The sequence below is a fragment of the Gluconacetobacter takamatsuzukensis genome, from assembly GCF_014174275.1.
In the GTDB taxonomy this organism is placed as follows: domain Bacteria; phylum Pseudomonadota; class Alphaproteobacteria; order Acetobacterales; family Acetobacteraceae; genus Gluconacetobacter; species Gluconacetobacter takamatsuzukensis.
In genome coordinates this window covers 1-230,686 of sequence record NZ_JABEQK010000002.1, presented here as the reverse complement: position 1 = coordinate 230,686, position 230,686 = coordinate 1, and the positions used below count along the sequence as shown (strand labels likewise).

Sequence of the window (230,686 nt, the reverse complement as noted above, 5' to 3'; positions counted from 1 at the left end):
TATCAGTCGCTTGTGGATTCGACCAACCCCGGATATTTCCTGGGGTTCGACGAAGGGCTGCCGATGGTGCGCACGCCGGCGCTGAAGCGGGCGGTGCGGCGCCTGCATCGGGTGGTCGATCGCATCGTCGAGGACCATCTGGCCGGCCGAGGCAGCCATAATTCGATGATGGAGCTGCTGATCAGGCGGCAGAAGCGCAACCCCGAGCTGGGGCTGGACGCGGTGGCGCTGCGCAACGAGGCCGCCACCATCTTCATGGCCGGGCATGAGACCACGGCCGCGACATTGACCTGGGCGTGGTACCTGCTGGCGCGCGCGCCCTGGGTGGAACGCGCGGTCCATGACGAAATCGCGCGTGTGTGCGGCGACCGGGCCCCGACGCTGGAGGATCTGCCGAACCTGCACTGGTGCCAGGCGGTGATCGACGAGACCCTGCGGCTTTATCCCCCCGTGCCGATCCTGGCCCGCCAGAACCGCGAGGCGGACGAGATCGGGGATATTCGTGTGCCGCGCGGGTCGCTGATCCTGATCGTGCCGTGGCTGCTGCACCGGACCGAAAGCCTGTTCGAAGCCCCGCATGAATTCCGGCCCGAGCGGTTCATGGATGGGCGCAAGCCCGCGCCCTACAGCTATATTCCCTTCGCCAGCGGGCCGCGCGTCTGCCCCGGCCAGCATTTCGGGCTGACGGAGGCCGTTCTGTGTCTGGCGATCCTGGCGCAGCGTTTTCGGTTGGTTCTTCCCCCGGAACAGAAAGTCGTGCCACAATGCCGGCTGACATTGCGGCCGCGCGATGGTCTGCCCGCGACGCTTGTCCATAGGCCTCCTGTTCATGCATCTGCCGCCTCCGGCGCCACTCCCCGGGAAAAAACGCAAGGCATGGACGTACCGGCCGGAAGCTGCCCCTTCTCTGCGTAGCCTGCTGGCGGGCCGGGAGGCCCGGCGGCAGTTCTGGCAGTACTGGGTGCGCGACAATCTGGGCAACGCGTTCGATCTCGGGTTCTTCTTCGCCCTGCGGCTGGTGTCGCCCACGCTGTGCTCGGGCTTTGGCGCGTGGCTGGGGCCGCGGATCATGCCGCGTCTTTATCCCGTTTCGCTGCGGCGGACGCGGGAGAATTTCGAGCGGCTGTTCCCCGACCGGGCCCCGGCGGAACTGGACCGCATGATGCGGGACTATATGGAATCTCAGGGCCGGCAGATGGCCGAATATTCGGCCCTGCCGCGCCTTGCCCGCCAGCCCGGGCATATTCGCCACGTGGGCGTGGGGTATCTGAAGGAACGGTGCGCGACCGGGCCCGTGATCTTCATGGGCCTGCATACCTGCAACTGGGAGGTCCTGTCGCAGTGCATGATCGACATGGGGATTACCATGTCGCTGAATTACGATCCGCCGGTTCGGCGCGCCCGGCATTGGATCGTGCGGCATGTGCGCCTGTCGGGCGGGCTGAACCTGCTGCCGCCGGGGCGGCAGGCGGTGCGGCCGGCATTGCAGCTTCTGGAATCTGGCGGGCATCTGCTGGTCTTTTGCGACGAAGGCTTCAACCGGCGGGTGCGCGCGCCCTTCTTCGGCCGGCCCGCGACGCTGGAGAGCAATTATGCGCTGGTCGCTCGCCTGGCCCGCAAGACGGGGGCGCTGATCTGCCCGGTCTATCTGACGCGGGACCGTGGGACATATTTCACGATGACCGTGCTGGAGCCGTTCCGCCTTGCGGATGAAAGCAGCCTGATGGACGACGTGGCGCGCCTGAACGCCATCGTCGAGCCGGTGATTCGCGATTACGCGCCGCAATGGTATTTTGTGAACGACCGGATCGACTGAGGCCGAGCAGAGCCCGGATTCTTGCCAGTCCTTTGGAAAAACACCGTTCAATACCCGCCGACAACAGAGGCGGTCGGCCAGTGGCCTCTTAACCTCAGGTTATAATATCAGGTTTTTTTCGATTGTTGACGATGAATATTATCTCGTCGTAACGTTACGGTGTCGAATAAAAACTATTCAGATCAAATAGTTGGCGCGGTAGGGGCATCTTTGGGTGCCTGGCGGCCGGATCGGGCCGGGGGATTGCCGTACGACATGTATCGCATCTGGCGGGAGAGAGAAGATGAGTGTTCGGCGGTGGTCGATGCAGGGTCCGCGTGTCAGGGCCGGGTTGCTTCGTACGACGGCGATCGCCGGCCTGGCCGTGGTTTCGGCCGTTTCCTCGGCGGGGGCGGCCGAGGTTGCGAGTCCGGCCCACAAGCAGGATGCGAAGAAGGCGCATCGGGGGGCGGGGAGCGGGCCCGCGCGGCCGGTCGTGGCGCAGCATGCCCATCATGCCGTGCCGGCGCATGACGATCCGGAGGCGATCCAGGTGGAGGCGTCGCGCGTGCGCAGCCATGGCGCGGAGGTTGCCGTGACCCGGGCGGTGATGGACCGTTTCGTCTCGGGCACCAATCCGATGCAGATTCTGTCGCAGACCACGCCGGGGGCCAATTTTACCTCGACCGATGCCTTCGGGCTGGATACGTACGGAAATACGTTCTACGTGCGCGGCTTTACCCAGATGCAGATCGGGGCGACGCTGGACGGGATTCCGCTGGGTACCCAGGGTTTTGCCAATTACAACGGTGTTTCGATCACGCAGGCGATGATCCAGGACGATCTGGCGGGCATGACGATGTCGCAGGGGGCCGGGGCGCTGGATTCGTTCTCGGCGCAGAATCTCGGCGGGGCGATGACCTATACGACGTCCGACCCCAAGGACAAGGCCGGGGGCAAGATCAGCCAGACATTCGGCAGCTACAATGCCGTGCGCACCTATGGCCGGGTGGACAGCGGCATATTGAACCCGACCGGCACAAAATTCTATGCCTCGTTCGCCCGCACCAATACGAACATGTGGAAAGGGCAGGGCTACCAGAGTGAATTGCAGGCCGATGCGAAGATCGTGCAGCCGGTTACCGACCGGGGCAGGATCACCGCCTTTTTCGGGTATGGTAATTTCACGCAGGGAAATTACCTGACCATGACGAAGAACATGTGGCAGAAGATGGGCCGGGATTCGACCTATCTGAAGCCCGATTACGAAAAGGCCAAGCTGTGGGCCTATTATGCCCAATATACCGGGGACGTGCCGCCGGGCTACGAGGGCGTGCTGTCCAATGACGAGATCGGCGATTATGCCTGGGATGCGTCGCAGGTGCAGCGGACCTATCTTTCGGCGGTCACGGCGCATTTCGACCTGTTCCGCAACGTGACCTCGGACACGGTGGCCTATGGCGATGTCAGCAGCGCGATCCATGGCGGGACCAACAATTTCCTGACCACGCCTTATTACGGGGTGCCGACCCTGCAGGCCGATGGCACGGTGTCGGGCGTGCCCATGGCCTTGCAGATGGCCCATGCCGGGATGCGCCGGCTGGGCTTTACGCAGAAATTCTCGATCGAGGCGCCGCACAACAACCATATCGATACCGGCATCTGGTACGAGAACAACCAATGGACCTACGATACGCGCCTGTATGGGGATTATTTGAACGACGCGCATAACTGGAACTCCAACTTCCTGCCCAGCCAGGCCCATACCTGGTACGCCGATACCTACAATACCAATACGTTCCAGTTCTTCTTGCAGGATCGGTGGACGATCATCCCCGGCATGACGCTGCTGGCCGGGTTCAAGTCCCTGACCCAGACCACCCATGGCGGCACCAAGGCCGATTATACCAGCCAGCTTGCCGACGAAGGGTGGGATACGTATTACAGCCACCCCGCGAACGGGACGCTGACGGCGTCGGGCGCGTTCCTGCCGCACTTCAACTTCGATTATCACTTTCTCCAGCATCATGAATTCTACTGGGACATTGCCGAGAACCTGCGGGCCTACGATTATTATTCGCAGACCTCCAGCGCCACGGCGTGGGGTGGCCTGGGCAAGGCGTCGCAATCGGCCCAGTCGGTCTTCGATGCCAGCAAGGGGGTGCTGCGGCCCGAGCGGACGTGGAACTACATCGTCGGCTATCGCTACGATTCGCCAATCTTCAGCGGCAGCGTCGATTTTTACCATACCGACTACTACAATCGCATTGCCTCGATCACGCAGGGGCCGTCCAACAATTCCTATAGCGCCTACATGAATGTCGGCAAGGAGACCATGAACGGGGCCGATGTGATGGGGACGATCCGCCCCGTGCGGGGGCTGGAGATCACCAACAGCTTCAGCTGGAACGACGCGCAGTACCAGAGCAACGCCATCAATTACGGCGGGAGCGTCTACAGCCTGAAGGGGAAGCATCAGGTCTACTATCCGAAGTTCATGTACAAGGCGAACCTGAACTATACCTACCGGCAGTTCATGTTCAACTTCAACGCGAACTATATCGGCTCGCGCCCCATGACCTATCTCAACGACGAGTATGTGCCGGCCTATTGGGTGACGAACCTGAACCTGGCGTATAATTTCGGCAGCATCGGGTTTGCCCACAATTTGCGGGCCGCGTTCGGGATCACCAACCTGACCGACAAGAACTATATCGGCGGCATCTATGGCGCGGCCTCGGTTTCCGGCGACGACAATGCCAACCTGTTCGTCGCGGCGCCGCGCGAATATTATGGAACGATCTCGGCCGAGTTCTGATACCCGAACCCGTCCCCCGATGATATGACAACGACCGGGTTTCCAAAGGGCGACTGCCCTTTGGTGGGTCAAGGGCAAAGCCCTTGCCGGCCCGGTTTCCGTTCCCGCCTGCCCCCGAGGATAAGTGTCTCGTGAGAAAAATCCTGCTGCTTTCAGCCTGCCTAGCCGCCCTGCCATGGATGGCGATGGCGGGGGAGCCCTCTGCCCCCGGCGGCATCGCGCCCGACATGCCGGAGCATTTCCAGGAGCAGGATGCAAGCTTCGACCATGTCCGCCGGGACGTGATGATCCCGATGCGCGACGGGACGAAGCTGCACACGGTCATCATCGTCCCCAGGGGCGCCCATGGCGCGCCGATCCTGCTGACGCGCACGCCCTATAATGCCGACCACATGGTCTCGTTCGCCGCCAGCGGCAATATGGGGCCGATCATGCAGGGGTATGACAACATGCCCGACGTGATCGCGGATGGGGGGTATATCCGCGTCATCCAGGACGTGCGGGGCAAATACGGGTCGGAAGGGCGGTACGTGATGAACCGCCCGATGCGGGGGGAACTGAACGGCACCTCGGTCGACCATGCCACCGACACCTGGGATACCATCGAGTGGCTGGTGCACAACCTGCCGGAGAGCAACGGCAAGGTGGGCATCATCGGCGTGTCGTACGACGGCTATACCGCCCTGACCGCGCTGTTTCATCCGCATCCGGCGCTGAAGGTCTCGGTGCCGATGAACCCGATGGTCGATGGCTGGATGGGGGACGACTGGTTCCATAACGGCGCGTTCCGCGAGGAGATGCTGCCTTATATCTATGAGCAGGACGGCACGCCGAAGAATACGGCCACCTGGTGGGCCAGCCAGTACGATTCCTACGATCTCTTCCTGCGGGCGGGTTCGGCCGGGGCGGCCGGGCGGGTGCGCGGGATGGACCAGATCGGCTTCTTCCGCCAGATCCTGGCCCATCCGGCCTATGACACATGGTGGCAGCTTCAGGCGATGGACCGGCTGCTGCCGCGCGAGGGGCTGACGGTGCCGACGCTGCTGGTCCATAGCCTGTGGGACCAGGAGGATAATTACGGTGCCGTTGCCCTGTATTATGCGCTGAAGAAAGACCCGGCGGCGGCGTCGCGGTTGTGGCTGGCCGTCGGCCCCTGGAACCATGGCGGCGAGATCCACGAGGCCAGCACGATGGGGCCGGTCAAGCTGCGCGCCGATACCGGCCTGTATTTCCGCAAGACGATCCTGGAGCCGTTCCTGGCCCATTATCTGAAGGACGGCAGCATTCCGCTGCCCGCGCGGGTGACGGCCTTCCGCAGCGGCGACAATGTGTGGGAGAGCGCGGACGCGCTGCCGCCGCGGGCCTGCGCGGCGGATTGCGTGACGCTGCACCTGCAGCCCGGCGAGGGGCTGGGCACCCAGGCGCCGGCCGCCGGGGCAGGGGTTGCGCGCTATGTGTCCGACCCCGCGCATCCGGTGCCCTATGTGGCGCGGCCGGTGGTCGCGAAGGACCGGCCGGATGCGAACTGGCGGAACTGGCTGGCGACGGACCAGCGCAACATGGCGGCCCGGCCCGACGTTCTGAGCTTTACCTCGCCGGTGCTGACGGCGCCGTTCGTGGTCCGTGGCCAGCCGCACATGCATCTGACGGCCGCCACCACGGGCACGGACGGCGATTTCGTCGTGAAGCTGATCGACGTCTATCCGGACGAGGTGGCGGACCAGCCCGAAATGGGCGGATACCAGCTGATGATCAGCGCGGACATCCTGCGCGGGCGCTATCGCGAGAGCTTCGCGCAGCCGCACCCGATCGCGGCCAACGTTCCGCTGGCCTACGACATGGTGTTGCCGCTGGCGAACCATACGTTCCTGCCCGGGCACCGGATCATGATCCAGATCCAGTCGAGCTGGTTCCCGCTCTATGACCGCAATCCGCAGACCTATGTGGACAATATCTTCCTTGCCCCGAAGGAAGCCTATCGTCCGGCCACGGTCAGCGTGGATATCGCGCAGAGCTGGATGGAGGTTCATGGGACGCCGATGAAGGTGCCCTGAGGGGATGAAGGTCAGGGCGCTGCCCTGAAACCCGCCAAAGGGCAGTCGCCCTTTGGAAACCCGTTTGTTATCAGGTGATTGGGGTGCGGGGGCTGGGCGGAGTTGGCCATGGTTCCGTCGGCCGGAACGGCCGATGGAATGCCGATGGAGGGGGAGCCGGGGTCTTGCCGATCCTGCCGGCGGTGCGGCGCGCGTTTCCTGCGCTTGCGGTGCCGGCCATCCGGGCAGCATCGGTGCTTTTTCTCTCTTGTGCATCGGGTGCCGCTTCGCGCAGATATCGGGCCTGCGTGGGGGTGGGGGATCATGGCATGAACAGGCGGTCGCTCGCGCCCGGTGATCCGGCCCCCTGGTTTACCCAGCGCTGCACCACGCCCGCGGGCCGATACAGTTTCGACATGGCGGCGGGCCGCTACAACCTGCTCTATTTCTTTCCCTCCGCCGCCGGGCCCGGGATCGGGGAGCGGCTGGAGCGGCTGGTGGGCGACCCGGTCTTCGACGGGGTGCGCTGCCAGTTCTTCGGGGTCAGCGCTGATCCGGGGGACGAGCGTTCGGGATTGCTGCGCGCGCAGCCGCCGGGGGTGCGGCATTTTCTGGACGGCGACGGGCTGGTGGCCGGCCAGTACGGCGTGCCGGCCGGCGGCCGGGTGCTGGTGCTGGTGGACCCGATGCTGCGGATCGCGGCGATCGCGGACGATACGCCAGATGGGATCGGGCAGGTCCTGTCCTTTCTGCGCCATCTGCCCGATGCGCTTGCCGTGCAGCGCCAGGTGCCCACGCCCGCCCTGATGCTGCCGGGCGTGCTGGAGCCCGTGCTGTGTGCGCGGCTGATCGACTATTTTCATGCGCAGGACAGCGTGCAGTCCGCGATCTTTACCGAGCGGGAACAGGGGCGCTCGCTGCCCGTGACGGATATCGGCTTCAAGAGCCGGCGGGATTGCACGCTACGAGACCCGGCCCTGGTGGCCCAGCTTCAGCATCGTGTCATAGATCGTATCGTTCCCGAAATATCAAAATATTTCCAGTTCCAGGTCACGCGCATGGAACGGATGATCGTGGCCTGTTATGATGCCGCTGAGCGGGGGTGCTTCGGCCCGCACCGTGACAATACGGTGACGGCCACGGCGCATCGGCGCTTTGCGGTGTCGATCAATCTCAATGACGATTTCGACGGAGGCGGACTGAGCTTTCCGGAAATCGGGCCGATGCGATATTCCGCGCCTCTGGGCGGGGCGGTCGTGTTTTCCTGCTCGGTCCTGCATGCCGTGGCCCCCGTGACGCGGGGGCGGCGCTATGCCTGCCTGCCCTTTGTCCATGACGCGCCGGGGGCGGCGAAGGCCTAGCCGGCCGGGCCGCCAGCCGGCCAAAACGATGCAATTTTGCAACAGGTTTCGGTGAAGGCGATCTGCCGTGATAATGGCAGTTGCTTGCGAAAGCTGGCTGCTGATACGAACTTGGCCGAGTGGTCAGTTTCCCTCGAATTATTGTGAATTTTCGATGAATTCGGGGATTGTTGGTGCTTTCTTCCCTCATGACAAGCAAAAGGCCGTCCTGTACATGGTCATACGTCTCCGCCTGAGTGTTCTTCTTGCCAGCACCGCCATTGCCGGCCTGACCGGTACGGCGGCGCGCGCCCAGACGACCAGCGTCGCCCCCAGCGCCACGGCAACGGCGTCGACGCCAGCGGCTTCGAAGGCCGCCCCGGCCCAGGGTGAACCGAAGGCGGAGGTCGTCAACGTGACCGGCCGTACCGCGCTGACCCGGTCGCCCGGCGCCGGCCTGATGCGGGTCGAAAAGGACCCCAAGGCCATCCAGACCATTACGCGCGACTTCATCTCGAAACAGTCGCCGACCACGAACATCCAGCAGATCCTGAAGATGCTGCCCAGCGCCAACGTGATGGACCAGGATTCCTTCGGCCTGTATTCCGGATCGACGATGGTTCGCGGCCTGGACCAGACCAATATCGGCTGGACCCTGGACGGCATGCCGCTGAACGATATCGGCGGCGGCCAGTTCTATTCGAACGAAGTGCTGGAGGCCGAGGACCTGGAGACGGTGTCGCTGCTGCCCGGCTCGGTCAATCTGGACAGCCCGATCGTCAGCGGTGCCGGCGGCCTGGTCGAGGCGACGATGAGCAACCCGTCGCACAAGATGGGCGGGCTGCTGGACATCTCGTTCGGCTCGTTCGACATGACGCGCCAGTTCCTGAAGCTGAATTCGGGCGATATCGGCAATAGCGGCGTGCGGTTCATGTTCGCCTTCAGCCATACCAAGGCCAACAATTATCGCGGCCCCGGCCTGTCCGAGAAATTCCACTACGATTTCAAGCTGGTGAAGGATTTCGAGAACGGCAGCCATACCGGCCTGACCGTATCCTACAACGACCAGGTCAACGATTCCTTCCTGAACCCGAGCCTGTCGCAATATCGCACGACCGGGTACAGCACGAACTACGATGCCAATTACAGCGGCGTGAAGGACACCAACTATTACAAGCTGCACGTCAACCCGTTCCGTAACGTCGTTGCCATCCTGCCGACCCATATCGTCGTCAATTCGCGCCTGTCGATCGACGACAGCGCCTATTTCTGGCACGGGATCGGCAACGGGACCGGTGCCTCGACCCTGACCGAGGGCAAGACCTATTACGGCGGCAGCTATGTGCCGATCGACCTGACCGGCGACGGGAAGGTGACGAACGGTTCCACCTATCTGGCGCTGACGCCGTCGAACCAGGAGCAGTTCCGCCCCGGCAACACGATCAAGGTCAATTACCAGCTCGGCAGCCATCATCACCTGACGGCCGGCTGGTGGTACGAATATTCCAACCTGCTGCAATATTCGCCGGTCGGCCAGGTCGACCAGACGACGGGCGAGCCGCTGAACGTCTGGGGCACCGATGCGCTGATCAAGATGCCCAACGGCCAGCCCTATAATTATCGGAACTTCCTGACCCTGTCGCAGGTGAACATGCTGTTCATCGGTGACAGCATGGATTATTTCGACCGCAAGCTGCATATCGACCTGGGCTTCAAGGAAGCCATGATGACGCGCCGGGTCTACAATTATGTCGCGGGCCCCGGCGGCACCTACAATCGCAACCTGCATGTGGCCGAGCCGCTGCCGCAGATCGGCATTGCGTGGAACTTCAACCGTCACCACCAGATTTTCGTGGATGGCGCGACCAACTTCAAGGTGCCGTCGAACACCTCGCTGGTCGATTACTACTCCAACACCTCGGCGGCGCAGACCCAGCGCGGCGGGGCCTCGGTGCCGCAATATTCGATCTCGGAAGAAATCGGGTATCGCTATAACGGCGATACGGTCATCGGCAGCGTGTCGTTCTTCAACTACAACATGACCAACCGCCTGCTGACGCTGACCCAGTATGATTCGGCCGGCGGCGCCAGCTACAGCCAGACCGTCAATGCCGGCGGCCAGACGTCGCGCGGTGTCGATGTGCAGGTGTCGACGCGCCCGATCCTGTACCATCTGCGGCCCTATGCCTCGTTCGAGTATCTGGCTGCGCGGATCGACAACAATATCGGGACGACCAGTGTCCGCAACGGCGTCACCATTTCCGATTACCTGCCGACCAAGGGCAAGACGCAGATCAACAGCCCGAAGGTGATGGCCTCGCTCGGCCTGGATTACGATGACGGGCACCTGTTCGTGGGTGCGCAGCTGAAATATGTCGGCAAGCAGTATGCCACGCTGATGAACGACAGCTCGATCCCGAACTACATCACCGATGCCGTCAATATCGGCTATCGTTTCGGCAGCCTCGGCTTCCTGAAGTCGCCGCAGATCCAGCTGAACATGACCAACCTGACCAATGCGAAGTTCCGCAGCGGTGTCTACACGTTCCAGAACACGCTCAACGGGACGACGGGCGTGCGGGGCGGCACCATTTCCGGTGCGCAGCCTGTCTATTACCTCCAGACGCCGTTCACGGCCGTCGTGACGGTTTCGACCGGCTTCTGATCCATGCGGCGCCCTTCGGGGCGCCGTTCCGGAAAAACGGGGTCAGGGAATGGGCCTTTCAGCGAACGGGTTCGCTGGAAGGCCTTTTTCGCGTCTGATGGGTGTCGGTGCACATGATTCGAGAACGGCCGACGGAACCTTGGCCAACTCCGCCCTGAAACCCGCCAAAGGGCAGGCGCCCTTTGGAAACCCATTCGTCATCCAATGATCGGGGGGCAGGGCCCGGCTTCTTGCGGACTCTCTTGAAGGATCACGCGTCAATACCCGAAGGAGGCTGCGTTCTCAGAGCGCCTGCCCGGCCCGGTGGTCGTGCCAGGACAGGACGGCGACGGGTGCCACGATGGCCAGATATTCGATCAGGACCAGGCCCATCAGGATCCGCCGACCCAGGTCGAGCCCGTCGATGGTAGAGGCGGTCGTCACGTCGAGGGCGACCAGCATCAGGCCGGCGCAGGCGAGCGCGGCGGCGGTGAGGGACGCGGCCAACCAGCATTGTGCGACGATGCGGCGTTCGACCCCGGTGCGGTCTTCGGCCGGTTTGCGCAGGATCGGGTGGCGCGACCGGAAACTGGTGAGGGTGCCGAGCGAGAGGAAGATGGGGGCCCAGACGAGGCTCGTCGCCCAGTTGTGGGCGTGGCCCAGGACCTGCCACAGGGCGAGGAGGGTCATGATCGTGCACACCGTCAGCACGATCCACAGTTTCGGCGCCAGGCGGGGCGGCCGGGACTGGGGATCGATGGGGGCGACATCGAGCCCCATGCGCCGCAGGGGCGCGGTCAGGAACAGGGCGCCGCGATCGAGTGCTGCGGTCAGGCGGGCATTGGTGCGGGCGAGGGAGGAGGGATAGGGCATGGATTCGTCCTGCCGGTTCTCCGCCATCGCCGCTTCCCCCTGTTTCGTCCGCGTTTCCTGTGCCGGTGCCTATTTACCGGTGCCGCCGACCGTGAGGCCGGTCATCTTCAGGGTCGGCTGGCCGACGCCGACCGGCACGCCCTGCCCACTTTTACCGCAAGTGCCGATGCCGGGGTCAAGCGCCATGTCGCCGCCGATCATGGACACCTTGGTCATCGCGTCGGCGCCGTTGCCGATGAGGGTGGCGCCGCGCACAGGTGCCGTGACCTTGCCGTCTTCGATCAGATAGGCTTCCGAGGCCGCGAAGACGAACTTGCCCGAGGTGATGTCGACCTGGCCGCCGCCGAAATTGACCGCGTAGAGGCCGCGCCGGGTGGAGCGGATCATCTCCTCGGTCGTGGCGGTGCCGCCCAGCATGATGGTGTTGGTCATGCGCGGCATCGGGGCGTGGGCGTAGGATTGGCGCCTGCCGTTGCCGGTGGGGCGCACGCCCATCAGCCGCGCGTTCATCCGGTCCTGCAGGTAGCCGGTCAGGATGCCGTCCTCGATCAGCACGGTGCGGCCCGAGGGCGTGCCCTCGTCGTCAACCGTCAGGCTGCCGCGCCGTTCGGGCAGGGTGCCGTCATCGACCACCGTGACGCCGGGGGCGGCCACGCGCTGGCCCATCAGCCCGGCGAAGGCGGAGGTGCCCTTGCGGTTGAAATCGCCTTCCAGCCCGTGGCCCACGGCCTCGTGCAGCAGGATGCCCGGCCAGCCCGCGCCCAGCACGACTTCCATCTCGCCCGCCGGGGCGGGTACGGCGTCGAGATTGACCAGGGCCATGCGCAGGGCTTCGTCGACCGCGCCCTTCCACACCGCCTCGTCCAGCAGGCGGGTGTAGGCGTAGCGGCCGCCCATGCCGTGGCCGCCGCTCTCGCGCCGACCGTCGCGCTCGACCACCACCGAGACGTTGAGCCGCACCAGCGGGCGGAGGTCGGCGACGCGGGTGCCATCGCCGCGGACGATCTGCACCGCCTGCCATTCCGCCGCCAGCGAGGCGGACACCTGTACCACGCGCGGGTCGCGGGCGCGGGCGTAGGTATCGAGCGCCGAGAGAAGGGCGGCGCGGGAGGCGAAATCGGTGTCACCCAGGGGGTTGGCGTCGCCGTACAGGCGCTGGTTGGTGGCCTGCGGGGCGGCCGCCATGGTGCCGGAGCGGCCGGCGCGGACCTGCGTCACCGTGTCGACCGCGCGTTTCAGGGCCGATTCGCTCAGCTCGTCGGAATGGGCGAAGCCGGTTTCCTCGCCCAGGATCGCGCGCAGGCCGAAGCCGGACGAGGTGTCGAAGGTGGCGGAGCGGATGACCCCGTCATCGAGCGAGATGAACTCGCTCTCGCGATATTCCAGGAACAGTTCGCCGTCGTCCATGCCGTCCAGCGTGCGGCGGACCAGGGCCTCGGTCCCCGAGCGGTCGAGCGTGGCGCCCGCGCGGTCGAAGAACAGCCGGTCTGTCGCCGTCAGCGGATTCAGGATCTGGTCGGTGAGGGTCATCGGGGGCGGACTCCGGACGGTGCGCGGGAACGGGGGCTGGGGGTGCCAGGCCCTGCGGCGATTCATAATCGTATTCCGATGTGGGACGAAAGCGGGCGCTTGACCAGTGGCGCCGTCTTCCGTCCGGCAGATGAACTTCGTGCCATCCGGGTCGTTTTTCTTATGCGCCTTCGGCACCGCAGGGCATTCTGTCCCGCCAACACGCTGAACGAACGAGGATTTCCCGCCTGGTGACGCTAGATCTTCCGGTGCGACGCGCCGTCAGGCCCGGTCGCGGTTCCACCATGCCCCATTCTTCCCGCCGCGCGGGGTCGCGCGGGGTCGTGCTGCTGGCTGCCTGGCTGGCGCTGCCCGGCTTGCCGCCGGCGATGGCGGAGGTGCCGGTGGCGGCGCCCGCGCCGGCAGCGGCGCCTGTATCGGCGCCCGCTGCATCGGTCCCCGACCTGCTGCCGCCTTCGATCGCGCTGGATGGGCTGTTTGCCGCCATTTCCGCCGCCCATATCTTCGCCGATGCCAAGACGGCGGCCGATGCCGTGCCCGACCGGGCGCCCGGCGACCTGCTGGCGACGTACGAGCAGGCGAAGGGGCAGTCGGGGTTCGACCTCAACAGTTTCGTGGCCCAGCATTTCTCGGTGCCGCAGCAGCGGCTGGTGTCCTATCGCCGGCATCAGGACGAGAGCGTGCGCGAATATATCGACGGGATGTGGGACGTGCTGAGCCGGCCGCCGGACCGGCCCCCGGCCTATGCGTCGCTGCTGCCGCTGCCCGAGGCCTATGTCGTGCCGGGCGGGCGGTTCCGCGAGCTTTATTACTGGGATTCCTATTTCACGCTGATCGGGCTGTCGGAGACCGGGCGGTTCGACCTGCTGCGCGGCACGGTGCGGGACATCGCCTCGCTGATCGACGGGTACGGGCATATGCCCAATGGCAGCCGTACCTATTATCTGAGCCGGTCCGAGCCGCCGTTCTTCGCGCTGATGGTCGACCTGCTGGCGCGGCATGACGGGCCGCAGACCTATGTGACGTTCCTGCCGGAATTGCAGCGCGAATACGCGTACTGGATGGAGGGGGAAGACGGGCTGGCGCCCGGCACCGCGCATCGCCGGGTCGTGCGGCTGGCGGACGGCACGGTGATGAACCGCCACTGGGACGACCGGGACACGCCGCGCGACGAGAGCTATCCGCAGGATATCGCCACGGCCGCGGCCTCCGACCGGCCGGCCGCCGAAATTTATCGCAACCTGCGCGCCGGGGCGGAAAGCGGGTGGGATTATTCCTCGCGCTGGCTGGCCGACGGCCATACGCTGACCACCATCCATACCGTCGACCTGCTGCCGGTGGACCTGAACAGCCTGATCGCGCATCTGCAACAGACGCTGGCCCATGCCTATGAGGTGCGGGGCGACCAGGCGCAGGCGCAGCATTATGCGCAGCTTGCGACCGAGCGGATCGCGGCCATCCGCCGCGTGTCGTGGGACCCGGCGCAGGGGGCGTTCTTCGATTACGACTGGACGAAGCGGGCGCTGTCGCCGGTGCTGTCGACGGCGACGCTGGTGCCGCTGTTCCTGGAGGTGGCGACGCCCGACCAGGCGCGGATGGTGGCGGCGACGGTCCGGGCCCGGCTGTTGCGGGCCGGGGGGCTGGTCACGACCGAGCTGGCCACCGGCCAGCAATGGGATGCGCCGAACGGCTGGGCGCCCGAGGAATGGATGGCCATCATGGGGCTGGCCCGCTACGGCGAGGACGAGCTGGCGCGCGAGATCGCCGCGCGGTGGATGGCGCGGGTGGTCACGACCTATCAGCAATCGGGCGTGCTGCTGGAGAAATACGACGTGGTGAACCCGTCGATCAGCCCCATGGGCGGGGCGGGGGGCGGCGAATATCCGATGCAGATCGGGTTCGGCTGGACCAACGGCACGCTACTGGGGCTGATGAACCGCTATCCGGCGGCCACGCCGCCCTCGGTGGCGCCGTCGGCCGTTAATCCACCCCCGGCTGCGGCCGGGCCGGCCGTGCCGCCGCCGGCCGCCGGGTCGCCTGCCGCGCCGGTGCCTGTTGCGCCGCCTGTCGTGCCGGCGTCAGACGCGGCCGACGCCGCGAAGCCGGTGCAGGGCCACGATGGCGACGGTCAGCAAAACGGCGCCCCAGGTCTGGTGCACGGTGCCGGCCCAGGCGGGCACGACCAGCAGCAGGGTGGTGACGCCCAGGGCGTACTGGATCAGAACCGCCCAGCCCAGTAGCATCAGGATGCTTTGCGCCGGCTTGCCCAACTGGGGCGTGCGCAGGCCGCTGAGCACCGTGGCGCCGATGACCAGCGCGGTGACGGTGGCCAGCAGCCGGTGGTCGAACTGGACGGCGGGGATGTTGGCGAACCAGTTCATCCAGAACGGCGAGAGCTTGGCGTAGCCCTGCGGGACCAGGTGCCCTTCCATCAGCGGGAAGGTGTTGTAGGCGAAGCCCGCATGGGTGCCAGCGGTAAAGCCGCCGGCGATGATGGTGATGCCGATCAGGATGGTGGCGCACCAGACCAGGCGCCTTGTCCGTACCGCCGCCGCCGTGCCGGGAATGAAGGGGGGGACCGGCGTGCGGACCGACAGCGCCGTCCAGAGGATGGCGATATACAGCGCGAAGGCGCAGCACAGATGCAGCACCAGCCGCACCGGCTCGACCGCCGTGCTGTTCTGGTCGAAGCCCGAGGCGACCATGAACCAGCCCACCGCCCCTTGCAGCCCGCCCAGCACGAAGAACAGCAGCAGCCGCGCGATCAGCCCGCGCGTCAGCGCGCCCGTGACCGCGAACCAGATCAGGGGCAGCAGCAGCACCAGCCCGATCAGCCGGCCCCAGAACCGGTGGGTCCATTCCGCCCAGAAGATCTGTTGGAAGCCCGCCAGCCCGAACCCGTCATGCAGGATCTTGTATTGCGGGATGGTCTGGTAGAGCGCGAACTGGCGTTCCCACTCCGCATGGGACAGGGGCGGGATCATGCCCGTGACCGGCCGCCAGTCCATGATCGACAGGCCCGAGCCCGTCAGGCGCGTATAGCCGCCCAGCGCGATCATGCCGATGAGCATGAAACAGATCACGAACAGCCACGTGGAGATGCGCGCCCGGTTGCGGAGCGTGACGGACGAGGCTCCGGCGCGGCGGGCGGCGGATTGCGGGATGGTATGTACGGACATGAGGTGGATTTAGACCCGCCTTGCCGCCGGTCGCAAGCGGATGCTAGTGCATGGCCCGGCCCCCGGCTGCCGGGGCGTGCTTCTCCCCGTCATGCCATGAATGATTCCAGCATCGGACCTGACGCCGTGGCCCCTTTCCTTCCCTGTTTCGCGCCCTGTTTCGTGCGGTGTGCGGGTTGAGCGACGGCGCGGTTGCCCGGCCTGCGCGCGCCGGCGGGCTGGCGGTGCTGGCGCGGCCGGCGCTGATGGTGGCCGCCTGCCTGCTGGCGGGGCTGGCCCTGCGCTATGCGCCCGGGCTGCGTGGGGTGCTGGGCGATACCGCGCTGCTGCGCGGCGGCGTGTCGGGGCGGCTGGTCTTTCTGCTGGCGGGCTCGGCGATCTGTGCCGTGGGGCTGCCGCGCCAATTGGTCTGCTTTGCCGCCGGGGTGGCGTATGGCGCGCCCGAGGGCATCGTGATGGCCAGCCTGGCCACGCTGGCGGGGGCCGTCAGCGGGTTCGGCTGGGCGCGCGGCGTGGGGCGGGCGAGCGTGCGGCGGCGGCTGGGCGGGCGGCTGGCCCGGCTGGACGGGTTCGTCACCGCGCATCCGTTTTCCGCCATCCTGACCATGCGGCTGCTGCCTGTGGGCTCGGCGCTGATGCTGAACCTGCTGGCCGGGGTTTCGGGGGCGGGGTTCGGGCCGTTCGTGCTGGCGACGCTGCTGGGCAGCCTGCCGCAGACGGTGGTCTTCGTGCTGCTGGGGGGGGGCGCGCGGATCGGCCACGGGTGGCAGGTGGTGCTGGCGGGGCTGCTGTTCGCGGCCTCGGCCGGGCTGGGCCTGTGGCTGGCGCGGCGCATGGCGGCGCGGGAGGGGGATGCGGGAAATGCCCCCGACATGCCGTGAAAGGGCCATCTTGCGGCCCTGTTCCGCCCGCCTGATGTCGGGGAGGGGCGGCGTCGCCGACGCTGTTGCGCGTATGCACCGCGTCAGGCGAAATGCAGCCTTACAGTATTTATATGATGAAAAACGGTGACACGCTGAGATAGTAGGTCCCGACGATCTCTATATGGAGTGCCGCCGATGGCGCCATCCGCGATAGCCGCGAGATCCGACGATGCCCCTGCCACCGCCTCCGCTTCCCGGCCCATGAACTGGATCGCCATCCTGCTCGGGTTTCTGACGGCTGTGGGGCCGGTATCGACGGATATCTACCTTCCCGCCTTCCCGGCGCTGGAAGCGTCGCTGCACGCCCCGGCGGGCTCGGCGGAAATGACCCTGGCGATCTGGTTCGTCGGCCTTGCCGTCGGGCAGATCACGATGGGGCCGTTGTCGGACCGGTTCGGGCGGCGCATGCCGATGCTGATCGGCACCCTGATCTATACGCTGGCCTCGGTCGGCTGCGCGCTGGCGGGCGATATCTGGACCTTTTCCAGCTTTCGGCTGCTGGCGTCGCTGGGGGCCTCGGCCAGCCTGGTGATTCCGAGTGCCTGCGTGCGCGATATCTCGTACGGCAACGAGGCCGCGCGCCTGATGTCGCGGCTGGTGCTGGTGATGGGCGTGGTGCCGGTGCTGGCGCCGACGCTGGGCGGCTTCGTGCTGTCCTTCACTACCTGGCGGTCGATCTTCTGGGCCTCGGCGGCCTATGGGCTGGTCTGTACCGCGCTGGTGGCGCGGGTGCTGCCCGAGACCCTGCCGGAGCGCGAGCGCAGCATCCTGTCGCCGCTTGCGCTGGCCAGCCGCTATGTGACGCTGGCGCGCGACCGGGGGTTCATCACCAATGCCATGATCGCCGGGTTCGGCTGCTTCATGTCGTTTACCTACCTGTCGGCCGCGCCGTCGGTCTTCATCCATCTGTTCGGCTTCACGCCCGCCGGGTTCGGCATGCTGTTCGGGGTGTTTGCCGTCTGCATGATCGGGGCTTCGCAGCTGAACGGGGTGCTGGTGGGGCGGATCGATGCCGGGCGTATCCTGGGCATGTCGGTGGGCACCGCGGTGCTGGGCACGGTGGGGATGCTGGTGGTGTCGGTCGTCATGGCCTTCGCGATCCGGGGCGGCGCGGTGCCGCACGGGCTGGGGCTGGTGCCGCTGATCCTGACGATGATGGTCGCGCTGGGCACGACCGGCATCATCGGGCCGAATGCCGCCGTGGGGGCGATGGCCGACCATCCGCGCCTGGCCGGCAGTGCCTCGGCCTTCATCGGCACGCTGCAATATGTGCTGGGTGCGATCGCCGGCGCGCTGGTGGGCATGCTGCCGCGCACCACGCCGGTGCCGATGGCCGGCGTGATGCTGCTGGGTGCCATCATCATGCTGCTGATGGTGCTGCTGCGGCCCGCGCGCCCGGTGGGCGATACCGACGCGGTGCACATGGACGGAGAGGCGCCGGGCGCCGCGCCGCTGGTCCATTGATGCGGCCACCCTTGACGCCGCTGCCGGGCTTGCGGGCGACGGTGGCGGCGCGCTAGCTACAGCACGGCGGTTTTTCCGGCCCGGACGGTGCGTCCGGGCCGGCTTTCGCCATGGAATTCGGTTTATTACGGGATGGATTTGGACACGGACATGACGACCGCCACGATGGACCTGAAGCAGCACATTCGCGGCATTCCGGATTTTCCGAAGCCGGGTATCCTGTTCTACGATATCTCCACCCTGATGCGGAACGCGGATGCGTGGCAGGTGGCGATGGGCCGGGTGACGCATGAGGTGGCCCCCTGGGCGCCGGACATGCTGGCCGCGATCGAATCGCGCGGGTTCCTGACCGCCGCCCCGCTGGCCAGCCGGCTGGGCTGCGGCCTGGTGATGCTGCGCAAGCCGGGCAAGCTGCCGGGCGCGACGGTGTCGCACTCCTACGAGCTGGAATATGGCAGCGACACGCTGCACATCCAGGCCGATGCCATCGTGCCCGGGCAGCGCGTCGTGGTGATGGATGACCTGCTGGCGACGGGCGGGACGCTCGCGGCCTCGATCGCGCTGCTGCGCAAGGTCGGCGCGAATGTCGTCGGTGCCTCGGTGCTGGTGGAACTGCGCGCGCTCGGCGGCCGGGCGCGGCTGGACGTGCCGGTCAAGGCCCTGGTCTCGTACGACGATTGACGATGCACCCGGCCGCCCCGCCGGCCGGAAGAACACGGTTTCATGACCTCTGTTATTCGGTTCACCGTGCTGTCCGTGGATGGCGCGGTGTTCTAAGAGTGATCTAATAAGGGGTTGTCCGGAAAGCCGGCCTGCCGGGCGCGCGTGCCGCGCGGGGTGGTTTTGCGGACAGTCTTCCATAGAGGGATGAAGCCACCGTCCGGCGGTGGGCGCGGTGCAGGAGCATGGATGCCGGGATGAAGAGCCGCGAGCCGTCGCTGACCCCTGATCTGGCCCGGCTACGCGATTTGTGGTCCCAGCTCTGGTCGGGGCTTCCCCGCCGGCAGGACCGCCTGCGCTGGCTTTACGCCCCCGACCTGCTGACATTCGGCTATGCGCTGCGGACCACGATCACCTCGCTGATCGCGCTGGGCATCGCCCTGTGGTGGGAGCTGGGCAGCCCGCAATGGGCCGCCCTGACCGTGTGGATGGTCGCGCAGGGCACGCGCGGCAAGAGCGTCGCCAAGGCGCGGTGGCATCTGTTCGGCATGGTCGTCGGCACGATCTTCGCCGTGGCGCTGGTGGCGGCGTGCCCGCAGCAGCCGCTTTTGTTCATCCTGCTGCTGGCGGTCGGGATCGGGCTGTTCTGCTTCGTGGGGACCCTGCTGCCCGGGCCCGCGACCATGACCAACTATCGCATCCACGGGATGCGGGCCAGCGGCTTTACCTACGCCATCATCGCGCTGGACGGCATTGCCGACCCGGAACATATCTTCCAGATCGCCATGGCGCGCGCGACCTATATCGTGCTGGGCATCGTGCTGGAAAGCTCGGTTTCCTCGCTGTTCCAGTTCCGGCTGGGCGAGCGGGCGCGCGACCGGCTGGCGCATAATTTCCTGACCGCCATCGACGGCGCCGCCCGCGCGCTGGCGGACCTGCTGGGGGGCGACGGGCTGGCCCTGACGCGGGCGCGGGGCGTATTTTCGACCATTACCTCGCTGAGCGACCAGATCGAGTTCGCCGAGGTCGAGATGGGCCGCCATCACGGGCACGAGGGCGACCATGCCCGCGCCGCGCTGGCGCGGGTGGCGGTGCTGCTGTCGCGCGGGCTGGACCTGTCGGCGCTGCTGCACATGCCCGGCCATGCGGAAGGCGACACGTTCAGCACCACCGCGCAATCGGTGCGGACCTTCCTGCTGGCCCTGCCCGCCCAATTGGAGGCCGGTGCCATCGAGCCCAGCCTGCTGCAACTGGCGGGACTGCGCGCCACCTGCCGCCAGGCGATCGCGGATTCGCTGGGGGCCGAGATGGGCAGCGACAGCCAGGCCCCGGTCGGCGAGGACGTGGCGCGGGGCCTGCAATGGCAGCGCATGCTGCATCATGCGCTCGATGCCATGCTGGAGGACCTGGAAGGGGCGATCACCCAGTTCGAAGCCAGCATGCGGCCCCTGCCGCACGACCATTTCCACTATCGCATCAAGACCTTCCGCGACTGGCGGCTGGCGGGGGCCAACAGCCTGCGGGCCTCGGTCACCATCTTCGGCGCCGGGGTGATCTGGATCACCACCGGCTGGTCGGTCGGGCTGCTGTTCCTGATGTTCGTCTCGATCGTGTGCAGCCTGTTCTCGACGCTGGAAAAGCCGGCGCTGGCGACGCAGGCCTTCCTGACCGGGGCCATGTGGGCGGTGGGCGTGTCGGCGGTGCTGGTGCTGTGGACGCTGGCCACGCCCTCGACCGTCGAGATCCTGTCCCTCTGCCTGACCCTGCCGATGCTGGCGGGCGGGCTGGCCTTTGCCTATCCCACCATCATCCTGGCCGCCGTGTCGTACAACCTGTTCCTGCCCATCCTGCTGGGGCCGGACAATCAGGGGCGGCTGGACGAGATCACGTTCTTCAACACCGCCATGCCGCTGATCCTGGCGCTATGGTATGCGATGTGGACGTTTCGGCTGGTCTTGCCGAACGATATCAATGCCATGCGCTGGCAGATGCGGACCGAGATCCTGAAGGGTCTGCGGCATGTCGCGCGGTCGCCCAGCCTGCCCACCACCATCTTCGTGGTCGAGCGGAACGTGGACCGTTTCGTGCGCCTGCTGACCAATGCCGGGGAGACGCCGGAGCCGGTGATCGATGCCTATCTGCAAGGCACGCTCTCGGCCATGACCATCGGCCTGAACATCATCCGCCTGCGCCGGATCCTGGCGCGGAACCTGCTGCCGGTTGCCGCTAGCCAGGTGATCGAGGCCATGATGGGCCGCATGGAACAGTTCAGCGGCCGCTATGGCGGCCATTACGGCCGGACCGCCCGCGCCGCCAAGCTGGCCAGCCAGCGGATCGCGGCCGAGGCCGGGCACGAGGCCAATCTGGGCGTGCGGATGGAGATGGACCGCGCGCTGGCCAGCCTGAACGTGATTTCCTACGAACTGGATACCAACCGGCTGTTCTTCGACGCGTCGAGCCCGTATCTGGATACGGCTTTGGGTTGAGGGGGCTTAATCAAGGGCTCTGCCCTTGACCCGCCAAAGGGCAGTCCCCTCCGTCGGCATTCCATCGGCCGTTCCGGCCGACGGAACCTTGGCCAACTCCGCCCTTTGGAAACCCAGTCGTTATCAAATAATTGGGGTGCAGGGCCTCGGGCCCTGCCGGGTCCAGGGCAGGGCCCTGGCCTTTAACCCTGCGCGGCGACGAAGCGTTCCAGCCAGTGGATGGTGTAATCGCCCTTCTGGAATTCGGGATCGTCGAGGATCTTGCGGTGCAGCGGGATCACCGTCTTGACGCCGTCGATCACGAATTCGTCCAGCGCGCGGCGCATCCGTGCGATCGCCTCGGCCCGGGTGGGGGCGTGGACGATCAGCTTGCCGATCATGCTGTCGTAATAGGGCGGCACGCGATAGCCCGCGTACAGCGCGCTGTCGATGCGCACGCCCAGGCCGCCGGGCGGGTGATAGACCGTCACCGTGCCGGGGGTGGGCATGAAGGTCGCCGGGTCCTCGGCATTGATGCGGCATTCGATGGCGTGGCCGTTGAACTGGATGTCCGGCTGGTCGTAGCCCAGCGGCTCGCCGGCGGCGATGCGGATCTGCTCGCGCACCAGGTCGACGTCGCACAGCATTTCCGTCACCGGATGTTCCACCTGCAGGCGGGTGTTCATCTCGATGAAGCAGAACTGGCCGTCCTGGTACAGGAATTCCAGCGTGCCGGCGTTGCGGTAGCCCAGCTTGCGCAGCGCCGCCGTGGCGGTGGCGCCGATCGCGTCGCGCTGCTCGGCCGTCAGGGCCGGGGAGCCGGCTTCTTCCAGCAGCTTCTGGTGGCGCCGCTGGAGCGAGCAGTCGCGCTCGCCGAAATGCACGACGTTGCCATGGGTGTCGGCCAGGATCTGCAGCTCGATATGCCGGGGCCGGTCCATGTATTTTTCGAGATAGACCTCGTCATTGCCGAACGCGGCGCGGGCCTCGGTGCGGGCGACGCTCCAGGCTTCGGCCAGGTCGTCGGCGGTCTGGGCGACCTTCATGCCGCGCCCGCCGCCGCCGGCGGCGGCCTTGATCAGCACCGGGTAGCCGACCTGTGCCGCGACCGCCCGGGCCTCGTCCAGGCTGGCCAGGGCGCCGTCGGAGCCCGGGACCAGCGGCACGCCGAGCGCGCGCATGGTCGTCTTGGCGGTGATCTTGTCGCCCATCATGCGGATGTGCTGGCCGGTCGGGCCGATGAAGGCCAGGCCGTGGGCCTCGACCGTCTCGGCGAAATCGGCGTTCTCGGACAGGAACCCGTAGCCCGGGTGGATCGCGTCGGCCCCGGTGATGGTCGCGGCCGACAGGATGGCGGCGACGTTGAGGTACGAGTCGCGGGAGGCCGGCGGGCCGATGCACACGGCTTCGTCGGCCAGGCGCACGTGCATGGCGTCGGCATCGGCCGTGGAATGGACGGCGACCGTACGGATCCCCATTTCGCGGCACGCGCGCAGGACCCGCAGGGCGATTTCGCCTCGATTGGCGATGAGGATCTTGGAAAACATTACTCTATGATGGCCAGGACTTCGCCGAATTCGACCGGATCGCCCGAGGCGACCAGCAGCTTCTTCAGCGTGCCGGCGCGGGGGGCCTTGATCTGGTTGAAGGTCTTCATCGCCTCGATCAGCATCAGGGTCTGGCCGGCGGTGACGCTCTGCCCTTCGGTGACGAAGGGGGGCGCGCTGGGGTCGGGCGTCAGGTAGGCCACGCCGACCATCGGGCTGGTGACGGCGCCCGGATGCTTGGCCGGGTCGGCCGGCGCCGCGGAGGCGGCCGGGACCGGGGCGGCGGCGAGCGGGGCCGCCGCGGGCACCGCATGGACCATGCCGGGCGCGGCGCGGGCAACGCGGATGCGGTTGTCCTTCTCCGCGATCTCGATCTCGGTCAGGCCGGTTTCGGTCAGAATTTCAGCCAATGCCCGAATGGCATCCGCGTCCACGAGCAGTCGGCTCATCGATCGTTCTCGTCCAGAATCATGTCGGTCATCGCCTGAAGCGCCATGGCATAGCCACGAACCCCCAGACCGCAGATGATTCCTGCGGCCGCACGGGAGCAATAGGTATGATGGCGGAATTCCTCGCGGCGGTGAATGTTGGAGATATGGACCTCGATCACCGGCAGCTCGACGGCCAGAAGCGCGTCGAGCAGGGCGATGGAGGTGTGGCCGTAGGCGGCCGGGTTGATAACGATCCCCTGCGCGCGGTTGCGGCATTCCTGCACCCACGACACCAGTTCGCCCTCGCCGTTGGTCTGGCGGAAATCGATGGCGACGTCCAGCCGCTCGGCGGCCTGGATACAGATCTGTTCCACGTCGTCCAGGGTCGCGCGACCATAGACTTCGGGTTGGCGCATTCCGAGCATGTTCAGGTTGGGCCCGTTCAGGACCGCGATCAGAGGGCGCTTTATCATCACAGGCGCCGTAGCACGACCTTCGGCCGGTTCCAAGAGAATGATCGCGGCCGCCCCGGCCGCCCTTGCGCCGGCCCGTGCGGGGGGTGCGGAGGGGCCGCAGTAATGAAGGCTGAAATTTGCCACAATTGACCGCGAAAACGTGAACCGGCACGGGAAAACCGGGGCGCGCCGACTCTATTCCGGCCGTCGCATCGGTATCGCGAGCGAAAAAACTGGACTCGGCGGTTGCGGGACTGCTCTATTGGCGCCCGATACTGGCCGACTGATCCGAAGAGGACTGAGAGCGCGTTGAAATTGCACCGGACAAGGCGAGGAATGCGAACGGGTGGGCAGGCGATGCTGTCGCTGCTCTGCCTCGTTTTCTTCGTGTCCGCCGCCTGCGCCCGTGAAGGGGCGGAGGGGGGGGATGCGGCGCCGGTCCGGGCGGCGCCCGCCGCGACGACCGATGTCCAGGCAACGGGTGCCGATGGCCGCCCCGTGACGGCCTGGGCGGCATCGGTCCGCGCGGCGCTGGCGCGGCGGTCGCACACGCTGGTGGTGGCCAGCCGGTCGGCCCTGGGATGGTCCGAGCAGGGTGTCGCGAGCTGGTATGGCCATATGCGCCATCCCCGCCATGAGGTGCGGCGCCGGACATCGTCGGGCACGACGTTCGACCCCAAGGCGCTGACGGCGGCGCATCCGACTTTGCCGATGGGGACGCGGGTGCTGGTGCGCTCGCAGGATACCGGGCGTTCGGTGGTGGTGACGGTGAATGATCGCGGCCCCTTCCTGGGCAGCCGGATCATCGACCTCTCGCCCGCCGCCGCGGCGCAACTGGGGATGCTCAGCGCCGGGACCGCCCATGTCGTGATCCAGACGGCGCCGACGACCGAAGTGGCGCAGGCCGAGGCCTCGGACAGCAGCGCCGATGCGATTGCCGCCGCCGGGCCGCATGCCGTGCGCCGCGTGGCGGCCGACACCCGCCGCCACTGAGTACCGAAGCACGGGAGGCCGCCGCCGGGCTGCCGCCGGCGGCGCTTTTGAACGACTGCCGATTGCGGGGCGCATTGGCCCCCGGGCCGTTGCCGGCCGTGGGGCGCAGTCTCTTCGCGCTTGGGCGGCTTATGGAGGGGGGGCGGAGCGCGTCTGCTCTTCCATCTCGGCTTCCAGCCCCGCGTTCAGCTCCGCGCCCAGCATGACGACATAGGCGGTCACGAAGAACCACATCATCGTCGCCGCCACCGCGCCCAGCGGGCCGTAGGTGGCGTTGTAGGGAGCGATGGTGCCGATATAGTACGACACGCCGACCGAGGTGACGATCCAGATCAGGGTCGCCGCGCAGGAGCCGGGCAGGACGCAGCGCCAGGGGGCGGCCGGGCGGTTGGGACCGAGCCGGTAGAGCAGGGTGCAGGCCACCAGCACGAACAGCAGCAGCAGCATCGGGCCGCCCATCTGCACCAGCAGTTCGATCGACCAGGGCGGCGGCGCCAGGCCGAGGCGGCCGGGGATGAAATTGATCATCACCGGCAGCGCCACCATGACCGCGAGCGTGAGCACCGCGCCGCAGATCGCGCACAGGGTCATGCCCAGCGCCACCATCTGGAAGCGGATGAAGCCCCGTGTCTCGGTCGTGCCGTAGGCGATGTTGACGGCGGCGATGATCGAGCGGGTGGCGGCCGAGGCCGACCACAGCGCGATGGTGGTCGAGATGATCAGGTTGAGCGTCAGCGACGAATGGGGCTCGGCCGCCAGCGTGTGGATGCGCTCGCCGATCAGGGTGAAGGCCGAGGGCGGCAGCAGGTGGCGCAGCAGGTCCAGCTGCGGTTCCACCGTGTCCGGGTCCAGCACCAGGCCGTAGATCGAGATCAGGGTGCTGATGGCGGGGAACAGGGACAGCGTCGCGTAGAACGCGCAGCCTGCCGCGGCCAGGGTGATCTGGTCCGAGGTCAGGTTGCGCAGGATGCGGCGCAGGACCGGGCGCCAGAGTTGCCACGGGTCGAGGGCCGCCTGGGCAAGATGCTCGGGTTTTTCGGGATGCAGGGCGATCAAGCTGGCTCCGTCGGTCGGGTGTGGGGCGACGGGCGCCCCAGGGTGGGCGGCCATCGCCCGGCGGGTTTGCACTACCTAACGAAAAAACATGCGTTGGGGACGATTTTTCTGTTGCGCCCCGGGTGCTTTGCCCCCATATGCGCTCTCCACGCAACAACGCACGTGCCACTGGCCCTCTGAGGTTACGCAACGACGTCAAGCGTTCTGGCAATTGGGGGCCCTTCGGGGCCCGGTTCTGGTCGCTGGTCCGTTAGACCGTTTCGCAACACCTGTCCGGCTCAAGTCCCGGATGGATTTCACAGAAGGGATTTGGGTGCGATGACTCCCAAAATCGCCCATTTTCTGGCCGAGCATGCTCCGGCCACGCCCTGCCTCGTCGTCGATGTCGACCGCGTCGAGGCGCGCTATCGGTCGCTGCACCATGTGCTGCCGCTGGCGCGCATCTATTATGCCGTGAAAGCCAATCCGGCGGAAGCGATTCTGCGCCGGCTGGTGTCGCTCGGCTCGGCCTTCGACGCCGCGTCGTGGGAAGAGATCCGCATGTGCCTCGATGCCGGGGCGCAGGCGCAGGACATCTCGTTCGGCAACACCGTCAAGAAGGTGTCGGCGATTGCCAGCGCCCATGCGGCCGGTGTGACGATGTATGCCTTCGACTGCATCGAGGAACTGGAGAAGCTGGCCCGTCATGCGCCGGGGTCGCGCGTCTATTGCCGCCTGATCGTCGAGAACGAGGGTGCGGAGTGGCCGCTGTCGCGCAAGTTCGGCACCACGCTGGACAGCGCGCGCGACCTGATGCTGCGCGCCCGCGAACTGGGGCTGGACCCGTACGGCCTGTCGTTCCATGTCGGCAGCCAGCAGACGACGACCGATGCGTACGAAGCCGCCATCGCGCGGGTGGGCATGCTGTTCACCGACCTGGCCGCGGCCGGGCTGAACCTGCGCATGGTCAATCTGGGCGGCGGCTTCCCGATCCGCTACCGCGAGGACGTGCCCGAGATCGACCGGTTCGCGCTGGCGATCAGCCATGCGATGACCGAGCATTTCGGCAACGACCTGCCGGAAATGATCGTCGAGCCCGGGCGCTTCATCGTCGGCGATGCCGGCGTGGTGTCGTCGGAGGTCGTGCTGGTGACGCGTCGCGGGCTGAAGGACGACACGCGCTGGGTGTATCTGGATATCGGCCGTTTCGGCGGCCTGGCCGAGACCGAGGGCGAGTCGATCCGCTACGGCATCCGCACGCCGCATGATGGCGGGCCCTCCGGCCGGGTGGCGATTGCCGGCCCGACCTGCGACGGCGCGGACATCATGTACGAAAAGGCGCCCTACGCCCTGCCGCTGGACCTGGAATCGGGCGACCGGATCGAGCTTCTGTCGACCGGGGCCTATGTCTCGACCTATTGCTCCACCCGGTTCAACGGCTTCGCGCCGCTGGCGGAGCATTATATCTGACGCGTTCGGGCGCTTCCCGTCGTCGGTATCCTGCGGAAACCCGTCGCCCCTGGCGACGGGTTTTTCGTTCAGGGGCCGGTGCCGGCCATAATAAAACCATCTTCGCGGGGTTATTTCCCCGTAGCAGCCGGGCCGATCCGAAAAGTCCGGCGGGCCTAAGCAGGACCGGAGAGGTCCTCTTTTGCATTTCCCGTTCCATGAAGCCGACGCACGGACGATTCATTTCCACCGGGGATGGCCGTCGGGGGGGCGTGCCGGGGTGTTTCCGTGACGGGACGGCTTGTGGATCATCATCAATGGTCGAGGCGGATATGCTGGATGGATCGCAGGGGCGTGTGGGGGAGAAGGTCAGTGCCCGGGCGACGGCGCATTCTCTTATTCTTGTCTATGGCGCGGGCGCGCGCGGCGCGACGATGCGCCATGTCGCCCGCTGCCTCGATGAGAACCTGCCCGACGAGGTCCTGTTCTGGCTGAAGGTCCGCAACCAGATCGACTGGCTTCTGCGCACCAGCCGGCGCGAGGGCGAGAGTGTCCAGTAGGCAGGCTGATCGGTGATCCGTATCGCGGCCTGCGTCCTGTGCCGCCGTCCTCATGTCCGGGTTTCCAAAGGGCGACTGCCCTTTGGCGGGGTCCGGGGCAGCGCCCCGGCCTGAAGCCACACCCGAAGCAGACGATTGGCCGGCGTCGATACCAGCGTATCGGTCCCCCACCCCAGCAGCCAGGACAGGATGAAGGCGGGCGGGAACCAGAGCCAGCCGGTGCGCATGTTGCTGCCGGAGAGGTGAAACAGGCCGACGAGCGGGAACACCACGAACATGTGGGTCAGGTAGATTTCGTAGCTCATGAAGCCGAAGGAGCGGAGCCACCCGGTGCCGCGCATCAGGCGGTGCTGCCCCCAGCCCCACTGGAAGGCAACCAGCATCAGGGCGCAGCCGAGCGTCAGTACCAGCATCGTCCAATTGCCCAGCACGCCCCAGAGGGCATTTTCCATCAGGAACACCGCCAGCAGTGCCGCGAGGCCGGAACAGCCCATGGCGATGACGATGCCGGGGCGTGGCGCCGGGCGGCCGGCGATGATCACCGCCGCGCAGACGCCGGCGGCGATGGCCGCGATCCCCGGCAGGTAGGCCTTTTCCTGCCAGACTTCCGGGGCATTGGCCAAGGCGTCGAGCGCGAAGGGAAGCGAGAGGGCCAGGAGCGCGAACAGGCCGGTGCGAAGCCGGGGGGCGCGGGCCAGGCCCAGGCAGATGAGGGGAAAGCCGAGATAGAAGAGTTCCTCGATCGACAGGGACCACAGCACGTCCCAGCCGCCCGGCAGGTAGCCTGTCCGCCCTTCGTACCAGTTGAGGTGCATGGTCAGGGCCGAGAAGATCGCGCCCGGAAGGGACTGGTCGGCGCGGGTGATGACGTAGTTGGGCACGCCCAGCAGGTCGAGCAGTGCCAGGACGCCGATCAGGACGAGCAGGCAGGGCGCGATGCGGGCCAGCCGCCGGGTATAGAAGGCGCGCGGATCGAGCGTGGACAGCGTGCCCCATCGCCGGATCGCATGGCCGGTGACGAGGAAGCCCGAGACGACGAAGAACAGGAAGACCGCCTCGGCGCCGAACCAGCTGAAGAGGCGCAGGACCGGCAGGGGGACGATTCCGGCGAGGCCGGTCTTCGCGAGCGGAATCCGCAGGGCCATGTGGTGCGACACGACCAGGATGATCGACGCGCCGCGCATGAGGTCGATCCCCGGATTGCGGCCGGCGAGCGTGCCGGTGCCCAAGGCAGCGGCGGTCGGGGAGCCGGTGGGTTCGCGCCTCACGCCCTGGCTGCCTGCTTATTCGACGGCGGCGCGCAGGCCGGCTCCGGCCGCGAGGGGGCAGAGGGGGAGGGCGGCGGCGAGGAAGGCGCCGAGCAGTTCGAGGTCCGGTGCCCAGGACAGGCCGGTCTGGGCGGCGTCGAGGGCCGCCGCGCCGAAGATCAGGGCCGGGGTGGCCAGGGGCAGCACCAGCAGGGGCAGCAGCACGCCGCCCCGGCGCGCGCCCAGCACGATCGAGGCCGCCATGCCGCCGATCAGCGACAGGACGGCGGTCCCCAGCGCCAGGCCGCCCAGCAGGATGGGCAGCACCGGCAGCGGCAGGCCGAGCATGATGGCCAGCGGGGCGGCGGCCACCAGCAGCGGCAGGCCGGTGGTCAGCCAGTGGGCGACCATCTTGGCCAGCGCCACCAGGGCCGGCGGCAGGCCGGACAGCATGAGCTGGTCCAGCGAGCCGTCTTCCAGTTCCGACCCGAACAGCCGGTCCAGCGGCAGCAGCGCGGCGAGCAAAGCGCAGACCCAGACGATGCCGGGGGCCATGCGGCGCAGCAATTCCGGCGAGGGACCGAGCGCGAGGGGAAACAGCGCGCCGGCGAGGATGAAGAACAGCACAGCCCCCAGCGTGTCGGCGCCGTGGCGCACCGCCAGCCGCAGGTCGCGCCCGATGACGGCCGCGAGCAGGGCGGGGATGGAGGCGTTCATGCCCAGGCCTCGCCGTCGCCTTCGACCGGGGTTTCCGTGGCGGCGCCCGGCAGGGCCAGGGTGCGCGCGTCGGGGAGGGGGAGGGGCACGTGGGTGGTTGCGATCACGATTCCACCAGCCTCGCGATGGGTGTGAAACAGGGCCTCCAGCAGGCCGATGGAGCGTGTATCCAGCCCCAGGCTGGGTTCGTCGAGCAGCCAGAGCGGGGCGCGGGCCAGCATCACGCGCGCCAGGGCGGCGCGGCGCTTCTGCCCGGCGGAGAGCATGCGGGCCGGCAGGTCGGCCAGGGGCAGAAGATCGAGTGCCTTCATGGCCTGTTCGGGGTTCGATCCGGCCGCGCGGGCGGGCAGGCCGAGATTCTCGCGCAGGGTCAGGCCGGGCTTCAGCGCGTCCTGGTGGCCCAGATAGGCCACCCGCCCGGCATGGGCCGTGCGGTCGGCCAGGGCGTCGGTCCCCGCCCAAAGGACATGGCCGCCTTCCGGTTTTCGCAATCCTGCGAGAACGCGGAGCAGGGTCGACTTTCCTGCGCCGTTCGGGCCGGTCAGCAGCAGGGCCTCGCCGGCGTCCAGGCACAGGCCAACCCCGTCGAGAACCAGTCTTTCCCCTCGGAAAACAGAGATATTTTCGACGTTCAGCAGGGGGCCGGCAGGGGGGTGGGGGGCAGGGATGGCGGTCGTCCTCGGCTTGTAGTCGGCGGCGGCGGCGGGACGGCGAAAGCATGTTCCCGCGTTCTTGTTACCGGGGCCAGCTTGTGTCGTCCCCGCGTCCGGGTATGTTCTACGACCGTTGGGAGATCAAGCCGGTTGTCCAGAGGGAACACACCGCCTTTATATGCGGGACACGTGCCCCAACTGGATAATCCGTTGCTGACGCCACGGAGGAAAAACCAATGAAGTCGGTTGGGCACGATTCAATCAAGACAGGCCGTACCCTGAATGTGGACGGCAAGACCTACCATTATTTCTCGATCCCGGAAGCCGAGAAGACAATCGGCGACGTAAAGCGCCTGCCGGTCAGCCTGAAGGTGCTGCTGGAAAACATCCTGCGCTTCGAAGACGGAAGATCGTACAGCGTCGACGATGCCAGGTCGATTGCCGGCTGGCTGCCGAAGGGCAGCAGCACCAAGGAAGTTCCTTTCAAACCCTCGCGCATCCTGATGCAGGACTTCACCGGCGTGCCTGCCGTGGTCGATCTGGCCGCGATGCGCGACGGTATCCTGAAGTTGAAGGGCGACCCGCAGAAGGTGAACCCGCTGGTGCCCGTCAACCTCGTCATCGATCACTCGGTGATGGTGGACGTGGCCGGCACGCCCGACGCCTTGCAGGACAACGTCACCATCGAGTTCGAGCGGAACGGCGAGCGTTATGCCTTCCTGCGCTGGGGCCAGGAAGCGTTCGAGAATTTCTCGGTCGTGCCGCCGGGCACGGGCATCTGCCATCAGGTGAACCTGGAATATATCGCCCAGGTCGCGTGGACGGCGGATGTGGGCGGCAAGAGCTATGTCTACCCCGACACGCTGTACGGCACCGACAGCCACACGACGATGGTCAACGGCCTGGGCGTGCTGGGCTGGGGCGTGGGCGGCATCGAGGCCGAGGCCGCGATGCTGGGCCAGCCGATCGCGATGCTGATCCCCGATGTCATCGGCTTCAAGCTGACGGGCAAGCTGCCCGAGGGCGCGACGGCGACCGACCTGGTGCTGACCGTGACCCAGATGCTGCGCAAGAAGGGCGTCGTCGGCAAGTTCGTCGAATTCTTCGGCCCCGCGCTGGATCACCTGCCGGTTGCCGACCGCGCGACGATTGCCAACATGGCCCCGGAATACGGCGCGACCTGCGGCTTCTTCCCGGTCGACCATCTGACGCTGGACTACCTGCGCCAGACCGGCCGTGACGAGCACCGCATCAAGCTGACGGAAGAGTATCTGAAGGCCCAGGGCATGTTCCGCACGGCGGAGACGCCGGAGCCGGTGTTTACCGACACGCTGGAGCTGGAACTGTCGACCGTCGTGCCGTCGCTGGCCGGCCCGAAGCGCCCGCAGGACCGCGTGACCCTGAAGGGCGCGAACATTGCGTTCGAGGGCGAACTGACCGGCTCGCTGGGCGTGCCCGCCGCCGACGCGCACAAGAAGGCCAAGGTGGCCGGCACGAACTACGAGATCGGCCACGGCGACGTGGTGATCGCGGCCATCACGTCCTGCACCAACACCTCCAACCCCGCGGTGCTGATCGCGGCCGGCCTGGTGGCGAAGAAGGCGCGTGCGCTCGGCCTGAAGCCGAAGCCGTGGGTGAAGACGTCGCTGGCCCCGGGCTCGCAGGTCGTTACCGACTATCTGAACCGTGCCGGCCTGACGGAAGAGCTGGACGCGATGGGCTTCAACACCGTCGGCTATGGCTGCACGACCTGCATCGGCAATTCCGGCCCGCTGGAGCCGCACATCGTCGACGCGATCGAAGGCAACAAGCTGGTCGCCGTGTCGGTGCTGTCGGGCAACCGCAACTTCGAAGGCCGTATCTCGCCCAACGTGCGCGCCAACTACCTGGCCAGCCCGCCGCTGGTGGTCGCCTACTCGCTGCTGGGCACGATGCGCGAGGACGTCACCACCGCGTCGCTCGGCACCTCCAAGGACGGCAAGCCGGTCTATCTGAAGGACATCTGGCCGACCAACAAGGAGATCGCGGACCTGATCGGCTCGTCGATCAACCGCGAGGAGTTCATCAAGCGCTACAGCCAGATCGGCAAGGGCACCAAGGAGTGGCAGGCCCTGAAGGTCGCGACCGGTTCGGAGACCTACAAGTGGGATCCGACCTCGACCTACGTGCAGGATCCGCCGTACTTCCAGGACATCACGCTGGAGCCCAAGCCGAAGGGTGACATCGTGGGGGCCCGCGTCCTGGCGCTGCTGGGCGACAACATCACCACCGACCATATCTCGCCGGCCGGCTCGATCAAGGAAAGCTCGCCCGCGGGCGTCTACCTGAAAGAGCATCAGGTCTCGCCGAAGGATTTCAACTCCTACGGTTCGCGTCGCGGCAACGACCGCATCATGGTCCGCGGCACCTTCGCGAACATCCGCATCAAGAACGAGATGCTGCCGGGCACCGAAGGGGGCCTGTCCAAGCACTTCCCCGACGGGAAGGAAGGCTCGATCTACGATGTCGCGATGGAATACAAGGCCGAGGGCGTGCCCCTGGTCGTGTTCGGCGGCAAGGAATACGGCATGGGTTCGTCGCGCGACTGGGCGGCGAAGGGCACCCTGCTGCTGGGCGTTCGCGCCGTGATCGCCGAGAGCTTCGAGCGCATCCATCGGTCCAACCTGGTCGGCATGGGCGTGCTGCCCCTGCTGTTCAAGGACGGCACGACGCGCAAGACGCTGAACCTGAAGGGTGACGAAATCATCGACATCAAGGGGCTGGAGACCATCACCCCCCGGATGACGATCGACATGGAAATCACCCGCGCCGATGGCACCAAGGAAACGGTGCCGCTGCTCTGCCGCGTCGATACGCTGGACGAGGTCGAGTATTACCGGCATGGTGGCATCCTGCAGTATGTGTTGCGTGGGATGACTGAAGCTGCCTGAACGGTCTCTTCTTCCGCTTGACGAGTCTGGCGCCGGCCCGGGGAAACCCGGGCCGGCGTTTTTTGCTGAATCCGTCCTGCGGGCCGACCAGGTCCGCAAGGTCTTCGATGGCCATGCGGTTCTGCGCGGCATCTCGCTGGATATGGCGCGGGGCGAACTGGTTTCGATCATCGGGCCGTCGGGCTGCGGGAAGTCGACATTCCTGCGCTGCCTCAATTTTATCGAAATTCCCGATTCCGGGACGGTGGATATCGCCGGCGTGACGATCACGCGCACCGGGGGCCGCTGGACCCGTCGCGAGGAGGACGCCGCCCATCGCCTGCGCGCGCATGTAGGCATGGTGTTCCAGTCCTTCAACCTGTTTCCGCATCGCACCGTGCTGGACAATGTGATGCTGGCCCCGGTGCAGGTGAAGCGCATGCCGGCCGAGGCCGCGCGGGCCGAGGCGCTGGCGCTGCTGGACAAGGTGGGGCTGGCGGCCATGGCCGCGCGCTATCCCGACACGCTGTCGGGCGGGCAGCAGCAGCGGGCCGCCATCGCGCGCGCTCTGGCGATGCGCCCCGATGTGATGCTGTATGACGAACCGACCTCGGCCCTCGATCCCGAACTGGCCGAAGAGGTACTGTCGGTGATGCGCACGCTGGATCATGAGGGGATGACCCAGCTGGTGGTGACGCACGACATGCGCTTTGCCCGCGCGGCGTCGGACCGCGTGGTGTTCATGGACGGGGGCGAGATCGTCGAGGTCGACGATCCGGACCGGCTGTTCGTGGACCCGCAGGATCCGCGCACCCGAAAGTTCCTGAGGTCGGTCCTGTGATCGCGCGGTGCCGCGCGTGGCTGCCGGGGCTGCTGCTGGCGCTGGCGACGATGGTACTGTCGGCCACAGCCCATGCCGCCCCGCTGAGCTGGGCGTCGGATGCCGAGGCGAACGTGCCGTTCGTCTTTCACGATCCGGCCGACCAGTCGCGCCTGACCGGTTACGAATACGAGATCGCGCAGGCGATCGCCCGCCGCCTCGGCCGGCCCACCCGGTTTGTCCAGAACGACTGGGACGGGCTGATTCCGGGCCTGCAACGCGGGCTGTACGACATGGTGATCGATGGGATCGAGATCACCCCGGAACATGAGCAGGGCGTGCTGTTCAGCCGCCCCTATTACATGACGACCGAGCGCATCACGGTGCGGCGCGACCAGCAGGGACTGGATACGCTGGCGGCGCTGCACGGGCATGTGGTGGGCACGCTGAAGGACACCACGGCCGAGCGGATGTTGCAGGCCGATCCGTCCATCCGCATCCGCGCTTACGAGGAAGAGACCAACGCCTATACCGACCTGAAGAACGGGCGGCTGGATGCGGTGCTGCTGGACGGCACCATCGCGCTCTATTACGGCACGCCGGACCCGGACCTGAAGCTGGTGGGGGCGCCCATCGGGCAGGTGGCGTATGGCGTCGCCTTCGCCCAGGGCAATATCGCGTTGCGCGACCAGGTCAACGCGGCCCTGGACGGCATGATGCGGGACGGCGAACTGCACCGGATCCTCGCGCGCTGGAAATTGTGGACGCCGGCGATGGAGGCGCTGACCGGCGATGCCTCGACGCCCGACATTGCGCCCGAGGCATGGGACCATTACCGGGCCGCGACCGCGCCGACGGCCGGCTGGCGGGCGCGGTTCGACCGCTATGTCGGTTTCCTGCCGCTGCTGCTGCATGGTGCGCTGCTGACCTTCGCGGTTTCGGCCTGCGCCATGGTGCTGGCGGTGGGGCTGGGGCTGGCGCTGGCGCTGATGCGCCGCTACGGCCCGCGCTGGCTGGGGGCGCTGGCCACGCTCTATGTCGAGATCGTGCGCGGTACGCCGCTGCTGATCCAGATCCTGTTCATCTTCTACGCCCTGCCGGGGATCGGGCTGCGCCTGTCGCCGTTCGTGGCCGGGGTGCTGGCGCTGGGGATGAATTATGCGGCCTATGAGGCCGAGAATTATCGCGCCGGGCTGCAATCGGTCGCGCGCGGCCAGATCGAGGCGGCGGTGGCGCTGAACATGACGCATTTCCAGGCCCTGCGCTTTGTCGTGGTGCCGCAGGCGGTGCGGATGGTCATTCCGGTGATGACCAACGATTTCATCTCGCTGCTCAAGGACTCGTCGCTGGTCAGCGTGATCACGCTGACCGAGCTCAGCCAGACCTATGTGCGGCTGTCTTCGACCTATTACGATTATTTCGGGACCGGGCTGCTGATCGGTATCGCCTACCTGCTGCTGGGCCTGCCGTTCGTGCGGCTGGCCCGCATGGCCGAGGCGCGGTTTCATACCGGGCGGCAAAGGCGCGGGCATATCTGAAGGCCAGGGCGCTGCCCTGGACCCGGCAGGGCCTGAGGTCCCGCACCCCAATTATTTGACAACAAATGGGTTTCCAAAGGGCGGAGTCGGCCAAGGCTCCGTCGGCCGGAACGGCCGATGGAATGCCAACGGAAGGGACTGCCCTTTGGTGGGTCAAGGGCAAAGCCCTTGCCTCCCGATGCGTCTGACACATGTCGGCGGTGTTTTATGCCACGTTGTGCATAAATGGACGGAGGCTTAAAGAAAACCAGTCGAAGACAACCCGAACGTCATGTGGTCATGGATCTGCTATCCGCTCTTCACAGCTTTGTTCGCGTCGCCGCCACTGGGTCGTTTTCCGCCGTTTCGCGGGAAACCGGGGCCAGCCAGCCGACGATCTCCCGCCATATCGCGCTGCTGGAAGCGCATTACGGCGCCACCCTGTTTGCGCGGACCACGCGCAGCCTGATGATGACGGAGGATGGGCGCAGCCTGCTGCCCCATGCCTATGAGGTGCTGGAGATCCTCGAAACCGCCGAGACCGCCCTGGGCCGCCGCCGCGCGTCGGTGTCCGGGCTGGTGCGGCTGGGGGTGACGACGGCGTTCGGCCTGTACATGACCGCGCGGCTGGGTGAGTTGCTGGACAAGCACCCCGACCTGGCCGTGGAACTGATCATGCGCGACGGGTTTGGCGACCTGGTCGAGGAAGGGCTGGACCTGGCGGTGCGCGTGGGCGAAATCGCGGAAGGGTCGCTGATTGCCCGACGGCTGGGTACCGTGAAGCGGATCGCGGTTGCCAATGGCGACTATCTGGCCCGGCGCGGCATGCCCGCCCATCCGCGCGACCTGCTGAACCATCCCTGCATTGCCTATACCTATGGCGGCACCCGCCACGACTGGCATTTCGAGGGCAATGGCGAGGAAAGCGTGGTGGCCGCCAGCGGGCCCTTCCGCGCCAACAGCAGCGAGGCGGTGCTTCAGGCGACCCTCGCGGGGCTGGGGATCGGCCTGCTGCCGTCGTTCCAGGTGACGGAAGATATTGCCGCCGGGCGGCTGATCCGCCTGTTTCCGGAATGGACCGTGCCGGAATTGCCTTTTTATGCCGTGCATACCGGGCCGCGTACGCTGCCGTTGCGGACGCGTACGGTGCTGGATTTCCTGATCGATATTTCGGATGTGCTGCGGTAGGGGAAGAATCTTCTTTTTCTGAAGAAAAAGAAGCAAAAAGACTTTTATTCGTTCAGGAGCCATGTGCTTGCCAGCGCCAAGGCTCCTGAACAGATCGGAAGTTTTTTGGTTCTTTTTTTCAAAAAAGAACGGAAACGCTTCCTTACTCCCCGGGCAGAACCGATGCCGGATCGCGGCTGGCACGTACCAGGTCCGGGCTGCCGTTGGTCAGGTCGCCGTGGAAGCCGCGCCTGAGCATGGTCGTCCAGCCGTCCATCCACCCGTTGGCGGCGTTGACGAAGCGTTCCGCACCCGGGTTCTGCGGCAGGGCCTGTTTCAGCCACTGTTCCGGCGGGGCGGGCAGGGTCATGGTGCCCTTGCGGGCCGGGCTGAGCAGGATGGTCACGTTTTCGATATTCGCGCCGCGGTCGGTGGCGGCCTCGGCATAGTTCCAGGTTGCGACCAGCATGACGTAGGGGATGGGGAAGCCCAGCACGTGCAGGCGGTTGAAGGCGGTCTGGATGTCCACGCTGTCGCTCAGCGGCTGGCCCTCGATCTGGACGTGGCTGGTGAACCAGCATTCCATCACCTTGGACGCGCTGGGGACGATCTTGGACAGGTAGTTCCGGTCGTCATGGCAGCCATTGTTCATGGAATCGACGGTCGACAGCGGCAGGGACTGCGTGCTGGCCCGCGCGATGATGACGCCGGTCACGACGCCGCCTTCGGCACGCACCAGCACGTTGCTGAGCAGTTCGCCATGCGGGCCGCTCTGCGTCGTCAGTACCGGGTGCCAGGTGCCGGCGGGCAGGGGCAGGATGCGGCCGGCGAAGGGGATCGCACCCCCCAGGTCCGAGGTGATGGGCGGGGCGGCCAGTTGCGGGCCGGCCGGCGCCTGCTGCGAGCCGCCGTCGGGCGCGCCTTCGGCAGGCGGGGGTGGCGGGGCATCGGGCGGCGCGTCGGGTGCGGACGTGGGCGCGGCGGGGGACGGGTTGCGGCCCAATGCGTGGTTGATCCGGTCGAAGACCGGGCGCAGGGCCGGGACCGCCCGCGTCAGGTAGGCCGGCGGGTAGAGCAGCGTCAGCGCCGTGAAGATGGGAATAGAATAGAGCATCGCGCGCCAGATCGGCGCGCGATGCCAGAGTCGGGAAGCTGCGGACATTCAGGTCGCCGTACGGGAAGAGCGGGTCAGCGCAGGACGCGGGCCCGCTGGGCCTCGGTATCGTTGGCGATCTCGGCGGTGACGCCGTTCTCGCCGGAAATGACGCGCACCATCTTCGCCCCCTGCTGGCGGGCGGAAATCAGCGAGTCGCTCATCATGTCCTCGATCGACCGTACCAGGTCGCGGGCGCTGGCGGCGGCACCCATCTTGTTCTGGCGGCGCATGACCTCGAACAGCAGCGACGCGTCGATGCCGCCGGTTTCGACCCGCAGCCCGTAGCTTTCGATCATCGCCTCGATTTCCAGCGCGGCGACGCGGGCGACGTCCAGGCCCGTCAGGGCGCGGAAGACGAAGATGCGGTCCAGGCGGTTCAGGACCTCCGGCGCGAAGCCGGCCTGGCGCAGGGCCTCGACCGACTCGGCGCGCATGCGGTCGGGCTCGTCGGCCAGGCGGTCGGCGATTTCGGACAGGGCCTCGGTCGCGATATTCGACGTCAGCACGAAGATGGCGCGGACGGTCGAGATCTGCTGGCCGGTGGAGGCCTCGGTGACGTGCCCGTCGTTCCACGCGGTCAGGAATTTCTTGAAGACGTCGGGGTGCGCCTTCTCGATTTCGTCGAGCAGGACGACGGCGTCGGGCTTTTCCTTGAGCCCGCCGGTCAGCTTGCCGAACGTGTCGGAGCCGACATAGCCCTTGGGGGAGCCGAAAAGCTGGGTCGCGGCGTGCGGCGAGCTCATCTGCGTCATGTCGAAATGCAGCAGCGGGCGGTCGAGCTGCCGGGCCATCTGCTTGGCCAGGTAGGTCTTGCCGGTGCCCGGCGGGCCCGCCAGCAGGAAGATGCCGACCGGCTTGCCGCGGACCTGCAGCGCCATGCGGCGGCGCAGCTGGGCGGCGATGTCCTCGCAGACTTGGTCCTGCCCGATCACGCGCGCGCGCAGGCTGGCGGCCAGTTCCTCGGCGTCGATCACCGTTTCTTTCTGTTCGCGCGCCAGCATTTCCTCCAGCGCGGTGCGATTGGTCAGCCTGGCCAGTACATCCATCATCCACCCCCGTCGGCGCCGTAGCCCCTTGCGCGCCAGCCGTTCGGCGCGGGTCTCGAACATCATGCCCGCCAGGACCAGCAGGCTGCTGCCGCCCATCAGCACCGGAAAGGCCGGTGCACACCATTCCATGAAATGCGTCAGGCTGGCGAGCGAAAGATGGAGCGAGGCCGCGGCCTGCAGGCTGGCCAGGACCAGGAAGATAACCATCATCACCGGCATCAGCCGGTTGAGGGCGGGCAGGAGAGCCTTCATTGGACGATCACATCCAGAACGAGCATCTGGTCCCGGTGAATGACCGGCAGAGGCGTCGGCCCCAGGACCGTGATGGCCCCCGCCGCGACGCCGGCCGGGCCGGGATCGGAAACCGGCGCGATATCGACCTCGCCGGAAATGCGGATGGGCAGCAGCACGGTGTGCGGCCGGGCGGTCAGCGGCACGGTCTGGGTGATGCCGCCCGAACTGACGGTCACGACGCCGCCGGTCCCGGCCTCGTCATAGATCGGCATCCGCACCAGCCGGTATTCCCGCTTGTGGATGCCGGCCAGGATGCGAGCCTGCTGGTCGGGCGTCAGGCCCGATTGCTGCAGGGCGCGCGGCGCGTTGTCGGGCGCGATCATGGCGAATTGCTGGGTGCTGGTCAGCGCGTTGGCGCCGGCGGCGGCGGCATGCGTGCCGTCGCTGACGATCGGGGCGGGCGCGGGGGCCGGGTGATCGCCCTGGCTGGCCATGCGGGCGCTGAAACCGGCCACGACGATCATCCCCGCCGCCAGGCCATACCATAGGGGCCGGCCTTTGCCGGGTCCGGCTTCATCCGGTTTGGCGCGTGCTTCGGGTTCGGGCGTCTGCCTCATGCGTGCATCATGCGTGTGGCCCGTGGGGTTGGGCAAGCGTGCAAACGAGGACGTGATTGTAATGTAATGTAGCCCCTGCGGGCATGGGCGCGGCATGGACCTTGCGGTGGCATGCGTTATCGCCTATATCGGCTTCATTCCTTCATCTTCCGGCTTTTTGGGGGGTGGCCTTACCGGCCGCCTTTTTTGTCTTGGACGCAGATCTGCCTTTCCTCACCGGCCTGGACGCCAAGGTGGCCGCCCTCGTGGCGCCCGTCCTGGCCGACATGGGATTCGAACTGGTCCGGGTCGCGATCCTGGGCCGGGAGAGCCCGACGGTGCAGATCATGGCCGACCGGGCCGACGGCAGCCTGATCGCGATCGAGGATTGCGAGCAGATCAGCCACGCGGTGGGCGCGGTGCTGGATATCGAGGACCCGCTGCCCGGCGCCTGGACGCTGGAAGTGTCGTCGGCCGGCATCGATCGCCCGCTGACGCGGACGAAGGACTGGAACCGTTTTGCCGGCCATCTGGCGAAGGCCGAGGTGAATATCCCGATCGACGGGCGCAAGCGCTTCTCGGGCATTCTGCTGGGTGCCGAGGATGGAATCGGGCGGCTGCGGCTGGAAGATGGTACCGAGGTGGCGCTGCCGCTGTCGGACATGCGCCGCGCGCGGCTGGTGCTGACCGATGAACTGATCGCGGCCAGTGCCCACATGATGGGGGTCTCCGACGACGGAGCCCCGGAAACCCCTGTCACGCCCGGCGAGACGCCGGCGCGCAAGACTCACTGAGACGTCCTGGAGGTTCTGATGGACACGTCCGTTTCCCGTCCCGAACTGCTGCTGGTGGCGGATGCCGTCGCGCGCGAGAAGGCGATCGACCGGGAGGAAGTCCTGGAAGCGATGGAGCAGGCCATCCAGAAGGCCGGGCGCGCCAAGTACGGGCATGAGAAGGACATTCGCGCGACCATCGACCGCAAGACCGGCGATGTGCGCCTGTCGCGCTGGACCGAGGCCGTCGAGGTGGTGGAGAACGAGGAAACGCAGATTCCTCTGCACATCGCCCGCAAGTTCAAGCCCGAGATCCAACTGGGCGAGCATCTGGTCGACCCGCTGCCGCCGATCGATTTCGGCCGCATCGCGGCGCAGACCGCCAAGCAGGTGATCGTGCAGCGCGTGCGCGAATACGAGCGCAAGCGCCAGTTCGAGGAATTCAAGGACCGCGTGGGCGAGATCGTGAACGGCACGGTCAAGCGCACGGAATACGGGAACCTGATGGTCGAGATCGGCAGTTCGGAGGCGCTGCTGCGCCGCGACGAGCTGATCCCGCGCGAGAGCTTCCGCAATTCCGACCGCGTGCGGGCCTATATCTACGACGTGCGCGACGAGCCGCGCGGGCCGCAGATCTTCCTGTCGCGCACGCATCCGGCCTTCCTGGCCAAGCTGTTTGCGCAGGAAGTGCCCGAGATCTACGACGGTATCATCGAGATCAAGGCCGTGGCCCGCGATCCGGGGTCGCGCGCCAAGATGGCGGTGATTTCGCGTGATGCCTCGATCGACCCTGTCGGTGCCTGCGTGGGCATGCGCGGATCGCGCGTCCAGGCCGTGGTGCAGGAATTGCAGGGCGAGAAGATCGACATCATTCCCTGGAGCCCGCAGGCGGCGACGTTCGTCGTCAACGCGCTGGCGCCGGCGGAAGTCACCAAGGTCGTGATGGATGAAGAGGCCGGGCGCGTCGAGGTGGTGGTGCCCGACGAGCAGCTGAGCCTGGCGATCGGCCGGCGCGGGCAGAATGTCCGCCTGGCCAGTCAGCTGACGCGCTGGGACATCGACATCCTGACCGAGGCCGAGGAATCCGAGCGCCGGCAGGAAGAATTCCGCCGTCGCAGCGGCCTGTTCGTCGAGGCGCTGGACGTGGACGACGTGATTGCCGGCCTGCTGGTGACGGAAGGCTTCCATTCGATCGAGGAACTGGCTTATGCCGATCCCGACGAACTGGCCGGGATCGAGGGTTTCGACGAGGATGTGGCCAGCGAGCTGGTCCGCCGCGCCGAAGGCTTCCTGGCCCGTCGCGAGGACGAGCTGGACGAGAAGCGCCGAGGGCTGGGCGTTTCGGACGACATCGCGGTTCTGGGCGTGTTTTCCAACCAGATGCTGGTGACGCTGGGTGAAAAGGGTGTGAAGACCCTGGACGACCTGGCCGACCTGGCGGGCGACGAGCTGGTCGAATTCCTCGGCGGCGACGTGATCGACGAGGAAGCGGCGAACGAGATCATCATGGCGGCGCGCGCCCACTGGTTCGAGGGCGAGCAGCCGGCGGATGCGCAGGAGGCGCCGGAGGCCTGAGCACGAGGGCGTGCAAGGGCAGGCGAGGCAGGATATGACGGCGGACGCCGACCAGGACCCGGAAGACGACGAGCGCGGACCTCTCCGTCGCTGCATCGTCACGCGGGAGCGTGCGGCGCCCGAGACGATGCTGCGTTTCGTGATCTCGCCCGACCGGGTTGTGACACCCGATCTTTCCGCGCGTCTGCCCGGACGGGGAATCTGGTTGAGCGCGCGGCGGGATGTGCTAGAAACGGCGCGGACACGGGGGGCGTTCTCACGCGCCGCCCGCGGTCAGGTCGTTGTTCCGCCCGACCTGGACAAGATCCTGGAGGCCGGCCTGGTGCGCCGGATACTGGAGACGGTGGGACTCGCACGACGGGCCGGTCAGGTGACATACGGTTTCGTCAAGGTGCGGGAATGGATAGAGGGCGGTCGCGCCGGTCTGGTAATCCAGGCCGAGGACGGCAGCCCTGACGAGAGGACGAGGTTATTGTCCGGCGCACGGGATCTGCCGATAGCGGTTGTTCCTACGGCGGCGGGTCTGGGGGCGGCATTCGGCCGTGACCATGTCGTGCATGCGGCGATGTCGCGTGGCGAACTGGCACGGCGCGTCCGCATCGATAGTGAACGTTTTGCGGGGCTGTCCGGCAGGGCGGTTCCGGGTTCGTCGGACCAATCCGGCGAACTTGGGTGAACAGGCGGGTACATGAGCGAAGGCAACGATCAGGATCAGGGTAAGGGACGCTTGTCCCTGCGGCCGGCGGGCCGGAGGGAGGTCGGACGGACGGTTGACGCCGGTTCCGTGCGGCAGAGTTTCAGCCATGGTCGTTCGAAGGTGGTGCAGGTCGAGGTGCGCAAGAAGCGCGGCCCCGGTCCCGCCCCCGCGGGCAGCGGCTCCGGTTCGTCCGGTGGCGGCCGGGCGGGCGGGCGCGGTGGCAATGGCGGTCGCGCGCTGACCGCCGCCGAACTGGCCACCCGCCAGCGCGTGCTCGAGGAGCAGCGGGCCGAGTCCGTTCGCCGCGAGCAGGAGCGGCGCGAGCAGGAAAAGATCATGATCCTGTCCGCCGCCGAGGAAGCGCGGCGGCGCGAGGAAGATGCCCGGCGTGCAGCCGAGGAGGAAGCCCGCGAGCAGGAAGAGGCGGCCCGTGCCCGCGCCGAACAGGCCGCGCAGCCGGTGCAGGACCAGTCCGATGCCTCGGTGCCCGGGCCCGTGGTCTCGGCCGTGCCGATCCCCGGCGAGGTCACGCTGGCCCCGCCGATGGAGCGCCTGCGCCCGCTGGCCGAACGCGCCATCATGCCGGCCCGTCCGGTCACGACCAGCCGTCCGGCCGCGCCGCAGACCGCGACGCCGGCCCAGCCGCAGGGCGAGACCCTGCGCCTGCGCACCGGTCGCGGCCCCGACACGGAAGAAGAACGCCGTGCGCCGCGCCGCCCCGGTGTCGTGCCCAGCCGCAAGCCGAGTGGCGCGCCGGCGAAGAAGGGCAGCGACAACCGTCGGTCGGGCCGCATCGACGTTCAGGCGGCGATCGAGGGTGACGACGACAAGACGCGTTCGCTGGCCTCGGTCCGGCGCCAGCGCGAGCGTGAGCGCCGGCAGGCCGAGCTGGAGCGCCTGCGCTCCGACCAGGTCCGCGTGGTGCGCGACGTCGTGCTGCCCGAGACGATCACGGTGCAGGAACTGGCGAACCGCATGGCGGCCCGCCAGGGCGAAGTCATCAAGGCCCTGATGAAGATGGGCGTGATGGCGACCGTGACCCAGTCGCTGGATGCCGACACCGCCGAGCTGGTGATTCAGGAATTCGGCCATCGTGTCCGCCGCGTGGCGGACAGCGATGTCGAGATCGGGATCGAAGGCATCGACGATACGCCGGAAGACCTGCTGCCGCGTCCGCCCGTCGTGACGGTCATGGGGCATGTCGACCACGGCAAGACCTCGCTGCTGGACGCCCTGCGCACGACCGACGTGGCCGCGGCCGAAGCCGGCGGGATCACGCAGCATATCGGTGCCTACCAGGTGACCCTGCCTTCGGGCGCCAAGATCACCTTCATCGATACCCCGGGCCACGAGGCGTTTACCGCCATGCGTGCCCGCGGTGCCTCGGTGACCGACGTGGTGGTGCTGGTCGTGGCGGCGGATGACGGCGTGATGCCGCAGACGATCGAGGCGATCCGCCATGCCAAGGCGGCGAATGCGCCGATCGTGGTTGCGATCAACAAGTGCGACAAGCCGGGTGCCAATCCCGAGCGCGTGCGCCAGGAACTGCTGTCGCACGAGATCGTGGTCGAATCGATGGGCGGCGACACCCAGGATGTCGAGGTCTCGGCGCTGAAGCGCACCGGGCTGGACAAGCTGGAAGAGGCCATCCTGCTCCAGGCGGAAGTGCTGGACCTGCGCGCCAACCCGGACCGGGTGGCCGAGGGCTCGGTGATCGAAAGCCGGCTGGATCGCGGTCGTGGCCCGGTGGCGACGATCCTGGTGCAGAAGGGCACGCTGCGGCGTGGTGACATCGTGGTGGCCGGCGCCGAATGGGGCCGTGTCCGTGCGATGCTGGACGACCGCAACCGCCAGATCCAGGAGGCGCTGCCTTCGACCCCGGTCGAGATCCTGGGCATCACCGGCGTGCCGGGTGCTGGCGAGCCGTTCGTGGTGGTGGAAAACGAGAATCGCGCCCGCGAGATCTCGGAATTCCGCCAGCGCGTGATCAAGGACCGCATGGCGGCGGGCCAGACGGCCGCGCGCGGCACGCTGGACCAGATGCTGGCGCGCATCCAGGCCGGTGCCCAGAAGGAAGTCGCCGTGCTGATCAAGGCCGACGTCCAGGGTTCGGCCGAGGCGTTGCAGACCACGGTGCTCAAGCTTGAGCATGAAGAGGTCAAGGTTCGGGTGCTGACGGCCAGTGTGGGCCAGATCACCGAGAGCGACGTGCAGCTGGCCAAGGCGTCGGATGCGGTGATCATCGCGTTCAACGTCCGTGCCACGACGCAGGCGCGCGAACTCGCGCAGCGCGAAGGGGTCGATATCCGCTACTACTCGATCATCTATCAGGTCGCGGACGACGTCGAGCAGCTGGTCAAGGGCAAGGTTGCGCCCAAGCATCGCGAGAAGTTCCTGGGGTATGCCGAGATCCGCAAGGTGTTCGACATCACCAAGGTGGGCAAGGTTGCCGGTTGCTACGTCACCGAAGGCGTGGTCAAGCGCGGGTGCGGTGTGCGCCTGCTGCGCGACAACGTGGTGGTGCACGAGGGTGACCTCAGCCAGCTCAAGCGCTTCAAGGACGATGTCAAGGAAGTGGCGCGCGGTTACGAGTGCGGCCTGTCCTTCGCCGGCTACAACGACCTGCGCGAAGGCGATCGGGTCGAGTGCTACGAAATGGAACTGGTCCCCGCATGAGCCGCAACCCATCTCGTGGGAAGGTGAATACGGTAGGGCCGGCGGGGAAACTCGCCGGTCTTGCCGCATCCGGCCCCAGCCAGCGCCAGTTGCGCGTGGGCGAAGAAGTGCGCCGCGTGCTAGCGGACCTGTTCGCCCGCACCGAATTCCGCGATCCGGAACTGGTCGATGCCCGCATCACCGTGACCGAGGTGCGGCTGTCGCCCGACCTGAAGCACGCCACGGCCTTCGTCGCGCGCCTGGGGCGGAGCGATATCGATGCGCTGATGCCGGCACTGCGGCGGGTCTCGCCGTTCCTGCGGTCGCGCATGTCGGGTAACCTGCGGCTGCGGGTGGTGCCGGAAATTCATTTCCAGCCGGATACGGCGCTGGATTATGCGATGGAAGTCCGGGCGCTGCTGAACCAGCCGGATGTTGCGCGCGATCTGGACTGAGAGACTGACGGCGCAGGTCACGACGATGAAGGTCAGGGCGCTGCCCTGAAACCCGCCAAAGGGCAGTCGCCCTTTGGAAACCCGTTCGTTGTCGAATGATTGGGGTGCAGGGCCTCAGGCCCTGCCGGGTCCGGGCAGAGCCCGGATTCTTGCCAACTCTCTGAAAACACAACTTCAGGTGCGTGGGGCGAACTGCCTGACGACCCACCAGGATATGGCGCCGCTGAGGCCGCCGACCAGGCTCGTCCTCAGGGCCACCGAGTGCGGCCAGATGTTCAGGGCGTCCAGAACGATCAGGGAAACAAAGATCAGGATGCCCGTAAGAAGGGCCTGCCATACGCGCCACATAGGGTTGTCCTGACTTTTGCCTGTTCCCGAGACGGGACGCCCCGAAAGAATGCCGACAGGCCAAAGCCGTCGTCAACGGCGCCACCGCGCGCCCCTGCAAAAAACTCCCAAACGAATCAGAGTTTTTTGGTTCTTTTTTGCAAAAAAGAACGAAGACTATCTCACCCCCGTCAACAGCACCCCCGGCGCATGCCGGATCGTGCGCGCCGCGTCATGCAGCGCGGCGCCGCCGGCGGCGATGTCGCGTTGTGCGGCCTGCATGTCGGTCTTCAATGCGTCATCCGGGGTGTTCAGGTCCGAATGGACCTGTCGGGCGGCCGCAAGGGCGGCGCTTGTGTCGCGGGTGACGGCGTGGATCTCCGTGCTGCGATCGTGAACCTGCTGTCTTGCCGTGGTCCGTGCCCGGGTGATGGCGGTGCGGGTGGTGTGCCAGTCGGCTTCGAGCTGCTTCCGGGCGGTCGCGGCGGTGGCGGCGGCCGTTTGTGCGGCGGATGCCGTGGCGAGTACGCTGGCGCGGACCGGGGGCAGGCTGGCATCCAGGTCCTGCGTGATCTTGCGACCTTCGTGCGCGGCCTGCCGCCATTCGGCTGCCATCCGGTGGATCGGCAGGGTGGTCAGGGTTCGGCGCAGGATCGCCAGGCGGGATTCGTGGGCGGGGATTTCCGGCAGGTCGGACAGGCCGGGATGCGGGGGCGGGGCGGGGCCGGGGACGACATCGAGATCGATGCCGACGCGGCCGGTGACGAGGCTGGCGGTGTGGAGTTCGGCCTGCAATCCGTCCCGCACCAGCCGGGCCAGCATCTGGTGGGGCGACAGGGCGGCTTCGGCCTGCACCATGTGAATCCGTTCGGGCTGGATGCGGACGATGACGGGGATCAGCGTCCGGGCATGCTGGGGATCGGCGTCGAGGCCCACCCGTTCCACCCGGCCCAGCATCGCGCCGTGAAACGTGACCGCCGCGCCGGCGCGCAGGCCGCCGATCGGGTGGTCGAAGACGATCACGGCCCGTTCGGTGCGGGCCAGCAGGCCGAACTGGCCGAACGAGCCCAGGAAGGCACAGCCCAGGCCGATGCCGCCGGCGACGAAGAACAGGATGGCCACCCATCCGGCGGTCCGGCCCGGATGGAGGCTCATCGGTGGATCGGGCGGCTGGAGCGGATGGGAAGACGAGGGGTCATGCGGTCTTTATTCGGGCCGTCCCGGCCTGTTGGGAAAGCAGGCATGGCACAATCCGGCATTGCTCCTCATTCAGGGCTCGTCTACACGCACGCCTCTTCCAGGATTCTGATCAAGAAGGTTTTGCCCCATGCGACGCAAGCGCGGACGTCCGATCGATGGCTGGCTGGTCATCGACAAGCCATCGGGGATGACGTCGACCGATGTCGTCAACCGGGTGAAGCGCCTGTTCGATGCCGCCAAGGCGGGGCATGGCGGCACGCTGGACCCGCTGGCGACCGGCCTGCTGCCCATCGCCTTCGGCGCGGCGACCAAGACCGTGCCCTACATCATGGACGGAACCAAGCGTTATCAGTTCACGCTGCGCCTGGGCGAGGGGCGGGATACCGACGATGCCGACGGCGCGGTGACCGAGACCTCGCCCGTGCGGCCGTCGGACGAGGATTTCCGCCGGGCACTGCCGGCGTTTCGCGGCGACATCATGCAGGTGCCGCCCGTCTATTCCGCGATCAAGGTGGCGGGCGAGCGGGCCTATGACATGGCGCGCGACGGCAGGGCGCCCGAGCTGCCGCCCCGGCCGGCGCGGATCGACCGGTTCGAGCTGGTGGCGCGGCCTGACGAGGATACCGCGATTTTCGAGGTGGAATCGGGCAAGGGCGTCTATATGCGCTCGCTGGCGCGCGACATCGCGCGGGCCTGCGGCACGGTCGGCCACGTGGTCGCCCTGCGCCGCCTGCGGGTCGGCCCTTTTGCCGAGGAAGACGCGATTCCGCTGGACAAACTGGCGCCAAACGACGACAACGCGCCTGCCTCACCGGATCTGCTTCTTCCGGTCGCGACCGCGCTGGCCGACATCCCGGCGCTGGCCTTGACCCACGAGGAAGCAGAGTCCCTCTCGCACGGGCAGGCGATCAGCCTGCTGGGCCTGATGGGACGCATTCCGGACGCCGCCGATCCCGAACAGGGGATCGTCCGGGGGATGGACGGGGGGCGCGTGATCGGGCTGTGCCGGCTGGAAGATGGCTGGCTGCGCCCGGACCGCATGCTCTAACCGAATTGAAATGTGGAGAACCCGATGTCGATTACTGCTGAACGCCGCACGGCGCTGATTGGCGAATACCAGACCGCCGCCACCGATACCGGCTCGCCGGAAGTCCAGGTCGCCCTGCTGACCGAGCGGATCACGAACCTGACCGAGCACCTGAAGACCCACGCGAAGGATTTCCATTCGCGTCGCGGCCTGCTGGTGATGGTCGGCAAGCGCCGCGGCCTGCTGGACTATCTGAAGCGCAAGGACGAGGCCCGCTACCAGACCGTGATCGGTCGCCTGGGCCTGCGCCGCTGAGATGATGCGCGGTCCGGCCCGCTGCCCCGCTATGCGTGGCAACGGGCCGGATCGCGTTGGTGCGTTCCGCCGGCGGGGTGGCATGGCCGCCCCGTTGCCGCGGGGCCGCCACGCCCGATGCCCAATCCTGGGCCGGGCCACACGCTGCCCCCATGTCGGTGGAGACATCCGGACCGGGTCGCAGCGTTTCAGGCCACATGGTGTTCTGGCGGGCCACCGTCATCGCTCCATGCCGTCCGAGACGCTGTCCTTCATCCCCTTGTCCGGACCCCTCCCATCCGTCTGGAGCGGCTTTCGGACAGGGAGTGTCTGAATGTTCAACTACTACCGCAAAGAGATCGAATGGGGCGGCCGCACCCTGGTGCTGGAGACGGGCAAGATCGCCCGCCAGGCCGATGGCGCCGTGGTCGTGACCTATGGCGACACGGTCGTGCTGTGCACCGCCGTCGGCGCGCGCAGCGTCAAGCCGGGCCAGGATTTCTTCCCGCTGACGGTCAACTACCAGGAAAAGGCCTTCGCGGCCGGCAAGATCCCGGGCGGCTTCTTCAAGCGTGAAGGGCGCCCGTCGGAGATCGAGGTCCTGAATTCGCGCCTGATCGACCGCCCGATCCGTCCGCTGTTCCCCGAGACGTTCCGCAACGAGGTGCAGGTCGTCGCCACGGTGCTGAGCCACGACCTGGAGAACGATCCGGCGATCGCGGCGCTGATCGGCTGCTCGGCGGCGCTGACGCTGTCGGGCATTCCGTTCTTCGGCCCGGTCGCGGCCTGCCGCGTCGGCTACCAGGACGGTGCCTATGTCCTGAACCCGACCCTGCCGGAGCTGAAGACCAGCGCGCTGGACCTGGTCGTCGCCGGCACGGCGGAAGGCGTGCTGATGGTCGAATCCGAGGCCGCCGAGCTGAGCGAAGAGGTGATGCTGGGCGCCGTGACCTTCGGTCATGAAGCGTTCCAGCCGGTCATCGACGCCATCATCGCGCTGGCCGAGCAGGCCGCGAAGGCGCCGTGGGACCTGGCCGAGCCGTCGGCCGAGGAACTGGCGCTGCGCAAGCGGGTCGACGAGCTGGGCCGCGCCGCGATCGCCGAGGCGTATCAGGAGCGCGTGAAGCAGGCGCGCTACAAGAAGGTCGGCGCGGCGAAGGACGCCGTGCTGGCGGCGCTGACGGCCGAAGGCCTGGATGCCAACGCGGCCAAGCCGGTCCTGAAGGACCTGGAAGCCGACGTGGTGCGCAGCGCGGTGCTGGATACCGGCCTGCGCATCGACGGTCGCGACCTGAAGACGGTCCGCCCGATCGTGTCGGAAGTCGGCATCCTGCCGCGCGCCCATGGCTCGGCCCTGTTCACCCGTGGCGAGACCCAGGCCCTGGTGGTCGCCACCCTGGGCACCGCCCAGGACGAGCAGGTGATCGACGCGCTGGAAGGCGAATACCGCACCAACTTCATGCTGCACTACAACTTCCCCCCCTATTCGGTGGGTGAGTGCGGTCGCATGGGCTCGCCCGGCCGGCGCGAGATCGGGCATGGCAAGCTGGCCTGGCGCGCGGTCCATCCGCTGCTGCCCGGCAAGGATACCTTCCCGTACACCATGCGCGTGGTGTCCGAGATCACCGAGAGCAACGGCTCGTCCTCGATGGCGACCGTCTGCGGCACCTCGCTGGCGCTGATGGATGCCGGCGTGCCGCTGAAGCGGCCGGTGGCGGGCATCGCCATGGGCCTGATCAAGGAAGATCGCGGCTTCGCCGTGCTGTCCGACATCCTGGGCGACGAGGATCACCTCGGCGACATGGACTTCAAGGTGGCGGGCACCGACCATGGCGTGACCGCGCTGCAGATGGACATCAAGATCACGTCCATCACGCCCGAGATCATGAAGATCGCCCTGGGCCAGGCGCGCGACGGCCGCCTGCACATCCTGGGCGAGATGTCCAAGGCGCTGACCGAGGGGCGCAGCGACGTGTCCTCGACCGCGCCGAAGATCACCACCATCACGGTGCCCAAGGAGAAGATCCGCGACGTGATCGGCCAGGGCGGTAAAGTGATCCGTGAGATCGTTGAATATTCGGGCGCGAAGATCGATATCAACGACGACGGCACGATCATGATCGCGGCGTCGGCCGAAGAGCAGGCCACCAAGGCGATCGAGCGGATCCGCGGCATCGTGGCCGAGCCCGAGATCGGCGCGATCTATACCGGCAAGGTGGTCAAGACCGCCGATTTCGGTGCGTTCGTGAACTTCCTGGGCGCGCGCGATGGTCTGGTCCATATCTCGGAACTGTCGCAGGGCCGGGTGGCGAAGACCACCGACGTCGTCAACCAGGGCGACGTGGTCAAGGTGAAGGTCCTGGGCTTCGACGATCGCGGCAAGGTCAAGCTGTCGATGCGCGTCGTCGACCAGGAGACGGGTGCCGACATCACCGAGAATGTCGGCGCCAAGCCCGCTCGGCCGCCGGCGCGCTGAAGCCGGTCGGCGGTGGGGCAGCCTGCTCCACCGCCGCGGCCCCGCCCGTGAGGCGCGGGGCACGTATGGACGAGACGCCGGTCCGTCGGACCGCGCGAGGACGATAGGGTAGTGATGAAGGCGATCAATGCGATCCGCATGGGCGGGGTGGATATCCTGCCGCTGATCGAGGGTGGAAAGGGCGTGTCGGTTTCGACCGGCATATCGTCCGGACATTGGGCGGCGGCGGGCGGCGCCGGCACGGTCTCGATCGTCAATGCCGATTCATATGATGCTGAGGGACGATACGTTCCGCAGGTCTATCATGGCCGCAGCCGGCGCGAACGGCAGCAGGAACTGATTGCCTACGCCATCAACGGCGGCATCGCGCAGGCGCGGATCGCCCACGACCTGGCCGGCGGGCGCGGGCGCATCCACGCCAACATCCTGTGGGAGATGGGCGGCGCCGAGGAAGTGATCACCGGGGTGCTGGAAGGCGCGCCGGGGCTGATCCACGGCCTGACCTGCGGCGCGGGCATGCCCTATCGCCTGTCGGAGATCGCGGCGCGGTTCGGTATCCATTATTATCCGATCGTCTCCTCCGCCCGGGCGTTCAGCGCCCTGTGGAAACGGTCGTTCCACAAGAACCCCGACGGGCTGGGCGGGGTGGTGTACGAGGACCCCTGGCGGGCCGGCGGGCATAACGGCCTGTCGAACACCGAAAATCCGCTCAATCCCGAGGACCCGTTTCCGCGCGTGCTGGCGCTGCGCCAGGCGATGCGCGGCTTCGGCCTGCACGAGACGCCGATCATCATGGCCGGCGGCGTGTGGTGCCTGGAGGATTGGGAAGACTGGATCGACAATCCCGAACTGGGGCCGATCGCCTTCCAGTTCGGCACGAGGCCGCTGCTGACGCAGGAAAGTCCGATCCCCGAGGCGTGGAAGCGGCGGCTGCTGACCCTGAAGAAGGGCGATGTGTTCCTCAACCGCTTCTCGCCGACCGGGTTCTATTCCTCGGCGGTGAACAACCCGTTCCTGCGCGAACTCCAGGCGCGGTCGGAACGGCAGGTCGCCTATTCGACCGAGCCGGTGGGCGAGCATACCGCGTCCTACGGCGTGGGTGTCCGCGCCCGGCAGGTCTTCATGACCGAGGCCGACCGCGAGCATGTGCGGCTGTGGGAGCGCGAGGGCTATACCGAGGCCATGCGCACCCCGGATTCCACCCTGATCTTCGTGACGCCCGACAAGGCGCGCGAGATCCTGGCCGACCAGGTGGCGTGCATGGGCTGCCTGTCGGAATGCCGCTTTTCGAACTGGAGCCAGCGGGCGCCGGATTACTCCAACGGCCACAAGGCCGATCCGCGCTCGTTCTGCATCCAGAAGACGCTCCAGGCCATTGCCCATGCGGGGCCGGAAGGCGCCGATGCGGTGATGGACAACAATCTGATGTTCGGCGGCACCAATGCGTGGCGCTTCGGCACCGACCCGTTCTATGCCAACGGGTTCGTGCCCACGGTCGGGCAACTGGTCGACCGTATCCTGACCGGGCGCTGATACGGCGCATCGTCGGGACGGTTTGGAACGGGCCCCATCGGGGCCCGTTCGCGTTTTCGGGCCTGGAAAAAACCTATATCGGGCGGCCGGGGATTGTCGGCGCGGCGAGGAAGATCGTCCGGTCGGCACCGCCCCGAACCGGGACGTAGCCGGCGGCGTCCAGTGCCTGGGTGAGCGGGTCGTGGCCGGAATGGGCGAGCGCGTCGGCATGGCGATGGGCGGCGCGGTCGAGTTCCACCAGCGCGAACCCGTGCCGGCGGACGATGTCGGCGAAGGGGTAGGCCTGGTGGCCGGCAAGCAGGGCCTGGGTCAGGTTGAAGAAATCGACCGTCTCGTCCTTGCTTGCCCAGTAGCAGAGCGCCAGCGTCTCGCAGGCCACGGGGCCGGGTGTGGCCCGCAGATAATCGATCGCCGTCCGCCATTGCGTCGTCCGGGCGGGGAGGGCGCGCAGGTCGCGGACCTCGTGCGTCATCTGGATCGGCGCCAGGAGCAGCAGCGGCAGGGTGGACAGGCAGGCCGGCAGGGCCGGGGCGAAGGGCCGGCCGCCTTCGTGCACCGGGCGCGACCGGACCAGCCCGACCGCGAGGCACGCCGCGACCAGGGTTTCGAGATGGGCGTTGGCGCTTACGCCGTCGCCCATGCGCTCCAGCAGGCCCGTTGCGGCCCCGATGGCCAGGAACAGGGTGACGAAGGCGCGCATGCGCCGGGCGGCCGGGTCCTGCGGCGATCCGGCCCAGAGCAGGGCGGCGGCCAGCAGCAGGCCCGATAATTCGGCCAGTTTGCGGACGCCGTCGGCCAGCCCCGACGCCGTCAGCGTGCGGGCGTGATGGAGCAGGTCGGTCAGGAAAGCCGGGCCGTACAGCCGTGTCGCCAGGCCGAAGCCCGCCAGCAGGGCGAGTGCCCCGACCCCGCACCAGACGGCCAGCGCGCGCCGGTCGTACCAGGCCAGCCAGACCGTCACGGCCAGGGGCAGGGCAACCAGATTATGTTTGACGAAACCGCCGGCGACGATCAGCAGGGCTGCCGCCGCGACCCGGCCCGGGCGGGGCCTGTCCGATCCCGCCGGCAGCAGGGTGATCAGTCCGGCCAGCATGATGGCGTGTGCCAGCCATTGCGGGTCGTCCATCGCGACGTAGGCGTGGAAGGATGTGGCGGCATACAGGGCCATCAGCAGCCCGGCCAGCGTCGCGCCGGCCTGCGTGCCGCCCATCCGCCGCACGCAGCCTGCGACCAGCCCTGCGCTGGTCAGCAGGGCGAGCAGCGCGACCAGCCGCCCGGCCACGATCATGTCGCCCCCCAGCCGGCCCGCCAGCCCCAGCAGGGGAAAGGACAGGGGTGGATAATTGTTGAAGACCATGGCGCCCGGCGGCGGATAGAGCGGCCGGGCCGGATCGCCGGCGAGGGCGCGGGCTGCCAGATAGGCATTCCAGCCTTCGTTGGGGTTCAGCGGGATGTGGTGGGGGAGTGTCAGGACCGGGCCGGCGAGGAGCAGCGCCAGCAACGCAGCGAGGCAGATGTTCTTCTTTGAAAAGAAGAACCAAAAAACGTTTATTCGTTCGAGGATATTTTCCTGCGGGTCGAATCTCCTCCGTGGCATGTCGTCTAGCCGGGATCGGGCAGGCAGGCGGCGCGGAAGGCGGCGAAGGCGCGGGCCCGGTGGCTGATGGCGTTCTTCTCGGCCTCCGGCATCTCGGCGAAGGTCCGGGTCTCGCCCTCCGGGGTGAAGATCGGGTCGTAGCCATGGCCGTGGGCGCCACGGGGCGGCCAGGCGATCTGCCCGTCGATCCGGCCCTCGAACACGCGCACGCTGCCGTCGGGCCAGGCGAGGCACAAGACGGAGATGAACCAGGCCGACCGGTCCGTGTCGTCGCCGATGGCCTCGTGAATGCGGGCCATGGCGGCGGGGAAATCCTTGTCGGGGCCGGCCCAGCGGGCGGAATAGATGCCAGGCGCGCCGCCCAGGGCCGCGACGCACAGGCCGGAATCGTCGGCCAGTGCCGGCAGCCCGCTGGCCTGTGCCGCCGCCACGGCCTTCAGCGCCGCATTGCCGGCGAAGCTGTCGGCGGTTTCCTCGGGCTCGGGCAGGCCGAGCTGCCCGGCCGAGACGATGGTGATGCCGTACCCGCCCAGCAGGGCGTCGAATTCCGCCAGCTTGCCCCGGTTGTGGCTGGCCAGGACCAGTTGCTCGCCCCGGGCCAGGCGGCGCGTCTGTGCCCCGCTCACGACGCGTCGCTCCGCGCGGCCAGCGCGGCGTCCACCGCCGCGCGCTGGGCGGCGAACAGGTGCGTGGTGCCGTCCTGCGCCAGCCGCAGCAGGGCCTCGAACTGGGCCTGCGAGAAGGGGGCCTGTTCGGCCGTGCCCTGGATTTCCACGATGCCGCCGGTCTCGGTCAGGACGAAATTGGCGTCGGCGGCGGCCGTGCTGTCCTCGTCGTAATCCAGGTCCAGCACCGGGCCGGCGCCGGTCAGGCCGCAGGAGATCGCGGCGACCTGTGCGGTCAGCGGCACGCGGGCCAGCACGCGGTTGCGCACCAGCTTTTCCAGCGCCAGCCGCAGGGCGACCCAGGCGCCGGTGATCGCGGCGCAGCGGGTGCCGCCATCGGCGTTCAGCACGTCGCAATCGACGGTGATCGAGATTTCGCCCAGTGCGGTCAGGTCGGTCACGGCGCGCAGCGAGCGGCCGATCAGGCGCTGGATTTCCTGCGTGCGGCCCGACTGCTTGCCCTTGGCGGCCTCGCGCGGGCCGCGCGAGTGGGTGGCGCGGGGCAGCATGCCGTATTCGGCCGTCACCCAGCCCTTGCCCTGGCCGCGCAGGAAGGGCGGCACGCGGGGTTCGACGCTGGCGGCGCACAGGACCTCGGTCCCGCCCATGCGGATCAGGGCCGAGCCCTCGGCGTGGCGGGCGAAGCCCGTTTCGATGGAGACGGGGCGCAGCGCGTCGGCGGCGCGGCCCGAGGGGCGGGTGGTCATGGGCAAACGATACTCCGCAGGCAGGCAGGGTATTCCGGGGCGGGCCGCCGAAAAGCCGGGCATAGCCCGAGCCGGGGGAGAATGGCCAGCCCGGCGCTTGTCATCGCCGGTCCGCGCCTCCAGATTCCGGTATGGCAGGTTGCCTGCGCGGGGCGGCGGCCGGCGCCGGGGCCGAGGGCCCTGTGCCACGGTTCCGCACGGCATCGAAACTTTTGCGGCGACCTCGTATAGTGATCAATCCGGCCGGCATCCTCCGGCCACGAACGCGGAGGCTTCAAGCAGGATGAATCCCGGCACGCTGTCTTCCCGTCCGGCCCTGCCGCCGGGGCTGGATGCCCGTTCGGCGGCGATCCTGCGCGAGATTGTCGAGCAATATGTCGAAACCGGGGAGCCGGTCGGCTCGCGCACCCTGTCGCGGCGCCTGCCGCTGCCGCTTTCGCCGGCCACCATCCGCAACGTGATGGCGGACCTGACCGAGGCCGGGCTGCTGTTCTCGCCCCATGCCTCGGCCGGCCGGCTGCCGACGGAAAAGGGGGTGCGGCTGTTCGTCGACGGGCTGTTGCAGTTCGGCAGCCTGAGCGACGACGAGCGCGAGACCATCACCAATTCGCTGGAGATGCGCGGCCGCTCGTTGCAGGACACGCTGGCCGAGGCGTCGTCGATGCTGTCGGGCTTGTCCTCGGCCGCCGGGCTGGTGCTGGCGCCCAAGGGCGACGGAGCGGTGAAGCATATCGAATTCGTGGCCCTCGGGCCGCGGCGGGCGCTGGTGATCCTGGTGGGCGCCGACGGGCAGGTGGAAAACCGGGTGATCGAGACGCCGATCGGCCTGCCGCCCTCGGCGCTGGTCGAGGCCGGGAACTACCTCAACGCCCAGCTGGCCGGCCGCTCGCTGGAGGATCTGCGCACGCATGTCAGCGCGGACATGAGCGCCAATCGCAGCGAGCTGAATCACCTGACCGCCGAGATCGTGGCCAGCGGGCTGGCGACGTGGAGCGACGTGGATCGCGGCGGCACGCTGTTCGTGCGCGGGCAGGCGCGGCTGCTGGCCGACGTGACCGAGATCGAGCGCCTGTCGACCATCCAGATGCTGTTCGAGCGGCTGGAGACGCAGGAGACGATGCTGCGCCTGCTGGAACTGGCCCAGGAATCGGATGGCGTGCGGATCTTCATCGGGGCGGAGAGCGGCCTGTTCGGCCTGTCCGGGACCTCGGTGGTGGTGGCGCCGGCGCGGACCGACAGCAACCGGATCGTGGGCGCGATCGGGGTGATCGGGCCCACGCGTCTCAATTATGGGCGCATCATCCCGGTGGTGGACTATACTGCCCGTGTCATAGGCAGAATGCTGAGCTGACTGCGTGTCCGGACCCGGATCGTGAAAGACCGGGCTGCCTTGGTGCCGCCATTTTCCTGCCCTAGCTGCCGGGGTCGACCCTTTCCTGTCCGCCCCGGCGCGCATGTTCGAGGAGAGACTTCATGCCCCGTCCCGATGCACGCCAGGCCGGCACGTTCCTGATCGGCGGCGACCTGCCCGTGGTGCGGCTGGGGTTCGGCGCCATGCGCATTACCGGGCGCGGGATCTGGGGCGACCCGCCCGACCGGGAACGCGCGCTGGAAACCCTGCGCCGGGCTGCCGCCTGCGGCGTGACCCTGATCGACACCGCCGACGCCTATGGCCCCTATGTCAGCGAGGACCTGATCCGCGCGGCCCTGCATCCCTATGCCGGGCTGCATATCGCCACCAAGGGCGGGCATACGCGCCACGGGCCCGACATCTGGCGCGCGGTGGGCAACCCGAACTATCTGCGCCAATGCGTGCTGATGAGCATGCGCCGGCTGGGCGTGGAGCGCATCGATCTGTGGCAACTGCATCGGGTGGGGCCGGACTGCCCGCCCGAGACGCAGTTCGAGGTGATCGCCGCGATGCGGGACGAGGGGCTGATCCGCCATGTCGGCCTGTCCGAGGTGCCGGTGGAGATGATCGCGCGGGCGCAGCGCTTCTTCCCGGTCGCGACGGTGCAGAACCGCTACAATCTGGTCAACCGGGCGTCGGAGGACGTGCTGGATTATTGCGCCGCGCACGGGATCGGCTTCATTCCGTGGGCGCCGCTGGCGGCGGGGTCGCTGGCGCGCGAGGGCGGGGTGCTGGACCGGGTGGCGCGCGATCTGGGGGCCACACCGGGACAGGTGGCGCTGGCCTGGCTGCTGCGCCGCGCCCCGGTGATGCTGCCGATCCCCGGCACCGGCAGCCCCGAGCATGTCGAGGAGAACGTGGCCGCTGCCGGGCTGGTGCTGGACGATGCCGTCTTCGCCCGGCTGGAGCAGGAGGGGCGCGCGGAATGGCGCCGCCAGGCGGGTGGTTGAGGCGCGGCCCGGGGGGCGACTCGGGGGCCCGACAATGCTAGGAGAGGCCCCTCCGCCCATCTGCCGTTCCCGCCGGTGCCCGTCGTGACGGATCTCGTTTCCCTGCCCTTCGCCCATTGGACCCTGGATGATTTTTCGTAACGGATCAGGCCGTGACGGCCGGCTGCTTGTCACCTCGCGCGTCGGGGGCGATGCCGCCGAAGGCGCGGCGCCGCGCCCGCCGCGGCGCGGCTTCGGCCTGACCGGGCCGGGCGGCGGGCCGCGCCGGCCCCGCTTCCGGCTGGTGCGTCGCCTGCTGGGCGGCGGGGCGGCGGTGCTGCTGCTGGTCACGCTGGCCGGCGGGATGGTGGCCTGGACGAAATACGAGCAATTGGTGGCCGACCTGCCGACCGTGGACGGGCTGCGCACCTACCAGCCGCCGGTGATGAGCCGCCTGTATTCCGGCGACGACCGGGTGATGGCGGAACTGGCGGCGGAACGGCGCATCTTCGTGCCCTATTCGGCCATTCCGGCCCGGGTGAAGAATGCGGTGATCGCGGCCGAGGACCAGAAATTCTATACCCATGGCGGCGTCGATCCGTTCGCGATCCTGCGCGCGGGGCTGACCGACCTGACGGTGCATCGCGGCCATCGCCCGCTGGGGGCCTCGACGATTACCCAGCAGGTGGCGCGCATCATGCTGCTGGGCTCGAAACAGACCGTATCGCTGGAGCGCAAGGCGAAGGAAGCGCTGCTGGCGATCCGCATCGAGCAGACGCTGCCCAAGGAGAAGATCCTCGAGATCTACCTCAACGAGATCTATCTGGGCGCGGGCGCCTATGGCGTGGGGGCGGCGGCCCAGACCTATTTCAACAAGCCGCTGGACCAGGTGGACGATGCCGAGGCCGCGTTCCTGGGCGCGCTGCCGAAATCGCCCACCAACTACAATCCCTATCGCTTCCCCGATGCCGCCAAGGGCCGGCGCGACTGGGTACTGCAACGCATGGCCGATATCGGGGCGATTTCCGGGTCCGAGGCCCGTGCCGCCCAGGACGAGCCGCTGGTGCCGCAATCCTTCACCCGTCCCGGCCCGGTCCCCGGTTCGGAATGGTTCGGCGAGGAAGTGCGCCGCGAGCTGATCGAGCGCTACGGGCAGGACACCACCATGCAGGGCGGCCTGCTGGTCCATACCAGCATGGACCCGCATCTGCAGCAGGTCGCCACGGCGGCGGTGCGCGACGGGCTGATGAGCTACGACCGCGATCATGGCGGCTGGCGCGGGCCGGTGGAGCACCTGGCCGATATCGCCTCGGGTGCCGATTCCAGCCAGTGGGTGCCCGCGCTGGCGCGCGCGGCGCGGCCGGCCGGGATGCTGGAATCCTGGCGCCTCGGGGTCCTGCTGTCGCCGGCGACGGGCGAGATCGGCTGGCTGGAAGGGCCGGCGGCGCGGGCCGAGCCGCGCACCGGGCGACTGCTGGCGCGCGACATGGCATGGATGCGCCGCATGCGGGCCCCGCGCGCGGGCGACCTGCTGATGGTCGAGCCGCAGGCCGAAGGCGGCGGCGTTGCCCTGCGCCAGGTGCCGAAGGTGGAAGGTGCGCTGGTGACGCTGGACGTGCGGACGGGCCGGGTGCTGGCGATGGTCGGCGGCTGGTCGTTCGGCCAGTCGCAGTTCAACCGCGCCACCCAGGCGCTGCGCCAGCCCGGATCGTCGTTCAAGCCGTTCGTCTATCTGACGGCGATGGAGCAGGGGATTTCGCCGTCGCAGAAATTCGACGATTCTCCGGTTTCGTACGGCACCTGGCATCCGAACAATTACGAAAAGGATTTCTGGGGCCCGACCACCCTGCATGACGCGCTGCGGGAATCGCGCAACCTGGTGACCATCCGCCTGGCGGCGCATATCGGCATGAAGTCGGTGGCGAACATGGCGACCTCGCTGCAACTGGTCGACACCATGCCGCATGTCCTGCCCGCCGCGCTGGGCGCGGTGGAGACGACGGTGCTGCGCGAGGCCGGGGCCTATGCCAGCATCGCGGCTGGTGGCCGGCTGGTGACGCCGACCCTGATCGACAATGTGCAGGACCGCGACGGCCATGTGCTGTGGCAGCCGCCGGGCATGGGCCTGCAGGCGGCCACACCCGCCCCGGCCGGCCCCACGGCTGCCGGAGCCGCGCCGCAACCGGCGGCGGGCGGCCAGGCGCCGATATCGGCGGTGGCGGCGGTCGCGGCGGCGATGGGCGCGCCGGCCGACGGGCCGGTGCTGGTCGATACGCGGCCGCAGGTGGCGTCGCCGGCCAGCGCGTACCAGATCGTGGCGATGATGCGCGACGTGATCCTGCGCGGGACCGGGACCCGGGCCGGCGAGGGGCTCGACCGGCCCATCGCGGGCAAGACGGGCACCAGCCAGAATTTCAACGATGCCTGGTTCGCCGGCTTCTCGCCCGATATCGTGACGATCGTCTGGGTCGGGTTCGACACGCCGCAGACCCTGGGCAAGAACGAGACCGGCGGCACGATCGCCGGCCCGATCTGGAACCGGGTGATGAAGGCGGTGCTGGCCGACCGGCCGAAGCTCGACTTCGCCGTTCCCCCGGGGCTGACGCTGGCGCGCTACGATACCGGGATGGGCATGGCGGTGGATGCCTTCAAGCCCGACCAGGTGCCCGGCATCAGCGCCGACCTGAACGCCAACGCGACCGGCGCGCTGACCGCCGAGGATACCGGCGCCGAGACGATGCCGGATTCCGAGAGCGACATGGCGGCCTCGCCCTCTGCCGCGCCCGCCGGCGGCGCCGCGACCGGCCCCGCCGCCGTGCCGGGCCAGCCCGCGGCACCTGCCGCGCCGGGTGCCGGGGGTGACATCGGCATGGGCGGCCTGTATTGACGCCGCTTGCCTTTCCTGCCGGGCAGGCCGCCTGCCGGCCGCCCCTTTGACCGATGGAGGTCCTGTTCCATGTCCGCCGAGACCGAGGCTCTCAACGACCAGCTCAAGCAGTCGGTGGCACTGCTGAGGAGGCATCTTTGACTGGGATGTCGCACTGGGCCGCCTGGCCGAACTGAATAATCGGGCGGAGGACCCGGATCTGTGGAACGATCCGGATGCCGCCCAGAAGCTGATGCGCGAGCGCACCCTGCTGGCCGGGCAGGTCGAAGGGGTGCAGCGGCTGGAAGCCGATGTCCGCGATACGCTGGACCTGATCGAGCTGGCCGAGATGGAAGGCGACGAGCCGGTCCTGAAGGACGCCACGCGGATGCTGCGCGAGCTGGCCGACGAGGCCAAGCGCCGCGAGACCGAGAGCCTGCTGTCCGGCGAGGCCGACAGCAACGACTGCTACATGGAAGTCAATGCCGGCGCGGGTGGCACCGAGGCCCAGGACTGGGCCGAGATGCTTCTGCGCATGTACACCCGCTGGGCCGAGCAGCATGGCTACAAGGTCACGCTGATGGAAAGCTCGGAAGGCGAGCAGGCGGGGCTGAAATCGGCGACGATCCAGGTGACCGGCCCCAATGCCTATGGCTGGCTGAAGACCGAGGCCGGCGTGCATCGCCTGGTGCGGATTTCGCCCTTCGACGCGGCGGCGCGGCGGCAGACGTCGTTCGCTTCGGTGTGGGTCTATCCGGTGGTCGATGATTCGATCGAGATCGAGATCAACGAGGCCGACCTGAAGGTCGATACGTTCCGGGCCTCGGGCGCGGGCGGGCAGCACGTCAACAAGACGGAATCCGCGATTCGCATCACCCATATTCCCACCGGCATCATCGTTGCCTGCCAGACCGACCGGTCGCAGCACCGCAACCGGGCCACCGCGATGACGATGCTGAAGGCCCGCATGTACGAGCAGGAGCTGCAGCGGCGCGAGGCCGCGGCGGCCCAGACCGAGGCGGCCAAGACCGATATCGGCTGGGGGCACCAGATCCGCTCCTACGTCCTGGCGCCCTACCAGCTGGTCAAGGACCTGCGGACGAACGTGGAGCGCGGCAACCCCGGTGCCGTGCTGGACGGGGACCTGGACGATTTCATGGCCGCCGCCCTGGCGGCCCGGGTGGGAGCGACCCGATCGGAGGCCAGCGCCTCCGCACAGTGATCGCGGCCCGCGCGCGGGAAGGAAAGGGTGGCTTCGGCCGCCCTTTTTTTTGGGCATTTCCACGCCGGGGCCCGGTGCCGGCGAGGCGGATTCGAACCCGGCCCCGGGCTTGCGCGTTCATGCCTGGTCAGCGCGGTGAACGGGGCCGCGCCGGCCGAGGGGCTATTGTGTCGTATCCGAAACAAAATCCGACTCGGCGCTAAAAATGGCAGAAAAATGGGCACACTCTCAAAAATCGCCAGTTTTTCGCCATTTATGACAGGTTGTTAATATGGCCATTTTTTGGGCCACTGATGACAAATTACTCGTTTCAAATTCGATAAATATCTTGCTTGACATCGGATGGGCGCAATAGCCCAATTCGACGGCTTGGCGGCATTTCGATGTCTGTCCGGTCAGGTCGGAACGCAGGGGATGCACGATCCCGATATCGTTTGTGCGTACTTCCGCACATGTCCGTGGTCCGCGCCACGGCATGGCCCGGGTTCGCCCGGGATGGAAGTCCGGACACTGCGCAGTGGTCCTGATTTGTAGTGGTTTTGAGTGCCGAAACCGGCGTGGACGAGAGGGTTAAGGAGGTTTCGACATGAACTACGCGGAACAACAACGCAGTCCGACGAAGCATATCATCGGCATAACTGTCGTTGTTCTCCTGCACGTGGTTCTGATCTGGGCGTTGATGAACGGTCTTGGGGCGAAGATCGTCCAGGAGCTGCACCCGCCCATCCAGACCAAGATTATTACCGAGCCAAAGCCGCCGCCGCCGCCGCCACCGCCGCCGCCGCCGCCGGTGATGACGCAGCCGCCGCCGCCGTACATTCCGCCGCCGAAGATCCAGATTCAGCCGCCGCCGCAGCAGGTGATCAAGCAGGTGACGCATACGCCACCGCCGAAGCCCATGCCGCCGTCGGTGCCGACGCCGCCCGCGCAGAACGCGCCGGTCGGGCCGCCGGTTCCGGATCATCTGGCGGGTGCGCGTCCGGTGAACAACGTCAAGCTCGAATATCCCGAGGAAATGCTCGAGGAGAACCGGGAAGGCCGCGTGACCGTGGTGTGCGACGTGGAGCCGAGCGGCGAGACCACCAACTGCGCCGTGACCAGCGTGCAGGGTGGGCAGGCTTTCTCCCAGGCCGCGCTGGATTACGTCCGCCGCGCCCGGTATCAGCCCGCGGTCAAGAATGGCGCGCCCATCAAGGAGTTCCGCCATCCGTATACGATTACCTTCAGGCTCAGCAACGACTGAGGGTCACCTAACGACCGGGGCCGGCCGGGCGTGAGCCCGACGGCCCCGGGGTTCCGGTAAACGGGCCATTTACCACAGAGGATTTGGAGTACATGACCAGACTGCACCGTGTTCCTGTCGTTGCCGCGTCGGCCCTGGCGGCCATTCTGAGCGTCTCGTCGCCCGTGATCGCGGTGGCCCAGGACGCACAGTCCACCGCTCCGGCGGCCGCTCCCGCTCCTGACGCGTCGGCTCCGGCCGCCACCGCGCCGGCCGCTCCGGCGCCCGACGCCTCGGCCCCCGCCGCCGCCCCGGCCGCGCCGGCCGATGGGTCCGCCCCCGCCGCCCCGCCGGCCGACGGCGCGGCCCCGGCTGCTCCGGCCGCCGATGCCTCCGCTCCCGCCCCGGTGACGCCGCCGGCCGAGGATGCCGCCCCGGCGAAGCCGGCCGGCAACCCGTATGGCCTGGATGCGCTGTGGCGCAACGGTGACATCATCGCCCGCGGCGTCCTGCTGATCATGGTCGTCATGTCGCTGGGCACGTGGTACATCATGATCACGAAGTTCTTCGAGCAGGCGCGCATGTTCTCGGCCGCCAAGGAAGCCGCGAAGACCTTCTGGACCAAGTCCTCGATCCAGGAAGGCGCCGCCGCGCTGAAGCCGTCCTCGCCGTTCCGCTACATCGCCGACACCGGCATCGTCGCGGCCGAGCATCACGAGGGCACGATGCAGGAATCGATCGACCTGCACAGCTGGACCTCGATGTCGATCCAGCGCGCCGTCGACACCATCCAGGCGCGGATGCAGGGCGGCCTGGCCTTCCTCGGCACCGTCGGCTCCACCTCGCCGTTCGTCGGTCTGTTCGGCACCGTCTGGGGTATCTATCACGCCCTGACCGCCATCGGCATCGCCGGCCAGGCGTCGATCGACAAGGTTGCCGGCCCGGTCGGTGAATCGCTGATCATGACCGCGATCGGTCTGGGCACCGCCGTTCCGGCCGTGCTGGGCTACAACCTGCTGGTCCGTCGCAACAAGGGCGCCATGGACAAGGTCCGCAACTTCGCCGCCGACCTGCAGTCGATCCTGCTGGGTGGCTTCCGTCATGGTGTCGCGCCGGAGATCGTGGTTCACCCCGATAACTCGCCGACCACCACCACGACCTCCAACCGGGTTGCCTGAACATGGCGATGCAAGTCGGAGGCGGCGGCGATGAAGACGAGGTGGTGTCGGCCATCAACACCACTCCGCTTGTCGACGTCATGCTGGTGCTGCTGATCATCTTTCTGATCACCATCCCGGTCGCAACGCATACGATCAAGGTGAACCTGCCGAAGGACGCCAATCAGCCCACTCAGACCAAGCCCGGCAACGTGGTGCTGGCGGTGACGGAGAACGGCCAGATCTACTGGAATGAAATCGCGATCAAAAGTCGCGCCGACCTTCTGGACAGGCTTGAGAAGGTGGCGGTGATCAAGCCGCAGCCCCAGATCCAGATCCGTGGCGATGCCAAGTCGCGCTACGAATCGGTGGGGCGGGTGATCGCCACCTGCCAGGAAGCCGGGATCTACCACGTGGACTTCATCACCGAGCAGCCGCACTCGGACTGAACGACGGGGAACAGGGGGCCGGCCCGCGCCGGCCCCCGACTTCCGGGAAACTCACATCAGGGCGCCGCGTCCGCCCCGTCCGCGCCGGTTTCCGGGGTGGCGGCCCGAACGGTTCGGCGGCCCACGTTTTTTAGAGAGTACACCGCCATGGGCATGAGTGTCGGCTCCGAAAGTACCCACGAAGACGAAGGTATGGTCGACATCAACACGACGCCGCTGATCGACGTCATGTTGGTGCTGCTGATCATGCTGATCATTACCATTCCGCTGCAGACCCATTCGGTCGCGCTGGACCTGCCCCAGGGCAATCCGCCGCCCTCGACCGACGTGCCGAAGGTCGTGACGGTGGCAATCGATTTCGACAACAGCATTTCGTGGAACGGCGAACCGGTCGGTGACGAGGGATCGCTGCTGGCGCATTTCCAGGAGGCGGCCGCGCTGCCCGACCAGCCGGAAATGCATATCCATCCCAATCGTCTGGCCGACTACAAGACGGTGGCGCATGTGCTTGCGGACGCCCAGAGGCTTGGCATTACCAAGCTGGGTATCGTAGGTCAGGATCAGTTCATGGAAGGACAATGAGCTGATGTCATTACGTCTGTTCCGCGCCGGCCTTCTTGCCGGCGTGATCGCCGCCGTTCCGTTTTCCGTCTCGCCGGTCGGGTCCGCCTGGGCGGCGGACACCCTGAGCGCCAAGGTCGGCAAGCCCCTGCAGCAGGCCCAGACCGCCCTGGCCGCGCACAGCTATGCCAAGGCGATGGCCGCCGTTAACGAGGCCGAGGCCGTTCCCGGCAAATCCGACTACGAAGAATATACCATCACCCAGATGCGGGCCGCCATCGCGGCGCAGTCGGGCGATGTGGCGGCGGCGACGGCCGCCTACGACAAGCTGATCGCGTCCAGCCGCACCCCCAAGGATGCCAAGCTGCAGATGATGATGGCGGAGGCCACGATGGCCTACACCGCCAAGGACTATCCCCGGGCCGTCACCGGGACCGAGCAGTATCTGAAGGCCGCGGGCAGCAACCCGGCGATGGAGACGCTGCTGATCCAGTCCTACTATCTGCAGCAGGATTACAAGAACGCGGCGCGCGTCCAGCAGGCGCAGATCGATGCCACGATCAAGGCCGGCAAGGTGCCCGCCGAATCCCAGTTGCAGCTTCTGGCGGCCTGCCAGACGCAGCTGAAGGACCAGTCGGGGCTGAACCACACCTATGTCACGCTGGTGTCCTATTATCCCAAGCCGGAATATTGGGCGCTGATCCTGCACGGGCTGATCACCAACCCCAAGGTCGCGCCCGGCCTGCAGCTTGATGTCTATCGCATTCGGCTGGCGGCGGGCGTGCTGACTGCCCCGTCCGACTTCATGGACATGACGGAACTGGCTATGCAGGCCGGCCTGCCGCAGCTGGCGCTGGACCTGATGAATGCCGGCTATGCCAGCGGCGCCCTGGGCAAGGATGCCGGGGCCGCACGCGAGGCCAAGCTGAAGGCCATGGTCGTGAAGGCGGTGGCCGACAAGAAGGCCACCATCGCGGCGGACGAAACCGCCGGTGCCAGTGCGCCGACGGGCAATGCGCTGCTGACTGCGGGTTACAATTACGTGACCTTCGGCCAGGCGGACAAGGGGCTTGCCGTCATGCAGCAGGGGCTGGCGAAGGGTCCGCTGGACCCCAATATCGGCAAGCTGCATTACGGCCTGGCGCAGGCTGCGGCCGGGCATACCGCCGACGCCATCGCGACGCTCAAGACCGTCGGGGGCGAAAACGGGGCCCGGGATATCGCCCAGCTCTGGATTCTCAAGCTGACCCCGGCGGCCGCACCGGCGGCCCATCACTGACCGGTCGCCGGGCACGACCTGCCCGGTACCGCGACCTGGAATACCGGCAGGGGCCGGGCGGGATGGTCCGCCCGGCCCCTGTCGTTTGATGGGGTTCTTTTCGCCGGTGCCGATTTTACGGTATCCTTCCGGCATACTGGCCCGATCCGGCGGCCGGCTCTTTCAGGAATGACGATTCGCGTCGTGACGATGTCCCAGACCGCTCCCACTCCCGATCCCGACCTTCCTGCCCGTATCCTGGTCGTCGAAGACGATCCGGGCATGCGCACCCTGCTGGTACGGGCCTTGCAGGCCGACGGCTATCGGGTGCGCGGCGTGCAGGACGGGCGCGAGATGTGGGCCGCGCTGCTGGCCTCGCCCGCCGACCTGATCGTGCTGGACGTGATGCTGCCCGGGACCAACGGGCTGGATCTCTGCCGCTCGCTGCGGCGCGGCGGCGCGCCGGGCACCGAGGCGATCCAGCCCGACCGCCACACGCCCGTCATCATGGTCTCGGCCCGGGGCGAGGAACTGGACCGCGTGCTGGGCCTGGAGCTGGGTGCCGACGATTACGTGGCCAAGCCCTTCAGCCAGAAGGAATTGCTGGCGCGGGTCCGCGCCGTGCTGCGGCGCGGCAGCGGCGGCGTGACCGGGGTCCAGCCCAGCACCCCGCGCCGCGAGACCCTGAAATTCGCCGGCTGGACGCTGGACCTGCGCCGGCGCGAACTGACCGACCCTTCGGGCGCGGTGGTGGACATTTCGGGTGCCGAGCACGATCTGCTCGCCAGCTTCCTGGACAATCCGCAACGGGTGATCGGGCGGGACCGGCTGCTCGAACTGTCGCGCACGCGTCTGGGCGATGTGTCCGATCGCAGTGTCGACGTGCTGGTCAGCCGCCTGCGCCGCAAGCTGGGCAACGATTCCGAAGCCCTGATCCGCACCGTCCGGGGGCTGGGGTATATCTTCACAGCACCAGTAGAACGCCTCTAGTGCGCGCCCGCGTGCGTGCGCGGAAACGCGCGCTGGTGGCGATCCGACGCGCGTCCGCTGTGCTCCGGTGCTCACGGCCATCAAGGCCGCTCCGCTCCGGTGCTCGCAGACACACGACGGGCGCGGCCCTGTGGGCCGCTCTCGCTCACCAGCCCACGTTTCCGCGCACGCACTCCCAGCCATCTGGGCCGTTTCGCGGTGAGGTTTGGAGACATATGGGGGGTGGGGTTTTGCGGGCCGCTCCGGCTTGCCGGCTCTTCGTTTATCAGCCTGCATTTCCGGTCGGGCGTTGACTGTCGGGTCTTCGCCTGGGGTGCGGCGGATTACGCTCTGGCCGCGGGGGCTGGTCGGGCGGGTGACGTTTGTGTTGCTGGCGGCGGTGGCGCTGGTGTTTCTGGGCAGTTCGGCTTTCTACGAGGAAGCCGAGACCTATACGGTCGATGATGCGCAGCTCGATGCGATCGGCGAGCGGCTGGCGGTCGATACGCGGGTGCTGTCGGCGACGCCGGTGGCCCAGCGGCCGATTCTGGCGGCCATGCTGTCGACCGGGGACCTGACGCTCGACTGGCGGCCGCCCGTGGCCGGGCGGCCGATGCGGCCCGAGCCGCCGGCACTGCGCGACCTGCACGACAGGCTGGTGGCCAACCGCGAGCCGCTGCGCGGGCCGGTGCTGAACCTGTCGCCGACCCAGATCGGGACCTCGGACGTGCGCGGCATCGTGCGCCTGCCCGATGGCAGCCGGCTGGGTTTCGTGGCGCCCGATATTCTCCAGCCGCACCATATGACGCGGGGCCTCGCCTCGGCCGCCATCCTGGCCGGGGCGGTGCTGCTGGCGGCGGCGATGCTGGTGCATACGCTCAGCATGCCGTTGCGGGCCCTGGCGGACGTGGCCGACGGCGTCGGGTCGGGCCGGTGGGTGCCGGTCGAGGAAAAGGGGCCGCGCGAGGTGCGGCATCTCGCCCGGGCGATCAACGCCATGCAGGATCGCATCCGCCGGCTGATCGAGGACCGGACCGAGGCGCTGGCCGCCGTGTCGCACGATCTGCGCACACCGCTGGCGCGGCTGCGCCTGCGCGCGGGGTTTCTGAACGACCCCGAAGCGCAGGGCGCGATCGAAAGCGACGTCGCGGAGATGGAGGCCATGGTCGGCGGCGTGCTCGCCTATCTGTCCGGCGAGAACGATCCCGAGGCGGTCCGCTCGGTGGACCTGGTCTCGATCCTGACGACCCTGGCCGACGATGCGGCCGACCAGGGGCGCGATGTCACCTATCAGGGCATGGCGCACTGCCTGGCGAAGGTCCGGCCGCTGGCGATGAAGCGCGTCTTCGGCAATCTGATCGACAACGCCGTCAATTATGGTGGCCGGGCCCGCGTCGGCCTGTCGGTGGCGCCGGACGGATTGCGGATACGGGTCGATGACGACGGGCCGGGCCTGCCCGAGGCCGAACTGACCCGCGTGCTGGCCCCGTTCTATCGCGTGGAGGGCTCGCGCTCGCGCTCCACGGGCGGGTTGGGGCTGGGGCTGGCGATCGTCAGCCGCGAGGTGGCGCGGGAAGGCGGCCAGTTCACGCTGGCGAACCGGCCCGAAGGCGGATTGCGGGCGGAGATCCTGCTGCCTCGGTCACGGGCGCAGGGCAAGAGGCAGGGTTCGTAAAGGCAAGGGCTTTGCCCTTGACCCACCAAAGGGCAAAGCCCTTTGGAAACCCATTCGTTGTCAAATAATTGGGGGTGCAGGGCCTTAGGCCCTGCCGGGTCCAAGGCAGAGCCCTGGTCAGGGGATGGCGGGGCCGTCGGCCATCGACAGGTGGAGCAGGGGCTGGTTGGTGTTCAGCCAGATCCCGTGCGGCGAGCGGCCTGTGCGGATGGTGTCGGTGATCTCGCCGCTGGTGGGGTCGATGATCGCGACATGCTGGCGCCAGCGCAGGGTTGCCCACATCTTGCCGTCGGGGGCGAAGACGATGTCGTCGGGGCCGCCGGCGACATGGTAGGACTGCACGACGTCCAGCGTGTCCCAGTCCAGCCGTTCGATCACGCCCGAGGCGCGGCAGGTCACGTACAGGCGCTTGCGGTCGGGCGAGACGAACAGATTGTGCGGGCCGGGCGCCATTTCGATCTTGCGGGCGATATGGCCGTCGGCGGGGTCCAGGGCGGCGACGTAGTTGGTGCCCATCACCCCCACCAGGATCTGCCCGTTATGCCACAGCACGCCGGCGGGGGTGGAGCCGACATCGGATGTCCACAGCACGTTGCCGGTCTGGGTCTCGATGGCCGTGACCTTGCCGGTATCCTGCAGGCTGACATAGACGACCGAGGAATCCGGCGCGTAGTTCATGTGGCTGGGCATCGCCTCGACATGCAGGCGGTGCAGCAGGTGGTAGTCGGTGGCGTCGTAGATATCGACCTGGTTGCGGGCCAGTCCGGCGACGGTGAAGAAGCGGCCGTCGGGGCTGAACTGAAGCTGGTAGGGGTCGGCGACGGGGATCTGCTTCACCCGCTCGCCGGTGACGGCGTCGAGGAAGAACAGCATGTTGCCGGCGGTATCGCCGACCAGCAGGTATTTGCCGTCCGGCGTCGGCGCGGTGTGGTGCGGTTCGCGCAGGACGGACACGCGCCGGACTTCCTGATGGGTGTCGATATCGAATTCGCTGATCGTGGCATCGGCGGAATTCAGCACGAAGGCCAGGCGCTCGGCCCGTGCTGCCCCGGCGGACAGGACGGCCATCGACGCGCAGGCCATCATCAGCATGCCGGCATGGCGGAAAAGGCGGGTGGGACGGACGGAACGCATGGTGGATTCGATGCCTCGGCTGTCAGAACAGGCCCCCGCCGTGGATCGCACGTCCCTCGCCGGGCCCGGGATCATGCAAGGCCAGAGCCCATCCTGTGTGTCAACGCATTTCGGACGGTCCGGGCGGCTTTCGCCATGACTTCGCGCAATGACATATTGCGTTTGCGTCATCTCGGGCGGTCGGGGCCGCGCCCGGCCGGCGGTCCGCGGGTGGGGACATGCCTCCATTCCGCCATCAGGGGCTTGTTTCGCCGCGCGTCTTGGCACATCTGGACAGTAACCGGACCGCTACGGTCCGCCTTGCGCTGCCCCCTGCCGGATGAGGCCCCGATCGATGTTCATCGAAACCGAAGACACCCCCAATCCCGCGACCCTGAAATTCCTGCCGGGCCGCACCGTGATGCCGGGCCGCAGCACCGCGGATTTCGTCAGCGCCGATGCGGTGCTCGGCCGGTCCGCGCTGGCCGAGATCCTGTTCGACCAGTCCGGTGTGGCGCGGGTGTTCCTGGGCGGCGACTTCGTGGCCGTGACCAAGGACGAGACGGTCGAATGGTCGGCGCTGAAGCCGCAGATCCTGTCGGTGCTGGTCGATTTCTTCGTCTCCGGCCGTCCGGTGGTCGATGAGGATACGGTGGTCGAGGAAGAGCTGATCGCCCCCGAGGACGAGGAGATCGTCCGCCAGATCAAGGAACTGCTGGATACCCGCGTCCGCCCGGCCGTGGCCGGCGATGGCGGGGACATCGTGTTCCGCGGCTATCGCGACGGCGTGGTGCGCCTGACGATGCAGGGGGCGTGCTCGGGCTGCCCGTCCTCGCGCGCCACGCTGAAGCATGGCGTGGAGAACATGTTGCGGCATTATGTGCCGGAAGTGGTGTCGGTCGAGCAGGTGGACGCCTGACCGTCCGGCGACGGGCTGCGTAACGTGGGAGACGACATGGTTCTGGACGAAGCCGGGCTGGATCTGCTGTTCCGTACGGCGCGCACGCCCGAGCGCTGGCGCGACGAACCGGTGACGGACGATGTGCTGCATCGCCTGTACGACTTGGTGCGGCTGGGGCCGACCTCGGGCAATTGCTCGCCCGCCCGTTTCGTCTTCCTGCGGACCGCCGACAATCGCGAGCGGCTGCGCGCCACTTTGTCCGAGGGCAATGTGGACAAGGTGCTGTCGGCGCCCGTCACGGTGATCGTGGCGCATGATCCGCTGTTCTTCGACCGTTTTGCCACGCTGAACCCCGAGCCGGGCCTGCGGGCCTGGTTTGCCGCCGATGTGGGGCTGGCCGAGGAAACGGCCTTTCGCAACGGCACCCTGCAAGGCGGATACCTGATCATGGCCGCGCGGGCGCTGGGGCTGGACGTGCTGCCGATTTCGGGTTTCGACGCCTATGCGGTGGAGGATTCGTTCCTGGCCGGGCAGGGCTGGCGGGTCAATTTCCTGGTCAGCCTCGGCTATGCCGACGGGCAGCCCGAGCGCCCGCGCGCGCCGCGCCTGTCCTTCGACGATGCCTGCCTGATGCTCTGACCCCGCGTGCGGATTCTGGTTGTCAACGGCGCGCCGGCGGGGGCGGAGGCCATGGCCCTGCTCGGCTGTGTCGAGGGGGACGGGGGGGCGCTGCGCCCGGTGCGCATGCGCGACCTGCCCGGGCGTGGCGGGGCCGAGGCGATGCCCGCCCATTGCAGCGCGCTGCTGGCGGAATGCGGATGGCGGCCGGCGGATCTGGACCTGATCGCGGTGGTGGTCGGCCCCGGCTCGTTCACCGGGCTGCGGGCGACGCTGGCCATGGCGCACGGCCTGGCGCTGGGCACCGGCTGCGCCCTGGTGGGCGTGACCGGCGGCGAGGCCATGGCCCGCGCCCTGCGTGACGAGGCCGGTCCGGGGCGTGCGGTGCTGTGCCTGTCGCCGGCCCGGCGCGGCCGCATCTTCGTCGAGCAGGATGGCGTGGTCGCGGCCGCGATGTGCGACGATTTCGCCTTTCCACCCGGCCCGCTGCTGGTGGCGGGGGGAGAGGCCGCCGCGATGCTGGCCGCGCGGGGTGCCGGGCGGGACGATATCGCCCTGTCGGCGCGGACCGTGCCCGACGGGGTGATGATCGCGCAGGCGGCGCTGGACCGGCGGGCGGCCGGGCTGCCGGCGCGGGAGATCCTGCCGCTCTATGTCGATCCGCCGGAGGCGAAACTGCCGGCGGCGGGGCTGCGCCCGGCGCCCCGCGGGCCATGACCGGGGGGGCGGGGCGGCCCGATATCGTGCCGGGCGGCGCGCATATGGGCGCGGTGCTGGCGGCGCTGCACGCTGCCGCGTTTCCGCCCGCCGAACGGTGGGATGCCGCCGCGATGGACGCGGTGCTGGCGATGCCGGGCGTGCTGGTGGGGCTGGGGCGACTCGGCGGGGACCCGGTGCCCCAGGGGTTCGTCATCGGCAGGGTGGTGGCCGACGAGGCCGAGATCCTGACGCTGGCCGTCGCCGGCACGGCGCGGCGCCGGGGGCTGGGGCGCGCGTTGCTGGACTGGATGGAAGGGCAGGTGGCGGCCCGGGGGGCGGGGCGGCTGATCCTGGAGGTCTCCGCCGCCAACGAGGGTGCCCGCGCGCTGTATCGGGGGGCGGGATTTACCGAAATCGGCCGCCGCCGGGCCTATTACGCCGATGGGTCCGACGCGCTGGTGCTGGAGCGGGCGCTGGGCGGCGAGGCGCCTCCGGCGGCCTGACCGCCGGTGAAATTTTCATGACCGGTGGGCGTCAGGCAGGGGCCTTCACGATCAGGATTTCGTGGATCTCGTTACCGTGATCGGTCTGCGCCGCGATGCTGTGGCCCAGTTGCCGGACGCTGCGGCTGACATTGTCCAGCGGCACCGCGCCCCGCAGCCGGACCCGCAGACGACCGCCAGCCGGCAGTCGATCCAGGGCCAGGCGGGTGCGTACGAAAGTCATCGGACAGGTTTCGCCAGTAATGTCGAGTGACGCATTTTCCAGATCGTTCATCACTATCTCCTTCTGTCCGAGTATGGTTGCGATGTCGTCGGGTTCAATTATATAGGGATGCGTTTTGTTTGACTGGCAGGATCTTGGACATGGCCACTGAAATGGAAAACAACACTCTGCGGGACCTGACCGCGCAGATCGCGGCGGCCTATGTTTCCGGCAATGCTGTTGAGGCGGCCGGCCTGCCGGACCTGATCCGGCAGATCTACGGCACGCTGGAGGGGCTGGGCCGCGTGGCGCCGGAGCCCGAGCGCCCGGTGCCGGCGGTTTCGCCCAAGCGGTCGGTCTTTCCGGACTATATCGTCTGCCTGGAAGACGGCAAGAAGCTGAAAATGTTGAAACGGCACCTGAAAACGGCCTATAACCTGACCCCGGACCAGTATCGGGAGCGGTGGGGCCTGCCGCACGACTACCCGATGGTGGCGCCGAACTATGCGAGCCACCGGTCGTCCCTCGCGCGGAAAATCGGACTGGGTACGAAGCGCGAGGAGTGAATATGGGTCGCCCGACGACGGGTCGGCCCTTCTCGGAGGAGGCGGTAGCTTCTTTGGACCACACGTCTGAGGTTCGGGCCGGACTGCCGACATGGTAGCGTCGGGCGATGCCATGGAATCGCGCATCGGCCGGATGTGCATAGAACGCGGCCTGAAAATGACGGGCCAGCGGCGCGTCATCGCGCGCGTGCTCTCCGAGGCCGAGGACCATCCGGATGTCGAGGAGCTGTACCGCCGCGCGGTCGACCTCGACTCGCGGATTTCGGTCGCGACCGTCTATCGGACGGTGCGCCTTCTGGAAGAAAAGGGTATCCTCGAGCGTCGTGATTTCGGCGGCGGGCGCGCGCGCTACGAAGCGACCGAGGAAGGCGACCATTATCACCTGATCGATGTCGATACGGGCAAGGTCGTCGAATTTGAAGATGCGGAACATACGGCCCTGATGCATCGGATTGCCGAGCGGCTGGGATTCGACCTCGTATCCCATCGCCTGGAACTGTTCGCGCGCCGCAAGCCGACACCGCCGGATGAGAAACCGGCCAGGGCCGCCCGGGCGGCAAGCAAGGATGGATCACGTCGTTGAGCCTCGAAAAACCGATCCGGTCGCTGTCGACCCTGGAATTCGAACGGGACGGATTTCCCGAACTCCGTGGCGGCAATCTGGGCGTGCGCATCGCCGCGAACGATGCCGAACGCGATGCCGCCCAGGCGCTGCGCTATCGCGTCTTCTATGAAGAAATGGGCGCGCGGCCCGACGAGCGGACCCTGCGCACCCGCCGCGATGTCGACGAATTCGACGAGCATGCCGACCATCTGCTGGTGATCGACCATGCGATTTCCTCGGGCGCCAAGGGCGTGGTCGGTACCTACCGGCTGTTGCAGGGCGACAATGCGCGCAAGGTCGGGCGTTTCTACAGTTCGGGCGAATACGATCTGTCGCCGCTGACCGATTTTCCGGGCCGGCTGCTGGAGGTCGGGCGTTCGTGCGTCGATCCGAACTATCGCGGCCGCGCTGCGATGCAGCTGCTGTGGCGGGGCATTGCCTCGTACATCTTCCTGCACCGGATCGACGTGCTGTTCGGCTGCGCCAGCCTGCCGGGAACCGACCCGGCCCCGCTGGCCGACGAGCTGACCTATCTCTATCACAACCATCTGGCGCCCCCCGCGCTCCGGCTGCGCGCGCTGCCGCACCGGCGGGTGGAGATGCTGCGGGGCGACCCCAACCTGCTGGACCATCGGCGCTGCCTGGCCCGGCTGCCGCCCCTGATCAAGGGCTATCTGCGGCTGGGCGGCTATATCGGCGACGGCGCGGTGGTGGACGACCAGTTCAACACCACCGACGTGGCCGTGATCGTGAAAAGCGAATTGCTGGCCGACAAATATTACCGTCACTACGAACGACGGCTGCGTGACGCTCTCGACTAGGGCCCTGCCCGCCGGAGCCCTGCCCGTTGCGCCGGTGCTGCCCCCCTGGCTGGGGGGCGGGCTGGCGCGCGCGATCGAGGCCGGCGGATGGCGGGCCGACCTGCTGATGCTGGTGGCCGGCGCGCTGGCCGCACTGGCCTTTCCGCCCGTCGACCTGTTTCCGATCCTGATTCCGTGCCTGGCCGTGCTGACGGCGGCGATCGATGCGGCGGCCTCGTGGCGCGGTGCCGCGCGGCGCGGCTTCCTGTTCGGGCTGGGGCTGCATACCGCCGGGCTGTACTGGCTGACCGATGCGATTCTGGTCCGGGCCGATACGTTCTGGTGGCTGGTGCCGCTGGCCTCCCCCGGCTGTGCGCTGATCCTCGCCCCCATCGCGGCGGCGCCAGCCGCGCTGTGCCGCCTGGCGCCCGCCGGCTGGCGGCGCCTGCTGGCCTTCGCCGGCCTGTGGACCCTGTTCGACATGGGCCGCGTCTTCATCTTCAGCGGCTTTCCGTGGAATCCGCTGGGAACGACGTGGGAACTGCCGGGCCGGCTGGGCGACGTGATGATCCAGCCGGCGGCCTGGATCGGGGTGGATGGGCTGACCCTGTGTACCGTCCTGCTGGCCCTGTTGCCGCAGGCTGGGCGGCGCGGCGCGCTGGCGGCCCTGGCGGGGCTGGCGGTGTGGGGGCTGGCAGGCTGGGGCCGGCTGGCCCTGACGCCGCTGCCCGCCAGCCGCAACCCGACCGTGGTGCTGGTGCAGGGCAACGTGCCGGAAACCGAGAAGATCGGCGGCAATGACAATGTCGCGATTTTCCGCCGCTATCTGGCGCTGACGCGTTCGGGCGTTGCCCGCGCGCTGCCCGGGGCCGGCGACCGGCCGGTGGTGTTCGTCTGGCCCGAATCGGCGTTTCCCGGCCTGTTGCAGGAGGACGATATCGCGCGGCGGATGATTGGCGCCGCCGGCGACGGGGCAGCCGCCGGGGTGATCGGCGCCATGCGCGCCGACACCGAGGGCAGGTGGCGCAACAGCGTGATGGCGCTGACCGGTCCCGAGGGGCAGGTGGCCGATCTCTACGACAAATCGCATCTGGTGCCGTTCGGCGAATATCAGCCGCGTCTTCTGCCGTTCCACGTCGTCCCCGGCGAGGGCATGGCGGCGGGCGGCGGTGTCCGGACCTGGCATCTGCCGGATGTGGCGCCCGTCGGCCCGCTGATCTGCTACGAGGTGATCTTCTCGGGCCAGGTCGTGGATGCGAAGGATCGGCCCGACTGGCTGGTCAATGTCACCAACGATGCCTGGTACGGCGACAGTGCCGGCCCGCGCCAGCATCTGGCGGCGGTGCGCATGCGCGCGGTCGAGGAAGGGCTGCCGGTGGCGCGGGCCGCCAATACCGGTATTTCCGCCGCGTTCGATGCCCACGGCCACGAACTGGCGCGGCTGGGCTGGAACCGGCAGGGGGTGTTGACGGTTGCCCTCGGCGCGCCCCTGCCCGAGACGCTGTTCGGTCGCTGGGGGCGGTGGATCCCGATCCTGCTGGCGGTGGCGATGCTGCTGCCCGCGCTCGGGCCGCGGGTGCGGGGGATCGGCGGAAGGCCCGATGTGCGCCGCCTGTAGCCGGGTGCACTATCGCTTGGCGGCCTATGGCCGTTTCTGGTATCAGATATACGCTTGTCGTATAGTATGCCGGTGCATTGATGCCGGGCGTGTTTCGCTGCGCATCCCCCTTACAGTTTGATTGTCAAATTGTCAGTGAGTGGACTGTCAGGATGATGGTAAACCAAACGTTAATGTCGCATTATCCGACCCGTCGCATGCCGGACCACGCTGACGCCAGAGGGCAAGAGGATCTGTTGACCGACAAGCCGAGTGCTGGTCCGAAGCCTGTGGATGTTCATGTCGGTGGTCGTATCCGGCTTCGCCGGACATTGATGGGCATGTCGCAGGAGCGTCTTGGCGAGGCGCTGGGCCTGACCTTCCAGCAAGTCCAGAAATACGAGCGTGGGACCAATCGGGTCAGCGCGTCGCGGCTGTATGAATTGTCGGACGTGCTGGACGTGCCGGTCAGCTTCTTTTTCGATGGGCTGGACCATGGCCGCCGCCCATCCGGCCGGCCGGGTCTCGAAGCGCCCGGCTTCGCCCAGGCGCAGGAAGCCTTTGGCGGGCCGCCCGAGGGGCCGCTGGCATCGGCCAGCGAAATGACCCTGCTGGCGCGCCGCGAGACGATCGAGCTTGTGCGCACCTATTACCGGATCGAGGACGCGGCAACCCGCCGGCGGGTGCTGGATCTGATCCGGATGATGGTCCCGCCTGAATAAATGGTTGGCGAGAAGCCGGGCTCTGCCCGGACCCGGCAGGGCCTGAGGCCCTGCACCCCGATTATTTGATGAGGATGGGTCCAAAGGTTCGGCCTTTGGCGGGTGGCCGGGGTTTCCTTGGCCGGAACGGCCGATGGACAAAGCGCCTGACGACCACAGAGCCTATAAAAATACCATTATTTATCAAATGACTGGGTTTCCAAAGGGCCACTGCCCTTTGGCGGGTCGAGGGCAGCGCCCTCGCCTTTCTCACTCTCGCCGCAGCACCTGGTCATTGACGAAGGACGCCAGCCGCCCCGCCACGAAATCCTGGCGCAGCTGCTTTTCGTCATATTCGTCGCGCACCCAGTCCAGGAACGGGATGCGCCCTTCGGCCTGTTGCTGGTAGCGCAGGAAGAAGGCGTCGAGGATGCCGGTGCGCGAGCGGTTGAAATGGCCGAACCGCCAGGAAAGCTGGCGCAGCGCCTGGGCGGCGGTGCCGCCTTCGAACAGGATGACCAGTCCCGAGGCGAGGCCCGCGCGGTCGGCGCCGGATTTGCAGTGCATCAGCATCGGGAAGGCGATGGTCCGGTACATCGCGGCGAAGCGCAGGATGCGCTCGCGATGGGGGGCGCCCCGGCTTTCGAAGGCCATGTCCAGATGGGCCAGGCCCAGCCGGGTCGCGGCCTCGCGCGACAGGGCGTCCGATCCGCATTTGCGGTGGCCGCGCAGATTGACCAGCGTCCGCAGATGAAGGCGGCGCATGGCGGCCGCCAGGCGGGCCGGGGTGGGGTGGTTGCAGCGATAGACCTTGCCGGGGATGACGGGGGCGAGGTTGGTCCACGGAATGCGGAAGACGGCATGATCGACGAACAGGCTGTCGATCCACGCCCGCCTTCTGCCGCCGGGCGCGGCCAGGGATCCTTCGAACACGGCAGGCGGCTTCCTCGGTCGGGACAAAAAGAAAGGGCGCCGGATGTGTGTCATCCGGCGCCCCCTCAGTCAATCACTTCCCGCCAGGCGGGACGGGATCAGACCTTGCGTTCCAGTTGCAGTTCCTTGATCCGGGCGATCGCCTTCGCCGGGTTCAGGCCCTTGGGGCAGGTCTGGGTGCAGTTCATGATCGTGCGGCAGGCGTACAGCTTCAGCGGATCTTCCAGCGCATCGAGCCGGTCGCCCGTATGCTCGTCACGGCTGTCGGCAATCCAGCGATAGGCTGCCAGCAGGGTGGCCGGGCCCAGATACCGGTCGCCGTTCCACCAGTAGGACGGGCACGAGGTCGAGCAGCAGAAGCACAGGATGCATTCCCACATCCCGTCCAGCTTCTCGCGCTCCTCGATGCTCTGGCGGCGCTCGGAATCCGGCGGCGGGGCCGTGTCGGATTTCAGCCAGGGCTCGATCGAGCGAAGCTGGGCATAGGCGCCGTTCAGGTCGGGGACCAGGTCCTTGACCACGGGCATGTGCGGCAGCGGGTAGATCGAAACCGCGTTCTGCACGTCCTTGATCGGCTTGAGGCACGCGAGCGTGTTCTCGCCGTCGATGTTCATCGCGCACGAGCCGCAGATGCCCTCGCGGCACGAACGCCGGAAGGTCAGCGTCGTGTCGACGTTGTTCTTGATGTGGATCAGCGCGTCCAGCACCATCGGGCCGATCTTGTCCAGATCGAGCTCATAGGTGTCGACCACCGGGTTGGCGCCATCGTCCGGACTCCAGCGATAGATCCGGAACGGCTTGACGTTCTTGGCACCGGGCGCGGCCGGGAAGGTGCGGCCCTTCCCGATCGTGCTGTTCTTTGGCAGGCTGAATTCGACCATCGTCTCGTTCCTTTTCCGCCGCTTCGCTCAGTAGACGCGCTTCTTGGGGGGGAAGACCTGAACGTCGTCGGTCAGCGTCTTCATATGCACCGGGCGGTAGGTCAGGGTGACGCCGCCCTTGTCGTCCAGATGGGCGACAGTGTGCTTCATCCATTCCTTGTCGTCGCGGTCGGGGTAGTCGTCGTGCGCCTGCGCGCCGCGGCTTTCGTGCCGGGCTTCGGCGCCCGCCATCGTGACCGTGGCATTGGCCAGCAGGTTCTCGAACTCCAGCGCTTCCATCAGGTCGGTGTTCCAGATCAGCGAGCGATCGGAAACCGCGATGTCGGGCACTTCGGTCCAGATCTCCTTGATCTTCTCGACGCCTTCCGCGAGGCTCTTGGAATTGCGGAACACGGCGGCGTGCTTCTGCATCGTGCGCTGCAGCTTGTCGCGCATGGCCGACACATGGGTGCCGCCCTTGGCGTTGCGCAGCTTGTCCAGACGGTCCAGCGCGGCCTCGCCGGCCTTGGGCGGCAGCGGCGCGATGGTCTCCAGCGGCTTGATCAGCTCGGCGGCGCGCTTGGCGGCGGCGCGGCCGAACACGACCAGGTCGAGCAGCGAGTTTGTGCCCAGGCGGTTGGCGCCGTGCACCGACACGCATGCGGCCTCGCCCACGGCCATCAGGCCGGGAACGACGGCGTCGACATTGTCGGCGGTCGGGCGGATGACCTCGCCATGATAGTTCGTCGGGATACCGCCCATGTTGTAATGCACGGTCGGCAGGACGGGCACCGGCTCCTTGGTCACGTCGATGCCGGCGAAGATGCGCGCGGTCTCGAGGATGCCGGGCAGGCGCTCATGCAGCAGGTCCGCGCCCAGATGCTCCAGGTGGAGCATGATGTAGTCCTTGTGCGGACCACAGCCCCGTCCCTCGTTGATCTCGATGGTCATGGAGCGCGAGACCACGTCGCGCGACGCCAGATCCTTGGCGGTCGGCGCGTAACGCTCCATGAAGCGCTCGCCTTCCGAGTTCGTCAGGTATCCGCCTTCGCCGCGGCAGCCTTCGGTCAGCAGGCAGCCGGCCGGATAGATGCCGGTGGGGTGGAACTGGACGAATTCCATGTCCTGCGTCGGCACGCCGGCGCGCATCGCCATGCCGCCGCCGTCGCCGGTGCAGGTATGGGCCGAGGTGCAGGACTGGTACGCACGGCCGTAGCCGCCGGTCGCCAGCACCACGGTCTGCGCGCGGAAGCGGTGGATCGTGCCGTCTTCCAGGCACCAGGCGACCACGCCGCGGCAGGCGCCTTCATCGTCCATGATCAGGTCGATGGCAAAATATTCGACGAAGAATTCGACGTTATGCTTCAGGCACTGCTGGTACAGCGTGTGCAGGATGGCATGGCCGGTGCGGTCGGCGGCGGCGCAGGCGCGGGGCACCGGGGCCTCGCCGTAATTGCGCATGTGGCCGCCGAACGGGCGCTGGTAGATCTTGCCGTCTTCGGTGCGCGAGAAGGGAACACCCAGATGTTCCAGCTCCTGCACCGCCGGCACGGCCTCGCGGCACATATATTCGATGGCGTCCTGGTCGCCCAGCCAGTCCGACCCCTTGACGGTGTCGTACATGTGCCAGCGCCAATTGTCCTCGGCCATGTTGCCCAGCGACGCGCCGATGCCGCCCTGGGCGGCGACGGTGTGGCTGCGGGTGGGGAAAACCTTGGTGATGCAGGCGGTCTTCAGACCGGCGGCACCCATGCCCAGCGTCGCGCGCAGGCCCGACCCGCCGGCACCGACGACCACGACGTCATACGCGTGGTCGATGATGCGGTAGGCATTCGATGATGGAAGAGTGATCGCGTTCATTGTTTGGACGTGTCCCGATGCTCGTCCGGCCGGCCGGGCGCCTGTGCGGCTGCTCCGGGGCCGGAACTGTCCTCTGTGTCACTTGCCTCGTGGCCCCCCGGACACCGCCCGGGGGAGCCCGATCAGGCACCCGCCTTGGTCGACGGAGCCAGCGCCAGCTTCAGGACGGCGACCACCGCGAACAGCCCGATCAGAAGGGCGGCGCCCTTCAGCAGCAGGCTGGCCGGCAGATGCGCCTTGCCGTGCACATAGTCATCGATGATGACCTGCAGGCCCAGCTGCATGTGGTAGAAGGTCAGGACCATCAGGGCCAGCAGCATCGAGGCGTTGGCGGGCTTGCCGCCCCATTCCACGACATCCTGCTGCTCGGCGCCGGCCAGCCGCAGGACCTGCAGCACAAACCAGCCCGAGAGGGGGACCAGCGCCACGGCGGACATCCGTTCCAGCCACCAATGGTCGACACCGGCCTTGCCCGAGCCGAGGCCGCGGGCCCGACCCAGTTGAGAGCGCATGACATCGATGCGCGGCGTATGGGACGCGTTCATGTCAGGATGCCTTCTTCTTCTTTCTGGAACGGCAGGCGGCGACACCGAAGATGCTGGCCAGCAGGACCAGCGTGGCCCCCACCGTCACACCCACGGCCACCGGGCCGTCCTCGTTGATCTCCTTCTTTTCGAAGCGGTAGCCGGCATCCCACGCGAGATGCCGCAGCCCCGCGACGAAATGGTAGACCAGCGCCAGCGTCCATCCCGCCAGGGCGAGCTTGCCCAGGGGATTGCGCGTGACCTTCTGAACCTTCTTGAAGGATTCTGGTCCTTTCGCCGCGGCGTTCAGCCAGCAGACGCCCAGCGCGGACCCTGCCGCGGCCGCGACGCCGGCTGCCCGGTTCGCAATCGAAAGAAACATGGAGAGGCGGAAGCGATAGACCTGGAGATGCGGGGACATGGGTCGCCGGGTCAGTGTTCCGTCGCTTCGGTGCCCTATATAGAGCGCATCACGGACATCCTGCATGGTCGTCTCGTCGATTTCCCTGATTATGGCTCCGGTTTGTTCCGTCGCCTTGTGCCTGTTCGGTCCTACGCCGGGGAAAGGGCGCGGTCAACGCAGGGGGGAACACGAGGTCGCGAGACGCCAGGCCGGCGTCGGGAAAAGGGAAACCGGAACGGAGTCGAATCGTTCCGGTTTCCCGGCAGTTAGCCTTGGCGGGCGCGGGGGTGAATCAGGTCCAGCGCGATCATGGTCTCGGCGATCTGCACTGCGTTCAGCGCAGCCCCCTTGCGCAGATTGTCCGCAACGCACCAGAAGGCCAGCCCGTTGGGAACGGTGGGGTCGATCCGCAGTCGCGACACGTAAGTCGCGTCCTCGCCAACACATTCGATGGGGGTGACGTAGCCGCCATCCTCCTGCTTGTCGTGCAGGACCACCCCCGGCGCGTCGCGCAGGACGGCGCGGGCGCGGGCGAGGTCCACCGGTTCCTCGCATTCCACCACCACGGACTCGGAATGGCCGATGAAGACCGGAACCCGCACACAGGTAGCGAAAACAGAGATATCAGGGTCGAGGATTTTGCGGGTCTCGACCGCCATCTTCCATTCCTCCTTGGTTGCGCCGTCATCCATGAAGCGGTCGATATGGGGAATGCAGTTGAAGGCGATCTGCTTGGTGAACTGTTCCGGGCTGGCCGGGTCGCCGACGAAGCTGCCGCGCGACTGGATGAACAGCTCGTCCATGCCTTCCTTGCCCGCGCCGGCCACCGCCTGGTAGGTCGAGACCACCACGCGGCGGATGGTGAACAGGTCGTGCAGCGGCTTGAGTGCCACCACCATCTGGATGGTCGAGCAGTTGGGGTTGGCGATGATCCCGCGCTTCGCCTTCTTCAGCGCCTCGGGATTCACCTCGGGCACCACCAGCGGCACGTCGGGTTCCATGCGGAAATGCGACGTGTTGTCGATGACGATGCACCCGGCCTTGGCCGCGCGCGGCGCATGCACGGCCGAGACCGAGGCGCCGGGCGAGAACAGGGCGATGTCCCAGCCGGCGAAGTCGAAGGTTTCGAGATTCTGGACCTTCAGCACCTTCTTCTCGCCGAACGAGATTTCCTGCCCGACCGAGCGGGCCGAGGCGAGGGCGGCAATCTCGGTAATCGGGAACGCGCGTTCGGCCAGCGTTTTGAGAATTTCACGCCCCACGGCTCCCGTGGCGCCTACGACCGCGACGCGGTATCCCATCGACCATCATCCCTGTTCTGTGCCCCCGGCCTATCCGGCGGGCCTGTCCTTGAAACTCCGCAACGGAGCGTGCTGAGAGGTAGTGCCAGACCGGGTGCTATGCAAGCGAGCGGCGCTGTCGGGCGCGGTTTTTCCCCGTTTCGGGGGCGGCCGGGGCGGGTGGGGTCTCATGCTTGTGTTGCCCCCGGGGTGGCGCCATGCGTTGTCACGATGGCGGCGCGGGTGTCAGATGGCCTCGGCGATCCGGCGCCGTGCGTCCGCTTCCGCCGCCGGCCCGCGTGGTGGCGGCCTGTCCAGGGGGATATCCCGTCATGTCGTTTTCTCGCGATATTTCATCGCCCGCGCGCAGCAGGCACGCCATTCCGCCCTCGGGCACCAAGCCGGCGCCGGCCTGCACGCTGGCCATTTTCGGCGCGCGCGGCGACCTGACCAAGCGGCTGCTGATGCCGGCACTGTACAATCTGGCGGGCAGCGGCCTGCTGGACGCGGATTTCCGCGTGCTGGGCGTCGATCGGGTACCCGGCACCACCGCCGACTGGCGGGACGGGCTGGCCGCCACGATGCAGGAATTCACCCGCGACCCGGACGGCGAGTTCTATACCCCGACCATCGACCAGAAGGCCTGGGACTGGGTCGCCGACCGGCTGGACTATGTCCAGGCCGATTTCGCGGACCTGGCGCAGATGCGCGCGCTGGGGGCGCGGGTGACGGGCAATGCCGTCTTCTACCTGGCGGTGCCCTCGCGCTTCTTCGGCCCGCTGGTCGAGATGCTGGGCCACGCGGGGCTGGTCGCCCAGCAGGAGGGGGCCTTCCGCCGGGTGGTGATCGAGAAGCCCTTCGGCTCCGACCTGGCCACGGCGCGGGCGCTGAACCGGCAGGTTCTGGGCGTGCTGGACGAGCAGCAGGTCTATCGGATCGACCATTTCCTGGGCAAGGAGACGGTCCAGAACATCCTGGCCATGCGCTTCGGCAACCTGATCTTCGAGCCGCTGTGGCGCAGCGAATATATCGACCATGTCCAGATCACGGCGGCCGAGACCATCGGGGTGGAGCAGCGCGGCGCGTTCTACGAGCCCACGGGCGCGCTGCGCGACATGGTGCCGAACCATCTGTTCCAGTTGTTCGCCATGGTGGCGATGGAGCCCCCGGCCTCGTTCTCGGCCGAGACGGTGCGCACGGCGAAGGAGCAATTGTTCGAATCCGTCCGCCCGGTGCGGCCCGAGGACGCCGTGCGCGGCCAGTATGGCGCCGGCACCGTCGAGGGGCAGCCGGTGGTGGCCTATCGCGCGGCCCCCGGCGTCGCCCCCGATAGCGTGACGGAGACCTATGTCGCGCTGAAGCTGCATGTCGATAACTGGCGCTGGTCGGGCGTGCCCTTCTACCTGCGGACGGGCAAGTCATTGGGCGGGCGGCGCACCGAGGTGGTGGTGCAGTTCAAGAAGCCGCCGGTGGCGATCTTTCGGGGCACCGCCACCGACAGCCTGCCGCCCAACCGCATGATCCTGAACGTGCAGCCCGCCCAGGGCCTGACGATCGAGATGGCCGCCAAGCATCCGGGCCCGGCGATGGATCTGGCCGGGGTGCAGGTCAAGTTCCGCTACGAGGACGCGTTCGATCTGCAACCCAATGTGGGATACGAGACGCTGCTGTACGATTGCCTGACCGGCGATGCCACGCTGTTCCAGCGGGCCGACAATATCGACGCGGCCTGGGCGGCAGTCGATCCGGTGCTGCAATCCTGGGCGCATGGCCCCGAGGGGCTGGAATTCTACGATGCCGGCGCCACCGGCCCGGCCGGCGCCGACGCGCTGCTGGCCCGCGACGGACGAACCTGGTACCCGCTGAACGGAACCTGAAGGAACGCCCTTGGCTGGGATCGTCGTTCCGTGTCGGGACGACGGTCAGGGCGCTGCCCTGAAACCCGCCAAAGGGCGGAGCCCTTTGGAAACCCATTCGTTATCAAATGATTGGGGGGCAGGGCCTTGGGCCCTGCCGGGGCCGGGCAGCGCCCGGATTCCTGCCAACCGCTTCAACACCCAAGGCTCAGCCTTGAACTCAGTGCGCGGCGCCTTGCTTCGGATGGCCGTCCGACTGGCGGAACAGGATGTCGGCGGATTTCTTCTGCGCGTCGCTCAGCCCGTTATAGAGCGTGCGGAACGACATGTTCAGCGTCTGGAGGTCCTGCGCGCGCTGGGTCATCAGGTCGGCGTATGACTGCATGTTGTCCGGGGCGCTCAGGCTCGCCAGCTTGGTGCGGCGCTGCTCGATCGTGTCGTGGAAGCGGGCCGCGTTGTCGCGCATCACCTGCGCGAAGGCGTTCCACGCGCTTTCCTGCGCCGGGGTAATGCCCAGTTGCTGATGCAGCGTCGCGATATGGGCCTCCAGCTGGTCCGGCGACGGATCGTGCGGCGTGTGGACCGGAACGGCCGAGCCTCGTGCGGCCGGGGTGGCGGCGGTGGAGGCAGGGGCGGTGGTGTCGGGCGCCGCCAGAGCGGGCGTGGCCAGCAGGGCGAGGGCGGCGGCAAGGGATAACCGGCGGACGGTCATGGGAGGAGGTCTCCGGAGAATCGATGGGGCTGAACGGGTGTCCTGGCGGACGGGTTCAGTAAGGCGACGGCCCGTAGGAAGCCTGCGGATAATAAGCCGGCGGGGGCGGCGGGGGTTCCGGCTGCGGCGGATAATAGGCTGCGGGCGGCGGCGCGGCCTGCGAGGCCAGGGCCCCGCCCAGCAGCGCGCCGACCGCCAGGCCGGCGACGCCGGCACCGATGGCCGCGCCGACGCCGGGGCCGCGATGGCCGCCCCGGTCGCCGCGCCAGCCGGGGCCGCCGCCCCGGTACGGTCCGGGGCCGTGGCCCCGGTCGTGGCGGCCACGATCCCAATGCTGCGCCAGGGCCGGGGCCGGGGGTGCGATCGGGGTGGCGCCTGCCAGCAGGATGCCGGCGATCAGAAATGTGCGGACCCGCATGACGGGACTCCTATGGTCTGAAGTCAGTTCGGCCGTGATGGGCCGAATGTCGTTTCCTGTCAGCATGATCGGCGCCGATCGTGTCAGAATCAGGGCCGATGGCGGCGGGGGGCGGGCGGCCCGGATCAGGCCGCGGGCGACAGGCGCTTCGCCAGCGCCGACAACCGGTGGCGACGCAGTTCGTTCCGCGCCTTGGCGTCGTTTTCCATATAGTTGAGCTGGATCGTGTAGCGCCGGCCGACATATTGCCGGTGGCCGTGCCATGTGGTCGGACCGTTGGGGAAGACCAGCAGCGTGCCGTCGACGGGCGGGATCTCGGCGGCGTAATCCTCGACATCGTCGGGGCCGCGCAGCAGGCGCAGGCAGCCTTCCTGCCGGGCCCAGGCCTCGCTGGCCGGGTTGAGATACAGCAGCACCGTCACCCGCTTGGCCACGGAATCGCAGTGGATGCGCCCGTCCTTGGCCCGCGTGCGGCCGCGCAGGGTCAGCATGGTCGGCGCGTCGTCCAGGTCGAGCGCGAACTTGCGCGCGATCGCCTGGCGCAGCACGGGGCCTTCCAGCTCCGCGATCAGCCCCTGCGCCAGCGGCGACAGCGTGAGCGAGGAGGGCGGGAACGACCCGCCGGAGGAAAGCTCGGGCAGGGACGCCACCAGCGCCGCCAGATCGTCCGGCCGGATGAAGTTCCGGACCACGACATGGGCGAACGGCGTGTCGGAAACGCGGGCGGTTTCCAGGGCGGCATAGTCGGGGCGGATCGGATCGGTGACGGTCATGGAACCTGCGCGGGATGAGGTGCTTGCAGAACAGTCTCGAAGACCACATCCCGATTCCTAGAACCGGACCCGGCGTGAAGGCAAGGCGGCGGAACGTACGGCGCCCCGCCGCGCGGGGGTCAGGCCCCGCCGGCGGCCTTCTCGGCCGCGTCCAGCGCGCGGGTGGAATAGACGGCGGCCGCGCCGGCATTCAGCGCCACGGCGACGCCCAGGGCCTCGGCGATTTCCTCCTTGCTCGCGCCGGCCTGCACGGCGGCCTTGGAGTGCACCGCGATGCAGCCGTCGCAGCGGGTGGTGACGGCGACGGCAAGCGCGATCAGTTCGCGCGTCTTGGCATCCAGCCGGTTGGTGGCCCTGGCGGCGTTGTCCAGCGTCGTCAGCCCCTCGACCGTGCCCGGCGAGAGGGTGGCGAAGGCAGGCACGGCCTGGCCGAGGAAATGGCGGTAGGCGGACCAGTCGATCATCGCGAAACATCCTTGATGTGTGGTCATGGACCGCGATCGAGTTCACCAGATGGAGAGCAGGCCTGTCACGACACGGTTTGGCGAGTGCATGCTCTTGCTGAGACGCGTTGCCGGCGCTATCGGCCATAGATCATGGAATCCGCGCTGACAGCCTTCGCATCCGATCTGAACCTGCCCCCTGGCTCGGGGCCCATGGCTGCGTACGAGGCGCGGGTCGCCGCCGGGCTGCTGTCCCGCGATCCCGAGCAGGCCAAGGCGGCCGCGCGGCTGGACCAGCTGTGGCGCGAGCTGCCCGGCTATCATCCCGTGGTGCGGCGGCCCAAGCCCAAGGGCCTGCTGGGCGGGCTGAAGGCGCGGCTGGGCCTGGACGGCGGTGCCGCGGAGGCGCCGCGTCCGCGCGGGGTCTACATGGTCGGGCAGGTCGGGCGCGGCAAGACCATGCTGATGGACCTGTTCTTCGAACTGGCGCCGGTCGAGCACAAGATGCGGGTACATTTCCACCGCTTCATGCAGGACGTCCACAAGCGGCTGCACGACATGAAGCTGAAGCACCCGGAACTGACCGATCCGATCCCGCCGCTGGCCCATGCCATCGCGCAGGAAGCCTGGCTGCTGTGCTTCGATGAATTCCAGGTGAACGACATCGCCGATGCGATGGTGCTGGGGCGGCTGTTCGAATATCTGTTCGCCGACGGCGTGGTCGTGGTCGCGACCTCGAACACCGAGCCGCAGGACCTGTTCCAGAACCGGCCGGGGGCCGATGCCTTCCGCCCCTTCATCGCGATCATCCAGCGCGAGGTCGATACGGTGGTGCTGGATTCGCCGCGCGATTATCGTCGCGGCGGCATGCGCGGCATGACGACCTGGATCGTGCCGCCCGGCCCCGATGCGGCGCAGGAGCTGGATTCGATCTTCATGCGCCTGGCCGACGGCGCGCCGACCCGGCCCGTGACGCTGGAAATCATGGGCCGCAAGCTCGAGGTGAAGGAGGCAGCCGGCCCGGTCGCGCGCTTTACCTTCACCGACCTGTGCGGGCGGCCGCTGGGCGCGGGCGACTACCTGGCGCTGGCCACGCGCTTCCCGGCGCTGGTGCTTGACGATGTTCCCCGGCTGGGCCCCGATAATTTCGATGTTGCCCGCCGTTTCATCGTTCTGATCGACACGCTGTACGAACAGAAGGTGAAGCTGTTCGCCTCGGCCGAGGACCAGCCCGATGCGATCTACCAGAAGGGCGAGGGCGCGCAGGCATTCGAACGCACGGCTTCGCGCCTCGAGGAAATGCAGAGTACCGCCTATCTGGACCTGCCGCATCTGTCCTGATCGATCGGGCCCGGCCGATCGGGCGGGATGCGGCCGGCCTGTCAAAATGCATGCAGTGCCTGCCTTTCTTTTCATCATGTCCGACCGTGCGGCGCAGGATGCGGCCGGCGCCCTGCGGGGGCGTGCGCGCCGGGCGTGCATGTGGCGGCGGGGGCGGTTTGGGCTGCGAGGCGGGCGTTCCCTTCTGTCACGGTATCGTGACGCATATGGCGGTGGTGTGAGCGGTGCGGCGGTAGGCAAGTGGTTCGCTCTTTGCTTGGGTATGGCAGGGCCCTTCGGGTCGTCCGCCGGTTCGGTCGCTGTTCGGTGTGCCGTGCGTCTGGTTGCCGGTTCCGTGCCAGGCTGCGCGAGCAGGTGGAAACGGAAAGGTGAGTATGCGTGCGAAGCAATCCTGCCCGTGGCGAAAGATGGCGGCGGATGGCCAAAGGTGGCGCTAGGGTTGAGACGATAAACGGCAGGGGCCGGTATTCCGTCGCGATCGGCGGAAATGGCCCGGGTCCGGATAATGACGTGGCCGGTCAGGTCATGAACGAGGAGATGTCTTCAAGATGGCGGGCGTAGATATCCTGTCGACCGCGTTCAGCGGAGCCAACACGGCCTATCTGGCCGACCTGTATGCTCGCTGGGCGTCGGATCCCGGCAGCGTCGATCCTTCTTTCGCATCGCTGTTCTCGGCGATGGACGAGGAAGGCGCTGCGATCCTGCATGACGCGGAGGGTGCCTCGTGGGCGCCGCGCCCGTCCAGCATCGATGGCGGCGACGTCGTGGCGGCCCCGGCGAAGGGCGCGCCCGTCTCGGCGGAGAGCCTGAACGCGGCGGCCGACGACAGCCTGCGCGCGACGCAGCTGATCCGTGCCTATCGCGTGCGCGGCCACCTGGAAGCCCGGCTGGACCCGCTGGGGCTGCAGGTGCCCAAGCCCCATACCGATCTGGACCCGGCAACCTACGGGTTCGGCCCGAAGGATCTCGACCGGCCGATCTATCTGGGCAAGATCGTCAGCAACCTGATCGGCAAGCAGACCGCGACGATCAACCAGGTGCTGGACGCGCTGCGCGCCGTCTATTGCGGGCCCATCGGCTCGGAATACATGCATGTGCAGGACCCCGAGCAGCGCAACTGGCTGCAGCAGCGGCTGGAAGGCGACAACTGGCGCGCCGGGGCCTCGGCCGAAGAAAAGAAGCTGATCCTGCATCATCTGACGGAGGCCGAGGGTTTCGAGTCGTTCTGTCAGAAGCGCTATGTCGGCACCAAGCGGTTCGGCCTGGAGGGCGAGGACGTCACCATTCCGGCGCTGCACGCGCTGATCGACCAGGTGGCCAAGGACGGCGTGCGCACGGTGGCCATCGGCATGCCGCATCGCGGGCGCCTGAACACGCTGGTCAACATCGTGCGCAAGCCCTACACGGCCATCTTCAGCGAATTCGCCGGTGCCTCGTTCAAGCCGGACGACGTGCAGGGCTCGGGCGACGTCAAATACCATCTCGGCACCTCGACCGACGTGGATATCGACGGCAACCCGGTCCATATCTCGCTGCAGCCCAACCCGTCGCACCTGGAAGCCGTCGATCCGGTGGTGATCGGCAAGGTGCGCGCCACGCAGGACGATGACGACCCGCATGCGCGCAGCCGCCACATGGCGGTGCTGATGCACGGCGATGCCGCCTTCGCGGGCCAGGGCCTGGTCTACGAGACCATGGCGATGTCGCAGCTGATCGGCTATCGCACCGGCGGCACGGTCCATATCGTGGTGAACAACCAGATCGGCTTCACCACCGTCTCGGCCCATGCGTTCTCCGGCCTGTACTGCACCGACGTCGCCAAGGCGGTGCAGGCGCCGATCCTGCACGTCAATGGCGACGAGCCCGAGGCCGTGATCTATTGCGCGCGTCTGGCGGCCGATTTCCGCCAGAAATTCGCCACCGACATCGTGCTGGACATCGTCGGCTATCGCCGCCACGGCCATAACGAATCCGACGAGCCGTCCTTCACCCAGCCGACGATGTACAAGGCCATCGCCGCCCGTCCGACGGTGCGCACCCTGTATGCCGACCGCCTGGCGCGCGAGGGCGTGGTCAGCGAGGCCGACGCCACGGCGCAGTGGGATGCGTTCCACAACAAGCTGGAAGAGGCCTACCAGGCCGCGCAGACCTACAAGCCCAACAAGGCCGACTGGCTGGAAGGTGCTTGGACGGGCCTGAAGCCGCCGCCGGTGGGCGCGGTGGGCGCCGAGCCCGCGACCGGCATTTCGGTCGAGACGCTGCGCAAGATCGGTGCCGCCATCAGCACGGCGCCGGCCGATTTCAACGTCAACCCGAAGATCGTGCGCCAGCTCAAGGCCAAGGCGACGATGTTCCAGACCGGCGAAGGCATCGACTGGGCGACGGGCGAGGCCCTGGGCTTCGGCTCGCTGCTGCTGGAGAAGCATCGCGTCCGCCTGTCGGGCGAGGATTGCCAGCGCGGCACGTTCAGCCAGCGTCATGCGGTGCTGATCGACCAGGTCAACCAGAACACCTATGCGCCGCTGAACAATATCGACCCGGCGCAGGGCGTGTTCGAGGTCTATAACTCGCTGCTGTCCGAATTCGGCGTGCTGGGCTTCGAATATGGCTACTCGCTGGCCGACCCGAACGCGCTGGTGCTGTGGGAAGGCCAGTTCGGCGATTTCGCCAACGGTGCGCAGGTCATCATCGACCAGTTCATCGCGTCGGGCGAAACCAAGTGGCTGCGCATGTCGGGCCTGGTGCTGCTGCTGCCGCACGGCTACGAAGGCCAAGGGCCGGAACATTCCTCGGCCCGCCTGGAGCGCTACCTCCAGCTCTGCGCCGAGAACAACATGCGGGTGTGCAACATCACCACGCCGGCGAACTATTTCCACGCCCTGCGCCGCCAGCTCAAGATGGACTACCGCAAGCCGCTGGTCATCATGACGCCGAAATCGCTGCTGCGTCATCGTCTCGCGGTGTCCAACCTCGAGGAATTCGCGTCGGGCACCACCTTCCGCCCCGTGATCGGCGAGATCGATCCGATCGCGTCGGGCGACAAGGTGGAGCGGGTCGTGATCTGCTCGGGCAAGGTCTATTACGACCTGCTGGCCGAGCGGCGCGAGCGCGCGCTGGACAAGGTCGCGATTCTGCGGCTGGAGCAGTTCTATCCCTTCCCGGAAAAGCTGCTGGCCGAACAGCTGGCGCTGTATCCCAAGGCCCAGGTGATCTGGTGCCAGGAAGAGCCCGAGAACATGGGGGGATGGACCTTCGTCGATCGCCTGATCGAGGGCGTGATGGGCAAGGCCGGCCGCAAGGGCGGGCGTCCGACCTATGTCGGCCGTGTCGCGGCCGCCAGCCCGGCCACGGGCCTGGCCCGCGTCCATGCCAGCGAACAGGCGGCCCTGGTCGCCAGCGCGCTGGGCGTGGCCTGAGGGTGGGTCCCGGCCGGCGGGCCGGGACATGCGAAGCGGGGCCGGCGCGGTCTTTTCGCGCCGGCTTCGGTCTGGTTATGTTGAGAATACACAAGCCGGCAGACGACGGGTGGGGGCGCGGACCATCGGGCCCCGTTCCAGCACGCGGATCTGACCGGCAGAGGGAATGGAAAGAAAGATGTCTGCCGAGATCAAGGTCCCGACACTGGGCGAGAGCGTGACGACCGCCACGATTGCCAAGTGGCTGAAGAAGCCGGGTGACAGCGTCGCCGCCGACGAACCGGTGGTGGAGCTGGAGACCGACAAGGTCAGCGTCGAGGTCGCAGCACCCGAAGCCGGCGTGCTGGGTCCGCAGCTCGTCGCCGAAGGCGCCGAAGTCGAGGTCGGGACCATCCTGGCATCGGTCGAGGCCGGCAGCGGCGCCCCCAAGGCGGCGCCCGCCAAGGCCCCCGAGGCCCCGAAAGCCCCGGCCGGCGTCCAGGCCCAGCCGGTCGCCGCCGGCCCGGTCGCGCGTCCCGCCACCCCGCCGTCCGACGTCGCGGCCCAGGGCGCGGCCCATGCCCCGATGCCGTCGGCGCAGAAGATGATGGCCGAAAAGGGCCTGACGACCGCCGAGATCGGCACCGGCACCGGCAAGGACGGCCGCGTGACCAAGGGCGACGTGCTGTCGTTCCTGGCGCAGCCGCCGGTGGCCAAGGCCGCCCCGGCCCCCGCCACGCCGCGCACCGACGACCCGCGCGAGGAGCGGGTGAAGATGACCCGCCTGCGCCGGACCATCGCCCGCCGCCTGAAGGATGCGCAGAACACCGCCGCCCTGCTGACCACCTTCAACGAGGTGGACATGACGGCGGTGAAGGAACTGCGCGCCGAATATCGCGACGTTTTCGAGAAGAAGCATGGCGGCACCAAGCTGGGCTTCATGTCGATCTTCGCGAAGGCGGTGATGGCGGCGCTGAAGGAATTCCCGGCCGTCAACGCCGAAATCGACGGCGACGACATCATCTATCGGGAATTCGTCAATCTCGGCATCGCGGTCGGCGGTCCCAACGGGCTGGTCGTGCCGGTGATCCGCGATGCGGAGAAGCTGAGCTTCGCCGGGATCGAGAGCGCTATCGCCGGCTTCGGCAAGCGCGCGCGCGACGGGTCGCTGAAGCTGGACGAACTGTCGGGCGGCACGTTCTCGATCACCAACGGCGGCATCTATGGCTCGCTGATGTCGACCCCGATCATCAACGCGCCACAGTCGGCCATCCTTGGCATGCATGCCATCGTGGACCGTCCGATGGCCGTGAACGGCCAGGTCGTGATCCGGCCGATGATGTATATCGCCCTGACCTACGATCACCGCATCGTCGACGGCAAGGAAGCCGTCAGCTTCCTGGTGCGCGTGAAGCAGAACGTGGAAGACCCGCGTCGTCTGCTGCTCGAGGTCTGATGCGCCGGGGCGGACCGGGTCTTCGGCCCGGTCCGCCTATTCATCCCGACGCAGCGAACGCAGGACAAGAATATGACCATTGAAATCAAGGTGCCGACTCTCGGCGAGAGCGTGACGACGGCCACGATCGGCAAGTGGCTGAAGCAGCCGGGCGACAGCGTCGCCGCCGACGAACCGGTCGTGGAACTGGAGACCGACAAGGTCAGCGTCGAGGTCGCCGCCCCGTCGGCCGGCCGTCTGGGCGCGCATATCGTCGCCGAGGGTGACGAAGTCGCGGTCGGCGCCGTGCTGACGACCGTCGAGGAAGGCGCCGGCGTCGCCCCGGCGAAGCCTGCCGCCGCCAAGCCCGCTCCGGCGAAGCCCGCCGAAGCCAAGGCCGCCCCGGCTCCGGCCCCCGCCGCCCCGGCGGCCGCCCCCCCGGCCGAGACCGATTACGACGTCATCGTCATCGGTGCCGGCCCGGGCGGCTATGTCTGCGCCATCCGCGCGGCCCAGCTCGGCTTCAAGGTTGCCTGCGTCGAGAAGCGCGCGACCCTGGGCGGCACCTGCCTGAATGTCGGCTGCATTCCCTCCAAGGCGCTGCTGCAATCGTCCGAGAACTTCCATGCCGCCGGCCATGATTACGCGGGCCACGGCATCCTGATCGACAGCATCAAGCTGGATCTGAAGCGGATGATGGCCCGCAAGGCCGAGGTGGTCGAGGCCAACGTCAAGGGCGTCGAGTTCCTGTTCAAGAAGAACAAGGTCACGTGGCTGAAGGGCTTCGGCAAGCTTGAAGGCACCGGCCGCATCACGGTCGACGGCAAGCCGGTGACGGCGAAGCACATCGTGATCGCCAGCGGCAGCGACAGCGCCGGCCTGCCGGGCGTGGATGTGGACGAGAAGGTCGTCGTCACCTCGACCGGCGCGCTCGAACTGTCGGCCGTGCCGAAGAAGCTGGTCGTCATCGGCGGCGGCGTGATCGGCCTGGAACTGGGCAGCGTGTGGCACCGTCTGGGCGCCGAGGTCACGGTGGTCGAATATCTCGACCGCCTGGTGCCGGGCACGGATGGCGAGATCGCCAAGCAGTTCCAGCGCATCCTGACCAAGCAGGGCCTGCAGATGAAGCTGGGCCACAAGGTCACCAAGGCCGAAAAGACCGGCAAGGGCGTGACGCTGACCGTCGAGCCGGCCGCCGGCGGCACCGCCGAGACGCTGGAAGCCGACATCGTCCTGCTGGCCATCGGCCGCACCGCCGCCAGCAAGGGCATGGGCCTGGAAGAGGCCGGCGTGGCGCTGGACAAGCGCGGCCGCGTCGTGACCGATGCCCATTACGCGACCAGCGTGCCGGGCGTCTACGCGATCGGCGACGTCATCGCCGGCCCGATGCTGGCGCACAAGGCCGAGGATGAAGGCGTCGCCATCGCCGAAATCCTCGCCGGCCAGGCGGGCCATGTGAACTACGACGCCATCCCCGGCGTCATTTACACCTGGCCCGAGGTCGCGACCGTCGGTCGCACCGAGGAAGAGCTGAAGGGCGCTGGCGTCACCTACAAGACCGGCAAGTTCCCCTTCACCGCCAACGGCCGCGCCCGCGCCATGGGCATGACCGACGGCTTCGTGAAGGTGCTGGCCGACGCCACCACCGACAAGGTGCTGGGCGTGCACATCATCGGCCCCGGCGCCGGCGAACTGATCGCCGAAGCCACGCTGGCGATGGAATTCGGCGCCTCGTCGGAAGACATCGCCCGCACCTGCCACGCGCATCCGACGCTGAGCGAAGCGGTCAAGGAAGCGGCGCTGGACGTGGAAAAGCGCGCGATCCATATCTGATCGCACGGTTCAGGTTCAACGCCTGACGCGCCCGGCCATTTCGGTGGCCGGGCGTTTTTTATGGGGCGTCTGTTTTTCGGGGTGGGGGGCGGAAGTGCTCGGGCTTTGCCCGAACCCAGCAGGGGTCGCGGACCCCTGCACCCCGATTCGTCAAGGTTCTGGTCTGTTGCGGTTCCGTCTTCCGGAGACGCGCTTTTACGCTTTCCGCAGAAACTCGGCCTTGAGCATATAGCTGCCGGCCTCAACCGCATGGTCGCCGCCCCGCAACCGGATATTCTTGATCTTGGTCCCGACCTTCAGCGTCGTCGAAGACCCCTTTACCTTCAGGTCCTTGACCACAACAACCGTGTCGCCATCAGCCAACACCGCGCCATTGGCATCCCGAACCACATCGTCGGCCGAGGCCACGTCGGCAATATCCGCCGGCCATTCATAACCGCAGGTGTCGCAGACATAATTCGTCCCCTCGACATGCGTCTCGTCCAGAGTGCATTGCGGGCAGGCAGGTGCGTTGGTGCTCATAAATGGGGCTTAATCCCCCAAGGCCCGGCACACAATCCCATTCAGACTTGGAGGTGGACTGTGATCGGCATGATTAAAAGTCGGAGTTGGGGGGCAAACGGACGGTCTGTTCCAGAATGTGATTTAACCAAGAGCAGACTTACTGCTCTTGGTTAGGTTAAAATAAATTAGAGATCGTAAAAATTATTGAGGACATTTAAATACATGAAAAGGCCACGCCTCTCTGCCGCAGTTACATCACGTCAATGGATAAAGCAGTTTTCCCCCGCAGATCAAAGCGCAGCAATAGATCTTGTTGACGCGTTATTACTAATGAATGAAGAGGATGTATCTTCAGAGATTAGAAAACAACTACGACGCTTAGCTCAAACGCGTCATGGCGCACGAAAAAAAATTGGTCTGTATGCGGAACGTGAATTCGCAGAGAAACTTATATTCAAGTCAAAATTAACGAAAGATAGTGATAATCGAGAAAGAAGGCGAGCATACGGTAACACTGGCCCTAAAGCGGTCAATCCAATCCGAGGCAAAACCCGTGTTGGAAGTGAGGGGCCTGCTGCTTTTCATATCTCTCAAGGCGTAGAAAAATTTAGGTCTATATTTCTTAACAATCCTGGCCCTGACCGTATTCGTAGAAATAAAGTATCTATGATCACAATAGTGACTGATTTTATCGGGAGTGGAAGTCGGGTTATTTCAATGATTGATAAATTCTTAAATGTACCAAGCGTTCAGGCATGGAGATCTAAAAAGTGGATAGAGTTCAGCGTGGTGGCTGCTGCCTCCACAATTTCTGGAATCAAAAATATTGAAGCACATAAGAGTAAGCCAGAAGTTTTTGTCAGTCACATTGCACCTTCTATAAGTACATATCACAATATTGAATTGGCAGAACGCTGGAAAGACCTCATACGTAGGTATGGCCCAAGAAGTGGGCGCGGAAGTAGTTCGTTAGGATACAAAGATGGTGGTGCCCTGATCGCTTTTTCGTATCGTTTTCCAAATAATGCGCCATTAATATTCCATGAATCCACACCAAAATGGCAGCCCCTCTTTACTGGGGGCATTTCTCCGGATATGGCCCCTGCTTTTGGTATAAAAACAGAGAATTCACGAGCAGTAGACGCCTTAAATTTAGATGTAATGAATCTACCTAGCGATATTATCGGCTCTGATGCTCGAATGATCGTAATATTGAAAGCCATTCGAGGGCGTTGGAGGAAAGGACAAGAGGTCGCTCTCGCCGAAAAAAGTGGTCTCAGTGTTCCAGAGATACTGGACTCATATAGCGACGGTAAGGAACGAGGGTTTCTTACAGAAGAAGGAAGACTGACGGATCGCGCACATCAGTTCATGCGGAGTTCCTTGAAGCTAAAACGTAGTGCTCGAACACTTCCCATAAACGAAAAACCGTATTATCCTCAAGCGTTGAGGGTTCCAACCGAGGTCTAGATACCGGTCTCGCAAAGCGAGACCACCGTCAGTGGTGGGATTTTTCCGTCACTACCGGCTTCCGGGTTTCTTGTTGCCGAGGAAAGAGCTTCCGATCGCAGGTCCTGGTCCTGTGCGCTCGCCCCCCTTTGGGGGGGCGTTTCGTAGAGGGGTGTGTCGTATGACTCACTCGAGCCCACAGGACCCGCACATGTGCGGAGATTAAAGGTAGATGCTCAGTTGGAACCCTCAACAGTTTACACGCGAAGCAAAAAAAGAGGGGTGCTCTCAACCCTTAATTAACGCTGCGATCCAGACTGCTTCTCTAATTAAAAAAGTAGATATCGGTCTGCCCGTAATTTTTACTCTTTCCCATTTGGCTCAAATAACAGACACACCTTTGGTCAAATTAGGAGCTTATTCTCGCCGAACATCAAAAAATAGTTATCGTGTTTTTCGGTTAAAAAAAGCAGATCGAAGAAAATTTCGAGTTATTTGTGTTCCTGAACCAACTCTGATGCACGTTCAACGCTGGCTCGCACAAAATGTCTTTCAAACTCGAGCTGCGGCTCCCCATCAAGCAAGTTATGCATATTACTCTGATCCACGACGTGGTCTTCTGAATGCAGCAAAGCAGCATGCCGGTTGTCTATGGCTGATAAAGATGGATATTCAGAACTTCTTTGGAAGTATCATGGAGCCTCAAGTTTATAAGGTTTTTCGTGATTTAGGATATGGTGCCTTACTAAGTTTCCAACTGGCACGAATTTGTACATATGTTGGTGACAAACCTTCCCCCCGACGGAAGAAATCGTATGGTATTCCAAATTCTTATTGTGAAAACTTGGGATATTTACCGCAAGGTGCGCCAACTAGTCCCGCGCTGGCAAACTTAACAACAAGATTATTGGATAGCGAACTTGAAAAACTAGCCCAGGAAAATGGTTGGCGTTACTCACGCTACGCGGATGATATTGCTTTCTCAACGACACAAACAATCAATCGAGAAGTGGCAAAAAGCCTAGTTTTTTTAGTTAGGGAAAAGTTAATTAATTTTGGATTTACTCCCAATGATACAAAAACAGTGATTTCTCCGCCGGGAGCTAGACGTATTGTCTTGGGGTTGCTAGTAGATGGACCATATCCGCGATTAACAAACGATTTTCGTAATAATCTAGACACTCATTTATATGCACTTCTTTCTAAAAAGATTGGCGTAAAAAAACATCAAGAAAAAAGAGGATTTGATTCAGTGACTGGAATGAGGCGTCATATTATGGGCCTTTTGGCGCATGCTCACAGTATAGATAGAGAGTATTCCCGAAAATGCTACGAAAAGTTCAATAAAATAATATGGTAGAAAATAATATTTTGAGTATCTGGAATGATTGCGGAAAATGAAATAAAAATTATAGGCTTGTATTGCTTTTAAATTACCGTAGTTCTTAACGTTAAGACCTTGCTTAGAATGGGTAATTTTGGATTTTTATAATAAAAGTATTTAGACCTGCCATTTGGAGATTTCGGATTGTCTGCTATCGGGAAACGCTTCAACCACCCGTGATGACTGGCATGAGGCGAAAGCGGAAGTCGCTGGCTTACCGCGATTATTGTTGCGTCTCGGGTTTCATGACGCTCCGCGATGATGGAGCGTCTTGGTTTCGTCTTTGTGCGAGGACCAGCGTAATAGCGGGTGATCCTGTCAACCCAAGTCGCCTCGGTGTGCTGCTAGAGATTTCCGTGTTCGAGGCGAAAATCGCCATGGGGTTCATACGAAGCAGAATAGGTATGAACCCTAACGAATCGGGGTGCAGGGGCCGCCGGCCTCTGCCGGGTTTCAGGGCGGAGCCCTGAGAGTGAAAGACGGGGTTTGAAGTCCCGGAGGATCGAGGGCAGGCGGCCTGTGTCAGGCCGTCCCGTTGTCCTCGGTCGCGGCGGCGCGCAGGGCGCGGTCGCCGATGTCTCGGCGCCAGATGGCGTCTTTCCAGTGGATGGCGGGGATGGCGTGGTAGGCGCGGGTGCGGGCTTCGCCCAGCGTGGGGGCGATGGCGCAGACGGTCAGGACGCGGCCGCCGGCGGCGATGAGGTGGCCCTGGGCGTCGCGCTTGGTGCCGGCGTGGAAGATGTGGACGCCGGGGTGGAATTGGGCCTGGTCCAGGCCTTCGATCTGGCCGCCGGCCGTGGGTTTGCCGGGATAGCCGCGGGCGGCGAGGACGATGCTGATGGAGTGGTCGTCGGAGAAGCGGATGTCCGCCGCGTCCAGCGTGCCGGCGGCGACCGAGGCGAGGGCGGGCAGCAGGTCGGATTGCAGGCGGATCAGCAGGGCCTGGGCCTCGGGGTCGCCGAAGCGGACGTTATATTCGATCAGCTTGGGGCCGTCCGTCGTCAGCATCAGGCCGGCGAAGATGATGCCGCGGAAAGGGGTGCCGCGGCGGACCATTTCCTTCAGCATCGGGCGCACCAGCAGGTCCAGCGCCGCTTCCTGCCTGGCGCGGTCGAAGCCCGTGGGGGGCGAGACCGCGCCCATGCCGCCGGTGTTGGGGCCGGTATCGCCCTCGCCGATGCGCTTGTGGTCCTGCGCCGCGCCGATCAGCACCGCGGTCTCGTCCGCGCAGAAGGCGAACAGCGACACTTCGTCGCCCATCAGGCATTCCTCGATCACCACCGACTGGCCGGCGGCGCCCAGGGTGGCGTCGTCCATCATTGACCGGATAGCCTCTTCGGCCTCCGCGACGGTCATGGCCACCACCACGCCCTTGCCGGCGGCCAGGCCGTCGGCCTTGATCACGATCGGCGCGCCACGGCGGCGGACGAAGTCCAGCGCCGGGGCGGCGGCATCGAACCGTTCCCACCGCGCGGTCGGGATAGCGGCGGCGTCGCAGATTTCCTTGGTGAAGCTCTTGCTGCCTTCCAGTTCGGCGGCGGCGCGGCTGGGGCCGGCGCAGGGGATGCCGGCCGCCAGGCAGGCATCGGCCAGGCCCGCGACCAGCGGCGCCTCGGGGCCCGGCACCACCAGGTCGATCCGCTCGGCCTGCGCGAAGGCCACCAGGGCGGGCACGTCGTCGACCGCGATGGCGACGTTGGTGCCTAGTGCGGCGGTGCCCGGGTTGCCGGGTGCGATGAACAGGGCCTCCAGCGCCGGCGAGCGCGCGATCGCCGCCGCCATCGCATGTTCCCGTCCACCCGATCCGACCAGAAGCACCCGCATCAATTCGTTTCCCTGTTCCTCGCACGTCCCCGGGCCTTCCGGGGAGGCCGTCTCTATCATACCCTGTGCCGATGGACGAAACTCTTCGCACTTCCGGCGGCGCCGGACCGGGTTCGGGGTCGGGCCCCATGGCGGGTAACGTGCCCGAATATTCGGTCTCCGAGATCTCGGGGGCGATCCGGCGCACGCTGGAGGGCAATTTCGGCCGCGTGCGCGTGCGCGGCGAGATTACGGAATTCAAACGCTATCCCTCCGGGCACCTCTATTTCTCGCTGAAGGACGAGGGCGGGAAGATCGCGGGCGTCGTCTGGCGCGGGTCGGTGTCGCGGCTGGGGCTGGCGCCGGAAAACGGGCTGGAGATCATCGCCACCGGCAAGGTCTCGTCCTATGGCGAGCGCTCGTCCTACCAGCTGATCGTCGAGCGGATGGAATATGCCGGCGAGGGCGCGCTGCTGGCGCGTATCGAGCGGCTGCGCCTGAAACTGGCGGCTGAGGGGCTGTTCGACGCCGCGCGCAAGCGGGCGTTGCCCTTCCTGCCCGATGTCATCGGCATCGTCACCTCGGCGCAGGGGGCGGTGCTGCACGATATCCGCACCACCGTCGCCCGGCGCTTCCCCCGCCGGCTGCTGGTCTGGCCCGTCGCCGTGCAGGGCGAGGGCGCGGCGGGGCAGGTCGCCGCCGCCATCGCGGGGTTCGATGCCATCGACGGGCGCGGGGCGGTGCCGCGCCCGGACGTGCTGATCGTCGCGCGCGGGGGCGGGTCGCTGGAAGACCTGATGGCCTTCAATGACGAAGCCGTGCTGCGTGCGGTCGATGCCTGCCGCATTCCGCTGATTTCGGCGGTGGGGCACGAGACCGACACCACGCTGATCGATTTCGTGTCCGACCGGCGCGCGCCCACCCCCACGGCGGCGGCCGAGATGGCGGTGCCGGCGCGGGCCGAGCTGGTGGCCGACCTGGCGCATCGCGCCGCGCGCCTGACCAGCGGGCTGGCCCGCCTGACGCAGACGGCGCGGCTGCGGCTGGACCGTACGGCGGCGCGGATGCCCGACCTGCCGTCGCTGCTGGCCACCGCGCGGATGCGGGTGGACGACCGGGGCGAGCGGCTGGACCGGGCGCTGCCGGGGCTGATCGAGCGGCGCCGCGCCGCCCTGCTGGCGACCGGGCGCATGATGCCCTCGCCGCTGCTGCTGACCGGGCCGGGCCGGGCGCGGCTGGACCTGGTGGCCAGCCATCTGCTGTCTGGCCTGCGCCAGGCGCTGCGCGACCGCCGGGCACGCACCGACCGGGCGCGCCTGTCGCCCGCGCCGCTGGCGGCGATGGTGCGCGAGCGGCGGGCCCATCTGAACGGGCTGGCGGGGCGGCTGGAATCCCTGTCGCCCATGGCGGTGCTGGAACGCGGCTATGTGCTGGTGCGCGACCCATCGGGCGTGGCGGTGACGCGCGCCGCCGACGTGCGGCCGGGCAGCCGGCTGGAGCTGACATTCGCCGACGGCGTGACGGAGGTCCGCGCCGTGCGGGCCGACAGTTCGCAGGGGCAGCTCGATCTCTGAGGCGCCTGGACCGGCCGCCCGGCCGGTGGGCTCGCCTTGCACGCAGGGGGCCCTTTTGACCGTGCGGGCGATAAGGCGGATATGATGGATCGGATGGGAATGGCGTGCCCGCGGGGCGGCCGGAGTGCACAGGACAGAGCGATGAACGAACGTCCCCGGTCTTCTTTGGCGTCTTCTTTCGCGCGCGCCGCCGGCCGGGTGACGCTGGGCGTGTTGCCGGTCGTGGTGCTGCTGGCCGGTTGCGCCACGCCGCCGGCACCGGTGGCGCCCAAGCCGGTGCGGCACCCGCCCTTGCAGTTCGCGCCCGGCACGGCGGTGGAAACCCCGCCGCCCGCCAACGAGGCGCAGTTGGTGAACGACCCGTCCGCGCCGCTCGATACGCCGCTGTGCGGTGTCGCGGCCCATGCGACGCAGGCCATGGCGGCGCGGGTGAATCCGGCCCCGCTGGCGTCGGGCAATGCCTGCACGGCCAATGCGTGCTTCGATCCGCTGACCGGGACGTATATCGGGGCTGATGGCGAGCGGCATATCTGTCGCTGAGAGGCTGCTTCAAAAGCCCCGCTAGCGGCGGCCTGACGGCGGTTTCCTGCGCTTCGGTGCTCACGGCCCACAAGGCCGCTCCGCTCCGATGCTCGTAAACCACCGCCAGACGCGTGGCTGACGCCACGCTTCCACTCGCTATCGGGGCTTTTGAAGCAGCCTCCGAGGCGGAAGGAGTTGTTCTTTTTTGAAAAAAAGAACCAAAAAACTTTGATTCGTTCAGGAGTTTTTTGTTGGGGCACGCGATGCACCTGAACGGATAGAAGTCTTTTTTCTTCTTTTTCTTCAGAAAAAGAAGATCTCTTCCTTACTTTCCACCCCGCATAAGCCTTATCCGGAAACGGACCCGCCCCCGGTGCAGGTTATGATTGACAGCCGCAGCCGTGGGGCAACATCGTCGGGGGGATGAGCGGCCTCACTCCTCCGGATGGCGCCAATGACGGCCTGGCGACCGTTCACGTCTTTCCGCTGCGGCGCGTGCTGCCGCTTGGCGATGCTGCCGTCTATCTGGGTATTCCCGCGCGGCGGCTGCGCATGCTCGGCCTGCTGCATGCGGGCCCCCGCCCGGCGGCGCGGAACGGGCGGACGCTGACATACCGGGTCGAGGATCTGGATCGCTACGTGACGCAGCTTTACGGGCGCGCGCGGATTTCGGCGGCCGAGGAAGCGCGGCAGCGGCAGGAATGGCGGGCGCGGATCGCGGCGCCGGCCGTGCGCGACGCACGCGGGCGGCCGCCCCGGATGATCGACCCCTGCATGCAGGCCCTGACGCTGGATGTGCTGGTGTCGTCCGGCGGGCCGCTGGGGCTGAAACTGCTGTTTGCCTCGGGGCTGGGGCTGATCTTCCTGTCGCATACGCCGGTGATGTGGCGGCTGTATGCGATGCTGTGACAGCGGGCTGGCCCGCCCGGCCCCGCATGGGGTGTGACGCCGGGAACATTTGCATCACGCACCGACGCCACGGCCCCCCAATGGGCGGGGATTACAGCGGAATTATGGCCTTGCCGGCGGCCTTCTCAGCAGGCTCCGGCGCAGGGCGGCTCCGGCGGCGGCAGGGTGCTGCCGGGCAGGGCGGGCACGCCGGGCGGCCGCATGGAGGGTTCGGGCGCGCGGGCGCCGGGCGGCGGCGGGGGCACGATCTGCGGCACGTTGGGCGGCAGGGTCCCGACATCCGTCGGCTGGGCCTGCGGGATGGCCTGGCCCTGGTAATAGAGCGGGCCGCGATAGCTGCCCGACAATTGCGCCGCGTTCAGCCGGTCGACCAGCGAATCGCCGGTGCCGTCGGGATAGGTGGAATGCACGCGCGATGCGGGGGCCGGGGCGGGGCGCGCGAGCGACAGCGCCGGCGGCAGGCACAGGGCGGCGAGGGTGAGGCATCCGGCAAGGTGCCGGCGGCAACGCGGTCTCATGACGACAGGCCTTTCAGGAGGAAACGTGACGCGGCGAGTATGGCACGCGCGCGGCAGGGTCGTCGCGCGCGGATGTGACGGGTTTGAACGGCCGAGGACTGGTCATGCTCCCGGTGATCGGCTAGGCAGGGCAGCATTGCTCTTTTTGCCGTTTCCGGCCTTCGCGCCGTCGCGTTTGCTCCCTGCCTTACGGATTGCGATCATGACCGATATTTCCCGGACCTCGTGCCGCCGGTTTCTGGCCGGATTTTTCGTTGTGACCGGGATGGGCGCCGCCCTGGCCCCTGCTTTCGCGGCCGCCCCGGCGGCGCGGGCAGCCGCGCCCGCCGCCGCACCTGCCGCCCCCGACCAGCCGCCGCTGCTGCCCGCGCCGCCGGTGCCCGATTTCGCGCCCCTGCCGCCGGCCGCCAAGCCGCCCGCGCCGGTCGTCGGCGTGTTCGATACCGATGCGATCATGCGGCAATCCGTCGCGATCCAGGAAGTCGAGAAAGAAATGGGCACCCGGCGCGATGCCCTGATCCGCGACGTGCGGGCCGAGGAAGGGCAGATCCAGGCCCTGCGCCAGCAGATGATGAACGCGGCCCGGCCCGAGGCCGAGGCCCAGCAGCGCAGCCTGCAGCAGCGCGTGGCGGTCGATCAGCGCACCTTCGGCAACCGCAACCGCATCCTGGAGGAAGACATCCAGATCGCGCTGAACCAGGTGCAGCGGGAAATCGGCCAGGTGGTGAACAGCGTGGCGAAGGCGCGCGGGCTGACCCTGGTGGTGCAGTCGGGCCTGACCGTGCTGCACGGGCCGCAGGTCGATATCAGCGACCAGGTGGCCAGCCGGCTGAATGCCATCCTGCCGCATGTCTATCTGCCGGCGGCGAACGAGGACCCGGAAGTGATCGCGAAGTCGGGCAAGTTCCCGACCGCGCCGGTGCAGATGGCCGATCCGCAGCAGCAGCAGCAGGGGTGAGGAAGGCGTTCTTTTTTGAAAAAAAGAACCAAAAAACTTTGATCCGTTCGGGGGTTTTTTGCTGGGGCGCGCGATGCACCTGAACGGATAGAAGTCTTTTTGCTTCTTTTTCGGAAGACAAAAGAAGACTACTCCGCCGTCAGGTCTGCAAGGACGGCCCCACTGGCGCGTAGCGCGTCGGCCGGGGCCAGGCGCACCTGCAGGCCGCGCTGGCCGCCATTGGTGTAGAGATAGGGCAGATCGGCCGCCTGCTGCGCGAAGGCCGTGGGCACGCGCTTTTTCTGCCCGAACGGGCTGATGCCGCCGACACGGAAGCCGGTGATGCGCTCGGCGTCCGCCGGCTTCATCATCTTCGCGCTCTTGCCGCCGAAGGCGGCGGCCAGCTTCTTCATGCTCACCTCGTGGTCCGACGGCACGACGACGCAGACGGGCTTGCCATCGATTTCCGCCATCAGGGTCTTGAAGACCCGGGCCGGGGGCTCGCCGATCGCCTCGGCGGCCTGCACGCCCAGCCGGTCGGCGTCGGGGTCGTACGTGTAGGTCAGGGGGACGAAGGCGATCCCGGCGCGGGTCAGGGCCAGGGTGGCCGGGGTGCCGGGGATCTGGGGTTTCTTGGCCATGTCCGTGTCATAACAGGATCGGGCGCGCGCGTCAGGCTCCCGCCCGGGCTACGATCCGCTGCCCGTGGCGCTGTTCGTCGGGGCGGCACAGGGCGGCGATGGTGGCGGCGGCGTCCTCGGGCCGGGGCAGGGCGGACAGGTCGGCGGCGGGCATGGCCTGCACCCGCAGCCGGGTGGCCACGGGGCCGGGATCGTAGAGATTGACGCGCAGGGCCGAATCCGGGCCGATTTCGTCGGCCCAGCTCAGCACCACGGCCTCCATCGCGGCTTTCGAGGCCGCCATCATGCCCCAGAAGCTCGCCGGGCGGGCGGCGTGGCCGTCGGTCAGGAACAGGGCGCGGCCGGCCGGGGCACGGTCCAGCAAGGGTGCTGTGGTGCGGATCAGCCGCCAAGCGGCGGTGGCGTTGACCGCCAGCGTGGCCTCCCAGTCGGCGTCGCGCATGTGGGTGACGGGGGTGAGCACGCCCAGCATGGCCGCGCAATGGACCAGTACGTCCAGCCGGCCGAAGCGGGCGGCGACCGAGGGGCCCAGCGCGTCGACGGCCGCCCCGTCCCGCAGGTCCATGGGCAGCAGGGTGGCGTGGCGGCCGGTGCGGCGTGCGATCAGGTCGTCGGTTTCCTCCAGCCCGCCCGGGGTGCGGGCGGTGAGGATGCAATGGGCCCCGGCATCGGCCAGCGCCAGGGCGGTGGCGCGGCCGATGCCGCGGCTGGCGCCGGTGACCAGCGCCACGCTGCCCGGGATCACGCTGCCCGGCAGGTCAGGCGGCGTCGGAGTGCGGGTCGCCGCCGGCGGCCTCGTAATCGACCAGGGCGATGGGATAGTCGCCGGTGAAGCAGGCGTCGCAATAGCGGCCGGCCGCGGCCTCGCGCCCCTCATGGCCCAGGGCGCGGTACAGCCCGTCGAACGAGATGAAGGCCAGGCTGTCGACGCCGATCAGCTCGGCCATTTCCTTCAGGTCGTGGCGGGCGGCCAGCAGCTTGCTGCGCTCGGGCGTGTCGATGCCGTAGAAGCAGGAATGCGTGGTCGGCGGCGAGGAGATGCGCATATGCACCTCGCGCGCACCGGCGGCGCGGACCATGTCCACGATCTTGCGCGAGGTGGTGCCGCGCACGATCGAATCGTCGACCAGCACCACGCGCTTGCCGTCCAGCACCGGGCGGTTGGTCGAATGTTTCAGCTTTACGCCCAGATGGCGGATCTGGTCGGTCGGCTCGATGAAGGTGCGGCCGACATAATGGTTGCGGATGATGCCCAGTTCGAAGGGAATGCCGCTGGCCATGGCATAGCCCATGGCCGACGGCACGCCGGAATCGGGCACCGGCACGATCACGTCGGCCTCCACGCCGCTTTCGCGGGCCAGCTCGATGCCGATGCGCTTGCGCGCCTCGTAGACCGGCACGCCGTCCAGCACCGAGTCCGGGCGGGCGAAATAGATATATTCGAACACGCAGAAGCGGGCCTTCTGCTCGCCGAAGGGCTTGACCGAGCGCACGCCGTCATTGTCGATGATGACGACCTCGCCCGGCTCGACGTCGCGGACGAATTCGGCACCCACGATGTCCAGCGCGCAGGTCTCGCTGGCCAGCACCCAGGAAGGCGGGGCGGACTCGGTCTCGCCGGGGATGCGGCCCAGGATCAGCGGCCGCACGCCCAGCGGGTCGCGCACGCCGATCAGCGCGTCGCGCGACAGCACCACCAGCGAATAGGCGCCCAGCACCTGCTTCAGCGCATCGATCAGCCGGTCGATCACCGAGGCATAGAGCGAGATCGCGATCAGGTGGATGAACACCTCGCTGTCGGTCGTGGACTGGAAGATGCAGCCACGGCGCACCAGCGCGCGCTTCAGGGTCTCGGCATTGGTCAGGTTGCCGTTATGGGCCACCGCCAGGCCGCCGAACTCGAAATCGGCGAACAGCGGCTGCACGTTGCGGATCAGCGTGGCGCCCGTGGTGGCGTAGCGGTTGTGGCCCACCGCCCGGTGGCCGGGCAGGGTGGCCATCACGCGGGCATCGCCGAACACGTCGCCGACCAGCCCCAGCCCCTTGTGGGTGTGGAAGCGCTCGCCGTCGTACGACACGATGCCCGTGGCTTCCTGCCCGCGATGCTGAAGCGCGTGCAGCCCCAGCGCCGTCAGCGCCGAGGCGTCGTTGACGTTCCACACGCCGAAGACGCCGCATTCCTCATGCGGCTTGTCGTCGTCGTGCCACTGCGGCGGCACGTCGTCACGCTCGTGGCCCGGCGGACACGCGGCGGCCGGGCTGCACGGGGTGGCGGCCTGCGGGACAGTGGGGCGGATCGGCATGATCAGTTCTCTCTTTCCTCGGCGGGTGACCCGGCGAAAACCCTGGGAAGGCCAGGGGGAGGCCCCGCTGGGGGGTCATATCGGGGCGTCATGGCGCGTCTGCTTCGGTTGCGCAAGGCGTGCCTGCATGGAAATGGGCAGGAACCCGCCCAGAAAGAAGGCCCCCCGGGCAACGAAAGCGGTCGCCCGGGCGTCTTGTACCGGCTGGGGCCATTCCACCGGGGCCACTTCCGTCCCCACCGCGATATACAGCACGGCCAGCAGCGCATAGCCGCGCAGGCCCCCGAACAGCATGCCCAGCATGCCGTTGAGGCCGCCCAGCGCCGAGTCGCGGACGATCCGCCCGGCAAGCTGGGCCAGCAGGGTAAAGACGATCAGCAGCCCGATGAAGGGCAGTGCGAAGCCGGCGGCCAGGGCTACCAGCGGGTTGTCGATCCACGGCACGAGCGCCTGCCGCACCGGGTCCATCCAGCGCATGGCCAGCACCAGCGCCCCGGCCCAGGTCGCCAGGCCCAGGATCTCGCGAACCAGGCCCCGCCCCCATCCGAACAGGGCCGAGGCCGCGACGACCAGCGCGGCCGCCAGATCCACCCAGGCCCCGTTCATGGGCCGGGATCGGCCGCCCGGCCGAAGGCTGGAAAAAAAGGGACCCGAGACATGGGGGGCGGGACTGTCCTTGTGCTGCGGCGGGCGTGCATGGCCCGGGGGGCTATCCTGGGCGCTTATGCCAGCCGGCCCCCGTGGTGCCAAAGGAAAGATCGCATCCCTTCCATCAGGCCAGCCATCAGGGCAGCTTCGTGGACTGGATCTTCCACGGGCGGCCCAGGGCGCGCCCGGCCGAGCGCCCGGCGCGGCGGCGCGGGGTGTTGTTCAGCATCATCAGCAATTCGCCGACCTGGGTGCGGCGGTCCAGCTCGGTCCATACCGCGCCGGCCGAGAGGTTCCGCGCCGCCCAGATCCGCATCAGGCAGGTCAGCACATGGGCGCTCTCGCGGATCAACTGGCCCCGGTCGGCGGCGATCAGCCCCACCACGCAATGGTCGCCGTGCAGCCCGAAGGCCCGGGCCAGGCGGCGGATGTCGCGCTCGGTGGGCGGGCCGGCCCCGGCGGCCTCTTGCGACAGGGCCTGCCACAGCGCCTCGACCGCCTGCCGCGCGTCGGGCGCGGCGGCGGGGTCGTCACCCGGCGGCGGAAGGGAGGAAGATGCCATCCCGCGATGATGCCGGGGGGTGGATCATGCGGTCAACATCACGCGGACCCCGGGAATGGCGGTCTTGCGTCAGATCGAAAAATATTTCGCCTGCGGATTGAGAACCACCAGGGCAGAGGTCGATTGCTCGGGGTGCAGCTGGTAGCCGTCGGTCAGCGACACGCCGATTCGCTCGGCATCCAGCAGCTTCAGGATCGGCTCCTGGTCCTCCAGCTTCGGGCAGGCGGGATAGCCGAAGGAATAGCGCGACCCGCGATAGCCCTGTTGCAGCAGCTTGGCCATGTCGCGGTCGTCCTCGGCGGCGAAGCCCAGCTCGGCGCGGATGCGCTTGTGGGTGTATTCGGCCATCGCCTCGGCCATCTCGACCGACAGGCCGTGCAGGTAGAGGTAATCCTTGTAGCGGTTGGCCTCGAACCACTCGCGCGCCATGTCCGACGCCTTCTGCCCCACGGTGACGACCTGCAACCCGATCACGTCGCGGGCCGCGTCATCCACGTCGCGCACGAAATCGGCGATGCAGGCGCCGTCCTCGCGCGGCTGGCGGGGCAGGGCGAAGCGCGCGACCTCGGTCGTGCCGTCCTCGGCGAACAGGATCAGGTCGTTGCCCTGGCCGGCGGCCTTCCAGTAGCCGTAGCTGGCCTGGGGCCGCAGGATGTCCTGCTCGGCCGCCAGCGCCAGCATGCGGCGCAGCACGGGGCGCAGTTCCTGCCTGGCCCAGCCCATGAAATCGTCCAGCGAGCGGCCCTGCTTGCGGAAGCCCCACTGGAATTGATACAGCGACCGCTCGTTGAGGAACGGCAGCACCGCATCCGGCGTGGCTTCCAGCACCCGCGCGCCCCAGAAGGGCGGGGTGACGACCGGCTCGTCCTGCGTCAGGCGGTGGCGCCGGGCGCGGGCGGCGGCGACGTCGACGGGGGCGAAGCCGCGCTGCTCCTGCTGTTCCATGTCGCGCGGGCGATTGCGGGTGGCCTTGCCGGCGCGGCGGGAGCGCACGGCGGCCAGGTAATTGTCGAACTCGCCCTTCGCCACCTGGTCCATCAGCGACAGGCCGTCGAACGCGTCGCGGGCATAGGCCACGCGCCCGTCGGTGCCGTAGGCGGCGGCGCAATCTTCCTCGACATAATTGCGGGTCAGCGCCGCGCCGCCCAGCAGCACGGGCAGGTCGACCCCCTGGCGGGCCATTTCCTCGAGGTTCTCGCGCATGATCACGGTCGACTTGACCAGCAGGCCCGACATGCCCACCGCGTGGGCCGCGTGCTCGCGCGCCGCGGCGATCATGTCGGCGACCGGCACCTTGATGCCCAGGTTGATCACCCGGTAGCCGTTGTTGGTCAGGATGATGTCGACCAGGTTCTTGCCGATATCGTGCACGTCGCCCTTGACGGTCGCCAGCACGATGATGCCGCGCGCCTGGCCCTCGACGCGCTCCATATGCGGTTCCAGGTAGGCGACGGCGGCCTTCATCGTCTCGGCCGATTGCAGCACGAAGGGCAGCTGCATCTTGCCGGCGCCGAACAGCTCGCCCACCACCTTCATGCCGTCCAGCAGGATGGTGTTGATGATCTCCAGCGGCGGGATGCTCTGCATCGCCTCGTCCAGGTCGGCTTCCAGCCCCTTGCGGTCGCCGTCGACGATGCGGTCCTTCAGCCGGCCTTCGACCGTCTCGGCACGCACCTTCTTGACCGCGTCGCTGGCCTTGCGGTCGGCGAACAGCTCCAGCAGCTTCTGCAGCGGGTCGTAGCCCTCGGCACGGCGGTCGAAGATCAGGTCCTCGGCCACCTTGACCTCTTCCGCCGGGATCAGGTGCAGCGGGCGGATCTTGGAGACATGGACGATCGCGGCCGTCATGCCCGCGCGCACCGCATGGTCCAGGAACACCGAGTTCAGTACCGCGCGCGCCGCCGGGTTCAGGCCGAACGAGATGTTGGACAGTCCCAGCACGATCTGGATGTCGGGGAAGCGCTCATGGATCTGGCGGATGCCCTCCAGCGTCCACAGGCCCAGCTTGCGGTCGTCCTCGACCCCGGTGCCGATGGTGAAGGTCAGCGGGTCGATCATCAGGTCCGATTGCGGCAGGCCATGGCGGTCGCAGGCGAATTCCACCAGCCGGGTCGCGATGCGCAGCTTGTCCTCGGCCGTCTTGGCCATGCCGACTTCGTCGATCGTCAGCGCCACCACGGCGGCGCCGAACTTGCGGGCCAGGATCATGCGGTCGGTCGCATGGCCCTCGCCGTCCTCGAAATTGATCGAGTTGATGATCGCCTTGCCGCCATACAGTTTCAGCGCGGCCTCGATGACCGGGGTCTCGGTGGAATCGATCACCAGCGGCGCGTTGACCGAGGCGGTGAAGCGGGTCACGACCTCGTTCATCTCGCGCATTTCGTCCCGGCCGACGAAGGCGGTGCAGATGTCCAGCGCGTTGGAGCCCTCGCCCACCTGCTCGCGGCCCACGGCGACGCAGCCGTCCCAGTCGCCCTCTTCCTGCAGGGTGCGCCATTTCTTGGACCCGTTGGCGTTGCAGCGCTCGCCGATCGAGAAATAGCTGTTTTCCTGCCGCAGCGGGACCTGGGTGTACAGGCTGGCGACCGAGGGGATCCATACCGGGCGGCGGACGATGGGGGCGGGGCGGTGGCGGCCCGTGCCCTCGGCGCGGCGGCGCAGCATGGCGTCCAGCGCCGCGATATGCGGGGTGGAGGTGCCGCAGCAGCCGCCGACCAGGTTCAGCCCGTCCTCGGTGATGAAGCGTTCCACCCAGCTGGCCATGTCGGCGGGCGAGAGCGGGTAGTGGGTCTGGCCGTCGACCAGCTCGGGCAGGCCGGCATTGGGCTGGATCGACACCAGGCCGGGCCAGTTGGTGGCCAGCCAGCGCACATGCTCGGCCATTTCCTGCGGGCCGGTGGCGCAGTTCAGCCCCATCAGCGGCACGTCCAGCGCGTGGATGGCGGTGGCCGCCGCCGCGATGTCGGGGCCGACCAGCAGGGTGCCGGTGGTCTCGACCGTGACCTGCACGAAGATCGGGGTGTCGGTACCCTGCTCGGCGCGGGCGATCTTCGCCCCGTTCACCGCCGCCTTGATCTGGAGCGTGTCCTGGCAGGTTTCGATCAGCAGCGCGTCCACGCCGCCTTCGATCAGGCCCCGGCACTGTTCGGCGATGCCGGCTTCCAGCGTGTCGTAGTCGATATTGCCCAGCGAGGGCAGCTTGGTGCCCGGCCCGATCGAGCCGACCACATAGCGGTGGCGGCCGTCGGCGAAGCTCTCGGCGGCCTCGCGCGCCAGGTGGGCGGCGGTGCGGTTGATCTCGCGCGCGCGGTCAGTCAGGCCGAATTCGCCCAGCGTGATAGGCGAGCCGCCGAAGGAATTGGTCTCCACCATGTCCGCCCCGGCCTCGAAATAGCCGCGATGGATCTCGCGCACCAGTTCGGGGCGCGACAGGTTCAGGATCTCGGTGCAGTTCTCCTGCCCCCAGTAGTCGCGCTCGACATCGAGGTCGAGCACCTGCACGCGCGAGCCCATGCCGCCGTCGCAGAGCAGGACCTGGTCACGAAGGGCGTCGAGGAGATGGGGGCGCGTGGTCATGGCGGCTGTGGAGTCCGGCGGCAAGAGATGAGGGAAGCAGGCTCTTATTCCCGTGGTGCCGTCACCTGTCCAGTTCGTTATGACTGTCCATGGCCGATCCCGGGCGTGCGGCAGCCTGCGGAGGGTCGCAGGGAGGGTATCGGGCGTGCGCCGGCAATCATCGTGGGTTCCGCATCTGGCGGCCGGTACGGCCTCCCCGGCCGAGCGCCTGGCCGAGGCGCTGGGCGGCGACATCCTGTCGGGCGTGCTGCGCGAGGACGAACGGCTGCCCGCCCACCGGCCCCTGGCATGGGGGCTGGGGATCGGGGTGGGGTCGGTGACGCGCGCCTATGCCATCCTGGAACGGCGCGGGCTGGTGCGCAGCGTGCACGGGCGCGGCAGCTTCGTCGCCGTGCGGCACGATGCAGCGGGGCCCATGCTGGACCTGGCGACCAACATGCCGCCGCCGATGTTCAGCGACCGCGCGCTGGCCCGCACGCTCAACCGGCTGGCGAGGCATGTCGATCCGGGCCTGTTCAACATCTATCCCCCCGTGGCCGGGCATCTGGAACATCGGCGCATCATGGCGCACTGGCTGGCGGGGATGGGGGTCGCGGTGGCGCCGGAGCGGCTGCTGCTGACCGGGGGCGCGCAGCAGGCGCTGAACGTGGCGGTGCATGTGGCCCGGCCGCACGTCTCCTATGCGGTGGCCGAGGCCCAGACCTATCCTGGCATGCTGGGCGCCATGCGCCAGGCCGGGCTGGAGATCTGGCCGGCCGCCATGGACGGGCAGGGCATGCAGCCCGCCGCGCTGGAGGCCATCCTGGCGGCCCGGCGCGGCGAACGCGCCATCGTCTACCTGACGCCCGTCATGCACAACCCGACCACGGCGACGATGGACCTGCGCCGCCGCCAGGATATCGTGGCGCTGTGCCGGCGGTTCGACGCGCTGATCGTCGAGGACGGGGTGTATGTCCATCGGGACGACCCCGCCCGCCCGGCGCTGATGGCGCTGGCGCCGGAGCGCACGTTCCATGTCAGCAGCCTGTCGAAGATCCTGAGCCCCGGCCTGCGCATCGGCGCGCTGATCCCGCCCGCCTGCCATGCGGAGGCCTGCCTGCCAGCGTTGCTGGCGTCCTCGCTCATGATCGCCCCGCTGTCATACGCCATGATGGCGCAATGGATGCAGGACGGCACGGCGGAAAGCGTCCGCACTGCCCTGCATGCCGAAGCCGTGCGGCGGCAGGACCTCGTGCTGTCCGTGCTGGGCGCGTGGGCGGTCAGGCCCGCCAGCCACGCCTTCCATGCCTGGCTGCCGCTGCCGGCCGAGCAGGCGGCGCGGGTGGTGGCGCAGGCCCGCTTGCTGGGCGTGTCGCTGCCGGATGCCGGTGCGTTCCGGTCCGGCGACGGGGCGGATGGGACCGGGGTGCGGCTGGCCTTCGGCAATGTGACGTTCCGCGCCCTGCCGGAAGCCCTGGGGCGGATCAGGCAGGCCTGTGCCGATGTCGCGGGAAAAGTGTCTCGTGACACTATGGCGATATCCTGAAAGTGTGTCGCGCTGTTAGGGTCCCGCCACGTTCATCGGTGTCGGAGGCAGTTCATGCACGAGGAACAGCGGGGCGTCGTGACGGTGGTCGCGGCGTTTCATGTCGGTCCTGACCATCTGGACACGGTGCTGCCGGTCGTCGCCGCCTGCGTGAAGGCGTCGCGGCAGGAGGCGACGAACCTGTCCTATACCTGTCGGCGGGACCTCGGCGACCCGACGCGCTTCGTGTTCATCGAGCAATGGCGCAGCCTGGCCGCCATCAGGGCCCACGAGACGCTGCCCCATTTCCTGGCGATGAAGGCCCTGTTCGACCGGGGGCTGGCCGGGCCGCCGGCCGTGACCTTTCTGAGCGACGTCGACATCCTGTCCTGATGACGGGCCGGCACGCCATGGGCTCGCACGTCTACATCCTGGGCACGGCCGACACCAAGCCCGACGAATTGCTGTTCCTGCGCGCCGTGCTGGCCGAGCGGGGCGTCAGCGGGCGGATCGTGGATGTCAGCACCGGCGGCACCTCGCCGGACTGCGCGGATATCGCCGCGCGGGTGGTGGCCGGGCATCACCCCGGCGGCGCGGGGGCAGTGTTCTGCGGCGAGCGCGGCCGGGCCATCGCCGCGATGTCCGAGGCCCTGCGGCGCTTCCTGCCCGCCTGCGACGACCTGGCCGGGGTGGTGGCCATCGGCGGGTCGGGCGGGGCCGCCGTGGTGGCGCCGGCCATGCAGGCGCTGCCCATCGGGCTGCCCAAGATCCTGGTTTCCACCGTCGCATCGGGCAACGTGGCGCCCTATGTGGGTGATGTCGACCTGTCCATGGTCTATTCGGTGGTCGACCTGCAGGGGCTGAACCGGATTTCGCGGTCCATCCTGACCAACGCGGCCAACGCCATGGCGGGCATGGCGCGCCACCGGCCGCCGCCCGATGCCGATCCGCGCCCGGCCGTCGGCATCACCATGTTCGGCGTGACGACGCGCTGCGTCACCGAGGCGGTGCGGGTGCTGGGGGGCGGGTTCGAAAGCCTGGTCTTCCACGCCACCGGCACCGGCGGGCGGTCGATGGAACGGCTGGTGGAGCAGGGCGTGATCCGCGGGGTGCTGGACATCACCACCACCGAATTCTGCGATTTCGTGGCGGGCGGCATCTTCGCCTGCGGGGCGGAGCGGCTGGAGGCGATCGCCCGCACCGGGGTGCCGTATGTCGGAAGCTGCGGCGGGCTGGACATGGTCAATTTCGGCGCCATGGACAGCGTGCCCGATCGCTATCGGGACCGGGTGCTGGTGCGGCACAATCCCTTCATCACGCTGATGCGCACGACGGCGGAGGAATGCCGCGAGATGGGCCGCCTGATCGGCGAGCGGCTGAACCGGTGCGACGGGCCGGTGCGCTTCTATTACCCCGAAGGCGGGTTTTCGGAACTCGACCTGCCGGGACAGAATTTTCACGATCCGGCGGCGGACGCGGCGTTTCGCGACGCGCTGCTGGCCACCCTGCGGCAGACGCGGCAGCGGCGCTTCGTCAGCCTGCCCTGCGCCCTGAACGATCCCGCCTTCGCCCGCGCGATGGCGACGGACTTCAAAACCCTCTTCAAGGAGACACAGCCCCATGCCCAGAATTGAACGGAGCGCCATCCTCGGCCGCCTGCGCACGCTGATCGCGGAGCGCAGGCCCATCGTCGGCGGGGGCGCGGGCACGGGCCTGTCCGCGAAATGCGAGGCCGCGGGCGGGATCGACCTGATCGTGATCTACAATTCCGGCCGCTATCGCATGGCCGGGCGCGGGTCGCTGGCCGGCATCCTGGCCTATGGCAACGCCAACCAGATCGTCATGGACATGGCGCGCGAGGTGCTGCCCGTGGTGCCGGATACGCCGGTGCTGGCGGGGGTGAACGGCACCGACCCGTTCGTGGATTTCGACGTGTTTCTCGACGATCTGCGCCGCGTCGGGTTCTCGGGCATCCAGAATTTCCCGACCGTGGGCCTGATCGACGGCAATTTCCGCAAGAACCTGGAAGAGACGGGCATGAGCTACAGCCTGGAGGTCGACGTGGTGGCCCGGGCGCGCCGCAAGGACATGCTGACCACGCCCTATGTCTTCGATGTCGAACAGGCGAAGGACATGGCCCGCGCGGGTGCCGATATCCTGGTCGCCCATATGGGGCTGACCACCGGCGGCAGCATCGGCGCCGAGACCGCCTTTACGCTGGAAGATTCGATCAGGCTGATCAACGAGATTTCCGATGCCGCGAAGAGCGTGCGCGACGATGTCATCCTGCTGTGCCATGGCGGACCCATCGCGATGCCGGCCGATGCGCAGGCGGTGCTGGATGCCTGCCCGGATTGCCACGGCTTCTATGGCGCATCGAGCATGGAGCGCCTGCCGGCCGAAACCGCGCTGGTCGCGCAGACCCGCAGCTTCAAGGCCATGACGCGGTGACAATCGTGTTCCCGGACCCTGCCTCCCCCGCGCCGAAGAAAAAGGACGATTCCGCGATGGCCCTCGATGTCGCCGCCTCCATCCTCAAGCGCCGCGCGACCAAGAGCTTCGATGCCGCCTGTCGCATGCCCGATGCCGACCTGGACACCATCCTCGGCCTGGCGCGGCGCATGCCCACCGCCTTCAATATCCAGAACTGGCGCTTCCTGGTCGTGACCGATCCGGACCTGCGCAGGCAGATCCGCAAGGTGGCCTGGGACCAGCCGCAGGTGACCGATGCCTCGGTCCTGCTGGTGCTGTGCGCCGATATCGCGGCGTGGGAAAAAGCGCCCGAGCGGTATTGGGAAAATGCCGAACCGGGCGTGCGCGACTTCATGGTGGGCGCGATCGACCAGTATTATCGCGGGCGCGAGCAGGTGCAGCGGGACGAGGGCATGCGCTCCTGCGGCATGGCCGCCGGCGCGATCATGCTGCTGGCCGAAAGCATGGGCTATGCGACCTGCCCGATGGACGGGTTCGATTTCGGGGCGGTGGGGGAGTTGATCGGCCTGCCGTCCGACCATGAGATCGTGATGTTCGTCGCCATCGGCAAGACCGCCGCCGCCCCGTACCCGACCGGCGGCATCGTGCCCGACAAAGACATCATCTTCCGGAACCGGTTTTCCTGATCCGGTCCGCCGGGCCGGCCGCCGCACCCGATATTTCGGGGGCAGCGGCCGGTGCCGTCGTCAGTGCCAGACCACCGGCTGGGCACCCAGCGCCTTGCGGGCCTTCGCAACATCGGTGGTCGAGACGGCGGGCGCGGCATTGCCCTGGCTGTTGCGGATATAGGTCAGGACATTCGCGATCTGGTCGTCCTGCAATTTCCAGGCGAAGCCGGGCATGGCGGCGCCCGTCGGGTTCGCTGTGGTCGCGGGGCCGGTGGTGCCTGCCAGCAGGATGTTCAGCAGGCTGTCCGGGCTTTTCGCGTTGATCGCGGGGTTGGCCTGAAGCGACGGGATCATGTTCGCCACGCCCTGGCCGCTGCTGGTGTGGCAGGCGCTGCATTGCACGACGAATTCGCGCCGGCCGGCCTCCACCTGTGCGTTGGTGGCGGGAAGCGGCTGGGGAGCCTCGACATGCCGCGCCGGCAGGGCCTTGAAATAGGCGGCGATGGCCTGCAGGTCGGCATCCGTCAGATGCTGCGTGGAATTCACGATCACTTCCGTCATCGGCCCCGAGGAGGCCGTGTAGCGGTTGGTGCCGCTGCGCAGATAGGTGACGATGTCCTCCGCGCTCCATTTGCCCAGGCCGGTATGGTCGTTGTTGGTCAGGTCGGGCGCGTGCCAGCCTTGCAGCGACGTCCCCTGATAGGTCGCCCCGCTATCGCTGCCGAACGCGTTCTTGGGCGTATGGCAGATGCCGCAATGGGCCAGCGCCTCGACCAGATAGGCGCCGCGATTGACGGCGTCGCTTTTTGCGGAATCGGGCTTGAAGGGCGTGCTGTCGAAGAACAGGGCGTTCCACACGATCAGGGCCGCGCGGATATTGTAGGGGAAGGGCAGCTTGTTCTCGACCACCTTCTGGCTGACCGCCGGAACGGTGCGGATATACGCCCAGAGATCCGCCAGGTCGGCGTCGGTCATCCTGGCGTAGGCCGTATAGGGCATGGCGGGATAGAGGTGCCCATTCGGGCCCTTGCCGTGCCGGACCGCGGCATCGAACTGCTGCAAGGTCCACGACCCGATGCCCGTCGCCCTGTCGGATGTGATGTTGCTCGCCGTGATGGTGCCGAAGGGCGTGTTCAGGTCCAGCCCGCCGGCGAAGGGCTTGCCGCCAGGGGCGGTATGGCAGGCGACGCAATCGCTGGCGATCGCGAGATAGCGGCCATGTTCGACCCTGTCGGCGGGTGCATCCTGCGCCTGGGCGCCGTGGGCGAACAGGGCCGCCACGGACAGGGCCACCCCACCATTGATGCAGGCACGCAGCGCGCTGCGGAGCAGATATCTTGCCATGGTCACACCCTTACCAGCGGGCCGGGATTCTTGAGGTACATCTCCCTGATCGCCTTCGCGGTCCACAGGGTCGTGGCCCCCACGGCAACTGTCGGGTTGTATCCGGCATTGTTCGGAAAGGACGAGGCGCCGATCACGAACAGGTTGGGAATGTCCCAGTTCTGCTGATACCGGTTCTGCACGCTGGTCTTCGGGTCCTCGCCCATCACCACGCCGCCCTGCACGTGCGACGAATCCCACGGCCGGTAGCCGGAATAGGGCTGGTCGGGGAAGGAATCGCCCCAGACCTGCTTGGCGCCCATCTCGCGGGCGATTTCCACGCACTTGTCGCGGACGAAACGGCCCGATCGGCGATCGTTCTCGTTGTAGTCGAAGGTGATGCGCAGCAGCGGCTGGCCGAAACGGTCCTTGTAGGTCGGGTCGAGGTCCAGGAACTGCTCGCGATGGGCGAAATTCGTGCCCTGGCCCTGGATCTGCGCGTAATTCTGGTAACCTTTCTGGAAGGCTTGCTTCCAGCCCTTTCCCCATTGCGGGCTGCCCTCGGGCACCAGGCCGGCCATGCCGATCGGCAGCCCCTGGTTGCACAGCGACTGGATGCCGGCGCCGCCGATGAAGCCCAGCCCGGTATGGTCGAAATTGTCGCCGTTGAAATCGTCGATCTGGGTGGCCAGCGCGCCGGTGTTCATGAACGGGTTCAGATACTCGTTCTCGAAGAACATGAAGCCCCAGGACAGGGTCTGGAAGGTGAAGGCCCGCCCGACGACACCCTGGCCCGATGCGAAATCATAGGGCGTGCTGATGCCCGACAGCAGCAGCAGGCGGGTATTGTCCAGCGTGAAGGTGGCGGTGATGACGATGTCGGCCGGCTGCTCGCCGATATCGCCGTTGGAATCGACGAAGGTCACGCCCGTCGCCATCTTCTTGTCGGGCGTGGTATTGATCCGGATCACTTCGGATTCGGTGACGACCGTGAAGTTGGGGCGCTGCATCAGCACCGGCAGGATGCAGATATTGGGGCTGGATTTCGACCAGTTGCCGCATCCGTACAACTGGCAGTAGCCGCAATAGGTGCAGGGCGCCAGGTTGAGGCCCAGCGCGTTGGTATAGGGCGCGCCGATCATCGCGGACGGGACCGGGAACGGGTGATAGCCCAGGCGGGTCGCGGCTTCGGAAAACAGCAGGTTGGCGCGGGTCCGTTCCAGCGCGGGGGTGGGGTAGGGGCTGGTGCGCGACCCCTCGAACGGGTTGCCGCCCGGCTGCTTGACCCCGTTGATCACGCCCGCCGTACCCGACGTGCCCGCGATCTTCTCGAACCGGTCGTAGAACGGCTCCAGATCGTCGTAGGTCACGCCCCAATCCTGCAGGATCAGCCCGTCGACAAGCTGCTTGGCGCCGTACCGTTCCATGACGCGGGTGTAGGGCTGGTGGTCGAACGATTGCCAGCGCCAGCTTGCCCCGGCCCAGTGCGTGCCCGCGCCGCCGACATTGTTGCCCAGCGTCAGGTTATGATATCTGCGCAGCGGCAGGGCGGTCTGGTCGGCCTTGTTGCGCACCGTATAGGTTTCGGTCACCGGCGCCTGGAGAATATCCTTGCGCACCGAGCCGCTGAGCTCGTCGGGGTCGCGTGTGGTGGGGAAGCTGGTGGTGGTGTCCCGCCACGCGCCGCGCTCGATCGCGACGACGTTCAATCCCGCGCGGGTCAGCTCCTCGGCCATCGTGGAGCCGGACCAGCCCAGCCCAATGATGACGACATCGGCCTTCGGCCTCTTGTAATTCATGGAAACGTACCTTTTTTCTTCTTATTGTCGCTTGATCGAAACGAAAGCGCCCGGGACGGTCCGCCGGGCGCCCCGCTATCAGGCGCGGCTCAGCAGGCTGACGGGTTCGACGTCGATCTTCTTGCCCCGCTTCGACACCATCCAGTCGCGATAATCGTAGATGGCACCGGGGAAGCCGACGAGCTTCCAGCCGACCATGTCGCGGTTGCCGCCATACATCGGGTCGGCCAGGTAGCCCTCGCGGACATTCTGCAACAGCATCGAGAAGAATTCGTTCGATTTCAGGGTTTCGAAGGCGATGGCCCCGGTTTCGATCCCTTTCATGAAGGCGATCTTCTGCTCTTCCGGCAGGTCGATGAACGGCTTGCCGAACTTGGCCTGTGCCGCGCGGTCCAGTTCGGCCAGGCCGGTGCGGTAAAGCTCCGCCGGGGTCGCGATGCTTTGCGGACCCTGTTGCGGCAGGCCCTCGACCACCGGGCCCAGCCTGTAATCCTTGGCCGCCGCGCCATAGGGGCCGGCCAACTGGTGGTCGAGAAAGGTGACGCAGCCGGCCTCGGTCGCGCCGATCCCGAGTTCGTCATGGGGGATCAGGACATCGAACACCGCGCCGACCAGCTTCGCCTCGGCCTGGGTCAGATAGACCAGCCGGCTGGAATCGACCACCGTCAGCGGCGGCGGCGGATCGGCCTTCCACAGGCCGCTGCCGCCGACGAATGTCTTGGAATAGGCCGGTTTGTAGATGGAGGCCAGCGTGGCGGTCGCCATCAGCACCAGCCCCCCTTTCATGACGTCGCGCCGTTTCATTCCGTTCTCCCACTCCTCTGTTTTCGCAACCGGCATCATGCGGTCGCAAAAAATCGTCTTGATGACTTTGTGTTTCCGATATTTCCGGCCGACAGAATCGGAGCCTGACCGGAAATGTGGTCTGGTGAGCGAGAGCGGCGGCCCGCCGGGCCGCGCCCGCGCGTCGGATCGCCACCAGAGCGCATTTACGCTCAGGCTCTCAGAGGCTGCTTACGACATTGCCTAGCCGATGGCCGTCCAGCGTCTCCGGTAGTGCGAAGCCGAGGCTGATGAAGGGTGGCTTCAGGGCATTGATGCCCGCATTGTTGCCCGGCAGGCGCTCGGTCTGTGCAATCGGGACCAGCATGTGCCGGTCGGCGGTGATGAACAGGGCATCGCCATCGACCAGTCGCGGGTCTTCGAACAGCGTCAATTGCTTGCGCTCGGGCGTCAGCACCGTGATGCGCCCGTGCTCGGCATCGGCGAAGTAGACATTGTCCAGCGTGTCGATGGCCGTGCCCATCATCGTCGGCATGTCCAGAACCGTTTCGATCTGCGCGGCCAGCTGGGCGTCGGTCAGGCTCATGTCCAGCAGCGCGCTGGTCGGCAGGCGGCGCAGCGGGCCGACGGGGGCCGAGAAATAGAACCATTTCCGGTCAGCGGTGATCTCCAGCATGTCCGAATGGACCAGCGGCCGCTTGCCGTTCCGGTCCGTGAAGATATGCCCGTCACGCGCGCGCATCGGCTTGGCATCGGTTGCCCGCAGCAGGGGATGTTCGGACAGCCGGCGCACTGTCTCGCCGCTGCCCATGTGATGGATGATGATCCCGCCCAGGCCGGAATCGGTCACGAACATCAGGTCGCCGGCAATGCGCAAATCGTTCATGGCCGAGCCCGGCGGCAGGATGTCGGCCCCCCAGCGCAGCACCTGCAGCACCTTGCCGCTTCGGGTGTCGAACTGCACCAGCTTCTGCCCGCCGGGCACCGTGCTGCCCGTCGTCGGGTCGACGCCCTGGTCCACCACCCACAGCGTATCGTCGCTGAAGATATGCAGGCCGTTGACCATCAGGAACGCGTTGGTCGGGTCGCCGCCCGGCTTCCACTGGTTCCAGCTTCCACCGGGGAACGGGTGCAGGCCGCCGTCGGGCGCCACGCGAAACACGCTGGGCGTGTCTTCCATCAGTTCCCAGCGCGGCGCGCCCAGAAACAGCGTGCCGTCCCGCGTCGCGGCCACGGCGTTGCACAGATAGCGGGGTGAGGAGGCGATGACGGTCGCGCGCAGATGCGGCGGCCGGAAAGCGGCCATGGCCTGCCGGAGGCCGGCGGCCTCGCACCCGGCCAGCGCCAGGCCGCCGGCCAGCCCCGTCAGCGCGGCGCGCCGCGAGAGCGGCCGGTTGAAAGCATCGACAAGATGAGACATGGGATATTCTCTTGTTCTTGTTATTGTTGTCGGAGATTTTCTGTTGTCGTTGGTCGCTGCCGGTCGCCGTCGCCCCCGCGACGCTGCCGGCCGGCTTCAGGCAGGCAGGGACAGGCGCCGGATCCTGCCCACCACGAAGAGATAGAGAAGGATCGCGACGACACAGTGCGCGGCGACGAAAAGCAGCGCCCCGTCATAGGATTTCGTCCACGCGACGATGTAGCCGATCACGATGGGCGTCACGATGCCGGCGATATTGCCGATGCCGTTGAAGATCCCGGCGGCCAGCCCCGGCGTTTCGCGGGGGGCGATGTCGGAGATGACGGCCCAGCCGATGGCGGCGACACCCTTGCCGAAGAAGGCGAAGGACATGATCGCCACGATCAGCCATGCGGAGTGGACGAAATTGCACAGGCAGATGGTCGAGGCGATGGCCATGCCGATCACATAGGGCGCCTTGCGCGCCAGCGTCTCCGACCGGCCGGCGCGCAGCAGCATGTCGGACAGGGCGCCGCCCACGATCGCGCCGGCCAGCCCGCACAGCGCCGGCACGCTGGCCGCCAGCCCGGTCTGGGCCATCGAAAGCCCGCGCGACTGGTGCAGGTAGAGCGGGAACCAGGTCAGGAAGAAATACAGGATCGCGGTAATGCAGTACTGGCCGCCATAGACGCCCAGCAGGGTCCGGTCGGTCAGCATGAAGCGGATCTGCCGCCCGGTGAGCGTGCGCTTGACCCGCCGGCTGCGGTCGTCGATGTCGACCAGCGCGCCGCCGGAGCGCATGAAGGCCAGCTCGGCGGCGTTGACGGCGGGATGGGTGGCCGGTGGCCGCATCCGCGCCAGCCAGAAGAGTGCGAGCCCCATGCCCGCGATGCCCATGGCGGCGAAGATATATTCCCAGCCGAATTGCTGGGTGACCCAGCCCATCACCGGGGCAAAGAACGCCACCGCGACATATTGCGCCGAATTGAAGATCGAGGTCGCCAGCCCGCGCTCCGAGGTCGGAAACCAGCTGGACACGATGCGGCTGTTGGCGGGGAAGGTCGGTGCCTCAACCAGCCCCAGCCCGGCCCACAGCACGAACAGCGCGGGAAAGGCGATAGCGTGCGGAATCCGGCCGATCCCGGCAATGGCCAGCGTGCAGAGCGACCAGGCGAACAGGCTGGCGCCATAGACGCGGATCGAGCCGAAGCGATCCAGCAGCCAGCCGCCCGGCACCTGGCTGAGCACATAGGCCCAGCCGAAGGCCGAGAAGACATAGCCCATGGCCACCGGCGTCAGGCCGAGGTCATGCGCGATGCTGGAGCCCGCGATGCCGAGCGTGGCGCGGTCGCCGTAATTGATCGCGGTGATCACGAACAGGAACGAAAGGACGGAATAGCGCACGATGGTGCGCCGCCCCGCCCTGCTTGCCTCGTTGGTCGCCGACGGATGCGTGACCGGGGGGCATGCCATTGGCCCTCTTGTTGTCGTCACCCTGTATTCTCCCTCAGTGCGCTGGCCGGGGGGCTGCGGAACCGGGGTTCAGGGGCCGCCGCACCGCGACATCACGCGATCCTGCGGCATAGGGAGCGCGTGGCGACGGGCCGCGTCAAAGCCAAACTTCGCATGGATCGATACAGGGCGCGCATCGTTGGCGCCGGATCGGCCGCACGACGGCTCCGCCGGTCAGGGGATGGACGGGGTGGACGGGCGACCCGTTTCGGCGATCTTTGCGGCGACAGCCATGACATTTTCAAGGACCAGGCTTGCGTCGTCCGCACGATGGGCCATGAAAAGCTCGACCGCGATCTCCTCGCCGAAGGCCAGGGGGCGACAGATGACATTTCCGATACCGAGCCGCGACGCCGATTCGGGGATCAGCGCCATGCCCACGCCGGTCTTCACCATCGAGAGTACGGCGTGGATCTGCGTCAGGTGATGCACCAGTCGGGGCCGAATGTTCGCGCTGACCAGCAGCCGGTGCACGATGTCATGAAAATAGCCGCTGCCCAGGATGGAGTACATGATCAGCTCCTGCCCCTCCAGGTCCGCCGGGGTCAGCGCGTCGCGCGCCGCCAGCGGGTGGTCGGCGGGCAGGGCGGCGACCATGCGTTCGGCCAGCACGCGGCGCGACCGGATCCCGGCGGCCTCGAAGGGCGGGCGCATGAAGGCGAGGTCGATGCGGTGCGAGGCCAGGGCCGCGAGCTGGTCGCGGGTGATCATCTCCTCCAGCATCAGTTCCACGTCGGGGTAGTCCGCGCGCAGGGCGGAAATCAGCCGGGGCAGGAAATCGTAGCTGTTCGAGGGGGTAAAGCCGATCGCGATCTGCCCCAGCGCGCCGCGCCCGGCCCGGCGGGCGGCCTGCACCGCGTCCTCGGTGCTGCGCAGCAGGCGCCGCGCCTCGGGCAGGAACACGGTGCCCGCCTGGGTCAGCCGCACGCTGCGGCTGGTGCGCTCCAGCAGTTCCACCCCCAGCTCGTGCTCCAGAAGCTGGACCTGCCGACTCAGCGGCGGCTGCGTCATGTTCAGCCGTGCCGCCGCCCGCCCGAAATGACATTCCTCGGCGACCGCGACGAAGCACCGGACCTGGGTGAGCTGAAGCATCGATACCAATCCTGTCTCAATCCATGCCGTATCTAATCTGGACACCGCAGATCTGTCGCGCCCTAACTTGCGCCCCAACGCACCCGTCATCCCGCCACGGCCGATGGCCGCGACCGGGCAAGGAGAAGACCGCATGACAGAAGACGCCGGAGCCCGGACGCCCGACCTGGCCACGGGCACCACCGAGAGGCGCACGCTGCGCAGCGAGCGGTGGTTCGGGCCGGCCGATCTGCGCAGCTTCGGGCACCGTTCGCGCGCGATGCAGATGGGGTACGATCCGCAGGACTGGGAGGGAAAGCCGGTTATCGCGATCCTCAATACCTGGTCGGACATCAACCCCTGCCACATGCATTTCAAGCAGCGGGTCGAGGACGTGAAGCGCGGCGTGCTGGAAGCCGGCGGCTTTCCGCTGGAGCTGCCGGCGATCTCGCTGTCCGAGAATTTCATGAAGCCGACCACCATGCTCTATCGCAACATGCTGGCGATGGAGGCGGAGGAATTGCTGCGCTCCTACCCCGTGGACGGCGCGGTGCTGATGGGCGGCTGCGACAAGACCACGCCCGGCCTGCTGCTGGGCGCGACCAGCATGGACATCCCCGCGATCTACGTGCCCGCCGGGCCGATGCTGAGCGGCAACTGGCAGGGCAAGACGCTGGGCTCGGGCGCGGATTCCTGGAAATACTGGGACGAATTGCGGGCCGGCAAGATCACACAGGCGGACTGGCAGGGGGTCGAGGCCGGGATCGCCCGCAGCGCGGGCACCTGCATGACGATGGGCACGGCCAGCACCATGACCGCCATCGCCGAGGCAATCGGCCTGTCGCTGCCGGGGGCCAGCTCGATCCCGGCGGTCGATTCCAACCATATCCGCATGGCCAAGAGTTCGGGGCGGCGGATCGTCGACATGGTCCGCGAGGATCTGAAACCGTCGAGGATCCAGACCCATGCCGCCTTCCTCAACGCCATTGCGGTGGCGATGGCGATGGGCTGCTCGACCAATGCCATCATCCACGTCATCGCCATGGCGCGCCGCGCCGGGGTGCCGATCGGGCTCGACGATTTCGACCGCGCCAGCCGCGAGGTGCCGGTGATCGCGAATGTCCGGCCCACCGGCACGACCTATCTGATGGAGGATTTCTATTACGCCGGCGGCATCGCGGCGCTGATGAACCGGATTTCGTCCTTTCTCGACCTCACCTGCCTGACCGTGACCGGCCGCAGCGTGGGCGAGAACATCAGGGACGCGCAGGTATGGAACGACGACGTCATCCGGCCGCTCGACAGGCCGATGTTCACCGGCCGGGCGGGCGGGGCGCTTACCGTCCTGCGCGGCAACCTGGCCCCCGATGGCTGCGTGATGAAACCGGCCTGCTGCGACCCGAAATTTCACAAGCATAGCGGCCCGGCGCTGGTCTTCGACGATTACCCGAGCATGAAGAAGGCAATCGAGGACGAGACGCTGGACGTCACCCCCGACCATGTCCTGGTGCTGCGCAATGCCGGCCCGCTGGGCGGCCCGGGCATGCCGGAATGGGGCATGCTGCCGATGCCCAAGCGCCTGATCAAGGAAGGGCATCGCGACATGCTCCGCCTGTCGGATGCGCGGATGAGCGGCACCAGCTACGGCGCCTGCGTGCTGCATGTGGCGCCCGAAAGCTATGTCGGCGGCCCGCTTGCCCTGCTGAAAACCGGCGATATCGTCTCGATCGATGTCGAGGCCCGGTCGATCTCGATGGAAGTGCCGGAGGACGAGCTGGCCCGCCGCCGCGCGGCCTGGACCCCGCCGCCGCCGCGCTACGGGCGCGGCTATGGCTGGATGGCCGCGCATCACATGCGCCAGGCCAACGAAGGGTGCGATTTCGATTTCCTCCAGACCGATTTCGGCGCCCCGGTGCCCGAGCCGGTCATCTACTAGCGCCGCCCCGACAGGTCAGGACAGACATCATGAACAGGAACCCGATCCGGCGCATCTGGGCAGAGGGCGGGGCGGCGATCAACGGCTGGCTGTCGATCGCCAACCCGTTCTCGGCCGAGATCATGGCCGCCGCCGGCTACGATTCGGTGACCATCGACACCCAGCACGGCGCCATCGGCTACGAAGGCATGCTCGGCATGCTCCAGGCGATGCGGGCGTCGGGCGTGGCGCCGATGGTGCGTTCGACCTGGCTCGACCCTGCCTCGATCATGAAGGCGCTGGATGCCGGCGCCTGGGGTGTGATCTGCCCGATGGTCAACAGCCGCGCCGATGCCGAAAGGCTGGTCTCCTACGTGCGCTATCCGCCCCGTGGCTGCCGCAGCTTCGGGCCGACGCGGGCCAATTTCGCGCTGGGCAGCGATTACGGCGCCGTCGCCGATGACGAGGTCCTGTGCTTCGCGATGATCGAGACGGCGGAAGCGATGGCCAATCTGGACGAGATCGTCCGCACGCCGGGGCTGGACGGTGTCTATGTCGGCCCCGCCGACCTGACGCTGGGCCTGACCGGGCGGCGCTATCGCACCGGCTTCGACCGCGAGGAGCCCGAGATGCTGGATGCCATCCGGCGCATCATCGCCGCCGCCCGCGCGGCCGGCATCCGCATGGGGCTGCATAACGGCTCGGCCGCCTATGCGGCCCGTGCGATCGGCTGGGGGTGCGACCTGGTCACGGTCTCCAACGATGTCCGCCTGCTTGCGCAGGCGGCGCAGGATTCGGTGGCCGAGGTCCGGCGGCTTGCCCGCACCGGCGACGTGGTGGCGGGCGCCACGGGCGCGTCCTCCTACTGACCCGGTCACCCCCGCCCCAACCATGCAGTCCAGGAACACAGAGATGAGCACGCACACCATTCCCCACGTCATCGGCGGCCGCCATACCGAAGGCCACGGCGCGCGCCGGTCCGATGTCTTCAATCCCGCGACCGGCCAGGTCGCGCGCCAGGTCGCCCTGGGCGACGTCCAGGACCTGGAGGCCGCGATTGCCGCCGCCCAAAAGGCTTTTCCGGCCTGGGCCGAAACCCCGCCGCTGACCCGCGCCCGTATCCTGTTCCGCGCCCGCGACCTGATCGAAGCCCGCAGCAACGACCTGGCGGCCATCATCACCGCCGAGCACGGCAAGGTGCTGTCGGACGCGAAAGGCGAGATCACGCGCGGGCTGGAGGTCGTGGAATTCGCCACCGCCGCGCCCGAGATCCTGAAGGGCGAATATACCGAGCAGGTCAGCCGCGGCATCGATGCCTGGACCATGCGCCAGCCGCTGGGAATCGCCGCCGGCATCACGCCGTTCAATTTCCCGGTGATGGTGCCGCTGTGGATGGCGCCGATGGCGATCGCCACCGGCAATTGCTTCATCCTGAAGCCGTCGGAGCGCGATCCGTCGGCGGCCGTCCTGCTGGCCGACATCTTCAAGGAGGCCGGGCTGCCCGACGGCGTGTTCCAGGTCGTCCATGGCGACAAGGACATGGTCAACGCCATCCTCGAACACCCGGCCATCGCCGCCGTCAGCTTCGTCGGCTCCACGCCCATCGCGAAGCACGTCTATGCGACCGGGACGGCGGCCGGCAAGCGGGTCCAGGCGCTGGGCGGGGCGAAGAACCATGCTGTTGTCATGCCGGATTGCGACCTGGAGAAGACCGTGGACGCGCTGATCGGCGCAGCCTATGGCTCGGCCGGCGAGCGGTGCATGGCGATCTCGGTCGCGGTGGCCGTCGGCCCGATTGCCGACCCGCTGGTGGCGATGATCGCCGAGCGGGCGCGGACCTTGCGCGTCGGCCCCGGCACCGACGAGGCCAGCGAGATGGGCCCGGTCGTGACCGCCCAGCATCGCGCGAAGATCCGCGCGCTGGTCGATTCCGGCGTCGAGCAGGGCGCGACGCTGGTGGTCGACGGGCGTGACCTGGCGGTGAAGGATCACGAAGGCGGCTTCTTCATCGGCGGCACGCTGTTCGACCATGTGACGACGGAGATGGAGATCTATCGCGAGGAGATCTTCGGCCCGGTCCTGTGCGTGATGCGCGCGCCTGATTTCGAAACCGCGCTGAAGCTGGTCAACGGCAGCCCCTATGGCAACGGCACGGCCATCTTCACCCGCGACGGCGACAGCGCCCGCGCCTTCACCCACGGCGTCACGGCGGGGATGATCGGCATCAACGTGCCGATCCCGGTGCCGATGGCTTTCCATTCCTTCGGCGGCTGGAAGGATTCGCTGTTCGGCGACCACCATATGCACGGGCCGGAGGGGGTGCGCTTCTTCACGCGCATGAAGGCGGTGACCCAGCGCTGGCCCACGGGCATCCGCAGCGGCGCGGAATTCGCCATGCCCACGCACGGGTAAGGGAGAACCGGCCCCGCGCGGTCGTGGAAACAGGGGCGGGAATCCTCCCGCCCCAAAAGGAAATCATCCGCATGGCATGACGACGAAACGCCTTCATCAAGAAATCTGAAAAAATAATAAGAACAAGAGGTTTCTTCATGTTCAGCCGTGCTGATACGGTCGGGCACACCCTGCGCGCGCGGCGGGCGACATGGTCGTTTCCCGCGTTCGTCCTTCTCGTGGCGGCCATGACGATGCCGGCCGTGCGATCATGGGCCCAGTCGACGAATACCGGCCCCGGTGCCCTGCCGGAAATCCTCAATGCCATTCCGCCGGAATCCGATTATCCGCCGCCGCCGCCCGTCACCCATCTCTTCCAGGGCGAGGCGGCGCGCTGGCGCGCATCCCTGGCCGACAAGGGGATCAACCTGCTGATCGACGACTGGTCCGAATTCGCCGGCAATCTTTCGGGCGGCACCCGCAAGGCGCAGGATTTCGCGGGCCAGGTCGCGGTCGAAATCGACCTGGACTGGGACAGGATCCTGCATATTCCCGATTTCACCACCACCATCACCGCCGTCCAGCGCCATGGGCGGCGCCTGTCGACCGATGCGTTGCAGGACGGCATCGTCAACCCCGAGCAGATCTATGGCGGCGGCGGCAATGTCGTGATCCATCTGGTCTATTTCTACGCCCAGAAGAAATGGATGCACGGACGGGTGATCCTGACCATGGGCCGCTACGCGCCCGGGCCGGATTTCGATTCCAGCCCGCTGCAATGCCTGGTCATGGGCCAGGCGACATGCAGCCAGCCCCGCGCGACGACCCTGACCGACGGCTATTCCTCCTGGCCCGGCACCGTGTGGTCCGCGATGCTGCGCGTGCGCCCCACCACGCCGACCTACATCACCTTCGGCGCCTATGCGACCAGCCCGATCAAGGGCGGCACCGCCGGCACCGACTGGGGCGGCGACCACCTGACGGGCGTGACCCTGGCGTTCGGCGGCGGTTACGAGCCGGTCTTCGGCCCGCACCACCTCAACGGCCATTACAAGGCGGGCATGTTGTGGGATTCCTCGCCCCACGCCTACAACGTGCCGGCGGCCGACGGCGCAACGCGCTGGCGGCACGGGCAGATGATCAGCTATATCGCGTTCGACCAGATGGTGCTGCGCAACGGCCATTATTCCGACAGCGGCGTCATTGTCCAGGGCGGCTACACCCATGTCACCTCCGCCATCTCCGTGGTGTCGGACCAGGCCTATGTCGGGCTGCTGGATGTCGGGCAGTTTCCCGGCCGGCCGCGCGACGCGCTGGGGCTGACCTGGTCCACCCTGCGCTACGGCCCCAACGTCAAGTCGATCTGGCAGCCGACCGCGACCACATACACGCCCGATCCGCTGGCGCCGGACCTGCCGCTGCTGGCCAGCCACGAGGCGATCTTCGACGCCACCTACAATTTCCATCTTCGCAACGGCATCGATATCGCGCCGGATTTTCAGTATTTCTGGCGACCGGGCGGTTCGGGCCGCGTTGCCAATGCAACGATCCTCGGCGTCAATTTCCACGCCATCCTGTGACGTTCAAGAGAAAAACAATGTTGCTGAAACCGCATGCCCCGCCGTCATCCTTCGTGGCGCTCCATCCGCGCTTCGTGCCCTGCCGCCTGCTGTGGCCGGCGCTGGCGGCGTGCGGCGGGGCGATGGTCTATTCTTCGTTCGTCGATCCGGTGATTCCGGATTTCGCGCGCCTCTCGACAATCGGTCTCGACGCGCTGGCGCTGCTGGTCGCGGTGCTGGTCATGCCCCGGCATTTCATCGTCGGCTTCCTGGGCTCGATGCTGCCCTTCGTGATCGCCTGGCGGGTGGCGGCCATCCATGGCTCGGTGCCGGGCATGGCGACGTCCACCATCGCGTTCCTGGTCTATCTGGCGCTGTACGCCGATTGCGCGGTCCGGGACTGGGCGGCCTGTCGCGGGTCCGGGTCGGGCAGCCTCATGCAGTGGCAGGTCGCGACGATCCGCATCTATTTCGGCTTCGACATGGTGGGGCATTTCGCGGAAAAACTGTTTGCGGGATCGCATTCCTTCCATCACATGGCCCAGCTCTTCGTCGGCTTCGGCCTGCCGTCGGGGGGGCTGGCCGTGATCGCCGCCGGATTGTGCGAACTGTCGATTGCAATCGGCGTGGGGATGGGGGTGCTGACCCGCGCGGCCGGCCTGGGCGGGGCGATCTATTACCTGATCGCCAATCAATATGGCCGTCATTTCGGCGACGGTTTCACCTGGAACAACGCGCCGGTCGGCGGCTGGGAATACCCCATGCTCATGATCGTGCTGTTCGCGAGCTTTTCGCTGGCCGGTGCCGGAAAAGTCTCGATCGACGCCTGGCTGCTCGCCCGTGGCTGGATGCCGCGTATCCTGCGGCCGCTCTGCGTGCCCGCCACGCCCGAGGGCGCGGACCCCGATTCGTGAAAACAGGAGGTGGGATCTCATCACATGGATGAGAGGATTTGTGGTTTCTTCTCCTGATGGTTTGATATCTTGCGGAAGTATAGTAAATACCATCAAGTAAACCATGTAAAAGTCTTTTGACTGACAGACGTTTTCATTTTCGGCGCCTGTGTGCTCGCGCTGCGATCGAAACGTCATCAGGGTTCACGAATAACAATCAGAATAAGGTAACCCGTGACATGAAGCGGATGTTTACAGTTCTCGCCGCCCTGGCGTCCTTCAGCACCCCGGCGCTGGCGCAATCGTCGTCGACGGCCCCGCAGCTCAACATCACCACCGAGGCGGCGCTGAACATGGCGCATTACGCGGTCGGCCTGGCCGAAAGCCGGCATCTCAAGCTTTGCATCGCCGTCGAGGATACCGACGGAAATCTCGTCGCCTTCATCCGGATGCAGGGTGCGTATTCGGGCTGCGTCGATGCCTCGATCGCCAAGGCGAAATCGGCGGCGCGGTTCGCACGGAACACGATCGAATTCTTCGATGCCGCGCGGGCGCAGAACCTGCCCATCGGCTTCGTCCCCGGCATCCTGCCGTCGGCGGGCGGTGCGGTCTTCAAGCAGGGCGATGTGGTCGTCGGCAGCATCGGCACCAGCGGCGACACCAACGAGAACGAGCAGGCGCTCGTCATCGACGCCGCCAAGCATTTTCACTGACACAACCGCGTTCCCATCATTCCCGCATCCGGAGTGGACATGAAAATCAGACATCTCGGCCCCCTGGCCGTTCTGGCGCTGTTCCCCGCCTTCGCGGCGGCCCATGCCGATGAAGGCAAATTGCTGACACGTGCGATTCTCAGCAGCGAGGGCGCGAAAAGCCTGCTGAACGCCGCCGAGGCCTCGGCCAGGCAGCGCGGCATGCGGGTCAGCATCGCCGTCGTCGATGGATCGGGCCGCCTTCTGGCCTTTACCCGCATGGACGATTCCCAGACGGGAACGGACGACACCGCGATCAAGAAGGCGCGGACGGCAGCCCTCTATTCCTCGCCGGGCAAGGAATTCGCCCAGCGCATCAAGCAGAACCAGGCCTTCCTGATGACGCTGCCCGGTATTGCGGCGGTGCCGGGTTCCCACCCGGTCATGAACGGCAAATACGTCATCGGCGCGGTCGGGGTCAGCGGCGCGACCGACGATCTGGACGATGCCGTCGCGACCGACGCGGCGACCAACTTCCACGCGTAAGACGCTATTTGCAAAGTCGCTCTGCCGGCGTGTCCTCCGCGCGTTTCCTGTGCTTCGCGGCACTCGCGCTCGGCAGGCCGACTTTTCAAACAGCGTCCAGGGCGCCTCCCCATCGGCATGGCGTGATGTGATAGACTCTCCGCTGATTGGCGGGGAGGGACATCATGCGGGGCGATGAGGGGCGGATCGCGCTGGATCTGACGGATGATGCGGCATTCGCCCGCATGCCGGGCGACGGCGCGACGCTGGTGCTTCGCATGGCCGGCACCGATGGCGGCGGCGGGCAGTGGCTGGACCAGCTTGTGCTGCCGGCGCCGTCGCCCTTCGCCCATGGCGGGGGCTGCGCCTGCTGCACGCCCGACGGCGCGATCGCCGCCATGCTGGCCGACCTGTTTCGCGCCCGCGTCACCGGCCGGCGCCCATGGTTCGCCCGGGTTCTGGTGGTGGTGCCCGCTGCCCTGCGCGCGGGCACGCGGCAGGCGCTGGAGGCCAATCGCGTGGTCGCCGCGCGCTATCGCCCCGCCTGGCTGCCCGTGGCGGACACACCCGCGCATTAACCGTCCATTCGTCTTCGCGCTCTAGGCTCCCCCTACCGGGACCAGCGAAGGACGATCCGTGGCGCAGCCAGAGCAGGGGCCAGATCAGGGGACGGATGCGCGGCTCACGCCGACGATGATCCGCCTGTACGCGGCGGTCGCCGCGGCGCGGTATCATGGGCTGTCGATGGATGTGCGCGATTTCGTCGCCGAACCGGGCGAGGCCGCGCCCTCGCCGGCGGCGCTGGCGCGGTGGCTGAACGACCAGGGGGCGGTGGCGCGCGGCATGCGCCTGCGCTGGCGCGACCTGGTGCGGCTGCGCAACGTGCCGCCGCTGGTGCTGATGTTTCGCGACGGCTCGGCGGGGCTGATGGTGGCGGGCGACCCCGATCGCGGCGTGGTATGGCTGCGCGACCCGCTGGGCGACGAAGGCACGCCCCCCGTGCCGCTGGACGAATTGCGCCTGGCGCGGGTCTGGACGGGCGACGTGCTGCTGGTCAAGCGCCGCCGCGACCAGGGCGAGGCCGATGCGCCGGTCAACGCCGCCTGGCTGGGCCGCATGGTCCTGCGCGAGAAGGGGCTGCTGCGCGATATCCTGCTGGCCTCGATGGTGCTGAGCGTGCTGGCGATCTTCCCGCCGCTGATCGTCATGCAGGTGATCGACAAGGTGGTGAACTACCGCTCGTTCGCCACCCTGGTCTCGGTCTCGGCCATCCTGGGCGTCATGAGCTTCTACGAGGTGCTGCTGACCTATGCGCGGCGCGAGCTGGCGCTGGTAGTGACGACGCGGCTGGATACCAGGATCTCGCTGCTGGTGTTCGACCGGCTGCTGTCCCTGCCGCTGGAATTCTTCGAGCGCGAGCAGGCCGGGCAGGTGATCGGCCGCGTATCGGCCATCTACAAGGTGCGCGACTTCATGACCGGCAAGCTGATGAACACGGTGCTGGACCTGTTCACGCTGGTCGTCGTGCTGCCGTTCCTGTTCTATTTCAGTATGCCCCTGGCCTGGATGACCGTTGCCGCCGCCGGCGGGATCGGCCTGGTGGTGTTCGGCTTCGTGCGGCCGGTCGGGTATCTGATCGGCCGCAAGGTGGCCGCCGACATGGCGCGCGGCGCCGTGCTGCACGAAACGGTGGCCGGCATCCGCACCGTCAAGACGCTGGCGCTGGAACAGACGCGGCGGCAGGTCTGGGACGAACGCTCGGCCGAGGCCGCCCTGTGGGGGCTGGCGGCGGGGCGGATGGGCAACATGGCCGCGACCGTGGCCCAGCCGTTCGAACTGTTCATCAATCGCGGCGTGCTGCTGGTGGGCGCGTGGCTGATCCTGACCCATCGCGGCGACATGGGCGGCGGGGCGCTGATGGCGTTCATGATGCTGGGCGGCCGCGTGGCCTCGCCACTGGTCGGGCTGGCGCGGCTGCTGGACGACCTGAACGAGGTCCGCACCGCGCTGGGCGAGGCCGGGCACGTGCTCAACCGGCCGACCGAGCGCCTGGCCTTGACGACCGGCCTGCGTCCCGCCATCCGGGGCGCCCTGTCGTTCCGCGATGTCTGCTTCGCCTATCCCGGCGCCACCACGCGCGCCCTGTCGGGCGTCAGCTTCGACGTCCCGGCCGGCAGCACGCTGGGGCTGGTGGGGCGCAGCGGCTCGGGCAAGTCGACCGTCACCCGCCTGCTCCAGGGCGTCAGCCGGTCCTATACCGGCTACCTGCGGCTGGACGGGGTGGACCTGCGCGAGATCAACCTGACGCATCTGCGCCGGTCGCTGGGCGTGGTGTTGCAGGACAATTTCCTGTTCCGCGGCACGGTGCGCGACAACATCACCGCCGGCCGGCCGGGCCTGACGCTGGACGACGTGATCCGCGCCGCCCGTCTGGCGGGCGCCGAGGAATTCATCGAGCGCATGCCGGCGGGTTACGAAACCTGGATCGAGGAAGGCTCGACCAACATCTCCGGCGGCCAGCGCCAGCGCCTGGCCATCGCCCGCGCCCTGATCTGCGACCCCAAGCTGCTGATCCTGGACGAGGCGACCTCGGCCCTGGACCCGGAGAGCGAGGCGGTGGTCAACGCCAACCTGCAACGCATCGCGCGTGGGCGCACCATGGTCATCGTCTCGCACCGCCTGTCCTCGCTGGTCGATTGCGACCAGATCTGCGTCATGGACCAGGGGCTGGTGGTCGATATCGCCCCCCACGCCGTCCTGCTGGAACGCTGCGCCATCTACCGCGCGCTGTGGCTGCAACAGAACCGGCACGAGGCGAGCCGCGCCCACGCCCATCCGGCGGCGATGCTGGCCGAGGGGGACGCGCCATGACCGCCACCCCCCTGGTGCCGCCCGAAACCGATGCGGTCGAGGCCTATATCCTGCCCGAGACCGCCGAGCGCGACATGCCCCGCGCCCTGCTGGAATTCCATTCGCCCAGCCTGGCGCTGATCGACCTGCCGCCCACCGCCTCGGCGCTTTATCTGTCGTGGATCATCTCCGCGCTCGCGATCATGGGCGTGGTCGTGATGTCGGTCTTCCCGCTCGACCAGGTGGTGACGTCGCAGGGGCGGATGGTCTCGACCGAGGCGACGCTGGTGGTCCAGCCGCTGGAAACCGCGATCATCCGCTCCATCGACGTGCATGAGGGCGATTTCGTCCATAAGGGCCAGGTCCTGGCCCGGCTGGACCCGACCGTGACCGGCGCGGATGTCGAGGATATGGGCCAGCAGGCCGGCGCCTATGCCGCCCAGGTGGCGCGCCTGACGGCGGAGGCCGAGGGCCGGGAGTACGCGCCCGACCCCGCCGACCCGGCCACGATGCAGGAAGCCGCCGCCTTCGCCCGCCGCCGGGCCGAGCTGACCGCCCGGGTCGAGAATTACGACAAGCAGATCGCCGGCGCGCGCAGCGACATGCAGGGCAATCTGGCCGATGCCGCCATGTATGGCGCCCGCGCCCGCGTGGCGGCCAACGTGCATGCCATGCGCCTGCGCCTGCAACGCGACCAGGTGGGCAGCCGCCTGTCCACGCTGGCGGCGCAGAACGACCTGATGGAGGTCGAGCGCGCCCAGATCGCCGCCCACCAGGCCGCCGACAGTGCCCGCGCGAAGCTGGAGGCCGTGACGGCCGAACGCGACGGCTTCGTGCAGAACTGGAAGGCAAGGGTCTACGAGGACCTGGCGACCGCCCAGCATCACCTGGCCGACGCGCGCGACGAATCCCGCAAGGCCGGGCTGCGGCACAGCATGATGGTGATGCGCGCCGACCGCGACGCGGTGGTGCTGAGCATCGCCGCCCTGTCCGTGGGCTCGGTCATGCAGTCGGGCACGCAACTGATGACGCTGGTGCCGGTCGATAGCGGGCTGGAGGTCGAGGCCGCGATCCGGGGCTCCGATGTCGGCTTCATCCGGGCCGGCGACCATGTGCTGCTGAAATTCGCGACCTTCCCCTATACCCAATATGGCGGGGCCGAAGGGGTCGTGCGCGTCATCAGCGCCGATTCCTTCGCCCCCGGCGAGAACGGGCGCGGCACCCCGGGCGCGTCCGCCCCCGCCCAGCCGGCCGATACGGGCGGGATGGAGGCCTATTACCGCGCGCGGGTGCGGGTCGACCGCTACACGCTGCACGGCGTGCCGCCCTTTTTCCACCCCCAGCCCGGCATGCCGGTCGAAGCCGACATCCATGTCGGCCGCCGCACCATCATGCAATATCTGCTGAACCATCTGGTGCCGATAATAACCAATGGCATGCGCGAACCCTAGTTTTGGCCCGCAAACGCGCGCTGGTGGCGATCCGACGCGCGTTTCCTGTGCTCCGGTGCTCACGGCCCATAAGGCCGCTCCGCTCCGGTGCTCGGAAACGCACGACGGGCGCGGCCCTGTGGGCCGCTCTCGCTCACCAGCCCACGTTTGCGGGCCAAAACTCTGCGGCCTGACCCGATCCGGGGCGCGGTTCGTAATTGCGGTGTTTACGGCCGATGGGGCTGTGCTGCGCCGCTGCCTGGCAGCGCGCGGTTGGCATATGGATTTTGGAAATTCTTTTTATCTAAATCATTTTTCTTTATTGAAGCTGCACGACTCATGCCGGATCGTCTTGACGTCTAACCGTGGCTTTCCGTCCGTTGGCGCAAATCCTCTGATAACGACCGGGTTTCCAAAGGGCGACTGCCCTTTGGTGGGTCAAGGGCAAAGCCCTTGCCTGTCCGCGCGGGCAACACATGCTGTCCAGATCAGCAATTATCCGATCCGGGTCAGCGCATGAAGCGGGTTCTGTCCGCTCTGGGCGCGCGGTTTTCGCTTCGGGCGCGGCTGGCGCGTGCGGTGCGGCTGATCGAGGAGGGGGATGTGGTGGCCGGGGTGGCGCTGCTGGGCAGCGTGGCCGAGGCCGGGATGCCGGAGGCGCAGTTTCGGGTGGGGCGGGCGTATCTGGACGGTACGGGCGTGCCGCCCAGCCTGGTGGAGGGCGCGCGCTGGATGCGGCGCGCGGCCGAGGCCGGGTGGGTCGAGGCGCGGATGGTGCTGGGCACGCTCTACCTGTTCGGCCTGCCGCGCGAGGGGGCGGCCGGTCAGGGCGTGCGGCTGGTGGCCGAAACGCCGGCCGACCGGGTGCCGGACCCGGTCGAGGCCGCCCGGTGGGCCCTGCTGGCGGCGGAGGCCGGATCGCCCGATGCGCAGGCGCTGTATGGCTATATTCTGGCCGAGGGGCCGGCGGACATGCGCGATCCGGCGGCGGCGGAGGGCTGGTTTGCCCGTGCCGCCGGCGCCGGCTGCCCGCAGGGGCATCTGGGGCTGGGGCTGCTGTGGCTGCGGGCGGCGACCGATGGGGACGGGCATGCGCGGGCGGCGGGGGCCCTGCGCGTGGCGGCCGAGGCCGGGCTGGGGTCGGCGCAGTTCATGCTGGGGGCGCTGACCGAACAGGGACGCGGCGTGACGCGGGATGTCGCGGCGGCCACCGCGCTGTATGGGCGTGCGGCAGAGGCCGGGGTGCGCGCGGCGCAGGCGCGGTTCGGCCTGGCGCTGCTGGAGGGCCGGGGCTGCGCGCGCGATGCGGGGCGGGCGGAAAGCTGGCTGCGACGCGCCGCCCTGGCGGGTGATCGCGAGGCCGCGTCGCTGCTGGGCGACCTGTACGCCGCCGGCGGCGAATTGCCGCCGCATTATGTCGAGGCCGCGCTGTGGTACCGGCGGGCGGCGTCGGCGGGCCATGCGGCGTCGTGGCGGGCGCTGGGGATGCTGGCCCTGACCGGGGCCGGCCAGCCGCGCGACGTGACCGAGGCCGCGCGCTGCTTCCGCCAGGCCGCCGCGCTGGGTGACGACCGGGCGGGGGCCGATCTGGGCAACCTGCTGCTGGAGCAGGATGTGTCGGAGGACGACCGGCGCGATCTCGGGCGCTATTTCGCCCATGCGGCCCAGGCCGGGGACCTGGTCGCGGCGTTCAATTTCAGCATCTGCCTGTCCCACGGGCTGGGCATGGCGCGGGACGAGCCGGCGGCGGCGGCGTGGATGCTGCGCGCGGCCGATGGCGTGGTGAACGCGCAATATTGGTACGGCCGCATGCTGCTGGACGGGCGCGGCTGCGCGCCCGACGCGGTGGCGGGCCGGGGCTGGATCGCGCGGGCGGCGGAAGCCGGGATGGACGATGCGCGGGTGGCGCTGGCGCAATTGATGCTGACCGGGCGCGGCGGCCCGCGCGACCATGCGGGGGCGGCGGCACTCTATCGGGCGGCGGCCGAACAGGGGCAGGTCGATGCCATGTTCTCGCTGGGCGCGCTGCTGGGCGGCGGCCACGATGTGCCGGTGGATCGTGGAGAGGCCCAGCACTGGTTCCGCATGGCCGCCGAACGCGGCAACGCGCTGGGGCAACTGATGCTGGGCCGCTACCTGCTGCGCGGCCTGGCCGGCATGACCGACCCGGCGGAGGCCCGGCTGTGGCTGGAACGCGCCGCAGCACAGGGCGTGCCCGATGCGGCGGCCGAGCTGGCCAGGCTGGGCACCGGTCCGGCGGCCGGCGCCGAGGCCGGCTGAGTGGCACCGGCGCGCACGGTACCCCCAAGCGGCCGCGCCATGGCGGAGGACCCGGCGGCCCAGCAGGCCTGGGCCGATGCCCAGGCCCAGTCGGCCTTTCACCGGGCGCGGGCGTGCGAGGCGTCCGGCGACCCGGCCAGCGCATGGGCGTGGTACGAACGGGCCCACCGTCTGGCGCCGGAAAGCATCGTGGTGGCCTTTCCGCTGGCGATGGCACGGCTGCGCGGCGGCGACGGCGCGGGTGCCGCGCAGGTGCTGCGCGCGCTGACCGGGCGTTTCGATTTCCGCGAGGGCTGGATCGCGCAGGCCGCCGCCCTGCTGATGGCGGGCGAGGATGCGGCCGCCATCGCCGCCGGGCAGCAGGCCCTGTCCCGCCACGCGCCATCCGAGGGGATGGAGCCATTCTGCGCGCGGCTGGCCATGCTGGCCGGGCGGCCGGGCTGGTGCGGGCTGTCGGCGAGCGGGCGGCTGCATCTGGGGGCAGGGGTGCCGGCGGTGACGGTCCTGGTCGACGGGCGGCCGGTCCCGGGCGCGATGGACGGCACCTTGCTGCCCGCGCGCTGGCGCCGCGCCGGGCGGGTGGAGGTGCTGGCCGGTGGTGCTGCGCTGCTGGGTAGCCCGCTGGAGCCGGCGGCCCTGCAACGGATCGACGGGCTGGTGACGGCCGGATCGGAGGGACTGTCGGGCTGGGCGTGGCATCCGTCGGACCCGGATCATGCGCCCGTCCTGCATATCCGCGACGCGGAAAGGCGCCCGATCCGCCGTGTCATCGCTGCCGATGCCGCGCCGGAGGCCGACAGCCTGCTGCCGCTGGCCCGCCCCCGCCGCTTCGCCGTGGCGGCGGCGGACCTGCCGCCCGGCCTGCTGCATGTGGAAGGGCCGGATGGGCGCGACCTGCCGGGCAGCCCGCTGGCGGTGCATCCGGCGGCATCGCCGGGCGGGCCTGTCCGCCCGCCGCCCCCCGTGCCGCCGCGCCGGGCCGGGCCGGCCATCGTCATCCCGGTGCATGGCGACCGTGCCGCCACGCTGGCCTGCCTGGAATCGGTACGGGCCAGCGTGGGCGACGGCGTGACGGTGATCGTGGTCGACGACGCGACGCCGGACCCGGTTCTGGCGGCCGAACTGGACCGGCGGGCGCATGCGGGGAGCATCCGCCTGATCCGTCACCCGCGCTGCCTGGGCTTTCCGCACGCGGCCAATGCGGGCCTGCGCGCGGCGGCGGGGCAGGATGTGGTGCTGCTGAACAGCGATACGCTGGTGGCCGGGGGATGGCTGGAGGAACTGGCCGACATCGCCTATGGCGCGGCGGATATCGGCACCGTCACGCCGCTGTCCAACCGCGCCGACCTGTTCTCGTGGCCCGGCGCGGACGCATTGCCCGGCGACCCGCCCGCACCGATGCCGGACCTGGAGACGGTAGACCGCCTGATGGCGGCGGCGCGCGCGGCCAATCGCGGGCAGGCGGTCGAGGTGCCGACCGGCCACGGGTTCTGCCTGTTCCTCCGCCATGACTGCCTGGCCGCCGCCGGGCCCTTTCGGGCCGACCTGTTCGCGCAGGGCTATGGCGAGGAGAACGAATTCTGCCGCCGCGCCGCCGGGGCGGGCTGGCGGCATGTCGCCGCACCCGGCGCGTTTGTCGGCCATGCGGGAGGGGCCTCGTTCGGTGCCGCCGGCCCGGCGCTGCTGCGGCGCAACCTGGCGATCCTGGACCGGCTGCATCCGGGCTATGGCGGGCTGGTCGCCGCCCATCTGGTGGCCGATCCGCTGTTTGTCGCCCGGCGGCGGCTGGACCTGGTGTGCTGGCGGCGCGGCGGCGCCGGCTGGCGGCGGGCGGTGCTGCTGGTCACGCACGACCAGGGTGGCGGGGTGGAGCGCGTGGTGCGCGACCGCGCCCGGATGTGGCGCGCGCAGGGCCTGCGGCCGGTGGTGCTGCGCCCCACGCCCGATGGCTGCCGGCTGGAAGATGCGGCGGCCGGTGCGGGGGCCGCCATGCCGCGCTTTCGCCTGCCGGCGGACCGGGACCTGCTGCTGACGGTGCTGCGCGCGTCGGGGGTGGGCCGGATGGAATGGCATCACGGGCTGGGCCACACCCTCGACGCGCCGACGCTGGCGGCCGGGCTGGGCGTGCCCTATGCGGTGCATGTCCATGATTACGCCTGGTTCTGCCCCCGCGTCGCGCTGGTGGACCCGTCCGGCCGCCATTGCGGCATGCCGGGCCCGGCGGGGTGCGCCGCCTGCCTGCGCACGGGGGACAGCCTGCTGACGGGTACGGGCCCGGTGCCCGTGCGGCTGGCGGCCTATCGCGCCCGCGCGGGTACCGTGCTGCGCGGGGCAGCGTCGGTCACGGCGCCCTCCGCCGATACCGCCCGCCGGATGGAACAGGCCTTTCCCGGGCTTGCGATCGGCGTGGTGCCGCCGCTGGACGACGAGGCGCCGCCCCCCGCGCGGGCGCGGGCCCCCGGGGCACGGATACGGGTGGCGGTCCCCGGCGCGATCGGGGTCGAGAAAGGGTACCGCGTCCTGCTGGCGGCGGCGCAGGATGCCGCCGCGCGGGCGCTGGCGCTGGAATTCGTCGTTGTGGGGCATACGCCGGACGACGACGCGCTGATGGCCACCGGCCGGGTGTTCGTCACCGGACCCTATGCGGAAGCCGACGGCGCCGCGCTGCTGGCGGCGCAGCGGGCGGACCTGGCCTTCCTGCCCTCGATCTGGCCCGAGACCTGGTGCTTCGCGCTGGGGCTGGCATGGCAGGCGGGGCTGCGCGCGGTGGTGTTCGACCTGGGGGCGCCGGCCGAACGCGTGCGCCGGACCGGGCGCGGCACGGTGCTGCCGCCCGAGCTGTCCATTCACGAATTGAATACGTTTTTGCTGTCTTATGGGCGGATCGGGGCGGCCGGCACGGGCCGCCGGGAGAAAAGGGAGATCGCGACCTTGCATCCAGTCGACCGCCTGCCGGCACCTCACGCCATCCGTTCCCCCGCCCGTCGACGGAAGGCCCGCTGATGCCCGACAGCATGACGATGGACAATCCGGGCCGCATCCTGGACCTGAAGGTCGCCGGCCGGCTGATGACGCTGGATGCGGGACTGTATTGCATCTTCCACGCCACGGGCGCCGAGGGGCCGGCCGGGGCGGCGGGCGAGGACCTGCCGGGCGTGCGGATCTCGCGCGCGCCGGGGCCGGGCGGCCTGGGCGTGGGGATCGCGACCTTCGACGACGAGGGCTGGCTGGGGTCGGCGCGCAATGCCGCGCTGGTCCGCGTGCCGGCGGCGGCCGGGCAGATCCTGATCACCATCTACCAGGACCCGGCCCGGCTGGCCGAAACCCCGCGCCTGCAGGTGGTGCGCTTGGCCGATGCGCCGGGCCCGGCGGCGGCCGCACCGCCCCCGCCGGCCCCCGGCGCCGCGCCGCCCTTTCCCGCGCCGCCGCCGCCCGCCGGGCAGAAGGGTGAGGGCGCGGGCGACAAGGGCGCCACGGGTGAGCTGACGGCGCATATCCAGCGGCGTGGCGACGTGGCGACCGCGCTGGCGGACTGGATGGGCACGCCCGGCAGCCGGAACTGGATCGAGGGCTTCGCCATCGCGCCCGCCCGGCTGATCGCGCCCGACGAGATCGAATATCAGGCGGTGCTGGGGCGCGGCTGGCTGTCGCCCTGGGCCTCGGGCGGGCAGTTCTGCGGCAGTCGCGGCATGGCGCTGCCGATCCTGGGCCTGCGCGTCCGGCTGAAGCCGCCGGCCGCCGGCCGGTATCGCTGCCGCGTCTGGGCCAGTTTCACCGATGGCAGCCGCACCGGCCCGGTGGCGAATGGCGGGGTGGCCGAGGCCGAGAGCGGGGCCCCGCTGGAAGCCTTCCGCGTCGAGATCCTGCCGGCGGCCCCGTCCGAACATCCCGATGAAGGCGAGCAGGCGCTGCTGGCCGGGGCGACGGCGGCAAAAGCCGGCCGCCGCGCGCGCAAGCCGGCCGAGCCCGCCCCACCGGCGGCGGAGGCTCCGGCCAAGGCCCCGCGAAGCCGCAGGGCCAAACCTGCCGGACCGCTGCCGGAACCTCCGGCGGTGGCGGAGCCGGCGAAGGGGGCCGACCCGGCGATGGCGCCCCCGGCCGCCCGGAAACGCCGGACCCGCACCGGCGAACCGGTCGTGAAGGCCCCGGCTGCCCCCGTGCCCGCCGCCCCCGTGCCCGCCGATGCCACGCGCCCCGGCCGGGGCCGCAAGGCGCCGGGGTCGCGTGTGGGGCTGCTGAAGGCGCGCCGGCAGATGGCGGCGCGGGGCCGGTCCCGACAGGACCCGTGAGCGGAATCCGGCCTGCCCGCGCCACCGGGCAGCCCGGGGCCGGTCGGGACATGCCGGCTGTCCCGCCCGCGCCCACCGGCCCGCATGCCCCAACCGGCCCGGGGACGATGTCTTGAGATATCTGTTCGTTCACCAGAATTTTCCCGGCCAGTTCCTGCATCTGCTGCGGCATCTGGCCCAGGACCCGGCAAACGAGATCGTCTTCATCAGCGAACCCAATGCCAGCCAGATCCAGGGTGTGCGCCGCGTGGCCTATCGCCTGCCGCGCGGCGGGATGGACGGCGTGCATCCGGGGGCGCGGGATTTCGACCTCGCGCTGCTGCGGGCCGAATGCGTGGCGCGCGCGGCACTCAGCCTGCGCGAGCTCGGCTATCGCCCGGATATCGTGATCGGCCATCATGGCTGGGGGGAATTGCTGAACCTGGGCGACGTGTTCCCCGGCGTGCCGGTGCTGGGCTATTTCGAATTCTTCTACCATGCCGACGCGCTGGATGTGGGGTTCGACCCCGAATTCCCGTCGCCCGAGAGCATCCGCCCGACCATCCGCGCCAGGAACGCGGTCAACCTGCAGGCGCTGGCGCTGGGTGGGCACGGCCATACCCCCACCCGCTTCCAGTGGATGACCTATCCCGACTGGGCGCGGGAGCGGATCGCCCTGCTGCCCGAAGGCGTCGACCTGTCCGCCTGCTCCCCCGACCCGTCGGCCTTCCGCCGGCCCCTGCCTGTCGCCGGCACGGTCATCGCGCCGCAGGACCGGCTGGTCACCTACGTGGCCCGCGACCTGGAGCCCTATCGCGGCTTTCATGTCTTCATGCGCGCCCTGCCGCGCATTTTGGCGGCCCGGCCGGACGTGCGGGTGGTGCTGGTGGGGGGCGACGGCGTCAGCTACGGGGCCAGATTGCCGCAGGGCGCGTGGCGGGCGCGGATGATGGCCGAACTGGCGGGGCGGATCGATCCGGACCGGGTCCATTTCGCGGGGCGGGTCGATTACGACACGTTCCGCGCGCTGCTGCGCCGGTCGGACGCGCATGTCTACCTGACCTACCCGTTCGTCGCGTCCTGGTCGCTGCGCGAGGCGATGGCGATGGGCTGCGCGATCGTCGGCAGCGATACGGTGCCGGTGCGCGAATTCCTGGCCGACGGGCGCACCGGCCGGCTGGTACCGTTCCTGGACCCCGACGGCATTGCCGAGGGCGTGCTGGAAGTGCTGGCCGATGCCCGCCTGTCCGCCCGGCTGCGCCGGGGCGCGCGCCGGCAGGCCGAGCGCACGCTGGACATGGCGGCCTATCTGGCGCGCTACCGCGACCTGATCGACCGGGTGGCGCGCCGGGGCGCCTGAAGGTCCCTCCTGTCGCCCCAGGGCGGCAGGAGGGGGAAGGGAATCAGCCTTTCCGGGCGGCGGCGAGCGAGGACTTGATGATCTCGCCGGCTTCCTCGCGGCCGGCCCAGCCGGTCACCTTCACCCACTTGCCCTTCTCCAGGTCCTTGTAGCGGGTGAAGAAATGCTCGATCGCCTGCAGGGTGATCTCGGGCAGGTCTTCCAGCTTCTCGACCTTGGAGTACTGCGGATGCACCTTGTCGTGCGGCACGCAGATGATCTTCTCGTCCTGCCCGCTCTCGTCTTCCATGCGCAGCATGCCGATCGGCCGGGCGCGGATCACGGCGCCGGGCACCACGGGGGCCGGGATCAGCACCAGCGCGTCGGCCGGGTCGCCGTCGGCGGCCAGAGTGCCGGGAATGAAGCCGTAGGCGGCCGGATAGGCCATCGGCGTGAACAGGATGCGGTCGACCACGACGGCGCCGCTATCCTTGTCGATTTCATATTTCACCGACGACCCCTGCGGGATCTCGATGACAACGTTGATATCGAACGGCACGTCCTTGCCGGGCGAAATTTTCGACACATCCATGGCGGCGCTCCATACTCTTGGAAACGGAGAGATAAGACGGCCGAACCTATCGACGCCGCCCGCCCTTGCCAAGCGCCGTTTCGGCGCCGGGAATCGCCCGCGCGGGGCACGCTGCATCTTGCCAAACGGCCGCACATGGGCGAAGTGAGGACCGGCCTGCGCGCCCGTAGCTCAATTGGTCAGAGCGGGCCGCTCATAACGGCTTGGTTGCGGGTTCAAGTCCTGCCGGGCGCAGGCTGCATACCACGCCGCGCCTCCCGCCTTCGGGAACGCCGGCCGTTCGGTTTCTTTTTACTCTGGATCATCGGGAGCCTTCGTCATGGCCGCCACGCAATATGTCTATGTGATGAAGGACCTGACCAAGGCGTATCCGGGTGGGCGCGAGGTCTTCAAGGGCATCACCCTGTCCTTCCTGCCCGGGGTGAAGATCGGCGTGCTGGGCGTGAACGGCGCCGGCAAGTCGACCCTGCTGAAGATCATGGCCGGGATCGAGAAGGAATATGGCGGCGAGGCCTGGGCCGCCGAAGGCACCCGCATCGGCTATCTGGAGCAGGAGCCCAAGCTGGACGAGTCCCTGACCGTCGGCGAGAACGTGGCCCTGGGCTTCGGCGACCTGAAGGTGGCGGTCGACCGCTTCAACGAGATCTCGATGAAGTTCGCCGAGCCGATGTCCGACGACGAGATGACCGCGCTGCTGGCCGAGCAGGCCGAGCTGCAGGAAAAGATCGACGCGGGCGACGGGTGGGAGCTGGACCGCAAGATCGACATCGCGCTCGACGCGCTGCGCTGCCCGCCGGCCGACAGTCCCGTGACCAAACTTTCGGGCGGCGAGCGCCGCCGCGTGGCCCTGTGCCGCCTGCTGCTGGAAAAGCCCGACCTGCTGCTGCTGGACGAGCCGACCAACCATCTGGACGCCGAGAGCGTGGCGTGGCTGGAGCGGACCCTGCGCGACTACGAGGGCACGGTCATGATCATCACCCATGACCGCTACTTCCTCGACAACGTCACCAACTGGATCCTGGAACTGGAGCGCGGCCGCGGCTTCCCGTTCCAGGGCAACTATTCCTCGTGGCTGGAACAGAAGCGCAAGCGCCTGGCCCAGGAGGAAAAGGAAGAAAGCGCCCGCCAGCGCGCCCTGGCCGCCGAGCAGGAATGGATCGGCTCCAGCCCCAAGGCCCGGCAGGCCAAGAGCAAGTCGCGTATCGCCCGCTACGAGGAAATGCTGGCCCAGAATGCCGAGCGTGCGACCGGCACCGCCGACATCGTCATCCCCCCCGGCCCCCGCCTGGGCGGCACGGTGATCGAGGCCGAGGACCTGCGCAAGGCGTTCGGCAACCGGCTGCTGATCGACGATCTCAGCTTCAAGCTGCCGCCCGGCGGCATCGTCGGCGTCATCGGGCCCAACGGTGCCGGCAAGTCGACCCTGTTCCGCATGATCGTGGGGCAGGAACAGCCGGATTCCGGCACGCTGAAGGTCGGCGACACCGTCAAGCTGGGCTATGTCGACCAGTCGCGCGACAGCCTGGATGACAACAAGACGGTGTGGGAGGAAATCTCCGGCGGCACCGACGTCATCTATCTGGGCAAGCGCGCCGTGCCCTCGCGCGCCTATGTCGGCGCCTTCAACTTCAAGGGCGCGGACCAGCAGAAGAAGGTCGGCATCCTGTCGGGCGGCGAGCGCAACCGCGTGCACCTGGCCAAGATGCTGCGCCAGGAAAGCAACGTCATCCTGCTCGACGAACCGACCAACGACCTGGACGTCGACACGCTGCGCGCGCTGGAAGACGCCCTGGCCGAATTCGCGGGCTGCGCGGTGATCATCAGCCATGATCGCTGGTTCCTCGACCGTCTGGCGACGCATATCCTGGCCTTCGAGGGCGACAGCCACGTCGAATGGTTCGAGGGCAATTTCCAGGCCTACGAAGAGGACAAGCGACGTCGACTCGGTCCGGATGCGACCGAGCCGGGACGGATCAAGTACCGCCCCCTGGCACGCTGAACCGCCGGGGCGATGCACGTCCCGATCGTCCTGCCGGCCCCCCGTGACGCGCCCGCCGCGCGGGGCTGACGGGCCGGACCCGGCCGGGACGCGGCACCTGCGCCGCGGCCCGTGGGGGCAGCCCGCCGACCGTGCGGAATGGACGACCCGCGCGCGCATCGCCGGCGGGCCGATCCGCACGCCGCGGCTGGTGCTGGAGCCGGTCTCGTGGCGCGATATCGACGACATGGCCCGCCTGAAGGCCGATGCCGGGGCGTTCAGCATGATGCTGGGCGGCGTACGCAGCCGCCAGCAGGCCGAGGCCGACATGGCCGACGACATGGCTTGCTGGGCGCGGCGCGGCGTCGGCATCTTCACCATTCGCGAGGATGGCCGCTTCATCGGCATGACCGGCCTGCACGAGCGCCCCGACGGGCGGGGCCTCGGCCTGCGCTTCGCGCTCTGGCCGTGGGCGGCCGGGCGCGGCCTGGCGCGCGAGGCCGCGTCGGCGGCGCTGAGCTTCGCCCACGATGCGGGGATCCGCCGGGTGATGGCGGTAACGCGCGACACCAACATCGCCTCGCGCACCATCCTGGGCGGAATCGGCATGACCCAGTGCGACAGTTTCGACCGCGACGGGCACCTGATGCTGGTCTATGAAAGCATCCGCGAGGTCGCCGCCGACCCGCTACCCCCCCTGCCGCCGCGCCGTCCCATCAGGCTGCCGGAATAGCACCCGGGCGCGGTCCCGGACCGCAGGGCCCGAGGCCCTGCACCCCAATCACCAAGAAAACGAATGGGTTTCCAAAGGGCTCCGCCCTTTGGTGGGTCAAGGGCTTTGCCCTTGCCTACGGCGTGCTGTGCGCCGCCACCTGATGGTCCAGCGCATGCAGCAGCGCGTCGATGCTGCCGTTATGCCGGCCGATGAAGGACGCATAATCCTGCCGGGTGGTCAGGCGTAGGCTGGGGCCTTCGGCCATCACGTCCACCACCATGGGCTTGCCGCTGCTGAAGCTGACGATCCACTGCGCGTTGACGGGGGGCTGCTCGGGGCGGTTGATCACCGTATCCACCGCCTGGTCGGTGCCGGAGGCGGAAACGTTGCCGATGGTGAAGGTCACGCCCCGGTAATCGCCGATCTTGTCCGAGATGGAGTTGACCAGGATCTGGTGAAACACGGCCAGGAAGCGGGTCTGCTGCTCCGGTGTGGCCACCCGCCAGTAGCGGCCCAGGCAGTAGCGGCCGATGGAATCCATGTCCACATGGTCCTGCAGCAGCGGCAGGATCGCGGTCTTCTTGTCGGCCAGCGAGCGGTCGGAATTGACGATCGCGATCAGTTGCTGCCCGAAGGTGCTGACGAACGTGCGGGCTTCTTCGGCGGACGCGGCGCGGGCTGGTGCCGTGACCTGCAGGGCGGCGGCTGCGGCGGCAAGACCCAGCGCATGACGACGGGAGAGGGCTGTCTTCATCTCTGTGTCCCTGTTCAGTTGTACCAGTCGGGTACGGTGGCGCGATGGTCGTTGCTGATGGCTTCGGCCTGGGCCTTGCGCTGCTGCTGGTAGGCGCTGCGGATGGTGGCGTAGGGGTCCAGCGCGTCCTTCTGCAACTGGTCCAGCGCATCCAGGTGGTCGGCCCGCCCGTTGATCGTGCCCATGATGTTATAGGCCCAGTTGAATGTCAGCAGGCCGTAGCCCCGGGGGACATAGTTCCACGGCGACAGGCCGACATCGATGCCGTACCCCGCCCCGTCGCGGATCGAGGACGGGCCCATCATCGGCAGGAACAGGTACGGGCCGGACGGTACGCCCCATGTCGCCAGCGTCAGCCCCGCATCGTTGTCATGGTGGGGGTAGCCCGCATATTTCGCGACGTCGATCAGGCCGCCCAGGCCGGCCACCATGTTGACGCACCAGCGCACGAAGGCATCGCCCGCGCGGCGGGGCTTGCCCGCGCCGACATCGTTGAAGAACACGACCGGCTCGTTCATCGTCTGGACCATGGTGCCCAGCGACTGCCGCACCCGATAGGGCACGGCCCAGACATAGGCCTTGGCCACCGGACGCATGGAATATTTGTCCAGCGTCATGCTCACGTCGTACATCTTGCGGTTCAGGGATTCGTACGGGTCGTTGGCCTCGCGATATTCGGCCAGCGCGTCCGGGTCCTTGGGTGGCGGGGCCGCGCATCCGGCCAGGGTGGCCAGCCCCAGTCCGGCGAGGAAGCGGGCGATCCGGCGTGGGCGGCGGGCGGGGGTACATGACCGGGATGGCTGTAAGTTCGATCCTGTCACTGCACGCATGCTCGTTCCCGTTTCCCTGGTCTGCCGTTCCCGAACGCCTGTAACGCGCGGGGAAGCCAATGGATCTCGCGGCCCGTCGACGCGCGTCCGCGAAACTTCTCTCTAGCATGGGACGCGGCGTGTGCAATCGCTCTCGATGACCGCTCGGTCATGCGTCTGCGGAGCAGGGCGGGGGCCGGGGGGATTTTCGACCCCCCGCCGGGGCGCCGGGCCCGTTTCCGGTCCGGAACGGTCGGTCCCGCGTGGCCGCCGGCCGCCCCATGGGCAGGCCGGTCCCACGACGCGCGCACGGGCGCGGCGCCTCCCGCCCGGCAGGTTCGTTCACGTTCCCGTGATTGACCGCTCGCCCCCTGCGCCGGCATCCTGTCCCGGTCATATGGAGGGGCATGATGAACGATCTGGCGGACCCGGCGACCGGGGCCCCGGTGGCGCGGGTCGTGGCGCTGCATGTCCATCCCGTCAAGTCGCTGGGCGGCATCGCGGTGGCCGAGGGCCGGCTGGGGCCCTGCGGGCTGGAGGACGACCGGCGCTGGATGGTGGTCGACCCCGATGGCAGGTTCCTGACCCAGCGCCAGATGCCGCACATGGCGCTGGTCGGCGTGGCGCGGGGCCCCGGCGGGCTGGTGCTGGCGCGGGCGGGGCTGGGCGCGCACGCGGTCGCCCGTCCGCCGGCCGACGGGGCGCGGCGGATGGTGCAGGTGTGGAAGGACAGCGTGCCGGCGGTCGATGCGGGCGATGCGGCGGCGGCGTGGCTGGGCGCCGCGCTGGGCCGCCCCTGCCGGCTGGTCTACCTGCACGATACCGGGGCACGCCCGGCCGACCCGGCCTTCGCGCCGCCGGGCGCCACGGTGGGGTTCGCCGACGGGTTCGCGGTGCTGCTGGCCAGCCGGGACTCGCTGGACGCCCTGAACCGCGACCTGCCCGCCGCCGTGCCGATGGACCGTTTCCGGCCCAATCTGGTGCTGGAAGGGGCCGCGCCCTGGGCCGAGGATGGCTGGCGCCTGCTGGCGGTGGGCGCGGCGCTGCTGCGAATCGTCAAGCCCTGCTCGCGCTGCATCGTGACGACCATCGACCAGCAGACGGCCGAAATCCCCGACCCGCGCGAGCCGCTGGCCACGCTGGCCCGCACCCGCCGCGCCCGGGGCGGGGTCATGTTCGGCCAGAACGCGGCGGTGGTCCGCCCGGGCCGGATCGCGGTGGGCGACCAGGTCCGGCTGCTGGAAGAGGGACCGTCGAACCTGGTACCAGCCTGAGAGCCTGGCCGTAAATGCGGTCTGGCGGCGATCCGACGCGCGTTTCCTGCGCGCCGGTGCTCGGAAACCCACGACGGGCGCGGCCCGGCGGGCCGCTCTCGCTCACCAGCCCGCATTTACGGCCAGGCTCTGAGGGCCGCCCTCTAGCGGCCTAAACGCGGGCCGATCTCGGGCAGCAGGCCGATCAGGTCCGTGACCTCGCGCTTCGACAGGCCGGAGGCCTGCAGGTCGACCTCGCGGCCCGCCAGCACGTCGCGCAGGGCCCGCAGGGCGGGGCCCGAAAGCAGGGCGGCTTCCTGCATGTAGTCGCGGAAGGCCTCGTAGGTCAGCGGCACCCAGCGTTCCACCAGGTTCAGGATCGTGTCGGCATAGGCGCGGATTTCGTACTGCGCATGGGCGTCGGCGCGCAGCCGCAGGAAATGCAGCAGGTTCCACAGGTTCAGCTGCCAGTAGAACTGCGTCATCACATTGACCGGCAGCGTCATGCGCGCCAGTTCGCGCGCCACCACCGGCCGGTCGGGGTCGACGACATTCCCTTCCTCGTCCTGGTTCAGCATTTCCAGGTAATGGTCGTAGCAGCGGCTCGCATCCTCGCGCAGCAGGTCCAGCACGTGCTGGGCGGCATCGGCGGGCAGGCTGTCGCCGCGCCCCTGCTTGTTGCTGGCCGATTGCTGGGCGATGTCCTCGGGCCGGGGGAAGTAGAATTCCTTCTCCAGCACCGAATAGCGGGCCGAATATTCGTTGATGCTGGCCGTGCGGTGGCGGAACCACTGGCGGGTGACGAAGATCGGGGCGCGGACATGGAACTTGGCGACCGCCAGTTCGAACGGGCTGGTGTGCCGGTGGCGCATCAGGTAGCGGATCAGTCCCCGGTCGTCCGACGTGCTGCGCGTGCCCCGCCCGTAGGAGACACGGGCCCCCTGCACGATGGCCGCGTCGCCGCCCATATAGTCGACCAGCCGCACGAACCCGGTGCCCAGTACCGGCTGGGGTTCGTACAGAACCTCCTCGGCGGCGGGCACGACGATGCGGCGCGTCTGGGCCCAATCGGCGCGGGCCGCATCGATTTCCGATTTCTGGTCCGTTGAAAACATTGCCGCGCTCCGTCTCTGCCGCTGGGTCCAACGGCGCGCATACCACGAAGCGGACATGCCTTGCCACCAGGGAGCGGCGTCCTTATATACCGACGTGCCGGAGGGGCTTGCTCCTTGGCTATGGCGATAAACGGCACGTGGAATAAGTGTAGTGGACCCGGGGGCAGTACCCGGCGTCTCCACCAGAAACCTCCCCGTCACGACCCTTCGGGGCAGGGGAGCATGGGGACGAAACAGGCTCGACACGCATGGTAAAGACCTGCCTTTTGCCCGGCATTGTACCGCCGTCATCGGGCTAACTTACAAGTGCCAACGATAACTCTGAGGTGCTCGCTGTCGCTGCATAAGTGACAAGCGCGGTTCGGGAGGGCACCGGGCAACAGAAGCCCTCCCACTTCGCTGCCAGATCATGCCATTATTCCTGCGGTTGTGATGTCTGACCTGCCGTGGCAGCCCTTGTGCGGCCGCGCGGTTTGACGCATGGCTGAAGGCTGTGGCAGGGCGTGGCGCGACCCACACGGCCATCATGGCCCGGCCGACCCCCAATGGGGCGGCCGGACGGTACGGAGTATCCCGCATGTCCGACGATCGCGACGAGGAAAACGGTTTCGACACCACGATTCCCGAAAGCCTCCTGCCCTACGATTCCTGGATCGAGGATGCGTACCGGGGCGTGATGCTGCGCGCGCTGGAACATGTGGGGCGCGAGGGCCTGCCCGAGGGGCACCATTTCTACATCACCTACCGCACCGACTGGCCGGGCGTGATCCTGCCCAGCCGCCTGCGCGCCCAGTATCCGCACGAGATCACCATCGTGCTGCAACACCAGTTCTGGGACCTGAAGGTGGACGAGGACACGCAGACCATCTCGGTCGGCCTGTCCTTCGGCGGCGTGGGGTCGACCCTGGTCATTCCCGTCGACGCCGTGACCGCCTTCGCCGATCCCCATGTCCGGCTCGCCCTGCGCTTCACCCCGCCCGAGCCGGCTGACGAGGAGGACGCGGCACCCGTCGCCGCCGAACCGGCCCCGGTCGACGAGGCCGCCGAGGCCCCGGGGGATGCGCCGTCCTCGCCACAAGTGGTCAGCCTGGCCGCCTTCCGCAAGAAGGGCTCCGGCCCGGGCTGAACCGTACACCATCCGGGGGGCCCGGATGCGGCCGGGCTCTCCGTGCATCGCCACCACCCGGAACCAATCCGGGGGAGACAGGCACACAGAGGGAGACTGTCCATAATGAACGCCTCATCCACCCCCCCCAAGCCTCCGTTGAAACCGTTCGTCTACGGCCCGCTCTTTCCGCTCCATGACGACGACACGCCCTATCGGCGGCTGGAAATCGAGGGCGTGCACACCACGGTCTGCGACGGCCGCACCGTGCTGCACGTCAAGCCCGAGGCACTGGGCGAACTGGCCGCCCGCGCCTTCCACGAAATCGCCCATCTGCTGCGCCCCGCCCACCTGGCCCAGCTTGCCAGGATCCTGAAGGACCCCGAGGCGTCGGACAATGACCGCTTCGTGGCGCTGGACCTGCTGAAGAACGCCTGCATCGCCGCAGGCGGCGTGCTGCCGATGTGCCAGGATACCGGCACCGCCATCATCTACGGCAAGAAGGGCCAGCGCGTCTGGGTCGACGGCAACGAGGAAGAGGCGTTCTCGCGCGGCGTCTACGACACTTACACCCGCACCAGCCTGCGCTATTCGCAGATGGCGCCGCTGTCGATGTTCGAGGAAGTGAATACCGGCACCAACCTGCCGGTGCAGTTCCACATCTCGGCCACGCCCGGCGACTATCATGCCGAGCAGATGGACCTGATGTTCGTCGCCAAGGGCGGCGGCTCGGCCAACAAGACCTTCCTGTTCCAGGAAACCCGGGCCCTGCTGTCGACCAAGGAAAACCTGCTGAAATGGCTGGACGTCAAGGTGCGCACGCTGGGCACCTCGGCCTGCCCGCCCTACCATCTGGCGGTCGTGATCGGCGGCATGTCGGCCGAGCAGACGCTGGAGACGGTCAAGCTGGCCTCGACCAAGTGGCTCGACTCCCTGCCGACCGAAGGAAGCCCGCAGGGCCACGCCTTCCGCGACCTGGAGATGGAGCAGGAAATCCTGAAGCTGACCCAGGGCCTGGGCATCGGCGCGCAGTTCGGCGGCAAGTATTTCTGCCATGACGTGCGCGTGGTGCGCCTGCCGCGCCACGGCGCGTCGCTGCCCGTGGGCATCGGCGTGTCGTGCTCGGCCGACCGGCAGATCAAGGCCCGCGTCACCGCCGACGGCTTCTTCCTCGAACAGCTCGAAACCGACCCCGCGCGCTTCCTGCCCGAGACGACCGACGAGCACCTGGGCGGCGAGGAGGTCCAGATCGACCTCAACAAGCCGATGACCGAGATCCGCAAGCAGCTGTCGCAATACCCGGTCAAGACCCGCCTGTCGCTGACCGGCACCATGGTCGTGGCGCGCGACATCGCCCACGCCAAGTTCCGCGAGCGGCTGGAGCGCGGCGAGGGCCTGCCGCAATATCTCAAGGACCATCCGGTCTATTACGCCGGCCCGGCCAAGACGCCGGACGGCCTGCCGACCGGCTCGTTCGGTCCCACCACCGCCGGGCGCATGGACAGCTATGTCGACATGCTCCAGGCTGCCGGCGGGTCGTATGTCATGCTGGCCAAGGGCAACCGCTCCAAGGCGGTGCGCGAGGCCTGTCACAAATATGGCGGCTTCTATCTCGGCTCGGTCGGCGGCCCGGCGGCGCGGCTGGCCAAGGACTGCATCCGCAAGGTCGAGGTCCTGGAATATCCGGAACTGGGCATGGAAGCGGTCTGGAAGATCGAGGTCGAGAATTTCCCGGCCTTTATCGTCATCGACGACAAGGGCAATGATTTCTATGAAGGTCTGACGGGCTGAGCCCGGGGGGTCCGCCCCCGGCTTCCGTCTACAAGGAGATCCCCGTTCCATGCGCTTTACCGTCGATCGGCTGGACCATGTCGTCATTACCGTCCGTGACCTGGAGGTCTCGGCGTCCTGGTATCAGCGGGTCCTGGGCATGGAGCGGGAGGAATATGGCCGCAACAACCGCACGGCGCTGAAATTCGGCGGCCAGAAGCTCAATCTCCGCCCCCATGGGGCGGAAGGCTGGGCCACGGCCACCGACGCGCTGCCCGGCACCAACGACCTGTGCTTCATCACCGCCGTCTCCAGCGGCGATGTGGTCGAGCATCTGGAAGGCTGCGGCGTCCGCGTCACCGACGGGCCGGTGGCCCGCCTGGGGGCGCTGGGCCCCGTCACCTCGGTCTATTGCGAAGATCCGGACGGCAATCTGGTCGAGATCGCCTCCTACCAGGGCTGATCGTGTCCGGGTCCACTTCTTCCCCGGCCCCCGATCCGGCCTGTTATCCCCATCCGCAGGACCGGCCGCTGGCCGGGGCGCCGCATCCGGGCCGGCTGGTCCATCCCCGCCTCTATGCCTGCGAATGCGCGGGCACCGCGCTGCTGATGGTCTTTGGGGTGGCCACCAACATCCTGCTGGGCGCGGCCGGCAGCCCGGTGGGGCGGGTGCTGGCGGCCCATCCCGCATTGCAGGTGGCATTGCAGGGGCTGTTCTTCGGCCTGGGCGGCACGATCGCGGCTCTCTCGCCCTTCGGGCGCGTCAGCGGCGGGCATGTCAGCCCCTCGGTGACGCTGGCCTTTACCCTGATGGGGCGCCTGGCCTGGCGGGACATGCTGGGCTACATCGCCGCCCAGTCGGCGGGCGCGGTGCTCGGTACCGGCCTGGTGGCGCTTGCGGGCCTGGTCTGGCCGCGCTGGGCGACATGGTCGCAGGCCACGCATTTCTCCGCCACCCTGCCGTCGCCGATGGTGCCGCTGTCCTGGCCCTTCGTGGGCGAAATCTGCACCACGGCGCTGCTGATCGGCACCCTGCTGTTCACGGGCGGGACGGCCGGCCTGCGCTGGGTGACGCCGCTGGTGGCCGGCCCGCTGTTCTTCATGCTCAATCCGTTCGAGGCCTGGCTGTCGGGCGACAGTACCAATCTGGCCCGCACCCTGGGGCCGGCGCTGTTCTCCGGCCAATGGCGCGGTTTCTGGATCTATGGCCTGGCCCCGTTCGCCGGTGCCGCGCTGATGGTGGCGCTGGTGCGGCTGGGCGCCCTGGGGGCGATCGAACTGCACGAGGCGCGGGTGGCCCATTTCGGCCATCACGGCCGCGCGCCCTATCTGCTACCGTGGCGGCGGCGGTCCGCCACGCAATAAAGCCGCGCGTCGGCGGTCATGCCATCCCGTCGGCTGTTCATGGGACAGGGTGAATTGGGGATTCCGCCGGCCACAACGCCATCCGCCACGCCCTTCTGGACGCAGAAGCCGGATGCGACATTCGCCGCCCTCGCCTCCACTGCGCAGGGCCTGACGGCGGCCGAGGCAGCGGCCCGCCTGGCGGCCGACGGCCCCAATACCGACCGGCCGGTGCGCCGCATCTCCCCCTTTGTTGCGATCGGCCGGCGGTTCCTGGAGCCGCTGATCCTGCTGCTGCTGTTCGCCGCCGGGGTTTCGGCGGCCATGGGCGACGCGGCCAGCGCGGGCATCATCGCCGCCATCATCGTCGTGTCCATCGCGCTCGATGCGATCCAGGAAGGCCGCGCGGCCCGGACGGCCGATGCGCTGAAACAGTCGGTGGCGCTGACGGCCGATGTCCTGCGCGACGGCCGGTTCGTCAGCATCCCCACCGCCGAAGTCGTGCCGGGCGACGTCTTTCGCGTGCGCATCGGCGACGTGGTGCCGGCCGATGCCCTGGTCCTGGACGTGTCCAGTTTCACCGCCAACGAGGCCGCGCTGACCGGCGAGCCCTATCCGGTGGAAAAGCGCCCCGGCACCATCGCCTCCCGTTCCCCCGCCGAAGCCACCAACGCGCTGTTTCGCGGATCGATCGCGCAGACGGGCGAGGCCACGGCCCTGGCGGTGGCCACCGGCCGCAAGACCCTGTTCGGCGGCGTCGCCTCGGTACTGGCCGAGGACGCCGCGCCCTCGCCGTTCCAGCGCGACCTGCGCGCGCTCGGCCTGGTCGTCGCCCGCGCGGCGGGCGTGCTGTCCGTGGCCGTGCTGGCGATCAACCTGCTATTCGGGCGGTCGCTGGTCGAATCGCTGATGTTCGCGGTGGCGCTGGCGGTGGGGCTGACGCCGGAACTGCTGCCGATGATCACCACCGTCACCCTGTCGCGCGGCGCGGTGCGCATGGCCAGGCGCCGGGTGATCGTCAAGCGCCTGACCGCGATCCACGATCTCGGTGCCATGACGGTGCTGTGCACCGACAAGACGGGCACCCTGACCTCGGCCAAAATCGTTCTGGCCGGCAGCCTCGATGCCGGGGGCAGGGACGATCCGCGCATCGCCACGCTCGCCGGCCTGTGCGCCGCCCTCGCGGGCGATCGCGGCGCCATGGACGGCGCACTGACCGCCGCCGCGCCCCACGCCGCCGAGGGCTGGACCGCGCAGGGCCGCATCGGCTTCAATTACGAGCGCAGGCGCGGCTCCGTGCTGGCGGCGCGCGCCGGCGAATGCCTGCTGATCAGCAAGGGCGCGCCAGAGGCCATCCTGGCGGTCTGCGACCGGCAGCGGGACGGCACGGCCGCGATCCCCCTCGACGACGCGGCCCGCGATGCGATCGCCGCCCGGCTGCACGGCCTGGCCGCCCAGGGCCTGCGCGCCATCGCGGTCGCCACCAAACCCTGCACCACACCCGCCGATGCGCTGGCGCCCGAGGACGAGGCCGACCTGGTCTTCGAAGGGGTCTGCACCTTCGCCGATCCCCCCAAGGCCAGCGCCGCCGTCGCCCTCACGCGGCTGGCGGCGGCCGGCGTGCGCGTGAAAGTGCTGTCGGGGGACGACCCGCTGGTGGTCGCCCGGGTCGCGGGGCTGGTCGGGCTGACCGGGGCGGCCGTCCTGGCCGGCCCGGAGCTGGAAATGCTGAACGACGACGCTCTGGCCGCGCGCGTCCAGGGCGTCGATCTTTACGGCCGCCTGACCCCCGACCAGAAGGTGCGCGTGGTACGCGCCCTGCAAACCCGTGGCGAGACCGTGGGTTTTCTCGGCGACGGCGTCAACGACGCGCCGGGCATCCGCACCGCCGATGTCGGGCTTTCGGTCGATGGCGCCACCGGTGTCGCCCGGGCGGCGGCGGACATGATCCTGCTGGCCCCGGACCTGAACGTGGTGGCCGACGGGGTGGGCGAGGGGCGGCGGACATTCGCCAATATCCTGAAATATGTCCGCATGGGCTCCAGCTCCAATTTCGGCAACATGCTGTCGATGGCCATGGCGTCGCTGTTCCTGCCCTTCCTGCCCCTGCTGGCGACGCAGATCCTGCTCAACAACCTGCTCTACGACCTGTCGGAAATCGGCATCCCGTTCGATACGGTCGATCCGTCCGACCTCGACCGCCCCCAGCGCTGGAGCATGCGCGGCATCGTCCGCTATGCCGGCATCATGGGGCCGCTCTCCTCAATCTTCGATTTCATCACATTCGTCGTTCTGCTCTACGGTTTCCACGTCGCAGCATCCGAATTCCGGACCGCCTGGTTCCTGGAATCGATCGCAACGCAGATCCTCGTGGTCTTCCTGATCCGCACGCGCGGCCTGCCCTGGCGCACGCCCCCCGACCGGTGGCTGCTGGTCTCCGCCCTGTGCGCCCTGATGGTGGCGCTGGTGCTGCCCTTTACCATCGCGGGGCGCTGGTTCGGCTTCGCAGCGCCCGGGGCCGGCGTGCTGCTGGCCATGGGCGGGATCACGGCGGGGTATCTGGGTGCGGCGCAGGTGGTGAAGCGCCTGGCGGCCGGGCGGCACTGACGGGCGATCAACGCAGCCAGCGCGCCAACCCGTTGCCGATCGCCTGCATCAGCGTCACCAGCGCAATCAGCACCGCGACGACCGAGAGCATGATGGTCGTATTGAAGCGCTGGTAGCCATAGCGGATCGCAAGATCGCCCAACCCCCCCGCGCCGATCACCCCCGCCATGGCCGACGCCCCGACCAGCGTGACGAGCGTGACGGTAATGCCGGAAATCAGGCCCGGCAGCGCCTCGGGCAGCAGGACGAAGCGGATGACCATCCAGCGCGTCCCGCCCATGGCGCGCACCGCATCGACCAGGTTGCGGTCGACCTCGCGCAGCGACACTTCCGCGATGCGGGCGAAATACGGCACGGCGGCGATGGACAGCGGCACGATGGCCGCCCCGGTGCCCAGCGCGGTGCCCGCGACCAGCCGCGTGACCGGAATCAGCAGCACCAGCAGGATCATGAACGGCACCGCCCGCGCGGCATCGATCAGCAGCCCCAGCCCGCGCGAGACGGCCGGCAGCGGCAGGATGCCCCCCGGCGCGGTCGCGATCAGCAGGATGGCCAGCGGCAGCCCGCCGATCACCGCGATCAGGCCCGACGCCAGCACCATTTCCATGGTCTCGGCCGTCGCGTGGACGATGAGGTCAAGAATCAGCCGGGACATAGCCCAATACCTCCATCGACGGGCTGGCCTGGCGCAGAAAATCCATGGCCCCGTCATCATGCCCCGACAGGCGCACCACGCATTCCGCCTGCGCGCCCCCGTCGGCCATGCCGGCCTGCACGATCGCGGCGTCGATGCCGTACTGCCGCCCCAGGACCGACAGCACCGGCACGCCCGCCGCCCCGGCATCCAGCGTCAGGCGCACCAGCGGGGCGCCCCCGGCAAACGGGGCCGGGCGCATCAGGGCCGCGATGGTGTCGGGCAGGCGCGCGGATTCGCCGTGCAGGAAGGCCCGGGTGACATCGTGCCGCGCCCCGCCGCGCAGGACCTGCGCGGTTTCGGCGTCCTCGACCACGCGGCCACGATCCATGACCAGGATCCGCTGCGCGATGCGGCGGATCACATCCATCTCGTGCGTGATCAGGATGATGGTCAGCCCCAGCCGCCGGTTGATGTCGCGCAGCAGGTCGAGGATCGACAGCGTGGTTTCCGGGTCCAGCGCCGAGGTCGCCTCGTCGCACAGCAGCAGCGCGGGGTGGGCCGCCAGCGCCCGGGCAATGCCCACGCGCTGCTTCTGCCCGCCCGACAGCTGGCTGGGGCGCTTGTCGGCGTGCCCGGCCAGCCCGACCAGATCCAGCAATTCGCCGGCACGCGCCCGGCGCCTGTCGCGGGGCACGCCGGCAATCTGCAAGGGCAGTTCGATATTGCCGGCGACGGTGCGGGAATTGAGCAGGTTGAAATGCTGGAACACCAGCCCGATCCGCCGCCGCACCTGCACCAACTCGCGCTCGGGCAGGGTGGTGATGTCGCGGTCCTCGATCAGGATGCGTCCGCTATCCGGCCGCTCCAGCCCGTTCAGGCACCGCAGCAGCGTGGTCTTGCCCGCGCCCGACCGGCCGATAATGCCCAGGATCTCGCCGGGCCGCACCTGGAACGAGACATCGTCCAGCGCCGTCTGCCCGCCGAAACGACGGCTGGCATGGTCGACCCGCAGAAGGCTCGTCACCATGCCGGGACGATCGCGTTGTGATACAGGTCCAGGATGGCCTGCCGCACATCGGGCTGATGCACGGCATTCATCAGCGGCGCGACCCACGGCGCCTTGGCGTCCGCCTCGTTGACCGCGACGAAATTGACATAAGGGTTGTTGGCCATCGATTCCTGGCCGATCCGCTGCTTGTCCACCTGTAGCCCGGCCTTGAACGCCCAGTCGGTATTGACGATCGCGGCATCCAGGTCGGGCAGGGTGCGGCCGACGATCCCGGCATCCAGTTCCTTCACCGACAGGTCGCGCGGATTGTCGGTGATGTCCAGCGCGGTGGGCAGCAGGCCGGCGGAGGGGGCCAGCTTGATCAGCCCCAGCGTCTCCAGCAGGTGCAGGGCGCGGCCCTCGTTGCTGGGGTCGTTCGGCACGCCGATCACAGCCCCTTTCGGCAGGGCCGCGACCGAATGCCAGCGGGTGGAATACAGCCCGATGGGCGAGAAATAGGTATTGCCCACCGGCACGATGCCATAGCCGTGCGCGGCCTTCTGCGCGTCCAGGAACGGGCCGTGCTGGAAGGCGTTGGCGTCCAGATCGTGTTCTGCCAGGGCTTCGTCGGGGGCGTTATAGTCGGAAAAGGGCACGATCTTCAGCGTCAGCCCGGCCTGCGCGGCATGGGCGGCGACCAGGCGCCAGATATCCTCGTCCTCGCCGGACATGATGCCGATCCGCAGGGTCTTCGGCTCGGCGGCACGGGCGACCCGCAGCAGCGGCGCCGTCGCCAGCAGGCCGAGAAAGGCACGGCGGGACGGGGAGAGGACAGAGATCATCGCGGGGCCCTGGTCGAGAAAAGGAAAGACGGGAAGCATCCTGCCGTCCGGGAAGGGGGAATATGACGACAGGCGATCGTATGTATCAATATACGCATCCCCGGCGTTGTATATGCTTGCCTCCCCCGCGATCAAGACGGGGATTCGCATGCGCCGACCCGACCCGCCGCATGCCCATATTCCCCACGGCTCCGCCCCGGACGGAAGAGAAGCGCGAAGGAATCCTGTCCACACAACCACTTGCCGGAAGAGAAACGCAGCCCCCAGCCTGCCCTACACCATGGCCTCCATTACCGCGTGCGATATTTATACCACGATCTTGGCCTGAAAAATGTGCGCCCCGCCGCGCGTCTTCCCTGCGCGCCACGCCCCGGGAAGCGTTATCCGCTGGCTCCCGACCGCGCAGGGGGTAAGCTGTCTCCGGCTTCCCCAACGGGCGAAGCCACTCTGATGGAATCTGGAAGGAGCTGTTCGATGGCATTGCATCCGAAAGAGAAAGCCGGGGAGCTGGTCAGCCAGCTGGGCGACAAGGCCCTCGAGGAAGCCGAAAAGCAGTACGGCGTGGCGTTGGAAATGCTGGACCTCAAGCAACAGGGCTACTGGCTCGACGTCATCGACCACATCAAGAACCCGGGCTAGCCGGCTCAGGGCTGCCACCTGTCCGACAGGTCCGTGCGGTGCAGCGAACGGCGCCCGACGGCTTCGTTCGTTGCGTTCGTGCATGCCCGCTCCATACGGGCGCCCGCAGCCTGACCCTCAGAACCCGTCGGTGCCCATACCCAGCCCAGTCCCCGGCTCGACATCTGTTCCGACACCCGGACCTGAAGATCCAACCCCCAATCCGGGCATACGGGGTCCCGTACCATTCTGGTACCCGCGTCCCGACCCGAAGCCACTGCCTACCGACACCGACCCGTGGATCTTCCCGTCATGTGGCGCACTGTCGGGCGTATCGACCGGAACGGCACCGTTCCTCATCGACCGCAGAAGGGCGGCACGCGAGTCCTCCGGGGACCCGGCCGGACGGGAACACGCCCCCAGGGCAAGCGCTCCAGCCAGAAGACAAAAAGCAGGCCTCATGTCGCGTGGTCGTCCTTCTTCAACCTTATTCCAGTCCCGCCATCGTTTTCAGAGACGAACGCCCCGCCGGACATTGGAGACGCCCGATGCCGAGACGCACTCACCTCCATTCACTTTCTACCTTTGTGTTTAGGGGTGAGAACAGTGGGAACACTGGGAATGGCGCCCAGAAAATGTTGGAAAACTGCCAAAAAATCGTGTTCCCATTAGATGGGAACGGCCCAGATCTGGTGGGAACAGCTGGGAACAAACAGGCTTGCGTCCGAGAAAATGGCAGTTCCCCGTCAATGCTCCGTGTTCCCACCCAGTGGGAACAGGTGGAACTGGCCGGGAGCGGCGGAATGATGCCTTCACCTGAATGGCTCCAGGCGTGCACCCCCTTGAAGGACCGTCTGAAAAATGTCTCATCCGCCTCCACGATGCCGCTCATGAGCGCCGGCTGTTCGCAGGAAGGGGCGGCCAGAAAGCGATGTTGCCAGCGGAAGGACGTCCGGATAGTGATTGCGCAGGCTTTCGCGGTCTTGCGGATGCTCGTGGCCTGCGCAAGCGCCGCGGCAAAGCCCAGCCAGCGGTCCTTGTGACGAAGCCGGGCAAGGCTCGTGCCCGTGAGCGCATTGAAGGTCCGCAGGCACGTCTTGCAGCGATAGCGCGGCAGACCGTGAGCATATCCCCATGCGCCGATACGATCGCTCCGACAGCGGGGACAGGCCCGCGATTTGCCTCCCGCGCCATCCACAAGGACCGCAACTTCGACCTCAGAGTCCTGATCCAATAAAACACGGCACAGTGTCTCACGCTGGACGCCGATCCGTCACCGGCCTTACGGCCTCGATCTTGAATTCACGGCTGAACTTCCGTCTCATCTACCCACTCTCCAGTTCCTTGGTCACGATCTTATCTTCGTGTCCACGAAACCGGCAGCAGGTCACGCTGGCGGTTCTACGCGATGTTCAGCCACTGCGGGACCGCGAGTATGGCGACCGTGTGTTCCCGGGTCAGAAAGAGGGCCGGCCCGCTGACGGATGTGGCGCTGTCCAAGGCGCTCCACACGGCAGCCGGTACGACAGACGTAACGGTGCATAGGCTGTGATCAACGTTCCGCGATTGGGCGGCCGAGGAGACTGACTACCTCCGCGAGGTGGCCGAGATGGCCTTGGCACATGCTATCAGCGCGGGGATCTCTTGGAGAAGAGGCGGGAGATGATGGAGATCTGGGGTGCAAAATTGCAATTTGCGTGTCAGTAGACCTTATGGGATTCTTCTAGATGAGGATTATCCTCATGGAGAAAATAATGTCTCGCTCTACCGAAGAGGACATCGCTCAGGCGGTCATTAAGTATCTTGATACGTTGCCGAGCAAAGAAGACTATATTCGCAATATCATAGCGAATTTGCCAAGGTTTATAGTATTAACGTCAGCAGATAGGGGGCCTTCTCCTACACGAGTAGGAGAAGAACTTTGGGAGCAGCAGGTTCGAAATATTGTGAGCCACGCTAAGGCGCCTGGGAATGCTATATACGATGGGCGTCTAGCTCACCCCAGCCATGCAAAGCTAAAAAAGATCTAACATCGTTTTTTCTTTTTTCTTTAAGGCCCGGGTTGTTTTCGCCCGGGCTTTATATCCCGGAGCAAACCATTTCAGCTCTGTCGGTCCGGCAGAATTCTTGTCCCAAACGAACCACGCATAGGCGGTTGTTCCGCTCCCCTTCTGCTCGGCCCCTTCTGGATAGAAGGTGATGCGTTCGCTAAAGACCCATACCCGTGCAGGGGGTACCTTGGAAAAAATCGTCCGCTGACGATTGCCGCCTTCGAGAAAGGCCAAACGTAGAAGAAGTGCTAGTTTTCTATCCGCCGCTTGCAATCCGGCCTCAACAAAACCCTCTGCGGAATTGAAAGGTGGATTGGTAACAATATTTGAGGCCCGCCTTGACGAGGAGAGGAAATCGATGCCCGCCTCTCCGTATCCACGATCATAGAGATCGGAGCTAATCACCTGATTTTTGGTTTTGGTTAAAACTTCGGACATTGCACCATTGCCACAGGCGCATTCCCATATGTCACCATCGAATTGCTCATTATCGATAAGTGCTTCCGTTGCCCAAGCTGGGGTAGGGAAGAAGTCGGGGCCATCGAGATCCGCAAACCGTTTAAGAGTCGGCTTGTAACCCCCGGCAAGATTATATGTCGCGTCCATCCTGAAATTATAGCAGAATCAGTGAGTTGGTCAATAAACTTAATGCATTCAAAAGATTCGCTTTCTAACAAATAATGCCTGAGATGTTGGCGGTCGCTCCACGAAGTGTGCGATATTTTGATCGCATGAATTAGCTCGATGCCAGAGGATCGCCGCCAGCCTCGTTCAGGTTTCCATGACGGAGAACGCCACGATATAAGCCCGGACTAATCCCATTCCCGGCGCGCGAACCTTTTTGGACAGATGCGCTCCACGAAGCGGCGCACCCAGATGCCCGCCAGCCCTCGATGACCGAGCGGGCGTGGGCGAGGTGGCGGAACTGGTGCTCGTTAAGGCATTCGTCACGGAACCGGCCGTTGAATCTCTCTACGAACCCGTTCTGCTGCGGCTTGCCCGGTGCGATGTAGTGCCACAGCACCGACCGCTTTTCCTGCCAGGCCAGGATCGCATTCGAGGTCATCTCGGTGCCGTTGTCGCTTACGATCATCAGTGGCCAGCCGCGATGTTCCCCGATCCGGTCGAATTCGCGGCCGAGCCGTTCGCCTGACAACGACGTATCCGCCACCAGCGCCAGGCATTCGCGCGTGTAGTCGTCCACCACCGTCAGTACCCGGAACCGCCGTCCGTTGTTCAATGCGCCCGAGACGAAATCCAGGCTCCAGCGCTGGTTGGGCCCGTCGGGCAGCATCATCGGCGAGCGCGTGCCCATCGCCCGTTTCTGGCCGTCACGCTTGCGGACCGATAGTCCTTCCTTGCGATACAGCCGGAACAGCTTCTTGTGGTTCATCGCCATCCCCTCCCGGTCGAGCAGGATCTGCAGGCGCCGATAGCCAAATCGCCGTCGTTCCGCAGCCAGTTCGCGCCCGCGCCCCCGCACTGCGGCATCACCCGGGCGGCGTGACGCACAGCGCCAAGTCTTCGGGTCCATGCCAATGAGCCGACAAGCCCGCTGCTGCGAATAGTCTTCTCCCGGATCGCCCAGGTTACGGCCTCCCGCTGCAAACCGGGCGTCACGAGTTTTTTGCCAGCAGGTCCTTCAGCGTCGAGACGTCCATCACGCTCTCCGCCAGGAGGCGCTTCAGATTTGCGTTCTCTTCTTCAAGAGCCTTGAGCCGCCGCGCTTTCGATACCTCCATCCCGCCGTATTTCAAGCGCCAGGTCATCGTCCGTCTCGAATGGACAGACCTTACTTCAAATCGAGGGCATTTCATCGGGCAGAGTCATTGAAGATCGAGTAGCCCTCCTGTGTCCGAATGGTCAGGTGCTCGCCACCTTCCGGCTCAGGGGAGCTTGATGTCTATAATGCTCGGTCAGGTGTTGAAACTGTGCTAGTCGATTTTGGAATTTTCGCTAACCCATTGAAATAAATGTCCATAGCGCGATGCCCGAAACGGGTGTGCTAAGGTGTGTTAGCGTTCTTCAACGTGCCAAAAAAGCACCCGTCGAACTGAGTATTCGATTTTTAAGAAAGAAATGGTGCCCAAGGGCGGAATCGAACCACCGACACTGCGATTTTCAGTCGCATGCTCTACCAACTGAGCTACTTGGGCACCGGGCCGTGACCGGCGCGGGCGGTGCGATCGGGATCGTGCCGCCGTGGGGGTGTGATCTATCCCACCTCTTCGTCGGGATCAACCCGTCTCGGATCGTTTTCGTCGAAGTTTTGTCCGTCCTCGTTCCGGTCGGGCACCCGGTAGCTTTCCGAGAACCAGCGGCCCAGGTCGATGTCGCTGCATCGTTTCGAGCAGAAGGGGCGGAACGCCGTCTCGCCCGGCCGGCCGCAGATCGGGCAGGGGGGCAGGCGCGTGGGCGAGGAGGTCTGGGTGGGGCGGTCAGGCATGGTCGAGCATCCAGCTCAAAGGGGACAGGGACGGGTCCAGCCGCCAGCCCGGCTGGTGGCCGGATCGCTGGGCGGTGTCGGCCACGGCGCCCGGATCGTGCTCCAGCGCGCGGGCCAGGTCGGTGCCCACGCGCAGGCCCGGCACCCGGCCCGGCTGGCCCGCGACCTGGCGCGACCAGTCGTCGAGCATCCGCAGCATATGGCCCGGCGCGTCCGACAATAGCGCATGCAGCGGCGGCCGGATGCGCGGGCGCATGATTTCCGCCAGCCCGAGCGCGCTGAAGCCGAGGAAGCGCGGCCGCAGCGGGTCCTGCGCCAGCGCGGCCTCGATCGTCTCGCGCAGGGCCGGGCGCTTGCGGATGGCCAGCCCCGCGACGTCGATCACGATGGCGCCCGAGAGGTTGCGCAGGCGGATCTGGTGCAGCAGGGCCGGCAGGGCGTCGCGATTGGCGGCGAACTGCGCCGTCTGCTTGGCACGCCGGTCGGTGCTGGCGGCTCCGCCATCCATGTCGATGGCCACCAGCGCCGGCGTGGGGGTGATCGTGGCCCGCATGCCCCCCGGCAGCGTCACCGACGGGTCGGCCAGCGCCGCGCAGGCGGCCTCGGTCCCGGCGTCGAAGGCCCGGCGTTCGCGCTGCACCCGGCCGCGCAGCCCGGCGGGCAGGCGGGCGCCGAGCGCGATATCGTCGATCACGATCGGCGCGGCGGGCCACGCGGCGGCCAGCGCCTCCAGCGGGGTGGGGCCGCGCGCCAGCAGGGCGGGCGGCCCGGCGAGGGTCTGGCCCTCGGGTAGCAGGAGACCGGTCGCGGCCAGGCGGGCGCCCTTGCCGTCCTGCGGGGCGCGCACGATCCGCACCAGTACCGGGTCGCCCTCGGCCAGCGGTCCCGGTGCCGCCGAGTCGGGCAGGAAGCCCGAGGCCCCGTCGGCAAGGTCGATGAAGGTGCCGCCCATGGCCACCAGCCGCGCGCCCGCGCGGCCGCGATGCAGGTCGCCCACGCCGTCGGGCCAGCCCGGCCGCCACAGCGCATAATCGCGCAGGCCGGCGGCATCGATGACCGCGATGCGGATCTCGCCCGGCGCGCTGGCGGCGAGGATCCGCGCCGTCACGGCAGCCAGGCCCCTTTCTGGCCGCGCAGCAATTGCGCGACCTCGAACAGCGGCAGGCCGATTACGGCGGAGGGCGAGCCCGACACGAAGCGGATATGCGACGCCGCATGGCCCTGCAGGGCATAGCCGCCGGCCTTGCCCTCCCAGTCCCCGGCATCGAGCAGCGCCTCGATCTGCCGCTCGGTCAGCCGGGCGAAGGTGACGGTGCTGACGACCGTGCGCTCGCAGGCCCGCCCGTCGGCCCACGCGGCGGTCGGGCGCAGGGCGATGGCGGTCAGCACGTTATGGCGCCGGCCCGACAGCATGGAGAGGCAGCGCCGGGCGGTATCCCGGTCCTCGGCCTTGGGCAGGATGCGCCGTCCCAGCGCGACCACGGTGTCGGCGCCCAGCACCAGCGCGGGTTCGTCGAGCAGCGATGCGACATGCGCCGCCTTCTCCCGCGCCAGGCGTTCGGCGTAGGGGCGGGGCAGTTCGCCATCCAGGGGGCGTTCGTCGAGGTCGGCGGCGACGATCCGCCGGGGCACCAGTCCGATCTGCGCCAGCAGGTCGCGCCGGCGAGGCGAGGCGGAAGCCAGGATCAACCCTGGTCCCGTGGCACGGTCGGACACGGGCGGGTGCCTTACTTGAAGCGGAACGTGATGCGACCCTTGGTGAGATCGTACGGGGTCATCTCGACGTTCACCCGGTCACCGGCCAGCACGCGGATGCGGTTCTTGCGCATCTTGCCGCTGGTGTGGGCCAGGATCATGTGCTCGTTATCGAGCTTCACGCGGAACATGGCATTGGGCAGCAGTTCGGTGACCGTACCGCTGAATTCGATCATGTCTTCTTTCGACATTGTATCCTTCGATCGTGCTGGTTGGCCGGCATCGGGCCGGAAGTCGGGAAGCAGGCATGGACGCTGGACCGCCCTATCGGGACGGTCCAGCTTCCGGGCGGATGAAATGCAGGCGGATATGTGCGGTCTGTCGGGGCCGCGGTCAAGCTTTGTCCGCGCCCGAGCCCTGCGCGTCCAGCCGGGCCGACACGCTCAGCGCATGCGCGTCCAGCCCTTCGGCCCGCGCCAGGGCCACCGCCGCCGGGCCGATCCGCCGTAGCGCGTCGGGCCCCGCACCGATGAACGTGGTGCGTTTCAGGAAGTCGAACACCGACAGGCCGGAGGCAAAGCGCGCCGTCCGGCTGGTCGGCAGCACATGGTTGGGGCCGCCCACATAATCGCCGATCGCCTCGGCGCACTGGTAGCCCAGGAACACCGCGCCGGCATGGCGCACGCGCCCGAACAGCGCCTCGGGCTCGGCCAGCAGCAGTTCCAGATGCTCGGGCGCGATCTCGTTGATCAGCGACGCGGCCTCGTCCAGGTCGCGCACCACGATGACGGCACCATGCGCGGCCCAGCTTGCACCGGCGATGGCCGCGCGCGGCAGGGTGCGCAGCTCGGCCTCCACCGCCTCGGCCACCCGGTCGGCCAGGGCGGCATCGGTGGTGATCAGGATCGACTGGGCCAGCGCGTCATGCTCGGCCTGCGCCAGCAGGTCCAGCGCCACGATGCGCGGATCGGCGCCGGCATCGGCCACCACCACGACCTCGGAGGGGCCGGCGATGCTGTCGATGCCCACCCGGCCGAAGACCTGGCGCTTGGCCTCGGCCACATAGGCATTGCCCGGGCCCACCACGCGGTCCACCGGCCGGATGGTGGCGGTGCCATAGGCCAGCGCCCCCACGGCCTGCGCCCCGCCGACGCGATAGATCTCGCTGACGCCGGCCCGGCGGGCGGCGGCCAGCACCAGCGGGTTCAGCACGCCGTCGGGCGTGGGCACGCACATGGCCAGCCGGGGCACGCCCGCCACCCGCGCCGGCACCGCGTTCATCAGCACCGAGGACGGATAGGCCGCCGTGCCGCCGGGCACGTACAGCCCCACCGCATCCAGCGGCGTCCAGCGCATGCCCAGTTCCACCCCGTCGGCGTCGGTATAGCGCAGGTCGGCGGGCATCTGGGCGCGATGGAAGGATTCGATGCGCGTGGCGGCCAGGTCCAGCGCCTGCAACAGGTCGTCCGGCACCCGGGCGCAGGCCTCGGCAATCTCGGCCTCGGTCACGCGCAGCCGGTCGGGCGTGATGGGCATGCGGTCGAACCGCTCGGTATAGGCGCACAGGGCCGCATCGCCCTCGGCCCGCACCCGGGCCAGGATCTCGGCCACGGGCGCGTCGACGCGGGCGGTATCGCCCTCGCGGTCGGCCAGCAGGCGGGCGAAGGCGGCGCGGAAATCGGGCTGGGTGCTGTTCAGGTGTTTCATGCGGGCAGGGTCTCGGCGGTGGCGGGCGCGGCCAGCGCCTGGCGGAAGCGCGCGATCAGCGCGCCGATCCGTTCCGGCTGGGTCTTCAGCGCCGTGCGGTTGACGATCAGCCGGCTGGTGACGGTGGCGATCGTCTCGGTTTCCTCCAGCCCGTTGGCACGCAGGGTAGAGCCGGTATCGACCAGGTCCACGATCAGGTGCGACAGGTCCAGCACCGGGGCCAGTTCCATCGCGCCATGCAGGTGCACGATGTCGGCATTGATGCCGCGCGCCGCGAAATGGCGGCGGGTGATGGCCGGATATTTGGTGGCCACCCGCACCCGCGACCAGCGGGCGGGATTGTCGCCTTCCCCCTGGCCCTTGGGCCGCGCGACCGAAACCCGGCAGGCGCCGATGCGCAGGTCCAGCGGCGCGTAGATCTCGGGATAGTCGAATTCCATCAGCACGTCGGCGCCGCAGATGCCCAGCTGCGCGCCGCCGAAGGCGACGAAGGTCGCGACGTCGAACGAGCGCACGCGCACCACGTCCAGCGCCGGGTCGTCGGTGGGAAAGCGCAGGCGGCGGCTGCCCTCGTCCAGGCAGTCCGGGGCGGGCAGGATGCCGGCGCCGGCCAGCAGCGGGGCGGCGGCCTTCAGGATGCGTCCCTTGGGCAGGGCGAGGACCAGCTTCGTGTCCTGCGACATCTCTGGGGTCGTCGTATCCTGAAATGGGGCGGTCATGCGAACTCCGGCTACAAGCGCGCCCCCATGCGGTGGCGGCAGGGCCGCCAGGGCCGCGTCCAGGCGCCAGGTGCGCTGCGACTTATCACATTCCTTCCCCCCACAGGAAGGGCCGCGCGGCCGAAGCGGCGGAATACGGCGCTTGCCGCCCCGGGGGCAGGCCGCTTACACAAATATAAGAGGGCGCTACGCCCTGTCGGATTCCGGACCTCTCGACGACGGACGGCCCCATGGTGTTTCACGCGACCCTCCAGGGCGAACGCTACCGGTTCGACGATCTGCGCACCCTGCTGGCCCGGGCCTCGCCACTGCGCTCGGGCGACGAACTGATCGGCGTGGCAGCCGCCGACCCGGTGGAACGGGTGGCGGCGCGCGAGGCCCTGGCCAACCTGCCGCTGCGGGCCTTCCTCAGCGAATCCGTCATCCCCTTCGAACAGTGCGACGTCACCCGGCTGGTCGTCGAACGGCACGACGCGGCTGCCTTCGCGCCGATCGCGCACATGACGGTCGGCCAATGGCGCGACTGGCTGCTGGGGCACGAGGCCGACGCGGGCGCGCTGGCGGCGATCGCGCGCGGCCTGACGCCGGAAATGGTGTCGGCGGTCAGCAAGCTGATGCGCAACCAGGACCTGATCGCGGTCGCCCGCAAGGTGCGTGTCGTCACCGCCTTCCGCAACACGCAGGGGCTGAAGGGGCGCCTGGGCTCGCGCCTCCAGCCCAATCACCCGACCGACGATGCGCGCGGCATCGCCGCCGCGCTGCTGGACGGGCTGCTGCTGGGCGCGGGCGACGCGGTGCTGGGCATCAACCCGGCCACCGATTCCATCGAGACCGGCATGGTGCTGGTGCGGATGCTCGACGAGGTCCGCCAACGCTACGACATCCCGACCCAGAGCTGCGTGCTGACCCACATCACCAACACGCTGGCGATGATCGCGCGCGGGGCACCGGTCGACCTGGTCTTCCAGTCGATCGCCGGCACCCAGCGCGCCAACGAAAGCTTCGGCGTCTCGCTGGCCCTGCTGGACGAGGCCCATCAGGCGGCACGCAGCCTGCGGCGCGGCAGCGTGGGCGAGAACGTGATGTATTTCGAGACCGGGCAGGGCGCGGCGATTTCGGCCGACGCCCATTTCGGGGTCGACCAGCAGACGCTGGAAGTCCGCGCCTATGCCGTGGCGCGCGAATACGCGCCGCTACTGGTCAATACGGTGGTGGGATTCATCGGCCCCGAATATCTTTATGACGGCAAGCAGATCATTCGGGCTGGCCTGGAAGATCATTTCTGCGGCAAACTGATGGGCCTGCCGATGGGCTGCGACGTCTGCTACACCAACCATGCGGAAGCCGACCAGGACGATAGCGACGATCTGATGATGCTGCTGGCGGCGGCAGGGGTGAATTTCCTGATCGCCGTTCCGGGAGGGGATGACGTGATGCTGAATTACCAGAGCCTGTCCTACCACGACATCCTGACCCTCCGCTCCGTCTACGACGCCGCCCCGGCCCCCGAATTCGAACATTGGCTGGAACGGATGGCCCTGCTGGACGGCCGGCGCCGCGTGAACGCCAACGCCCCCCTCTCCCTGCCCGGATTCATGGACCCGCGTGACTGATACCCGCGCGCCCGACCTGCCGCGCGATCCCTGGGCCGCGCTGCGGGGCCTGACGCATGCCCGCATCGGCCTGGGCCGGGCGGGCGACGCGCTGGCGGGGGCGGATGTGCGCGCCTTGCAGGCGGCGCACGCGGCGGCCCGCCGGGCCGTCCACGCGACGCTGGACCCCGCGCGGCTTTCCCTGCCCGAACCGTTCATCGAAGTGCGCAGCCGCGCGCCCGATCGCGGCATTTTCGTGCGCCGCCCGGATCTGGGGCGCCGGCTATGCGCGCAGGATGCCGCGCGCCTGCCGCACGCGCCCTGCGACGTCGCGTTCGTCATCGCCGACGGGCTGTCGGCACTGGCGGCGGCCCGCCAGGCGCCCGGCGTGCTGGAGGCCGCGCGGGCCGCCCTGCCGGAATGGTCCATCGGCCCCGTCATCGTCGCGCACAATGCGCGCGTGGCGCTGGGCGACGAGATCGGCGCGCTGCTCGGCGCGCGCTGCGTCGTCATGATGATCGGCGAGCGGCCGGGCCTCAGCGCCGCCGACAGCCTCAGCCTCTACCTGACATGGGACCCGAAGGTCGGCCGCATGGATTCCGAACGCAACTGCCTCTCCAACATCCATGCCCATGGCGGCATGACGCATGACGAAGCCGCCTTCCGCCTCGCCTGGCTGCTGCGCGGCGCGCGCACGCTGGGGCGCAGCGGCATCGCCCTCAAGGATGACAGCATGACGGCCCATCTGCCGCCCCCCGCGCCATGACCACCCAGCCCGACGCGCTGCCCCGCCATCTGGGCGTCATCCATCTCTGGTCCATCGCGGTCGGCCTGGTCATCTCGGGCGAGTATTTCGGCTGGAGCTACGGCTGGGCCAGCGCCGGCACGCTCGGCTTCCTGGTGGCGACCCTCGCCGTCGCGCTGATGTACCTGTCGCTGATCTTCTCCTATACCGAACTGACGACCGCCATGCCGCGCGCGGGCGGCCCGTTCGTGTATGTCACCGCCGCGTTCGGGCGGCGGGCGGGGCTGATCGCGGGCATCGCCTCGGTCATGGAATTCGTCTTCGCGCCGCCCGCCATCGCGCTGGCCATCGGCGCCTACCTGCATGTGCAATATCCGTGGCTCTCCCCGACCATGGCGGCGGCGGGCGCGTTCTGTGCGTTCATGGCGCTCAATATCGCAGGCGTGCACCTTGCCGCGCGGTTCGAACTGTTCGTGACGGTGGCGGCGATCATCGAACTGCTCATCTTCATGGTCGTCGTCTGGCCCGGCTTTTCGATGGCACGCTTCACCGATGGCGGCTGGGCGGGCAGCGGGCAGGTCTCCCTCGCGGCCTTCGGCGGCATCGCGCGCTCGGTGCCGTTCGCGATCTGGTTCTTCCTCGCCATCGAGGGCGTGGCCCTGACGGCCGAGGAAGCGCGCGACCCGCACCGCACCCTGCCGCTGGCCTATGTCGCGTCGATCTTCACGCTGGTCGCCCTCGCGCTGGGCGTGATGGTGCTGGCGGGCGGGGTGGGCGACTGGCGCGCCCTGGCCGACCGCAACGACCCGCTGCCGCAGGCCATGCGCATCGTCGTCGGCCCGCATAGCGGCTACGTCCACATGCTGGTGTGGCTGGGCCTGTTCGGGCTGATCGCCTCGCTGCACGGCATCATCATGGGCTATTCGCGGCAGATCTACGCCCTGGCGCGCGACGGCGGCCTGCCCCGCCTGCTCGCCCACCGCCACCCCCGCCTCGGCACGCCCTGGGTCGCGACGCTCGCCGGGGGTGCGATCGGCATCATCGCCATTCTCTGCGACGATTTCGCCAGCTTCGGCGGCCAGTCGCTGACGGCCTCGCTGGTCACGCTGTCGGTGTTCGGCGCGCTGATCGTCTATGTGCTGACCATGGCCAGCCTGTTCAGGCTCCGCCGCCGCGACGGCAGCGCGCATCTGGTGTGGAAGGTGCCGGGCTTTCCCTACGTCCCCGCCTTCGCGCTGCTCGCGGCGTCCGGCGCGCTGGTCCTGATGGGGGTTTTCCACCCGGTCGCGCTGGGGATCGCGGTATTGTTTGTTGGTGGCGCCATCGCGCTGCCGGGCGCGGAGAATGGTCGGGCCACCGGCGACAGTTTCTGACCGGCCTTTCTGCCGGGCATATGGCCGATCTGCCCTTCCGGTCTCAGGCGTGTTCGGTCATCAGGGCGGCAAGGATCGAAACGGCCTCGGCCGGTGCATAGGGTTTCTCCAGAATCGGCACATCGGAAAAGGATGGTGACAAGGACTTTTCCTTTCCGTACCCAGTGGCGAACGCAAACGGGATGCCTCGTGCCGCCAGATCGGCGGCGACAGGCGTGGACGTGACGCCCTGAACATTCATGTCCAGAAGGGCGAGGTCGATCGTCTGCGTTTTCAGCAGGTCCAGGGCCGTCCGGATGTCCGGCGCGATGAAGGCATGTGCCTGGATTTGAGACTGGAGGGTGTATTCCAGATCCGCCGCAATCAGGAATTCGTCTTCCAGGATCAGGATGTTCCTGTCGCGGAGCAGGTCCTGCGGGCGCCCGGAGGCTGCGGGGACGGGCTTTTGCGAAGGTGCGGGCGGTCTGTCCGCGTCCGCCGGGACCACCATGACGGTGGCCGCGGGCAGGCTGATCTCGACATAGACCCCCTCGGGATCGAAAGAGCGCCGGGTCGTGCCTTGCAGGTCATGGCTGATGGCACGATCGATCAGCAGGCTGCCGAAGCCGGAGCGGTGCGGCGTCTGGACAAGCGGCCCGTCGCGCTCCTGCCACTGGATCGCGCATGTTCCCGACAGGGCATCATGCGTCCACCTGACGCTCAGCCGGCCTGACGGCGTGGAAAGGGCGCCGTATTTGGCGGCGTTGGTCGTCAATTCGTGAAACAGCAGGGCGAGCGGGGTCAGGGCCTTTTCCGTCAGGCGGATATCGGGACCGGTCAGGACGATCTTGCCTTCACCCGACGCGTAGGGCGCCGTTTCCGTGGCCAGGAGGTGCCGCAGGGAAGCATCGGTCGTCGTGCCGACGGCAAGATCATGGGCGTTGGCCAGGGCCTGGATGCGGCCCTGGATGCTTTCCCGATAGTCGGCGGCGCTGGTCTGCTGCGGCGGCAGGCGGCCGAGGAGAGAGCCCACGACCGCCAGCACGTTCTTGACCCGATGGTTGAGTTCATCGTTGACGATGCGCTGCGTTCTGTCCGCGATGAGGCTTTCCTGCAATTTCATCCAGCTCGATCGCGCGGCGATCTCCACCAGTTCCGAACGGAACAGGGAAGCGAGTTCGCAATCGCTTGCCGACCAGATGGATGACTGGTGCCGGACCTCCTCGGTCCAGATTTCAAAACTGCGGTGCGGCGTCAGGCGTATGCCGTGCGGGCCCGTGCTGTAGGTCTTGGCGGGGTCGCCGCCCCAGACGACCGTCTGCACCATCTCCCGCCGGAAGAGGACCAGGCAATCGTCCTGTTCCGGCGAGAAGGGAATGATCATGGCCCCGCAGAGATCGGACGGCGGCAGCGCCGGACAGTCCCGCGCCAGCCATTCGCTCTGCCAGATCTGATTGCTGGCGGCGGTGCCGGCATGAGCCACGAGCGTCCTGACATCGGCTTCGGAAAGGGCGAGCCCGACCGAGACCCAGCCCTGGTCGGTCAGGACCCCGCTGCCGTCGCAGGAAATGATCTCCGGAAGGCCGGGAAGATGCTCGCGCGCACGGGGAAGCAGATCGAGGGTATCGGGCATGTCGTGCAGGAAGCGGGACAGAAAGCGGTGCGCAGCCTGGCTGAGGCTGAGGCGCTGCGACCGGTGCAGGGAAACCGTTTGCAGACCGATGAACGCCCCGATCATTTTCGCCGCGATCCGCTCCGCCATGAACAGGACCCGTGGGCTGTAATGATGACAGGCGATCAGCCCCCACAGCCTGCCATCGACGATCAGCGAGACCGACATGGAGGCATGGACGCCCATATTGAGCAGATATTCGCAATGGATGGGCGAAACGGCGCGCAGATGCATGAACGACATGTCCAGCGGCGCGATGCCCGGTTTTTCGATGAGTGGAACGGCCTGATAGTGGGCGTCGCCTATGACGCGGATCGGGGACCGCCTGTAAAGTTCCCTCGCCTGGGCGGGAATGTCGCTGCTGGGAAAATGCTGTCCGAGGAAGCTTTCGAGGTCGTCCCTGCGATCTTCGACGATGACCTGGCCGGACCAGTCAGGCGCGAAGCGGTACACCATGACACGGTCGTAGCCGAACATCTGGCGCATCGACACCGCGACGTCACGCAGCATCGACAGAAGGTCCTCCGGGTCGCGTGCGCATTCCAGCAGCCGCCGCTGCCTGACGGACAGGCGGGCATGCAGTTGCGGCGGTGTCGCATCCTCGAATTCAATGATGATGGTATCGGCCGCCCGATGAACCGCGATGTCCCGCCGTTGGTGGCCGGGAAAGGCGACGTCGAAGGCGATTTCCGGCGAGGTGGTATCCTCCGTACCCGCCAGCGTGAGAATGCGTGCGGCGGCGTCCTGCCCGACACACTCCTCCAGGGACATGCCCAGGCGCAGAGCGGATCGCTTCATGAAGTCCGCGACGTTCCTGGAAAATCTGACGAGGCTGCGACCGTTTTCCGCGAACACCATCACGCATCCCGTGGGCTGGATGCTGGCGGGAATGTGGATGGGCTCCCGATCGCAGTTCGTCAGGTCCGCCTGGCCGAAGACAGTCTGTTCACCGTCTTTTCCTGTCATGAGTTTTTCTGAATCTGGCACGTGGCGACCGTCTGCATGGCAAGAATGGCGGAATCGAATGTCTGGAGAGCAGCGCGGTCCGCAGCGACCGAATCGGCGGGCAACTGTTCGAGACGATGCACGAACTCCCGCCATCTGGACGGATCGCCTGCCTGCGCGGCCAGATGCCGTGCACCGTGGGTTTCCGTGAATCCGTGGTCGGCGGCCTGCCGGCGCAGAATGCGCGCGCCCAGGGCCGATCCCTCCAGGACGTAGAGCATGCCCATCGTAGCCGCCGTGCTGTCCGGGGGCGGCATGGCGACCGGGACGGGCAGCGGAATCGCGAGGTCGTCCAGATCCCGCATCAGCAGGGGGGCAAGTTCCTTGAACGTCCAGGACCGGAGTATCCCGGGCCATGGCGCCGTTCGCAGCGCCTGCTCGGCACCGAAACGGAAAGCAGCGATCCCGGAAAGATAGGCGCGATAGGCCGCGGCGCTTTCGATCGGCCCGACGCAGGTATCGAGAATGGCGTGGCGGGACCGGGTGGCTGCATGAAGCCGGGATCGGATGGGGGAACTCTGCATCGTCGGTCTACCGGAAAGAACGCATGATACTGCGCGGCGGCATGCCATGGCGCCTGCCTCCGCGCGATCCGCCGTCGGAACGCACGGTCTTCCGCCGGTCTGCGATCTGGCGAGGGCGGGGTATCAGTCCCGCACCCGCTCGATCTGCGCCCCGCATTGCGCCAGCTTGCGCTCCACGGCCTCGTATCCGCGATCCAGATGATACACCCGGCTCAGGATCGTCTCGCCATGCGCCGCCAGCCCCGCGAGGATCAGCGAGAACGAGGCCCGCAGGTCGGTCGCCATCACCGGCGCGCCCGACAGCGAATGCACGCCGCGAATGATGGCCGAGGAGCCATGAACGTTGATGCGCGCGCCCATGCGGTTCAGTTCCGGCACGTGCATGAAGCGGTTTTCGAAGATCGTCTCCGTCACCATCGACGCGCCCTCGGCAACCGACAGCATGGCCATGAACTGCGCCTGCATGTCGGTGGGGAAGCCGGGATAGGGCTCGGTCATGATGTCCACGCCGCGCAGCGCCCCGGTGCGGCGGACGCGCAGCGCGTCGTCCTCCTGGAACACTTCCACGCCGGCTTCCTCCAGCGTGCGCACCACCGCGCCCAGATGCTCGGCCCGGCCGCCGACCAGCCGCAGCTCGCCGCCGGTGATGGCGGCGGCACAGGCATAGGTGCCGCATTCGATCCGGTCGGGCATCACGCTGTGGGTGGTGCCGTGCAGGGCCTCGACGCCCTCGATCGTCAGCGTGCCGGAGCCCGAGCCGGTGATGCGCGCGCCCATGCTGTTGAGGCAGGCGACGAGGTCCCCGATCTCCGGCTCCCGCGCCGCGTTGATGATCTCGGTCCGCCCGCGTGCCAGGCAGGAGGCCATCAGCAGGTTCTCGGTGGCGCCGACCGAGGCGAAGGGCAGGACGATACGGTCCCCGACCAGCCCGCGCGGGGCGCGGGCGTTGATATAGCCGCCTTCCAGCGAGATCTCGGCGCCCAGCGCCTCCAGCCCCTTCAGGTGCATGTCCACCGGGCGGGTGCCGATGGCGCAGCCGCCGGGCAGCGACACCCGGGCTTCGCCGCAGCGCGCCAGCAGCGGGCCCAGCACCAGGATCGAGGCGCGCATCTGCGACACGATGTCGTAGGGCGCGACGGTGTTGGTGATGGTGCCGCCGACGGCCAGCGTGCCGCCGTCGCCTTCCAGGTCCTCCACCGTCACGCCGTGCTGTTCCAGCAGGCGGCGCATGGTGGTGATGTCGGCGATGCGCGGCACGTTGCGCAGCACCAGCCGCTCCGACGTCAGCAGGCCGGCGACCAGCAGTTTCAGCGCCGCGTTCTTGGCGCCGCCGATGACGATGTCGCCGCGCAGCCGCTGGCCGCCGTGAATGATGAAACGGTCCATGGCGGGTGTCCTACATCCGGGGGGTGGCGACGCCGCGCTGGCCCATATACTTGCCGGCGCGGTCGGCATAGCTGACCTCGCAGGGCGAGGCACCCTGGAAGAACAGGAACTGGCAGATGCCTTCGTTGGCGTAGATGCGCGCGGGCAGCGGGGTGGTGTTGCTGATCTCGATCGTCACCTGCCCCTCCCATTCGGGCTCCAGCGGGGTGACGTTCACGATGATGCCGCAGCGGGCATAGGTCGACTTGCCCAGGCAGACCACCAGCGTATCGCGCGGAATGCGGAAATATTCGATCGTGTGCGCCAGCGCGAAACTGTTGGGCGGGATGATGCAGACCGGCCCCGTGCGGGTGACGAAGCTGTTGGCCGCGAAATCCTTGGGGTCGACGATGGCGTTGTCGACATCGGTGAAGATCTTGAATTCCTCGGCCACCCGCGCGTCGTAGCCGTAGGAGGACAGGCCGTAGGAAATCACGCCCTCGCGCTTCTGCTGTTCCACGAAGGGTTCGATCATCCCGGCCTCCGAGGCCATGCGTCGGATCCAGCTGTCGGGCATAATGGGCATGTGCGGTCCCTTGCGTCGCGCGGAGGGGGGCGAATCTCCTCCCGTATCTGCCCAGACCACTAGCGAAGGCCGGCCCCGACCGCAATCAACTCGCGCGGTTTGTCGTGTCCCCGGCCGAGGCAGAGGCGGCAGGGGCGGGGGCGTCGGCCTCGCCGCTATCGGCGCGGGCGCGCGATTGCTGCTTGCGGCGGCGCAGGTTGGCCCGCAGGGCCGCGGCCTCGCGCGCCAGGCGCTCCTGCCGCGCGATCTCGGCCTTCTCGGCCTTGGTCAGCGGGGGAGGGGAGGAGTCGGTCATGACAATGGTCCGTATCGGAAAGGTCAGCGGCCGCGGCGGCGCGCAGCAAACAACAGGACCAGCGACGCCGCCATCAGCAGCGCGCCGGCGATATCCAGCCCCAGGATGGGCCAGCCCCGGCCCAGCAGCGGCCAGTGCCATTGCGACTGCCCGACTTCCAGCAGGATGCTGGCGCCGAAGCAGAACAGGGCGGCACTCTGGGTCCATGACACCACGCGCGACGCGGGGGGCCTGGGCTGCGGGGCAGTGCGGAACGGATCATTGGGCATCGGTGTGTAGGATCGCTTCCTGCAAGGGGTCCATGTCGTGAACGGGCTCGGCGTCGGGCCCGACCTGCGCCACCTGCCAGGCGAACCAGTCGGCCAGGCTGGAGCCCAGGATTTCGTCATACACCGCCAGCGTCGCCTGCTGCATCGCCTGCGTGGTATAGCGGGCCAGCACATGGGCGCGGGCGGCGGCGCCCAGGGCCGTGGCCTCGTCGGGCGTCAGGCGCAGCATGGTGCCGATCGCCGCCGCCAGCGCGTCGGCGTCGCCGGGCGGCACCAGCAGGCCGGTCTGCCCGTCCACCACCGTTTCCATCGCCGCGCCGTGGGCAGCGACCACGACCGGGCGGCCCATCGCCTGGGCCTCGACCACCACCCGGCCGAACGGTTCGGGCTCCAGCGAGGGCACCACCACCACGTCGGCCATCGCCAGCGCCGCCGGCATGTCGGCGCAATGGCCGGCAAAGAACACCCGCCCGCGCAGGGCCGGATGGGCCTGGGCCATCTGCTTCAGGCTGTCGCCGAACCGGTCGCGCCGGCGGGCAGGGCCGACGAAGACGCAGGCCCATGGCCGCTCGCCGCCGCCCTGGGCATCCAGCCGGGTCAGCGCCTCCAGCAGTAGGGCCTGGCCCTTCCAGCGGGTCAGCCGGCCCGGCAGCATGACGATCGCGGCACCCTCGGGCAGGCCCCACTGGTCGGCCAGCGCCTGCATGCGGGGCCCGCGCACCGTGGCGGGGTCGAAACGCGCGGTGTCGGCCCCGCGCGGGATCACGCGCAGCCGGTCGGGCCCCACGCGATAGTCGCGGGCCAGCCGCCGCGCGATGAAGGCGCTGACGGCGATCACCCGCCTTCCGGAGGCCATGACGGCATTATAGCGCCGCTTGCCCGGCACGTTCTCGCTGTACACGCCATGCCAGGTCGTCACCAGTGGCACGCCGGTCATCCGGCAGGCCAGCGCCGCCGACCAGCCCGGCGCGCGCGAACGCGCATGGACCAGATGCACCCCCCGCTCGCGGATCACCCGCGCCAGCCGCCGCGCATTGAGCAGGATCGAGACCGGGTTCTTGGGCCGCAGGTCCAGCGGCACATGGATACCCCCGGCATAGGTCAGGCGCGGCAGCATGCGCCCGCCGAAACAGGCCGCCAGCGCCACGCCCCCGGCCTGCGTGACGGCCTGCGCCATGTCGACCGTGCCCTGTTCGATCCCGCCGGCATCGAGCGCGGGCAGGACCTGAAGAATGACAGGGCGGGCGACAGGCATGTCCATGAAGGCCTGTCTAGCATGAATGAACCGGCCGCGCATCGGCCGGAGGCCCGCCCTGCGCGCCAATTATCACGATCGCGTGATATGTGATCGTGTAACATCGACACGGCCATCGACCGGGGGTATAGAGAGGGTCAAGGGGCCAAAGCGCCTCCAAGAAGATAGAAGAACAAGAAGAATCAAGAAGAAACGGAAACCTTCATGAAGAAGGGCGTGCGCTCGCTGCCGTCCCTTTTCCCGGTGCCGCCCTGCCTGTGACCGACCTACGTCGGTTCCGGGGGCGGCACCGGGCTATCCCCCCGTTTTCTTCCCCCCGCTCCCCTCCGGTTCGCCTTGCCGCACATGATGCGGGCAGGTGCTGTTTGCATCCTGGACGTTCTGGATTAATCAGGGCGGATGATGCGCGTTCTCGTGATCAAGCTTGGGGCGCTGGGCGACCTCGTCCTGGCCTTCGCGCCCTTCGCGGCCATCCGCGCCCGCTATCCCGATGCCGAAATCACGCTCCTGACCACCGCGCCCTTCGCGGCGCTGATGGAATCCGCCCCCTGGTTCGACCATGTGGCGGTCGATTCCCGGCCCGCCTGGCGCGACCTGCGCGGCCTGATGCGCCTGCGCCGGCTGATAACCGGCTTCGATGCGGTGTACGACCTCCAGACCTCCGGCCGCTCCTCGCGCTATTTCCGGCTGGCCGGCCGCCCGCGCTGGTCGGGCATCGCGGCCGGCGCCTGCTGGCCGCACGACAATCCGCAGCGCGACTTCATGCACACCCGCGCCCGCCAGCGCGACCAATTGCGCCGGGCCGGGATCGACCATGTCCCCGACCCCGACCTGTCCTGGCTCGCCGGGGGCGGCCCGGTGCTGCCGGGCCCCTATGCCCTGCTGGTGCCCGGCGCGGCCCCCCACCGGCCGGCCAAGCGCTGGCCGGCCGAGCGGTTCGGCGCGCTGGCCCGCCAGCTGGCCGCGCGGGGGCTGACGCCGGTCGTGGTCGGCACGGCGGGCGAATCCGCCCTGGCCGCCACCATCCGCGCCGCCTGCCCCGAAGCCGTGGACCTGACGGGCCGCACCAGCCTCGCCGACCTGGCCGGGCTGGCCGCCCGCGCGGCGCTGGCGGTGGGCAACGATACCGGGCCCATGCACCTGGCCGCCGCCATGGGCTGCCCCGCCACGGTCCTGTTCTCGCGCGACAGCGACCCGGCCCGCACCGCGCCGCAGGGCCGGGTCGCGGGCCAGGTACGGGTGCTGCGCGTTGACGATCTGGCCCTTCTGGGCGTGGATAGGGTTGCGGCCTCGGTCGCCTGACGCCATTACAGGCTCTTCCTGTTTATCGGAGCATCGACATCATGCCTGCCATCACCCTGCCTGACGGATCCGTTCGCCATTTCGACGGGCCGGTGACGGGGACGACGGTGGCGGCGTCCATCGGGCCCGGCCTGGCCCGCGCCGCCCTGGCGATGGTCGTCGACGGCGCCGAGATGGACCTGTCGCGCGAGATTGCGCACGACGCCTCGGTGCGCTTCATCACCCGCAAGGACGATGCGGCGCTGGAGATGATCCGCCACGACGCCGCCCATGTGCTGGCCGAGGCGGTGCAGTCGCTGTGGCCCGGCACCCAGGTCACGATCGGCCCGTCGATCGAAAACGGCTTCTATTACGATTTCTATCGCAACGAGCCCTTCTCGCCCGAGGATTTCGCGGCCATCGAGGCCCGCATGCGCGAGATCGTGGCCGCCAACGCCCCCTTCCAGCGCGAAGTCTGGCCCCGTGACGAGGCCATCCGCTTCTTCGAGGCGAAAGGCGAGCGCTTCAAGGCCGAGCTGATCCGCGACCTGCCCGAGAGCGAGCCGATCTCGATCTACCGCCAGGGCGAATGGCTGGACCTGTGCCGTGGGCCCCACATGCGCGGCACCGGCGATATCGGCACCGCCTTCAAGCTGATGAAGGTAGCCGGCGCCTACTGGCGCGGCGACCATCGCAACCCGATGCTGACCCGCATCTACGGCACCGCCTGGCGCGACCAGAAGGAGCTGGATGCCCACCTGCACCGGCTGGAGGAAGCCGAGCGCCGCGACCATCGCCGCATCGGCCGCGAGATGGACCTGTTCCACATCCAGGAAGAGGCCGTGGGCTCGATCTTCTGGCACGCCAAGGGCTGGCGGATCTACACCGCGTTGCAGGACTATATGCGCCGCGCCCAGATCCGCGGCGGGTACGAGGAAGTCCGCACCCCGCAGCTGGTCGACCGCGCGCTGTGGGAGGCCTCGGGCCACTGGGACAAATATCGCGAGCACATGTTCGTCGCGACCGTCGAGGACGAGGACAAGACCCTCGCCCTGAAGCCGATGAACTGCCCGTGCCACGTGCAGATCTTCCGCCACGGCCTGCGCTCGTACCGCGAGCTGCCGCTGCGCATGGCCGAATTCGGCGCCTGCCATCGCTACGAGCCCTCGGGCGCGCTGCACGGCATCATGCGCGTGCGCTCCTTCACCCAGGACGACGCGCACATCTTCTGCACCGACGACCAGATCGCGGCCGAGACCGCGCGCTTCGTGCGCATGCTGGCCGAAGTCTATGCCGACCTGGGCTTCGAGAGCTTCCGCGTGAAGTTCGCCGACCGGCCCGAGCAGCGCGCCGGCACCGACGAGACCTGGGACAAGGCCGAGGGCGCGCTGATCGAGGCCTGCCGCCTGGCCGGCGTGGAATACGAATATAATCCCGGCGAGGGCGCCTTCTACGGCCCGAAGCTGGAATTCGTGCTGCGCGACGCCATCGGCCGCGACTGGCAGTGCGGCACGTTGCAGGTCGATTACGTGCTGCCCGAGCGGCTGGATGCCAGCTATATCGGCGAGGACAGCGCCCGCCACCGCCCGGTGATGCTGCACCGGGCCATCCTGGGCTCGTTCGAGCGCTTCCTGGGCATCCTGATCGAGCAGTATGCGGGCCGCTTCCCGCTGTGGCTGGCGCCGGTGCAGGTGGTGGTGGCCTCGATCGTCACCGACGCGGCACCCTATGCCGAGCAGGTGGCGGCGGCGCTGAAACAGGCCGGCCTGACGGTCGAGACCGACGTGCGCAGCGACAAGATCAACGCCAAGGTGCGCGAGCACAGCCTGGCGCGCGTGCCGGTGATCCTGGTCGTTGGCCGCAAGGAGGCCGAGGAGGGCACGGTGGCCATGCGCCGCCTCGGCGGCGCGGCGCAGGAGGTCCTGCCGCTGGACGCGGCCGTGGCCGCGCTGGCGCAGGAAGCCCTGCCGCCCGACCTGCGCCGGGCGGCCACGCCCGCCGCGTAAAGCCTCCCGATACGGTCCCCCGGGGCCGTATCCGGCACCGGCGGGAATGGCGGCAGCGGGCCGCCTGCTGCCGGTGCATGGCTGAATCGAATGCGCATGCGATGAGAATGCTTGATCTGGGTCGCCTGTTTGGGTCAATAACGGCCAGTCCGGAAAGCCATCGCGCCGTTCCGGCCCTATAGCTGGAACAGGCCCCGGGGGTGGATACCGCCCAGGGCGGCGGGATGCGGCCATGCCTCGTCTCGCGGACGCGGGCGCGACAGGCGAACGCGCCGGTCCTGGCGGGCTCGGGCGACACAAGGCCCCGGACACGAAGACAAATACAGGAGCCGACCATAGCCAGACCTCCGATGCCCACTCCGCCTAACCGCGAGGGCCCCCGTGTCAATGAGGAAATCCGCGTTCCGCAGGTGCGTCTGATCGACGCGGAGGGCGAGATGCTCGGCGTCATGCCCACGCGTGATGCCCTGGCACGTGCTTATGCCGTTGGCCTCGACCTGCTGGAAATCAGCCCGAACGCCGAACCGCCGGTCGCCAAGATTCTCGACTACGGCAAGTTCAAGTACGAGCAGCAGAAGAAGCGGAACGAGGCCCGCAAGAAGCAGAAGGTCATCGAGATCAAGGAGGTCAAGGTCCGGCCGAACATCGATGAAAACGACTATCAGGTGAAGATGCGCGCCATGAAGTCGTTCATCGGCGAGGGCGACAAGGTCAAGGTGACGCTGCGTTTCCGTGGCCGCGAAATGGCCCACCAGGACCTCGGCATCAAGGTTCTGGAGCGCATCCGCACCGAGATGGACGAACAGGCGAAGGTCGAGCAGATGCCCAAGCTCGAAAACCGCCAGATGATCATGGTGCTCTCGCCCCGCTGAGCGGGACGATCCCCTGGCCGACGAAAAAAGCCCGGACCTCGGTCCGGGCTTTTTTCATGCGCCGTCCTATACCGTGCCGGGGTCCGGCGGCGGCCTCCATTGCGGCCGCGCAACCCCGCCGCCCTTCCGGGCCCGCACCACGGCGGTATCCAGTGCCGAGAGAAAGGTCGAGCGGTCCGCGCGGGTAAACCCCCGCCCGCCCTGCATGATCGCCCCGGTGGAGCGCAAATCCTCCATCAGGTTGCGCATCGCCAGCGCCATGCCGATCGCATCCGCGTCCAGCACCCGCCCGCGCGGGTCCAGCACGCAGGCCCCCTGCGCCACGCAGCGCGCCGCCAGCGGAATATCGGCCGAGACGACGATGTCGCGCGTCCCCGCCCGTTCGGCGATCCAGTCGTCGGCGACATCCATCCCCTGCGTCACCACCACCCGCTCGATCAGGGGCGAGGACGGGATGGCGATCATCCGGTTCGACACCACGAACGTGTGCAGCCCATGGCGCAGCGCCACGCGATAGGTCTCGTCGCGGACGGGGCAGGCATCGGCATCGATGAAGATCCGGGTGGGGGGATGCGGGGACAAGAGGACGATCGATCCGGTCGCGGCCCGCCCCTCAGGGCGCGAGCATGAAGGTGGCCGAGGCGGTGGCCGACACGTCCTGCTCCTCGGCCGGCGCCATGGGCGCCGAGGCGGCGCGGGCCATCATCATCATCGGCATCGGGCGCGGCCCGCCATGGTCGGAGAGCGTGACGGAGCGGATCGAGGCGATCTTCAGCCCCAGCACCTTCGCCGCCGCGTCCGCCCGCTGCCGGGCATCGGTCAGCGCGGCGGCCTCGGCCTGCCGGGTCAGGCCCTGGCGCCGGTCGGCCGACAGCGACCATTCCAGCCCGCTCAGGCCCAGCCCCTTGGCCTGCAACTGCCCCACCAGGGCCAGCAGCGCCACGCCGTCGGGGCCCGTCAGGCGGATGCTCTGGCGCGCCGTCCAGGCCGGGGCCTTGCCGCCCTCGTTATGCTCGGCCGAATAATCCTCGGTCACGGTCGTCAGCCCGCCGGCCGCCTTGGCGGCATCGATGGCGGTGCGGGCCAGGCTGTTCACGCGCTCCTGCGCCGCCGCGGCACCGGGGGCGCTCGCCTCGGCGAACAGGGTGGCCGTCAGCCGGTCGGGGGCGGCATGCACGGTGCCGGTGCCCGACAGGGTCAGCGCGGTGCCGGCCGGGGCGTGGCGGGGCAGCATCTCGGGCATGCCCGGCCCCTGGTCGGGCGGCATGTCCTGGGCGGAGGCGGCGAGGGGCAGGACGATCGCGGCGGTCAGGGCGCAGGCCCCGAGGGCATGCCGGTGGAACGCGGTCATGAATGCGTGTCTTCCTTCAGCGCCATCAGGGCACGGCGCAGTTGAACGATGCCCGACCGCACCTTGCCCTCGTGGCACAGATGCGTGCCCTGGGCGCGCAGATCGTCGACATCCTGCCGCAGCGGCGGCCCATAGGCGTCGATCACGGCGGCCAGCCGGTTGCAGAACGCCCGGCTGTCGCTGGTGATGATGACCGGATGGTTGGGGTCGGTCCCGTCATGGCCGCCCGCCGCCATCGACGCGTCCATGTCCGGCGGCGGCGCCAGGCCGCACAGGCACAGGCTCATGACCGCCAGTGCCGTGATCGCGAGGGGCTGTGAATTCATGGACAGGAGCCTAGGGTTCGTCATGTGTCGCGCTCATGGGGCGCTCGTGAAGTCTCCGTCACCCTCCCCGGGGCGGGGGGCGCGGCCGCGTTGGGGGCCCGGCCGGGGGCGGCGCCCCGCCTGGGCAGGCGCCCGGGCCGGGGCAGGCGGCCGGTCCGGGGAGCCTCGCGCGGCACCGGCATCACCATCCGCACCGCCAGCCCCGGCTGGCGCGGATACAGGCGCAGCGTGCCGCCATGCAGGTGCACGATCGCCTGCACCAGCGACAGGCCCAGCCCGGCGCCGGGCGTGTTGCGCGCGGACTCGGCGCGGAAGAACCGTTCCGAAGCGCGGGCAAGGTCGGCCTCGTTCATGCCGATCCCCTCGTCGGTGACGGCAATCGATACCACGTCGCGGGTCGGCGTGGCCATGCTGGCGGCCACGCCGGGCAGGGCGGGCCCCAGGGCGGCGGCCAGGGTCACGGTGCCGCCGGCGGGCGAGAACTTGATGGCATTGTCCAGCAGGTTGGCCACCGCCTGCTGCATCATCGCCCGGTCGCCGTAAAAGGGCAGGGCGGGCGGCAGGCGCAGCACCAGCCGGATCTGCCGCTCCTCGGCCACGGCTTCGTACAGGTCGCCGATATCGGCCAGCAGCGGCACCAGGTCGAACGGCGCGAAGGCCGACCGGCGCGACCCGGCCTCGATCTGCGCGATGCGCAGCAGGGCCTCGAACACGGCGGTCACATTGTCCAGGTCGCCCACCGCGCGCTCCACGGCCGCGCGCAGCTCGCCGCTGTCGCGGGCATGCAGGGCGGCGTCCTCAAGCTGGGTGCGGGCGCGGGTAATCGGCGTGCGCAAATCGTGGGCGATGGCGTTGGACACCTGCCGCACGCCGTCCATCAGGCGCACGATGCGGTCCAGCATCTCGTTGATCGCCTCGGCCACCTGGTCCAGCTCGTCGCCGTTGCCCACCAGCGGCATGCGGCGCGACAGGTCGCCATGCGCGATGGCCGACGTCGTCTGCGCCACCGACTTGATCATGCGGCGGAACATGCTGTGCACCAAAGCGGCGCCGCTGATCGCCAGCAGCGTGACCATCATCCACGCCCACAGCAGCGAATCCGTCAGCAGCCGGCGCAGCACCGCGCGGGCCCGCACGTCGCGCCCCACCAGCAGCCGAAAGCCGCCGGGCAGGTTGAAGGCATGGATCTGCGCGGTATCGCGCATGCCGGCACGCGTGACCTCCAGCGAATACCAGCGGTCGTTGCGCACGACCTGCGCCGGCCATTCCGACAGGTTGCCGGCCAGCCGGTGGCCGGTCGGGTCCACCATCAGGTAGATCGCGTCGTCGTCCAGGTTCTGTTCCAGCCGATCGTCGATCGTCAGGGCCAGCGTCGGCAGCCCGCCCTCGGTCCAGCGCTGGCTCAGGGCCCGCGCATCGGCATTGATCGCGGTTTCCACCTGCCGTTCCAGAAACCCGATCGTGCCCCACCAGATGAAGGACATGAACAGGATCGACGACAGGGCGAACAGCAGCCCATAGCCCAGCGAGAAGCGCAGCCCCGCCGAGCGCGGAAGCCGGAACCGCCGCCGCGCGCCGCCGCCCGCGAATGCCTGCCGTGCGGAAGACATGACCGGTCGCGCGATCCCGCCCCTAGCGCCCGGCCGTGCGGGGCCGGGTCGACCCGGCGCGCAGGGCGGTCTTCGGGGCAGCGGGGCAGTGGGGGGCGTGCGGGCGCATGCGGCCTGGTCCTGTTCAGTCGGCGCGCAGCATGTAGCCGGCGTTGCGGATGGTATGGATCAGCGGCGAGTCGAAGGGCTTGTCCACCTTCTGCCGCAGGCGCGAGACGTGGACGTCGATGACATTGGTCTGCGGGTCGAAATGATAGTCCCACACGCCTTCCAGCAGCATGGTGCGGGTCACGACCTGCCCGGCATGGCGCATCAGATATTCCAGCAGCCGGAATTCGCGCGGTTGCAGGTCGATCCGCTGGCCGCCGCGCCGCACGCTGCGCGACAGCAGGTCGATCTCCAGGTCCGCCACGCTCAGGCGCGTCTGCGGCGCGTTCTCGCTGCGGCCGCGGCGCGACAGGGCCTCGACCCGCGCCAGCAATTCGCTGAAGGCGAAGGGTTTGGTCACGTAATCGTCGCCGCCCGCCTTCAGCCCCTGCACCCGGTCGTCGACATCGGCCAGCGCCGACAGCAGCAGGACCGGGGTGGTGTTGTTCTGCGCGCGGATGGTCTCCAGCAGCCGCAGCCCGTCGATGCCGCCCGGCAGCATGCGGTCCAGGATGATCAGGTCGAAATTCTCGCTGACCGCCAGGAACAGCCCGTCCTTGCCGTTATCCACCGGCTCGACCAGGTGCCCGGCCTCGCGCAGGCCCTTGGCGACGAAATTGCGTACGGTCGGATCATCCTCGACGACCAGGATATGCATGTCGGTCCCGCTCCGGTCTGGCTTCGCATCGGCACGGTCGAAGCACGCTTCTCCGCACCAACCGACGAGCTTACCTTGCCTGCGGGGGGCTGGCCAGAGCGGGCCGGGTTGCTAGTCGTCCATGTCGGCCGGGCGATGGCCGACGACGACCGGCACCGTCGCGTCCGTCCCCCGGCGGCGGATATGCACCAGCACGGTCGATCCCGGCCGTTCGGCCGCCACGGCGCGGATCAGGGCGCGCGCGCTGTCCACCGGCTCCTCGCCCACCGTCAGCACGATGTCGCCGGTCCTCAGCTTCGCCTTTTCCGCCGGCCCGCCCCGGTCGATGTCGGTGATGCGCACGCCGGCATGCCCGTCGCCGTCGGCCAGGGTCACGCCCAGCCAGCCGCGATCGATATGCCCGCTGCGCCGCAGTTCGGCGACGATGGGCGCCACGATTTCCGAGGGAATGCCGAAGCCGATCCCCACCGACCCGCCGGTGGGCGAGACGATGGCGGTATTCAGCGCCACCACCTGCCCGCCGAGATTGAAGGACGGCCCCCCCGAATTGCCGGGATTGATCGGGGCGTCCAGTTGCAGGAAATCGTCGAACGGGCTGGCCCCGATATCGCGCCCGCGCGCCGAGACGATGCCCGCCGTGACCGAGGAGCCGAGGCCGAACGGATTGCCCGCCGCCATGATCCAGTCCCCGACATTGACCTGCCGGCTGTCGCCCCAGGTGACATAGGGCAGCGGGTGCGGCGCTTGGATGGTGATGACGGCAATATCGGTCAGGTCGTCGCTGCCCACCAGCCGCGCCGGATATTCCGTGCCGTCGGATAGCGAGACGGTAATGCGGTCGGCCTCGCCCACCACATGGGTATTGGTCACGATCACGCCGCCGGGGTCGATGATGAAGCCCGACCCGGCACCCAGCATTTCCTCGCCGCGCGAGCGCATCCGGTCGCGGAACCGGTGTTCGAAGGGCGTGCCCTTCACGCCCGGCGGCACCGGCTGCCGCTTGCCGGGGTTATCCGCATCCTGCGTCACGGCGATATTGACCACCGCCGGCACCACCTTGCGTACCAGCGGCGCGAAGGTCAGCGGCCCCGAGGTCACGACCGGCGGCACCGGCGGCGCGAATAGCGCGGCATCGTCCGCCCGGGCGGGCCCGGCCAGCAGGGCGGCGGCCAGGACGGACGGGGCCAGGACGGACGGGGCGAGGAAAAAGGGCCGGCTAGCCGTGCGCCGCATGGGCTGGACATCCTGGTCGGGGCGCATGGTCGGCGCGTTGTATTGCCCCACGATACCGCAGGATCGCGGGCCCGTCATGGGCGCCCGGGCCGTCGCGCCCCGGTGGGCGGCGCGGCCTCGGCCGGGTTCTCGGGCCAGTCGTGGCGCGGATAGCGGCCGCGCATGTCGCGGCGCATGTCCGCCCACCCCCCGGTCCAGAAACCCGCAAGGTCCGCCGTGATCGCCTGCGGCCGCCCGGCGGGCGACAGCAGCGCGATCTGCAGTTTCACCTGCCCGTCGGCCAGGCGCGGTGTCGCGCGCAGCCCGTAGAAGGTCTGCGCCCGGGCCGAGGCCGTGGGCACCGGCTGGGTATAGTCGATCGGCACCCGCCCGCCGGGCAGGTCCAGGCCCGGCGGCAGGGCCCGGTCCAGCCAGACCAGCTGCCGATGGTCCAGCCGCGCCCGCAGCATCGCCAGCACGTCCAGCGCCGCGACCTCCGACAGGCGGCTCAGGCCGCCCAGCCACGGGGCCAGCCAGGTCGCGGCCCCGGCCGCCAGGGCCGCGTCCGACAGGTCGGGCAGCTCCTCCTGCCCCGGCAGGGCGCGCGCCAGCGTGACCCGCGCCTGAAACTGCCGGGCGGCCGGTGTCCAGCCCAGCGTGGTATCCAGCCGGTCGGCCGCCTGCCGCAGCAGCAGGTCCGCCACCTCGTCGGCTGCCGCCGTCACCGTGCGATCGCGCAGCACCAGCGCCCCCAGCCGCAGGCGGCGGCGCGCCAGCACCGCGCCGGTCACCGGGTCCAGTGTCGTCTCCACCTGTTCGGTGGCGCGGCGGCGGATCGTCTCGGGCAGCGCATCCGGGTCCAGCTTCGCGGCCAGGCGGATTTCCGCCGCCGTGCGCACATGCAGCGTCGCCACCGCCAGCAGCCCGGCATCGGCCAGCGTGTCCGCCCGCCCCAGCCGCGCCCCGCCGCCGCCCGACAGGCGAAAGCTGCCGGCCTCTCCCCGCCGCTGCGCGATCCGGTCGGGGAAGGCGGCAGCCAGCAGCGCCGCCGCATCGCCCTGGGCCGCGACATTGGCGCGCAGCCCCAGCCGCCGCCGATACTGGTTCGCCGCCTGGCGAATGCGCGCCAGCGCCCCCCGGTCGGCATCGGGGTGATCGCCCCCGGCAATCAGCTCCAGCCGCAGCGCGATGTCGGCGGGCGGCACGGGGGCCGCGCCGCCCCTGCCCCCCGGGGCCGGGCGGGCGCGCAGCGGGTCGCGCTCCTCCAGCAGGGCGGCCAGGTCGGCGGCCAGCGCGGCCTCGCTCGCATCGCGGGCCGACAGCATCATCGCCGCCAGGCGCGGGTGCGCGCCCAGTGCGGCCATCCGCTCGCCCTCCGGGGTCACGCGCGCATCGTCGTCCATCGCCCCCAGCGCGCCCAGCAGGGCCCGCGCGGCCTCGAACGCGCCGTTGGGCGGGGTGTCGGGCAGGGGCAACTGCTCGGGCGGCGTGCCCATGGCGGCCTGCCAGGCGGCGGTGTCCAGCCGCAGGCCGGTCAGCTCGGCATCCAGGATTTCCGGCCGGTCGTGCGGGGCCATGCCGCGCCCGGTCGCCTCGGTCCACAGGCGTATCCCCACCCCCGGCGCCTCGCGCCCCGCGCGGCCGGCGCGCTGGGTGGCGGCGGCGCGCGAAATCCGCACCGTGTCCAGCCGCGTCAGGCCGGTGCCGGGGTCCAGGCGCGGGCTGCGCCGCCAGCCGCCATCGACCACCACCCGCACCCCCGGCACGGTCAGCGATGTCTCGGCGATCGAGGTCGCCAGGATCACCCGCCGCCCCGTCCCCGGCCGGGGGCGCAGCACGCGGTCCTGGTCGCCCGGCGGCATCTCGCCATACAAAGGCAGGATCTCGGCCGGCGCCCCCGCCAGCGCCGCCTGCGCCCGGCGGATCTCGCCGACCCCGGGCAGAAAGGCCAGGATGTCGCCCTCATGCTCGGCCAGTGCGGCGCGGATCGCCCGCGCCATGGCATCGGGCAGATCGCGCAGATGGGTAATGTCGCGCGCCGCATGCACGATCGTGACCGGAAAGGCCCGTCCCGCGCTTTCGATCAGGCTGGCGCCCATCAGCGCCGACAGCGCGGCGCCATCCATGGTGGCCGACATCGCCACCAGCCGCAGGTCGGGCCGCAGGCTGCGCTGGGTATCCAGGCAGAAAGCCAGCGCCGCGTCCGCATCCAGCGAGCGCTCGTGGATTTCGTCCAGGATCACGCAGGCCACGCCGTCCAGCGTCGGGTCGGACAGCAGGCGCCGCACCATCAGCCCCTCGGTCACGACCTCGATCCGCGTGCGGTCCGACACGGCGGATTCCAGCCGGGTGCGATAGCCCACCAGCCCGCCGGCCTCCTCGCCGATCAGCGCCGCCATGCGCTGGGCCGCCGCGCGGGCGGCCAGCCGGCGCGGCTCCAGCATCACGATCCGCCCGTCGCCGCGCCAGGGCGCGTCCAGCAGCGCCAGCGGCACGGTGGTGGTCTTGCCCGCGCCCGGCGGGGCCACCAGCACGGCCGAGGGCGTTTCCATCAGGCTGGCGCACAGGTCGGGCAGGATCGCGCCGACCGGCAACCCGGCCGGAATCGCAAGCCGGGAGGGAGCGGGGCTTTGCAGGGCGGGATCGAATTCCATATCCTGCTTATGCGTCCATGGCCTGGAACCGGCAATCCACCGGCTTGCACCGCCGTTCCGCCACTGGTCCCATCCTGATTTTCCGGAGCCTCCGTTCTTGATCCTGTCCCGGTTCATGTCCGCGTTCGCGGCGCCCTGCCCATCCCGGTCGCCCCTGTCCGGTTCGCTGCTGTCGTGGCTGGCGCCGATGATGGTCGTCCTCTCCCTCGCCCCCGTCCCCCACGCGCGGGCGGCCGAGAGCGCCGCGCAGACCAGCGAGCGCGACATCGCCACCCTCGTCACCGATACCGACCATTACCGCCCCGGCGCGCCGCTGCATGTCGGCCTGCGCCTGCGGCTCAAGCCCGGCTGGCACACATACTGGATCAACCCCGGCGACGCGGGCGAGGCCCCGACCCTCGCGGTGCAGGCCGGCGGCGGGGCCACCGGCACCTCGGGCGCCATCGCGTGGCCGGCGCCCGAGCGCCTGCGCGACGGGCCGCTGATGTCCTACGGCTATACCGGCGACGTGCTGCTGCCGGCCACATTGCAGCCCACCGGCGCGGGCGACGGGCCCATGGTGCTGAAGGCGACCGCCGAATGGCTGGTCTGTGCCTCGGTCTGCGTGCCCGAGCAGGGGCAGTTTACCCTGACCCTGCCCGCCGGCGACCCGTCTCCCTCGGCCGAGGCACCGCAATTCGCGCGCGCGGCCCAGGCCCGGCCGCTGGACTCCCCCTTCGCCGCCACCATCGCGCCCGACGGCACGCTCAGCCTGACGGGCGCGGGCCTGGGCCGCACCGCCGTGCAGGACGCATGGTTCATGCCCCTGACCACCGGCGCCATCGACCAGGACGCCGACCAGCCGCTGAAGGTCGCGGACGGCACGCTGACCCTGGCGCTGAAGCCCGGCGACGCCTTCCACGCCGCCCCGACGCTGGACGGCGTGCTGATGCTCAAGGACCCGGCGGGCGAGGTCCGCGCGCTGGCCATCTCCGCCCGCCCCGGCCCGGCCATGGCCGCTCCCGCCGCGCCTCCCGCCGCCCCGGCCGCGACCGTGCCCCTGCCCGCGCCGCAGGGCGCGGCGGGCGGCCTGCGCATGCTGCTGCTGGCCTTCGCGGGCGGGCTGATCCTGAACCTGATGCCCTGCGTGTTCCCGGTCCTGATGATGAAGGCGATGGCCCTGACCCGCCTGGCCGGCGCGCACACCATGGCCCGCCTGGCCGGGGCCGGGGCCTATGCCGCCGGCGTGGTCGGCGCGTTCATGGTGCTGGGCGGCATCATGCTGACCCTGCGCGCGGCCGGCGCGGTGGCCGGCTGGGGCTTCCAGTTCCAGTCCGCCGCCTTCGTCGCCGCCGTGTGCTGGCTGCTGTTCGCGGTCGCGCTCAACCTGCTGGGCGTGTTCGGCATGGGCAACGGCATCGCCGCACTGGGCGGCGCCGGGGTCACGCGCGGCGGCTATCTGGGCGATGCCATGACCGGGGTGCTGGCGGTGCTGGTGGCCACGCCCTGCACCGCGCCCTTCATGGGCGCCGCCATCGCGGGCGCGCTCACCGCGCCGGCGTGGGTGGCCATGGCGGTGTTCGTCGCCATGGGCGCCGGGCTGGCCGCCCCCTATCTGGTCCTCGCCGGGGTGCCCGCGCTGGCACGCTACCTGCCGCGCCCCGGCGCATGGATGGACATCCTGCGCCAGGGGCTCGCCTTTCCGATCCTGGCCACCTGTGTGTGGCTGATGTGGGTGCTGGCGTTGCAGGCCGGGGCCACCGCCATCGCGGTGCTGGGCACCGGGCTGGTGCTGGTCGGGCTGGCGGCGTGGCTGACCGGCCTGGCCCAGGGCATGGCGATGCAGGACGGCCCTGCGCGGCAGATCCGCCTGTGCCGCGCCCTGGCCCTGACGGCGCTGGCGGTGGCCATGGCCATGCTGCCCGGCCTGCGCGCGGCCCCTGCCGGCGCCGATACCGGCCTGGTCGCCTCCGGCCCCGCCGGGACCGAGCCCTTCTCGCCCACCCGCCTGGCCGCGCTCCAGGCCCAGGGGCGGCCCGTCTTCGTCGACATGACGGCGGCCTGGTGCATCTCATGCCTGGTCAACGAACGGGTGGCCCTCTCGTCGGCCCCCGTGCAGGCCGCCTTCCGCGCGCAGCATGTGGTCTACATGAAAGGCGACTGGACCAACCGCGACGCCACCATCAGCGCGTTTCTGGAATCCCACGGCCGGGCCGGGGTGCCGTTCTACGTCTATTACCCGCCGGGCGACGCCAAGGGCCGCATCCTGCCGCAGATCCTGACCAGCGGGTTGGTGCTGGATGCGCTGAAAGGCTAAGGCGGGCGAGCGTTCTCGTTCTTTTTTGAAAAAAAGAACCAAAAAACCTTGATTCGTTCAGGGACATCGCGTGTCCCGGCAAAAAATCCCTAAACGAATCAAAAGTCTTTTTGCTTCTTTTTCTTCAGAAAAAGAAGAGAGTAAGGGGGGCAAAGAAACCCGGCCCCCATCACATCAGTAACCCGAACTATTATCCGGCGCAGCAGGCGCGGTCCCGGGCGGCAGGGTCAGATAACCCGGCTGCGGCGACTTCATGCGCGGCGCCGGCGCGGCCTCGGGGCCGCCGGTCGGGAAGATCGCATTGGGTTCGCTGGGCACCGCAGGCGCCGGCGGCGCGGCAGGCGCGGCAGCGGGCACCGCAGGGGCGGCTGCGGCGGCGGCCGGTGCGGCGACGGCCGCCGGATCGGGGGTGCCGGGCAGGCCCAGTTGCTGCTGCTGGATCGCGCTCGGCGTGGTGCCGGCGGTATCGACCAGCCAGTCGTTCAGATGATGCCGGACCTGGAATTCCAGCTCGACATTCATGTCCTTCATCATCTGCGAGGTGATGGAGTACAGATTGGCCGGCGAATCCGCGTTGCCGTCGCTGTCCGAGGCCGTGGAGCTGAAGGTGCGCCGGACATGGGCCTCGGCATAGCCCTGGCGCTGGCCGTTGGGGCTGGTGACGTCCAGATGCACGTCCATCTGCCCCTCCAGCGTCCCGCCCGGCTGATGCAGGATCGAGGCCCGGTCGATGGTAAAGGTGGCGCCGCCGGTGCTGCCGGCCGCCATCAGCCGGTCGGCGGCCATATGTTGCAGCGCCTGGTCGGGCGGCGTGGGCGCGCGGCCCGAGATATCGCCCGGCACGCTGCCCGGCTGCCCGTTATCGACCGTGTTGATCGTCGCCACGTTCAGGCGCAGCACCGGCAGGTAATCGTAGCGCATGGGCGCGAAATTCGGCGGAGGCGTGTCGCTGCACGCCGCAAGCGGCAGCAGCGGACAGGCGAGCAGAAGCAGCATGGGCAACCGGGCAGCCCGGCGGGACGGACGCATGAAGGGGGTTCTCCGACGGTGGGATCGATACAGGACGTCCCGGGAAAACTGCCGTTCCGTGCCCGCCCGGTCAATCCGTCACGGGGCCGCTGACCTCATCGCGGCCGAAGCGGAAGCTGATATTGCAGAACGCGCAATGCATGCTGATGGTGCCGTCCTCGGCCATATGGTCCAGGTCCTCGCGGCCGAACGTCTCCAGAATGCCCGACAGCCGCGCCCGGCTGCACCGGCAGCCGAAGGCCAGCGCGCGGGGCCGGTCGGCGCAGACATCCTCGGAATGGAACAGGCGATAGAGCAGCGTGTCGGACGACAGATGGTCGTCCAGCAGCTCCGCATCCGTCACCGTCGCCGCCAGCGTGACGGCGGTCGACCAGGTATCGTCCTCGTCGCCCTCGGGCGGCGTCTGCGCCGCCAGGCCGCCTTCGGTCGCGATACGCTCCAGGATCAGGGCCGAGGCCCGCCAGCCGGCATCGGTATGCGCGCAGGCCAGTCGTACCCAGCAGGCATGCTGTTCGCTGGTCTCGAAATAATGGGCAGCCATGTCCGACAGCGACGTCCCGGCGATCGCGACGATGCCCTGGTGCAGGTCGGTATCCGGCCCCTGGTCGACCGTGAAGGCCAGATACCCGCTGCCCAGCAGCCGCGCCGCGTCGGCATCGGGGTCGGTCGCCGCCAGCGCCGCCACCGCGTCGTCGTCGGAATGGGCATGAAAGCGCAGCGCGCCGGCATGGGTGCAGTCCGCCACCAGCAGCGAGACCGGGCCATCCCCCTTGGCCTGGAGCGAGAACGACCCCTGGAATTTCAGGGCGGATGCCAGCCCGCCCACCAGCGCCAGCGCCTCGCCCGCCAGGCGCAGCACGATATCGGGGTTGTCGTGCCGGCTCAGCAGCGCATCCGCCAGCGCCCCCAGCCGCACCAGCCGCCCCCGCACCGGCCGCCCGGCCAGATAGAACGGCGTCACGCCCTGCGGAATCACCAGGTCGGGCACATCCGGCCGATGGGCATCGAGAAAGGCGGGGGTATCGATCATGCGGTGGTTCCGGATAGGGGCAAGGGCATACCGCGGCGGGGCATGCCTGCGTTTCAGATGCGCGCGCTGATTTCGGCTTCCAGGGCTTCCAGCCGGATTTCGAAGGCACGCAGCGCCTCGGGCCCGATTTTCTCGCGGGTGGCCAGGGCCTTCAGCAGTGCCTGCCGGCAGCGATCGTGCCCTGCATCCAGGTCTTCGCTCCGGGGCGCGGTGGCCAGGCAGTCCAGATAGGCGTTGCGCAGCACCATCACCCCCGGCCCCGAACAGGGCAGGGTGGCGAAGGCGGCCTCGACGCTTCCTTCCACCCAGCCGGGGGTGGACGGAACATCCTCGGTGGTCGTGGGGTGGGCGGGCGTCTCGGCCGGTCCTGTCATCGCGACGGTTCCTCTTCTCCGCAATCCTGCCAGTGCTCGCCGCCCAGCGCCCAGGCCAGCAGGCCCTTCTGCGCATGCAGGCGGTTCTCGGCTTCGTCGAACACCACCGAATGGGGGCCTTCGAACACCTCCTCGGTCACTTCCTCGCCGATATGGGCCGGCAGGCAGTGCATGAACAGCGCATCGGGGGCGGCCAGCGCCATCAGCCCGCCCGTCACCCGGTAGGCGTCGAAGGCCAGCAGCCGCTGCGCGGACTCACTGTCGGACATGCTGACCCAGGTATCGGTCACGACGCAGTCCGCACCCGCCACGGCCTCGCGCGGGTCGGTGGTCAGGGTGATCTCGGCACCCCCCTGTCGGGCCCAGGCCACGGTCTCGGCCGGCGGCGCATGGCGCTCCGGCGTGGCCAGGCGCAGGCGGAAGCCGAACAGACGCGCCGCCTCGATGAAGGAGGTGGCGACATTGTTGCCATCCCCGATCCAGGCGACGGTGCGCCCGGCGATCGGCCCGCGATGCTCCTCGAACGTCATGATGTCGGCCAGGATCTGCACCGGGTGCGAATGGGGCGTCAGCCCGTTGATCACCGGCACGCTCGACCAGTGCGCCAGCTCGCGCAGCGCCGCCGCGTTGCCGGTGCGCAGCACGATGGCATCGACGAAGCGCGACAGCACGCGGGCGGTGTCGGCAATCGTCTCGCCCCGCCCCAGCTGCATGTCGGCGGGCGACAGCAGGATCACCTCGCCGCCCAGCTGCCGCATCCCGACCTCGAAGGAAACCCGGGTGCGGGTCGACGGCTTGGACAGCATCAGCCCCAGCGTGCGGCCCAGCAGCGGCAGGCGCGGGTGCAGCGGGCGCGCCCGCCCATGCTGCATGCGCTTGATGCGGCTGCCCAGGTCCAGGATGGCGCGCAGGGTCGCACCGTCGAAATCGCGCAGTTCCAGAAAATGGCGCGGCGCGGCCCGGGTGGCGGGCGAGGCAGGCAGCGCGTTCATGCCGCATCCTCCGCCGAGGCGGCCTGATGGGCGCGCAGGCGCAGCGCCGCACGGCGCAGCCGGCGCCCGGCCTCGGCGCAATCTTCCTCGGTCAGCACCAGCGGCGGCACCAGGCGCAGCACGTTGTCGCCGGCGGTGACGGTCAGCACGCCCTCATGCAGGGCCGCGTCCTGCATCAGCCCGACCGGGACCAGGCAGCGCAGGCCCAGGATCAGCCCGATGCCGCGCCACTGGGCGAACAGGTCCGGAAATTCGTCGACCAGCGCATCCAGCACCTGCGCCAGCTGCGTGCCGCGCGTCTGCACCTGGTCCAGGAAACCGGGGGCCAGCAGCACGTCCAGCACCACGTTGGCCGCCGCACAGGCCAGCGGCCCGCCGCCGAAGGTGGTGCCGTGCGACCCCGCCGTCAGGTATTTCGCGGTCGCCTCGGTGGCCAGGATGGCCCCCATGGGAAAGCCGCCGGCAATGCCCTTGGCGGTCGACAGCACGTCCGGCGTCACCCCCGACCATTCATGGGCGAACAGCCGGCCGGTCCGGCCCATGCCGCTCTGCACCTCGTCCATGCCCAGGAACAGGCCGAACTCGTCGCAGGCGGCGCGGACCTCCTGCAGAAAGCGCGGATCGGCGATGTTGACGCCGCTCTCGCCCTGCACCGGCTCGATCATGATGCCGGCGGTCTCGGGCGTGATGGCGGCGCGCAGCGCGTTCATGTTGTTCATCGGCACATGGTCAAATCCCTCGACCACGGGGCCGAACCCGTCGAGATATTTCGGGTTGCCGGTGGCCGACAGCATCGCCAGCGTGCGGCCGTGGAAGGCGCCGTTGAAGCAGATGATCCGCGTGCGCTCCGGGTGGCCGCCATGGGCCTGGGCGCGGCGGATGATCTTGACCATGCCTTCGTTCGCCTCGGCGCCCGAATTGCAGAAGAACACGCTGTCGGCAAAGCTGGCGGCGACCAGCCGCGCGGCCAGCCGCTCGGCCTGCGGCACGCGGTACAGGTTGGACACATGCATCACCCGACCCGCCTGCTGGGCGATGGCCGCGACCAGCTGCGGATGGTCGTGCCCCAGCGACGAGGTCGCGATCCCCGCGCCCAGGTCCAGGAATCGTCGCCCGTCCACCGTGTACAGCCAGGAGCCTTGGCCCCGCTCGAAAGCGAGATCGGCACGGTTGTAGGTGGGCATCAGGGCGGGGATCATGGAGGTCGGAACCTTATCGTTTCGTTGTCCGGCTTCGTCGGATGTCGGCGTGGTTGATCATGGCGAACGCGAAATGGCCCACGCGCCGCGGCGGGTGGGCCATTTCGCCTCCACCCGCATGATGTGGGTGGGCAAGGCTTCAAGTCAAATTCTCTGTGGGCCGCCGCCCGCGTAACGGCCATGCGGCCCGCGCGCCGGGACATCCCGGCGCGCGGGTCCGAGGGGGGGGCTTACAGCGAGGCGATCACTTTCAGGCCCACCACGGCGGCATCGGGAATATGCGACGTCTCGCCGGGGCGGATCATGTACTGGAACTCCGGCTGGATCAGCAGCCCCGGACAGGCATCGACCCCGTAATACGCCTCGATGACGTGGGAGTCGGTCTGCGGTGCCAGCACCTGGCTGCCCAGCGACAGGCCGGCATCCTGGGCGATGGTCTGCCCTTCGCGCTTGCGGTCGCTGACATGGTACCAGGAATACAGGATGCCCACCCGGTCGGTCACGCGCCCCGGGATCAGCCCGTTGAACGACAGGCCGCCATAGGCCTCGTCGGAAATCGACGAGACATGCGGCGTGTTGTGGATATAGCCGGCCATCAGGTAGCCGCCGGCCATCTGCCCGCGTCCGCCCATGCGGTAGATCATCTGGTCGCTTTCGAACCAGAACATGTCCATCGGCGCGCTGTGCTCACGCCCCGGCTGCGAAACCAGATAGCCCGGCTTGGTCCCCAGCGCGTCGGCATAGCGCGTGGTGTCGTGGGCATAGCCGACGACATAATGGCCCGGCAGCTTGTCGCGCGTTAGGTACGGCTCCCATGTGAATTCCGCCGGCAGCATCAGGCCGGTGGGGGTTTCGCTGGCCCACGCCCAGCCGCTGGGGCCGTCGGCCAGCGGCTGGACCTCGTAGGCACCCACCTGGATGGCGGTGTCGCGCGTGGGGCGGAAGCGCGCCCGCGCGCCCCAGGTCGCCTTGGGATACACGGCAAAGCCCGGGTCGACCTTCAGCGCGACGGGCGCCGAACAGGTGACCATGAACGAGCAGATCAACGGCGAGGTCGCGAAGACATGGGTCAGCGACATGCGGCCGAACGCGACATCCAGCCGGTTGTCGAAGGCTTTTTTCTCGGCATAGAAATCGACCAGATGCGCCACGACATGGCCCGACAGGCCATAGACCTCCATCAGGTTCACATAGTAATCGCCGACCAGGTCATGCGAGACCTCGCGCCCGGCACGGTTCATCACCAGCGTATGGATGGTCCAGCCGTTCAGGGCCCGCGACATCTTTCCCAGGTCGAAATTCATCTGCAGCGTGAATTCGTGCACGTAATCCATGCCGCGACGGATGCCGCCATTGATGTCGGCCATCCCTTCCCCCTTGTACGTCAGGGAGAATGTAAATCCTTTCTGCTGCAAGCGCTCGCGAAAGGGCATGATCTGCGGCAGCAGGTGCCCGGCGGCACCGGTCGGCACGTAATAGGGATCGGTCATGTCGGTGCGGCGCTGCGCGTCCACTTCCGAGGGCAGCAGCCACGACAGGCCTTCCTGGTCGGTCAGGGCATCCAATTCGATCGCATGATGATGCGCACTGCGATCATAGGCATTCGCAGCCTGGGTACCGGGCGCGGCCTTGCCGGGCTTCGTCGCCTGCGCGGCGCCGCGCGGCTGGATCAGCACACCGGGATGGGACGGGTCTGTACCGGTATCCAGCCCGGTCTTCGCGATGGGGGCAGTGGCCTGGGTGGTGGCGGCGGCGGCGGAAAGGGTTCCGGCTTCGCCCGCCAGCCCGACAAGGGCGGCCAGCCATAGTCCGCCGGCAGTCAACCGGCGCAACGCATGGGGGAGTAAAGTTTCGCCGCTTGGTCGGGCCGTGAAAGTTGTCACAACGACGAGGCTCCATTATTGTTATATAGTAACCTAACTAACGGTAACAAGAACACTATGATCCCCTTTTTTTCAAGAGGAGGGGCCGCTGAATTGGTGGCGGAGACTTGTTATTACAATAATACGCCCCCGCGCCCGTCACGACGACAGCATCGACGACCACATCGCGGCCGACAGCCTCCTGCCACGGCGCATGCTGGCAGGATCGCGGCTTTTCCACAGAGGGGGAGGGGACGCATGTCCGGACCGGATCGGCATGAAAACGAAATGCCGCCGCCGGAGGCCGTGGGGCAGAGGAGGGCACTCTGCGTCTATGAATTAATTTTTATTCATATTTTACGACCGAGTATGAACTGGATGTAATTTTCCCACGCCCCATTCCGGTTCGCGCACCCGCCCTGTTCCAGGGGGTACACGACAGGCATGAGGAGACGAAAATTGCCCCAATGACGTAGAAATTCTGTTTTTCCTGTCACAAAAACAGAGCAACCGGGGGCCGATGTAAAATACTTAAACCGGCATTGATCGATACCTAATCGGTATCGATGGTCGCGGCCGCTCCGGCGGCCGCCTGGGCGGCGCCCGGGGCGAAAGTAAAAAAATTATTATAAAACAGGTTTCTGCGTTGGAATCCCTTGCGGAATGCCGTCTGCCCGACCTGTCCCGCACCGGTCATGCGGCCCGTCGGGGGCGCTCATCACAAGCATGTGACGGCTCTCTCCCCCGCGTCCTGCATCCCCTTGCGGCCCGGATGACAGAACGCGGCACACGAAAAAGCAGCCAATGGGGTATTGATTAAAAAATATTAATGAAAATCGTAACAATGTTTCCTTTCGCGTTATGGAAAGACGGGGGGAACAGGCGTAGACATCCCGAAAGTTATCGGACGGAAGATTAAAGCATTCGCATGCTTCCGGACCCGGTCCGGCTTGGCCTGAACGCGACGCGTGTGACAGCGAAGCCTCCAACCTTGGAACGATAGAATGGACAATACAGCGAATCATCGATCTAGGATCAGTGACGGATGCCGGATTGCGTTCGCCCTGATCAGCCTGGCCGTGGGTCTGGCCCTTGCCGCAGGCGGGTTCCGGCTCGTCACGCTTGGCGGCTCGTTCTATTATTTTCTGGCCGGCCTCGCCTATGTGGCGCTGGGCGCGCTCTACCTGGTCCGCAGCCGCGTCTCCTTGGCGCTCTCCCTGTCGGTCGCGATCTTCGCCGCCACGTTCGTCTGGGCGCTCTACGACGCGCCGCAGTTCGCCTTCTGGCCGCTGCTGCCGCGCCTGACGGTTCCCGCCATCCTGTTCATGCTCAGCCTGCTGCTGACGGCGGCGCTGCCCTCCGTGCCCTCCGCCACGCGGCGCATCAGCGCGGGCGGCGGCGTGGCGCTCCTGCTCGGCCTGGTCGTGACCCTGGTCGAAATGTTCTCGCCCCATGGCGGAATCCAGGGCGAGGTTCTGGACAAGAACGCGCGCGTCGCCTCCGTCGTGCCGCCCCAGCCCGACGACTGGCAGTTCTACGGCCGCAATGTCGGCGGCACGCGCTACGTGCCCTATACCCAGATCACCCCGCACAACGTCACCGACCTGAAGGTGGCCTGGGTGTACCACACCGGCCGCCGCACCAAGGGCCCCGGTGCTGGCGTCGATGAAAACACGCCGATGCAGGTCGGTACCACCCTGTATTCCTGCACACCGGAAGACGTGATTTCCGCGATCGATGCCGACAGCGGCAAGCAGGTCTGGAAGTTCGATCCCCACGCCCACACGGCCGAGCATGTCTCGTGCCGCGGCGTCGGCTATTACGACATCACCAAGGATGACAGCCTGACCGACGCGGACAGGCAGGCGGCGGCCGACCAGCCCTGCCAGCAGCGCATCCTGGTCTCGGCGGTCGATGCCCGCCTGTTCGCGCTCGACGCCCATACCGGCCAGCTCTGCACGGGCTTCGGCGAGAACGGCTATGTCGACGTCAAGAAGAACATGGGGCCGACGGAAAACAGCAAGCGCTATCACCCGACGGCGCTGCCGGTCGTCATGGGCCATCTGGCCGTGATCGGCGGCTGGGTGCGCGACATCGTGCATGGCGAGCCCTCGGGCGTGGTCCGTGCCTATGACGTCCGTACCGGCGCCCTGGCCTGGGCGTGGGATGTCGGCGACCCCGACAGCCCGGTTCCGCCCGACCCGGACAAGCAGTTCACGCTGGAAACGCCGAATGTCTGGGCCGTCCCGACCTACGACAAGGCGCTGAACCAGGTCTATCTGCCCACCGGCAACGGCCCGCCCGACTATTGGGGTGGCGACCGCGACGCGGTGAAGAACAAGTTCGGCGCGGCCCTGGTCGCCGTCGACGCCACTACCGGCAAGACCAAATGGGTCCGCCAGCTGATCCATCATGACGTGTGGGATTTCGACCTGCCGTCGCAGCCGGTGATGTACGACGTGACCAATGCGAAGGGCGAGAAGATCCCGTCGCTGATCCAGACCACCAAGACCGGCCATATCTTCGTCATCGACCGCCGCACCGGCGAATTCGTGACCCCGGTCGAAGAACGTCCCGTCCCGACCACCCCGGCCGCGCAGGGCGAGCACCTGTCGCCGACGCAGCCTTTCTCGGTCGGCATGCCCACCATCGGCGCCGATCCGCTGTCCGAGCAGTCGATGTGGGGCGTCAGCACCTTCGACCAGCTCTATTGCCGGATCATGTTCAAGAACTCGGTCTATGAGGGGCCCTTCACCCCGCCGGGCGAGAAACCCTATATCGAGTGGCCCAGCCTGCTGGGCGGCATGAACTGGGGCGGCATCTCGATCGACGAGGCGAACGACATCATGTTCGTCAACGACATGCGCATGCCGCTGCGGATGATGCTGGTCAATCATGAAGACGCCAAGCATTACAAGATCTCGACCGACGAGGTTCCGGGCTTCATGGGCACGCTGCGTCCCCAGGTTGCCGGCCCCTATTCGGGCGTGCGCATCGACATCCTCCAGTCGCCGCTGCAGGTGCCCTGCAACACGCCGCCCTTCGGCACCATGAGCGCCATCGACCTGCGCACCAAGAAGCTGCTGTGGCAGGTTCCGATGGGCACGGCCGAACAGCTCGGCCCGATGGGCGTCAAGAGCCACCTGCCGATCCCGATGGGCATGCCCACGCTGGGCGGCCCGACGACGACGGCCACCGGCCTGGTCTTCTTCGCCGGCACGCAGGATTATTATCTGCGCGCGCTGGACAGCATGACGGGCAAGGAACTGTGGCGCGCCCCGCTGCCGGCCGGCGCGGTCGCTGCCCCGCTGATCTACAAATCCCCCAAGACGGGCAAGGAATATGTCGTGATCTCGGTCGGCGGCGCTGCGCACTCGCCCGACGTAGCCGACGACGTCATCGCCTACGCCCTCCCCGAGGGTGCCACCGCCCAGTAAGGCGCAAACATCAGCGCCATAATCTGGAACGTTCCAACTTCAGCCCCCGCCGTGCCAACGGCGGGGGCTTTTTTGTGGTCCTGTCCTTTGCGTCGATCCGTCCTGAAGCGGACATTGCCGATGGTGAAGCACACCAGTCAGAGGTGCTTCGGAAATCCCGCCGCAAGATGGTCGATAAACGCGCGCACGGCCGACGGCAGGCCGCGCCGCGTCGTGAAAACAAGATGCACGATCCCCTCGGCGCCGCCCCATTCGGGCAGGACCTGCACGAGACGCCCGTCGGAGAGGGATGCACGGCAAAGATGGTCCGGAAGCCACGCAACCCCCAGTCCGGCGGTCGCCGCCGCCCGCACCGCAACCATGTCGTGCGAGCCAAAGCGCGGTGCCTGGCGGATCTCGTGCGTTTCGCCGTGCGCGTTCACCAGTGGCCAGCAGCAGTCATTCGCCTCGTCGCTTGTGGTCAGGAGCGACGCCGTGGCCAGGTCCGCCAAGGCCCGGATGCCCGCTGCCACGTGGGGATGCGCCACCAGGATACGCTTCGAGCGCCCCAGTGTGCGCATCGTCAGCGCCGCGTCCGATGTCAGCGCCAGGCGCACCCGCAATGCCACGTCGATCCGTTCCTCGATCAGGTCGACGGGGCGATCCACGGCGACAAGTTGCAGCCGCACCCTGGGGTGACGGGCAAGAAAATCCGTGATCAGGCCGCCGATCACGGTCACCATGCCGGTTGGACAACTGAAGCGGATCACACCCGCCGGTTCGGCCTGGGCGGCGCTGACGATCGCTTCGGCCGCCTCGGCCTCGTCCAGCATGGCGCGGCAGCGCTCATAGAATGCACGGCCCAGTTCCGTCACCCGGAAGCGCCGGCTGGATCGCTCGATCAGTCGCGCGCCGAGGCGCGTTTCCAGATCGGTTATCCGGCGACTGAGCTTCGACTTGGGCTCGCGCAGCACGCGCGCCGCTGCCGAAAAGCCGCCATGCGCGACGACCGCGACGAAATACGCATGGTCGTTCAGGTCACGTCGAGCCATCGTTCCTCCTTCTGAACGCTGTGTGCCGATATCGCTCTCTACACCAATCATCGTTCCAGGCGCATGTCTGTCTCATCGACGCGAACGGCGCGTCGCAGACAGGGAACAAAGCAATGACCTACGGATTTGACGGCAAGGTGGTGATCGTCACCGGTGGCACCAGCGGCATCGGCCTCGCCACGGCCAAGGCCTTCGCCAACGAGGGGGCGTTCGTCTTCATCACCGGGCGTCGGCAGGATGTGCTCGATGCGGCGGTTGCCGACATCGGCGGCAAGGTCACCGGCGTGCGCGGCGACATGGGCAAGCTGGAGGATATCGACCGCCTGTATGACGCCGTCCAGAAACGGCACGGCCAGATCGATGTCGTGTTCGCCAATGCGGGTGGTGGCGCGTTCGCTCCACTGGGTGCGATCACAGAGGAACACTACCAGTCGACCTTCGACAGCAACGTCAAGGGTGTGCTCTTCACCGTGCAGAAGGCACTCCCCCTGCTGCGCGACGGGGCCTCGATCGTGCTGAACGCGTCCAACGTCAGCGCCGCCGGAACGCCGGCGCTCAGCGTCTATTCCGCGACCAAGGCCGCCGTGCGCAGCTTTGCACGCAACTGGATGCTCGACCTCAAGGACCGGCACATCCGGGTGAATGCGGTCAGCCCGGGCGTGACCGACACGGCGGGGCTCAACCAGCTCTTTGGCGGCGGCGAGCAGGCCGAGGGCACCAAAAGCTACCTTGCCGGGCTGATCCCCGCGGGCCGCGTGGGCCAGCCCGAGGAAATCGCGCGCGCGGTGCTGTTCCTGGCCTCCAGCGAGGCAAGCTTCATCAATGGCATCGAGCTCTATGTGGACGGTGGCCAGAAGCAGATCTGAACTCAGGCAGCCCCTGCTCGCGCCGGGGCCAGTCGGACACAACGGTGTAACTGCCTCCCCGTTTGGCGCAAGCAGACAGGCAGTAGTCGTCCTCATTTCAGACAGCCAAGCGGTTATGATGGTTGCCCGAAAGCCGACATTGTTAGGCGAACCTCAATAGACCGCCGTTGTGACAAAGCCGTCGTTCACGGACCCGGCGTCAAAAGTCGGTTTCCAGCAGCTATGGACATTCAAAGGCTCCCAGCATCTCATGCAGGAACGAGCAGATCTGGCCGGTTGCAGACCGGCAGCATTTAGTAACTAAACCTCCGGACCTTCCTCCACGGTGCGTGGTCCAACGCTACGATGTCAACACCTTCGGACCGCGTCGGCGCCGGGACGCTCACGCCTGCCCTTTTTTCGAGGCCATATTGAGCAAGTTGTGACAGTTAATCCGTCCCCGTTCCCTCTATTGCTGCTTCATTCTGAGGCAGCGACCAAATCGTCGAGAGGTCAGGTTCGGTCAGAGTTGAAGTGAGTTCAAAGCATGCGTCGCGCAGTGCATCATTTAATGCTGGTAAAAAGTCATTCGGCGTTCGAATTAGTTTGATTTGATCATGTACTACAATGTTTCGTACGTTGTATAGTAGATGATGCCAAGATCCTCCATCTTCTAATTCTTCACCAAGGTCTCCTAATAGTTCACGACATGCGACAGCCAAAGCATCGAAAGCTACTCGATTGACAGTTGGTTGAAGGCAATGCGCCGCCAAGATACCAAGGCGGGATCGGTCCGCAGTGATTGTTGCAAGTTTCTTTTTTAGACGCCAAGAAGATATGTCCATTCCGAGCAGAGCTTTTATGCTCCATGCATACACCTTCTCAATTGAGTATTCGATCAGCTGATATAGCTTCAGAAAACGGCCAACCTCCGAAGTGTCAGTGTCAGATTGCCTCAAGAGTTGAAAAATAACGCCTATATCTTCACCGATAACCGGAGAAACTGCCGCCAAGCTCACAGACATCGAAAACTTATCCGACGAATAAAAATTTGGATCACGCTCGTATCGATCTAATATAGTGATTTTTTGCGCCAGAAGCATGAGTTTGAGTTGCTCAATGCCAATCCCGGCGTCATTCAGGTTCTTCAATCCGGCAACGACGATTGAAAGATGATCTGGAAATATTTCATCTGGAAAAATACATCTATCGCGAAATCCATGAAGTGTCGCTTCTGGAGCAAAATTGGCAATATTGGAAAGGTCGATTAACTTGTGGAAGGCAACACGAGCGTACCTCTTCGGCCAATCCCCATCGATAGCTGCCTCGCCACGAAAAAAGGTCATTGGAAACACATATCCCAGGCTCGCGTGAGTTCCACGCATCTGTAACCTGGAGATCTGAGCTTCGCCGGAATGGCCGGTTAGACAAAAGGCAAAAAAGTATAGGTTGACATCTCGTAAGTCGATATCGGGTAGCCGATGCATTATCTCAAAAACCGGCTGTGTTTGTGATTTGATCTCCGCAACAGACTCGGAAAAACCGATTTCTAGACGTAGCTCAGCTGCTTCGTCTGCAGACAGGCCAAATGCAGACAGAGTTACGGGCATTAGGCGTACATCATCTCATAATCGGTCTGTGCTTTGAGCCAACACATCGAGAGATCGAGATACGTATCGCTACCAGGCAAAAGCAGCGCGCGCATAGCAAACTGAAAATACGCTCGTTGCGCATCACCGATTTTCTTCGCTCTTTGAGCGATCTCATTGAGGATCGTGAGCAGTTGATCGAAGGCGACCGTTGGGTCGCGTGAGAACCTAAGCCCAGGGAGGACCCCGCCAATGTCTTCAAGGCGCGCATACGAGCCGTTTGATACGAGCCTTTTACACTCGGCGCCGAACCCGGACATGGGCTGCGGTCGAGCAAATATGGAGGACACGCTTGCTCCGAATGGTCGGGCAATCGTTTCAGCATCATCTTCGGGCTGGTAAGCCCATCCACTGGATAAAACGTCAACACGAGTTATAAAATCGTTATACATGAGCAAAAGCGTCCGCATGTCGTCCGCATCAGCTCTATATGAATAACGCTCCAGGAAATCCATCTCACGCAGTTCGCCTACTAGAGCCTGCCGATCGTAAGGCATGGGGGTTCCAGTGGAAAACGCATAGAACATATCAATTATGTCGGTGTATTTATATCGGCCAGCACCTCTCGCGCGTTTTTCCTCAACCTCTTTAAGGACTATTATACCATTTGGAAGGTCGCTATTATCGATATAATCGTAATATAGAATTTCCAGCTGATGCCTAAAAGACATCGGCGTTTGACCGGTGTTTAGCGTAAGCATCCGATATAGAATGCCGGTCTTAGAAAGGCCGACGTAAATTTCAACACGAATAACTTGATCAAAAAAGGCGGGACTAGCCTCACCTTCACGATTTGCCGAAATACCTTCAATTGTTAGCGATCTCTGGAGGCCATCCAGAATCAGAAGTTCATTATCCGCCATTGCACGTTCGACGATCGCATCGACGGCTTCCCATCCATCATATGCTGGCCCCGTCTGAATCGCCAGTTGCACGAGATCATCCAATTCCCGCCCATACCTGTCTGTCACCGCAAGGATGATCGGCGGCATAATGCAGCCATTTAGAAGATCTTTTCGAAGCAAATCGTATGTTTTTCCTGCGCTTTTTACCTTACGTCGTTGGAATTCGTTTTTTTGGATCACCTTCGGAGCGAACTTCAAGTATTCGCCGATTGTCATCTCGACGCCGATGTTGACGCCCATGATTTTACGATCGATCAGATGAGAATAAAATTTCACTAGCGGCGCCTCCGACTAACCCGCCGAGAGTAGCGGGATTTTTTGATGCTTGAAACCCCTCTGCCCAAGCGACAGTTTTCGATAGCGTTCAAAGTATTTATCGAGAAGACAAGCTGGAAGAGACATCCTGAAGCCCCCAATAGGATCGATCCGAATTTGGTTCGATCGTCTGCTCCCAGCGACCCGAAAGGCTGCTCCCGTTACAAGCAGCTATTCACAGCTCGATGCGCGAATGTCCGGGTCTGGTCGGTAGCGGTCATGTAGCCACTGCGAGCGACTGCTTTTCAATTATTCTTCACCGACAGCCGACCAGCCGTTCACCCCCCAAAAATCACCTGTCTGCTTTGCACATGGTGAACAGGCAGCACACGCCTCACCCCGGTCCTCAGGGCAGCCGTAACCACAAAGCGGCCACCAGACCGCCATTCGGTCACCCCCCACGGCACACGCCATCCAGCAGCACATCCAGCGCAGCAAGAACCGGTTCCGGCCCGACCTTCTCCTCAAGAAGCTGCCCGCTGATGGCCAGCATGGCCAGGCCATGCACCTGGGCCCAGCTCGCCGCCGCCAGCGCGCTGATGGCCACCGGGCGGAAACTGCCGTCCCGCAGCCCCTCTTCCAGAAGCCGCAGGAGAATCCCGAACGTCGCCATGGCTGCGTCATGCAGATGCGGGTCCATCGTCTTGTCCGCGTCGGCACTGAACATCAGGCGATAAAGGCCCGGATTGCACAGCGCGAAATCGATGCAGGCCCGTGCCACGGCCACGAAGCGCGCCCGCGTGGACGAAGGGCCCGAGGACATCGCCACGCTCATCGCTTCTTCAAGCTGCACGAAGCCGATCCGGGCCAGTTCGCGCAGCAGGCTCTCCCGGTCGCGGAAATGCTTGTAGGGCGCGGCGTGGCTGACATCGGTGCGCCGCGCGACTTCCCGCAGGGTAAAGGCCCAGTTCTGGTCCGTGGCCAGCATGGCAAGGGCCGTATCGATCAGGGCGCGGCGCAGGTCGCCGTGATGATAGGGCCGGTCCTTGGTTTCACTCATCCGTGAGGCCTATGTTTACAGAAGAAACTTTTATTGACACGCGAGCGTCGCGCTCCATATCCTGCTCCGATAAGTTTCTCCTGTAAACATGGAGGGCGCAATGCCCGACTCTGTTTCGGCACATATCGCACCGGCCGACCTGTCCCCTATCCTCGACTGTCAGCGTGCCGCGTTCCTGCGGGCCGGCCCGCCCGGCGCGGCGCAGCGCCGGGCCGATCTGCGCCGCCTGAAAGCGGAAATCCTGAGACGGCGCACCGAGATCGTGCAGGCGCTGAAGACGGATTTCGGCCAGCGGTCGGAGCGCGAAAGCGCCATCGTGGAACTGATCCCGCTGGTGCAGTCGATCGATTACCTGGTCCGGCATCTGGGGCGCTGGATGCGGCCGGAACGTCGCCACGTCTCCCTGTATTTCCGGTCCGGCAGCGCATGGGTGGTCCGCCAGCCGGTGGGCGTCGTGGGGATCATCGCGCCGTGGAACTATCCGGTCTCCCTGGCCCTGGTGCCGCTGGCCACGGCGATCGCGGCCGGCAATCGCGCCATGATCAAGCCATCTGAACTCACACCCGCCACCTCGGCAATCATCGAAAAGATCGTCCAGGCCGTCTTCCCGCCGCAACAGGTCGCCGTCGTCACGGGGGATGCCGAACTGGGCGCGGCATTCTCGGCCCTGCCGTTCGATCATATCCTGTTCACGGGCAGCACGGCCGTGGGCCGGAAAGTCGCCGCGGCGGCGGCCCGCAACCTGACCCCGGTGACGCTGGAACTGGGGGGCAAGTCCCCGGCGGTGATCGAACCCGGCTTTCCCATGCGGCGGGTGGCGGACCGCATGGCGTTCGGCAAGCTGACCAATGCCGGACAGACCTGCATCGCGCCCGATTACGTGCTGCTCCATGAAGACGACAAGGAATCGTTCGCCACCGCCTATCAGGATGCCGCCGGACAACTGTACCCCGGCGGGTATGTCGGCTCGCCGGATTATACCGCCATCCTCAACCCGCATCATTACCAGCGGCTGAACGGCCTGATCCAGGATGCCGAGGCGCACGGCGCACGGATCATCCGCATGGGCAGCGACTCACCCGCCGACCATGTCCTCGCCCCCGTTCTGCTGCTGGACGTCACCCCCGAAATGGCGGTGATGCAGGAGGAAATCTTCGGCCCCATCCTGCCCGTTGTGACCTATCGCACGCCGGAGGAGGCAATCGCCTTCATCAACGCCCGCCCCCGGCCGCTCGCACTCTATTATTTCGGCGACAACCCTTCGGTGCGCGACAGGGTGCTGAAGAACACGATTTCGGGAAACGTCACCCTCAACGGCACCCTGCTGCATATCGCGCAGGACGATTTGCCGTTCGGCGGGGTAGGGGATAGCGGCATCGGGGCCTATCACGGCAAGGAAGGATTCGTGGCGCTCACCCATCCGCGCGGCATCTACCGGCAGGGGCGCTTCAACGCGGCAACGCTCCTTCAGCCGCCTTTCGGAAAGATCACCGATTTCATCACGAATTTCATCCTGAGATGAAAGCAGAAGGCGCCCGCAGACCACGCGGGCATTCATGGACGGGAGACCGATGCCCATGACGACGCGCGTCCTGCTTGCCGGCGCCACCGGCCTCGTCGGGCGCCTCGTCGCGGCCGGCCTCGCCACGCATCCCGACATTGTCCTCACCAGCCTCGCCCGTCGGAAATCCCTTGGGTCCGGGCGGGTCATCGATTTCGAACGCCTGTGCCTCGCCCCCGAAATGACGTTGCGCGCCGTGGCACCTTCCGGAATCGACGTGGCGATTTCCTGCCTGGGCACGACCATTCGCGCCGCCGGGTCGCAGGCGGCGATGGTCCATGTCGATCACGATTATGTCCTGGCCTTCGCCAGGGGTGCCCACGCGCTTGGCGCACGCCAGTTCATTCTCGTCTCGTCCGTGGGGGCCGGCGGTCCCGGTTTCTACCTGCGCACCAAGGGCGCGATCGAGCGCGATATCACGGCGCTGGGTTTCAGGCGCGTGGACATCGTACGCCCCGGCCTGCTGCTGGGGCATCGTGCGGAGGCACGACCGGGTCATCATGCGGAGGCACGACCGATGGAGGCGATCGGCCAGCGGCTGGCGGCGGCCCTGGCCCCGCTCATGGTGGGAAAACTTTCCCCCTACGGCGCGATCCATGCGGAAACCGTCGCAAGCGCCATCGTTCGGCTCGTCGACCGGCCGGGCGACGGACGTCGGACATATTGCAATTCCGACCTGCGCCACCTCGCCTGTTGAACTATCCTTGGCCGTCATCCGGCGCGTGGACGCCCGTCGCCGTTTTTCGGGCCGGCTTCCCCTCGCCATAATCATGACGGGGCACGAAAAGGCAGCATGCGTATCAGGCATCTCGTCATCCCGCTTGCCTGCGCGGCCCTGGTGGCCCTGGCGATGCTGCATCGGCGCTGGCTGCCGGCGACGTACGATCCCACGCAGCCGCTCGATCTCCGGGCGGACTGGACCGTCATCACGCCGCTCAAGCTCCGCCTGCTGTCCGGCGCGCCGGACCTGTGCCGCGCGGCGCTTCGCACCTCGTCCCTGCCGATGCAGGAGCATGCGCATAGTGGCACCGCAGCCTGCCCGCTACAGGATGTCCTGACGGTCGGCGGCCGGGATATTCCCCTCGATCCCGCCAGCTTCCTCGCCTCCTGCAACCTCGCCGTGCGCTGGTCCCTGTTCGAAACCCGGGTCGTCGGGCCGGTCACGCAGCAGGTCTTCCATACCGGCATCGGGCGCATCCGCCATGTCGGAAGCTTCGCCTGCCGCGATGTCCGCGACCGTCCCGGCGCCCAGAGCAGCCACGCCACGGCCGACGCGATCGATGTTTCCGCCTTCATCCTGGCCGATGGAAGGGAAATCCCGGTCGTCGCGTGGAGCCAGCCCGGCCCGCGCGGCCTCTACCTGCACCGGCTCCGCGACGGGGCCTGTCCCATTTTCGGCACCGTCCTGTCGCCGGATTACAATAGCCTGCATGCCGCGCATTTCCACTTGCAGGCCACCGGCTTCGGCCTCTGCCGCTGACGACGGGGCTCTTCGCGGAGGGGCGAGCAGACCGGCACCTTGAAACCGGTTTTTGCCGCCACATATCGGGAATGTTCGCATCGGGACATGCGCCAGCGCCCGTGGAGGGGTCCATGCCCGGAAAGCTCGTCACCTGCCTGTGGTTCGACCATGGCGAGGCGCGCAAGGCGGCCGAATTCTATGCGGCCACCTTTCCCGACAGCCATGTGGGACATGTGCTGCACGCCCCGGCCGATTACCCGGCCGGGCGGCAGGGCGACGAACTGACGGTCGCCTTCACCGTGCTGGGGCACGCGTTCGTCGGGCTGAACGGCGGCCCGGACTGCATGCCCAACCAGGCGGTCAGCTTCCAGGTCATGACCGGCGACCAGGCGGAAACCGACCGCTACTGGCAGGCGATCATCGAAAATGGCGGCAGCGAGGGCGCATGCAGCTGGTGCCGGGACCGCTGGGGCTTTTCATGGCAGATCGTGCCGCGCGCCCTGATCGCGGCCCTTCAGGATGCCGATCGTGCGGCCGCGAAACGGGCGATGGAAGCCATGATGACCATGGGCCGGATCGATATCGCCAGGATCGAGGCAGCCCGACGCGGCAACACGGCATGAAGGGCGCGGCGCAGCGCCTGCATTCTTCCGGCCCCTACGCCCCGTCAGCCCCCCTGCGTCAGGGCGCGCTCGCCTGGTCGAGTTCCACGATATCCCGCTCTTCCAGCGCCAGCGCGGCAGCCTTCGCGAAGCTTTCCACATGGCTGCGCTTCGTGGCGCTGGCGATCGGCGCCGTCACGCCCGGGCGTGCGATCAGCCAGGCCAGCGCCACTTCCGCATCGGTCGCCCCATGGCGGCCTGCGACGGCATCGAGTGCTGCGAGAATGCGCATGCCGCGCGCATCGAGATATTTCCCGATCCCCTCGCCGCGCGGGCTCTGCCCCAGATCGTCCTTGCCGCGATATTTCCCGGACAGGAAACCCGAGGCGAGGCTGTAATAGGTCACGACCCCCAGCCCCTCGCGGAGGCACAGGTCGCGCAGCGCACCGTCGAAGCTGCCCCGGTCGTAGAGATTATATTCCGGCTGGAGCACCTGATAGGCCGGCAACGCCTTGGCCCGCGCCACATGCAGCGCCTCGTCCAGTTGCGTGGCATCGAGGTTGGAGGCCCCGATGGCGCGGATCTTGCCGGCCCGCAGCAACTTGTCGTACGCGCCCAGCGTCTCGGCATAGGGCGTGTTCAGGTCCGGCCAGTGGGAGAAATACAGGTCGATCCGCTCGACCCCCAGCCGCGCGAGCGAGGCCTCGACCGCCTGCGCGATCCAGCGCGCCGACAGGCCCTTGTGGCCGGGCACGCCCAGGTCCGAGCCGACCTTGGTGAAGATCTTCACCCGGTCGCGCATCCCGGGCCGCGCCTTCAGCCAGTTGCCGATGATCGTCTCCGACTCGCCGCCCTTGTTGCCGGGCGCCCAGGCCGAATAGACATCGGCGGTGTCGATGGCATCGAACCCATGGTCGACGAAGGCGTCGAGCACGTCGAAACTCGCCTTTTCGTCGATCGTCCAGCCGAAGACATTGCCGCCGAAGACGATCGGCGCGATCTCGAAGCCTGTGCGGCCCAGGGGACGTTTCTGCATGGCGTGGCTCTCCTGTCTTTCTGGTTCGGAACGACGGAAGAGGCCGCGGGTGCCCGCAAGGGGGCCGGGTTGTCCTCCCCGGCCCGGATATCCGTCAGAACAGCACGTTCAACGCGGTGCTGAGGACCACGGCATCCTTGAACACCGTCGTTCCGCCGACATGATTGACATACTGGAAATCGGGCTGAAGCGACATGCCGGTCATCAGATGGACCGAATAGAACGCCTCGTAGATGTTCTCATGCCCCTGGATGCCGTAGGGCGTGCCGAAATTCGCGCCCTGGAACGGCACGCCATAGGCAGCAGCCGCTTCCTGCGACCGGATGGCGCTGCGGCTGAAATTGGCCCACTGGAAATTGATGCCCACACTGTCCAGAGGCCGGCCCCACAGATAGCCGGTATCCAGCAGGGCGGCGACCAGATGATGGTTCATCTGCGACGTCTTGCCGTCGGCATAGGAATATTGCCCGGCCAGCACCAGCCCGTTCATCTCGCCTTCGCCATGGCGGATCAGCATCTGGTCCGCCAGCACCCAGACCGAGGTCTGCCCGCTCTGCCGGCGCGGCGGCAACCCGGTGACGATCCACGGCTGCCCGTTCCCGTCGGCGTAGAGATTGTTATAGCGCGAATTGTCGTACAGCACGCCGACCTTGTAGTGGCCGACCAGCTTGTTGGGGCCGAATTCGGGGATCCAGCCCACTTCCACCTCGGTGCCCAGCTTGCCCAGATTGTCCTGTCCCCAGGCCCAGCCGGAAATGCCGCCATTGTAGGAATGCGGCGACACGGCAAACAGCCCGCCCATGACATAGAAATGGCGGGTCGGCATCAGGCGCAGCACGGTGCCGATATTGCCCGACGGCCAGTCGCGCCCCGATGTCAGGTATTTCGTCGGCGTCACGTTGCCGCACAGCCAGACGTTCATGAAGCTGCACACCCACGGGGAGTTGTTGAAGAACGTCCCGGTCGGAATCCAGCCCGCCGTCAGGTCGATCTTGTGCTGAAGCCACGATTTCTCGAAATATGCCCAGACCAGGTGCGCGACCACGTTGCCGCGCGCGCCATAGATCTGCTGCACCTGGTTGCCGTTGTCGCCGAACAGCCGGCTGAGATTCTGCCCGTTGCCGTTCACCGCCAGCATGTGCAGCCACAGGTCGTTGGACCACGCGCCCGCGCCCAGCAGCTTGTGCCAGTCGATATCGACCGTGCCGCCCACCTGGCCCGCCAGGGTGTAGCTCTGCTTCTTGCCGCCCGCGACGTTGCCCGAAATGCCTTCATAGACATCCAGGGCCACATACACGCCGTGCTTCTGCAACCACGGCTGCACGCCGCCCCAGTCGCCGAACGCATGGGTAGTGCCGTACGGCGCGCCGAACGAGGGCGGCCCGTAGGGCGATTGCAGGAAGCCGGGGATCGTCTGTTCCAGGTTGCCGACCGGCTCGGTATCCGCCGCCGTCTGGCTGGGGCGGGAGAAGGGCGAGGCAGCCGGCGCGCCCGTATCGTCGGCGCGGGCCGGCAGGGTGCCGGGCCCGACCAAGGCGGCCGCCAGCGACAGGGCGGCCAGGCCGGCGCGGGGCCGCGTGGCGCCCAGCCGGCGCGACAGGGCGCGCAGTGCCCGCATGCCGGTACGGGCGGCGTCGATCAGCGGCAGGGAATGGTGCGGCCGGCCCTCGGAACGATTGGTCACGCTTTCGTATCTTGTCGGGGCCGGTAGGGCAAAAGGACGGTCCTTTCCAAGGAGAATGGGGGCGGGGCGCATCGCGGATGGGGCATTGCCGCGTGATTTTGTCCACATCATCTATATTTTCTATGTATTTTTATTGGGAAATTCCACCCTAAAACCGGGGCGTGCCATTTCCTGCCTTTGCGGGCGCGACGCAGATCCTGCGGCGGGGTATTTTATGTTGTCCGATGTGGCGAGTGGAAAATTTTTATCTTTCTGGTCCCTGACCGGGAATATATTTTTCATTTGCATGCGCCATTCACACGAAAATGTGATCTCAACGCAAGGGAGGGAACCCCGACGTCCTGCGCGTCATAAACATGGCTGGAGGGGCGCGGTTCCGCGCATGCCCCGCCCGCCCCCGCCCGGTCACGGCGCCGGCGCGTGCCGCCGCTCCGCAATGGCGGTGGCCAGCGTCATGATCAGGACCATCGTGGCGGCGCTGGAGCGGACACCCAGGAAATCCGCCTCCGCCACTTCCAGCCACAGGCCCGACGCCGGAATCACCGGGCTGGCCGCGCTGTCGGTCAGCGCCACGACCGGCACCATGCGCTGTTCCAGCAGGCGGAACAGCTCCACCGTGCGCCCGGCATAGGGCGGAAAGCTGATGATGACGGCCGCGTCCTGCGGGCCGGCCGCCATGACGGCGTCTTCCTCCATGCCCGATTCCAGGCCGACGACCTGGTGCGCGATGTCGCGCATGGTCAGCAGATAGGACAGGTACCGCGCGGCGGGCATCGACCGCCGCAGGCCCAGGATATGGATGCGCCGGGCACCGGCCAGCCGCGCGACCGCCTGTTCCAGCCGGGCCGGGTCCAGATGGCGGTGCAGCGCGGCAAGCGATGCGACGGCCGCATGATGGAAACCATCCAGGATCGCCCCGGCATCGCGCCCCCCGGGGCCGGGCGGCCCGTCGGGGCGCGCGCCGGGGGGCGCATGCCGGTTGCGCAGGCGCTCGCGAAACACGGCCTGCATGTCGGGAAATCCGTCGAAGCCGAAGGTCCGGGCAAAGCGTACGACGGTCGAAGGCTGCACCTGCGCCCCCGTCGCCAGGCTGCTGATCGTGCCCAGCGCGATATCCTCGGGGTTGCGCAGGACGAAATCCGCGATCTGCCGCAGGCGCGGGGGCAGGGCGTCGTAGCGCCCGCGCACCGTCTGGTGAAACCGGTCATAGGGGTTGAGCGCGGCATGGGTGCCGGCCTGCTGCCGGCTGTCGCCGTCCTTCACGCTATGCGCTGGCATGGTCGCTGTCTCACTCCCCCGTTCCGGCGGCGCGGGTTGTCCGCGTCATTTTATCGTTTCCCGTCAACCTGCCGCATCCGGCCACGCGGGGCCACATCCGCCACCGTCGATGAAGGATGGTGGAGAAAGCATGGCAGGCCGCGCTCCCCGGCGGCGGCCCGACAGGCCCGAAGAGATTTTCATAAAAAACAACTTTGAAATGAAAAGTCGTTTGCGTTATATTCCCTTCTGTCGGGCGTTCCCCCTCGTACAAGGATCGGTTTGCATGTTTCCTGTGTTCCGGACGATGTTTTCGCGGCTGTGCGTGCTGCCCGTCTTTTCCTGCGCCCTGGCCCACGCGGCACCGGCCGCCTCTCCCCCGGTCCGGATCGACGGGCGCATCGCCGTCAGCACCAGCGGCGTGGGGCCGGATGTGCTGCTGATTCCGGGGCTGGCCTCGTCAGCCGACGTGTGGCGCGCCACCGTCGCGCACCTCGCCCCACATTATCGTGTTCACGTCGTGCAGGTGCTGGGCTTCGCCGGCACCCCGGTCGAAGCCAATGCCACCGGGCCCGTCATCGCGCCGGTCGTGGCGGCCCTTCACGACTATATCGCGACCCGGCACCTGCAACCGGTGCGCGTGATCGGCCATTCGATGGGCGGCCTGATGGGCATGCTGCTCGCCCTCGACCATGCGCCCGATATCGGGCGGCTGATGATCGTCGATGCCCTGCCGTTCTTCGGGGTCGTCATGGGGGCCGCCGACGTCGCGTCGATCGAACCCCGGGCCCACGCCATGCGCGCGCACCTGCTCGACCAGACGCAACAGGAGCTTGCCGCCGCCCAGCCCGCCTTCATGAAGAACCTCGTCCGCTCCACCGGCCCCGCGGCAGCGGCGGCCGTGGCCGCCTCGGCGGCGTCCGACCACCGGGTGGTGGGGCAGGCGCTGTACGACGACATGACGACCGACCTGCGCGGGCGCATCGGCGCCATCACCGTGCCGGTGACGATGCTCTACCCGTGGGACGAAACCGCCGGCATGCCGGCGGCGGCGGTGGACCAGCTCTACCGCACCGCATTCGCCCCGCTGAAACAGGCCGAACTGAAGCGGATCGACGACAGCCGCCACTTCATCATGATCGACCAGCCCGCCGCCTTCCAGGCCGCCGTCGACACCTTCCTGGCGCGATAACACTCTTCCTTCCCACCGCAGGCAACCGAGGCTTCCCATGATCGCCCGTACCGACACGTCGCTGCATGACGACCTGACCTTCCTGCGCGCCCTGGCCGAGGCCGGGCGCGACGCGCCGCTGACCAGCGGCCCCTATTTCCTCAGCGCCGGCCTGCTGTTCGGCCTGGCCAGCTTCGCCGCCTGGCCGGTCGCGACCGGCCGCACGGGCCTGCCGCCGCAGGCGCAGCTCTGGGTATGGCTGGCGGCGATGGTCGTCTACCTGCCGGTGGTCTGGTTCCTCAACCGCGCGCAGCCGGGCCGTCCCGGCAGCGTGGCGCTGGTCAACCGCGCCGTCGGCATGATGTGGAGCGGCCTGGGCACCGGCATCGGCGTCATGTTCCTCGCCGGCATCATCCTGGCCTGGCGCTGCGGCACCCCCATCGTGTGGGCGATGTTCCCGTCGCTGATCCTGGCGATATACGGCGCGGGGTGGAGCGCCACCGCCGTCATCTCGGGCCAGGCCTGGCTGCGGGTGGTGGCGGCGGGGGCGTTCGCCGGCGCGCTGGCCGTGGCCGCGGCCATCGACAGTGCCGCGATCCTGCTGCTCTACGGGCTGCTGATCCTGCTGCTGGTGGCGCTGCCCGGCTGGGTCCTGCTGCGCCGCGAGGGCCGGGCGGCGTGACCGGGCCCATGGCGCATTTCGACATCGGGCAGATCGACGACGTGATCCACGGCCGCGTGCGGCTGGGCATCATGGCCTACCTGTCCTCGGCCGGCATGGCGGATTTCACGGCGCTGCGCACCCATCTGGGCGTCACCGACGGCAATCTGTCGACCCATCTGCGCAAGCTGGAGGATGCGGGCTACGTGGTGCAGGACAAGGGCTTCGCCGGCCGCCGCCCCCTGACGCGGCTGACACTGACCGAAAGCGGCCGCTCCGCCTTCATCGCCTATCTCGATGCGATCCGCCGGCTGGTGGACCAGACCGCGCCGCCGGGCTGAGAACCGGCCAGGCAGGGCCGATGTTTTCCGCGTGACGGCGCCCCCGCGACTTGCGAACATCGGGCAATGACCGCCTGTCCCGCCGATTTCCCGACTCTCAGCCGGGCCGCCGCCCTGGCCACCCGCCGGCAGCGCCATGCGGGCGGGCGCGCCCTGCGCAAGACCCTGCCGCGCGGCGCGCATGCCGACTGGGTGCCCCCGCCGGGCCGCGCCGACCCGGTCGCGATCCTGGAACGGCAGGCCGAGGGCCGGATCGCCGGCCTGCTGCCCATCCGCTACCGGCGGATGGCGGCATCGCCCTTCGCCTTCCTGCGCGGGGCGGCGGCCGTGATGGCGGCGGACCTGGCGCACACGGTCTGGGCCGGCCCGCGCGTGCAGGGCTGCGGGGACTGCCACCTGGCCAATTTCGGCGCCTATGCCTCGCCCGAGGGCGCGCCCGTCTTCGACATCAACGATTTCGACGAAACCCTGCCCGCGCCCTTCGAGTGGGACATCAAGCGCCTGGGGGCCTCGCTGGTGCTGGCGGGGCAGGAGGACGGCCTGGCCGACGGCGCGGCACGCGACCTGGCCGTGCTGGCGGCGCGGGCCTACGCGGCCGAAATGGCGCGCCTGGCCCCGCTGACGCCCTTGCAGATCTGGACCAACCGCATCGACCTCGCCGCCGCGATCGACGCCTTCGCCGACGGCCGCGCACGCCGGCGCGCGCGCAGCCTGCTGGCCGCACGGATGGAAAGCGCCGGCCGCCATTTCGGCCTGGTGGCCGACAATGGCGGCACGCCGTCCCTGCGCGAAAAGCCGCCGCTGGTGATGCGCCTGCCCGAGCACGACCAGACCGTGCGCGGCGCCTTCGCCCGCTACGTCGCCACCCAGCCGCCCGAACGCGCCATCCTGCTGGCGCAGTACCGCCTGCGCGACGTCATCTTCAAGGTCGTGGGGGTGGGCAGCGTCGGCACGTTCTGCGCCATCGGCCTGTTCGCCACCGCCGACGGCGACAGCCTGCTGCTCCAGATCAAGCAGGCGCAGGAGTCCGTCCTCGCCCCCTATGCCGGGGTGTCCGCCCTGCGCAACCAGGGCCAGCGGGTCGTGACCGGCCAGCGCATGATGCAGGCGGCATCCGACGCCTTCCTGGGCTGGACCCACACGCAGGACGAGGCCGAGGATGGGCATGACGCGCTGTCGGGCGCCAACCGGCAATTCTATGTCCGCCGCGTCAAGGATTCCCGCCTGGCCGCCATCGGCACCGAGGTCGCGCAGCAGGGGCTGGCCGACTACGCGCCCCTCTGCGGCCGCGCGCTGGCCCGCGCCCATGCCCGCACCGGCGACGTGGTGGCGCTGGCGGCCTATCTGGGCCGGGGCCGCGCCTTTGCCGATGCGATCGGCGGCTTCTCGGTCCTCTATGCCGCCCAGACGCGCCGCGACTGGTCGGCGTTCCAGGCCGCGATCGCCGCCGGCCGCCTGCCGGTGGAGGGGGAAGGGACCTGACCATGGCGCCCGGAACCGCCGCGGCGCCCGGGGCCGGGGCCCCCCCGCCACGGGGCCTGCTGGCCCGCCTGCGCGCGCCCGGTGCGGCGCGCGACGCGCTGGCGGGGCTGACGCTGGCCTCGATGAACATCCCCCAGGTGCTGGGCTATGCCGCCATTGCGGGCATGCCGGCGGTCACGGGCCTCTATACCGTGCTGCTGCCGCTGGTGGCCTTCGCCGTGCTGGGCTCGTCGCGGCATCTGGTGGTGGCGGCCGATTCCGCCACCGCCGCCATCATCGCCAGCGGGCTGGCGGGCATGGCGGTGGCGGGCAGCCCGCGCTACGTGGCGCTGGTCGGCGCGGTGGCATGGCTGGCGGCGGCGTTCCTGCTGGGGGCGCGGCTGTTCCGCCTGGGGTTCCTGGCCGATTTCTTCTCGCGCACCGTGCTGGTCGGCTTCCTGACCGGGGTCGGGGGGCAGGTCTGCATCGCCATGTCGCGCGACATGCTGGGGGTGGCGGCCCCGGCGCATAATCCGCTGGCGCAGCTGGTGCAGGTCGCGCGCGGCCTGCCGGGGGCCAGCGGGGTGTGCGCCGGCCTGTCGCTGCTGGTGGTGGCGCTGATCCTGGGGGGCGGGCGGCTGCTGCCGCGCGCGCCGATGGCGCTGGTCGCGGTGGTGGGCGGCATCGCCGCCAGCCGGGCGCTGGGCCTGGCCGGCCACGGGGTGGCGGTCATCGGCCCCATCGCGGGCGGTCTGCCCTCGCTGCGCCTGCCGGACGTGACGTGGAACCAGATGCTGGCCCTGCTGCCGGTCGCGGGCTCCTGCGTGGTGGTGATCATCGCGCAGAGCGCCGCGACCTCGCGCGCCTTCGCCATGCGCTGCCGCGAGAGCGTGGACGAAAACGCCGACATACTGGGCCTCAGCGCCGCCAACGCCGCCGCCGCGCTCACGGGGGCCTTCGTGGTCAACGGCAGCCCGACCCAGACGGCGATGGCACTGCGGGCGGGCGCGCGCAGCCAGCGCGCCCAGCTCGTCTTCGCGCTGGTCACGCTGGTCGTGCTGCTGGTGCTGACCGGGCCGCTGCGCGACCTGCCGCGCTGCGTGCTGTCGGCCATCGTCTTCGCCGTGGCCTCGGGCATGATCGACTGGCGCGGCCTGCTGGCCATCCGCCGCGAAAGCCCGGGCGAATTCCGCCTGGCATTGGCCACCGCCGCCGCCGTGGTGGGGGTGGGGGTGGAACAGGGCATCTTCCTGGCGATCGCGCTGTCGCTGTTCCGCCATGTCCGCCACAGCTATCGCCCGCACAGCATGGTGCTGCGGGTGGACGACGCCACCGGCATGCTGGAGCCGGTGCCGGTGGCGCGGGGCATGCAGACCGAACCGGGGCTGGTCGTCTACCGGTTCGGCGCCGACCTGTTCTATGCCAACTGCTCGCGCTTCGCGGACGATGTGCGGCTGCTGGCAGCCAGCGCGCCGACGCCCCTGCGGTGCCTGATCGTCGATGCCAGCGCGATCACCGACATCGATTTCTCGGCCGCCGGCACGCTGCGCGACCTGCTGGCGGAGCTGCGCGGGCGCGGCGTGCGCGTGCTGTTCGGCCGTGTCTCGCCCTATCTGCGCGCCGACATGGACCGGCACCGGATCACGCAGGTCGCCGGCCCCGATGCGTTTTTCACCGCGCTGCACCCCGCGATCCGGGCCGGCCGCGCCATCGTCCGGGCCGCCGCCGGCGTTTGATGCGGGCACGGGGTGAAGATACCCTTCTCCCTGTTCCCGAGTCGGACAAGGTCGGTTATGACTGCTAACGGGGGATGAACGGGGTGTGATGGCGCATGGTGGATGATTTTCATGACGTCATGGCGCTGGCGATCCAGGGCAGCGGGACCGGTATCTGGGACCGCGACGTCGTGACCGGCACGATCAGGTATTCAGCCGGCTGGGTCGAATTACTGGGCTATGACCACGACGAACTCTCGACACGGATAGAAGACAGCTACGACCGCGTGCATCCCGACGACCGGGCCTATGTCCAGGCGACGATGCAGGATCATTTCGATGGGCGCAGCTCGGTCTACGAGGTCGAGCACCGGCTGCGCTGCCGCGACGGCAGCTACAAATGGGTCCTCAGCCGCGGCATGGTCATCAGCCGCGATGCCGAGGGCCGGGCCCTGCGCATGGTCGGCACCACCGCCGACATCACCTCCACCCGCCTGATGGCCGAGCGGCTGCACCAGAGTACCAGCTTGGTCGCCAACCTGACCAACCAGATCCCCGGCCTGATCTTCGAATCCCGCCGCTCGCCCGAGGGCACGGCCCGCATGACCTATGTCAGTTCCGGCATCGGCGAGATCTTTGGGCTGACGGCCGAAGACGTGGCGGTCAGCACCGCGTGCATCCACGACCGGATCCACCCCGACGACCTGCCGATGTACATGGCGTCGCTCGATGCCTCGCAGCGCGATCTCGTTTCCTGGCAATGCATCTTTCGCGTCGACCTGCCGACGCGGGGGCTGTGCTGGCGGCAGATCGACGCCCGGCCGGCCCGCCTGCCGGACGGCGAGACGCTGTGGCACGGCCTGGTCACCGACGTGACCGAGCGGATGGAGATGGAGCAGCAGCTTCACGACCTGGCGCGCCTGGACCATCTGAGCGGCCTGCCGAACCGCCGCGCGTTCCTGGAACGGATGGAAAAGACATGGTCCGCCCTGGTGCAGCTGCGGCTCGACCGGGTGGCGGTCCTGATGATCGACGTCGATCATTTCAAATCGATCAACGACCGCTACGGCCATGCGGCGGGCGACGAGGTGATCCGCCATGTCGCCGCCCTCATGTCGCTCGTCCTGCGCTCCGGCGACATCACCGGCCGGATGGGCGGCGAGGAATTCGCCATCTGCCTCCCCGGCGTGGGGCTGGAGGAAGCCGGCCGGATCGCCGACCGCCTGCGCACCGAAATCGCGGAAACCCAGGCCTGGTTCGAGGACATCGCCATTTCGCTGACGGTCAGCATCGGCATCGCCGCCATGCTGCCCACCGACAGGAATGGCGAGCAGGTCCTGGCACGGGCGGACAAGGCCCTGTACACGGCCAAGCAGGAGGGCCGCAACCGGGTGGCCTTCGCCGAAAGCGTGAGCTGAGCACCGGCATGGGGCAGCGCGCCGCGCGGGTCGGACCCTGGCCGTGACGGCCGCGCCGCAACCGGGGTCGCAACTGGGGCTGGGGCTGGGATACGGCGTGGCGGCCGGCGCGTTCTGGGCGCTGGGGTTCCTCGCCCCCGCCCTGGCGGCCGATTTCACCCCGTTGCAGGTCTCGATCGGCCGTTACCTGGCCTATGGCGCCTTCTCGGTGCTGGCGCTGGCGCCGCGCTGGCCGGCGGTGCGCGCGACGATCGGCGGGCGCGAGATCCGGGCCCTGTTCGCGCTCGGCCTGCTGGGCAACATCCTGTACTACGCCCTGCTGTCCTATGCGGTGCGGCTGGGCGGCATCGCCGCCACCTCGCTGATCATCGGCCTGCTGCCGGCGGTGCTGACGGTGATCGGCAGCCGCGACGACGGCGCGGTGTCGCTGCGGCGGCTGGCGCCGTCGCTGCTGTTCAGCCTCGCGGCCATCGGCTGCATCGCCTGGGGGGCGCTCGGCGCGCCCGGCCCGGCGCCGCGCGGGGCACCGGTGCAGGGCTGGCTGTGCGCCGTCGGCGCCATGCTGTCCTGGGCGGCCTACGCCGTCGGCAACCAGCGCTGGCTGGCCCGGCTGCACCATGTCTCGGCACAGGACTGGAACCTGCTGACCGGCAGCGCCACCGGCATCCTGGCGGTGCTGGTCGCGGGCCCGGCCTTCCTGCTGGGCGCGCCGGGCGCCGCCGGCGGGTGGGACTGGGCGCGGTTCGCCGCCGTCGCGGCCGGCACCGGCTTCCTGGTATCGATCGTGGGCAACGTCTTCTGGAACCGCATGAGCCGCCTGCTGCCGCTGACGCTGGCGGGCCAGATGATCCTGTTCGAAACCCTGTTCGCCCTGCTCTACGGTTTTTTGTGGGAGCAGCGCCTGCCGACTGGCATCGAAATCGCGGCGATGCTGCTGGTCTGCGCCGGCGTGCTGTCCGGCATGGCCGTCCACCGCCCGTCCCCCGGCATGCCCGCCCCGGAGCCCTCCTGATCTCCAGGCCGGCTTTTCAGCCGGCCTGGTCGTGCAATGTCCTGTACATCACATGGCAATCCACCAGCCCCAGCGTGGCGTGGCGATAGGCGCCGGGCAGGGTGCCGACGATGAGGAACCCGTGGCGCCGCCACAGCCGGACCGCAACCTGGTTGCTGGCCACCACCATGTTGAACTGCATGGCGGCAAACCCCATCCGCGCCGCCTCGGCCAGCGAATGCGCGCACAGCGCGGCCGCCACCCCCTGCCCACGCGCCGCCGGCGCCACGATATAGCCGGCATTGCACACATGGTCGCCCGGCCCGGCGGCATTGGGCTTGATGTAATAGCTGCCCAGGATGGCCCCGTCGCGCTCGGCGACGAAGGTGGCGCGCGGCGCCTCGCCCCACAGCGCCCACCCCGCCGCCCGGTCCAGCCCGGGGTCCAGCGCATAGGTCTCGCCCGCGCGGGCAATGTCGCGCAGAACGGGCCAGACCGCGTCGAAATCGTCGGGCCTCATCGGGCGGATCAGCATGCGGCATTCCTCATGGCGGTGGCGCGGCCGCCACTATAGGCCGGCCGCGCGCCGCCACGAAGGGTCAGGTCCGCGCGTTCCGCCCCGGCCGGCCGCAACGCGTCAGCAGGGCGCGCAGATGGTTGACCACGGGAAAGACCTCGCGGTTCCGGTCGCCGCCCTGGGCGTCCCAGGCCAGCTGCTCCAGCTCCACCACCTCGCGGTCCTCCTCGAAGATCCGGTTGGTGAACACCGCCAGCGCCGGCCAGATCAGGTCGATCAGGAACGGGATCTTCGGCCGCCGCACCGACAGCAGGCCAAAGGCGCGGCTGGTGCGCTGGTCGGCGCTCTGCGGCACATAGGCCACCCACAGATCCATCATCAGGTCGCCGTCCTTGTCGACGATCCACAGCCGCTGGTACGGATATTCGGTGCGCACCGTCACCACTTCCTCGACCGGCTGCTCCTTGCCCTTCAGGTCGCGATGCCGGCCGAAGATCAGGGCCTCGGCCAGCGGCTGGTGGGTGTCGGTGCGGGCAAAGCTGTAGCGGGCCTCGACGAAGTTCTCGCCCCGGTCCTGGCCCAGGAAGCGCGCGCGGATCTGCCCCATCTGCCGGCGGTGCAGGAACTGATGGTTCATGTCCATCAGGTTCTCGTGCATGAACGTATAATGGCAGGCCACGCGGGGCCCGAACTGCCGGGTGCGGTATTCCGGGTCGCCCACATGCGCCAGCCGGGGCATGGGCACCGAATCGGCCAGCGCCGGGTCGCCGGGGAAGACGAAGATCAGCCCGCCCTCCTCGCGGCAGGGATAGGTCCGCACCCCGTTGGGCAGCTTGCCCTTGCCCAGATAGGGCACGTCGATGCAGCGGCCCGACCGGCCATAGGCCCAGCCGTGATAGCAGCACTGGACCGACTGCCCCTTCACCGTGCCCTTGCTCAGCGGCACCTGCCGGTGGGCGCACCGGTCTTCCAGCGCGAAGACCGCGCCCTCGGTGGGGCGCACCAGCGCGATCGGCTGGCCGGCATAGCGGGTGGCGAGGGTCTTGCCCGCCTTGAGTTCGTGCGACCAGGCGACGGGGTACCAGAAATCGGGGTCGCAATCGACGGTCCGCAGGTCGGGGGTGCCGGGTCTGGTGTCGTCCTCATGCTCGGTAAGGGTGATCTGGTCCATGGTCATGTCCGTTCCGGTTCTTTCCTGGTCGCGCATTGTCCCCCTTCGGGAACGTCCTTGTCTCGCCCCAGTTGTGAAACCGAGCCCTGCACGAAACGAGACGATGCTTTCTTCCCTCTTGACAAGGGCTTCCGCCGCCCCGATCGGCAGACAACTCCCAAAAATAAAAGATACAATCGAAACGAACATAAATGCCATACCGATATGATCGGACATTCAATATAATAATACGCGATTATAAATAATAATCTTTCTCGGCATTCATTCGAATAAATAATATGCCTGATGATAAGAATTGTGAAAAAATGAAACAGAGCACAGTCAAAAATGTGTCATATTTGCCGCACGAATAGGGAATTGGTCGCGGTACTCCCCTGCTTCTGTTGCATTTTTATCCCGCATTACGTTTAGTTTAGCCGCAATGGCCGCCGATTCATGGCGGCGGTTAACCATCCAGTGGAATGCGACGAAGGGAGCCCGGGCGCCTGCCATGACCGACATCGTTTCAGACGCCTCCCGCCTCGATTCCTGACTCCGCCACCGCGGCGCGACGCTCGTCCGACGCGATCGACAAGGGGACATGACGGGTCCCGCGGGCAGCCGCCCGCGCGGGGGATTCGCGCCCTATCCTGACAAGGTGAGTATGACCAGACAGACCGGATTTCTCCGACGCCATGGCCGATCGTTCCTGCTGGGATCGGCTTCCCTGCTGATGGCCTCGGCCAGCCTGCCCGCGCTTGCCGCCAGCGGCGAGACCGACAAGGCCCATGTCCGCCACCGTGCCGCCAGGGCCGCGCACCACGCCCCGGCCGCCACCACCGCCGCGCATCCGGCGGCGGCCGCGCGTCCGGCCGCGCGC

Annotated in this window: 195 protein-coding genes, 2 tRNA genes, 1 other RNA gene and 3 pseudogenes (1 of these 201 cut by a window edge); 110 read left to right on the top strand and 91 right to left on the bottom strand. The window is 67.8% G+C overall.

Annotated elements, in window-relative coordinates; genetic code table 11:
• The 6 genes from HLH27_RS03365 to HLH27_RS03340 form a co-directional block, all read left to right on the top strand.
• On the top strand, positions 1 to 915 hold the 3' portion of the coding sequence (locus tag HLH27_RS03365) for a cytochrome P450 (RefSeq protein WP_182947782.1). It extends 588 nt beyond the left edge of the window; 915 of the gene's 1,503 nt are visible here — the last part of the coding sequence; the start codon falls outside the window, past its left edge; its stop codon occupies positions 913 to 915.
• Positions 916 to 961: 46 nt separating this feature from the next.
• A complete protein-coding gene (locus HLH27_RS03360; RefSeq protein WP_220790263.1) occupies positions 962 to 1,816 on the top strand; it encodes a lysophospholipid acyltransferase family protein in 855 nt (284 codons plus the stop codon).
• Positions 1,817 to 2,120: 304 nt separating this feature from the next.
• Positions 2,121 to 4,613: a TonB-dependent receptor domain-containing protein gene (locus HLH27_RS03355; RefSeq protein ID WP_408870784.1), complete on the top strand. Its 2,493-nt coding sequence runs from the start codon at positions 2,121 to 2,123 to the stop codon at positions 4,611 to 4,613.
• Positions 4,614 to 4,792: 179 nt separating this feature from the next.
• Positions 4,793 to 6,667 carry a CocE/NonD family hydrolase gene (locus HLH27_RS03350; protein ID WP_182948132.1) on the top strand — a complete coding sequence of 625 codons (1,875 nt, stop codon included), beginning with the start codon at positions 4,793 to 4,795 and terminating at the stop codon, positions 6,665 to 6,667.
• A gap of 308 nt (positions 6,668 to 6,975) precedes the next feature.
• The gene (locus HLH27_RS03345) at positions 6,976 to 8,007 is read left to right on the top strand and encodes a 2OG-Fe(II) oxygenase (RefSeq protein ID WP_182947776.1); all 1,032 of its coding nucleotides are present in this window, start codon (positions 6,976 to 6,978) and stop codon (positions 8,005 to 8,007) included.
• A gap of 214 nt (positions 8,008 to 8,221) precedes the next feature.
• Complete coding sequence (locus HLH27_RS03340; RefSeq protein ID WP_182947774.1) at positions 8,222 to 10,651, top strand: TonB-dependent receptor; 2,430 nt, start codon at positions 8,222 to 8,224, stop codon at positions 10,649 to 10,651.
• Between the two features lie 282 nt (positions 10,652 to 10,933).
• Here the strand turns inward: HLH27_RS03340 and HLH27_RS03335 are convergent, their stop codons facing one another.
• Both HLH27_RS03335 and tldD read right to left on the bottom strand, forming a co-directional pair.
• On the bottom strand, positions 10,934 to 11,530 hold the full coding sequence (locus tag HLH27_RS03335) for a hypothetical protein (RefSeq protein WP_182947772.1): 597 nt from the start codon (positions 11,528 to 11,530) through the stop codon (positions 10,934 to 10,936).
• Positions 11,531 to 11,572: 42 nt separating this feature from the next.
• The gene (gene tldD, locus HLH27_RS03330; protein WP_182947769.1) at positions 11,573 to 13,033 is read right to left on the bottom strand and encodes a metalloprotease TldD; all 1,461 of its coding nucleotides are present in this window, start codon (positions 13,031 to 13,033) and stop codon (positions 11,573 to 11,575) included.
• A 284-nt stretch (positions 13,034 to 13,317) separates the two neighbouring features.
• Here tldD and treA point away from each other — a divergent pair.
• Positions 13,318 to 14,919 (top strand): annotated as a pseudogene (gene treA, locus HLH27_RS03325) (alpha,alpha-trehalase TreA); the annotation flags it as partial.
• A gap of 192 nt (positions 14,920 to 15,111) precedes the next feature.
• Here the strand turns inward: treA and HLH27_RS16995 are convergent.
• Complete coding sequence (locus HLH27_RS16995) at positions 15,112 to 16,104, bottom strand: COX15/CtaA family protein (RefSeq protein WP_408870783.1); 993 nt, start codon at positions 16,102 to 16,104, stop codon at positions 15,112 to 15,114.
• 284 nt (positions 16,105 to 16,388) lie between these two features.
• On the opposite strand from HLH27_RS16995, the gene HLH27_RS03320 reads away from it, so the two are divergent.
• The 4 genes from HLH27_RS03320 to HLH27_RS03305 all read left to right on the top strand — a co-directional run bounded on the left by HLH27_RS03320 (position 16,389) and on the right by HLH27_RS03305 (position 21,745).
• On the top strand, positions 16,389 to 17,093 hold the full coding sequence (locus tag HLH27_RS03320; protein ID WP_246375402.1) for a TVP38/TMEM64 family protein: 705 nt from the start codon (positions 16,389 to 16,391) through the stop codon (positions 17,091 to 17,093).
• A 177-nt stretch (positions 17,094 to 17,270) separates the two neighbouring features.
• Positions 17,271 to 18,599 carry a multidrug effflux MFS transporter gene (locus HLH27_RS03315; protein WP_182947765.1) on the top strand — a complete coding sequence of 443 codons (1,329 nt, stop codon included), beginning with the start codon at positions 17,271 to 17,273 and terminating at the stop codon, positions 18,597 to 18,599.
• 150 nt (positions 18,600 to 18,749) lie between these two features.
• Positions 18,750 to 19,280 (top strand): adenine phosphoribosyltransferase, encoded by a 531-nt coding sequence (locus tag HLH27_RS03310; protein ID WP_182947764.1) that lies wholly within the window; start codon positions 18,750 to 18,752, stop codon positions 19,278 to 19,280.
• Positions 19,281 to 19,516: 236 nt separating this feature from the next.
• Positions 19,517 to 21,745, top strand: a complete 2,229-nt coding sequence (locus tag HLH27_RS03305; protein WP_182947763.1) for an FUSC family protein — start codon at positions 19,517 to 19,519, stop codon at positions 21,743 to 21,745.
• 182 nt (positions 21,746 to 21,927) lie between these two features.
• On the opposite strand, the gene accC is transcribed toward HLH27_RS03305, so the two are convergent.
• From accC to aroQ, 3 genes are read right to left on the bottom strand one after another with little or no spacing between them, the layout of a single operon-like run.
• Positions 21,928 to 23,271 carry an acetyl-CoA carboxylase biotin carboxylase subunit gene (accC, locus tag HLH27_RS03300; RefSeq protein WP_182947762.1) on the bottom strand — a complete coding sequence of 448 codons (1,344 nt, stop codon included), beginning with the start codon at positions 23,269 to 23,271 and terminating at the stop codon, positions 21,928 to 21,930.
• Positions 23,271 to 23,720 (bottom strand): acetyl-CoA carboxylase biotin carboxyl carrier protein, encoded by a 450-nt coding sequence (locus tag HLH27_RS03295; protein ID WP_182947760.1) that lies wholly within the window; start codon positions 23,718 to 23,720, stop codon positions 23,271 to 23,273. Before HLH27_RS03295 ends, accC begins: the two co-directional genes overlap by 1 nt.
• A complete protein-coding gene (gene aroQ, locus HLH27_RS03290) occupies positions 23,717 to 24,175 on the bottom strand; it encodes a type II 3-dehydroquinate dehydratase (protein ID WP_182947759.1) in 459 nt (152 codons plus the stop codon). The genes HLH27_RS03295 and aroQ overlap by 4 nt, the downstream gene beginning before the upstream one ends.
• Positions 24,176 to 24,493: 318 nt before the next feature.
• Here aroQ and HLH27_RS03285 point away from each other — a divergent pair, with 318 nt between their 5' ends.
• Entirely contained in the window at positions 24,494 to 25,150 is a 657-nt protein-coding gene (locus tag HLH27_RS03285; protein WP_246375401.1) for a septal ring lytic transglycosylase RlpA family protein, read from the top strand.
• A gap of 129 nt (positions 25,151 to 25,279) precedes the next feature.
• On the opposite strand, the gene HLH27_RS03280 is transcribed toward HLH27_RS03285, so the two are convergent.
• Complete coding sequence (locus HLH27_RS03280; protein WP_408870776.1) at positions 25,280 to 26,206, bottom strand: YihY/virulence factor BrkB family protein; 927 nt, start codon at positions 26,204 to 26,206, stop codon at positions 25,280 to 25,282.
• 318 nt (positions 26,207 to 26,524) lie between these two features.
• Between HLH27_RS03280 and HLH27_RS03275 the strand changes: the two genes are divergently transcribed.
• Both HLH27_RS03275 and HLH27_RS03270 read left to right on the top strand, forming a co-directional pair.
• Positions 26,525 to 27,655 carry a type III PLP-dependent enzyme gene (locus HLH27_RS03275; protein ID WP_182947756.1) on the top strand — a complete coding sequence of 377 codons (1,131 nt, stop codon included), beginning with the start codon at positions 26,525 to 26,527 and terminating at the stop codon, positions 27,653 to 27,655.
• 296 nt (positions 27,656 to 27,951) lie between these two features.
• Positions 27,952 to 28,194, top strand: coding sequence for a hypothetical protein (locus HLH27_RS03270; RefSeq protein ID WP_182947754.1), 243 nt, complete (start codon positions 27,952 to 27,954; stop codon positions 28,192 to 28,194).
• A gap of 50 nt (positions 28,195 to 28,244) precedes the next feature.
• Here HLH27_RS03270 and HLH27_RS03265 read toward each other — a convergent pair whose 3' ends face one another.
• Genes HLH27_RS03265 through ccmA form a run of 3 tightly spaced genes read right to left on the bottom strand, consistent with a single transcriptional unit; the run spans position 28,245 to position 30,826 of the window.
• Complete coding sequence (locus tag HLH27_RS03265) at positions 28,245 to 29,462, bottom strand: acyltransferase family protein (RefSeq protein ID WP_338029827.1); 1,218 nt, start codon at positions 29,460 to 29,462, stop codon at positions 28,245 to 28,247.
• A 15-nt stretch (positions 29,463 to 29,477) separates the two neighbouring features.
• Entirely contained in the window at positions 29,478 to 30,158 is a 681-nt protein-coding gene (ccmB, locus tag HLH27_RS03260) for a heme exporter protein CcmB (RefSeq protein ID WP_182947752.1), read from the bottom strand.
• Complete coding sequence (ccmA, locus tag HLH27_RS03255; RefSeq protein WP_408870782.1) at positions 30,155 to 30,826, bottom strand: heme ABC exporter ATP-binding protein CcmA; 672 nt, start codon at positions 30,824 to 30,826, stop codon at positions 30,155 to 30,157. The genes ccmB and ccmA overlap by 4 nt, the downstream gene beginning before the upstream one ends.
• A gap of 221 nt (positions 30,827 to 31,047) precedes the next feature.
• Between ccmA and acnA the strand changes: the two genes are divergently transcribed.
• From acnA to HLH27_RS03235, 4 genes are all read left to right on the top strand, one after another.
• Positions 31,048 to 33,741, top strand: coding sequence for an aconitate hydratase AcnA (acnA, locus tag HLH27_RS03250; protein WP_182947750.1), 2,694 nt, complete (start codon positions 31,048 to 31,050; stop codon positions 33,739 to 33,741).
• Between the two features lie 76 nt (positions 33,742 to 33,817).
• A complete protein-coding gene (locus HLH27_RS03245) occupies positions 33,818 to 34,561 on the top strand; it encodes an amino acid ABC transporter ATP-binding protein (RefSeq protein ID WP_182948122.1) in 744 nt (247 codons plus the stop codon).
• A gap of 50 nt (positions 34,562 to 34,611) precedes the next feature.
• Positions 34,612 to 36,078, top strand: a complete 1,467-nt coding sequence (locus HLH27_RS03240) for an ABC transporter substrate-binding protein/permease (RefSeq protein ID WP_182948120.1) — start codon at positions 34,612 to 34,614, stop codon at positions 36,076 to 36,078.
• Positions 36,079 to 36,357: 279 nt separating this feature from the next.
• On the top strand, positions 36,358 to 37,245 hold the full coding sequence (locus tag HLH27_RS03235) for a LysR family transcriptional regulator (protein WP_182947748.1): 888 nt from the start codon (positions 36,358 to 36,360) through the stop codon (positions 37,243 to 37,245).
• A gap of 142 nt (positions 37,246 to 37,387) precedes the next feature.
• Here the strand turns inward: HLH27_RS03235 and HLH27_RS03230 are convergent, their stop codons facing one another.
• The 3 genes from HLH27_RS03230 to HLH27_RS03220 are packed head-to-tail and all read right to left on the bottom strand — an operon-like array spanning position 37,388 to position 40,280.
• Positions 37,388 to 38,386 carry a hypothetical protein gene (locus HLH27_RS03230; RefSeq protein ID WP_182947746.1) on the bottom strand — a complete coding sequence of 333 codons (999 nt, stop codon included), beginning with the start codon at positions 38,384 to 38,386 and terminating at the stop codon, positions 37,388 to 37,390.
• A 26-nt stretch (positions 38,387 to 38,412) separates the two neighbouring features.
• Positions 38,413 to 39,681 carry an AAA family ATPase gene (locus HLH27_RS03225; RefSeq protein ID WP_182947744.1) on the bottom strand — a complete coding sequence of 423 codons (1,269 nt, stop codon included), beginning with the start codon at positions 39,679 to 39,681 and terminating at the stop codon, positions 38,413 to 38,415.
• A complete protein-coding gene (locus HLH27_RS03220; protein WP_182947742.1) occupies positions 39,678 to 40,280 on the bottom strand; it encodes a hypothetical protein in 603 nt (200 codons plus the stop codon). The genes HLH27_RS03225 and HLH27_RS03220 overlap by 4 nt, the downstream gene beginning before the upstream one ends.
• 191 nt (positions 40,281 to 40,471) lie before the next feature.
• On the opposite strand from HLH27_RS03220, the gene rimP reads away from it, so the two are divergent.
• The 5 genes from rimP to rbfA are packed head-to-tail and all read left to right on the top strand — an operon-like array spanning position 40,472 to position 46,414.
• Entirely contained in the window at positions 40,472 to 41,053 is a 582-nt protein-coding gene (gene rimP / locus HLH27_RS03215; protein WP_220790262.1) for a ribosome maturation factor RimP, read from the top strand.
• A gap of 18 nt (positions 41,054 to 41,071) precedes the next feature.
• The gene (gene nusA, locus HLH27_RS03210; protein ID WP_182947738.1) at positions 41,072 to 42,607 is read left to right on the top strand and encodes a transcription termination factor NusA; all 1,536 of its coding nucleotides are present in this window, start codon (positions 41,072 to 41,074) and stop codon (positions 42,605 to 42,607) included.
• 34 nt (positions 42,608 to 42,641) lie between these two features.
• Positions 42,642 to 43,283, top strand: coding sequence for an RNA-binding protein (locus HLH27_RS03205; protein ID WP_182947737.1), 642 nt, complete (start codon positions 42,642 to 42,644; stop codon positions 43,281 to 43,283).
• Positions 43,284 to 43,295: 12 nt separating this feature from the next.
• Entirely contained in the window at positions 43,296 to 45,980 is a 2,685-nt protein-coding gene (gene infB / locus HLH27_RS03200; RefSeq protein ID WP_182947735.1) for a translation initiation factor IF-2, read from the top strand.
• On the top strand, positions 45,977 to 46,414 hold the full coding sequence (gene rbfA, locus HLH27_RS03195) for a 30S ribosome-binding factor RbfA (RefSeq protein WP_182947733.1): 438 nt from the start codon (positions 45,977 to 45,979) through the stop codon (positions 46,412 to 46,414). The genes infB and rbfA overlap by 4 nt, the downstream gene beginning before the upstream one ends.
• 504 nt (positions 46,415 to 46,918) lie before the next feature.
• Here rbfA and HLH27_RS03190 read toward each other — a convergent pair.
• Positions 46,919 to 47,896: an MlaD family protein gene (locus tag HLH27_RS03190; protein ID WP_182947731.1), complete on the bottom strand. Its 978-nt coding sequence runs from the start codon at positions 47,894 to 47,896 to the stop codon at positions 46,919 to 46,921.
• A 172-nt stretch (positions 47,897 to 48,068) separates the two neighbouring features.
• On the opposite strand from HLH27_RS03190, the gene truB reads away from it, so the two are divergent.
• The 4 genes from truB to HLH27_RS03170 all read left to right on the top strand — a co-directional run bounded on the left by truB (position 48,069) and on the right by HLH27_RS03170 (position 53,271).
• On the top strand, positions 48,069 to 48,989 hold the full coding sequence (truB, locus tag HLH27_RS03185; RefSeq protein ID WP_182947729.1) for a tRNA pseudouridine(55) synthase TruB: 921 nt from the start codon (positions 48,069 to 48,071) through the stop codon (positions 48,987 to 48,989).
• A gap of 24 nt (positions 48,990 to 49,013) precedes the next feature.
• A complete protein-coding gene (gene rpsO / locus HLH27_RS03180; protein ID WP_114725993.1) occupies positions 49,014 to 49,283 on the top strand; it encodes a 30S ribosomal protein S15 in 270 nt (89 codons plus the stop codon).
• Positions 49,284 to 49,596: 313 nt separating this feature from the next.
• Positions 49,597 to 51,738, top strand: a complete 2,142-nt coding sequence (gene pnp, locus HLH27_RS03175; RefSeq protein WP_182947727.1) for a polyribonucleotide nucleotidyltransferase — start codon at positions 49,597 to 49,599, stop codon at positions 51,736 to 51,738.
• Positions 51,739 to 51,852: 114 nt separating this feature from the next.
• Positions 51,853 to 53,271: an NAD(P)H-dependent flavin oxidoreductase gene (locus HLH27_RS03170; RefSeq protein ID WP_182947725.1), complete on the top strand. Its 1,419-nt coding sequence runs from the start codon at positions 51,853 to 51,855 to the stop codon at positions 53,269 to 53,271.
• A 73-nt stretch (positions 53,272 to 53,344) separates the two neighbouring features.
• On the opposite strand, the gene HLH27_RS03165 is transcribed toward HLH27_RS03170, so the two are convergent.
• From HLH27_RS03165 to rph, 3 genes are all read right to left on the bottom strand, one after another.
• Positions 53,345 to 54,772, bottom strand: coding sequence for a glycosyltransferase family 39 protein (locus tag HLH27_RS03165; protein WP_182947723.1), 1,428 nt, complete (start codon positions 54,770 to 54,772; stop codon positions 53,345 to 53,347).
• Between the two features lie 101 nt (positions 54,773 to 54,873).
• The gene (gene rdgB, locus HLH27_RS03160; RefSeq protein ID WP_182947720.1) at positions 54,874 to 55,494 is read right to left on the bottom strand and encodes an RdgB/HAM1 family non-canonical purine NTP pyrophosphatase; all 621 of its coding nucleotides are present in this window, start codon (positions 55,492 to 55,494) and stop codon (positions 54,874 to 54,876) included.
• A complete protein-coding gene (rph, locus tag HLH27_RS03155; protein WP_182947718.1) occupies positions 55,491 to 56,240 on the bottom strand; it encodes a ribonuclease PH in 750 nt (249 codons plus the stop codon). The genes rdgB and rph overlap by 4 nt, the downstream gene beginning before the upstream one ends.
• A gap of 283 nt (positions 56,241 to 56,523) precedes the next feature.
• Here rph and hrcA point away from each other — a divergent pair, with 283 nt between their 5' ends.
• The 11 genes from hrcA to HLH27_RS03100 all read left to right on the top strand — a co-directional run bounded on the left by hrcA (position 56,524) and on the right by HLH27_RS03100 (position 69,959).
• Positions 56,524 to 57,591, top strand: a complete 1,068-nt coding sequence (hrcA, locus tag HLH27_RS03150) for a heat-inducible transcriptional repressor HrcA (RefSeq protein WP_182947716.1) — start codon at positions 56,524 to 56,526, stop codon at positions 57,589 to 57,591.
• Positions 57,592 to 57,713: 122 nt separating this feature from the next.
• Positions 57,714 to 58,601: an aldo/keto reductase gene (locus tag HLH27_RS03145; protein WP_182947714.1), complete on the top strand. Its 888-nt coding sequence runs from the start codon at positions 57,714 to 57,716 to the stop codon at positions 58,599 to 58,601.
• 127 nt (positions 58,602 to 58,728) lie between these two features.
• Positions 58,729 to 61,467: a penicillin-binding protein 1A gene (locus HLH27_RS03140; protein ID WP_182947712.1), complete on the top strand. Its 2,739-nt coding sequence runs from the start codon at positions 58,729 to 58,731 to the stop codon at positions 61,465 to 61,467.
• 69 nt (positions 61,468 to 61,536) lie between these two features.
• A protein-coding gene (gene prfB / locus HLH27_RS03135; protein ID WP_182947710.1) for a peptide chain release factor 2 occupies positions 61,537 to 62,668 on the top strand; the annotation gives its coding sequence in 2 pieces (ribosomal slippage) (positions 61,537 to 61,605 and positions 61,607 to 62,668; 1,131 coding nt in all).
• A 586-nt stretch (positions 62,669 to 63,254) separates the two neighbouring features.
• Complete coding sequence (locus HLH27_RS03130; RefSeq protein ID WP_182947708.1) at positions 63,255 to 63,911, top strand: energy transducer TonB; 657 nt, start codon at positions 63,255 to 63,257, stop codon at positions 63,909 to 63,911.
• 92 nt (positions 63,912 to 64,003) lie between these two features.
• Positions 64,004 to 65,068 (top strand): MotA/TolQ/ExbB proton channel family protein, encoded by a 1,065-nt coding sequence (locus tag HLH27_RS03125; protein WP_182947706.1) that lies wholly within the window; start codon positions 64,004 to 64,006, stop codon positions 65,066 to 65,068.
• Between the two features lie 2 nt (positions 65,069 to 65,070).
• Positions 65,071 to 65,496: an ExbD/TolR family protein gene (locus HLH27_RS03120; protein ID WP_182947705.1), complete on the top strand. Its 426-nt coding sequence runs from the start codon at positions 65,071 to 65,073 to the stop codon at positions 65,494 to 65,496.
• A 147-nt stretch (positions 65,497 to 65,643) separates the two neighbouring features.
• Positions 65,644 to 66,078: an ExbD/TolR family protein gene (locus HLH27_RS03115; protein ID WP_182947703.1), complete on the top strand. Its 435-nt coding sequence runs from the start codon at positions 65,644 to 65,646 to the stop codon at positions 66,076 to 66,078.
• 4 nt (positions 66,079 to 66,082) lie between these two features.
• Complete coding sequence (locus HLH27_RS03110) at positions 66,083 to 67,336, top strand: tetratricopeptide repeat protein (protein WP_246375399.1); 1,254 nt, start codon at positions 66,083 to 66,085, stop codon at positions 67,334 to 67,336.
• 168 nt (positions 67,337 to 67,504) lie between these two features.
• Positions 67,505 to 68,305, top strand: a complete 801-nt coding sequence (locus HLH27_RS03105; protein WP_275943883.1) for a response regulator transcription factor — start codon at positions 67,505 to 67,507, stop codon at positions 68,303 to 68,305.
• 289 nt (positions 68,306 to 68,594) lie between these two features.
• On the top strand, positions 68,595 to 69,959 hold the full coding sequence (locus HLH27_RS03100; RefSeq protein WP_220790261.1) for an ATP-binding protein: 1,365 nt from the start codon (positions 68,595 to 68,597) through the stop codon (positions 69,957 to 69,959).
• A 117-nt stretch (positions 69,960 to 70,076) separates the two neighbouring features.
• Here the strand turns inward: HLH27_RS03100 and HLH27_RS03095 are convergent, their stop codons facing one another.
• Entirely contained in the window at positions 70,077 to 71,093 is a 1,017-nt protein-coding gene (locus HLH27_RS03095) for a YncE family protein (protein ID WP_182947701.1), read from the bottom strand.
• Positions 71,094 to 71,427: 334 nt separating this feature from the next.
• Between HLH27_RS03095 and HLH27_RS03090 the strand changes: the two genes are divergently transcribed.
• The 4 genes from HLH27_RS03090 to HLH27_RS03075 are packed head-to-tail and all read left to right on the top strand — an operon-like array spanning position 71,428 to position 73,793.
• On the top strand, positions 71,428 to 71,991 hold the full coding sequence (locus HLH27_RS03090; protein ID WP_182947699.1) for a NifU family protein: 564 nt from the start codon (positions 71,428 to 71,430) through the stop codon (positions 71,989 to 71,991).
• A gap of 36 nt (positions 71,992 to 72,027) precedes the next feature.
• Complete coding sequence (locus HLH27_RS03085; RefSeq protein WP_182947697.1) at positions 72,028 to 72,612, top strand: malonic semialdehyde reductase; 585 nt, start codon at positions 72,028 to 72,030, stop codon at positions 72,610 to 72,612.
• A 6-nt stretch (positions 72,613 to 72,618) separates the two neighbouring features.
• On the top strand, positions 72,619 to 73,308 hold the full coding sequence (tsaB, locus tag HLH27_RS03080) for a tRNA (adenosine(37)-N6)-threonylcarbamoyltransferase complex dimerization subunit type 1 TsaB (RefSeq protein WP_182947696.1): 690 nt from the start codon (positions 72,619 to 72,621) through the stop codon (positions 73,306 to 73,308).
• Entirely contained in the window at positions 73,305 to 73,793 is a 489-nt protein-coding gene (locus tag HLH27_RS03075) for a GNAT family N-acetyltransferase (protein ID WP_182947694.1), read from the top strand. Before tsaB ends, HLH27_RS03075 begins: the two co-directional genes overlap by 4 nt.
• A 31-nt stretch (positions 73,794 to 73,824) precedes the next feature.
• Here HLH27_RS03075 and HLH27_RS03070 read toward each other — a convergent pair whose 3' ends face one another.
• Positions 73,825 to 74,067, bottom strand: a complete 243-nt coding sequence (locus HLH27_RS03070) for a sulfurtransferase TusA family protein (protein WP_182947692.1) — start codon at positions 74,065 to 74,067, stop codon at positions 73,825 to 73,827.
• Positions 74,068 to 74,156: 89 nt separating this feature from the next.
• Between HLH27_RS03070 and HLH27_RS03065 the strand changes: the two genes are divergently transcribed.
• The 5 genes from HLH27_RS03065 to HLH27_RS03045 all read left to right on the top strand — a co-directional run bounded on the left by HLH27_RS03065 (position 74,157) and on the right by HLH27_RS03045 (position 78,284).
• Positions 74,157 to 74,561, top strand: a complete 405-nt coding sequence (locus HLH27_RS03065) for a MucR family transcriptional regulator (RefSeq protein WP_182947690.1) — start codon at positions 74,157 to 74,159, stop codon at positions 74,559 to 74,561.
• A gap of 91 nt (positions 74,562 to 74,652) precedes the next feature.
• A complete protein-coding gene (locus HLH27_RS03060) occupies positions 74,653 to 75,144 on the top strand; it encodes a Fur family transcriptional regulator (protein WP_246375397.1) in 492 nt (163 codons plus the stop codon).
• Complete coding sequence (locus HLH27_RS03055) at positions 75,141 to 75,986, top strand: GNAT family N-acetyltransferase (protein WP_182947689.1); 846 nt, start codon at positions 75,141 to 75,143, stop codon at positions 75,984 to 75,986. Before HLH27_RS03060 ends, HLH27_RS03055 begins: the two co-directional genes overlap by 4 nt.
• 106 nt (positions 75,987 to 76,092) lie before the next feature.
• On the top strand, positions 76,093 to 77,583 hold the full coding sequence (lnt, locus tag HLH27_RS03050; RefSeq protein WP_182948111.1) for an apolipoprotein N-acyltransferase: 1,491 nt from the start codon (positions 76,093 to 76,095) through the stop codon (positions 77,581 to 77,583).
• Between the two features lie 155 nt (positions 77,584 to 77,738).
• Positions 77,739 to 78,284 carry a helix-turn-helix domain-containing protein gene (locus HLH27_RS03045; RefSeq protein ID WP_182948109.1) on the top strand — a complete coding sequence of 182 codons (546 nt, stop codon included), beginning with the start codon at positions 77,739 to 77,741 and terminating at the stop codon, positions 78,282 to 78,284.
• Between the two features lie 249 nt (positions 78,285 to 78,533).
• Here the strand turns inward: HLH27_RS03045 and HLH27_RS03040 are convergent, their stop codons facing one another.
• The 6 genes from HLH27_RS03040 to HLH27_RS03015 all read right to left on the bottom strand — a co-directional run bounded on the left by HLH27_RS03040 (position 78,534) and on the right by HLH27_RS03015 (position 84,144).
• Positions 78,534 to 79,196 carry a tyrosine-protein phosphatase gene (locus HLH27_RS03040; RefSeq protein ID WP_182947687.1) on the bottom strand — a complete coding sequence of 221 codons (663 nt, stop codon included), beginning with the start codon at positions 79,194 to 79,196 and terminating at the stop codon, positions 78,534 to 78,536.
• Positions 79,197 to 79,294: 98 nt separating this feature from the next.
• Complete coding sequence (locus HLH27_RS03035) at positions 79,295 to 80,077, bottom strand: succinate dehydrogenase iron-sulfur subunit (protein ID WP_182947686.1); 783 nt, start codon at positions 80,075 to 80,077, stop codon at positions 79,295 to 79,297.
• A 27-nt stretch (positions 80,078 to 80,104) separates the two neighbouring features.
• Positions 80,105 to 81,916, bottom strand: a complete 1,812-nt coding sequence (sdhA, locus tag HLH27_RS03030) for a succinate dehydrogenase flavoprotein subunit (RefSeq protein ID WP_182947685.1) — start codon at positions 81,914 to 81,916, stop codon at positions 80,105 to 80,107.
• 122 nt (positions 81,917 to 82,038) lie between these two features.
• Positions 82,039 to 82,461, bottom strand: a complete 423-nt coding sequence (sdhD, locus tag HLH27_RS03025) for a succinate dehydrogenase, hydrophobic membrane anchor protein (RefSeq protein WP_182947684.1) — start codon at positions 82,459 to 82,461, stop codon at positions 82,039 to 82,041.
• Between the two features lies 1 nt (position 82,462).
• Complete coding sequence (gene sdhC, locus HLH27_RS03020; RefSeq protein ID WP_182947683.1) at positions 82,463 to 82,927, bottom strand: succinate dehydrogenase, cytochrome b556 subunit; 465 nt, start codon at positions 82,925 to 82,927, stop codon at positions 82,463 to 82,465.
• Positions 82,928 to 83,109: 182 nt separating this feature from the next.
• Positions 83,110 to 84,144, bottom strand: coding sequence for an aspartate-semialdehyde dehydrogenase (locus tag HLH27_RS03015; protein ID WP_182947682.1), 1,035 nt, complete (start codon positions 84,142 to 84,144; stop codon positions 83,110 to 83,112).
• Between the two features lie 311 nt (positions 84,145 to 84,455).
• Here HLH27_RS03015 and zwf point away from each other — a divergent pair, with 311 nt between their 5' ends.
• Positions 84,456 to 86,000, top strand: a complete 1,545-nt coding sequence (gene zwf, locus HLH27_RS03010) for a glucose-6-phosphate dehydrogenase (protein ID WP_182947681.1) — start codon at positions 84,456 to 84,458, stop codon at positions 85,998 to 86,000.
• Positions 86,001 to 86,199: 199 nt separating this feature from the next.
• Here zwf and HLH27_RS03005 read toward each other — a convergent pair whose 3' ends face one another.
• From HLH27_RS03005 to HLH27_RS02990, 4 genes are all read right to left on the bottom strand, one after another.
• Complete coding sequence (locus tag HLH27_RS03005; protein WP_182947679.1) at positions 86,200 to 86,691, bottom strand: Spy/CpxP family protein refolding chaperone; 492 nt, start codon at positions 86,689 to 86,691, stop codon at positions 86,200 to 86,202.
• 55 nt (positions 86,692 to 86,746) lie between these two features.
• Positions 86,747 to 87,109 carry a hypothetical protein gene (locus HLH27_RS03000; protein WP_182947677.1) on the bottom strand — a complete coding sequence of 121 codons (363 nt, stop codon included), beginning with the start codon at positions 87,107 to 87,109 and terminating at the stop codon, positions 86,747 to 86,749.
• 125 nt (positions 87,110 to 87,234) lie between these two features.
• Positions 87,235 to 87,882: a 2OG-Fe(II) oxygenase family protein gene (locus tag HLH27_RS02995; protein WP_182947675.1), complete on the bottom strand. Its 648-nt coding sequence runs from the start codon at positions 87,880 to 87,882 to the stop codon at positions 87,235 to 87,237.
• 119 nt (positions 87,883 to 88,001) lie between these two features.
• Entirely contained in the window at positions 88,002 to 88,346 is a 345-nt protein-coding gene (locus HLH27_RS02990) for a carboxymuconolactone decarboxylase family protein (RefSeq protein ID WP_182947673.1), read from the bottom strand.
• A gap of 132 nt (positions 88,347 to 88,478) precedes the next feature.
• Here HLH27_RS02990 and zapE point away from each other — a divergent pair, with 132 nt between their 5' ends.
• The 4 genes from zapE (at position 88,479) to lpdA (ending at position 96,329) form a co-directional block, all read left to right on the top strand.
• Positions 88,479 to 89,666: a cell division protein ZapE gene (gene zapE / locus HLH27_RS02985; RefSeq protein WP_182947671.1), complete on the top strand. Its 1,188-nt coding sequence runs from the start codon at positions 88,479 to 88,481 to the stop codon at positions 89,664 to 89,666.
• Between the two features lie 548 nt (positions 89,667 to 90,214).
• The gene (locus HLH27_RS02980) at positions 90,215 to 93,082 is read left to right on the top strand and encodes a 2-oxoglutarate dehydrogenase E1 component (RefSeq protein WP_182947669.1); all 2,868 of its coding nucleotides are present in this window, start codon (positions 90,215 to 90,217) and stop codon (positions 93,080 to 93,082) included.
• Positions 93,083 to 93,260: 178 nt separating this feature from the next.
• On the top strand, positions 93,261 to 94,517 hold the full coding sequence (gene odhB, locus HLH27_RS02975) for a 2-oxoglutarate dehydrogenase complex dihydrolipoyllysine-residue succinyltransferase (RefSeq protein WP_182947667.1): 1,257 nt from the start codon (positions 93,261 to 93,263) through the stop codon (positions 94,515 to 94,517).
• 72 nt (positions 94,518 to 94,589) lie between these two features.
• A complete protein-coding gene (gene lpdA, locus HLH27_RS02970; protein WP_182947665.1) occupies positions 94,590 to 96,329 on the top strand; it encodes a dihydrolipoyl dehydrogenase in 1,740 nt (579 codons plus the stop codon).
• 195 nt (positions 96,330 to 96,524) lie between these two features.
• On the opposite strand, the gene HLH27_RS02965 is transcribed toward lpdA, so the two are convergent.
• On the bottom strand, positions 96,525 to 96,851 hold the full coding sequence (locus HLH27_RS02965) for a zinc ribbon domain-containing protein YjdM (protein WP_182947663.1): 327 nt from the start codon (positions 96,849 to 96,851) through the stop codon (positions 96,525 to 96,527).
• A gap of 204 nt (positions 96,852 to 97,055) precedes the next feature.
• On the opposite strand from HLH27_RS02965, the gene HLH27_RS02960 reads away from it, so the two are divergent.
• Together HLH27_RS02960 and HLH27_RS02955 are read left to right on the top strand one after the other, a co-directional pair.
• Positions 97,056 to 98,303: a phosphoribosyltransferase-like protein gene (locus HLH27_RS02960; protein ID WP_182947661.1), complete on the top strand. Its 1,248-nt coding sequence runs from the start codon at positions 97,056 to 97,058 to the stop codon at positions 98,301 to 98,303.
• A gap of 211 nt (positions 98,304 to 98,514) precedes the next feature.
• The gene (locus HLH27_RS02955) at positions 98,515 to 99,642 is read left to right on the top strand and encodes a reverse transcriptase family protein (protein WP_182947659.1); all 1,128 of its coding nucleotides are present in this window, start codon (positions 98,515 to 98,517) and stop codon (positions 99,640 to 99,642) included.
• A gap of 546 nt (positions 99,643 to 100,188) precedes the next feature.
• Here HLH27_RS02955 and purD read toward each other — a convergent pair.
• A complete protein-coding gene (gene purD, locus HLH27_RS02950; RefSeq protein ID WP_182947657.1) occupies positions 100,189 to 101,490 on the bottom strand; it encodes a phosphoribosylamine--glycine ligase in 1,302 nt (433 codons plus the stop codon).
• 71 nt (positions 101,491 to 101,561) lie between these two features.
• Here purD and xseA point away from each other — a divergent pair, with 71 nt between their 5' ends.
• From xseA to HLH27_RS02935, 3 genes are all read left to right on the top strand, one after another.
• Positions 101,562 to 103,043, top strand: coding sequence for an exodeoxyribonuclease VII large subunit (gene xseA, locus HLH27_RS02945; protein WP_182947655.1), 1,482 nt, complete (start codon positions 101,562 to 101,564; stop codon positions 103,041 to 103,043).
• 141 nt (positions 103,044 to 103,184) lie between these two features.
• Positions 103,185 to 103,583, top strand: a complete 399-nt coding sequence (locus HLH27_RS02940; protein ID WP_182947653.1) for a BA14K family protein — start codon at positions 103,185 to 103,187, stop codon at positions 103,581 to 103,583.
• Between the two features lie 405 nt (positions 103,584 to 103,988).
• Positions 103,989 to 104,474 carry a DNA-binding protein gene (locus tag HLH27_RS02935; protein WP_182947651.1) on the top strand — a complete coding sequence of 162 codons (486 nt, stop codon included), beginning with the start codon at positions 103,989 to 103,991 and terminating at the stop codon, positions 104,472 to 104,474.
• 125 nt (positions 104,475 to 104,599) lie between these two features.
• Here HLH27_RS02935 and HLH27_RS16990 read toward each other — a convergent pair whose 3' ends face one another.
• A complete protein-coding gene (locus HLH27_RS16990; protein ID WP_246375391.1) occupies positions 104,600 to 104,992 on the bottom strand; it encodes a hypothetical protein in 393 nt (130 codons plus the stop codon).
• 202 nt (positions 104,993 to 105,194) lie between these two features.
• Between HLH27_RS16990 and HLH27_RS02925 the strand changes: the two genes are divergently transcribed.
• Positions 105,195 to 105,950: an OmpH family outer membrane protein gene (locus tag HLH27_RS02925; protein ID WP_182947649.1), complete on the top strand. Its 756-nt coding sequence runs from the start codon at positions 105,195 to 105,197 to the stop codon at positions 105,948 to 105,950.
• A 128-nt stretch (positions 105,951 to 106,078) separates the two neighbouring features.
• Here the strand turns inward: HLH27_RS02925 and ybaK are convergent, their stop codons facing one another.
• From ybaK to metH, 6 genes are all read right to left on the bottom strand, one after another.
• Positions 106,079 to 106,570: a Cys-tRNA(Pro) deacylase gene (ybaK, locus tag HLH27_RS02920; RefSeq protein ID WP_182947647.1), complete on the bottom strand. Its 492-nt coding sequence runs from the start codon at positions 106,568 to 106,570 to the stop codon at positions 106,079 to 106,081.
• 31 nt (positions 106,571 to 106,601) lie between these two features.
• Positions 106,602 to 107,327 (bottom strand): SDR family NAD(P)-dependent oxidoreductase, encoded by a 726-nt coding sequence (locus tag HLH27_RS02915; protein WP_246375434.1) that lies wholly within the window; start codon positions 107,325 to 107,327, stop codon positions 106,602 to 106,604.
• Between the two features lies 1 nt (position 107,328).
• Positions 107,329 to 108,873, bottom strand: coding sequence for an amidophosphoribosyltransferase (purF, locus tag HLH27_RS02910; protein WP_220790259.1), 1,545 nt, complete (start codon positions 108,871 to 108,873; stop codon positions 107,329 to 107,331).
• A 75-nt stretch (positions 108,874 to 108,948) separates the two neighbouring features.
• Positions 108,949 to 109,479, bottom strand: coding sequence for a CvpA family protein (locus tag HLH27_RS02905; protein WP_182947644.1), 531 nt, complete (start codon positions 109,477 to 109,479; stop codon positions 108,949 to 108,951).
• Between the two features lie 178 nt (positions 109,480 to 109,657).
• Positions 109,658 to 110,083 (bottom strand): phosphoribosyl-ATP pyrophosphatase, encoded by a 426-nt coding sequence (locus tag HLH27_RS02900; RefSeq protein WP_182947643.1) that lies wholly within the window; start codon positions 110,081 to 110,083, stop codon positions 109,658 to 109,660.
• 69 nt (positions 110,084 to 110,152) lie between these two features.
• Positions 110,153 to 113,659, bottom strand: coding sequence for a methionine synthase (gene metH, locus HLH27_RS02895; RefSeq protein WP_182947641.1), 3,507 nt, complete (start codon positions 113,657 to 113,659; stop codon positions 110,153 to 110,155).
• A gap of 145 nt (positions 113,660 to 113,804) precedes the next feature.
• On the opposite strand from metH, the gene HLH27_RS02890 reads away from it, so the two are divergent.
• Genes HLH27_RS02890 through HLH27_RS02870 form a run of 5 tightly spaced genes read left to right on the top strand, consistent with a single transcriptional unit; the run spans position 113,805 to position 118,282 of the window.
• Positions 113,805 to 115,184, top strand: a complete 1,380-nt coding sequence (locus tag HLH27_RS02890; RefSeq protein ID WP_182947639.1) for an aminotransferase class I/II-fold pyridoxal phosphate-dependent enzyme — start codon at positions 113,805 to 113,807, stop codon at positions 115,182 to 115,184.
• A gap of 54 nt (positions 115,185 to 115,238) precedes the next feature.
• Positions 115,239 to 115,556, top strand: a complete 318-nt coding sequence (locus tag HLH27_RS02885) for a putative quinol monooxygenase (RefSeq protein ID WP_182947637.1) — start codon at positions 115,239 to 115,241, stop codon at positions 115,554 to 115,556.
• A gap of 17 nt (positions 115,557 to 115,573) precedes the next feature.
• Entirely contained in the window at positions 115,574 to 116,797 is a 1,224-nt protein-coding gene (locus HLH27_RS02880; protein WP_182948106.1) for a Tm-1-like ATP-binding domain-containing protein, read from the top strand.
• Positions 116,784 to 117,614, top strand: coding sequence for a phosphoenolpyruvate hydrolase family protein (locus tag HLH27_RS02875; RefSeq protein WP_182947634.1), 831 nt, complete (start codon positions 116,784 to 116,786; stop codon positions 117,612 to 117,614). The genes HLH27_RS02880 and HLH27_RS02875 overlap by 14 nt, the downstream gene beginning before the upstream one ends.
• A gap of 56 nt (positions 117,615 to 117,670) precedes the next feature.
• Positions 117,671 to 118,282 carry a nitroreductase family protein gene (locus HLH27_RS02870; RefSeq protein ID WP_182947633.1) on the top strand — a complete coding sequence of 204 codons (612 nt, stop codon included), beginning with the start codon at positions 117,671 to 117,673 and terminating at the stop codon, positions 118,280 to 118,282.
• Positions 118,283 to 118,342: 60 nt separating this feature from the next.
• Here the strand turns inward: HLH27_RS02870 and HLH27_RS02865 are convergent, their stop codons facing one another.
• From HLH27_RS02865 to HLH27_RS02840, 6 genes are all read right to left on the bottom strand, one after another.
• Positions 118,343 to 119,608, bottom strand: coding sequence for a c-type cytochrome (locus HLH27_RS02865; protein ID WP_220790257.1), 1,266 nt, complete (start codon positions 119,606 to 119,608; stop codon positions 118,343 to 118,345).
• 2 nt (positions 119,609 to 119,610) lie between these two features.
• Entirely contained in the window at positions 119,611 to 121,386 is a 1,776-nt protein-coding gene (locus HLH27_RS02860) for a GMC family oxidoreductase (protein ID WP_182947629.1), read from the bottom strand.
• Between the two features lie 78 nt (positions 121,387 to 121,464).
• Complete coding sequence (locus HLH27_RS02855) at positions 121,465 to 122,190, bottom strand: gluconate 2-dehydrogenase subunit 3 family protein (protein WP_182947627.1); 726 nt, start codon at positions 122,188 to 122,190, stop codon at positions 121,465 to 121,467.
• Positions 122,191 to 122,389: 199 nt separating this feature from the next.
• Positions 122,390 to 123,589 carry an SMP-30/gluconolactonase/LRE family protein gene (locus tag HLH27_RS02850; RefSeq protein WP_182947625.1) on the bottom strand — a complete coding sequence of 400 codons (1,200 nt, stop codon included), beginning with the start codon at positions 123,587 to 123,589 and terminating at the stop codon, positions 122,390 to 122,392.
• A 96-nt stretch (positions 123,590 to 123,685) separates the two neighbouring features.
• A complete protein-coding gene (locus HLH27_RS02845) occupies positions 123,686 to 125,041 on the bottom strand; it encodes an MFS transporter (protein ID WP_182947623.1) in 1,356 nt (451 codons plus the stop codon).
• Between the two features lie 213 nt (positions 125,042 to 125,254).
• Entirely contained in the window at positions 125,255 to 126,172 is a 918-nt protein-coding gene (locus HLH27_RS02840; protein ID WP_182947621.1) for a LysR family transcriptional regulator, read from the bottom strand.
• Between the two features lie 133 nt (positions 126,173 to 126,305).
• On the opposite strand from HLH27_RS02840, the gene araD reads away from it, so the two are divergent.
• The 14 genes from araD (at position 126,306) to HLH27_RS02770 (ending at position 146,314) form a co-directional block, all read left to right on the top strand.
• Entirely contained in the window at positions 126,306 to 128,087 is a 1,782-nt protein-coding gene (araD, locus tag HLH27_RS02835; RefSeq protein ID WP_182947619.1) for an L-arabinonate dehydratase, read from the top strand.
• 29 nt (positions 128,088 to 128,116) lie between these two features.
• Positions 128,117 to 128,935, top strand: coding sequence for an HpcH/HpaI aldolase family protein (locus HLH27_RS02830; RefSeq protein ID WP_182947617.1), 819 nt, complete (start codon positions 128,117 to 128,119; stop codon positions 128,933 to 128,935).
• 43 nt (positions 128,936 to 128,978) lie between these two features.
• Complete coding sequence (locus HLH27_RS02825; RefSeq protein ID WP_182947616.1) at positions 128,979 to 130,478, top strand: CoA-acylating methylmalonate-semialdehyde dehydrogenase; 1,500 nt, start codon at positions 128,979 to 128,981, stop codon at positions 130,476 to 130,478.
• A 137-nt stretch (positions 130,479 to 130,615) separates the two neighbouring features.
• Positions 130,616 to 132,037, top strand: a complete 1,422-nt coding sequence (locus tag HLH27_RS02820; RefSeq protein ID WP_182947614.1) for a carbohydrate porin — start codon at positions 130,616 to 130,618, stop codon at positions 132,035 to 132,037.
• Positions 132,038 to 132,054: 17 nt separating this feature from the next.
• Positions 132,055 to 132,930: a DoxX family protein gene (locus HLH27_RS02815; protein ID WP_182947612.1), complete on the top strand. Its 876-nt coding sequence runs from the start codon at positions 132,055 to 132,057 to the stop codon at positions 132,928 to 132,930.
• A 218-nt stretch (positions 132,931 to 133,148) separates the two neighbouring features.
• A complete protein-coding gene (locus tag HLH27_RS02810) occupies positions 133,149 to 133,622 on the top strand; it encodes a GlcG/HbpS family heme-binding protein (protein WP_182947611.1) in 474 nt (157 codons plus the stop codon).
• A gap of 39 nt (positions 133,623 to 133,661) precedes the next feature.
• Complete coding sequence (locus tag HLH27_RS02805) at positions 133,662 to 134,147, top strand: GlcG/HbpS family heme-binding protein (protein WP_182947609.1); 486 nt, start codon at positions 133,662 to 133,664, stop codon at positions 134,145 to 134,147.
• Between the two features lie 164 nt (positions 134,148 to 134,311).
• Positions 134,312 to 134,704 (top strand): hypothetical protein, encoded by a 393-nt coding sequence (locus HLH27_RS02800; protein ID WP_182947607.1) that lies wholly within the window; start codon positions 134,312 to 134,314, stop codon positions 134,702 to 134,704.
• A 115-nt stretch (positions 134,705 to 134,819) separates the two neighbouring features.
• Positions 134,820 to 136,997, top strand: a complete 2,178-nt coding sequence (locus tag HLH27_RS02795; RefSeq protein ID WP_182948104.1) for a peptidase domain-containing ABC transporter — start codon at positions 134,820 to 134,822, stop codon at positions 136,995 to 136,997.
• A complete protein-coding gene (locus HLH27_RS02790) occupies positions 136,994 to 138,427 on the top strand; it encodes an HlyD family type I secretion periplasmic adaptor subunit (RefSeq protein WP_182947605.1) in 1,434 nt (477 codons plus the stop codon). Before HLH27_RS02795 ends, HLH27_RS02790 begins: the two co-directional genes overlap by 4 nt.
• Positions 138,428 to 138,922: 495 nt before the next feature.
• Positions 138,923 to 140,686 (top strand): tetratricopeptide repeat protein, encoded by a 1,764-nt coding sequence (locus tag HLH27_RS02785; RefSeq protein WP_182947604.1) that lies wholly within the window; start codon positions 138,923 to 138,925, stop codon positions 140,684 to 140,686.
• Positions 140,687 to 140,725: 39 nt separating this feature from the next.
• A complete protein-coding gene (locus HLH27_RS02780; RefSeq protein ID WP_182947602.1) occupies positions 140,726 to 143,689 on the top strand; it encodes a glycosyltransferase in 2,964 nt (987 codons plus the stop codon).
• On the top strand, positions 143,689 to 144,975 hold the full coding sequence (locus tag HLH27_RS02775; RefSeq protein ID WP_182947600.1) for a hypothetical protein: 1,287 nt from the start codon (positions 143,689 to 143,691) through the stop codon (positions 144,973 to 144,975). Before HLH27_RS02780 ends, HLH27_RS02775 begins: the two co-directional genes overlap by 1 nt.
• Positions 144,976 to 145,087: 112 nt before the next feature.
• Complete coding sequence (locus HLH27_RS02770; protein WP_182947598.1) at positions 145,088 to 146,314, top strand: glycosyltransferase family 4 protein; 1,227 nt, start codon at positions 145,088 to 145,090, stop codon at positions 146,312 to 146,314.
• 43 nt (positions 146,315 to 146,357) lie between these two features.
• On the opposite strand, the gene ppa is transcribed toward HLH27_RS02770, so the two are convergent.
• Complete coding sequence (ppa, locus tag HLH27_RS02765; protein WP_182947596.1) at positions 146,358 to 146,885, bottom strand: inorganic diphosphatase; 528 nt, start codon at positions 146,883 to 146,885, stop codon at positions 146,358 to 146,360.
• 160 nt (positions 146,886 to 147,045) lie between these two features.
• Between ppa and HLH27_RS02760 the strand changes: the two genes are divergently transcribed.
• The 3 genes from HLH27_RS02760 to HLH27_RS02750 all read left to right on the top strand — a co-directional run bounded on the left by HLH27_RS02760 (position 147,046) and on the right by HLH27_RS02750 (position 149,596).
• Positions 147,046 to 147,119 (top strand) — tRNA-Ile (locus HLH27_RS02760).
• Positions 147,120 to 147,204: 85 nt separating this feature from the next.
• Positions 147,205 to 148,884: an energy-dependent translational throttle protein EttA gene (gene ettA, locus HLH27_RS02755; protein WP_182947594.1), complete on the top strand. Its 1,680-nt coding sequence runs from the start codon at positions 147,205 to 147,207 to the stop codon at positions 148,882 to 148,884.
• A gap of 157 nt (positions 148,885 to 149,041) precedes the next feature.
• Complete coding sequence (locus HLH27_RS02750) at positions 149,042 to 149,596, top strand: GNAT family N-acetyltransferase (RefSeq protein ID WP_182948102.1); 555 nt, start codon at positions 149,042 to 149,044, stop codon at positions 149,594 to 149,596.
• Positions 149,597 to 149,711: 115 nt separating this feature from the next.
• Here the strand turns inward: HLH27_RS02750 and HLH27_RS02745 are convergent, their stop codons facing one another.
• Together HLH27_RS02745 and HLH27_RS02740 are read right to left on the bottom strand one after the other, a co-directional pair.
• Entirely contained in the window at positions 149,712 to 150,332 is a 621-nt protein-coding gene (locus tag HLH27_RS02745; protein ID WP_182947593.1) for an MlaC/ttg2D family ABC transporter substrate-binding protein, read from the bottom strand.
• 14 nt (positions 150,333 to 150,346) lie between these two features.
• Complete coding sequence (locus HLH27_RS02740; protein ID WP_182947591.1) at positions 150,347 to 151,162, bottom strand: MlaA family lipoprotein; 816 nt, start codon at positions 151,160 to 151,162, stop codon at positions 150,347 to 150,349.
• 386 nt (positions 151,163 to 151,548) lie between these two features.
• Between HLH27_RS02740 and HLH27_RS02735 the strand changes: the two genes are divergently transcribed.
• Entirely contained in the window at positions 151,549 to 152,415 is an 867-nt protein-coding gene (locus HLH27_RS02735) for an MOSC domain-containing protein (RefSeq protein WP_246375389.1), read from the top strand.
• 143 nt (positions 152,416 to 152,558) lie between these two features.
• On the opposite strand, the gene thyX is transcribed toward HLH27_RS02735, so the two are convergent.
• Positions 152,559 to 153,509 carry an FAD-dependent thymidylate synthase gene (gene thyX / locus HLH27_RS02730; RefSeq protein WP_182947589.1) on the bottom strand — a complete coding sequence of 317 codons (951 nt, stop codon included), beginning with the start codon at positions 153,507 to 153,509 and terminating at the stop codon, positions 152,559 to 152,561.
• 56 nt (positions 153,510 to 153,565) lie between these two features.
• On the opposite strand from thyX, the gene ssrA reads away from it, so the two are divergent.
• From ssrA to mgtA, 6 genes are all read left to right on the top strand, one after another.
• Positions 153,566 to 153,905: a transfer-messenger RNA gene (ssrA, locus tag HLH27_RS02725) on the top strand.
• A gap of 181 nt (positions 153,906 to 154,086) precedes the next feature.
• Positions 154,087 to 154,635 (top strand): SspB family protein, encoded by a 549-nt coding sequence (locus HLH27_RS02720; protein ID WP_182947588.1) that lies wholly within the window; start codon positions 154,087 to 154,089, stop codon positions 154,633 to 154,635.
• 105 nt (positions 154,636 to 154,740) lie between these two features.
• Complete coding sequence (locus HLH27_RS02715) at positions 154,741 to 156,405, top strand: fumarate hydratase (protein ID WP_182947587.1); 1,665 nt, start codon at positions 154,741 to 154,743, stop codon at positions 156,403 to 156,405.
• 49 nt (positions 156,406 to 156,454) lie between these two features.
• The gene (locus tag HLH27_RS02710) at positions 156,455 to 156,847 is read left to right on the top strand and encodes a VOC family protein (protein WP_114725502.1); all 393 of its coding nucleotides are present in this window, start codon (positions 156,455 to 156,457) and stop codon (positions 156,845 to 156,847) included.
• A gap of 2 nt (positions 156,848 to 156,849) precedes the next feature.
• Entirely contained in the window at positions 156,850 to 157,749 is a 900-nt protein-coding gene (locus tag HLH27_RS02705; protein ID WP_338029826.1) for an MIP/aquaporin family protein, read from the top strand.
• An 18-nt stretch (positions 157,750 to 157,767) separates the two neighbouring features.
• Positions 157,768 to 160,335, top strand: coding sequence for a magnesium-translocating P-type ATPase (gene mgtA / locus HLH27_RS02700; protein WP_246375387.1), 2,568 nt, complete (start codon positions 157,768 to 157,770; stop codon positions 160,333 to 160,335).
• 7 nt (positions 160,336 to 160,342) lie between these two features.
• Here the strand turns inward: mgtA and HLH27_RS02695 are convergent, their stop codons facing one another.
• The 3 genes from HLH27_RS02695 to HLH27_RS02685 are packed head-to-tail and all read right to left on the bottom strand — an operon-like array spanning position 160,343 to position 162,802.
• Positions 160,343 to 160,990, bottom strand: a complete 648-nt coding sequence (locus HLH27_RS02695) for a methionine ABC transporter permease (protein WP_182947586.1) — start codon at positions 160,988 to 160,990, stop codon at positions 160,343 to 160,345.
• A complete protein-coding gene (locus tag HLH27_RS02690; protein WP_182947585.1) occupies positions 160,971 to 161,999 on the bottom strand; it encodes a methionine ABC transporter ATP-binding protein in 1,029 nt (342 codons plus the stop codon). Before HLH27_RS02690 ends, HLH27_RS02695 begins: the two co-directional genes overlap by 20 nt.
• Positions 161,993 to 162,802: a MetQ/NlpA family ABC transporter substrate-binding protein gene (locus tag HLH27_RS02685; protein ID WP_182947584.1), complete on the bottom strand. Its 810-nt coding sequence runs from the start codon at positions 162,800 to 162,802 to the stop codon at positions 161,993 to 161,995. The genes HLH27_RS02690 and HLH27_RS02685 overlap by 7 nt, the downstream gene beginning before the upstream one ends.
• Positions 162,803 to 163,276: 474 nt before the next feature.
• On the opposite strand from HLH27_RS02685, the gene HLH27_RS02680 reads away from it, so the two are divergent.
• The gene (locus tag HLH27_RS02680) at positions 163,277 to 163,441 is read left to right on the top strand and encodes a hypothetical protein (protein ID WP_182947583.1); all 165 of its coding nucleotides are present in this window, start codon (positions 163,277 to 163,279) and stop codon (positions 163,439 to 163,441) included.
• A gap of 541 nt (positions 163,442 to 163,982) precedes the next feature.
• Here HLH27_RS02680 and HLH27_RS17370 read toward each other — a convergent pair.
• Positions 163,983 to 164,618 (bottom strand): transposase, encoded by a 636-nt coding sequence (locus tag HLH27_RS17370; RefSeq protein WP_456305480.1) that lies wholly within the window; start codon positions 164,616 to 164,618, stop codon positions 163,983 to 163,985.
• A 194-nt stretch (positions 164,619 to 164,812) separates the two neighbouring features.
• Between HLH27_RS17370 and HLH27_RS16980 the strand changes: the two are divergent.
• Positions 164,813 to 165,127, top strand: a pseudogene (locus HLH27_RS16980) (integrase); the annotation flags it as partial.
• A gap of 308 nt (positions 165,128 to 165,435) precedes the next feature.
• Here HLH27_RS16980 and HLH27_RS02675 read toward each other — a convergent pair.
• From HLH27_RS02675 to hisG, 9 genes and pseudogenes are all read right to left on the bottom strand, one after another.
• Positions 165,436 to 166,077 (bottom strand): hypothetical protein, encoded by a 642-nt coding sequence (locus HLH27_RS02675; RefSeq protein ID WP_182947582.1) that lies wholly within the window; start codon positions 166,075 to 166,077, stop codon positions 165,436 to 165,438.
• A 274-nt stretch (positions 166,078 to 166,351) separates the two neighbouring features.
• Positions 166,352 to 167,237, bottom strand: a pseudogene (locus tag HLH27_RS02670) (IS3 family transposase); the annotation flags it as partial.
• A gap of 314 nt (positions 167,238 to 167,551) precedes the next feature.
• Positions 167,552 to 167,627 (bottom strand) — tRNA-Phe (locus tag HLH27_RS02665).
• 59 nt (positions 167,628 to 167,686) lie between these two features.
• Complete coding sequence (locus tag HLH27_RS02660) at positions 167,687 to 167,917, bottom strand: DNA gyrase inhibitor YacG (protein WP_182947580.1); 231 nt, start codon at positions 167,915 to 167,917, stop codon at positions 167,687 to 167,689.
• Positions 167,910 to 169,025, bottom strand: a complete 1,116-nt coding sequence (locus tag HLH27_RS02655) for a ribonuclease E/G (protein ID WP_182947579.1) — start codon at positions 169,023 to 169,025, stop codon at positions 167,910 to 167,912. The genes HLH27_RS02660 and HLH27_RS02655 overlap by 8 nt, the downstream gene beginning before the upstream one ends.
• Positions 169,022 to 169,633: a Maf family nucleotide pyrophosphatase gene (locus tag HLH27_RS02650; protein ID WP_182947578.1), complete on the bottom strand. Its 612-nt coding sequence runs from the start codon at positions 169,631 to 169,633 to the stop codon at positions 169,022 to 169,024. Before HLH27_RS02650 ends, HLH27_RS02655 begins: the two co-directional genes overlap by 4 nt.
• An 11-nt stretch (positions 169,634 to 169,644) precedes the next feature.
• The gene (gene infA, locus HLH27_RS02645; protein ID WP_182947577.1) at positions 169,645 to 169,863 is read right to left on the bottom strand and encodes a translation initiation factor IF-1; all 219 of its coding nucleotides are present in this window, start codon (positions 169,861 to 169,863) and stop codon (positions 169,645 to 169,647) included.
• Between the two features lie 142 nt (positions 169,864 to 170,005).
• Entirely contained in the window at positions 170,006 to 171,319 is a 1,314-nt protein-coding gene (hisD, locus tag HLH27_RS02640; RefSeq protein ID WP_182947576.1) for a histidinol dehydrogenase, read from the bottom strand.
• Complete coding sequence (hisG, locus tag HLH27_RS02635) at positions 171,316 to 172,038, bottom strand: ATP phosphoribosyltransferase (RefSeq protein ID WP_182947575.1); 723 nt, start codon at positions 172,036 to 172,038, stop codon at positions 171,316 to 171,318. The genes hisD and hisG overlap by 4 nt, the downstream gene beginning before the upstream one ends.
• A 230-nt stretch (positions 172,039 to 172,268) precedes the next feature.
• Here hisG and HLH27_RS02630 point away from each other — a divergent pair, with 230 nt between their 5' ends.
• From HLH27_RS02630 to eat, 3 genes are read left to right on the top strand one after another with little or no spacing between them, the layout of a single operon-like run.
• The gene (locus tag HLH27_RS02630) at positions 172,269 to 173,651 is read left to right on the top strand and encodes an ethanolamine ammonia-lyase subunit EutB (RefSeq protein WP_182947574.1); all 1,383 of its coding nucleotides are present in this window, start codon (positions 172,269 to 172,271) and stop codon (positions 173,649 to 173,651) included.
• Positions 173,644 to 174,396 carry an ethanolamine ammonia-lyase subunit EutC gene (gene eutC, locus HLH27_RS02625; RefSeq protein WP_338029825.1) on the top strand — a complete coding sequence of 251 codons (753 nt, stop codon included), beginning with the start codon at positions 173,644 to 173,646 and terminating at the stop codon, positions 174,394 to 174,396. Before HLH27_RS02630 ends, eutC begins: the two co-directional genes overlap by 8 nt.
• Positions 174,393 to 175,748, top strand: a complete 1,356-nt coding sequence (eat, locus tag HLH27_RS02620; RefSeq protein ID WP_182947573.1) for an ethanolamine permease — start codon at positions 174,393 to 174,395, stop codon at positions 175,746 to 175,748. The genes eutC and eat overlap by 4 nt, the downstream gene beginning before the upstream one ends.
• Positions 175,749 to 175,791: 43 nt before the next feature.
• Here eat and HLH27_RS02615 read toward each other — a convergent pair whose 3' ends face one another.
• The 7 genes from HLH27_RS02615 to HLH27_RS02585 all read right to left on the bottom strand — a co-directional run bounded on the left by HLH27_RS02615 (position 175,792) and on the right by HLH27_RS02585 (position 182,704).
• Complete coding sequence (locus HLH27_RS02615; RefSeq protein WP_182947572.1) at positions 175,792 to 178,365, bottom strand: HWE histidine kinase domain-containing protein; 2,574 nt, start codon at positions 178,363 to 178,365, stop codon at positions 175,792 to 175,794.
• Complete coding sequence (locus tag HLH27_RS02610; protein WP_182947571.1) at positions 178,362 to 178,976, bottom strand: biliverdin-producing heme oxygenase; 615 nt, start codon at positions 178,974 to 178,976, stop codon at positions 178,362 to 178,364. The genes HLH27_RS02615 and HLH27_RS02610 overlap by 4 nt, the downstream gene beginning before the upstream one ends.
• Positions 178,977 to 179,051: 75 nt before the next feature.
• Positions 179,052 to 180,314 (bottom strand): UDP-N-acetylglucosamine 1-carboxyvinyltransferase, encoded by a 1,263-nt coding sequence (murA, locus tag HLH27_RS02605; RefSeq protein WP_182947570.1) that lies wholly within the window; start codon positions 180,312 to 180,314, stop codon positions 179,052 to 179,054.
• A gap of 10 nt (positions 180,315 to 180,324) precedes the next feature.
• Positions 180,325 to 180,879 carry a dCTP deaminase gene (gene dcd, locus HLH27_RS02600; RefSeq protein ID WP_182947569.1) on the bottom strand — a complete coding sequence of 185 codons (555 nt, stop codon included), beginning with the start codon at positions 180,877 to 180,879 and terminating at the stop codon, positions 180,325 to 180,327.
• An 85-nt stretch (positions 180,880 to 180,964) separates the two neighbouring features.
• Positions 180,965 to 181,174, bottom strand: coding sequence for a hypothetical protein (locus HLH27_RS02595; RefSeq protein ID WP_182947568.1), 210 nt, complete (start codon positions 181,172 to 181,174; stop codon positions 180,965 to 180,967).
• Positions 181,175 to 181,197: 23 nt separating this feature from the next.
• Positions 181,198 to 181,443 carry a hypothetical protein gene (locus HLH27_RS02590; protein WP_182947567.1) on the bottom strand — a complete coding sequence of 82 codons (246 nt, stop codon included), beginning with the start codon at positions 181,441 to 181,443 and terminating at the stop codon, positions 181,198 to 181,200.
• Positions 181,433 to 182,704, bottom strand: a complete 1,272-nt coding sequence (locus HLH27_RS02585) for a glycosyltransferase family 4 protein (protein ID WP_182947566.1) — start codon at positions 182,702 to 182,704, stop codon at positions 181,433 to 181,435. The genes HLH27_RS02590 and HLH27_RS02585 overlap by 11 nt, the downstream gene beginning before the upstream one ends.
• A gap of 393 nt (positions 182,705 to 183,097) precedes the next feature.
• Between HLH27_RS02585 and HLH27_RS02580 the strand changes: the two genes are divergently transcribed.
• The 3 genes from HLH27_RS02580 to infC all read left to right on the top strand — a co-directional run bounded on the left by HLH27_RS02580 (position 183,098) and on the right by infC (position 186,857).
• Complete coding sequence (locus HLH27_RS02580) at positions 183,098 to 184,000, top strand: glycosyltransferase family 9 protein (protein WP_182947565.1); 903 nt, start codon at positions 183,098 to 183,100, stop codon at positions 183,998 to 184,000.
• A 41-nt stretch (positions 184,001 to 184,041) separates the two neighbouring features.
• Positions 184,042 to 185,985, top strand: coding sequence for a threonine--tRNA ligase (gene thrS, locus HLH27_RS02575; RefSeq protein WP_182947564.1), 1,944 nt, complete (start codon positions 184,042 to 184,044; stop codon positions 185,983 to 185,985).
• Between the two features lie 350 nt (positions 185,986 to 186,335).
• Complete coding sequence (infC, locus tag HLH27_RS02570; RefSeq protein WP_114725527.1) at positions 186,336 to 186,857, top strand: translation initiation factor IF-3; 522 nt, start codon at positions 186,336 to 186,338, stop codon at positions 186,855 to 186,857.
• Between the two features lie 66 nt (positions 186,858 to 186,923).
• Here the strand turns inward: infC and HLH27_RS02565 are convergent, their stop codons facing one another.
• The 7 genes from HLH27_RS02565 to hrpB form a co-directional block, all read right to left on the bottom strand.
• Positions 186,924 to 187,439 carry a YaiI/YqxD family protein gene (locus HLH27_RS02565; RefSeq protein WP_182947563.1) on the bottom strand — a complete coding sequence of 172 codons (516 nt, stop codon included), beginning with the start codon at positions 187,437 to 187,439 and terminating at the stop codon, positions 186,924 to 186,926.
• Positions 187,440 to 187,470: 31 nt separating this feature from the next.
• Positions 187,471 to 188,208, bottom strand: coding sequence for an SIMPL domain-containing protein (locus HLH27_RS02560; protein ID WP_182947562.1), 738 nt, complete (start codon positions 188,206 to 188,208; stop codon positions 187,471 to 187,473).
• Positions 188,205 to 188,534: a hypothetical protein gene (locus tag HLH27_RS02555; RefSeq protein WP_182947561.1), complete on the bottom strand. Its 330-nt coding sequence runs from the start codon at positions 188,532 to 188,534 to the stop codon at positions 188,205 to 188,207. The genes HLH27_RS02560 and HLH27_RS02555 overlap by 4 nt, the downstream gene beginning before the upstream one ends.
• 20 nt (positions 188,535 to 188,554) lie before the next feature.
• Entirely contained in the window at positions 188,555 to 190,144 is a 1,590-nt protein-coding gene (locus tag HLH27_RS02550; protein ID WP_182947560.1) for a sensor histidine kinase, read from the bottom strand.
• Between the two features lie 124 nt (positions 190,145 to 190,268).
• The gene (locus tag HLH27_RS02545; protein WP_182947559.1) at positions 190,269 to 190,949 is read right to left on the bottom strand and encodes a winged helix-turn-helix domain-containing protein; all 681 of its coding nucleotides are present in this window, start codon (positions 190,947 to 190,949) and stop codon (positions 190,269 to 190,271) included.
• Between the two features lie 111 nt (positions 190,950 to 191,060).
• The gene (locus HLH27_RS02540) at positions 191,061 to 192,260 is read right to left on the bottom strand and encodes a S1C family serine protease (RefSeq protein ID WP_246375383.1); all 1,200 of its coding nucleotides are present in this window, start codon (positions 192,258 to 192,260) and stop codon (positions 191,061 to 191,063) included.
• The gene (gene hrpB / locus HLH27_RS02535; RefSeq protein WP_182947558.1) at positions 192,257 to 194,815 is read right to left on the bottom strand and encodes an ATP-dependent helicase HrpB; all 2,559 of its coding nucleotides are present in this window, start codon (positions 194,813 to 194,815) and stop codon (positions 192,257 to 192,259) included. Before hrpB ends, HLH27_RS02540 begins: the two co-directional genes overlap by 4 nt.
• A 190-nt stretch (positions 194,816 to 195,005) precedes the next feature.
• On the opposite strand from hrpB, the gene HLH27_RS02530 reads away from it, so the two are divergent.
• Complete coding sequence (locus HLH27_RS02530) at positions 195,006 to 197,111, top strand: protein-disulfide reductase DsbD family protein (protein WP_246375428.1); 2,106 nt, start codon at positions 195,006 to 195,008, stop codon at positions 197,109 to 197,111.
• Positions 197,112 to 197,285: 174 nt separating this feature from the next.
• On the opposite strand, the gene HLH27_RS02525 is transcribed toward HLH27_RS02530, so the two are convergent.
• The 6 genes from HLH27_RS02525 to HLH27_RS02500 all read right to left on the bottom strand — a co-directional run bounded on the left by HLH27_RS02525 (position 197,286) and on the right by HLH27_RS02500 (position 203,558).
• Entirely contained in the window at positions 197,286 to 198,140 is an 855-nt protein-coding gene (locus tag HLH27_RS02525; RefSeq protein ID WP_182947557.1) for a hypothetical protein, read from the bottom strand.
• Positions 198,141 to 198,210: 70 nt separating this feature from the next.
• A complete protein-coding gene (hslO, locus tag HLH27_RS02520; protein ID WP_182947556.1) occupies positions 198,211 to 199,170 on the bottom strand; it encodes an Hsp33 family molecular chaperone HslO in 960 nt (319 codons plus the stop codon).
• 53 nt (positions 199,171 to 199,223) lie between these two features.
• Positions 199,224 to 199,544 carry a hypothetical protein gene (locus tag HLH27_RS02515; RefSeq protein WP_182947555.1) on the bottom strand — a complete coding sequence of 107 codons (321 nt, stop codon included), beginning with the start codon at positions 199,542 to 199,544 and terminating at the stop codon, positions 199,224 to 199,226.
• A complete protein-coding gene (argF, locus tag HLH27_RS02510; protein ID WP_182947554.1) occupies positions 199,541 to 200,536 on the bottom strand; it encodes an ornithine carbamoyltransferase in 996 nt (331 codons plus the stop codon). The genes HLH27_RS02515 and argF overlap by 4 nt, the downstream gene beginning before the upstream one ends.
• Positions 200,533 to 201,735 (bottom strand): aspartate aminotransferase family protein, encoded by a 1,203-nt coding sequence (locus HLH27_RS02505; protein ID WP_182947553.1) that lies wholly within the window; start codon positions 201,733 to 201,735, stop codon positions 200,533 to 200,535. The genes argF and HLH27_RS02505 overlap by 4 nt, the downstream gene beginning before the upstream one ends.
• 230 nt (positions 201,736 to 201,965) lie before the next feature.
• Positions 201,966 to 203,558, bottom strand: a complete 1,593-nt coding sequence (locus HLH27_RS02500) for a carbohydrate porin (protein WP_246375381.1) — start codon at positions 203,556 to 203,558, stop codon at positions 201,966 to 201,968.
• A gap of 1,043 nt (positions 203,559 to 204,601) precedes the next feature.
• On the opposite strand from HLH27_RS02500, the gene HLH27_RS02495 reads away from it, so the two are divergent.
• A complete protein-coding gene (locus HLH27_RS02495) occupies positions 204,602 to 207,034 on the top strand; it encodes a membrane-bound PQQ-dependent dehydrogenase, glucose/quinate/shikimate family (protein ID WP_182947551.1) in 2,433 nt (810 codons plus the stop codon).
• 137 nt (positions 207,035 to 207,171) lie between these two features.
• Here HLH27_RS02495 and HLH27_RS02490 read toward each other — a convergent pair whose 3' ends face one another.
• The gene (locus tag HLH27_RS02490) at positions 207,172 to 208,065 is read right to left on the bottom strand and encodes a LysR substrate-binding domain-containing protein (protein ID WP_182947550.1); all 894 of its coding nucleotides are present in this window, start codon (positions 208,063 to 208,065) and stop codon (positions 207,172 to 207,174) included.
• Between the two features lie 113 nt (positions 208,066 to 208,178).
• On the opposite strand from HLH27_RS02490, the gene HLH27_RS02485 reads away from it, so the two are divergent.
• Positions 208,179 to 208,931 carry an SDR family NAD(P)-dependent oxidoreductase gene (locus tag HLH27_RS02485; RefSeq protein WP_182947549.1) on the top strand — a complete coding sequence of 251 codons (753 nt, stop codon included), beginning with the start codon at positions 208,179 to 208,181 and terminating at the stop codon, positions 208,929 to 208,931.
• A 428-nt stretch (positions 208,932 to 209,359) separates the two neighbouring features.
• Here HLH27_RS02485 and HLH27_RS02480 read toward each other — a convergent pair whose 3' ends face one another.
• The 3 genes from HLH27_RS02480 to HLH27_RS02470 all read right to left on the bottom strand — a co-directional run bounded on the left by HLH27_RS02480 (position 209,360) and on the right by HLH27_RS02470 (position 212,779).
• A complete protein-coding gene (locus tag HLH27_RS02480; RefSeq protein WP_182947548.1) occupies positions 209,360 to 210,520 on the bottom strand; it encodes a hypothetical protein in 1,161 nt (386 codons plus the stop codon).
• Complete coding sequence (locus HLH27_RS02475) at positions 210,520 to 211,740, bottom strand: hypothetical protein (RefSeq protein WP_182947547.1); 1,221 nt, start codon at positions 211,738 to 211,740, stop codon at positions 210,520 to 210,522. The genes HLH27_RS02480 and HLH27_RS02475 overlap by 1 nt, the downstream gene beginning before the upstream one ends.
• Positions 211,741 to 212,170: 430 nt before the next feature.
• The gene (locus HLH27_RS02470; RefSeq protein WP_182947546.1) at positions 212,171 to 212,779 is read right to left on the bottom strand and encodes a TetR/AcrR family transcriptional regulator; all 609 of its coding nucleotides are present in this window, start codon (positions 212,777 to 212,779) and stop codon (positions 212,171 to 212,173) included.
• Positions 212,780 to 212,867: 88 nt separating this feature from the next.
• Here HLH27_RS02470 and HLH27_RS02465 point away from each other — a divergent pair, with 88 nt between their 5' ends.
• The 4 genes from HLH27_RS02465 to HLH27_RS02450 all read left to right on the top strand — a co-directional run bounded on the left by HLH27_RS02465 (position 212,868) and on the right by HLH27_RS02450 (position 216,425).
• Positions 212,868 to 214,301, top strand: coding sequence for a coniferyl aldehyde dehydrogenase (locus HLH27_RS02465; protein WP_182947545.1), 1,434 nt, complete (start codon positions 212,868 to 212,870; stop codon positions 214,299 to 214,301).
• 55 nt (positions 214,302 to 214,356) lie between these two features.
• Positions 214,357 to 215,037, top strand: a complete 681-nt coding sequence (locus tag HLH27_RS02460; RefSeq protein ID WP_182947544.1) for an NAD-dependent epimerase/dehydratase family protein — start codon at positions 214,357 to 214,359, stop codon at positions 215,035 to 215,037.
• Positions 215,038 to 215,133: 96 nt separating this feature from the next.
• Positions 215,134 to 215,820 carry an extensin-like domain-containing protein gene (locus HLH27_RS02455; RefSeq protein WP_182947543.1) on the top strand — a complete coding sequence of 229 codons (687 nt, stop codon included), beginning with the start codon at positions 215,134 to 215,136 and terminating at the stop codon, positions 215,818 to 215,820.
• Between the two features lie 113 nt (positions 215,821 to 215,933).
• Complete coding sequence (locus HLH27_RS02450; protein ID WP_182947542.1) at positions 215,934 to 216,425, top strand: VOC family protein; 492 nt, start codon at positions 215,934 to 215,936, stop codon at positions 216,423 to 216,425.
• A 58-nt stretch (positions 216,426 to 216,483) separates the two neighbouring features.
• Here the strand turns inward: HLH27_RS02450 and HLH27_RS02445 are convergent, their stop codons facing one another.
• The 3 genes from HLH27_RS02445 to HLH27_RS02435 all read right to left on the bottom strand — a co-directional run bounded on the left by HLH27_RS02445 (position 216,484) and on the right by HLH27_RS02435 (position 220,402).
• Positions 216,484 to 217,440 (bottom strand): aldo/keto reductase, encoded by a 957-nt coding sequence (locus HLH27_RS02445; protein ID WP_182947541.1) that lies wholly within the window; start codon positions 217,438 to 217,440, stop codon positions 216,484 to 216,486.
• A gap of 94 nt (positions 217,441 to 217,534) precedes the next feature.
• Entirely contained in the window at positions 217,535 to 219,124 is a 1,590-nt protein-coding gene (locus HLH27_RS02440; RefSeq protein WP_338029824.1) for a carbohydrate porin, read from the bottom strand.
• Between the two features lie 405 nt (positions 219,125 to 219,529).
• Complete coding sequence (locus HLH27_RS02435) at positions 219,530 to 220,402, bottom strand: MurR/RpiR family transcriptional regulator (RefSeq protein ID WP_182947540.1); 873 nt, start codon at positions 220,400 to 220,402, stop codon at positions 219,530 to 219,532.
• Between the two features lie 265 nt (positions 220,403 to 220,667).
• Here HLH27_RS02435 and HLH27_RS02430 point away from each other — a divergent pair, with 265 nt between their 5' ends.
• The 7 genes from HLH27_RS02430 to HLH27_RS02400 all read left to right on the top strand — a co-directional run bounded on the left by HLH27_RS02430 (position 220,668) and on the right by HLH27_RS02400 (position 228,160).
• Positions 220,668 to 221,573 carry an alpha/beta fold hydrolase gene (locus HLH27_RS02430; protein WP_182947539.1) on the top strand — a complete coding sequence of 302 codons (906 nt, stop codon included), beginning with the start codon at positions 220,668 to 220,670 and terminating at the stop codon, positions 221,571 to 221,573.
• A gap of 37 nt (positions 221,574 to 221,610) precedes the next feature.
• Positions 221,611 to 222,234 (top strand): hypothetical protein, encoded by a 624-nt coding sequence (locus HLH27_RS02425; RefSeq protein ID WP_182947538.1) that lies wholly within the window; start codon positions 221,611 to 221,613, stop codon positions 222,232 to 222,234.
• An 8-nt stretch (positions 222,235 to 222,242) separates the two neighbouring features.
• On the top strand, positions 222,243 to 222,554 hold the full coding sequence (locus HLH27_RS02420; RefSeq protein WP_182947537.1) for a winged helix-turn-helix domain-containing protein: 312 nt from the start codon (positions 222,243 to 222,245) through the stop codon (positions 222,552 to 222,554).
• 66 nt (positions 222,555 to 222,620) lie between these two features.
• Complete coding sequence (locus HLH27_RS02415; RefSeq protein WP_182947536.1) at positions 222,621 to 224,036, top strand: DUF2252 domain-containing protein; 1,416 nt, start codon at positions 222,621 to 222,623, stop codon at positions 224,034 to 224,036.
• A gap of 2 nt (positions 224,037 to 224,038) precedes the next feature.
• Entirely contained in the window at positions 224,039 to 225,751 is a 1,713-nt protein-coding gene (locus HLH27_RS02410; RefSeq protein WP_182947535.1) for a SulP family inorganic anion transporter, read from the top strand.
• Between the two features lie 95 nt (positions 225,752 to 225,846).
• A complete protein-coding gene (locus tag HLH27_RS02405; protein WP_182947534.1) occupies positions 225,847 to 227,148 on the top strand; it encodes a sensor domain-containing diguanylate cyclase in 1,302 nt (433 codons plus the stop codon).
• A gap of 43 nt (positions 227,149 to 227,191) precedes the next feature.
• Positions 227,192 to 228,160 (top strand): DMT family transporter, encoded by a 969-nt coding sequence (locus HLH27_RS02400; RefSeq protein ID WP_338029823.1) that lies wholly within the window; start codon positions 227,192 to 227,194, stop codon positions 228,158 to 228,160.
• 16 nt (positions 228,161 to 228,176) lie between these two features.
• Here HLH27_RS02400 and HLH27_RS02395 read toward each other — a convergent pair whose 3' ends face one another.
• The 3 genes from HLH27_RS02395 to HLH27_RS02385 all read right to left on the bottom strand — a co-directional run bounded on the left by HLH27_RS02395 (position 228,177) and on the right by HLH27_RS02385 (position 230,328).
• Complete coding sequence (locus HLH27_RS02395) at positions 228,177 to 228,674, bottom strand: GNAT family N-acetyltransferase (RefSeq protein ID WP_182947533.1); 498 nt, start codon at positions 228,672 to 228,674, stop codon at positions 228,177 to 228,179.
• 64 nt (positions 228,675 to 228,738) lie between these two features.
• A complete protein-coding gene (locus HLH27_RS02390) occupies positions 228,739 to 229,827 on the bottom strand; it encodes a Rieske 2Fe-2S domain-containing protein (RefSeq protein WP_182947532.1) in 1,089 nt (362 codons plus the stop codon).
• Between the two features lie 321 nt (positions 229,828 to 230,148).
• Complete coding sequence (locus HLH27_RS02385) at positions 230,149 to 230,328, bottom strand: hypothetical protein (protein WP_182947531.1); 180 nt, start codon at positions 230,326 to 230,328, stop codon at positions 230,149 to 230,151.
• 142 nt (positions 230,329 to 230,470) lie between these two features.
• Here HLH27_RS02385 and HLH27_RS02380 point away from each other — a divergent pair.
• A partial coding sequence (locus HLH27_RS02380; protein WP_182947530.1) for a hypothetical protein occupies positions 230,471 to 230,686 on the top strand: 216 nt, incomplete at its 3' end.

Coding starts and splice junctions, on each gene's coding strand:
- HLH27_RS03355 (WP_408870784.1), top strand. CDS start 2,121: ATGCAGGGTCCGCGTGTCAGGGCCGGGTTGCTTCGTACGACGGCGATC.
- HLH27_RS03350 (WP_182948132.1), top strand. CDS start 4,793: ATGGCGATGGCGGGGGAGCCCTCTGCCCCCGGCGGCATCGCGCCCGAC.
- HLH27_RS03345 (WP_182947776.1), top strand. CDS start 6,976: ATGAACAGGCGGTCGCTCGCGCCCGGTGATCCGGCCCCCTGGTTTACC.
- HLH27_RS03340 (WP_182947774.1), top strand. CDS start 8,222: ATGGTCATACGTCTCCGCCTGAGTGTTCTTCTTGCCAGCACCGCCATT.
- HLH27_RS03335 (WP_182947772.1), bottom strand. CDS start 11,530: ATGGCGGAGAACCGGCAGGACGAATCCATGCCCTATCCCTCCTCCCTC.
- tldD (WP_182947769.1), bottom strand. CDS start 13,033: ATGACCCTCACCGACCAGATCCTGAATCCGCTGACGGCGACAGACCGG.
- HLH27_RS16995 (WP_408870783.1), bottom strand. CDS start 16,104: ATGCTCATCGGCATGATCGCGCTGGGCGGCTATACGCGCCTGACGGGC.
- HLH27_RS03315 (WP_182947765.1), top strand. CDS start 17,271: ATGGCGCCATCCGCGATAGCCGCGAGATCCGACGATGCCCCTGCCACC.
- HLH27_RS03310 (WP_182947764.1), top strand. CDS start 18,750: ATGACGACCGCCACGATGGACCTGAAGCAGCACATTCGCGGCATTCCG.
- HLH27_RS03305 (WP_182947763.1), top strand. CDS start 19,517: ATGAAGAGCCGCGAGCCGTCGCTGACCCCTGATCTGGCCCGGCTACGC.
- accC (WP_182947762.1), bottom strand. CDS start 23,271: ATGTTTTCCAAGATCCTCATCGCCAATCGAGGCGAAATCGCCCTGCGG.
- HLH27_RS03295 (WP_182947760.1), bottom strand. CDS start 23,720: ATGAGCCGACTGCTCGTGGACGCGGATGCCATTCGGGCATTGGCTGAA.
- aroQ (WP_182947759.1), bottom strand. CDS start 24,175: ATGATAAAGCGCCCTCTGATCGCGGTCCTGAACGGGCCCAACCTGAAC.
- HLH27_RS03285 (WP_246375401.1), top strand. CDS start 24,494: ATGCGAACGGGTGGGCAGGCGATGCTGTCGCTGCTCTGCCTCGTTTTC.
- HLH27_RS03275 (WP_182947756.1), top strand. CDS start 26,525: ATGACTCCCAAAATCGCCCATTTTCTGGCCGAGCATGCTCCGGCCACG.
- HLH27_RS03270 (WP_182947754.1), top strand. CDS start 27,952: ATGGTCGAGGCGGATATGCTGGATGGATCGCAGGGGCGTGTGGGGGAG.
- ccmB (WP_182947752.1), bottom strand. CDS start 30,158: ATGAACGCCTCCATCCCCGCCCTGCTCGCGGCCGTCATCGGGCGCGAC.
- acnA (WP_182947750.1), top strand. CDS start 31,048: ATGAAGTCGGTTGGGCACGATTCAATCAAGACAGGCCGTACCCTGAAT.
- HLH27_RS03240 (WP_182948120.1), top strand. CDS start 34,612: ATGGTACTGTCGGCCACAGCCCATGCCGCCCCGCTGAGCTGGGCGTCG.
- HLH27_RS03235 (WP_182947748.1), top strand. CDS start 36,358: ATGGATCTGCTATCCGCTCTTCACAGCTTTGTTCGCGTCGCCGCCACT.
- HLH27_RS03230 (WP_182947746.1), bottom strand. CDS start 38,386: ATGTCCGCAGCTTCCCGACTCTGGCATCGCGCGCCGATCTGGCGCGCG.
- HLH27_RS03225 (WP_182947744.1), bottom strand. CDS start 39,681: ATGAAGGCTCTCCTGCCCGCCCTCAACCGGCTGATGCCGGTGATGATG.
- HLH27_RS03220 (WP_182947742.1), bottom strand. CDS start 40,280: ATGAGGCAGACGCCCGAACCCGAAGCACGCGCCAAACCGGATGAAGCC.
- nusA (WP_182947738.1), top strand. CDS start 41,072: ATGGACACGTCCGTTTCCCGTCCCGAACTGCTGCTGGTGGCGGATGCC.
- HLH27_RS03205 (WP_182947737.1), top strand. CDS start 42,642: ATGACGGCGGACGCCGACCAGGACCCGGAAGACGACGAGCGCGGACCT.
- infB (WP_182947735.1), top strand. CDS start 43,296: ATGAGCGAAGGCAACGATCAGGATCAGGGTAAGGGACGCTTGTCCCTG.
- rbfA (WP_182947733.1), top strand. CDS start 45,977: ATGAGCCGCAACCCATCTCGTGGGAAGGTGAATACGGTAGGGCCGGCG.
- HLH27_RS03190 (WP_182947731.1), bottom strand. CDS start 47,896: ATGAGCCTCCATCCGGGCCGGACCGCCGGATGGGTGGCCATCCTGTTC.
- truB (WP_182947729.1), top strand. CDS start 48,069: ATGCGACGCAAGCGCGGACGTCCGATCGATGGCTGGCTGGTCATCGAC.
- rpsO (WP_114725993.1), top strand. CDS start 49,014: ATGTCGATTACTGCTGAACGCCGCACGGCGCTGATTGGCGAATACCAG.
- pnp (WP_182947727.1), top strand. CDS start 49,597: ATGTTCAACTACTACCGCAAAGAGATCGAATGGGGCGGCCGCACCCTG.
- HLH27_RS03170 (WP_182947725.1), top strand. CDS start 51,853: ATGAAGGCGATCAATGCGATCCGCATGGGCGGGGTGGATATCCTGCCG.
- rph (WP_182947718.1), bottom strand. CDS start 56,240: ATGACCACCCGCCCCTCGGGCCGCGCCGCCGACGCGCTGCGCCCCGTC.
- hrcA (WP_182947716.1), top strand. CDS start 56,524: ATGAATCCCGGCACGCTGTCTTCCCGTCCGGCCCTGCCGCCGGGGCTG.
- HLH27_RS03145 (WP_182947714.1), top strand. CDS start 57,714: ATGCCCCGTCCCGATGCACGCCAGGCCGGCACGTTCCTGATCGGCGGC.
- HLH27_RS03140 (WP_182947712.1), top strand. CDS start 58,729: ATGATTTTTCGTAACGGATCAGGCCGTGACGGCCGGCTGCTTGTCACC.
- HLH27_RS03130 (WP_182947708.1), top strand. CDS start 63,255: ATGAACTACGCGGAACAACAACGCAGTCCGACGAAGCATATCATCGGC.
- HLH27_RS03125 (WP_182947706.1), top strand. CDS start 64,004: ATGACCAGACTGCACCGTGTTCCTGTCGTTGCCGCGTCGGCCCTGGCG.
- HLH27_RS03120 (WP_182947705.1), top strand. CDS start 65,071: ATGGCGATGCAAGTCGGAGGCGGCGGCGATGAAGACGAGGTGGTGTCG.
- HLH27_RS03115 (WP_182947703.1), top strand. CDS start 65,644: ATGGGCATGAGTGTCGGCTCCGAAAGTACCCACGAAGACGAAGGTATG.
- HLH27_RS03110 (WP_246375399.1), top strand. CDS start 66,083: ATGTCATTACGTCTGTTCCGCGCCGGCCTTCTTGCCGGCGTGATCGCC.
- HLH27_RS03105 (WP_275943883.1), top strand. CDS start 67,505: ATGACGATTCGCGTCGTGACGATGTCCCAGACCGCTCCCACTCCCGAT.
- HLH27_RS03095 (WP_182947701.1), bottom strand. CDS start 71,093: ATGCGTTCCGTCCGTCCCACCCGCCTTTTCCGCCATGCCGGCATGCTG.
- HLH27_RS03090 (WP_182947699.1), top strand. CDS start 71,428: ATGTTCATCGAAACCGAAGACACCCCCAATCCCGCGACCCTGAAATTC.
- HLH27_RS03085 (WP_182947697.1), top strand. CDS start 72,028: ATGGTTCTGGACGAAGCCGGGCTGGATCTGCTGTTCCGTACGGCGCGC.
- HLH27_RS03075 (WP_182947694.1), top strand. CDS start 73,305: ATGACCGGGGGGGCGGGGCGGCCCGATATCGTGCCGGGCGGCGCGCAT.
- HLH27_RS03070 (WP_182947692.1), bottom strand. CDS start 74,067: ATGAACGATCTGGAAAATGCGTCACTCGACATTACTGGCGAAACCTGT.
- HLH27_RS03065 (WP_182947690.1), top strand. CDS start 74,157: ATGGCCACTGAAATGGAAAACAACACTCTGCGGGACCTGACCGCGCAG.
- HLH27_RS03060 (WP_246375397.1), top strand. CDS start 74,653: ATGGTAGCGTCGGGCGATGCCATGGAATCGCGCATCGGCCGGATGTGC.
- lnt (WP_182948111.1), top strand. CDS start 76,093: ATGCTGGTGGCCGGCGCGCTGGCCGCACTGGCCTTTCCGCCCGTCGAC.
- HLH27_RS03045 (WP_182948109.1), top strand. CDS start 77,739: ATGGTAAACCAAACGTTAATGTCGCATTATCCGACCCGTCGCATGCCG.
- HLH27_RS03035 (WP_182947686.1), bottom strand. CDS start 80,077: ATGGTCGAATTCAGCCTGCCAAAGAACAGCACGATCGGGAAGGGCCGC.
- sdhA (WP_182947685.1), bottom strand. CDS start 81,916: ATGAACGCGATCACTCTTCCATCATCGAATGCCTACCGCATCATCGAC.
- sdhD (WP_182947684.1), bottom strand. CDS start 82,461: ATGAACGCGTCCCATACGCCGCGCATCGATGTCATGCGCTCTCAACTG.
- sdhC (WP_182947683.1), bottom strand. CDS start 82,927: ATGCAGGATGTCCGTGATGCGCTCTATATAGGGCACCGAAGCGACGGA.
- HLH27_RS03015 (WP_182947682.1), bottom strand. CDS start 84,144: ATGGGATACCGCGTCGCGGTCGTAGGCGCCACGGGAGCCGTGGGGCGT.
- zwf (WP_182947681.1), top strand. CDS start 84,456: ATGTCGTTTTCTCGCGATATTTCATCGCCCGCGCGCAGCAGGCACGCC.
- HLH27_RS03005 (WP_182947679.1), bottom strand. CDS start 86,691: ATGACCGTCCGCCGGTTATCCCTTGCCGCCGCCCTCGCCCTGCTGGCC.
- HLH27_RS03000 (WP_182947677.1), bottom strand. CDS start 87,109: ATGCGGGTCCGCACATTTCTGATCGCCGGCATCCTGCTGGCAGGCGCC.
- HLH27_RS02995 (WP_182947675.1), bottom strand. CDS start 87,882: ATGACCGTCACCGATCCGATCCGCCCCGACTATGCCGCCCTGGAAACC.
- HLH27_RS02990 (WP_182947673.1), bottom strand. CDS start 88,346: ATGATCGACTGGTCCGCCTACCGCCATTTCCTCGGCCAGGCCGTGCCT.
- zapE (WP_182947671.1), top strand. CDS start 88,479: ATGGAATCCGCGCTGACAGCCTTCGCATCCGATCTGAACCTGCCCCCT.
- HLH27_RS02980 (WP_182947669.1), top strand. CDS start 90,215: ATGGCGGGCGTAGATATCCTGTCGACCGCGTTCAGCGGAGCCAACACG.
- odhB (WP_182947667.1), top strand. CDS start 93,261: ATGTCTGCCGAGATCAAGGTCCCGACACTGGGCGAGAGCGTGACGACC.
- lpdA (WP_182947665.1), top strand. CDS start 94,590: ATGACCATTGAAATCAAGGTGCCGACTCTCGGCGAGAGCGTGACGACG.
- HLH27_RS02965 (WP_182947663.1), bottom strand. CDS start 96,851: ATGAGCACCAACGCACCTGCCTGCCCGCAATGCACTCTGGACGAGACG.
- HLH27_RS02960 (WP_182947661.1), top strand. CDS start 97,056: ATGAAAAGGCCACGCCTCTCTGCCGCAGTTACATCACGTCAATGGATA.
- HLH27_RS02955 (WP_182947659.1), top strand. CDS start 98,515: ATGCTCAGTTGGAACCCTCAACAGTTTACACGCGAAGCAAAAAAAGAG.
- purD (WP_182947657.1), bottom strand. CDS start 101,490: ATGCGGGTGCTTCTGGTCGGATCGGGTGGACGGGAACATGCGATGGCG.
- xseA (WP_182947655.1), top strand. CDS start 101,562: ATGGACGAAACTCTTCGCACTTCCGGCGGCGCCGGACCGGGTTCGGGG.
- HLH27_RS02940 (WP_182947653.1), top strand. CDS start 103,185: ATGAACGAACGTCCCCGGTCTTCTTTGGCGTCTTCTTTCGCGCGCGCC.
- HLH27_RS02935 (WP_182947651.1), top strand. CDS start 103,989: ATGAGCGGCCTCACTCCTCCGGATGGCGCCAATGACGGCCTGGCGACC.
- HLH27_RS16990 (WP_246375391.1), bottom strand. CDS start 104,992: ATGAGACCGCGTTGCCGCCGGCACCTTGCCGGATGCCTCACCCTCGCC.
- HLH27_RS02925 (WP_182947649.1), top strand. CDS start 105,195: ATGACCGATATTTCCCGGACCTCGTGCCGCCGGTTTCTGGCCGGATTT.
- ybaK (WP_182947647.1), bottom strand. CDS start 106,570: ATGGCCAAGAAACCCCAGATCCCCGGCACCCCGGCCACCCTGGCCCTG.
- purF (WP_220790259.1), bottom strand. CDS start 108,873: ATGCCGATCCGCCCCACTGTCCCGCAGGCCGCCACCCCGTGCAGCCCG.
- HLH27_RS02905 (WP_182947644.1), bottom strand. CDS start 109,479: ATGAACGGGGCCTGGGTGGATCTGGCGGCCGCGCTGGTCGTCGCGGCC.
- HLH27_RS02900 (WP_182947643.1), bottom strand. CDS start 110,083: ATGGCATCTTCCTCCCTTCCGCCGCCGGGTGACGACCCCGCCGCCGCG.
- metH (WP_182947641.1), bottom strand. CDS start 113,659: ATGACCACGCGCCCCCATCTCCTCGACGCCCTTCGTGACCAGGTCCTG.
- HLH27_RS02885 (WP_182947637.1), top strand. CDS start 115,239: ATGCACGAGGAACAGCGGGGCGTCGTGACGGTGGTCGCGGCGTTTCAT.
- HLH27_RS02880 (WP_182948106.1), top strand. CDS start 115,574: ATGGGCTCGCACGTCTACATCCTGGGCACGGCCGACACCAAGCCCGAC.
- HLH27_RS02875 (WP_182947634.1), top strand. CDS start 116,784: ATGCCCAGAATTGAACGGAGCGCCATCCTCGGCCGCCTGCGCACGCTG.
- HLH27_RS02870 (WP_182947633.1), top strand. CDS start 117,671: ATGGCCCTCGATGTCGCCGCCTCCATCCTCAAGCGCCGCGCGACCAAG.
- HLH27_RS02865 (WP_220790257.1), bottom strand. CDS start 119,608: ATGGCAAGATATCTGCTCCGCAGCGCGCTGCGTGCCTGCATCAATGGT.
- HLH27_RS02860 (WP_182947629.1), bottom strand. CDS start 121,386: ATGAATTACAAGAGGCCGAAGGCCGATGTCGTCATCATTGGGCTGGGC.
- HLH27_RS02855 (WP_182947627.1), bottom strand. CDS start 122,190: ATGAAACGGCGCGACGTCATGAAAGGGGGGCTGGTGCTGATGGCGACC.
- HLH27_RS02850 (WP_182947625.1), bottom strand. CDS start 123,589: ATGTCTCATCTTGTCGATGCTTTCAACCGGCCGCTCTCGCGGCGCGCC.
- HLH27_RS02845 (WP_182947623.1), bottom strand. CDS start 125,041: ATGGCATGCCCCCCGGTCACGCATCCGTCGGCGACCAACGAGGCAAGC.
- HLH27_RS02840 (WP_182947621.1), bottom strand. CDS start 126,172: ATGCTTCAGCTCACCCAGGTCCGGTGCTTCGTCGCGGTCGCCGAGGAA.
- araD (WP_182947619.1), top strand. CDS start 126,306: ATGACAGAAGACGCCGGAGCCCGGACGCCCGACCTGGCCACGGGCACC.
- HLH27_RS02830 (WP_182947617.1), top strand. CDS start 128,117: ATGAACAGGAACCCGATCCGGCGCATCTGGGCAGAGGGCGGGGCGGCG.
- HLH27_RS02825 (WP_182947616.1), top strand. CDS start 128,979: ATGAGCACGCACACCATTCCCCACGTCATCGGCGGCCGCCATACCGAA.
- HLH27_RS02820 (WP_182947614.1), top strand. CDS start 130,616: ATGTTCAGCCGTGCTGATACGGTCGGGCACACCCTGCGCGCGCGGCGG.
- HLH27_RS02815 (WP_182947612.1), top strand. CDS start 132,055: ATGTTGCTGAAACCGCATGCCCCGCCGTCATCCTTCGTGGCGCTCCAT.
- HLH27_RS02810 (WP_182947611.1), top strand. CDS start 133,149: ATGAAGCGGATGTTTACAGTTCTCGCCGCCCTGGCGTCCTTCAGCACC.
- HLH27_RS02805 (WP_182947609.1), top strand. CDS start 133,662: ATGAAAATCAGACATCTCGGCCCCCTGGCCGTTCTGGCGCTGTTCCCC.
- HLH27_RS02800 (WP_182947607.1), top strand. CDS start 134,312: ATGCGGGGCGATGAGGGGCGGATCGCGCTGGATCTGACGGATGATGCG.
- HLH27_RS02795 (WP_182948104.1), top strand. CDS start 134,820: ATGATCCGCCTGTACGCGGCGGTCGCCGCGGCGCGGTATCATGGGCTG.
- HLH27_RS02790 (WP_182947605.1), top strand. CDS start 136,994: ATGACCGCCACCCCCCTGGTGCCGCCCGAAACCGATGCGGTCGAGGCC.
- HLH27_RS02785 (WP_182947604.1), top strand. CDS start 138,923: ATGAAGCGGGTTCTGTCCGCTCTGGGCGCGCGGTTTTCGCTTCGGGCG.
- HLH27_RS02780 (WP_182947602.1), top strand. CDS start 140,726: ATGGCGGAGGACCCGGCGGCCCAGCAGGCCTGGGCCGATGCCCAGGCC.
- HLH27_RS02775 (WP_182947600.1), top strand. CDS start 143,689: ATGCCCGACAGCATGACGATGGACAATCCGGGCCGCATCCTGGACCTG.
- ppa (WP_182947596.1), bottom strand. CDS start 146,885: ATGGATGTGTCGAAAATTTCGCCCGGCAAGGACGTGCCGTTCGATATC.
- ettA (WP_182947594.1), top strand. CDS start 147,205: ATGGCCGCCACGCAATATGTCTATGTGATGAAGGACCTGACCAAGGCG.
- HLH27_RS02745 (WP_182947593.1), bottom strand. CDS start 150,332: ATGAAGACAGCCCTCTCCCGTCGTCATGCGCTGGGTCTTGCCGCCGCA.
- HLH27_RS02740 (WP_182947591.1), bottom strand. CDS start 151,162: ATGCGTGCAGTGACAGGATCGAACTTACAGCCATCCCGGTCATGTACC.
- HLH27_RS02735 (WP_246375389.1), top strand. CDS start 151,549: ATGATGAACGATCTGGCGGACCCGGCGACCGGGGCCCCGGTGGCGCGG.
- thyX (WP_182947589.1), bottom strand. CDS start 153,509: ATGTTTTCAACGGACCAGAAATCGGAAATCGATGCGGCCCGCGCCGAT.
- HLH27_RS02720 (WP_182947588.1), top strand. CDS start 154,087: ATGTCCGACGATCGCGACGAGGAAAACGGTTTCGACACCACGATTCCC.
- HLH27_RS02715 (WP_182947587.1), top strand. CDS start 154,741: ATGAACGCCTCATCCACCCCCCCCAAGCCTCCGTTGAAACCGTTCGTC.
- HLH27_RS02710 (WP_114725502.1), top strand. CDS start 156,455: ATGCGCTTTACCGTCGATCGGCTGGACCATGTCGTCATTACCGTCCGT.
- mgtA (WP_246375387.1), top strand. CDS start 157,768: ATGCCATCCCGTCGGCTGTTCATGGGACAGGGTGAATTGGGGATTCCG.
- HLH27_RS02695 (WP_182947586.1), bottom strand. CDS start 160,990: ATGTCCCGGCTGATTCTTGACCTCATCGTCCACGCGACGGCCGAGACC.
- HLH27_RS02690 (WP_182947585.1), bottom strand. CDS start 161,999: ATGGTGACGAGCCTTCTGCGGGTCGACCATGCCAGCCGTCGTTTCGGC.
- HLH27_RS02685 (WP_182947584.1), bottom strand. CDS start 162,802: ATGATCTCTGTCCTCTCCCCGTCCCGCCGTGCCTTTCTCGGCCTGCTG.
- HLH27_RS02680 (WP_182947583.1), top strand. CDS start 163,277: ATGGCATTGCATCCGAAAGAGAAAGCCGGGGAGCTGGTCAGCCAGCTG.
- HLH27_RS02675 (WP_182947582.1), bottom strand. CDS start 166,077: ATGGACGCGACATATAATCTTGCCGGGGGTTACAAGCCGACTCTTAAA.
- HLH27_RS02660 (WP_182947580.1), bottom strand. CDS start 167,917: ATGCCTGACCGCCCCACCCAGACCTCCTCGCCCACGCGCCTGCCCCCC.
- infA (WP_182947577.1), bottom strand. CDS start 169,863: ATGTCGAAAGAAGACATGATCGAATTCAGCGGTACGGTCACCGAACTG.
- hisD (WP_182947576.1), bottom strand. CDS start 171,319: ATGAAACACCTGAACAGCACCCAGCCCGATTTCCGCGCCGCCTTCGCC.
- hisG (WP_182947575.1), bottom strand. CDS start 172,038: ATGACCGCCCCATTTCAGGATACGACGACCCCAGAGATGTCGCAGGAC.
- HLH27_RS02630 (WP_182947574.1), top strand. CDS start 172,269: ATGGTGTTTCACGCGACCCTCCAGGGCGAACGCTACCGGTTCGACGAT.
- eat (WP_182947573.1), top strand. CDS start 174,393: ATGACCACCCAGCCCGACGCGCTGCCCCGCCATCTGGGCGTCATCCAT.
- HLH27_RS02615 (WP_182947572.1), bottom strand. CDS start 178,365: ATGACAGGAAAAGACGGTGAACAGACTGTCTTCGGCCAGGCGGACCTG.
- HLH27_RS02610 (WP_182947571.1), bottom strand. CDS start 178,976: ATGGCATGCCGCCGCGCAGTATCATGCGTTCTTTCCGGTAGACCGACG.
- murA (WP_182947570.1), bottom strand. CDS start 180,314: ATGGACCGTTTCATCATTCACGGCGGCCAGCGGCTGCGCGGCGACATC.
- dcd (WP_182947569.1), bottom strand. CDS start 180,879: ATGCCCATTATGCCCGACAGCTGGATCCGACGCATGGCCTCGGAGGCC.
- HLH27_RS02595 (WP_182947568.1), bottom strand. CDS start 181,174: ATGACCGACTCCTCCCCTCCCCCGCTGACCAAGGCCGAGAAGGCCGAG.
- HLH27_RS02590 (WP_182947567.1), bottom strand. CDS start 181,443: ATGCCCAATGATCCGTTCCGCACTGCCCCGCAGCCCAGGCCCCCCGCG.
- HLH27_RS02585 (WP_182947566.1), bottom strand. CDS start 182,704: ATGGACATGCCTGTCGCCCGCCCTGTCATTCTTCAGGTCCTGCCCGCG.
- HLH27_RS02580 (WP_182947565.1), top strand. CDS start 183,098: ATGATGCGCGTTCTCGTGATCAAGCTTGGGGCGCTGGGCGACCTCGTC.
- thrS (WP_182947564.1), top strand. CDS start 184,042: ATGCCTGCCATCACCCTGCCTGACGGATCCGTTCGCCATTTCGACGGG.
- infC (WP_114725527.1), top strand. CDS start 186,336: ATGCCCACTCCGCCTAACCGCGAGGGCCCCCGTGTCAATGAGGAAATC.
- HLH27_RS02560 (WP_182947562.1), bottom strand. CDS start 188,208: ATGACCGCGTTCCACCGGCATGCCCTCGGGGCCTGCGCCCTGACCGCC.
- HLH27_RS02555 (WP_182947561.1), bottom strand. CDS start 188,534: ATGAATTCACAGCCCCTCGCGATCACGGCACTGGCGGTCATGAGCCTG.
- HLH27_RS02550 (WP_182947560.1), bottom strand. CDS start 190,144: ATGTCTTCCGCACGGCAGGCATTCGCGGGCGGCGGCGCGCGGCGGCGG.
- HLH27_RS02545 (WP_182947559.1), bottom strand. CDS start 190,949: ATGCATATCCTGGTCGTCGAGGATGATCCGACCGTACGCAATTTCGTC.
- HLH27_RS02540 (WP_246375383.1), bottom strand. CDS start 192,260: ATGACGGGCCCGCGATCCTGCGGTATCGTGGGGCAATACAACGCGCCG.
- hrpB (WP_182947558.1), bottom strand. CDS start 194,815: ATGGAATTCGATCCCGCCCTGCAAAGCCCCGCTCCCTCCCGGCTTGCG.
- HLH27_RS02530 (WP_246375428.1), top strand. CDS start 195,006: ATGGTCGTCCTCTCCCTCGCCCCCGTCCCCCACGCGCGGGCGGCCGAG.
- HLH27_RS02525 (WP_182947557.1), bottom strand. CDS start 198,140: ATGCGTCCGTCCCGCCGGGCTGCCCGGTTGCCCATGCTGCTTCTGCTC.
- hslO (WP_182947556.1), bottom strand. CDS start 199,170: ATGATCGATACCCCCGCCTTTCTCGATGCCCATCGGCCGGATGTGCCC.
- HLH27_RS02515 (WP_182947555.1), bottom strand. CDS start 199,544: ATGACAGGACCGGCCGAGACGCCCGCCCACCCCACGACCACCGAGGAT.
- argF (WP_182947554.1), bottom strand. CDS start 200,536: ATGAACGCGCTGCCTGCCTCGCCCGCCACCCGGGCCGCGCCGCGCCAT.
- HLH27_RS02505 (WP_182947553.1), bottom strand. CDS start 201,735: ATGATCCCCGCCCTGATGCCCACCTACAACCGTGCCGATCTCGCTTTC.
- HLH27_RS02495 (WP_182947551.1), top strand. CDS start 204,602: ATGGACAATACAGCGAATCATCGATCTAGGATCAGTGACGGATGCCGG.
- HLH27_RS02490 (WP_182947550.1), bottom strand. CDS start 208,065: ATGGCTCGACGTGACCTGAACGACCATGCGTATTTCGTCGCGGTCGTC.
- HLH27_RS02485 (WP_182947549.1), top strand. CDS start 208,179: ATGACCTACGGATTTGACGGCAAGGTGGTGATCGTCACCGGTGGCACC.
- HLH27_RS02480 (WP_182947548.1), bottom strand. CDS start 210,520: ATGCCCGTAACTCTGTCTGCATTTGGCCTGTCTGCAGACGAAGCAGCT.
- HLH27_RS02470 (WP_182947546.1), bottom strand. CDS start 212,779: ATGAGTGAAACCAAGGACCGGCCCTATCATCACGGCGACCTGCGCCGC.
- HLH27_RS02465 (WP_182947545.1), top strand. CDS start 212,868: ATGGAGGGCGCAATGCCCGACTCTGTTTCGGCACATATCGCACCGGCC.
- HLH27_RS02460 (WP_182947544.1), top strand. CDS start 214,357: ATGACGACGCGCGTCCTGCTTGCCGGCGCCACCGGCCTCGTCGGGCGC.
- HLH27_RS02455 (WP_182947543.1), top strand. CDS start 215,134: ATGCGTATCAGGCATCTCGTCATCCCGCTTGCCTGCGCGGCCCTGGTG.
- HLH27_RS02450 (WP_182947542.1), top strand. CDS start 215,934: ATGCCCGGAAAGCTCGTCACCTGCCTGTGGTTCGACCATGGCGAGGCG.
- HLH27_RS02445 (WP_182947541.1), bottom strand. CDS start 217,440: ATGCAGAAACGTCCCCTGGGCCGCACAGGCTTCGAGATCGCGCCGATC.
- HLH27_RS02435 (WP_182947540.1), bottom strand. CDS start 220,402: ATGCCAGCGCATAGCGTGAAGGACGGCGACAGCCGGCAGCAGGCCGGC.
- HLH27_RS02430 (WP_182947539.1), top strand. CDS start 220,668: ATGTTTCCTGTGTTCCGGACGATGTTTTCGCGGCTGTGCGTGCTGCCC.
- HLH27_RS02425 (WP_182947538.1), top strand. CDS start 221,611: ATGATCGCCCGTACCGACACGTCGCTGCATGACGACCTGACCTTCCTG.
- HLH27_RS02420 (WP_182947537.1), top strand. CDS start 222,243: ATGGCGCATTTCGACATCGGGCAGATCGACGACGTGATCCACGGCCGC.
- HLH27_RS02415 (WP_182947536.1), top strand. CDS start 222,621: ATGACCGCCTGTCCCGCCGATTTCCCGACTCTCAGCCGGGCCGCCGCC.
- HLH27_RS02410 (WP_182947535.1), top strand. CDS start 224,039: ATGGCGCCCGGAACCGCCGCGGCGCCCGGGGCCGGGGCCCCCCCGCCA.
- HLH27_RS02405 (WP_182947534.1), top strand. CDS start 225,847: ATGGTGGATGATTTTCATGACGTCATGGCGCTGGCGATCCAGGGCAGC.
- HLH27_RS02395 (WP_182947533.1), bottom strand. CDS start 228,674: ATGCTGATCCGCCCGATGAGGCCCGACGATTTCGACGCGGTCTGGCCC.
- HLH27_RS02390 (WP_182947532.1), bottom strand. CDS start 229,827: ATGGACCAGATCACCCTTACCGAGCATGAGGACGACACCAGACCCGGC.
- HLH27_RS02385 (WP_182947531.1), bottom strand. CDS start 230,328: ATGTCGGTCATGGCAGGCGCCCGGGCTCCCTTCGTCGCATTCCACTGG.